At 60.6% G+C, this 230,686-nt stretch carries 200 protein-coding genes, 3 tRNA genes and 2 riboswitches (2 of these 205 only partly in view); of the genes, 80 read left to right on the top strand and 123 right to left on the bottom strand.

Features of this window, described 5'->3' with window-relative positions; genetic code table 11:
- The 9 genes from ABID12_RS02125 to ABID12_RS02085 all read right to left on the bottom strand — a co-directional run.
- Nucleotides 1-1,268 carry the 5' portion of a glycosyltransferase family 4 protein gene (locus tag ABID12_RS02125; RefSeq protein WP_354432907.1) on the bottom strand. 22 nt of this gene lie to the left of the window's left edge, so only the first 1,268 of its 1,290 coding nucleotides appear in the window; the start codon lies at nt 1,266-1,268; its stop codon lies beyond the left edge, outside the window.
- 19 nt (nt 1,269-1,287) lie between these two features.
- A complete protein-coding gene (fcl, locus tag ABID12_RS02120) occupies nt 1,288-2,223 on the bottom strand; it encodes a GDP-L-fucose synthase (RefSeq protein WP_354432906.1) in 936 nt (311 codons plus the stop codon).
- Between the two features lie 73 nt (nt 2,224-2,296).
- Nucleotides 2,297-3,331 (bottom strand): acyltransferase family protein, encoded by a 1,035-nt coding sequence (locus tag ABID12_RS02115; RefSeq protein ID WP_354432905.1) that lies wholly within the window; start codon nt 3,329-3,331, stop codon nt 2,297-2,299.
- A 68-nt stretch (nt 3,332-3,399) separates the two neighbouring features.
- A complete protein-coding gene (gmd, locus tag ABID12_RS02110) occupies nt 3,400-4,518 on the bottom strand; it encodes a GDP-mannose 4,6-dehydratase (RefSeq protein ID WP_354432904.1) in 1,119 nt (372 codons plus the stop codon).
- Nucleotides 4,515-5,789 carry a WcaI family glycosyltransferase gene (locus ABID12_RS02105; RefSeq protein ID WP_354432903.1) on the bottom strand — a complete coding sequence of 425 codons (1,275 nt, stop codon included), beginning with the start codon at nt 5,787-5,789 and terminating at the stop codon, nt 4,515-4,517. The genes gmd and ABID12_RS02105 overlap by 4 nt, the downstream gene beginning before the upstream one ends.
- 99 nt (nt 5,790-5,888) lie before the next feature.
- The gene (gene cysQ / locus ABID12_RS02100; RefSeq protein WP_354432955.1) at nt 5,889-6,674 is read right to left on the bottom strand and encodes a 3'(2'),5'-bisphosphate nucleotidase CysQ; all 786 of its coding nucleotides are present in this window, start codon (nt 6,672-6,674) and stop codon (nt 5,889-5,891) included.
- Nucleotides 6,675-6,688: 14 nt separating this feature from the next.
- Complete coding sequence (nodQ, locus tag ABID12_RS02095) at nt 6,689-8,587, bottom strand: bifunctional sulfate adenylyltransferase/adenylyl-sulfate kinase NodQ (RefSeq protein WP_354432902.1); 1,899 nt, start codon at nt 8,585-8,587, stop codon at nt 6,689-6,691.
- Entirely contained in the window at nt 8,587-9,492 is a 906-nt protein-coding gene (gene cysD, locus ABID12_RS02090; RefSeq protein ID WP_106307762.1) for a sulfate adenylyltransferase subunit CysD, read from the bottom strand. The genes nodQ and cysD overlap by 1 nt, the downstream gene beginning before the upstream one ends.
- 144 nt (nt 9,493-9,636) lie before the next feature.
- Nucleotides 9,637-9,861: a hypothetical protein gene (locus ABID12_RS02085; RefSeq protein WP_354432901.1), complete on the bottom strand. Its 225-nt coding sequence runs from the start codon at nt 9,859-9,861 to the stop codon at nt 9,637-9,639.
- Nucleotides 9,862-9,944: 83 nt separating this feature from the next.
- On the opposite strand from ABID12_RS02085, the gene ABID12_RS02080 reads away from it, so the two are divergent.
- Nucleotides 9,945-11,783 carry an SLC13 family permease gene (locus ABID12_RS02080; RefSeq protein WP_354432900.1) on the top strand — a complete coding sequence of 613 codons (1,839 nt, stop codon included), beginning with the start codon at nt 9,945-9,947 and terminating at the stop codon, nt 11,781-11,783.
- A gap of 179 nt (nt 11,784-11,962) precedes the next feature.
- Here the strand turns inward: ABID12_RS02080 and ABID12_RS02075 are convergent.
- Nucleotides 11,963-12,036: transfer RNA gene (locus ABID12_RS02075), tRNA-Gly, on the bottom strand.
- A gap of 501 nt (nt 12,037-12,537) precedes the next feature.
- Between ABID12_RS02075 and ABID12_RS02070 the strand changes: the two genes are divergently transcribed.
- On the top strand, nt 12,538-13,581 hold the full coding sequence (locus ABID12_RS02070; RefSeq protein ID WP_106307833.1) for a DUF475 domain-containing protein: 1,044 nt from the start codon (nt 12,538-12,540) through the stop codon (nt 13,579-13,581).
- An 18-nt stretch (nt 13,582-13,599) separates the two neighbouring features.
- On the opposite strand, the gene ABID12_RS02065 is transcribed toward ABID12_RS02070, so the two are convergent.
- Nucleotides 13,600-17,103, bottom strand: a complete 3,504-nt coding sequence (locus tag ABID12_RS02065) for a PAS domain-containing hybrid sensor histidine kinase/response regulator (protein WP_354432899.1) — start codon at nt 17,101-17,103, stop codon at nt 13,600-13,602.
- 166 nt (nt 17,104-17,269) lie between these two features.
- Between ABID12_RS02065 and ABID12_RS02060 the strand changes: the two genes are divergently transcribed.
- Nucleotides 17,270-18,436 carry a pyridoxal phosphate-dependent aminotransferase gene (locus ABID12_RS02060; protein WP_354432898.1) on the top strand — a complete coding sequence of 389 codons (1,167 nt, stop codon included), beginning with the start codon at nt 17,270-17,272 and terminating at the stop codon, nt 18,434-18,436.
- 27 nt (nt 18,437-18,463) lie between these two features.
- On the opposite strand, the gene ABID12_RS02055 is transcribed toward ABID12_RS02060, so the two are convergent.
- The gene (locus tag ABID12_RS02055; protein WP_354432897.1) at nt 18,464-19,063 is read right to left on the bottom strand and encodes a TetR/AcrR family transcriptional regulator; all 600 of its coding nucleotides are present in this window, start codon (nt 19,061-19,063) and stop codon (nt 18,464-18,466) included.
- A 138-nt stretch (nt 19,064-19,201) separates the two neighbouring features.
- On the opposite strand from ABID12_RS02055, the gene ABID12_RS02050 reads away from it, so the two are divergent.
- Nucleotides 19,202-20,377, top strand: coding sequence for an HlyD family secretion protein (locus tag ABID12_RS02050; RefSeq protein WP_354432896.1), 1,176 nt, complete (start codon nt 19,202-19,204; stop codon nt 20,375-20,377).
- Nucleotides 20,370-21,908, top strand: coding sequence for a DHA2 family efflux MFS transporter permease subunit (locus tag ABID12_RS02045; protein WP_354432895.1), 1,539 nt, complete (start codon nt 20,370-20,372; stop codon nt 21,906-21,908). Before ABID12_RS02050 ends, ABID12_RS02045 begins: the two co-directional genes overlap by 8 nt.
- 24 nt (nt 21,909-21,932) lie before the next feature.
- Here ABID12_RS02045 and galE read toward each other — a convergent pair whose 3' ends face one another.
- The 10 genes from galE to ABID12_RS01995 all read right to left on the bottom strand — a co-directional run bounded on the left by galE (nt 21,933) and on the right by ABID12_RS01995 (nt 34,644).
- The gene (galE, locus tag ABID12_RS02040; RefSeq protein ID WP_354432894.1) at nt 21,933-22,925 is read right to left on the bottom strand and encodes a UDP-glucose 4-epimerase GalE; all 993 of its coding nucleotides are present in this window, start codon (nt 22,923-22,925) and stop codon (nt 21,933-21,935) included.
- A 39-nt stretch (nt 22,926-22,964) separates the two neighbouring features.
- The gene (gene lacZ / locus ABID12_RS02035) at nt 22,965-26,000 is read right to left on the bottom strand and encodes a beta-galactosidase, LacZ type (protein ID WP_354432893.1); all 3,036 of its coding nucleotides are present in this window, start codon (nt 25,998-26,000) and stop codon (nt 22,965-22,967) included.
- 81 nt (nt 26,001-26,081) lie between these two features.
- Nucleotides 26,082-27,119 (bottom strand): UDP-glucose--hexose-1-phosphate uridylyltransferase, encoded by a 1,038-nt coding sequence (locus ABID12_RS02030; RefSeq protein ID WP_354432892.1) that lies wholly within the window; start codon nt 27,117-27,119, stop codon nt 26,082-26,084.
- 41 nt (nt 27,120-27,160) lie between these two features.
- Complete coding sequence (locus ABID12_RS02025) at nt 27,161-28,318, bottom strand: galactokinase (RefSeq protein WP_354432891.1); 1,158 nt, start codon at nt 28,316-28,318, stop codon at nt 27,161-27,163.
- Nucleotides 28,319-28,487: 169 nt separating this feature from the next.
- Nucleotides 28,488-29,747, bottom strand: coding sequence for an ABC transporter substrate-binding protein (locus tag ABID12_RS02020; RefSeq protein WP_319518130.1), 1,260 nt, complete (start codon nt 29,745-29,747; stop codon nt 28,488-28,490).
- Nucleotides 29,748-29,761: 14 nt separating this feature from the next.
- On the bottom strand, nt 29,762-30,496 hold the full coding sequence (locus ABID12_RS02015) for a DUF624 domain-containing protein (RefSeq protein ID WP_354432890.1): 735 nt from the start codon (nt 30,494-30,496) through the stop codon (nt 29,762-29,764).
- Nucleotides 30,497-30,532: 36 nt separating this feature from the next.
- Nucleotides 30,533-31,642, bottom strand: coding sequence for an ABC transporter ATP-binding protein (locus ABID12_RS02010; RefSeq protein WP_354432889.1), 1,110 nt, complete (start codon nt 31,640-31,642; stop codon nt 30,533-30,535).
- Nucleotides 31,643-31,672: 30 nt separating this feature from the next.
- A complete protein-coding gene (locus ABID12_RS02005) occupies nt 31,673-32,848 on the bottom strand; it encodes a glycoside hydrolase family 88 protein (protein ID WP_354432888.1) in 1,176 nt (391 codons plus the stop codon).
- 5 nt (nt 32,849-32,853) lie between these two features.
- Complete coding sequence (locus tag ABID12_RS02000; RefSeq protein ID WP_354432887.1) at nt 32,854-33,690, bottom strand: carbohydrate ABC transporter permease; 837 nt, start codon at nt 33,688-33,690, stop codon at nt 32,854-32,856.
- A 12-nt stretch (nt 33,691-33,702) separates the two neighbouring features.
- Nucleotides 33,703-34,644: a carbohydrate ABC transporter permease gene (locus ABID12_RS01995; protein WP_227023688.1), complete on the bottom strand. Its 942-nt coding sequence runs from the start codon at nt 34,642-34,644 to the stop codon at nt 33,703-33,705.
- Nucleotides 34,645-34,948: 304 nt separating this feature from the next.
- Between ABID12_RS01995 and ABID12_RS01990 the strand changes: the two genes are divergently transcribed.
- The 3 genes from ABID12_RS01990 to ABID12_RS01980 all read left to right on the top strand — a co-directional run bounded on the left by ABID12_RS01990 (nt 34,949) and on the right by ABID12_RS01980 (nt 38,460).
- Nucleotides 34,949-36,739, top strand: coding sequence for a heparinase II/III domain-containing protein (locus ABID12_RS01990; RefSeq protein WP_354432886.1), 1,791 nt, complete (start codon nt 34,949-34,951; stop codon nt 36,737-36,739).
- A gap of 11 nt (nt 36,740-36,750) precedes the next feature.
- Entirely contained in the window at nt 36,751-37,539 is a 789-nt protein-coding gene (locus ABID12_RS01985) for a DUF7402 domain-containing protein (protein ID WP_354432885.1), read from the top strand.
- 162 nt (nt 37,540-37,701) lie between these two features.
- A complete protein-coding gene (locus ABID12_RS01980; RefSeq protein ID WP_354432884.1) occupies nt 37,702-38,460 on the top strand; it encodes a FadR/GntR family transcriptional regulator in 759 nt (252 codons plus the stop codon).
- Between the two features lie 69 nt (nt 38,461-38,529).
- Here ABID12_RS01980 and ABID12_RS01975 read toward each other — a convergent pair whose 3' ends face one another.
- Nucleotides 38,530-40,416, bottom strand: a complete 1,887-nt coding sequence (locus tag ABID12_RS01975; RefSeq protein ID WP_354432883.1) for a DUF2264 domain-containing protein — start codon at nt 40,414-40,416, stop codon at nt 38,530-38,532.
- Between the two features lie 332 nt (nt 40,417-40,748).
- Here ABID12_RS01975 and ABID12_RS01970 point away from each other — a divergent pair, with 332 nt between their 5' ends.
- Genes ABID12_RS01970 through ABID12_RS01955 form a run of 4 tightly spaced genes read left to right on the top strand, consistent with a single transcriptional unit; the run spans nt 40,749 to nt 44,232 of the window.
- Nucleotides 40,749-41,645, top strand: a complete 897-nt coding sequence (locus ABID12_RS01970) for a metal ABC transporter substrate-binding protein (RefSeq protein WP_354432882.1) — start codon at nt 40,749-40,751, stop codon at nt 41,643-41,645.
- Nucleotides 41,629-42,528, top strand: coding sequence for a manganese/iron ABC transporter ATP-binding protein (locus ABID12_RS01965; RefSeq protein ID WP_354432881.1), 900 nt, complete (start codon nt 41,629-41,631; stop codon nt 42,526-42,528). The genes ABID12_RS01970 and ABID12_RS01965 overlap by 17 nt, the downstream gene beginning before the upstream one ends.
- Nucleotides 42,521-43,384: a metal ABC transporter permease gene (locus ABID12_RS01960; RefSeq protein ID WP_354432880.1), complete on the top strand. Its 864-nt coding sequence runs from the start codon at nt 42,521-42,523 to the stop codon at nt 43,382-43,384. Before ABID12_RS01965 ends, ABID12_RS01960 begins: the two co-directional genes overlap by 8 nt.
- Entirely contained in the window at nt 43,381-44,232 is an 852-nt protein-coding gene (locus ABID12_RS01955; RefSeq protein ID WP_354432879.1) for a metal ABC transporter permease, read from the top strand. Before ABID12_RS01960 ends, ABID12_RS01955 begins: the two co-directional genes overlap by 4 nt.
- Here the strand turns inward: ABID12_RS01955 and pyrC are convergent.
- On the bottom strand, nt 44,211-45,251 hold the full coding sequence (gene pyrC, locus ABID12_RS01950) for a dihydroorotase (protein WP_354432878.1): 1,041 nt from the start codon (nt 45,249-45,251) through the stop codon (nt 44,211-44,213). The two genes, ABID12_RS01955 and pyrC, sit on opposite strands and share 22 nt — an antisense overlap.
- A 233-nt stretch (nt 45,252-45,484) precedes the next feature.
- On the opposite strand from pyrC, the gene ABID12_RS01945 reads away from it, so the two are divergent.
- The 9 genes from ABID12_RS01945 to cydX all read left to right on the top strand — a co-directional run bounded on the left by ABID12_RS01945 (nt 45,485) and on the right by cydX (nt 55,285).
- On the top strand, nt 45,485-46,252 hold the full coding sequence (locus ABID12_RS01945; protein WP_106307899.1) for a LamB/YcsF family protein: 768 nt from the start codon (nt 45,485-45,487) through the stop codon (nt 46,250-46,252).
- 81 nt (nt 46,253-46,333) lie between these two features.
- Entirely contained in the window at nt 46,334-46,654 is a 321-nt protein-coding gene (locus ABID12_RS01940) for an ArsR/SmtB family transcription factor (RefSeq protein WP_354432877.1), read from the top strand.
- Nucleotides 46,655-46,707: 53 nt separating this feature from the next.
- Entirely contained in the window at nt 46,708-47,907 is a 1,200-nt protein-coding gene (locus ABID12_RS01935) for an MFS transporter (RefSeq protein ID WP_354432876.1), read from the top strand.
- 274 nt (nt 47,908-48,181) lie between these two features.
- Nucleotides 48,182-48,766, top strand: coding sequence for a GbsR/MarR family transcriptional regulator (locus ABID12_RS01930; protein WP_354432875.1), 585 nt, complete (start codon nt 48,182-48,184; stop codon nt 48,764-48,766).
- A gap of 3 nt (nt 48,767-48,769) precedes the next feature.
- Nucleotides 48,770-50,560 carry a thiol reductant ABC exporter subunit CydD gene (gene cydD, locus ABID12_RS01925; RefSeq protein WP_354432874.1) on the top strand — a complete coding sequence of 597 codons (1,791 nt, stop codon included), beginning with the start codon at nt 48,770-48,772 and terminating at the stop codon, nt 50,558-50,560.
- Nucleotides 50,557-52,257: a thiol reductant ABC exporter subunit CydC gene (cydC, locus tag ABID12_RS01920; protein WP_354432873.1), complete on the top strand. Its 1,701-nt coding sequence runs from the start codon at nt 50,557-50,559 to the stop codon at nt 52,255-52,257. The genes cydD and cydC overlap by 4 nt, the downstream gene beginning before the upstream one ends.
- A 92-nt stretch (nt 52,258-52,349) precedes the next feature.
- A complete protein-coding gene (locus ABID12_RS01915; RefSeq protein ID WP_106307917.1) occupies nt 52,350-53,945 on the top strand; it encodes a cytochrome ubiquinol oxidase subunit I in 1,596 nt (531 codons plus the stop codon).
- Nucleotides 53,946-53,951: 6 nt separating this feature from the next.
- Entirely contained in the window at nt 53,952-55,106 is a 1,155-nt protein-coding gene (gene cydB / locus ABID12_RS01910; RefSeq protein ID WP_354432872.1) for a cytochrome d ubiquinol oxidase subunit II, read from the top strand.
- A 56-nt stretch (nt 55,107-55,162) separates the two neighbouring features.
- Nucleotides 55,163-55,285: a cytochrome bd-I oxidase subunit CydX gene (gene cydX / locus ABID12_RS01905; protein ID WP_061449716.1), complete on the top strand. Its 123-nt coding sequence runs from the start codon at nt 55,163-55,165 to the stop codon at nt 55,283-55,285.
- 82 nt (nt 55,286-55,367) lie between these two features.
- Here the strand turns inward: cydX and ABID12_RS01900 are convergent, their stop codons facing one another.
- The 4 genes from ABID12_RS01900 to purE form a co-directional block, all read right to left on the bottom strand.
- Complete coding sequence (locus ABID12_RS01900) at nt 55,368-55,949, bottom strand: tetratricopeptide repeat protein (protein WP_354432871.1); 582 nt, start codon at nt 55,947-55,949, stop codon at nt 55,368-55,370.
- Between the two features lie 88 nt (nt 55,950-56,037).
- Nucleotides 56,038-56,163, bottom strand: a complete 126-nt coding sequence (gene ykgO / locus ABID12_RS01895) for a type B 50S ribosomal protein L36 (protein WP_018064355.1) — start codon at nt 56,161-56,163, stop codon at nt 56,038-56,040.
- Nucleotides 56,164-56,290: 127 nt separating this feature from the next.
- A complete protein-coding gene (locus ABID12_RS01890; protein ID WP_354432870.1) occupies nt 56,291-57,364 on the bottom strand; it encodes a 5-(carboxyamino)imidazole ribonucleotide synthase in 1,074 nt (357 codons plus the stop codon).
- A gap of 4 nt (nt 57,365-57,368) precedes the next feature.
- Nucleotides 57,369-57,872: a 5-(carboxyamino)imidazole ribonucleotide mutase gene (gene purE / locus ABID12_RS01885; RefSeq protein ID WP_227023671.1), complete on the bottom strand. Its 504-nt coding sequence runs from the start codon at nt 57,870-57,872 to the stop codon at nt 57,369-57,371.
- A 273-nt stretch (nt 57,873-58,145) separates the two neighbouring features.
- Here purE and ABID12_RS01880 point away from each other — a divergent pair, with 273 nt between their 5' ends.
- The gene (locus ABID12_RS01880; protein ID WP_106307316.1) at nt 58,146-58,319 is read left to right on the top strand and encodes a YdcH family protein; all 174 of its coding nucleotides are present in this window, start codon (nt 58,146-58,148) and stop codon (nt 58,317-58,319) included.
- A gap of 75 nt (nt 58,320-58,394) precedes the next feature.
- Here the strand turns inward: ABID12_RS01880 and ABID12_RS01875 are convergent, their stop codons facing one another.
- From ABID12_RS01875 to ABID12_RS01780, 20 genes are all read right to left on the bottom strand, one after another.
- Entirely contained in the window at nt 58,395-58,748 is a 354-nt protein-coding gene (locus ABID12_RS01875; protein ID WP_354432869.1) for a DUF6665 family protein, read from the bottom strand.
- Nucleotides 58,749-58,876: 128 nt separating this feature from the next.
- Nucleotides 58,877-60,583, bottom strand: coding sequence for a 30S ribosomal protein S1 (gene rpsA, locus ABID12_RS01870; RefSeq protein WP_106307313.1), 1,707 nt, complete (start codon nt 60,581-60,583; stop codon nt 58,877-58,879).
- A gap of 171 nt (nt 60,584-60,754) precedes the next feature.
- Complete coding sequence (gene cmk, locus ABID12_RS01865) at nt 60,755-61,387, bottom strand: (d)CMP kinase (protein ID WP_354432868.1); 633 nt, start codon at nt 61,385-61,387, stop codon at nt 60,755-60,757.
- A 147-nt stretch (nt 61,388-61,534) separates the two neighbouring features.
- Nucleotides 61,535-62,296: a DUF4167 domain-containing protein gene (locus ABID12_RS01860; RefSeq protein ID WP_354432867.1), complete on the bottom strand. Its 762-nt coding sequence runs from the start codon at nt 62,294-62,296 to the stop codon at nt 61,535-61,537.
- 318 nt (nt 62,297-62,614) lie between these two features.
- Nucleotides 62,615-63,481 (bottom strand): peptide chain release factor N(5)-glutamine methyltransferase, encoded by an 867-nt coding sequence (gene prmC, locus ABID12_RS01855; RefSeq protein WP_354432866.1) that lies wholly within the window; start codon nt 63,479-63,481, stop codon nt 62,615-62,617.
- Nucleotides 63,482-63,491: 10 nt separating this feature from the next.
- A complete protein-coding gene (prfA, locus tag ABID12_RS01850) occupies nt 63,492-64,574 on the bottom strand; it encodes a peptide chain release factor 1 (protein ID WP_106307304.1) in 1,083 nt (360 codons plus the stop codon).
- A 57-nt stretch (nt 64,575-64,631) separates the two neighbouring features.
- On the bottom strand, nt 64,632-66,899 hold the full coding sequence (gene ptsP / locus ABID12_RS01845) for a phosphoenolpyruvate--protein phosphotransferase (protein ID WP_106307395.1): 2,268 nt from the start codon (nt 66,897-66,899) through the stop codon (nt 64,632-64,634).
- An 82-nt stretch (nt 66,900-66,981) separates the two neighbouring features.
- Entirely contained in the window at nt 66,982-68,232 is a 1,251-nt protein-coding gene (locus ABID12_RS01840; protein ID WP_106307392.1) for an aspartate kinase, read from the bottom strand.
- A gap of 198 nt (nt 68,233-68,430) precedes the next feature.
- Nucleotides 68,431-69,192, bottom strand: coding sequence for an ABC transporter ATP-binding protein (locus tag ABID12_RS01835; protein ID WP_354432865.1), 762 nt, complete (start codon nt 69,190-69,192; stop codon nt 68,431-68,433).
- On the bottom strand, nt 69,192-70,193 hold the full coding sequence (locus tag ABID12_RS01830; RefSeq protein WP_354432864.1) for a FecCD family ABC transporter permease: 1,002 nt from the start codon (nt 70,191-70,193) through the stop codon (nt 69,192-69,194). The genes ABID12_RS01835 and ABID12_RS01830 overlap by 1 nt, the downstream gene beginning before the upstream one ends.
- The gene (locus tag ABID12_RS01825; protein ID WP_354432863.1) at nt 70,186-71,040 is read right to left on the bottom strand and encodes an ABC transporter substrate-binding protein; all 855 of its coding nucleotides are present in this window, start codon (nt 71,038-71,040) and stop codon (nt 70,186-70,188) included. Before ABID12_RS01825 ends, ABID12_RS01830 begins: the two co-directional genes overlap by 8 nt.
- A gap of 30 nt (nt 71,041-71,070) precedes the next feature.
- Nucleotides 71,071-73,005 carry a TonB-dependent receptor domain-containing protein gene (locus tag ABID12_RS01820; RefSeq protein ID WP_354432862.1) on the bottom strand — a complete coding sequence of 645 codons (1,935 nt, stop codon included), beginning with the start codon at nt 73,003-73,005 and terminating at the stop codon, nt 71,071-71,073.
- Between the two features lie 168 nt (nt 73,006-73,173).
- Nucleotides 73,174-73,373: riboswitch (cobalamin riboswitch) on the bottom strand.
- 89 nt (nt 73,374-73,462) lie between these two features.
- Nucleotides 73,463-74,767 (bottom strand): nicotinate phosphoribosyltransferase, encoded by a 1,305-nt coding sequence (pncB, locus tag ABID12_RS01815; RefSeq protein ID WP_106307292.1) that lies wholly within the window; start codon nt 74,765-74,767, stop codon nt 73,463-73,465.
- A 145-nt stretch (nt 74,768-74,912) separates the two neighbouring features.
- On the bottom strand, nt 74,913-75,143 hold the full coding sequence (locus ABID12_RS01810; RefSeq protein WP_354432861.1) for a hypothetical protein: 231 nt from the start codon (nt 75,141-75,143) through the stop codon (nt 74,913-74,915).
- Nucleotides 75,144-75,162: 19 nt separating this feature from the next.
- Nucleotides 75,163-75,384 (bottom strand): hypothetical protein, encoded by a 222-nt coding sequence (locus ABID12_RS01805; protein WP_319518160.1) that lies wholly within the window; start codon nt 75,382-75,384, stop codon nt 75,163-75,165.
- An 83-nt stretch (nt 75,385-75,467) separates the two neighbouring features.
- Nucleotides 75,468-76,427: a 2-hydroxyacid dehydrogenase gene (locus tag ABID12_RS01800; protein ID WP_354432860.1), complete on the bottom strand. Its 960-nt coding sequence runs from the start codon at nt 76,425-76,427 to the stop codon at nt 75,468-75,470.
- A 50-nt stretch (nt 76,428-76,477) separates the two neighbouring features.
- A complete protein-coding gene (locus tag ABID12_RS01795; protein ID WP_354432859.1) occupies nt 76,478-78,097 on the bottom strand; it encodes an ABC transporter ATP-binding protein in 1,620 nt (539 codons plus the stop codon).
- A complete protein-coding gene (locus ABID12_RS01790; protein WP_354432858.1) occupies nt 78,094-79,233 on the bottom strand; it encodes an ABC transporter permease in 1,140 nt (379 codons plus the stop codon). Before ABID12_RS01790 ends, ABID12_RS01795 begins: the two co-directional genes overlap by 4 nt.
- A 1-nt stretch (nt 79,234) precedes the next feature.
- Complete coding sequence (locus ABID12_RS01785) at nt 79,235-80,332, bottom strand: microcin C ABC transporter permease YejB (protein ID WP_106307275.1); 1,098 nt, start codon at nt 80,330-80,332, stop codon at nt 79,235-79,237.
- Between the two features lie 430 nt (nt 80,333-80,762).
- Entirely contained in the window at nt 80,763-82,589 is a 1,827-nt protein-coding gene (locus tag ABID12_RS01780) for an extracellular solute-binding protein (protein ID WP_354432857.1), read from the bottom strand.
- 158 nt (nt 82,590-82,747) lie between these two features.
- Between ABID12_RS01780 and mepA the strand changes: the two genes are divergently transcribed.
- From mepA to phnN, 10 genes are all read left to right on the top strand, one after another.
- Nucleotides 82,748-83,764 carry a penicillin-insensitive murein endopeptidase gene (gene mepA, locus ABID12_RS01775; RefSeq protein ID WP_354432856.1) on the top strand — a complete coding sequence of 339 codons (1,017 nt, stop codon included), beginning with the start codon at nt 82,748-82,750 and terminating at the stop codon, nt 83,762-83,764.
- A gap of 257 nt (nt 83,765-84,021) precedes the next feature.
- Nucleotides 84,022-85,044: a glucokinase gene (locus ABID12_RS01770; protein ID WP_354432855.1), complete on the top strand. Its 1,023-nt coding sequence runs from the start codon at nt 84,022-84,024 to the stop codon at nt 85,042-85,044.
- Between the two features lie 268 nt (nt 85,045-85,312).
- Nucleotides 85,313-85,897, top strand: coding sequence for a TetR/AcrR family transcriptional regulator (locus ABID12_RS01765; RefSeq protein ID WP_106307263.1), 585 nt, complete (start codon nt 85,313-85,315; stop codon nt 85,895-85,897).
- A gap of 180 nt (nt 85,898-86,077) precedes the next feature.
- The gene (locus ABID12_RS01760; RefSeq protein ID WP_354432854.1) at nt 86,078-86,938 is read left to right on the top strand and encodes an SDR family NAD(P)-dependent oxidoreductase; all 861 of its coding nucleotides are present in this window, start codon (nt 86,078-86,080) and stop codon (nt 86,936-86,938) included.
- Between the two features lie 132 nt (nt 86,939-87,070).
- Complete coding sequence (dapB, locus tag ABID12_RS01755; RefSeq protein WP_354432853.1) at nt 87,071-87,898, top strand: 4-hydroxy-tetrahydrodipicolinate reductase; 828 nt, start codon at nt 87,071-87,073, stop codon at nt 87,896-87,898.
- Nucleotides 87,899-87,924: 26 nt separating this feature from the next.
- Nucleotides 87,925-88,560, top strand: a complete 636-nt coding sequence (locus tag ABID12_RS01750) for a 2,3-bisphosphoglycerate-dependent phosphoglycerate mutase (RefSeq protein WP_106307254.1) — start codon at nt 87,925-87,927, stop codon at nt 88,558-88,560.
- A gap of 74 nt (nt 88,561-88,634) precedes the next feature.
- Nucleotides 88,635-89,651 carry a hypothetical protein gene (locus ABID12_RS01745; RefSeq protein WP_354432852.1) on the top strand — a complete coding sequence of 339 codons (1,017 nt, stop codon included), beginning with the start codon at nt 88,635-88,637 and terminating at the stop codon, nt 89,649-89,651.
- Nucleotides 89,652-89,819: 168 nt separating this feature from the next.
- Entirely contained in the window at nt 89,820-90,524 is a 705-nt protein-coding gene (locus ABID12_RS01740) for a DUF1045 domain-containing protein (RefSeq protein WP_354432851.1), read from the top strand.
- Nucleotides 90,521-91,663, top strand: coding sequence for an alpha-D-ribose 1-methylphosphonate 5-triphosphate diphosphatase (locus ABID12_RS01735; protein ID WP_354432850.1), 1,143 nt, complete (start codon nt 90,521-90,523; stop codon nt 91,661-91,663). Before ABID12_RS01740 ends, ABID12_RS01735 begins: the two co-directional genes overlap by 4 nt.
- Nucleotides 91,664-91,666: 3 nt before the next feature.
- A complete protein-coding gene (gene phnN, locus ABID12_RS01730; RefSeq protein ID WP_354432849.1) occupies nt 91,667-92,263 on the top strand; it encodes a phosphonate metabolism protein/1,5-bisphosphokinase (PRPP-forming) PhnN in 597 nt (198 codons plus the stop codon).
- On the opposite strand, the gene ABID12_RS01725 is transcribed toward phnN, so the two are convergent.
- On the bottom strand, nt 92,243-92,587 hold the full coding sequence (locus tag ABID12_RS01725; protein WP_106307242.1) for a DMT family transporter: 345 nt from the start codon (nt 92,585-92,587) through the stop codon (nt 92,243-92,245). The genes phnN and ABID12_RS01725 overlap by 21 nt on opposite strands.
- Before the next feature lie 36 nt (nt 92,588-92,623).
- Nucleotides 92,624-95,572, bottom strand: coding sequence for a DNA polymerase I (polA, locus tag ABID12_RS01720; protein WP_354432848.1), 2,949 nt, complete (start codon nt 95,570-95,572; stop codon nt 92,624-92,626).
- A 443-nt stretch (nt 95,573-96,015) separates the two neighbouring features.
- Between polA and ABID12_RS01715 the strand changes: the two genes are divergently transcribed.
- Together ABID12_RS01715 and ABID12_RS01710 are read left to right on the top strand one after the other, a co-directional pair.
- Nucleotides 96,016-97,404 carry a M20/M25/M40 family metallo-hydrolase gene (locus tag ABID12_RS01715; protein WP_354432847.1) on the top strand — a complete coding sequence of 463 codons (1,389 nt, stop codon included), beginning with the start codon at nt 96,016-96,018 and terminating at the stop codon, nt 97,402-97,404.
- 215 nt (nt 97,405-97,619) lie between these two features.
- Complete coding sequence (locus ABID12_RS01710) at nt 97,620-99,740, top strand: transglycosylase domain-containing protein (RefSeq protein WP_354432954.1); 2,121 nt, start codon at nt 97,620-97,622, stop codon at nt 99,738-99,740.
- A gap of 230 nt (nt 99,741-99,970) precedes the next feature.
- Here the strand turns inward: ABID12_RS01710 and ABID12_RS01705 are convergent, their stop codons facing one another.
- The 7 genes from ABID12_RS01705 to ABID12_RS01675 all read right to left on the bottom strand — a co-directional run bounded on the left by ABID12_RS01705 (nt 99,971) and on the right by ABID12_RS01675 (nt 108,975).
- On the bottom strand, nt 99,971-102,229 hold the full coding sequence (locus tag ABID12_RS01705; RefSeq protein ID WP_354432846.1) for a glycoside hydrolase family 2 protein: 2,259 nt from the start codon (nt 102,227-102,229) through the stop codon (nt 99,971-99,973).
- A gap of 67 nt (nt 102,230-102,296) precedes the next feature.
- Nucleotides 102,297-102,626: a cupin domain-containing protein gene (locus ABID12_RS01700; protein ID WP_354432845.1), complete on the bottom strand. Its 330-nt coding sequence runs from the start codon at nt 102,624-102,626 to the stop codon at nt 102,297-102,299.
- A gap of 32 nt (nt 102,627-102,658) precedes the next feature.
- On the bottom strand, nt 102,659-104,599 hold the full coding sequence (locus tag ABID12_RS01695) for a heparinase II/III domain-containing protein (RefSeq protein ID WP_354432844.1): 1,941 nt from the start codon (nt 104,597-104,599) through the stop codon (nt 102,659-102,661).
- Nucleotides 104,600-104,673: 74 nt separating this feature from the next.
- Nucleotides 104,674-105,768: an ABC transporter ATP-binding protein gene (locus ABID12_RS01690; RefSeq protein ID WP_354432843.1), complete on the bottom strand. Its 1,095-nt coding sequence runs from the start codon at nt 105,766-105,768 to the stop codon at nt 104,674-104,676.
- 22 nt (nt 105,769-105,790) lie between these two features.
- Nucleotides 105,791-106,630, bottom strand: coding sequence for a carbohydrate ABC transporter permease (locus tag ABID12_RS01685; RefSeq protein ID WP_319518179.1), 840 nt, complete (start codon nt 106,628-106,630; stop codon nt 105,791-105,793).
- Nucleotides 106,631-106,640: 10 nt separating this feature from the next.
- Nucleotides 106,641-107,522 carry a carbohydrate ABC transporter permease gene (locus ABID12_RS01680; RefSeq protein ID WP_106307218.1) on the bottom strand — a complete coding sequence of 294 codons (882 nt, stop codon included), beginning with the start codon at nt 107,520-107,522 and terminating at the stop codon, nt 106,641-106,643.
- A 163-nt stretch (nt 107,523-107,685) separates the two neighbouring features.
- Nucleotides 107,686-108,975 (bottom strand): ABC transporter substrate-binding protein, encoded by a 1,290-nt coding sequence (locus tag ABID12_RS01675; protein WP_319518180.1) that lies wholly within the window; start codon nt 108,973-108,975, stop codon nt 107,686-107,688.
- 302 nt (nt 108,976-109,277) lie between these two features.
- On the opposite strand from ABID12_RS01675, the gene ABID12_RS01670 reads away from it, so the two are divergent.
- Nucleotides 109,278-110,294, top strand: coding sequence for a LacI family DNA-binding transcriptional regulator (locus ABID12_RS01670; RefSeq protein ID WP_354432842.1), 1,017 nt, complete (start codon nt 109,278-109,280; stop codon nt 110,292-110,294).
- A 43-nt stretch (nt 110,295-110,337) separates the two neighbouring features.
- Here the strand turns inward: ABID12_RS01670 and fhuB are convergent, their stop codons facing one another.
- The 3 genes from fhuB to ABID12_RS01655 are packed head-to-tail and all read right to left on the bottom strand — an operon-like array spanning nt 110,338 to nt 114,018.
- Complete coding sequence (gene fhuB, locus ABID12_RS01665; protein WP_354432841.1) at nt 110,338-112,314, bottom strand: Fe(3+)-hydroxamate ABC transporter permease FhuB; 1,977 nt, start codon at nt 112,312-112,314, stop codon at nt 110,338-110,340.
- Nucleotides 112,311-113,216 carry an iron-siderophore ABC transporter substrate-binding protein gene (locus ABID12_RS01660; RefSeq protein WP_354432840.1) on the bottom strand — a complete coding sequence of 302 codons (906 nt, stop codon included), beginning with the start codon at nt 113,214-113,216 and terminating at the stop codon, nt 112,311-112,313. Before ABID12_RS01660 ends, fhuB begins: the two co-directional genes overlap by 4 nt.
- Nucleotides 113,206-114,018, bottom strand: coding sequence for an ATP-binding cassette domain-containing protein (locus tag ABID12_RS01655; protein WP_435528141.1), 813 nt, complete (start codon nt 114,016-114,018; stop codon nt 113,206-113,208). The genes ABID12_RS01660 and ABID12_RS01655 overlap by 11 nt, the downstream gene beginning before the upstream one ends.
- A gap of 126 nt (nt 114,019-114,144) precedes the next feature.
- Here ABID12_RS01655 and ABID12_RS01650 point away from each other — a divergent pair, with 126 nt between their 5' ends.
- The 3 genes from ABID12_RS01650 to ABID12_RS01640 all read left to right on the top strand — a co-directional run bounded on the left by ABID12_RS01650 (nt 114,145) and on the right by ABID12_RS01640 (nt 118,411).
- Nucleotides 114,145-115,029 (top strand): helix-turn-helix transcriptional regulator, encoded by an 885-nt coding sequence (locus ABID12_RS01650; RefSeq protein ID WP_354432839.1) that lies wholly within the window; start codon nt 114,145-114,147, stop codon nt 115,027-115,029.
- Between the two features lie 117 nt (nt 115,030-115,146).
- Nucleotides 115,147-117,327: a TonB-dependent siderophore receptor gene (locus ABID12_RS01645; protein WP_354432838.1), complete on the top strand. Its 2,181-nt coding sequence runs from the start codon at nt 115,147-115,149 to the stop codon at nt 117,325-117,327.
- A gap of 166 nt (nt 117,328-117,493) precedes the next feature.
- Nucleotides 117,494-118,411, top strand: coding sequence for a LysR family transcriptional regulator (locus tag ABID12_RS01640; protein ID WP_354432837.1), 918 nt, complete (start codon nt 117,494-117,496; stop codon nt 118,409-118,411).
- A gap of 10 nt (nt 118,412-118,421) precedes the next feature.
- Here ABID12_RS01640 and ABID12_RS01635 read toward each other — a convergent pair whose 3' ends face one another.
- The 6 genes from ABID12_RS01635 to rhmD all read right to left on the bottom strand — a co-directional run bounded on the left by ABID12_RS01635 (nt 118,422) and on the right by rhmD (nt 124,103).
- Nucleotides 118,422-119,261 carry a fumarylacetoacetate hydrolase family protein gene (locus ABID12_RS01635; RefSeq protein WP_354432836.1) on the bottom strand — a complete coding sequence of 280 codons (840 nt, stop codon included), beginning with the start codon at nt 119,259-119,261 and terminating at the stop codon, nt 118,422-118,424.
- 22 nt (nt 119,262-119,283) lie between these two features.
- Nucleotides 119,284-120,024: an SDR family NAD(P)-dependent oxidoreductase gene (locus ABID12_RS01630; RefSeq protein WP_354432835.1), complete on the bottom strand. Its 741-nt coding sequence runs from the start codon at nt 120,022-120,024 to the stop codon at nt 119,284-119,286.
- Nucleotides 120,025-120,053: 29 nt separating this feature from the next.
- Nucleotides 120,054-121,331, bottom strand: coding sequence for a TRAP transporter large permease (locus ABID12_RS01625; protein ID WP_354432834.1), 1,278 nt, complete (start codon nt 121,329-121,331; stop codon nt 120,054-120,056).
- Nucleotides 121,328-121,843: a TRAP transporter small permease gene (locus tag ABID12_RS01620; RefSeq protein ID WP_354432833.1), complete on the bottom strand. Its 516-nt coding sequence runs from the start codon at nt 121,841-121,843 to the stop codon at nt 121,328-121,330. The genes ABID12_RS01625 and ABID12_RS01620 overlap by 4 nt, the downstream gene beginning before the upstream one ends.
- Nucleotides 121,844-121,845: 2 nt before the next feature.
- Complete coding sequence (locus ABID12_RS01615; RefSeq protein WP_354432832.1) at nt 121,846-122,844, bottom strand: TRAP transporter substrate-binding protein; 999 nt, start codon at nt 122,842-122,844, stop codon at nt 121,846-121,848.
- 74 nt (nt 122,845-122,918) lie between these two features.
- On the bottom strand, nt 122,919-124,103 hold the full coding sequence (rhmD, locus tag ABID12_RS01610; protein WP_354432831.1) for an L-rhamnonate dehydratase: 1,185 nt from the start codon (nt 124,101-124,103) through the stop codon (nt 122,919-122,921).
- Nucleotides 124,104-124,452: 349 nt separating this feature from the next.
- Here rhmD and ABID12_RS01605 point away from each other — a divergent pair, with 349 nt between their 5' ends.
- The 4 genes from ABID12_RS01605 to ABID12_RS01590 all read left to right on the top strand — a co-directional run bounded on the left by ABID12_RS01605 (nt 124,453) and on the right by ABID12_RS01590 (nt 128,444).
- Nucleotides 124,453-125,433 carry a tripartite tricarboxylate transporter substrate binding protein gene (locus tag ABID12_RS01605; protein ID WP_354432830.1) on the top strand — a complete coding sequence of 327 codons (981 nt, stop codon included), beginning with the start codon at nt 124,453-124,455 and terminating at the stop codon, nt 125,431-125,433.
- A gap of 64 nt (nt 125,434-125,497) precedes the next feature.
- Nucleotides 125,498-125,965, top strand: coding sequence for a tripartite tricarboxylate transporter TctB family protein (locus ABID12_RS01600; protein ID WP_354432829.1), 468 nt, complete (start codon nt 125,498-125,500; stop codon nt 125,963-125,965).
- Between the two features lie 38 nt (nt 125,966-126,003).
- Nucleotides 126,004-127,494: a tripartite tricarboxylate transporter permease gene (locus tag ABID12_RS01595; RefSeq protein ID WP_354432828.1), complete on the top strand. Its 1,491-nt coding sequence runs from the start codon at nt 126,004-126,006 to the stop codon at nt 127,492-127,494.
- A 5-nt stretch (nt 127,495-127,499) separates the two neighbouring features.
- Nucleotides 127,500-128,444, top strand: coding sequence for a 2-hydroxyacid dehydrogenase (locus tag ABID12_RS01590; RefSeq protein ID WP_354432827.1), 945 nt, complete (start codon nt 127,500-127,502; stop codon nt 128,442-128,444).
- A 105-nt stretch (nt 128,445-128,549) separates the two neighbouring features.
- On the opposite strand, the gene ABID12_RS01585 is transcribed toward ABID12_RS01590, so the two are convergent.
- From ABID12_RS01585 to ABID12_RS01565, 5 genes are all read right to left on the bottom strand, one after another.
- Nucleotides 128,550-128,774, bottom strand: a complete 225-nt coding sequence (locus ABID12_RS01585) for a formate dehydrogenase subunit delta (protein ID WP_354432826.1) — start codon at nt 128,772-128,774, stop codon at nt 128,550-128,552.
- A gap of 53 nt (nt 128,775-128,827) precedes the next feature.
- Nucleotides 128,828-131,701, bottom strand: a complete 2,874-nt coding sequence (gene fdhF, locus ABID12_RS01580) for a formate dehydrogenase subunit alpha (protein WP_354432825.1) — start codon at nt 131,699-131,701, stop codon at nt 128,828-128,830.
- 4 nt (nt 131,702-131,705) lie between these two features.
- On the bottom strand, nt 131,706-133,277 hold the full coding sequence (locus ABID12_RS01575; protein ID WP_354432824.1) for a formate dehydrogenase beta subunit: 1,572 nt from the start codon (nt 133,275-133,277) through the stop codon (nt 131,706-131,708).
- Nucleotides 133,274-133,753 (bottom strand): formate dehydrogenase subunit gamma, encoded by a 480-nt coding sequence (locus ABID12_RS01570; RefSeq protein WP_354432823.1) that lies wholly within the window; start codon nt 133,751-133,753, stop codon nt 133,274-133,276. The genes ABID12_RS01575 and ABID12_RS01570 overlap by 4 nt, the downstream gene beginning before the upstream one ends.
- 117 nt (nt 133,754-133,870) lie before the next feature.
- On the bottom strand, nt 133,871-134,752 hold the full coding sequence (locus tag ABID12_RS01565) for a LysR family transcriptional regulator (protein ID WP_106307156.1): 882 nt from the start codon (nt 134,750-134,752) through the stop codon (nt 133,871-133,873).
- Nucleotides 134,753-134,948: 196 nt separating this feature from the next.
- Here ABID12_RS01565 and ABID12_RS01560 point away from each other — a divergent pair, with 196 nt between their 5' ends.
- Complete coding sequence (locus ABID12_RS01560) at nt 134,949-135,293, top strand: hypothetical protein (protein WP_354432822.1); 345 nt, start codon at nt 134,949-134,951, stop codon at nt 135,291-135,293.
- Nucleotides 135,294-135,367: 74 nt separating this feature from the next.
- On the opposite strand, the gene ABID12_RS01555 is transcribed toward ABID12_RS01560, so the two are convergent.
- The 3 genes from ABID12_RS01555 to ABID12_RS01545 form a co-directional block, all read right to left on the bottom strand.
- Nucleotides 135,368-137,050 carry an OFA family MFS transporter gene (locus ABID12_RS01555; protein WP_354432821.1) on the bottom strand — a complete coding sequence of 561 codons (1,683 nt, stop codon included), beginning with the start codon at nt 137,048-137,050 and terminating at the stop codon, nt 135,368-135,370.
- 514 nt (nt 137,051-137,564) lie between these two features.
- Nucleotides 137,565-137,640: transfer RNA gene (locus ABID12_RS01550), tRNA-Phe, on the bottom strand.
- A gap of 170 nt (nt 137,641-137,810) precedes the next feature.
- Complete coding sequence (locus ABID12_RS01545) at nt 137,811-138,158, bottom strand: hypothetical protein (RefSeq protein WP_354432820.1); 348 nt, start codon at nt 138,156-138,158, stop codon at nt 137,811-137,813.
- Nucleotides 138,159-138,574: 416 nt separating this feature from the next.
- On the opposite strand from ABID12_RS01545, the gene ABID12_RS01540 reads away from it, so the two are divergent.
- The 3 genes from ABID12_RS01540 to ABID12_RS01530 all read left to right on the top strand — a co-directional run bounded on the left by ABID12_RS01540 (nt 138,575) and on the right by ABID12_RS01530 (nt 141,794).
- Entirely contained in the window at nt 138,575-140,344 is a 1,770-nt protein-coding gene (locus tag ABID12_RS01540) for a sugar phosphorylase (RefSeq protein ID WP_354432819.1), read from the top strand.
- Between the two features lie 179 nt (nt 140,345-140,523).
- The gene (locus tag ABID12_RS01535) at nt 140,524-141,411 is read left to right on the top strand and encodes an MBL fold metallo-hydrolase (RefSeq protein ID WP_354432818.1); all 888 of its coding nucleotides are present in this window, start codon (nt 140,524-140,526) and stop codon (nt 141,409-141,411) included.
- Nucleotides 141,412-141,458: 47 nt separating this feature from the next.
- Nucleotides 141,459-141,794, top strand: a complete 336-nt coding sequence (locus ABID12_RS01530) for a protein tyrosine phosphatase family protein (protein WP_354432817.1) — start codon at nt 141,459-141,461, stop codon at nt 141,792-141,794.
- A 17-nt stretch (nt 141,795-141,811) separates the two neighbouring features.
- On the opposite strand, the gene moeB is transcribed toward ABID12_RS01530, so the two are convergent.
- Complete coding sequence (gene moeB, locus ABID12_RS01525) at nt 141,812-142,573, bottom strand: molybdopterin-synthase adenylyltransferase MoeB (protein ID WP_354432816.1); 762 nt, start codon at nt 142,571-142,573, stop codon at nt 141,812-141,814.
- A 123-nt stretch (nt 142,574-142,696) separates the two neighbouring features.
- On the opposite strand from moeB, the gene ABID12_RS01520 reads away from it, so the two are divergent.
- Nucleotides 142,697-142,900, top strand: coding sequence for a SlyX family protein (locus ABID12_RS01520; RefSeq protein ID WP_106307367.1), 204 nt, complete (start codon nt 142,697-142,699; stop codon nt 142,898-142,900).
- 8 nt (nt 142,901-142,908) lie between these two features.
- Here the strand turns inward: ABID12_RS01520 and recF are convergent, their stop codons facing one another.
- The 9 genes from recF to ABID12_RS01475 form a co-directional block, all read right to left on the bottom strand.
- Nucleotides 142,909-144,033 (bottom strand): DNA replication/repair protein RecF, encoded by a 1,125-nt coding sequence (gene recF, locus ABID12_RS01515; RefSeq protein ID WP_354432815.1) that lies wholly within the window; start codon nt 144,031-144,033, stop codon nt 142,909-142,911.
- 41 nt (nt 144,034-144,074) lie between these two features.
- On the bottom strand, nt 144,075-145,613 hold the full coding sequence (locus ABID12_RS01510; RefSeq protein ID WP_354432814.1) for a T6SS phospholipase effector Tle1-like catalytic domain-containing protein: 1,539 nt from the start codon (nt 145,611-145,613) through the stop codon (nt 144,075-144,077).
- A gap of 136 nt (nt 145,614-145,749) precedes the next feature.
- Entirely contained in the window at nt 145,750-146,895 is a 1,146-nt protein-coding gene (dnaJ, locus tag ABID12_RS01505; RefSeq protein ID WP_106307130.1) for a molecular chaperone DnaJ, read from the bottom strand.
- 91 nt (nt 146,896-146,986) lie between these two features.
- Nucleotides 146,987-148,912, bottom strand: coding sequence for a molecular chaperone DnaK (gene dnaK / locus ABID12_RS01500; RefSeq protein WP_354432813.1), 1,926 nt, complete (start codon nt 148,910-148,912; stop codon nt 146,987-146,989).
- A gap of 354 nt (nt 148,913-149,266) precedes the next feature.
- Complete coding sequence (locus ABID12_RS01495) at nt 149,267-150,469, bottom strand: serine hydrolase domain-containing protein (RefSeq protein ID WP_354432812.1); 1,203 nt, start codon at nt 150,467-150,469, stop codon at nt 149,267-149,269.
- A gap of 211 nt (nt 150,470-150,680) precedes the next feature.
- A complete protein-coding gene (locus tag ABID12_RS01490; RefSeq protein WP_354432811.1) occupies nt 150,681-151,793 on the bottom strand; it encodes an adenosylhomocysteinase in 1,113 nt (370 codons plus the stop codon).
- A 34-nt stretch (nt 151,794-151,827) separates the two neighbouring features.
- Nucleotides 151,828-152,043: a DUF1129 domain-containing protein gene (locus tag ABID12_RS01485; RefSeq protein WP_354432810.1), complete on the bottom strand. Its 216-nt coding sequence runs from the start codon at nt 152,041-152,043 to the stop codon at nt 151,828-151,830.
- On the bottom strand, nt 152,040-152,729 hold the full coding sequence (locus tag ABID12_RS01480) for a GNAT family N-acetyltransferase (protein WP_354432809.1): 690 nt from the start codon (nt 152,727-152,729) through the stop codon (nt 152,040-152,042). The genes ABID12_RS01485 and ABID12_RS01480 overlap by 4 nt, the downstream gene beginning before the upstream one ends.
- Before the next feature lie 85 nt (nt 152,730-152,814).
- Nucleotides 152,815-153,459 carry a 2-dehydro-3-deoxy-phosphogluconate aldolase gene (locus ABID12_RS01475; RefSeq protein WP_106307115.1) on the bottom strand — a complete coding sequence of 215 codons (645 nt, stop codon included), beginning with the start codon at nt 153,457-153,459 and terminating at the stop codon, nt 152,815-152,817.
- A gap of 201 nt (nt 153,460-153,660) precedes the next feature.
- Between ABID12_RS01475 and ABID12_RS01470 the strand changes: the two genes are divergently transcribed.
- From ABID12_RS01470 to trhO, 3 genes are all read left to right on the top strand, one after another.
- Entirely contained in the window at nt 153,661-154,137 is a 477-nt protein-coding gene (locus tag ABID12_RS01470; protein ID WP_354432808.1) for a CYTH domain-containing protein, read from the top strand.
- A gap of 1 nt (nt 154,138) precedes the next feature.
- Nucleotides 154,139-155,062 carry a CHAD domain-containing protein gene (locus tag ABID12_RS01465; protein ID WP_354432807.1) on the top strand — a complete coding sequence of 308 codons (924 nt, stop codon included), beginning with the start codon at nt 154,139-154,141 and terminating at the stop codon, nt 155,060-155,062.
- 79 nt (nt 155,063-155,141) lie between these two features.
- Entirely contained in the window at nt 155,142-156,053 is a 912-nt protein-coding gene (trhO, locus tag ABID12_RS01460) for an oxygen-dependent tRNA uridine(34) hydroxylase TrhO (protein ID WP_354432806.1), read from the top strand.
- Between the two features lie 46 nt (nt 156,054-156,099).
- On the opposite strand, the gene ABID12_RS01455 is transcribed toward trhO, so the two are convergent.
- Both ABID12_RS01455 and ABID12_RS01450 read right to left on the bottom strand, forming a co-directional pair.
- Nucleotides 156,100-156,546, bottom strand: a complete 447-nt coding sequence (locus tag ABID12_RS01455; protein ID WP_354432805.1) for a Crp/Fnr family transcriptional regulator — start codon at nt 156,544-156,546, stop codon at nt 156,100-156,102.
- Nucleotides 156,547-156,591: 45 nt separating this feature from the next.
- Entirely contained in the window at nt 156,592-157,275 is a 684-nt protein-coding gene (locus ABID12_RS01450) for a response regulator transcription factor (RefSeq protein ID WP_106307100.1), read from the bottom strand.
- A gap of 139 nt (nt 157,276-157,414) precedes the next feature.
- Here ABID12_RS01450 and ABID12_RS01445 point away from each other — a divergent pair, with 139 nt between their 5' ends.
- Complete coding sequence (locus ABID12_RS01445; protein ID WP_435528139.1) at nt 157,415-157,969, top strand: L,D-transpeptidase family protein; 555 nt, start codon at nt 157,415-157,417, stop codon at nt 157,967-157,969.
- 3 nt (nt 157,970-157,972) lie between these two features.
- Here ABID12_RS01445 and ABID12_RS01440 read toward each other — a convergent pair whose 3' ends face one another.
- The 5 genes from ABID12_RS01440 to ABID12_RS01420 all read right to left on the bottom strand — a co-directional run bounded on the left by ABID12_RS01440 (nt 157,973) and on the right by ABID12_RS01420 (nt 162,963).
- Nucleotides 157,973-159,202, bottom strand: a complete 1,230-nt coding sequence (locus ABID12_RS01440; protein WP_435528138.1) for an AI-2E family transporter — start codon at nt 159,200-159,202, stop codon at nt 157,973-157,975.
- A 112-nt stretch (nt 159,203-159,314) separates the two neighbouring features.
- Nucleotides 159,315-159,863 carry a gamma-glutamylcyclotransferase family protein gene (locus ABID12_RS01435; protein WP_354432802.1) on the bottom strand — a complete coding sequence of 183 codons (549 nt, stop codon included), beginning with the start codon at nt 159,861-159,863 and terminating at the stop codon, nt 159,315-159,317.
- The gene (locus tag ABID12_RS01430) at nt 159,863-161,689 is read right to left on the bottom strand and encodes an ABC-F family ATP-binding cassette domain-containing protein (protein WP_354432801.1); all 1,827 of its coding nucleotides are present in this window, start codon (nt 161,687-161,689) and stop codon (nt 159,863-159,865) included. The genes ABID12_RS01435 and ABID12_RS01430 overlap by 1 nt, the downstream gene beginning before the upstream one ends.
- A gap of 3 nt (nt 161,690-161,692) precedes the next feature.
- A complete protein-coding gene (locus ABID12_RS01425; protein WP_354432800.1) occupies nt 161,693-162,355 on the bottom strand; it encodes a thiamine diphosphokinase in 663 nt (220 codons plus the stop codon).
- A 62-nt stretch (nt 162,356-162,417) separates the two neighbouring features.
- Nucleotides 162,418-162,963, bottom strand: a complete 546-nt coding sequence (locus ABID12_RS01420; protein ID WP_106307361.1) for a MarR family winged helix-turn-helix transcriptional regulator — start codon at nt 162,961-162,963, stop codon at nt 162,418-162,420.
- A gap of 98 nt (nt 162,964-163,061) precedes the next feature.
- On the opposite strand from ABID12_RS01420, the gene ABID12_RS01415 reads away from it, so the two are divergent.
- A complete protein-coding gene (locus tag ABID12_RS01415; protein ID WP_354432799.1) occupies nt 163,062-164,594 on the top strand; it encodes an MDR family MFS transporter in 1,533 nt (510 codons plus the stop codon).
- 7 nt (nt 164,595-164,601) lie between these two features.
- Here ABID12_RS01415 and ABID12_RS01410 read toward each other — a convergent pair whose 3' ends face one another.
- From ABID12_RS01410 to ABID12_RS01390, 5 genes are all read right to left on the bottom strand, one after another.
- Nucleotides 164,602-165,816: an OpgC family protein gene (locus ABID12_RS01410; RefSeq protein WP_354432798.1), complete on the bottom strand. Its 1,215-nt coding sequence runs from the start codon at nt 165,814-165,816 to the stop codon at nt 164,602-164,604.
- A 5-nt stretch (nt 165,817-165,821) separates the two neighbouring features.
- Entirely contained in the window at nt 165,822-167,657 is a 1,836-nt protein-coding gene (gene mdoH / locus ABID12_RS01405) for a glucans biosynthesis glucosyltransferase MdoH (RefSeq protein ID WP_354432797.1), read from the bottom strand.
- A 60-nt stretch (nt 167,658-167,717) separates the two neighbouring features.
- The gene (locus ABID12_RS01400; RefSeq protein WP_106307076.1) at nt 167,718-167,897 is read right to left on the bottom strand and encodes a hypothetical protein; all 180 of its coding nucleotides are present in this window, start codon (nt 167,895-167,897) and stop codon (nt 167,718-167,720) included.
- Nucleotides 167,881-169,500: an OpgD/OpgG family glucan biosynthesis protein gene (locus ABID12_RS01395; protein WP_354432796.1), complete on the bottom strand. Its 1,620-nt coding sequence runs from the start codon at nt 169,498-169,500 to the stop codon at nt 167,881-167,883. The genes ABID12_RS01400 and ABID12_RS01395 overlap by 17 nt, the downstream gene beginning before the upstream one ends.
- A 402-nt stretch (nt 169,501-169,902) precedes the next feature.
- A complete protein-coding gene (locus tag ABID12_RS01390) occupies nt 169,903-170,340 on the bottom strand; it encodes an FKBP-type peptidyl-prolyl cis-trans isomerase (RefSeq protein ID WP_106307070.1) in 438 nt (145 codons plus the stop codon).
- A gap of 261 nt (nt 170,341-170,601) precedes the next feature.
- Nucleotides 170,602-170,716, top strand: a riboswitch (TPP riboswitch).
- 47 nt (nt 170,717-170,763) lie between these two features.
- On the opposite strand from ABID12_RS01390, the gene thiB reads away from it, so the two are divergent.
- From thiB to ABID12_RS01365, 5 genes are all read left to right on the top strand, one after another.
- Nucleotides 170,764-171,777, top strand: coding sequence for a thiamine ABC transporter substrate binding subunit (gene thiB / locus ABID12_RS01385; protein ID WP_354432795.1), 1,014 nt, complete (start codon nt 170,764-170,766; stop codon nt 171,775-171,777).
- Nucleotides 171,778-171,796: 19 nt separating this feature from the next.
- A complete protein-coding gene (gene thiP, locus ABID12_RS01380; protein WP_354432794.1) occupies nt 171,797-173,419 on the top strand; it encodes a thiamine/thiamine pyrophosphate ABC transporter permease in 1,623 nt (540 codons plus the stop codon).
- A 13-nt stretch (nt 173,420-173,432) separates the two neighbouring features.
- The gene (locus ABID12_RS01375) at nt 173,433-174,086 is read left to right on the top strand and encodes a thiamine ABC transporter ATP-binding protein (RefSeq protein ID WP_106307060.1); all 654 of its coding nucleotides are present in this window, start codon (nt 173,433-173,435) and stop codon (nt 174,084-174,086) included.
- Between the two features lie 100 nt (nt 174,087-174,186).
- The gene (locus ABID12_RS01370) at nt 174,187-175,680 is read left to right on the top strand and encodes a M48 family metalloprotease (RefSeq protein ID WP_354432793.1); all 1,494 of its coding nucleotides are present in this window, start codon (nt 174,187-174,189) and stop codon (nt 175,678-175,680) included.
- Between the two features lie 36 nt (nt 175,681-175,716).
- Nucleotides 175,717-176,148: a GNAT family N-acetyltransferase gene (locus ABID12_RS01365; protein WP_354432792.1), complete on the top strand. Its 432-nt coding sequence runs from the start codon at nt 175,717-175,719 to the stop codon at nt 176,146-176,148.
- Nucleotides 176,149-176,158: 10 nt separating this feature from the next.
- On the opposite strand, the gene ABID12_RS01360 is transcribed toward ABID12_RS01365, so the two are convergent.
- The 5 genes from ABID12_RS01360 to ABID12_RS01340 form a co-directional block, all read right to left on the bottom strand.
- On the bottom strand, nt 176,159-177,022 hold the full coding sequence (locus ABID12_RS01360; RefSeq protein ID WP_354432791.1) for an RNA polymerase factor sigma-32: 864 nt from the start codon (nt 177,020-177,022) through the stop codon (nt 176,159-176,161).
- 480 nt (nt 177,023-177,502) lie between these two features.
- Complete coding sequence (locus ABID12_RS01355; protein ID WP_106307054.1) at nt 177,503-178,075, bottom strand: CarD family transcriptional regulator; 573 nt, start codon at nt 178,073-178,075, stop codon at nt 177,503-177,505.
- 426 nt (nt 178,076-178,501) lie between these two features.
- The gene (fdxA, locus tag ABID12_RS01350; protein WP_106307051.1) at nt 178,502-178,840 is read right to left on the bottom strand and encodes a ferredoxin FdxA; all 339 of its coding nucleotides are present in this window, start codon (nt 178,838-178,840) and stop codon (nt 178,502-178,504) included.
- 166 nt (nt 178,841-179,006) lie between these two features.
- Nucleotides 179,007-179,402 (bottom strand): RNA-binding S4 domain-containing protein, encoded by a 396-nt coding sequence (locus ABID12_RS01345; protein ID WP_354432790.1) that lies wholly within the window; start codon nt 179,400-179,402, stop codon nt 179,007-179,009.
- Between the two features lie 4 nt (nt 179,403-179,406).
- Nucleotides 179,407-182,469 carry a helicase-related protein gene (locus tag ABID12_RS01340; RefSeq protein WP_354432952.1) on the bottom strand — a complete coding sequence of 1,021 codons (3,063 nt, stop codon included), beginning with the start codon at nt 182,467-182,469 and terminating at the stop codon, nt 179,407-179,409.
- A 734-nt stretch (nt 182,470-183,203) separates the two neighbouring features.
- Here ABID12_RS01340 and ABID12_RS01335 point away from each other — a divergent pair.
- Nucleotides 183,204-183,359, top strand: a complete 156-nt coding sequence (locus ABID12_RS01335; RefSeq protein ID WP_106307037.1) for a DUF3309 family protein — start codon at nt 183,204-183,206, stop codon at nt 183,357-183,359.
- Nucleotides 183,360-183,393: 34 nt separating this feature from the next.
- On the top strand, nt 183,394-183,579 hold the full coding sequence (locus tag ABID12_RS01330) for a YMGG-like glycine zipper-containing protein (RefSeq protein WP_354432789.1): 186 nt from the start codon (nt 183,394-183,396) through the stop codon (nt 183,577-183,579).
- 156 nt (nt 183,580-183,735) lie between these two features.
- Here ABID12_RS01330 and ABID12_RS01325 read toward each other — a convergent pair whose 3' ends face one another.
- Nucleotides 183,736-184,773 (bottom strand): zinc-dependent alcohol dehydrogenase family protein, encoded by a 1,038-nt coding sequence (locus tag ABID12_RS01325; protein ID WP_354432788.1) that lies wholly within the window; start codon nt 184,771-184,773, stop codon nt 183,736-183,738.
- A 284-nt stretch (nt 184,774-185,057) separates the two neighbouring features.
- Here ABID12_RS01325 and ABID12_RS01320 point away from each other — a divergent pair, with 284 nt between their 5' ends.
- The 3 genes from ABID12_RS01320 to ABID12_RS01310 are packed head-to-tail and all read left to right on the top strand — an operon-like array spanning nt 185,058 to nt 187,872.
- Entirely contained in the window at nt 185,058-186,074 is a 1,017-nt protein-coding gene (locus ABID12_RS01320) for a TRAP transporter substrate-binding protein (protein WP_354432787.1), read from the top strand.
- On the top strand, nt 186,071-186,586 hold the full coding sequence (locus tag ABID12_RS01315; protein ID WP_354432786.1) for a TRAP transporter small permease: 516 nt from the start codon (nt 186,071-186,073) through the stop codon (nt 186,584-186,586). The genes ABID12_RS01320 and ABID12_RS01315 overlap by 4 nt, the downstream gene beginning before the upstream one ends.
- Nucleotides 186,583-187,872, top strand: coding sequence for a TRAP transporter large permease (locus tag ABID12_RS01310; protein WP_354432785.1), 1,290 nt, complete (start codon nt 186,583-186,585; stop codon nt 187,870-187,872). Before ABID12_RS01315 ends, ABID12_RS01310 begins: the two co-directional genes overlap by 4 nt.
- On the opposite strand, the gene zigA is transcribed toward ABID12_RS01310, so the two are convergent.
- Nucleotides 187,873-189,084: a zinc metallochaperone GTPase ZigA gene (gene zigA, locus ABID12_RS01305; RefSeq protein ID WP_354432784.1), complete on the bottom strand. Its 1,212-nt coding sequence runs from the start codon at nt 189,082-189,084 to the stop codon at nt 187,873-187,875.
- A 704-nt stretch (nt 189,085-189,788) separates the two neighbouring features.
- Between zigA and ABID12_RS01300 the strand changes: the two genes are divergently transcribed.
- The 5 genes from ABID12_RS01300 to ABID12_RS01280 all read left to right on the top strand — a co-directional run bounded on the left by ABID12_RS01300 (nt 189,789) and on the right by ABID12_RS01280 (nt 196,395).
- Nucleotides 189,789-190,766, top strand: a complete 978-nt coding sequence (locus ABID12_RS01300; protein ID WP_106307012.1) for a TRAP transporter substrate-binding protein — start codon at nt 189,789-189,791, stop codon at nt 190,764-190,766.
- Nucleotides 190,767-190,985: 219 nt separating this feature from the next.
- Nucleotides 190,986-191,747: a 2-dehydro-3-deoxy-D-gluconate 5-dehydrogenase KduD gene (kduD, locus tag ABID12_RS01295; RefSeq protein WP_435528137.1), complete on the top strand. Its 762-nt coding sequence runs from the start codon at nt 190,986-190,988 to the stop codon at nt 191,745-191,747.
- A 222-nt stretch (nt 191,748-191,969) separates the two neighbouring features.
- Nucleotides 191,970-193,061, top strand: a complete 1,092-nt coding sequence (gene bglB / locus ABID12_RS01290) for a beta-galactosidase BglB (RefSeq protein ID WP_354432783.1) — start codon at nt 191,970-191,972, stop codon at nt 193,059-193,061.
- The gene (kduI, locus tag ABID12_RS01285) at nt 193,061-193,897 is read left to right on the top strand and encodes a 5-dehydro-4-deoxy-D-glucuronate isomerase (protein ID WP_354432782.1); all 837 of its coding nucleotides are present in this window, start codon (nt 193,061-193,063) and stop codon (nt 193,895-193,897) included. Before bglB ends, kduI begins: the two co-directional genes overlap by 1 nt.
- The gene (locus tag ABID12_RS01280) at nt 193,897-196,395 is read left to right on the top strand and encodes a hypothetical protein (protein WP_354432781.1); all 2,499 of its coding nucleotides are present in this window, start codon (nt 193,897-193,899) and stop codon (nt 196,393-196,395) included. Before kduI ends, ABID12_RS01280 begins: the two co-directional genes overlap by 1 nt.
- 73 nt (nt 196,396-196,468) lie before the next feature.
- Here the strand turns inward: ABID12_RS01280 and ABID12_RS01275 are convergent, their stop codons facing one another.
- A complete protein-coding gene (locus tag ABID12_RS01275) occupies nt 196,469-197,506 on the bottom strand; it encodes a LacI family DNA-binding transcriptional regulator (protein ID WP_435528136.1) in 1,038 nt (345 codons plus the stop codon).
- Nucleotides 197,507-197,687: 181 nt separating this feature from the next.
- Between ABID12_RS01275 and ABID12_RS01270 the strand changes: the two genes are divergently transcribed.
- Entirely contained in the window at nt 197,688-198,191 is a 504-nt protein-coding gene (locus ABID12_RS01270; RefSeq protein ID WP_354432779.1) for a TRAP transporter small permease, read from the top strand.
- Nucleotide 198,192: 1 nt separating this feature from the next.
- Nucleotides 198,193-199,515, top strand: coding sequence for a TRAP transporter large permease (locus ABID12_RS01265; RefSeq protein ID WP_106306991.1), 1,323 nt, complete (start codon nt 198,193-198,195; stop codon nt 199,513-199,515).
- Between the two features lie 362 nt (nt 199,516-199,877).
- Here the strand turns inward: ABID12_RS01265 and ABID12_RS01260 are convergent.
- From ABID12_RS01260 to ABID12_RS01250, 3 genes are all read right to left on the bottom strand, one after another.
- Nucleotides 199,878-199,953: transfer RNA gene (locus ABID12_RS01260), tRNA-Thr, on the bottom strand.
- 116 nt (nt 199,954-200,069) lie between these two features.
- Nucleotides 200,070-200,672 carry a GTP cyclohydrolase I FolE gene (gene folE / locus ABID12_RS01255; protein WP_319518259.1) on the bottom strand — a complete coding sequence of 201 codons (603 nt, stop codon included), beginning with the start codon at nt 200,670-200,672 and terminating at the stop codon, nt 200,070-200,072.
- An 88-nt stretch (nt 200,673-200,760) separates the two neighbouring features.
- Nucleotides 200,761-201,648 carry a DMT family transporter gene (locus ABID12_RS01250; protein ID WP_354432778.1) on the bottom strand — a complete coding sequence of 296 codons (888 nt, stop codon included), beginning with the start codon at nt 201,646-201,648 and terminating at the stop codon, nt 200,761-200,763.
- Between the two features lie 184 nt (nt 201,649-201,832).
- Here ABID12_RS01250 and ABID12_RS01245 point away from each other — a divergent pair, with 184 nt between their 5' ends.
- Nucleotides 201,833-202,228 (top strand): VOC family protein, encoded by a 396-nt coding sequence (locus tag ABID12_RS01245; protein WP_354432777.1) that lies wholly within the window; start codon nt 201,833-201,835, stop codon nt 202,226-202,228.
- On the opposite strand, the gene ABID12_RS01240 is transcribed toward ABID12_RS01245, so the two are convergent.
- Nucleotides 202,222-202,755: an AAA family ATPase gene (locus tag ABID12_RS01240; RefSeq protein ID WP_354432776.1), complete on the bottom strand. Its 534-nt coding sequence runs from the start codon at nt 202,753-202,755 to the stop codon at nt 202,222-202,224. The genes ABID12_RS01245 and ABID12_RS01240 overlap by 7 nt on opposite strands.
- Nucleotides 202,752-203,099: an MliC family protein gene (locus tag ABID12_RS01235; protein ID WP_354432775.1), complete on the bottom strand. Its 348-nt coding sequence runs from the start codon at nt 203,097-203,099 to the stop codon at nt 202,752-202,754. Before ABID12_RS01235 ends, ABID12_RS01240 begins: the two co-directional genes overlap by 4 nt.
- Before the next feature lie 432 nt (nt 203,100-203,531).
- Here ABID12_RS01235 and ABID12_RS01230 point away from each other — a divergent pair, with 432 nt between their 5' ends.
- Together ABID12_RS01230 and ABID12_RS01225 are read left to right on the top strand one after the other, a co-directional pair.
- Nucleotides 203,532-204,485 carry a bifunctional enoyl-CoA hydratase/phosphate acetyltransferase gene (locus ABID12_RS01230; protein ID WP_106306973.1) on the top strand — a complete coding sequence of 318 codons (954 nt, stop codon included), beginning with the start codon at nt 203,532-203,534 and terminating at the stop codon, nt 204,483-204,485.
- Between the two features lie 138 nt (nt 204,486-204,623).
- The gene (locus ABID12_RS01225; protein ID WP_354432774.1) at nt 204,624-205,916 is read left to right on the top strand and encodes an Hsp70 family protein; all 1,293 of its coding nucleotides are present in this window, start codon (nt 204,624-204,626) and stop codon (nt 205,914-205,916) included.
- 102 nt (nt 205,917-206,018) lie between these two features.
- Here the strand turns inward: ABID12_RS01225 and ABID12_RS01220 are convergent, their stop codons facing one another.
- The 3 genes from ABID12_RS01220 to ocd all read right to left on the bottom strand — a co-directional run bounded on the left by ABID12_RS01220 (nt 206,019) and on the right by ocd (nt 208,743).
- Nucleotides 206,019-206,342, bottom strand: coding sequence for a hypothetical protein (locus ABID12_RS01220; protein WP_354432773.1), 324 nt, complete (start codon nt 206,340-206,342; stop codon nt 206,019-206,021).
- 150 nt (nt 206,343-206,492) lie between these two features.
- Nucleotides 206,493-207,671, bottom strand: a complete 1,179-nt coding sequence (locus tag ABID12_RS01215; protein WP_354432772.1) for an amidohydrolase — start codon at nt 207,669-207,671, stop codon at nt 206,493-206,495.
- A gap of 4 nt (nt 207,672-207,675) precedes the next feature.
- The gene (ocd, locus tag ABID12_RS01210; protein ID WP_354432771.1) at nt 207,676-208,743 is read right to left on the bottom strand and encodes an ornithine cyclodeaminase; all 1,068 of its coding nucleotides are present in this window, start codon (nt 208,741-208,743) and stop codon (nt 207,676-207,678) included.
- Nucleotides 208,744-208,961: 218 nt separating this feature from the next.
- Here ocd and ABID12_RS01205 point away from each other — a divergent pair, with 218 nt between their 5' ends.
- The 3 genes from ABID12_RS01205 to ABID12_RS01195 are packed head-to-tail and all read left to right on the top strand — an operon-like array spanning nt 208,962 to nt 211,512.
- Entirely contained in the window at nt 208,962-210,155 is a 1,194-nt protein-coding gene (locus ABID12_RS01205; protein WP_354432770.1) for a M20 aminoacylase family protein, read from the top strand.
- A gap of 45 nt (nt 210,156-210,200) precedes the next feature.
- Nucleotides 210,201-210,545, top strand: a complete 345-nt coding sequence (locus ABID12_RS01200; protein ID WP_354432769.1) for a RidA family protein — start codon at nt 210,201-210,203, stop codon at nt 210,543-210,545.
- A gap of 31 nt (nt 210,546-210,576) precedes the next feature.
- Nucleotides 210,577-211,512, top strand: a complete 936-nt coding sequence (locus ABID12_RS01195) for an ornithine cyclodeaminase family protein (protein ID WP_354432768.1) — start codon at nt 210,577-210,579, stop codon at nt 211,510-211,512.
- Nucleotides 211,513-211,604: 92 nt separating this feature from the next.
- On the opposite strand, the gene ABID12_RS01190 is transcribed toward ABID12_RS01195, so the two are convergent.
- The 5 genes from ABID12_RS01190 to ABID12_RS01170 all read right to left on the bottom strand — a co-directional run bounded on the left by ABID12_RS01190 (nt 211,605) and on the right by ABID12_RS01170 (nt 218,157).
- Nucleotides 211,605-213,026, bottom strand: a complete 1,422-nt coding sequence (locus ABID12_RS01190) for an amidase (RefSeq protein ID WP_354432767.1) — start codon at nt 213,024-213,026, stop codon at nt 211,605-211,607.
- A gap of 86 nt (nt 213,027-213,112) precedes the next feature.
- Nucleotides 213,113-214,744, bottom strand: a complete 1,632-nt coding sequence (locus ABID12_RS01185) for an ABC transporter ATP-binding protein (RefSeq protein WP_354432766.1) — start codon at nt 214,742-214,744, stop codon at nt 213,113-213,115.
- Nucleotides 214,741-215,571, bottom strand: coding sequence for an ABC transporter permease (locus ABID12_RS01180; protein ID WP_319518269.1), 831 nt, complete (start codon nt 215,569-215,571; stop codon nt 214,741-214,743). Before ABID12_RS01180 ends, ABID12_RS01185 begins: the two co-directional genes overlap by 4 nt.
- A 10-nt stretch (nt 215,572-215,581) precedes the next feature.
- Entirely contained in the window at nt 215,582-216,538 is a 957-nt protein-coding gene (locus tag ABID12_RS01175; protein WP_354432765.1) for an ABC transporter permease, read from the bottom strand.
- A 20-nt stretch (nt 216,539-216,558) separates the two neighbouring features.
- Nucleotides 216,559-218,157, bottom strand: coding sequence for an ABC transporter substrate-binding protein (locus ABID12_RS01170; RefSeq protein ID WP_354432764.1), 1,599 nt, complete (start codon nt 218,155-218,157; stop codon nt 216,559-216,561).
- Between the two features lie 460 nt (nt 218,158-218,617).
- Here ABID12_RS01170 and ABID12_RS01165 point away from each other — a divergent pair, with 460 nt between their 5' ends.
- A complete protein-coding gene (locus ABID12_RS01165; RefSeq protein WP_354432763.1) occupies nt 218,618-219,295 on the top strand; it encodes a GntR family transcriptional regulator in 678 nt (225 codons plus the stop codon).
- A 41-nt stretch (nt 219,296-219,336) separates the two neighbouring features.
- On the opposite strand, the gene ABID12_RS01160 is transcribed toward ABID12_RS01165, so the two are convergent.
- From ABID12_RS01160 to ABID12_RS01135, 6 genes are all read right to left on the bottom strand, one after another.
- Nucleotides 219,337-220,440, bottom strand: coding sequence for an ABC transporter ATP-binding protein (locus ABID12_RS01160; protein ID WP_354432762.1), 1,104 nt, complete (start codon nt 220,438-220,440; stop codon nt 219,337-219,339).
- Between the two features lie 15 nt (nt 220,441-220,455).
- The gene (locus tag ABID12_RS01155; protein WP_354432761.1) at nt 220,456-221,991 is read right to left on the bottom strand and encodes a DUF5060 domain-containing protein; all 1,536 of its coding nucleotides are present in this window, start codon (nt 221,989-221,991) and stop codon (nt 220,456-220,458) included.
- A gap of 40 nt (nt 221,992-222,031) precedes the next feature.
- Nucleotides 222,032-222,907, bottom strand: a complete 876-nt coding sequence (locus ABID12_RS01150; RefSeq protein ID WP_354432950.1) for a carbohydrate ABC transporter permease — start codon at nt 222,905-222,907, stop codon at nt 222,032-222,034.
- Between the two features lie 11 nt (nt 222,908-222,918).
- Complete coding sequence (locus ABID12_RS01145) at nt 222,919-223,818, bottom strand: carbohydrate ABC transporter permease (protein ID WP_354432760.1); 900 nt, start codon at nt 223,816-223,818, stop codon at nt 222,919-222,921.
- A gap of 96 nt (nt 223,819-223,914) precedes the next feature.
- Nucleotides 223,915-225,168, bottom strand: coding sequence for an ABC transporter substrate-binding protein (locus tag ABID12_RS01140; RefSeq protein WP_435528135.1), 1,254 nt, complete (start codon nt 225,166-225,168; stop codon nt 223,915-223,917).
- Nucleotides 225,169-225,389: 221 nt separating this feature from the next.
- Complete coding sequence (locus ABID12_RS01135) at nt 225,390-226,214, bottom strand: DeoR/GlpR family DNA-binding transcription regulator (protein ID WP_319518275.1); 825 nt, start codon at nt 226,212-226,214, stop codon at nt 225,390-225,392.
- 238 nt (nt 226,215-226,452) lie between these two features.
- Between ABID12_RS01135 and ABID12_RS01130 the strand changes: the two genes are divergently transcribed.
- The 4 genes in view from ABID12_RS01130 to ABID12_RS01115 are tightly spaced (at most 10 nt apart) and all read left to right on the top strand, a layout consistent with a single transcriptional unit that may run on beyond the window.
- Nucleotides 226,453-227,919 (top strand): L-fucose/L-arabinose isomerase family protein, encoded by a 1,467-nt coding sequence (locus tag ABID12_RS01130; RefSeq protein ID WP_354432759.1) that lies wholly within the window; start codon nt 226,453-226,455, stop codon nt 227,917-227,919.
- Between the two features lie 10 nt (nt 227,920-227,929).
- Nucleotides 227,930-228,808: a transketolase gene (locus ABID12_RS01125; RefSeq protein ID WP_354432758.1), complete on the top strand. Its 879-nt coding sequence runs from the start codon at nt 227,930-227,932 to the stop codon at nt 228,806-228,808.
- Complete coding sequence (locus ABID12_RS01120) at nt 228,792-229,757, top strand: transketolase family protein (RefSeq protein WP_354432757.1); 966 nt, start codon at nt 228,792-228,794, stop codon at nt 229,755-229,757. The genes ABID12_RS01125 and ABID12_RS01120 overlap by 17 nt, the downstream gene beginning before the upstream one ends.
- A protein-coding gene (locus tag ABID12_RS01115; RefSeq protein ID WP_354432756.1) for an FGGY family carbohydrate kinase crosses the window boundary here: on the top strand, nt 229,754-230,686 show its 5' portion. The gene runs 546 nt beyond the window's last position; the window shows 933 of its 1,479 coding nt (coding positions 1-933); it begins with the start codon at nt 229,754-229,756; its stop codon lies off the right edge, out of view. Before ABID12_RS01120 ends, ABID12_RS01115 begins: the two co-directional genes overlap by 4 nt.

Below are 230,686 nucleotides of genomic sequence, written 5' to 3'. Positions count from 1 at the left end.
TTAGCGCCATAATTCTTCTGTGTGTAACGTTCCAGAATCAGTGACCGATTGAACCTGCCCATCCGGGAAAAGGAGGCCGTTTCGTTCAACATTTTTTCAATCGCTCCCGATAATCCTGCCGGATCACTGACAGCCACTAGCAGCCCGCCTTCTCCGTCCTCAACTACGGAACCGGCATTTTTGGTCGTAATCACGGCACATCCGGCAGCCATCGCTTCAAAAACCACTCGTGCAGAGCCTTCTGCACGAGATGGAAATATAAAAGCATCCGTGCAGGACATCAGCTTAACGAGCTCTCCCTGCGGCAGCATCCCATGATAGGTAACCCTCGGATCCGAAAGCAAGGCATCATATTTTTGACGTGCACTTGCCGTTAACGATCCAGCTATGTGCAATTCAACCCTCGCATGGGGAATAGCGGCAAATGCATCTGCGATTTCGTCTACACCTTTACGGGGACCAACCCCGCCCGCAAACAGAAACCGGACCGGACGGGTACTTCCCTGCCCGTAATACTCGCGCTGTGCGGGAAGGCGCGTAAGGAACTTGTCTTCCACGCCCTGATAGATAACGGCAATCCGGGATTGGTCAAAGCCCATGAACGCAAACGTCTCGGCCACGAAATCAGAATTCACGAGCACAAGATCCGCCCTCTCCAGATCGTCCTGGATAACACCCCAGATACCGTCCGGACGAGGCGGACGAACTTCGGGAAAGCGTCCACCGTTGGCCACCAGCACATCCAGCAGCGCCGGGTGCACAATCGAATGATCGCAGATCGTCTTCATGCCGGCATCGGCAGCGACCTTCACCGATGATTGCCCGAAGCCGGCGCGATAATGATAGATGCGTGCCCCTTTTTTCGCCGCTTGGGGCAGATGCCGGGCCGCATGACGTCCATAGATCTCAAACGCCTTTTTCTGAAGCGCAATGTCGGCGAATTTGGCTCTGGGCACACCCCGAAGCGAAATGCCTGCTACGCTTATCGCTTCGCTGAGCCGATTCTGCCTTATCAGATCATCTGGAATTTCTTCTTTTCTTCCGAGCAGTCTCGAAAGCTTTGCCGCGCCGGGAATTTTGGGACTTTTCAGAAGCTTCTGTTCAAGCGGCGTCGGATATCCCCCACAGATCAGAAGCGCGAGCCGATTGCGCCGTGCCATTTCCGCCGCGGAAAACAGCAGATGGAAGTTCCTGTTTCCGGATGAGATAACCACATCCCGGCCTACGCCACCGCCGCGATCGAGTTCTGATCTGGTATCCGTTGCCATGGCCGAACGCTCCACGAATTTAGACCCTTTCCCTCAGAAAGAGATCGTAGGTTTGCCTGAGACCGTCTTTCAGTGAACGGACATTATTCCACCCCATGGCGTTTAGCCTTCCGCTGTCCATCAATTTACGCGGTGTGCCATCAGGCTTGGTGCTATCGAATGTCAGGGTCGCCTCGTAGCCCACGACGTCTGCAATCGTCTCCGCCAGTTCCCGGATCGTCACCTCAACGCCGGAACCGACATTGATGTGCTCGTAACCGGAATATTCCTTCAGCAGAAAGACCAGTGCATCGGCCAGATCATCGCAGTGCAAAAATTCACGCAAAGGCGTCCCCGAGCCCCAGACCACGACCTCCTTTTGCCCCGACAGCTTTGCTTCATGAAACTTGCGCAGAAGCGCCGGAAGCACGTGTGACGACTTGAGATCGTAGTTGTCACCAGGCCCGTAAAGATTGGTAGGCATCGCCGAGATCCAGTCACGACCATACTGCTTCCGATGTGCCTGACACAACTTGATCCCCGCGATCTTGGCAATGGCGTACCATTCGTTTGTCGGCTCAAGCGGGCCTGTCAGCAAGGAGTCCTCGGGGATCGGTTGGGGGGCCATCTTCGGGTAAATACACGAGGACCCCAGAAACAGGACACGCTCCACATCGGCCTGGTGCGCGGCGTGAATGAGATTCATCTCGATCATGAGATTATCGTAGAGGAAGTCCACAGGATGCGTGTCATTGGCCAGAATGCCTCCGACCTTCGCTGCAGCGATAATGACGGCATCCGGTCTAGTCTTGTCCATATAGTCTTTGACCGCTCTCTGGTCGAGAAGATCGACAACCTCGCGACCTGCGGTGATGACCTCGCACTCCTCCTCGGCCAGTCTCCTGACGACTGCGCCACCGACCATTCCGCGATGTCCTGCGACCCAGATTCGCTTGCCGGCTAAATCATAACTCATTGAAAAATCCTTTTCTATCGAACGACTCGCGGGGCACATCCGTCAGAAATTGTTTAAGACACATAAGCATAACTCACTCACCCACACTGTTTTTCGACGAAACAGTATTCGCCTTCCTTGGTCTGGCTTCACGAAAAAAGGCGGGGAGCGTCTTGCGGAAAAGCCTGTCGAGGGGCTTTTCCAGCAGAAGGTGGGTCGCGCACCCGAAGACCAGCGTGAATGCAATGGAAGCAAATGCGAGTACATAGCCAGCTGACGATGGCAATCCGACAATGACGCCAGCTTTAAAGAGCACCGGCAGCGTCAGGACCTGAACGAGATAGATGGCATAGGAAGCATTACCCAGAAGCAGCGCCAGGGGTGAACTCCATTGCGGCAGCAGAAGCGCTCCAGCCACGATCAAAACGGCAGGAATCCCCCAGTAAATCAGCCGCATCTGCTCTCCCTGCATGAAAACAGAACTGAAAAAAAGCAGAAGAAGACCACCGCAAAGGAGAATGGAAGCGTATACCGGCCTGGTATTCCAGGTTTCCTTCCTGAAAAGAAATGCCAGCCCCATGCCGAACAGAAATTCGAACGCCAGCGGCTTCAATATTCCAGCCAAGACAAGAAGAACCAGGGCAGCTCCGACGATGAGCGCACCATAACGAAGCTTCGGAGCAAAAATAGCCAAGGAAAAGATGATGTAGAACAGAATCTCATATTCGAGACTCCAGCCGACATATATGATCGGCGAGCCTGTCGTATATATCGAGATGAACCCGAGTGACGCTACAATTGTCTCCATCGTGACAAAGTTCGACCTGAAAACGAACGGTGCCAAAATCTGCAAGGCGATAATCAGGAGCGTTAGCGACCAGTAAAGCGGCAGAATGCGAACGGCGCGATTCCACATGAATGCCATCGGACTTTTCGGCCGCCGCTGCTGGATATAGACCATCAGAAAACCGGAGATCACGAAGAAGATATCAACTCCGCCAGCGCCCCAGGGCACAAACAGCCTGCCGAGTTCTGTCGGGAATCCGTAATTTTCGGCAATCCCGACAACATGAAAGCAAACGACAGCTGTCGCAGCAAAAGCTCGCAATGTCTGAATGTTTGCTATCATGAGTATGCCTTCCCAGACATCCGAGTCAGACACACCCTACACGCGCCTGACTGCAACTTGATTGAAAACTAACCTTCTACACTCACCGGCAATTCCAGACCGTGCTCCTTCAGCAGAGCATGACGACGGGCGGCCTTGTGGTCGGCTGCCACCATTTCGCGGCACATTTCCCGAGCCGTAATCTCCGGCACCCATCCGAGCTTTTCCTTTGCTTTCGAGGGATCCCCCAGAAGCGTGTCCACTTCGGCGGGACGGAAATAACGCGGGTCGATCCTGACGATGACCTGTCCGGGTTCGACGGCCGGGGCCAGATCGCCTTCGACCTTGGTCACCGTACCGGTTTCCTCGACACCGTCGCCGGAAAATTCAACGGTAATACCGAGATCGGCAGCGGCCCAGGTAATGAACTCGCGGACCGAATATTGAACTCCGGTCGCGATGACGAAATCCTCCGGCGCATCCTGCTGCAGCATCATCCACTGCATACGGACATAATCCTTGGCGTGCCCCCAGTCGCGAAGACTGTCGATATTGCCCATGTAAAGGCAGGGCTCCAGGCCCATAGCGATATTCGAAAGACCGCGTGTGATCTTGCGCGTCACGAACGTCTCACCGCGGCGCGGGCTTTCATGATTGAACAGGATCCCGTTACAGGCAAACATATCGTAGGATTCGCGATAGTTCACCGCGATCCAATAAGCGTACATTTTGGCGACGGCATAGGGCGAACGCGGATAAAACGGTGTCGTCTCGCGCTGCGGAATTTCCTGTACGAGCCCGAACAATTCCGATGTGGAGGCCTGATAGAACCGGGTCTTCTTTTCAAGCCCCAGAAAACGGATGGCTTCGAGAATACGCAGCGTTCCTACCGCATCGACGTCGGCCGTATATTCAGGGGCTTCAAACGAGACCGCAACATGCGACTGGGCGCCGAGGTTGTAGACTTCATCCGGCTCGATGTCGCGGATGATCCTGGTCAGGTTCGACGTATCGGAGAGATCGCCGTAATGCAATTTCAGCCGCGTATCATTCATATGCGGGTCTTGATACAGATGATCGACGCGCTGGGTATTGAAAAGCGACGCACGGCGCTTGATACCGTGCACCTCGTAGCCCTTTTCCAGAAGAAGCTCGGTAAGGTAGGAACCGTCCTGTCCAGTAATCCCGGTAATCAACGCTTTTTTCATTGAAATTTCCTCACGTTTTCAGGTCCTGTACCTGCTCTTCTTGGCGTTCCGATTAACATTTCAAATTGGCTTTTCAGGCGATCCAGGATCGCTGTCATGTCCCATCGCGCCAGCGCTCGCTCGCGGGCCATCTGGCCAAGTGCCGCTCTCCTGTCCGGCTGCTCCAGCAGTTCCTCAAGCGCAGCTGCCATGGCCTCGCTGTCACCGGGCGAAACAACAATTCCGGCACCTTCAACCTCATGGGCAAGAGCGGTATCGGGCATAGCAGTCGCAATCACGGGACGCCCTGACGCCAGCATATTCGTCAGTTTCGACGGCAGCACCAGATCAGCGGCGCCGGCGATCTGCGGCAGCAAGTGTACATCGGCCATTCCCAGAAGGTCACTCAGCTTTTCGACCGGCTGCAGAGGGAAAAAGCGTATCATCGGAAGATCTTCGCTTGCACGAACCAGTTCGGACCGCATGGGACCGTCTCCGCACACAACGATGGTCAGATCGCTGCGGTGCTGGAGCCGCCGGGCAACCTCGACCAGAATTTCCAACCCCTGCTTATTTGCAAGGTTTCCCGAATAAAGCGCCACATAGGGTGTCGTGACCCCCAGTTCCGCCTTGAGCGGCGAGGTGCCATCAACGGGACGAATTTTTTCAAGGTTCGCCCAGTTTCGTAACTCGTAAATCCGTTCTTCGGACACATTCTTCCTTCGAAGCTTGTCGACCATTGGCTTGGAGATGGAACTGATGCGATCAAAACGCGTCAGGACAAAACGTTCGAAAGCTCTCGCCACGCGCCCGATACGGCTGTCTTCCTTGATCAGCCCGGTCGCAAATGCCGCTTCGACTTCATAATCCTGGATGTGAAGCCAGGCCTTCGCGCCGCACAGCCGGGCGCCGAGCCAACCGACAGGCGCAGACACCATCGAAGGCGCGACAACGAACACAACATCAGGCCGACCGGTCAGAGCCTTCCAGAAAACAACGGGCAGCGCCGTCACCGCGAAGCTGGCATGATGCAGAATACGTCTTATGCCTGTGGGGTTCTTCGGGACGTAAAGCGGACAATGGACGGCCCGGACACCACTTTCGCTCTGCTCACGACGCCACCGTATACCCCTCCATCCCTCAAAGACCTTCCAGCAAGGATAGTAGGGCAATGCGGTGACAACATCCGTCCTGATGCCTTCGCTCGCGAAATGCTCGGCCAAACCGGATGTGTAAACTGCGGTCGAAATAATTTCCGGAGAATAATTAATGCCTACAATAAGAAGACGCATATGAGCATCGTTATCCGTTGTGGTTATCGTGAATATTAAAAATAAAAATCAATTATAACACAATCAGGCGGAAATCATGATGATTTCATTCCGCGATATTCAGTTCAAATCGGTCTTCGAACCCCATCCGACAAAAAAGGGATTGGCAAAATCACTGTCGCTATCCTGGTTGATCTTGCCATAAACAAATATTGCGTTGTCCGTGCGGTAGGTCATGCCACCGGCGGCGCGCAAAACCGCATCGCCGGCAGCCGTGTCCCATTCCATGGTCCGGCCGAAGCGCGGATAGACGTCGGCAAGCCCCTCGGCAACAATACAGAACTTCAGGGAGGAACCGACCGAGGTGAAATCGGTCACACCAATTTCCTGCATGAATGCTTCGGTTTCAGGACTGTTGTGCGAACGGCTGGCCACCGCCACCAGTTCCTTGCCTTTTGTCCTGCAGGCGATCGCAGCCGATCCGGCAACCTTGCCATCGCTGACATCCAACTTTTCCGCACCACCCTGCGTGGTCCGATAAGCGACCCCTTTGGCAGGTGCGTAGACAATACCGGCAACCGGAGCGCCATCTTCGATCAGCGCGATATTGACAGTAAAGTCCTCGCGCTTGTTGATGAACTCCTTGGTGCCATCGAGAGGGTCAACCAGAAAGAAAGATGAGCCGGAGATATCCGGCACGCGTCCGGCGGCGACAGATTCTTCCGCAACCACCGGAATATCGGGAAATGCCTTGTTGAGGTGGCAGAGGATAATCTCCTCGGCCTTTTCGTCGGCGACCGTAACGGGGGATGCATCATCCTTGTAGGATACCTCGATGCCGTTCTCGTAAACGGTCATGATTGCGTCGCCGGCTTCAAGCGCGGCATCCAGAAAGACCTGGTTCATATCTGCCATCACTCTCAATCCTTCTGCTCAAGCTTCGACAGGTATTCCTCGATCCGTCCGGCCAGTTCGAAGGGATCATGACCGACAGTGTGGAGATGAACCTCCGGATTTTCCGGTGTTTCATAGGGAGAGGAAATGCCCGTGAAGTTGTCGATCTCACCCGCCTGCGCCTTCTTGTAGAGGCCCTTGGGGTCTCGTTCGGCGCAGACTTCCAAAGGCGTATCGACGAAGATTTCGACAAATTCACCATCATCCATCATTTCACGCGCAAGCCGGCGCTCGGAGCGGAATGGCGAGATGAACGAGACCAGCACGATCAGGCCGGCATCGGCCATCAGGCGCGCGACTTCCGCGACACGGCGGATATTTTCGACGCGGTCTTCAGCGGTAAAGCCGAGGTCCCGGTTGAGGCCGTGGCGGATGTTGTCGCCGTCGAGCATATAGGTGTGCTTGCCCTTGGCATGGAGGATTTTTTCCAGCGCATTGGCAACCGTGGACTTGCCCGAACCGGACAGCCCGGTGAACCAGAGCACGGCCGGCTTCTGTGCCTTCAGGTCTGCATGCGCCTGCTTGTTGACCTCGACGGCCTGCCAGTGAACGTTCTGCGAACGCCGAAGCGGGAAATCGATCATGCCCGCGCCAACGGTCTTGTTGGAAAGGCGGTCGATGATGACGAAATTGCCCGTCGTGCGATTGTCCTTATAGGCGTCGAAGACGATCGGCGCCTGGGTCGATATATTGCAGACACCGACCTCGTTCATGTTCAACGCCTTGGCCGCTTCATGGGCGAAGGTGTTGACGTTGACATGGTATTTCAGCGCCGTGACGGTCGCAGGCGTGGAGTCGGCTTCGGTGCGCAGGATGTAGGAGCGTCCAGGGATCATCGCGTCAGCGTCGAACCAGATGATCTTTGCCTGGAACTGGTCGGCCACGTTCGGGCGCGCTTCCGGCGCAACAAGGATATTGCCGCGGGAGACTTCAATCTCGTCTTCGAGCGCCAGGGTTACGGCCTGGCCGGCCTCTGCGCTCTCAAGATCACCATCCATGGTGGAAATCTGTTTGATCTTGGAGGACTGTCCCGATTTGGCAACCGTCACCGTATCACCGACAGAAACCTTGCCCGAGGCGAGCTCACCGGAAAAGCCGCGGAAATTCAGGTTCGGCCGGGTGACAAGTTGTACCGGCATCCGGAACGGTTTTTCAATGAGATCGGATTCGACCGGAACCGTTTCAAGATGATCAAGCAGGACCGGACCCGTATACCACGGCATGTTTTCAGACGGCATCGTGACATTGTCGCCATAGCGCGCCGACATCGGGATCGGCACGATCGTTTCAAAGCCGAGATCCTTGGCGAAATCCAGATAGTCGGCGACGATCTTGTCGTAGACTTCCTGCGAGTAGTCCATCAGGTCGATTTTGTTGATCGCAACCACGATGTGGCGGATGCCGAGCAGCGAGGCGATATAGGAATGGCGGCGTGTCTGGCGCAAAATGCCCTGACGGCTGTCGACCAGCACAACGGCGAGATCGGCCGTAGAGGCACCGGTCGCCATATTGCGTGTATATTCCTCGTGGCCAGGCGTATCGGCAACAATGAACTTGCGCTTTGCGGTGGCGAAGAAGCGGTAGGCAACGTCAATCGTGATGCCTTGCTCGCGCTCGGATTCAAGCCCGTCGACCAGCAGCGCAAAGTCGATGTCCGTCCCCGTCGTGCCATGCTTGGCGCTGTCACTTTCGAGCGAGGCAAGCTGGTCTTCGAAAATCAGCTTGGTATCGTAAAGAAGTCGTCCGATGAGCGTCGATTTACCGTCATCAACGGAGCCGCAGGTCAGAAAACGCAACAGCGACTTCTTTTCCTGCTCGGCGAGATATTCGATCATGTCGCCGGAAAAATCGGTCAACTCATTCATCAGAAATACCCCTCGCGCTTCTTCTTCTCCATCGACCCGGCTTCATCCTTGTCGATCATGCGGCCCTGACGCTCGGAGGTGCGCGCCGTCAGCATTTCGCGAACGATGCCCTGCAGATCATCGGCTTCGGATTCCACCGCACCTGTCAGCGGGTAGCAACCGAGTGTACGGAAGCGCACCATCTTTTCCTCGACCTTTTCGTCGGGTCCGATGGGCATGCGATCGTCATCCACCATGATCAGCGCGCCATCCCTTTCAACGACGGGACGTTTGGCCGCATAATAAAGCGGCACAATCGGGATATTCTCCTTCATGATGTACTGCCAGATGTCGAGCTCGGTCCAGTTCGACAGCGGAAAGACGCGGATCGATTCCCCCTTGCCAACGCGGGTGTTGTAGGTCTTCCACATCTCCGGACGCTGGCTTTTCGGATCCCAGGCATGCTGGGCATTACGGAAGGAAAAGATACGTTCCTTGGCGCGGGATTTCTCCTCATCGCGCCGCGCGCCACCAAAAGCCGCGTCGAAACCATATTTATCGAGCGCCTGCCTGAGACCGACGGTTTTCCAGATATGCGTATGGGTGTTCGAGCCGTGATCGAACGGGTTGACATTCCCTTCGACGCCTTCCGGATTGATATGCACCAGAAGATCAATGCCGAGATCCTTCGCCATCTTGGCGCGGAAATCGTACATCGCCTTGAATTTCCAGGTAGTATCGACATGAAGGAAAGGAAAAGGCGGCTTGGCCGGATAAAAGGCCTTCATCGCCAGATGCATCATCACCGACGAATCCTTGCCGATCGAATACAACATAACCGGCCGTGAAAACGTCGCGGCGACCTCACGGAAAATATGGATGGATTCTGCTTCCAACCGTTGCAGGTGCGTAAGGGACATTACTATTCCTGAAATTGAATTTCAAAAGCGATTTAGGGATAGACCTTTAGAATTATGCGTTTTCTGCGAAAACTCTCAAATCAACTATACTGTCTGCAGTTTATAAAAAAAAATTCTATGGCAAAAAAATATTCAGATCGAAATTCGCCTTCAAAACAGATCGGCACCACGCAGACACCAACACTCATCCTGCTTCGGGCCACTTACAGATTTCAATATGGCTTTAAAAAGAATTTGCGCTTCTATAAGGATATTTTCATATAAGTTGGCTGAACGCAAGCGGGCACGTAGGGGCGAATTAGCCGTGCGAGGCAGATATCTCTGATATGTTTCAAAAAGACTGTTTGCTGAAACCACGCCGATCAGCGCGGCCATGGCGCTCGGATAAAGATTTTGATAATCCTGTATGAAATTATAAGAAATACATTTTTTAGTTTAAAATTTCGGGTTACCACACCGTGGATCAATTCTATCTGATTTCGACATTCCTGGTCGTGTTCGGGGCGATCATTATGTTCGCGCTCGACAGGTTTTCGATTGAATCCATCTCGTTGGGCGTGCTCGCGGCTCTTTTTCTGATCTACGGCATCGTTCCTTACGAGGGGACTGCCGGCCAAACGCTGAGCCTGACGGAACTGCTATCCGGCTTCTCCTCGCCCGCACTTGTCACGGTTCTGGCGCTTCTGATTGTCGGGAAAGGTCTTTTTGCCACCGATGCGATGGAGGGCATCACCCGCCATGTCGGGAGGCTGTGCGGCAGTCGTCCGCGTATGGGGGTGGCAATCATCCTTGTGGTGGCGGGATCAATTTCCGCGTTCCTGAACAATACGCCTGTGGTCGTCATCTTCATTCCGGTACTCACGTCGCTTGCCGCGACCTTTCGGTTGCCGGCCTACCAGATATTCATGCCGCTCTCGTTCATCACGATCCTCGGCGGCATGACAACCGTCATCGGTTCGTCGACGAATATGATCGCCGTCGGCATGGCTGCCGACAGCGGCCTTGAAATCGGATTTTTCGATATCACCGGCATGGGCATCATCCTGGCGCTGATCGGATATGCTTATGTGCTTTTGTTCCTGCCGCGGCTTCTCGGCGCGCGACAGACCGAACTGCGCACAAACATGGACGGTGACGGCGGTCAGTTCATCGGAGAAATCGCCATCGCCGCAGAAAGCCGCTTTGCCGGGCTGCTGCCGATAACAGGTTTCTTTCCTCAACTCAGACCATTCTCCCTGCACTCGATCGTTCGCGGTGCAGGCGGCGAAAACAAGGTGCTTTTCCCACCCTTCAGCGAAGATCTGAAGCTGCAGCCCGGTGACCTTCTGCAGATTTCGGGGAGCCGCAAGGCCTTTATGGATCTCATTGCCAGTGGAGAAGCCGTCACCTTTGGCGAACCGGAAGAAGAGACGCACATCAATGCCGGTCGCCGGCAAGGTCCGCATTACCACCTCGCCGAAGCCGTCATCGCACCGGGATCACGGTTCGAGGGCCGAACGGTTCGCTTCTGTGGCATTCAGCCCCGTTTTCATGTCACGATCGTCGGCATCCGCCGCAAGAACAGGATGGGGCGCGGCGCTTTCGGGTTCCTGCGGCTTGAGGCCGGCGACACGCTTCTTCTCGGCGGCACCGAAGAAGACATCATGTCGATGCGCGGCAATCATGATATTCTGCTGCTTGAGCATTCGGCTCAATCCGTTCCGCCTCGCAGCCGCGCCCTTGTTTCCTTCATCATCTTTGCTGCAGTCATCGGGCTCTCGGCCCTTGGAATTTCGCCGATTGCCGTCAACGCCGTGCTTGGCGCACTGGCGATGATTGCGACTGGATGTCTGACTTTGCAGCAGGCAGCACGCGCCTTCGACCGACAGATATTTCTCCTGATTGGCGCCTCGATCGCGCTGGCAACGGCTCTGGAGGTTTCCGGTGGCGCGTCACTGATTGCACAGGGGGCCATTGCGCTCGCCGGCGGCTCATCCGCGGTCATGGCGATAACGATATTGTTCGTTGCCGTCGCGATCATGACCAATATTCTTTCCAACAACGCGGCAGCGGCGCTTTTCATGCCGATTGCCCTCAATATGGCCCATCAGATCAACGCACCGCCGCTCGCCTTCGCAGCCGCCGTGATCTACGCCGCCAATTGCTCGTTCGCGACGCCGATCAGCTATCAGACCAACCTGATGGTCATGGGGCCCGGGCACTACAGCTTCGCAGATTTCCTGAGAGGCGGCCTTCCGCTCGTGATCATCATTGCAACCGCTTTCGCCATTCTGGCGCCGGTCTATTACAACCTCTGACCGGACGCGGACAAAACCGCCGACTGTCCCAAAACGCCTCGGACCAATCAGGTCGCCGGGCGCCAAACATCCGCAGGATAAGGAGCTTCCAGCGCCGAAGCGCGGGCAAACAATCGGCGACCGCAAAGCGGCTGAATGAAAAGCAGTATCGCGGGTGAAACTGAGTGCGTTGAAATCACTGGAGCGGGTAACGGGAATCGAACCCGTGCGTTCAGCTTGGGAAGCTGACAGGCTACCATTACATCATACCCGCAGAACCGAAACGGCCCGCCGCCGTTCATTACCACCACCGCCGGCTTTCCGGCAAGCTGAAAAACCGGCGAAGACGGGACGTTGTGCAAAGGACAGTCGCGGGAACCGGGCGATCATCCGTTTTGTGGCGCGCCAGCACTGAAATCGGCGACAGGTTTTGCCTGCGCCTTGACCGCAGGGGTTGACGCCTTGTGCCGGTTCGCTATCTCTGTATCTGTCGATCGCATTCTTGAGCCGGCCCGCCAAAAACGGCCGGCCGGAGACGCCTCCCACGGGGATTAAGACCTGTTCTTTTCAGGGGACGCTGACGGAATGCAGACGGCAAACCCGGTGCCGGGCCCCTCTGGCGAGAGTTTGACGGCGCTCTCGTGATGTCGGTACCGCCCGCAAATTAGCCGGCGGACATGTTTATCATGCTTCAAATCCCGTTACCCGTGACGCATGCGTTCAACGTATGCGCTTTTACCCGTTGCCACGCCTCTAAGAGACCGGAGGCGCGGCCATGACGTCCACCCTTTCCTATTTCAAATGGGCCTTCATCATCACCGTCGCCGGCCTGCTGGCCAGCAGCATCTATGGTTATTTCAGCTTCGGGTTCAGCGGCGCCCTCACCTTCCTGTTCATCACGGCCGTGCTGGCTGTTCTTGAAATCTCGCTGTCCTTCGACAATGCCGTCGTCAACGCCAACAAGCTCAAGGCCATGAGCCATGCATGGCAGCGGCGCTTCCTGACCTGGGGCATTCTGATTGCCGTCTTCGGCATGCGGCTGCTGTTTCCACTGGTCATCGTCGCGCTCGCGGCAAAGATCGGCCCTTTCGCCGCAGTGCACCTCGCCTTTGCCGAGCCACGCGCCTACGCCGCGATCATGCACAACGCCCATCTTTCGATTGCCGCCTTTGGCGGAACATTCCTGCTGATGGTCGGGCTGACCTATTTCTTCGACTGCGACAAGGACGTTCACTGGCTGCCATGGCTAGAAGAGCCGATGGCACGCTCCGCCTCGATCAAGGGTATTGAAATCGGGATTGCGCTTATCGTCATTCTGATCTTCTCCGGACTTGTAGCGGAAGAACGGTCCGAGGATTTCCTCTACCCGGCTCTTTACGGCCTGATCACCTTTCTGGCCGTCGAAATCCTGAGCGGGTTTCTCGACGCCAGTCAGGCAAAGGCGGCAAAGACGGCCGCCCAGGGCGGGCTCGGCGCCTTCATCTATCTGGAGGTCCTCGATGCCAGCTTCTCCTTCGACGGCGTGGTCGGCGCTTTCGCGCTCACCAAGAACCTGCTGGTGATTGCCATCGGGCTCGGGATCGGCGCCATGTATGTGCGCTCGCTCACAATCCTGCTCGTTGATCGCCAGACGCTCTCCCATTTCCGCTTTCTCGAACATGGCGCCTTCTATGCGATCCTGGTGCTGGCGGTGATCATGTTCACCCAGACGCTTGTTCATATTCCCGAAGCGGTAACCGGCCTTGTCGGCGCAGGCCTGATCGGACTGTCGCTCTGGTCATCGCTGCGCTGGCGCAAGCAGCTGAAGGAAGCACTGTAGATCACCGGGGTGGTGGTCCTATTCGGCCGCCGCCCTGTGAAAAATCGCGATCTGGTTGAGGAAGGCGCGCAGAAGCGCCGGTTTCAGCGGCTTGTGCTGCACGACGATATCCTCTTCCACCGCCAGATCGCGGACATCCTGCGTCCGGTCGGCGGTCAAGAGCAACGCCGGGATATGGCGTGCGAAATGTTCCCGCAGGCTGATGACGGCCTGCACCCCGCTGTCGCCGCCATCAAGATGATAATCGGCGATGATGACATCGGGGCGCGTTTCAAGAGCGCAGGCGGCATCGGCATTCGCGGCGGTGTAGACCTCTGCCCCCCAGCCTCCGAGCAGCACGCGCATGCCTTCCAGTATGGCCACTTCATTGTCGATGCAGAGCACCTTGAGGCCGGAAATTGCCTGATCCGGCAATCGACCTGCCGCCCTGCCCGCCTGTGCCACTGTTTCCGTGCCGGCTTCGGCCAGCGGCACGGTAATCCTGAAGACCGTTCCCTCGCCCGGCCGCGAAGCCAGCGAGACCGGATGGGCAAGCATGCGGGAAAGCCGGTCGACAATCGAAAGACCGAGACCAAGCCCCTGCGCGGCACGCGCCCCTTCGTCCAGACGGGTGAATTCGCCGAACACGGTTTCCGCCTTCGAGGCCGGAATACCGATCCCGGTATCATGCACCTCGATCACCGCATGATCGCCGCGCCGGCGCACGCCGACCAGAACCTTGCCGGTCATCGTATACTTGATCGCGTTCGACACCAGGTTCTGCACCAGCCGCCTGAGACCCTGGGTGTCCGAACGCACCTTGAGCGAAGATTTCACCACCGTGAATGTCAGTCCGCGCTCATCGGCCAGCGGGCGGAAATCGGTTTCGACCCGCTTCAGCATGTCGCCGAGGTTCACGGCCGTGAAATGCGGTTTCATCGCGCCCGCATCGAGCCGGGAAATATCGAGAACGGCGCCGAGAATATCCTCGACCGACTGCAATGCGGAATCGATCTTGTCAGTGAATCCGCGTTCTTCCCCCTCCGCCGGCATGCGCTCGCCAAGCGCGGTGGCATAAAGCCGCGCGGCATTGAGCGGCTGCAGGATATCGTGACCGGCGGCGGCAAAAAACCGGGTCTTGCCGATATTGGCTTCGTCGGCCGCCGCCCGCGCAACCCTGAGCGCCTTGTTGACCTCGGTAAGTTCGGCCGTGCGGGCCACAACACGCTGCTCCAGCGTTTCATTGGCCTGTTTGAGCGCCAGATCGGCTTCCACCCGTTGCGTGACGTCGGTGAAGGTGACGACCATGCCGGCTTCCGGCATGGCGCGCGACTGCACCTCGATAATCCGCCGTCCACTGTCGAGCACCATCGGAAAGGCGCTTTCATGGGCGCGCAGACGCCTGAGCGCCTCGCGCGCCTCGTCGCCGGTCAGATCCCCGCGCGAAGACAGCCGGCCCATGATGTTGATCAGCGGATAGCCCACCTGGCCGACTTCCTCCGGCAGATCGAGCAGCGCGCGAAAACGCTTGTTCCAGACGGTAAGCCTGTTCGATGCATCGAAAACGGCGATCCCCTGATCGATCTGGGCCAAAGCGGTCTGCAACAGGCCCTGATTATATTGCAGCGCCTCGCTTGCCTGATCGAGCAGGAAGGCGGCATCGCCCGAGGCAGCCTCCGCACGCTGCAATACCAGCGACAGCACAAGCCGCGCCGAGGACGAGCCGATGGCGCTGCCGAGCAATTGTTCGGAGAAGTGAATGAGCGCCATATCGGCCTGTTCGTCATCGCTCATCCGGCGACCGGCATTGCGTTCGAAGGTCGCAAAGGAACGGGCGGTGCGTTCCGTGCCGAGATAGCCGTTCAGCGTTTCGCGCAGCATGCCGACGGAAACGCCCGTGCCGATTCCACGCGCCGACGACTGCCAGCGTGGCTGGCGTTTGACGAAAATGCCCGACTGGATGCGCTCCAGCGGACGGGACTGGCGGCTGAGCGAACCGAAGACGAGGCCCGCCATGTTGATGAGCAGCGAAAGGCAGGTGACGTTCAGGAGGACATCGGCATCCGCTCCGGTGAACAGGCCCGTTCCCGGCAGGATAAAATTCATCACCTCGCCTGCAATCGCCGAGTGATCTGGACCGCCGAGACTTGGCACAAACAGGAGATAAACCCAGGTGAGAAAGCCGAGCGAAAGCCCGAGAATGGCGCCGCGTGCATTGGCCGTGCGCCAGACGAGACCGACAAACAATGCCGGCGCCACCTGTGCAATCGCGGCGAATGCCAGAAGCCCGATTGAAAACAGGCCCCGGTCGCCGTCGATATGCCGGTAATAGGCATAGCCGAGCAGCATGACGCCGAGGATGGAGGCCCGGCGAATATTGAGCAGCAGCGAATGGAAATCCTGGCGGTGCGCCTCACCGGCAATCATCCGCCGTCTGAGCAGGATCGGGGTGATGATATCGTTGGACAGCATGATGGCAAGCGCCACGGAGGCGACGATGACCATTGCCGTTGCCGCCGAAAACCCGCCGAGAAAGGTGACCAGCGAGATCAGCGGTTGGCCCTGGGTGAGCGGCAATTGCAGCACGTAAAGATCGGGATCGACACCCGGACCGAGTGTCATCGCACCGCCGATGGCAACCGGCATGACCAGAAGGTTGATCGCAATCAGATAGGCGGGAAACAGAAAACGGGCGAGGTTCAGTTCCCCCTCGCTGCGGTTTTCAACGACCGTGACATGAAACTGGCGCGGCAACAGCAGGATGGCAAAGCCGGAGAGCACCGTGAGCAGCACCCAGCGGCTGATCGGTGTTTCATAGGTGAGCGCGGCCGACGCCGCCACGTTGTCCCGGGCGGCGGCCAGAAGATCCGCCGGCCCCTCAAACAGCACGAACAGCACGAACAGGCCCACCGAACCGAAGGCCACCAGCTTGACGACCGATTCCATCGCGATCGCCAGGATCAGCCCGTCCTGATGCTCGGTCGCGTCCGTATGGCGAGTGCCGAAGACGATGGCAAAACTTGCCAGCGCCAGCGTGACGACCAGCGGCAGGCCGACGCCGAAGGCCGCACCGAGGGAGGAAAGATCGACCGTGCCGCCGACCATGACCGAAACCGAATCCGAGACCGCTTTCAGTTGCAGCGCGATATAGGGAATGGCGGCCGCCAGCGAGATCAGCGCCACAAGTCCCGCCACGATCGGGTTCTTGCCATAGCGGGCGGCGAGGAAATCGGCCGCGGAGGTGAGCTTTTCGGATTTTGCCAGTGATACGATGCGCCGGACCACCGGCATGCCGACGGTGAACACCAGAATGGGGCCGATATAGATACCGAGAAATTCCAGCCCGCGCGTTGAGGCAAGGCCGACCCCGCCGAAATAGGTCCATGAGGTGCAATAGACGGCCAGCGACAGCGCATAGACGAAGTTGCGGCCCGACCGCGGCGCAAGCTCGCGCTTTGCCCGCCGGTCGCCATAGCTCGCCACGGCAAACAGCAGCATGATGTAAAGCAGCGCCGCCAACAATATCAGCCAGCCCGGCAGCATGAAACGCCTCCCTTCGGGACCGGTTTCACCATAGGCTATCGACGCCCGGTTTGAAATGCGACTGTTGCAGCAGGAACCATCACAAAAAACAATGATTCCGGGCTCGAATTTGATGGAACGCAGACGGTTCTCCGCATTACAACAGGATGACCACGGAGAACCCTGCATGACATTGACAGACAGCCTCAGCCGAAGGGCCACGCAAGCGCCGGAAAGCGGCATCGTCGAAATCATCAATTATGGCCGCGAGCGCGACAATCTTCTGCCGCTGTGGGCCGGCGAGGGCGATCTGCCGACGCCGCAGTTCATCTCCGATGCGGCCAGGGTTGCACTCGACAATGGCGAAACCTTCTATACCCATCAGCGCGGCATTCCGCCGCTGCGCGCGGCAATCGCCGATTATTATGCCCGCCATTTCGGCGCAAAACTGTCGCCGGAGCATATCTATGTCACCGGCTCGGGCATGCATGCGATCAAGATCATGGTCGAGGCGATGACGGATGTCGGCGAGGAGGCGATCTATTTCACCCCCGCCTGGCCGAACATCGCGGCCGCTCTCGGTGTGTCGGGCGCAAGACAAGTCGGCGTGCCGCTCGAATTTACCAACGGTCGCTGGAACCTCGATCCGGCCCGGGTGGAAGCGGCGATCACCGACAAAACCCGGATGATCTTCGTCAACACGCCGGCCAACCCGACCGGGTGGACGGCAAGCCTTTCAGACCTTTCCGCCCTGCTTGAGATTGCGCGGCGGCATGGCATCTGGATCCTGGCGGACGAGATTTACGCCCTTTATCATTTCGCCGGCGGCCGTGCGCCGTCCTTCCTCGACATCATGGAAGAGGGCGACCGGATCGTGTTCGTCAATTCGTTTTCGAAGAACTGGTCGATGACCGGCTGGCGTGTGGGCTGGCTGGTGGCGCCGCCGGAAATCGGCGACACCATCGAAAACCTCGTGCAATACACCACGTCCGGCGTGGCCCAGTTCATGCAGCAGGGCGCGCTTGCCGCCATACGCGACGGCGACCACGTCATTGCCGAGAATTTCGAGCGCGCCCGCGCCGGCCGCGACATTCTCTGCGACCGGCTTCTGGCCACCAACAGGGTCGAAACGCTGAAGCCCGACGGCGCGCTTTATGCCTTCCTGAAAATCGACGGCATCACCGACAGCCGCCGGGCAGCACTGGATATCGTCGACAAGACCGGCGTCGGCCTTGCACCCGGCTCCGCCTTCGGGCCGGGCGGAGAACCGTTCCTCAGGGCCTGCTTCCTGCGCAATGCCGGCCAGCTGGAAGACGCGGCCGAGCGGCTGGCCGACTATATCGGCAGGCTCTAACACCGCCTGCCTTCATCTTCTCAGGCTCTATTCACGGCCGCCGCGATAACCAACAAGCGGCAGGAATATTTCGTCTGTGATCTCCGCGATCGATTGATCGCTCGCCGGTTCCAGCGTCATCATCATCTCGTTGCGCAGAAGATCGACCGGCAGCGAGATGACGCGCGGTCGAATAACCCGGTCCTCGATCTCGCCGCGCGCGATTGCCCGGCTCAGCAATATTTCCATGACATGCTGTTCGCGCGAGACGATCTGGGTCTTCAGCTTGGCCGGACTGGAATTGGTCTCGCGGAAAAAACCGCTGAGCTCGACCGAAATCAACGAGCCCATACGTGTGCGCCGTTCGACGATGTGACGCATGAGGCCGATCACATCGTCTCTCAGATTGCCCGTATCGGGAATCTCGAGCGGATTGGCGGCCAGATGGTGGCGCATGGCCGCAACCGTCAGTTCCGCGACATTCGGCCAGCGGCGGTAAAGCACCGGCCGACTGGTGCCTGCTCGCCTTGCGACCGCCTCCATGGTCAACGCGGCATAGCCCGCTTCCATCAGCGCGTCCCACGCGGCCTCAAGGATCGCGGCTTCCAGTGCTTCGCCACGTCTGCGTTCGGGCTTCGGATTCGACATCTACACCTCAATAAGAAACACCAATGAATCCTATTGACAGGACACATCGGTAATATTAGATACATTAATGTATCCTATTTGCCAATGTCCCAATTGACAATTCCGCCGCGACAACGGCCATTCTTCCAGGAAAAGGTCATGAGCAGTTCCTCCGACCAGAATGTTTCGGTCGAGCCGACAATGGCTGCCGACGAAAATAATGCAAACACGGTTTCCGCAAAACGCCGCAGGCCGGGCCGTCTTATCCTGATGGCCTCGGTGCCGGTGCTGTTGGCCGTCATCGGCGGTTATGTCTATGTCACCGGCGGACGCATCGTCTCGACCGAAAATGCCTATGTCAGCCAGGATCAGGTGCGGATCGTGCCGCAGGTCAGCGGCGAGATTGTTGCGATCGGCCCCGGCGAAAACGACCGGATCGACAAAGGCAGCCTGCTGTTCCGGATCGACGATGCAACCTATGTAAACGCCGTTGACCAGGCGAAAGCCGCGGTCGCTTCGGCAAGACTGGATGTCGAGAAACTGAAAACCGACTATCTGAAAGCCGTTGCCCAGCTCGACACCGCCGAAAAGGCACTGGATATCGCCCGCACGCGCCAGAGCCGCCAGAAGACGCTTCTTGGCCAGGGCGCAGTCAGCCAGACCGCGCTCGACGAGGCCGACCTGACGCTGAAGACAGCCGAAGGCTCGGTCACCGGCGCCAGACAGGACGTCGCCAGCGCCAGAGCTGCCCTTGGCGGCGACCCGGAGATCGAAACCGACAGACATCCGGATGTCATGGCTGCCCTTGCAAGGCTTTCGGCGGCAGAACTCAACCTGGAACGCACAAGGGTCACGGCGCCCGCCGATGGCATCGTCACCCAGACCACGTCGCTCAGACCCGGCCAGTATGTCTCCACCGCGTCCAGTGTGCTCACCCTTGTCGAAACCGCTTCGACCGTGATCGAGGCGAATTTCAAGGAAACGGAACTGACCCACATGCGGGCGGGCCAGCCGGTCGAAGTCACGATCGATGCCTATCCCGACACGACCATCAGCGGTTCGGTTGAAAGCATCGGCGCCGGCACCGGCTCGGCCTTTTCACTGATCCCCGCCCAGAACGCCAGCGGCAACTGGGTCAAGGTGGTCCAGCGCGTTCCGGTCCGCATCGCGCTCAACCTCGATGACCGTGCGCCGCCGCTGCGCATCGGCATGAGCGCCACGGTCGACGTCGATACCGGACATGCGCGCGGCCTGCCGCACTTCGTTGAAAACGGGCTGGCAGCTCTTGGTCTCGGCGAGACGGCAATTGCCGCAACCGGTGCGCGGAATGAGTGACGCCACGGCCGAGCCGATGGATATGCTCAACGTTCCCTTCAAGGGCCTGTTGTCCATATCCATCATGCTGGCAACCATCATGCAGGTGCTGGACACCACCATTGCCAATGTGGCGTTGCCATCCATGCGCGGCTCGCTTGGCGCCAGCCAGGATCAGATCACCTGGGTTCTGACCTCCTATATCGTTGCCTCGGCAATCATCACGCCGGTCACCGGCTGGCTGTCCGACCGCTTCGGCCTTCGGCAGGTTTTTATTGTTTCCGCAGCCGGGTTCGTTGTCGCCTCGATGGCCTGCGGCATGGCCTCAAGCCTCAACGAAATGGTCGTGTTCCGCGTACTCCAGGGCCTGTTCGGCGCCTGCCTCGTGCCGCTGTCGCAAACCGTTCTGCTCGACATCAACCCCCGCGAACGCCATGGTCAGGCCATGGCCATATGGGGCATGGGCGTCATGCTCGGCCCGATCATCGGCCCGACGCTGGGCGGCTGGCTGACGGAGAACTGGGGCTGGCGCTATGTCTTCTACGTCAATCTGCCGGTCGGTATTCTGGCCATTGTCGGCATGATGCTGTTCCTGCCAAAGACGCCGCCAAAGGTGCGCCGCTTTGACTTTTTCGGTTTCGCCATGCTGGCCATTGCCATCGGCGCGCTGCAGCTGGTGCTCGACCGCGGGCAGGCCGAAGACTGGTTCCAGTCGACGGAAATCTGGATCGAGACCGGCCTGTTCGTCTCCGGCCTCTGGGTTTTCGGCATCCATATCCGCAACGCCCGCGACCCGTTCATTTCACTGCATGTGCTCAAGGACAAGAACCTGCTGACAGCCCTTGCCCTGAGCGCGCTGGTCGGCGCCATGGTCCTCGGCGGCTCGGCGCTGCTGCCGGCCATGTTACAGGACGTGCTCGGCTATACCGCCAGCCGTTCGGGCCTGATCATGGCCCCGCGCGGATTGGGCACGATGATCGCGATGATGATCTATGGCCGGCTCTCCAACCGGATCGATAGCCGCATCGCCATCCTGCTCGGCCTGTCGCTCACAGCCTGGTCCATGCATATGATGACGGGCTTTTCCGTCAGCATGGGCGAACAGCCGATCATCGTGACGGGCATCATTCAGGGTTTTGGTCTTGGCCTCGTCTTCGTGCCGCTCTCCGCGCTTGCCTATGCAACGCTCGAGGCGCGCTACCGGGCGGAAGCGGCCGGCGTGTTCAACCTGGTGCGCAATATCGGTTCCAGCGTGGGCATCTCGCTGCTTTCGACAGTGCTTGCCTGGAACATCGCCATCAACCGCACGGAAATGACCGCAAAGATCGTCGAAAGCGGCCCGCGCCTCGCCGATGTCGCGGAAAAAACCGGCTTCGGTCATCAAATTCTGGTGTTCCTGGTCAATTCGGAAATCAACCTGCAGGCGGCAATGATCGCCTATCTCGATGATTTCAAGCTGATGATGCTCGTGACCATCGCACTGATGCCGCTGGTGCTGATCATGCGCAAACCCGGCGCGATCAAGGTTTCGCCCACCGACGCCGGACACTGACTGCCCGGCGTCGGCGGGTCTCTGTTACAGCTTGACGCGGCCCTTCACCAGCTGGTCTTCCCAAGCCAGCGCGTGGCGGACGATGGTTTCGAGATCGTCATATTGCGGCGCCCAGCCGAGGATTTCGCGCACCCGGGCGGAATCGGCCACCAGCGCCGGCGGATCGCCGGGGCGGCGCTCGGCCATGTCGACGCGGAAATCGACGCCGGAAACGCGCTTGATGGCACCGACCACCTCAAGCACCGAAAAGCCGTGACCATAGCCGCAATTGGCGACAAAGTTGTCGCCGCCGTTCAAAAGGTGCATCAGCGCCTTCACATGGGCATCGATCAGGTCGGTGACGTGGATATAGTCGCGCAAGCAGGTGCCGTCCGGCGTGGGATAATCCGTGCCGAAGATCTGCATGCGGTTGCGCCGTCCGGTGGCGGCCTGCGCGGCGATCTCGATCAGGTGGGTGGCATGCTCACGGGTCTCGCCGGTACGGCCCTGAGGATCGGCACCGGCGACGTTGAAATAACGCAAGGCCGCATATTTCAGGCCGTAGGCTGCCGCACTGTCACGCAGCATCACCTCGGTCATCAGCTTGGACCAGCCATAGGGCGAAACCGGCTGCAGGTTCTGCTCCTCGTCCAGCAGATCGACGCCCGGCTCGCCGTAGACGGCAGCGGTGGAGGAAAACAGGAAGGCCTCGACCTTCGCGGCAACCGCCGTCTCGATCAGCGCGCGCGATTTGACCGTGTTGTTTTCGTAATAGGTCAGCGGATCAGAGACGGAATCGGACACCACGATGGAGCCGGCGAAATGGGCGATGGCATTGATGTTTTCATCGGCGATCAGCTTGGAAACCAGCTTCTTGTCGGCAATGTCGCCTTCAACCAGCTTCGCCTTTTCCGGGATCAGTTCGCGGTGCCCGGTCGAAAGATCGTCGATCACCACGACATCTTCGCCGCGGTCGGTGAGTGCATGCGCCATATGACTGCCGACATAGCCGGCGCCGCCTGTTACGAGTATTGCCATTTCATCAATCTCCTTGTCAGCACGAAACGTGCCCTGAAATCACGAATTGCCTTTTAAACCGATCGGCACGACAGAGAATGCGAGAGAAAGCGGTTCATTGGAAGGTATGTTGTAGGGGTCGTGCACCGGCGCGCCCCAGCTGTCATCACCGCCGACACCCATCTGCCGCGCGGCGATCGTCACCACCGTTTTGGTAACCGGCGGCAGTTCCTCCGGCCGTTCCGCCGTCTCAAGCTCCATCGTGCCATAGGGCAGCGCGTTGAATTCGAACGGCTTTCCTTCGGCAGCAAAGCGCAGGCCCCGGCCGTTTTCATCCATCACTTCGGCAAAACGCGTGCCGGTGCGGTTTCCGCATTCCTGCGGCACCGAATAGGGCGTGAGATTGCCGGCAACGGACCGCTCGTCGATACCCAGACGCGCGCCGCGGCACCGGTCGGCATAGTTTTCCTCCGGCCCGAGCCCGTAATAGCGGAAGCGGTCGAATGCCGGCGCCATGGTGAACTGCAGGCCGAATATCGGCAGATTGGACAGCCCCTCAGCCCCCGGAAAACCAGCCGTGACATGGATACGCCCGTCGCGCCCGACCCGATAGGTGACCTCCGGCTCAACAGCAAGACCGGGCAGCGTGAAACGGTAACGCACGGATGGCTCGTCGCCCTCGGCGTCAACCACCACCGGCCCGCGCTTGTAATAAAGGTTTGCCGCCTGCCAGACAGCACAATCGAAGCCGTGATTACGGCCGCGGTCATTGTCGGTCATCGCCCGCCAGAAGGTGAGGCGCGGCGGGCGGCGCATGAACTCGATGCCGTCCGCCCTCAGCGAGGTCATGCCGCCGAAGATTTCCGAAAACAGTGCAGAATAGTCCGGCGTTTCAACACCGAGGTGAAGATCACCGCGGATGGGCTTCAACGCCACCGGCGCGGAAGCTGCAACATCGCCCTCCACCTGGAAGACATGTTCGCCGAAGGCGACCTCATGGCCGGCTTCCGCCCACAGCGTTTTCGCCTTCAGGCACAGCGATGCCTGTACGGCATATTCACCGGGTGCAAGGTCGCCGGGCAGATCGAACGGCACGGTCGCGGTTTCACCCGCCGCAATCTCCGGTTCCATCGTGGTTGAAAACACCGCGACGCCATCCTTCAAAAGCCGGATGCCAAGAGACAATGCAGCGGAAGAGACGAACAGGTTGCGGTTGCGGATCGTCACCGCCTCACGCGCAGGACTGATGGCGAAAGGCTGATAGAGCGCCCTGACTTCCTGAACTTTCGGCGTTTCCTCCCGCCACGCGGTCACGATGCCATCGGTGCAGAAGGTATAATCGGACGGCCGGTCATCGAAATCACCACCGAGGCCGAGCCGGCGGTCGCCCTTGCCATCGCCCAAAGCCAGCGCCTGATCGATATAGTCCCAGATGAAGCCGCCCTGATAGTGCGGATATTTGTCGGCAAGATCGGTATAAAGATGCATACCGCCGCAGGAATTGCCCATGGCATGGGTATATTCGCACAGGATGAACGGCTTTTGCGGATCGTCTTTCAGCCACGCCTCAACATCCCCGGGCCGCGCATACATCCGGCTTTCCATGTCGGATGTGCCGTCATACCGCCGGTCGTGAAAGACGCCCTCGTAATGGACCAGCCGCGAGGGATCGCGCGCGCGCAGCCAGTTCGACATATCGTAAATGACGCGGCCGCCGAAGCTTTCATTGCCGCAGGACCAGATCAGGATGGAAGCGTGGTTCTTGTCGCGCTCCAGCATCGAACGGCCCCGGTCCAGCACGCAGTCGCGCCAGTCCGGCCGGTCGCCGGGCACCACCCAGCTCGGCTCGATCTTGTTATCCTTCTGCCACGACCCATGGCTTTCCAGATTTGCCTCGTCGATCACATAAAGCCCGTATTCATCGCACAGCCGGTAGAAGGCCGACTGGTTGGGATAATGGCTGGTGCGCACCGCGTTGATGTTGTTGCGCTTGAAGAAGCGCACATCAAACAGCATGTCCTCATATGTCACCGCCCGGCCCCGGACCGGATTGAACTCGTGCCGGTTGACACCGTTGAAGACGATGCGCCTGCCGTTCAGATGCATGACCCTGTCGACGATCTCGAACCGGCGGAAGCCGACACGTTCGGCGATGAATTCGGCGGTCGTCCCGTCGGCATTTCTCAGGGTAATGGCCAGATCGTAGAGATTGGGCGCTTCGGCGCTCCAAAGGTCCGGCGACGCGACATCGAAGACCGGTTCCATGTCCTCTGCCGCTGCGAAATTCTGCGGCGCAACCACCCAATTGCCGTCCCGGTCTGAAAGCGCCACTTCAACACGCACACCGGGGTCCGCGAACGCGATTTTCATCGCGAGCTTCAGCTTTGCCGCAGTAAAATCGTCGGAAAGATCGGTGGTGACGAACAGGTCTTCAAGATGAAGCGCCGGCTGCTTTTCCAGCCAGACATCGCGGAAAATACCGGTCAGCCGCCAGAAATCCTGATCCTCGATCCAGCTTGCCGACGAGCGCTGGAACACCTGAACCGCCAGCCGGTTTTCGCCATCGGCGATCAGGCCGGTGACATCGAAGCGCGAGGGCGTGAAACTGTCCTCGCCATAGCCCACGAACACGCCGTTGAGCCAGACGAAGAACGCCGTCTCGACACCGTCGAATGTCAGCACCACCCGGCCGGTTCCGGGTATGCTGGTGAAGGTGAAATCACGTATGTACGAACCAACGAGATTGTCCCTTGCCACCTCCGGCGGCCGCAGGGCCTCGCGGCCCTCCCAGGGATATTGCGTGTTGACGTACTGGTTTTTCCCGAACCCCTGAAGCTGCATATAGCCGGGCACTTCGATCGCATCCCAGCCGGAAACATCAAAATCGCGCGCATGAAAACCTTCGGGACGCGCATCGACATTGTCCGCCAGGCTGAAGGCCCAGCGGCCGGAAAGGCTCTGACGCAACGGATTGTCCGTCCCGCGTGATGCGGCTTCGGCAGACGGCCAGGCAATATGATCGGAGACGGGATCGAGACGGTTGACCGCAAACACCTGCGGGTCGGCAAGCCATGCGATGTTCGGCTGTGAAGACATTGCTCCTCTTTCTGCGTCTTCGCGCGTCGTCACCGGCAGCAGTCTGCCGCCGGCCTTCATAATCCTGGTTCTGCCGGTTGATCAGCCAGCGAGATAATGGGTTTCGGGGAGATCACGCAGCCGGTCGGCGGCCTGTTCGGCGGTCAGATCGCGCTGCGGCGAGCCGAGCAGTTCGAAACCGACCATGAATTTCTTCACTGTTGCCGAGCGCAACAGCGGCGGCAGGAAATGGGCATGCATCACCCATTCATCATGATCATGACCATCGGTCGGGCGCTGGTGGAACCCCATGGAATAGGGGAAAGAGGTCTTGAACAGATTGTCGTAGCGTATGGTGATCTTCGACAACGCCTCGGCAAGATCCTCGCGTTCCTTCTCCGTCATCTCTTCCATCGAGCGGATATGACGTTTGGGCAGCACCATGGTTTCGAACGGCCAGACCGCCCAATAGGGCACCAGCACCACGAAGCCGTCATTTTCGAACAGGATACGTTCGCCAAGCGCCAGTTCCTGTTGCAGGTAGGCCATCAGCAACGGCGTGCCGTGCTTTTCGTAATAGGCACGCTGATTTTCGGTTTCCTTCGCCGCTTCATTGGGCAGGCTGCGGCTTGCCCAGATCTGGCCGTGCGGATGAGGGTTGGAGCAACCCATCATCGCGCCACGATTTTCGAAGATCTGGACATGGCTGATATGGGGGTGGATGCCGAGTTCTTCATATTGGGCAACCCAGGTATCGACCACCTTGGCGATATCGGCGACCGGCATGCGGGCGAGTGTGAGATCATGGCGCGGCGAAAAACAGATGACGCGGCAGATGCCGCTTTCGCCTTCGGCCAGCAGCAGCCCGTCCTCGAAGCGCTGTTTCGGCGCGTCCTCGGTCAGCGCGGCAAAATCATTGTCGAAGACGAAGGTGCTTTCATAGTCCGGGTTTTTCTCGCCGTTGATGCGGGTATTGCCGGCGCAAAGATAGCATTCCGGATCATGGGCGAGCATATCCGGCACCACCGCATCCTCAACCTGGCCCTGCCAGGGGCGTTTGGCGCGATGGGGGGAAACCAGAACCCATTCGCCGGAAAGCGGGTTATAACGGCGATGCGGGTGATCGGAAAACATGTTCATCGGCTCAAGTCCTTGTCGTCTCGTTCATCCGGCCATCCCTTTTATTGGTCAAGGGGACCGGCGCCATCCTGCGGCGCGCAGGCAAAAATATCGGAGGTGTGGCCCGTGGCCTCACGATAGGCCACCCGCACATTTTCGATAAAGCCATCGACGGCCTCGGCGGCAACCAGGGCGACCACACAGCCGCCGAAACCGCCGCCGGTCATCCGCGCGCCGAACACGCCCGGCTGGTTCTGGGCGATATCCACCAGCGTGTCGACCTCCGCGCAGGAAATCTCGTAATCATCGCGCATCGAGGCGTGCGACGCGTTCATCAACTGCCCGAAGGCTTCGAGATCGCCGCGCTCCAGCACTTCGGCGGCCGTCAGCACACGCTCGTTTTCGGTGACGATATGGCGGCAGCGGCGATAGGTGAGTTCGGGCAGGAAATCACGGTTTTCCTCAAGCGCGGCGAAGCTGACATCGCGCAGCGCCGCAATATCGCCGAGCGCAGGCGTCAGCAGGCGCACGCCCTCCTCGCAGGAATTCCGGCGCTTGTTGTATTCGCCATCGGCAAGTGCATGGTGCACCATGGAATTGGCCACCACGATGCGCGCCTTCGGATCGATCGGCACCGGCTTTCGCTCAAGCGAGCGGCAATCGATCATCAGCGCATGGTCATGCACGCCGTTGCAGGAGATGAACTGATCCATGATGCCACAGCGCATGCCGACATAGTCGTTTTCCGCCTTCTGGCAGATCTGGGCCAGTTCGACGGTATCGACCGCATGGCCGGAGAGCGAAAGCAGGGTGTAGCCGACCACCACCTCGAGTGCGGCCGAAGACGAAAGGCCGGAACCGACGGGAACACTCGAAGACACCAGAATATCCGCACCGGAAATCTGTTTTCCGGCCGCCTCGAGCATGACGGCAACGCCGAAGGCATAATCCGTCCAGTCACCGCGCGGCGTATTTCCCGCCGCCGAAAGGTCGATTTCGGCGCTTTGGCCATTGTTGAGCGAGTGAATGCGGATGATGCGGTCATCGCGCACGGATGCCGCGGCCTGCGCCTCGAATTCGAGCGCTGCCGGCATGACAAAGCCATCATTGTAATCGGTATGTTCGCCGATCAGGTTCACCCGTCCGGGCGCGCGGAAAAGCTGCGGGGTGCCGCCGAAACGCTCCGCAAAAGCCTCACGCAGTGAAACGGTGTCAACCATGATCCCCTCCCTGAATTACGACGCGCATGTGATGCTGAAAGAACGGTATCGTCAACCTGACATATCAAGAAGACGGACTTTTTTTGGCAGGGCTGCCGAAAGAATGAAGTGCAGAAGACACGACACGCCCCGGCCGCAAGGCCGGAGCGTGCAATTTTACAAAGCGGGTTTACTTGTTCAGGACCTGCTGAACGCCCTCATCCATGTCCGCCAGGCCATCTTCAATCGAGATGTTGTCGGTCATGATGTTGTCATGCGCCCGGTTGAGCACAACCTCGATATCGGCCGCTTTCAGGTTGACCGGCATTTCGAGATAGCTGCGAACCGTCTTCAGAGCGCCCTTGCTGGTCTCGTCTTCCGGAAAGCCCTCCTTGGCGGCGATCGTCGCCAGGGCGTCATCGGTCATCAGCGCCGGGAAGGTGCCGGTTTCCGCGATCACCTTGGCGCCTTCGGGACCGGCAATGAAATTGGCGAACTTCATCGCCGCATCCTTGTGCTCGGAATTGGCCGCAACACCGATGGAGGTAACCGTGGCCGCCGTTGTGCCGGCCTCGACGCCCTCGATATGCGGATAGCGGGCAATGCCCCAGTTGGTCGCCAGCGATTCACCGGATTCGACCTTCTGGATCTGGGTGCCGATAAACCAGCTGCCCATCGGCATCATCGCGACAGCGCCGTTGTAGAACGGACCGGAATAATGCGTGCCGGAGGTTTTCAGCTGGGCGTAGGACTGTACCGCGCCGTCTTCCTGAAGGCTCAGAACACGCTCATAGCAGGGCGCAAGAAACTCGTAGGAGCCGCCATCGAGCGTGTGTTCGCCATCCATGATGCAGGGCAGTTGCACGGTCGAACGCCATGTATGGAACAGGCCGCCATAGGTCTTGTTGGCGCCGAAACCGGTTGTCAGCGCACGGGCCTTTTCGGCAAATTCGTCCCAGGTCATGTCGTTGGTCGGGTACTCGACACCCGCTTCGTCGAACAGATCCTTGTTGTAATACAGAATCCAGACATCCGAACGGAACGGCAGGGCGTAGATGTTGCCATCAACCGTCAGCGCCTCGATCAGCCCGCCATAGGCTTCGGTATCTATGCCGTTTTCCTTGATATCTTCGGTAAGCGGGGTCAGGAGATTGGTCCGCACAAGGTTTGCATAGCTTGGCGTGTCCTTCACCAGAACGACGTCGAGGTCCGAGCCGCCGCCGGAAAGCTGGGTCATCAGCATTGCCGGAAAGTCGGCCGAACCAAGATCGGTGTGTTCAACCTCGATATCGGGATACTTGGCCTCGAAGGCATCGATGATCGGCTGGTAATAGGCCGTTGCATCCCAGTCCCAGAGCGCCCAGTTGATGGTCGTCTTGTCCTGTGCCTGGGCAGCAAGCGGCATCAGGCCGACCGTTGCCAGAAGGGTCAGTTTGAGCAGATTTTTCATGATTACTCCTCCGTTTAGGCGCGCTTTTGCGCCGTTGCCATGGTTTGCGCGTCCGGACTATCCACCCCCCTGATACGGGAGAACGCGAAACCGGTTGCCTTGTGCGCCGAAAATGCCAGTGCGAGCGCGCCAAGGGAAAAGTTGAAGACCACCGGGGTGAACACGGTGACCGGATAAAAGGCGATATGGATGAGCCAGAGCGCCGCCACGAAAACGAGGCCCGCCAGCACCGGCAACGGCCGGGCAAGGGCTGCCAGAAGCGCCACCTGCAGCAATCTCTTGCCGGAAAGCGGAAACCGCGTCAGCGCTGAAAACAGGCAGACCGTGACCGCGGCCACAAAAGCGATGACACAGACACCAATGGCGACCGGGACGACATAAACCAGCGCATGGCGGGCAAGCTGGCCATAGATATAAACCGCGTAGCCTGACAGGCCGAGGATCAGCGCGGCCAGAAGCCCCCAGCCCGTGGCCTTTAGAAAATAACGGCCAAACGCGCGGCGGAAATCCCGCCAGAGCCAGACGTTTTCGTCCTCGATCATCACATTGGTGATGCTCATGCCGGCGGCCAGCGCGGCAGGCGCGGTGACCACGGGAATGGAACACACCAGCATCAGCAGGTTAAGCCTGAACAGGTCCCAGGCCTCGCGGAAAATGATGAAGGCGAACAGGGCAAGACCCTTCTTCTTCGGCGCATTCTTGGGAATGCCCGGTCCTTCACGCATCATCCAGTTGGTCAGCCAGTTCATATGAAGACGCCTCCCGCGCCCCTCAAACCCGTTGTGCTAGTAAAGAATGGATTGCTCCGTTTCCTTGTCGAAAAGATGCGGATTGACGAGATCGGCGATCAGCTCGATGGTTTCGCCATCCTTCGCCGTGCAGCGCGGAGACACCCGCGCGATCATGTCATGGCCGTGTGCGGTCATATTGAGGTGGATTTCAGCCCCCATCGGCTCGGCCAGATCGACCAGCGCCGAGAACGGGCAGGTAAGCTCCGGCGCGATATCGTAGGGCTGGGATTCATGGAAATTCTCCGGCCTGAGACCGAGCATGATTTCCTTGCCCTCATAGGGCGCCAGCCTGTCTGCCTTGTCGCCAACATGCAGCGGAAACGCCGTCTCATGGAACCGGCCGATCCAGTTGTCGCCGTCACGCTCGACGGTGACCGGCAGCATGTTCATCTGCGGCGCGCCGATGAAGCCGGCCACGAACATGTTGACCGGGTGGTCGTAGAGCATCTGCGGCGTATCGACCTGCTGGATATAACCGTCCTTCATCACCACGATCCGGTCGGCCATGGTCATGGCTTCCACTTGGTCGTGGGTCACATAGATGAAGGTGCTGTCGAGCTGGCGGTGCAGCTTGGTGATTGCCGTGCGCATCGAACCGCGCAGCTTGGCATCAAGGTTCGACAGCGGTTCGTCGAGCAGGAATACCTCCGGATTGCGCACCATGGCGCGGCCCAGCGCCACGCGCTGGCGCTGACCGCCGGAAAGCGCCTTCGGCTTGCGGTTGAGGAGATGTTCGATATCGAGAATTTTCGCCGTTTCGCGGACCTTCTGATCGATCTCGGCTTCCGGCGCCTTTCTCAGCTGAAGTCCAAATGCCATGTTCTTGTAGACCGTCATATGCGGATAGAGCGCATAATTCTGGAAGACCATGGCGATATCGCGTTCCTTTGACGGCACATCGTTGACAAGTTCGTCACCGATATAGAGTTCGCCCGAGGAAACCTCTTCCAGCCCTGCAATCATCCTGAGCGTGGTCGATTTGCCGCAGCCGGAGGGGCCCACCAGAATGATGAATTCCTTGTCGGCGATTTCCAGATCGATGTCGTGAACGACTGTCAGCGCGCCGTATGTTTTTCTCAGTTTTCTCAGCGAGATACCGGACATAATCGTATCCTTTTCAAACCGCCTCGGGCGTTACCAGTATGAGGACCAGTTGCGCGAAAGCCGCGTCAACGCCTCGAGATAATAGTAGTCGCCCCAGGAGACGCACTCGTCGACGCCTTCCGGCGTGCAGGTGTTGTAGGGGGTCTTTTTCGAATAGGTGCCGTGGAGCACGAGACCGTTGGAGACCGCCGGGTCCTTCACGGCATAACCATCGGCGAGGCTCTTCACGAAACGCTTGGCGATATCGCGATACTGTGCGGCCTCCTCGCCGCCGACAATGTCGGCCATTTCGAGGAGGCCGCAGGCGACGATCGCGGCGGAGGAGGAATCGCGCGGTTCGTTATCGCCGTCTGAAAAGATCATGTCCCAATAAGGCACCATGTCGGCCGGCAGGCGCGTCATGAAGAAATCGAGCGCCTTCTTGAACATGGTCGCATATTCCGGTTTCGGGTCGTAGCGGTAGGAGAGCGCCAGCCCATAGACCGACCATGCCTGCCCGCGCGCCCAGTCGCTGTCGTCACGATAGCCCTGAACGGTGACGCCCTTCACCGGACCGCCGGTTTCAGGGTCCATGAAAAAGGTGTGATAGGTCGATCCATCCTCGCGGAAGGAATGAGCAAGCGTGGTTGCCGCATGAATGCGGGCGATATCGCGATATTTTTCATCACCCGTCTCGCGGCTTGCCCAGTAGAGCAGCGGCAGGTTCAGCAGGCAGTCGATGATGTAGCGGTAGTTTTCCGCAGCGCCCATCTCGCCCCAGGCCTGAATGAAGCCGCCGACGTCATGGAAACGCGCAATCAGCTGATCGGCAGCCAGGATCGCGGCCTTTCGCCCGTCCTCGTCGCCCACCAGTTTCCAGGCGGCAACGCAGGTCGGCGAATAGAGAAAGCCCATATCGTGGTGATCGACTTCAATCTTGTTCTCGATCCGGTGCAGGAAGCTCTGCACCTGGATCTGGGCGGCGTGCTGAAACACCTTGTCGCCGGTCAGCTCAAAGGACAGCCAGATCTCGCCCGGCCAGAAACCGCAGGTCCACTGGTCGTTGTCGATCGCCGGATAGAAATTATCGACGCTCGAATGGTTCTGCTGGCGATAGGTGAAGTCCGGCAGGTTGCGACGCACCTGTGCGACGGCGACCTTGATGGCATCGGCGACTTCGGCATCGGTGATCGGGGCGACGGCGGTGATTTTCTCGTAAGCGGTCATCAGGATCAGCCTTTCAGTCCGGCATTGGCGACGCCTTCGACGAAGAAGCGCTGGAGCGCCAGGAAGACGGCGAGAACGGGGATGATTGCAACGACGGAGGCGGCCATGATCAGCCCGTATTCGGCCGAATACTGCGAGATGAACATGCGAAGACCGATCTGGATGGTCTTCAGGTCCGTCTGCGTCAGGTAGATCATCGGGCCGAGGAAGTCGTTCCAGGCGAAGACGAAGGTAAAGATCGTCAGCGTCGACAGGGCAGGCTTCGACAGCGGCAGCATGATCTTCCACCAGATCTGATACTCGTTCATGCCGTCGACGCGCGCCGCCTCGCACAGTTCATCCGGGATCGACATGTAGAACTGCTTCATCAGGAACACCCCGAAGGCGGTAAACGCCTGCAGCGCAATCAGCGCCCAGTGGGTGTTATAAAGCCCGAATTCCCGCATCAGGATGAACTGCGGCACCATGTAGACCTGCCAGGGCATGGCGATGGTGGCGATGTAGCCGAGGAACAGCACATCGCGGTAGGGAAATTTCAGCTTGGCAAAGGCATAGGCCGCGAACGACGAGGTGAACAGCTGCAACAGCGTCACCATGATCGTGATCTTGGCGGTGTTGAACACGAACAGGCCGAGCGGGATCTTGGTCCAGATCTGCACATAGTTGGACCAGCGCGGATTTTCCGGGATCCAGTGGATCGGAAACTCGAAAACCTCGCGATTGAACTTCAGCGACGCCGACAGCATCCACGCAAACGGCAGCAGCATGATGATCGTGATGACGATGATCAGCGCATAAAGAGCGATGGTGGACAGTTTGATCTTGCGACCGAAAATTTTCATCTCACCCTCTCCCTAATCAAGGCTGCGCGAAAAGCGGAACTGGATCAACGTCACGGCCAGAACCAGCACGAACAGAACAAGCGCGACCATGCTCGAATAGCCGAGATCCCAGGAGATGAAGGCCTCGTTGTAGATGTGGTAGACCAGCACCAGCGTCGAAGTCCCCGGCCCGCCTTGCGTGATCATGTAGACCTGGTCGAACACCTTGAAGGAGTTGATGGTCAGCATCACCGAGACGAAGAAGGTGGTCGGCGCCAGCTGCGGCAGCGTCACGTTCCAGAACTTCTGCCAGGAATTGGCGCCATCGAGATCGGCTGCTTCATAAAGTTCACGGTTCACGCCCTGAAGGCCGGCCAGATAGATCACCATGAAATAACCGGCCTGTTTCCAGATGCCGAACAGGATGATGGTGACCATCGCCCAGTCCTTGTCGGCAGCCCAGCCCGGCAGGTTCTGCGGATCGATGCCGAACGTGTAGAGGATCATGTTGACCGGGCCCATTTCCGGGTTGAACAGCATGTTCCAGACCACGGCGGCAGCCACCAGCGAGGCGACATAGGGGAAGAACATCGCCGCGCGGAAGAAATCGCGCCCGAAAATCTTCTTGTTCAGCAGCATGGCGAGACCGAGCGAGCAGGCCATGGTCAGCGGCACGGAAAACACCGTGTAGATGATCGTGTTCCAGAAGGCGGCCTGGAAGGCCCGGTCGTGAAACAGCTCGAAGAAATTGGCAAGACCGGCGAATTCGATCGGGTTGGAGCCGTCCCAGTGCATGAAGGCAAGGGCGAAGGCGAAGATGATCGGCCCGAGCGTGAAGACGGCAAAACCGATAAAGTTCGGAGCAATGAAGGAATAGGCGACGAGGCTGGCGCGCCGCTTCTGCTGACGCTTGGTCAGCACGCGACGTTTTTTCCTCGTTTGCCCGCTCGCGGTATCCAAGCCGGTGGCAGCCACATGACCCTCCCATCCTTGGGATTGCCACATCGGAACAACCCCGGAATGCTTTTAGCGACCGCCCTGACGGACGTTCGCGATTTTGACTTATCCTATCTTCGTAAAAGATATAATACAAGTATCCCAAAATGTATTTTTTTGACTAAAATTTATCACATATATGTGCTAGGGGATAGCCAAGTCCGGATTCCGGAAGCCGCCTTTGACAGCGTCAGGCGCGCAGCCGAAGACGGAAAAAGAACAAGTTGGAACCATGCAGAAACCCCTTTGCCGCAAGAGGGTCACCCGGTTCCGGGAGGACGGAATGTTTCGTGAGCGCCTTGAGGCCTTGCCCGATATTTTTGCGCAGTTCGCGCCGGCCTGGCCCTATGCCGACCGCGACAAATGGTCATCCCTGCCTCAAGACTACGCGGCCCGACTGACGAAATCCGCCGAAACCTGCGCTGCGGAATGGCCGGCTCTCACGGCAAGCGGATACCGCGCATTTTCCCTGAGCGGCGACCGCATCGGCTACGAGACCCCCTACATGCGGCGCCGGCGCATGCTGAATGCGCTGGCGCTTGGCGAATGCGTTACCGGTGACGGGCGCTATCTCGACCGCATCATCGACGGCGCAATGCTGATTGCCGAGGAAAGCGGCTGGCAGCTGCCCGCCCACAATGTCTATATCCGCGACGCGAAGGCGCTGCCGCTGCCGGACCCGCGCCGCCCTGTGGTCGACCTGTTCGCCGCCGAAACCGGGGCCCAGCTGGCCGTGCTTGCCGCCCTGTTCGAAACGGAACTGGATGCGGTCACGCCGATGATCGTCGCCCGGCTCGATCACGAGATCAGCCACCGCATCATCAGGCCCTATCTGGAAGAACATTTCTGGTGGATGGGCCGCGGCGACGAGCCGATGAACAACTGGACGGCCTGGTGCACCCAGAATGTTATGCTCGCCGCTTTCGCCCGCCCTTTCGACCAAAAGACACGCCGAAGCGTCGTCGAAAAGGCCGCGGCCAGCCTCGATTTCTTCCTGAAGGATTACGGCGAGGATGGCGCCTGCGAGGAAGGCGTGCTCTACTACCGGCATGCCGGGCTCTGCCTGTTCAACGCCCTGAATATCCTCGCGACGGTCGCGCCCGATGCCTTTGCGCCGCTGTGGCAGGCGCAAAAGATCCGCAACATCGCTGAGTTCATTCCGCATATGCATGTTGCCGGCGATCGCTATTTCAACTTCGCCGACTCATCCGCCCGGGCCGGCTTTTGTGGCGCACGCGAATATCTCTTCGGAAAGGCCGTCGGCTCGACGCTTCTGACCGATTTCGCCGCCGCCGACTGGAAAGAATCGCCCGCCCCCGACGAGCCGGAAGAAATCAACCTGTTCTACCGCCTGCAAGGCGCAATGACAGCCGGCGACCTTGCCGCCCACACGGCCCCGCGCCCGACCGCCAGCGACCGTTTTTTCCCGAGCATCGGCCTGATGACGGCGCGCGACAATCGCTTCGCGCTCGCCGTCAAGGCCGGCGACAATGGCGACAGCCATAACCACAACGACACCGGCAGTTTCACGCTTTACAGGGACGGCAAGCCGTTCCTCATCGATGTCGGCGTGGAAAACTATACAGCCAAAACCTTCTCTCCCCGCCGCTACGAAATCTGGACCATGCAGTCCGCTTTTCACAATCTGCCGAGCTTCGACGGCATCATGCAACAGGATGGCGAAGCCTTCGCGGCAAGCGATGTGGCCGTTTCGCTTGAAGACGACCGCGCCTGCATTTCGATGGACATTGCCGGCGCCTATCCGGGCGAAGCGGGCGTCAGGCGCTACCACCGGGCAGTGGCCCTTACCAAGGGAAAAGGCATCGAAATAACAGATACATATCGTGGCGACCGGAAAGCCACGCTGTCGCTGATGGTCGTTGAGCGCCCGGAGGCGACGGCGGAACGGATCACCCTTCCCGGCCTTGGCGAGATCGCCGTTGAAGGCGGCGGAAGGCCGCTGGTCGAGGCAATCGCGATCACCGATCAGCGCCTCAGGGCCGCCTGGCCCGACACACTCTATCGCATCCTTATTCCCCTGAACGGCGAAACGCTCAGGCTGACAATCAATTGACGGAGACCCCCATGGAGATCACACTTTCCGTTCTCGACAAGACCGGACAGGTGCGCGCCCGCAAGACCGGCACGACGGCCGTTTCGCTGTTTTATCGACAGGCCTATGAAGCCGGCGACCGGATCACCGTCGAGACCGACAGTCCGGACGTGTTCGTGACGCTGAATATCGACAATGCGCTGGCGCCGGCCATTGTTCTGCTGAAAGAGCGCAGTTTCAGCTTTCCCGTTCCCTTCGGCGATGCAAAGACCGTTTATGCGCCGACAGCCTTTTCAGGCGACAGCCACCGAATTTCAGCCCATGTCACCGGCGAAGACGCGCTTTCCGGCACCCGCAATATTGCCCTCAACCCGACAGATCATCACGGCAACGACACCGCCTACCCGCATGCTTTTGCCAGCGTCGAGACTCGAGGCGAGGCGGCCTTTGCCGCCCGCAACGCCATCGACGGCGAAATCGCCAGCGACGACCACGGCTTCTGGCCCTATACAAGCTGGGGCATCAACCGCGACCCGGACGCGACCATGACTGTCGACTTCGGCCGCAGGGTCATCGCCCATTCCGTCGTGCTTCATACCCGCGCCGACTTCCCGCATGACGCTTGGTGGACCGCAGCCCGCCTGACCTTCAGCGACGGTCACAGCATCGACATTCCGCTTGAAAAAACCGGGGTCGGCCAGCGCTTCACCTTTCCCGAACGCGAGATCGAATGGGTGCGGCTGGAAAAACTCATCAAGGCAGACGACCCCTCGCCGTTTCCAGCATTGACCCAGATCGAGGTCTGGGGTCGCGAAACCTGACTTCAGCGCTCCACTCATCTCCTTTATAAACAATGTTATATTGCATTTCGGGCCAACTTATCATACAATTTTCAGCACTGAATCGAACATGGTTGTCCGTCGACCCTGCTTTCGCAGTGAAAAGCCCGCTGTGCTGAGGACGGATCTCGAAGGGGATGAATTTTGACCACGCAAACCGCCGCCCGCAACGGAACCCTGGTCTACAAGGTCAGCGAGGCACTGCGGAAATCCATTCTGGACGGTGAGTTTCTGCCCGGAGAGAAACTGCCGAGCGAGGCCCGCCTGACCCAGGAGCACGGCGTTTCCCGCACGGTGGTGCGCGAGGCGGTGGCCGCGCTCAGGTCCGACGGGCTTGTCGAACCGCGTCAGGGCGCCGGCGTCTTCGTGCTCGATCCGATCGCCTTTGCATTCAGGAAAACCAAGCCGACGGTCGATTCCGACCGGATCTATACCTCGCTCGAGATTCTCGAAGCCCGCACGCCGCTCGAAATCGAGGCGGCCGGCCTTGCGGCCCTCAGGCGCTCCCCTGCCCAGGAGGAAGAGATTTTCGAGCGCCATGCCGCCGGCATTGCCGGGCGCAATGACGGCAAGGCCTGGAGCGATGCCGATATCGGCCTGCATCTGGCCATCGCCAAGGCCACCAACAACCCGCTGTTCGCGACATTCCTGGAAATGCAGGGCACGTCGATCATCCCCCAGACCGGCCAGATCGATACCGACGAGGGCGGCGAAATCGCCTATCGCAGCCTGCTGATCAAGGAACATGAACGCATCGTCTTCGCCATTTCCAACGGCGATGAACAGGGCGCGCGCGATGCCATGCGCGAACACCTGAAAGGCAGCCTCGAACGTTATCGCAGTCTTTTGCGTGAGGAGCGGGTGCGCCACATGGCCCGCCTGCAGCAGGACAGCGAAAACTGAACAGCCCGCCCGACAACATCCCCAAGGCAAGCGCGGGAACCGGAACACCGGCTCCCGGGCAAAATGCGCTCAGTCCTGCAGTTTCACGCCGTTTTCCGCGCAAAACGCCCTGACCGTATCCGGCACTGAAACCGGCGGCAGCGTGTCCACCCGCTTCGTCACGCCGTAAACCGCCGTGGCGATGAAGTGCTCGCCTGCCGGCAGTTCGCCGAAGAGGCGCGGAAACAGCGTTCTCGGAAACCGGATATTGGTGTTGGGGGCCGCACGGATGATCTCGCCGGCCCGCTCGCCGGAAAGGTCGACAATCGCCGTCGTGTGTGTCGGCGTGGCGACACAGGCGCGCCCGGTGACAGCGGAAAGCCCGTTGGCAAAGCCCGGCTTGCTTTCGCCGGTGCGGTCGACGGAAAACCCGCTTTCACTGACAAACAGCCGGTCCTTCGTATCGATACGATGGAGGCGCACATGCCAGCCCTCACCGGCAAAATCCAGCCAGGTTTCAATCCTGAGCCGGTCATCCGGCTGCCAGACGCCCCAGACCATGCCCCGGTCAGCTCCCTCTTCGGTAATCACCGCACGGGAGAGATAGGTCCGGCCGTCACGCGAGATGGCAATGCCGCTGTCGACCGCGCTGCAGTCGGGACGGTCCGGCGAGGTCACATCGCACTGCACCGAAAAGCCGAAAGCCGACGAATAGGCGAAACGGGCATATTTGGCATCATGAAGGCGATGTTCGCGTCCATCCTGACCGCCGGTCAGCATCACCGCGTCGCCGGGCGCGCGGCGCAGCGCAAAACCGGCCGATGGCGCGAACACGCGACCGATCGGCAGCGCTTCCGGCGCCTCTTCCTCCGCCGCCCAGAACGGATGGCTGTCATCAAGCGCGAGCACGAGGAAAATCTTCAAGCCCCAGTAGGGCGAGCCGGGGGCATTATAGGACTCCGACATCAGCAGGTTCGGATAGGCATAGCCGATGGTCAGCACGCCGTCCCGATCGGCAATCGGCATTTGCGACCACCACCGCAGATGCCGCAGAAGCAGACCCTTCACCCGCCCCCAGGGCAGCACCTCTTCATCCGCAAAGGCGCAGGCCGCCCAGAAAGCGCCCTCGGCAAAGCGATAGGTCAGCGAGCGTCCATAGGGCACGGCCGCACCGTCATCGGCAAACCAGTGCTGGAAATCCTGCGCGAAAAGCCGGGCGCGCTCCCGGTAACGTTCGGCATATTCTGGGAAGACATCGCCGGCGCATTTGGCGATCACCAGACCGTAGAAATGCAACGCCATCGGCAGGTAATAGTCGCGATGGCCCCATTTGCCGTCACGGTAATAGCCGTCGCCGAGATAATAGGTCTCGATGCGCTCAAGCGCGGCGCGCACGGCCTCTTCGGACCATTGCCGCCCGACATTCCGGAGGCCGAGATTGACCAGAACGCGGAAGAACAGCCAGTTATTGTCCGGCACGTCGCGTTCGTTGATCTTCAGCAGCCAGCGCTCGGCCTTGTCCTTTGCAGGTTCCGACATCGGCCGCCAGAAGCTTTCCGGCGCCAGCAGAAGCGCCAGCGCAATGCCTGCGGTCTCGACCAGCCGCTGGTCGAAATCGCCGGGCTCGCCCCAGAACTCCTCGTGATTGGCATCCATGCCGTGCGAAAAACCTTCGACGAAACGCCGGCAATCTTCAAAACTGTAGCCGCCGGCCACCAGCGGGACGATGCCCCAGAGCGGCCGGACGAAGGCTTCCATCTCGGCGGCGTCATCATCGTAATGGGCCGATCCCGCCGAAAGCCGCAGGCGGGCATTGCCGGGCGAATACCAGGGGGCGAGCGGCGCATAAAACCCCGCCATCACGGCCTGCATATCGGCCCTGGTCTTCAGCGGATTGTTGGCCATGGGATTACAGTCGGCCATTCGCCGCACCAGCGCCTGATAATCCCACGAAGAAAATGACCGTCCGGAAATCATGCCGCAGGAACTCCTCATCTCTATACTGGCTGATCCAGGCCGCACAACTATCGCGATGCGGCACAGATTGAAAGATCAGCACATAATGTAAACCAGACCGAACTGTTCAAGAAGAGCAAAACACACCGAAAATATTGTGGTTTGGCACTTTCCTGAACCATGATTGGAATTATGCATCCTCCACGATAACCAACTTGCCTATCGTAAGAAAACACTAACTTAGAAAGTTTTTGCAACTGATTTGCAATAGCGTTGACATTCATCTCTGGCGCCGCCATACTTGCAACTCATTCGCAACTGCAGCGCTCCGATCTGTCAACCGATGAGGCCCCATGCATCTCAAAGTCATCCTTGCAGGCACCGTGCTCGCCGCCTTGCCGCTTATCGCTTCCGCGGCAGACAAACCCAAAATCGTGACGACATTTACGGTGATCGCCGACATGGCGCAGAATATTGCCGGTGACCATGCAGATGTCGTCTCCATCACCAAGCCGGGCGCGGAAATCCACGGTTACGCCCCCACGCCGCGCGACATTCTGCGGGCACGCGATGGCGACATCATCCTGTCCAACGGACTGAACCTTGAACGCTGGTTTGAAAAGTTCCTCCGCAATATCGGTGATGTTCCCAATATCGTGGTTTCCGACGGCATTGATCCCATTGATATTTCAAGCGGCGAATATGAGGGCAGGCCCAACCCGCACGCATGGATGTCGCCCGACAGCGCCACAATCTATGTTGAAAATATTCGCGACGCGCTGATCTCGATCGACCCGGACAATGCCGGCGACTACACCGCCAATGCCGCTGCCTATGGCGAACAGATTGCCGCCGAACTGGCGCCGATGCGCGAAATGCTCGCGGATATTCCCGAAGAACGCCGCTGGCTGGTGACAAGCGAGGGGGCTTTCTCCTACCTTGCCCGCGATCTCGATCTGAAGGAACTCTATCTCTGGCCGGTCAATGCGGACCAGCAGGGCACGCCGCAGCAAATACGCCACGTGATCGACACCATGCGCGCAAACGATATCGATGTTATCTTTTCCGAAAGCACGGTCTCCGACAAGCCGGCCCGGCAGATCGCACGGGAGACCGGCGCGACCTATGGCGGCGTTCTTTACGTCGACAGCCTGAGCGAACCGGACGGGCCGGTTCCGACCTATCTCGATCTTCTTGCTGTCACCACCGGCACCGTTGCCGAAGGACTGAGCAATGCCACACCGCAATGAGGCCGGTTCCGGCCTTGTCGTTCGCGACGTAACCGTAACCTATCGCAACGGCCATACGGCGCTTGTCGATGCGGGGTTCGAAATTCCGCGCGGCACTATCACCGCCCTTGTCGGCGTCAACGGCGCCGGTAAGTCGACGCTGTTCAAGGCGATCATGGGCTTTGCGCCGCTGGCAAAGGGCACGGTCGAGATACTGGGCCTGCCCGCCCGCACCGCGCTGAAGAAAAACCTTGTGGCCTATGTTCCCCAGGCGGAAGAGGTTGACTGGAACTTTCCGGTTCTGGTCCGCGATGTGGTGATGATGGGCCGTTACGGCCATATGAACTGGCTGCGCCATCCCACGCGCCGCGACCATGCCATGGTCGATGCCGCGCTGGAGCGCGTCAACATGACCGCCTTTGCCGGACGCCAGATCGGCGAGCTTTCCGGCGGCCAGCGCAAGCGCGTGTTTCTGGCGCGGGCACTGGCGCAGGAGGGACAGATCATCCTGCTGGACGAGCCCTTCACCGGCGTCGACGTCAAAACCGAAGAGCAGATCATCGCCCTTCTCGGCGATCTGCGCGACGAGGGTCGGGTGATGCTGGTCTCGACCCATAACCTCGGCTCGGTGCCCGCATTCTGCGACCGCACGGTTCTGGTCAAGGGCACGGTGGTCGCCTACGGACCGACGGAAACGACCTTTACCGAAAAAAATCTGGAGAAGGTCTTTGGCGGCGTGCTGCGGCATTTCATTCTGGAAGGCACGGAACTGCATGCGGATGCCGACGCAGACACGAGGCGGCTGAAGGTGATCACCGACGACGAGCGCCCCTTCGTGATGTATGGCGAACACGGTACCTCGACGGCCCCGCCGGCCAACAAGCCGGAGGGTGGCGATGCTTGAACGCCTGATCGAACCGCTGACCTATGGTTACATGCTGAACGCAATCTGGGTCAGTGCACTGGTCGGTGGCGTCTGTGGTTTTCTCTCCGCCTATCTGATGCTGAAGGGCTGGTCGCTGATCGGCGATGCACTGTCCCATTCCATCGTCCCCGGCGTTGCCGGCGCCTATATGCTCGGCCTGCCGTTTTCGCTCGGCGCGTTCGTGGCAGGCGGACTTGCGGCCGGCGCCATGCTGTTCTTCAACCGCAAGACCAAGCTGAAGGAAGATGCCATCATTGGCCTGATCTTCACCGGCTTCTTCGGTCTTGGCCTGTTCATGGCCTCGGTCTCGCCGATCCCGATCGACATCCAGACAATCATCATGGGCAATGTTCTGGCCATCACCCGCTCCGACACGATCCAGCTCGTCATCATCGGCGGGCTCAGCCTGCTGATCCTCTCCGTCAAATGGAAAGATCTGATGGTGGTGTTCTTCGATGAAAACCATGCCCGTTCCATCGGCATCAATGCCGACCGGATGAAACTGCTGTTCTTCACCCTGCTGGCCGCCTCCACCGTGGCAGCCCTGCAGACGGTCGGCGCCTTTCTGGTGATCGCGCTTGTGGTCACGCCGGGAGCCACCGCCTACCTTCTGACCGACCGGTTTCCGCGCCTCGTTGCGCTTGCCGCCGCAATCGGCGCGGTGACCTCGCTTGTCGGCGCCTATGTATCCTACTTCATGGATGGCGCAACCGGCGGCATCATCATCGTGCTGCAGACACTGCTGTTTCTTGCCGCCTTCCTGTTTGCTCCCAAGCATGGCATGCTTGCCGCCAGACGACGCGCCCGGCAGGCGCTGCGGGAGGCGGCACAATGAGCGGCTTTGTGGAACTCGCACTGTTTCCCTTTCAGCTCGATTTCATGCTGCGGGCCTTTGCGATCACGCTTCTGGTCGCAATCCCGATGGCGCTCTTGTCCTGCCTTCTGGTGCTCAAGGGCTGGTCGCTGATGGGCGACGCGGTTTCCCATGCCGTCCTTCCAGGCGTGGTGCTGGCCTACATGATCGGCCTGCCACTCGGGATCGGCGCTTTCGTGGCCGGCATGGTCTGTGCGCTTTCCACCGGTTTTCTCACCGAAAACAGCCGGGTGAAGGAAGACACGATCCTCGGCATCGTGTTTTCCGGCATGTTCGGGCTTGGCATGGTGCTTTATGTGAAGGTCCACTCGGCCGTGCATCTCGACCATATCCTTTTCGGCGACATGCTCGGCATCACACCGGCCGATCTGCTGGAAGCGGGCCTGATCGCAATTGCGGCAACGGGTTTCCTCGTCATCTGGCGCAAGGACCTGCTGTTGCAGGCCTTCGATCCCCAGCACGCACGCGCCATCGGCCTGCCGACCCGGTTCCTGCACTATGGGCTTTTGACTGTGCTGTCCCTGACGGTTGTGGCCGCCCTCAAGGCCGTCGGCATCATTCTGTCGGTCGGGCTGCTGGTCGCGCCGGGAGCGATCGCCTTCCTGTGGTCGCGCCGGTTTTCCGTCATGCTGCTGGTCGCCCTTGCCGTCGCGCTCGGCTCATCGTTTCTGGGGATCTATGCGAGCTTCTACATCGACAGCGCCCCGGCCCCGACCATCGTTCTGGTGATGACCCTGGTGTTTGTCGCAAGTTTTGTCCGAACGGTCTGGGTGACGCGCCGCGCCGTTCAGCCCTCGACATCCCAGTAAAGCGGGAATTTGGGATCGAAAATCGTGACCGGGCCCGCGCCGGTCTCGCGCTTGTTCGGATAGGTGACCGGTTCGTCGCGCCTGACCAGCGTGATCGTTTCCGCATTCGGCGAAAGCCCGTACCAGGCCGGACCGTTCAGCGAAGTAAACGCCTCGAGGTTTTCAAGCGCGTTTTCGTTTTCGAACACATGGGCAAGGCAGCTCATCGTATTGGGCGCTGTGTAGATGCCGGCGCAGCCGCAGCCGCATTCCTTGGCCGGGTCGACATGCGGCGCGGAATCCGTTCCGAGGAAGAAGCGGGAATTACCGGAGGTCGCGGCCGCGACAAGCGCCTTGCGGTGTTCCTCCCGTTTGGCGACCGGCAGGCAGAAATAATGCGGACGGATACCGCCCACCAGAATATCGTTGCGGTTGATGATCAGGTGATGGGTGGTAATCGAGCCTGCAAGATTGCGCTCAGCCCGGGCAATATAATCGATCCCGTCCTTCGTCGTCACATGTTCCATGGTGACCTTCAGTTCCGGCAGGCGTTTGCGCAGCGGATCGAGCACGGTTTCGATGAACACGGCCTCGCGGTCGAAAATATCGACATCTGCAGCCGTGACCTCGCCATGGACGCAAAGATTGAGCCCGATCTCGGCCATCTTCTCCAGCACTGGCATGGCATTGTCGAAATTGCGCACGCCGCTTGCCGAATTGGTGGTGGCGCCTGCCGGATAGAGTTTTACCGCCGTGACCAAGCCGCTTTCATACGCGCGCGCCACATCGTCCGGGTCCGTGGTTTCGGTGAGATAGAGCGTCATCAGCGGGGTGAAGGGTGCCCCGGCGGGCAATGCCGCCATGATCCTGTCCCGGTAGGCGGTCGCATCGGCGGAGGTCACCACCGGCGGCACCAGATTGGGCATGATGATCGCCCGCGCGAAATGCCGCGCCGTATCGCCGATCACGCCTTCCATCATAGCGCCATCGCGCAAATGCAGATGCCAGTCGTCAGGGCGGCGGATGGTCAGGCTTTTCATCATTTCACTCCATGAAATCGGCTCTTTCCGGCAATAGAGCGTTTGCACGCAGAAGAAAAGGTTTGGCAGGCGCTGAGCGCGCCGCGGCACCAAAATGACGGCTCAAGACATGCATTAACGCATGGCACGCATGACGAAAACGCAAGACTTACTGCAAAAAACCCATTGTTCGAACTTTCTTCCACCCCCTACATTGGGACAACCAACCGCAAAGAACACAGGGAGGCGACACAGTGACGCGACAGAGGATCGACATCAACTGCGATATGGGCGAAAGCTTCGGCGCCTGGGAAAAGGGCGAGGACGCGGCAATGCTGAAGATCGTCTCGTCGGCCAACGTGGCCTGCGGCTTTCACGCGGGCGATCCGGACATCATGGCCAAGACCTTCGCCCTTGCCCGCGATCGCAATGTCGCCGTCGGCGCCCATCCCGGCTTTCCCGACCTGATGGGGTTCGGCCGCCGCCATATTCCCTTTTCGGTGGGCGAGATCGAGCGACTTGTCGCCTACCAGATCGGCGCTGCCCAGGCGGTGTCGCAATATGTCGGCCACCCGATCACCCATGTGAAGGCGCACGGCGCGCTGGGCAACCTCGCCCAGCAGGACGAGGCCGTGGCCCGGGCCATCTGCAACGCCATCAAGGCCGTCGATTCGTCCCTGATCTGTCTGGCAATCGCGCTCGGCCAGCAGCACCGCATTGCCGAGGAAATGGACCTCACCGTGGTTTCGGAAATCTTCGCCGACCGCGCCTATACCGATGAAGGCATTCTGGTGCCGCGCGGCATGAAGGGCGCGGTGGTCCGCGATCCCGATGTTGCCGCCTGGCGGGTGGTCGAGATGGTCAGCGAAGGTGCAATCATCACGGTTTCCGGCAAGCGGCTTGAAACCCCCATGGGCTCGATCTGCGTGCATGGCGACACACCGGAAGCGCTGCAAATCGCCCAGGCTGTGCGCAATGGGCTAGAAAAACAGGGCTTTGCCATTGCAAACTTCATTCACTAGGCTTTATCAACAGCCGGAGCACTTCTTCCGGCTGAACGTTTCTGCCTTGACCTTTCGAGAAAAAATCGTATATACGAAACCATGAAGATTATTTCCGAAAACATGGTCGAATCCGCTGACGAGGCCTGCGAGCTTTTGAAGGCGCTGGGCAATCGTCACCGGCTGCTCATCCTGTGCCAGCTGATCGACGGCGAGCGCTCGGTCGGCGAGCTTGCCGAATTTCTCGGCATCCGGGATTCCACCGTTTCCCAGCATCTGGCCCTGCTGCGCCGTGAAAAGCTGATCGCCGGGCGCCGCGACGGGCAGACGATCTGGTATCGGATCGAAAGCGAACCGGCGCGGCAGATTCTGACCACGCTCTACAATTCCTACTGTGTGGACAAGTCCGAACAGCCCGCCTGAAGCTCGCCTTCCCGATCCTGACGGGCACGTGCCCGAAAACCCGTGACCCGCCAATGACCGCCGACAGCCCGGACACCGCCCGCCGCAATATCCGTATCCTGACCCTGTCGCAGGCCGTTGGCGGCGCCGCGCCACCCATCATCATTTCGCTTGGCGGCATTGTCGGCAAGCTGCTTTCCCCCGATCCCGCATTCGCGACCATGCCCGTCAGTCTCTACAATTTGGGCCTGGCTGTGGGCACGCTGCCTGCCGCCTGGGTCATGCGCCGTGTCGGGCGCCGGCAGGGATATATTTTCGGCGCGCTGATCGGCATTGGCGGCGGGCTGGTTGCCGCAACCGGCATTGCGGCCGCCACCTTCCTGATCTTCTGCCTGGGCACGGTGCTCGTCGGGTTTTACGGCTCCTATCTGCAGAGCTTCCGTTTCGCCGCCACCGACTCGGTTTCCGGCGACATGCGAGCGGTGGCGATTTCACGGGTGATGATCGGCGGACTGTTTGCGGCCATTATCGGCCCGCAGGTGGTTATCTGGACAAGTAATGCCATCCCCGGCCTGCCCTATGTCGCCAGTTTCATCGGTCTTTCCTGCCTTGCCCTGCTGACGCTTCTTCTGGTTTCGCGCCTTGAAATTCCGCGCCCGGACAGGGCCGCCTCGGTCGACCTTTCCGGCGGACGGCCGCTTGGTGAAATCGCGCGCTCCCCGCGTTTCATCCTTGCCGCCGGCACAGGCGTGGTTTCCTACGCGCTGATGGCCTTCATCATGACCGCAACCCCGTTGGCCATGGTCGCCTGCGGCCACACGGTCGGCGAGGCCACACTCGGCATCCAGTGGCATGTGCTGGCCATGTTCGGGCCGAGCTTTTTCACCGGAAAGCTGATTGCCCGCTTTGGCAAGGAGACGGTCGCCGCCACCGGTCTGATCCTGATTGCCGGCTGCGCGGTGATCGCCCTTTCCGGGCTCGGCCTCACCCATTTCTGGATTGCCCTCATCCTGCTCGGCGTGGGCTGGAATTTCGGTTTCATCGGCGCCACGGCAATGATCACCGACTGCCATACGCCTGAAGAACGCGGCAAGGTGCAGGGCCTGAACGACTTTCTGGTGTTCGGATCGGTGGCCTCCGCATCCTTTCTTGCCGGCGCTCTGGTCAACACGGAAAACGGCTGGAGCCTGATGAACTGGTTGGTATTTCCTGCCATTCTGGTCGTCCTTGTGCCGCTCGTTTTCGGCCGCGTCTTCGGTTCCTCCCACGCCTGACCGGCCCACAGGGCGTTTTGTTCACTGGACTCAATTCCGGTTAATTCCACAGTACGTGAATTTTCAAAGTACAACCGACAGGCGTATTCTGCTTTTTTCGGCCTGCATGACATAAATCAAATTGCCTGACGCCCCTCTCGGCTAAACCCGTTGAAACAGAAGGGGGTTCAGTTGCGCATTTCGATGGCCGGCAAGGACAGGCTTGCACGATATCAGATATCGCGATACACAGTTTTCAGAAAAAACTGAAAATACAGCCGAAACAGGAATGCCGATGACAATGTCGCCCATCGTTCAGGATTTTGTCCTTCATTTCGGAGAGATGGGAAGCCGTTGGGGCATTAACCGTTCGGTGGGTCAGATCTACGCGCTGCTCTACGCATCACGTGATCCGCTCTGCGCAGATGACATGGTGGAGGACCTGAAGATTTCGCGGTCCAATGTCGCCGCCGGCCTGAAGGAATTGCAGTCCTGGGGACTGGTGCTGCTGAAGCACAAGCCGGGCGACCGGCGCGATTATTACACGACGCCGGAGGATGTCTGGTCGATCCTGCGCACGCTGGCGGAAGAGCGCAAGAAACGGGAAGTCGACCCGACGCTGGCGCTGCTTGCAGAGGTCACCACACGCACACCGCGTGACGAGGATGAACAATATGCCCAGAGGCGGATGGGCGAAATGCACGACCTGATCGAAAGGCTCTCGTCCTGGTACGACGATGTGAAGGGCCTGGAGACAGACAGGCTTTTGATGCTGCTCGGCATGGGAGCGCGGGTGACGCGGTTTCTCGAGACGGCAGACAAGGTGACATCGCTCGGCCGCAAGACCGGCCGCGATCAGGGTGAAAAGGTTGGTGGGTAAGGCATGAGCGAGCTTGTTTTTGAAAAAGCCGCCGGCGGCAGGGCGGACGCGCCGGGCAGAGATGCCCGCGTGGCCGGCACGGCCAAACAGCCCGCCGCCGAAGGTACGAAAAACAGCAGGCCGGTTTCGCGCGCACCGAAGCCGCGCGGGCTGAAGATTGCCGCCTGGCTGCAGACCCTTGCCGAACTGATGTGGTTGCCGCAGGCGGCCTGTCTGGCCCACGGTATCGGCCTGATTGCCCGCGGAGAGGGCGTTGCCGCCGTGCTGCCGCTGGCCGCCGCCGTTCTCGCGCTCGGCATCGTCAAGGCGGTGTGCGAACGTAGCGGCAACCGGCTGGCCTACCGGACGGCGCGCGCGATCCTCAGCGACAAGCGCGAAGCCGCCCTTGCCGCCCTCAGCCGCCGCTCGCCGCTTGATACAAGCCGGGTCGCCTCCGGCGAAGCCGCAAGTGTGATCGCCGAGCAGGCCGAACACATCGTGCCTTACCTCGCCCGCTTCCAGACGGCGCGTCTCAAGGCTTCCGTCGTGCCGCTGGCAATTCTCGCCGTCATCTTCCCGTTTTCGTGGATCGCAGGCCTCGTTCTGCTGATCGCCGCGCCGCTGATCCCCGTTTTCATGGCGCTGATCGGCTGGAGCGCGCAATCGGCCAGCGAAAAGCACCTTGCCGATATGGGCACGCTGAACGCATTTCTGCTCGACCGGCTGCGCGGGCTTTCGACCATCCGTTCCTTCGATGCCGTCGATCAGGTTTCCCGGCGTCTCAGCCTGCGCGCTGAAAACCTGCGCCGGCGCACCATGTCGGTGCTGCGCATCGCCTTCATGACATCGGCGGTGCTGGAGCTTTTCTCCGCACTCGGCGTTGCCATGGCCGCCGCCTATATCGGCTTTCACCTGCTCGGCCAGATCGGTTTCGGTGCATGGGGCGGCACGCTGACGCTTTCCGAAGGGCTGTTCATCCTTCTGCTGGCCCCCGCCTTCTTCGATCCGCTGCGCATGCTGTCTTCGGTCTGGCACGACCGGGCCGCAGGCGAGGCCGCGCTTTCGGCCCTCGACAGGCTGGCCGAAGACGGGCTTTCCATGGTGGGCGCGGAACAGGACGGCCACCTGACAGCCGCAACGGCCGCAAGGCCACGCCCGCTCAGCGTCGAGTTCCGCGATCTCGGCTTTGTGCATCATGGTTCGCGCGATCCGGTTTTTGCAGACTTCAACCTTTCGGTCGCCCCCGGCGAGCACATCGCGCTGCTTGGCCCGTCGGGCAGCGGCAAGACGACGCTTCTGGCGCTTCTGGCCGGCCTTGCCGAACCCCGCCACGGCCGCATCCTGATCGACGATACCACGCTGGACGACGCCAATGCGGCGGAACTACGCACCCGTATGGCCTGGATCGGCCAGAACCCGCATCTCTTTGCAGGCTCGATTGCCGGCAATATCCGCCTTTACCGCAACGACATCGCGCGTGATTCGGTGGCCGATGCGCTTGCTCTTGCATCGCTCGATCACGTGGCAGAAGCCCATGGCAATGCCATGATCGGCGAAAATGGCGCCGGGCTTTCCGGCGGCGAGGCGCTGCGGCTGACGCTGGCCCGCGCGGCCGCCAACCGCGCCGCCGGCCTGATCATCGCCGACGAGCCGACCGCCCATCTCGATCACCGCACCGCAGGCGACATCACCGAGGCCCTGCTGACGCTCGCCAGCGGCCGCACGCTGATCGTCGCCACCCATGACCCGCTGCTTGCCGAGCGCATGGATCGCGTCATCCGCCTCAACGAGGATTTTCGGGAGGTTGCACGATGAAAGCCGGCAAATTCTCAAGCCTCGGTCCGATCATCCGGCTGTTCTGGCGTCAGCGGCGCGGCGGACTTATGGCAGGCGCTGCCCTTTCGGCCGCCACCGTTCTGGCCGGCATTGCCCTTCTCGGCGTCTCCGGCTGGTTCGTCACGGCGGCTGCCATTGCCGGGCTGACAACGGCCACCGCGCTGGCCTTCGATGTGTTTGCACCATCCGCCGCCATCCGCTTTCTGGCATTGTCACGCACGGCCGCGCGCTATTTCGAGCGGTTGCAGACCCATGACGCCACGCTGCGCGTTCTGGCGGATCTGCGTGTCAGCCTGTTCAGGGGCTTTGCCGCACCGGGAGCGGCACGCGCACTCGGCCTTCGCCCCGCCCGCCTGCTGTTCCGGCTGACGGCGGATGTCGATGCGCTCGATTCGCTTTACCTGCGCGTACTGGTGCCCGGTTTCGTTGCCATTATCGCCGGCCTTGTCACCATTGCCGCGCTCGGCGCGCTGTCGTGGACGCTCGCCTTTGCCGTCGGTGCGGCCATCGTCATTCCCGGCCTCGCCATTCCCGCGCTTTCGGCACGCTTTGCCGAAAAGCCCGCGCGCCGCCGCGCCCATGCGCAGGAAGCGCTGCGGGCGCGTGCCGTCGATCTCGTTGCCGGGCAGAGCGAACTGGCCTTTGCCGGCGGCCTTCAAAGCCAGCGCGCCCGTGTTGCAGCGGCAGACACGCGCGAACATGTTTCGGATCTGGCGCTCAACCGGATCGAGACCAATGCCGGTTTCGGCTTCGATATCGTCACCGCCCTCATTCTGTCGGGCGTGCTTCTGGCCGGAGCGGCACTTGCTTCGGCAGGCACGGTGACGGCGCCGCTTGCCGCCCTTGCCCTGCTGATCGCCTTTGCAGCACTGGAGCCCTTTGCCGGCCTGCGCCGCGGCGCAATGGAGCTTGGCCGCACGTTGCTGGCGGCCAGACGGCTTTCACCGCGCCTTGATGCGGCAGCCGCGACCCGCTTTCAGCCGGCAGTGCCGAAGACCGGCAATGCGCTTGAGCTGAACGATGTCACCATGCGCTACGAAGGCCGCGCCCGGGCTGCGGTCGACTGTCTTTCGCTTGCCGTCAAAACCGGTGAGAAGGTGGCGCTGATCGGGTCCAGCGGCGCGGGAAAATCCTCGATCATGTCGCTGTTTGCAGGCGAGACCGACCCGCAGTCCGGCACCGTTGCCGCCTGCGAGGCAACGCTTCTGACCCAGCGCACCGAGCTTTTCAAGGATTCGCTGCGCGCCAACCTGAAGATTGCCGCGCCGAAAGCCGATGACGACGCGATGATGGCAGCCCTCGATGCCGCCGGTCTCGGCGAAACTGTCAGGGCATTGCCGCAAGGCCTCGATACAGATCTCGGCGAACAGGGCATCGGCCTTTCCGGCGGCCAGTCGCGGCGGCTGGCGCTTGCCCGGCTGCTTCTGCGCGACACGCCGGTTTTCCTGCTCGACGAGCCGACCGAAGGCCTCGACGGCAAGACCGCGCGCGATGTCATGTCACGGATCAATGCGCGCGCCGGCGAGGACCGTACGCTTCTCGTCGCGACCCATATCCGCAGAGAGGCGGAAATCGCCGACCGACTGCTTGTTATCCATTCGGGGCGGATCATTGCCGCCCCCAAACGAGGCGAACCCGGCTTTGATGCCGCGCTTGCCACCTTGAGGCCGGATTAAAACCCCGGCCTCCAATAAAGAAATGCGGTCTTGCCGTTGGTCCGGCAAAACCGATGAAACTTGAGACCCGGTTTGAACGCGGGAGAGACGCAATGGAACTGGACATCGTGGCGCTATCGCGCCTTCAATTTGCTATGACGGCACTATACCACTTTTTGTTTGTGCCGTTGACGCTGGGCCTTTCCATGATCGTGGCGATCATGGAAACGACCTACGTCATGACGGGCCGCCGCATATGGCGGCAAATGACAAAATTCTGGGGGACGCTGTTCGGCATCAACTTCGTACTCGGCGTTTCCACCGGTATCGTTATGGAATTCCAGTTCGGCATGAACTGGAGCTATTACAGCCACTATGTCGGCGACATCTTCGGTGCACCGCTGGCGATTGAAGGGCTGATGGCCTTCTTCCTGGAAGCCACCTTTGTCGGCCTGTTCTTCTTCGGCTGGGACCGCATGTCGCGGGTTGCCCATCTGATCACCACCTGGTGCGTGGCCATCGGCTCGAACCTGTCGGCTCTGTGGATCCTGATTGCCAATGGCTGGATGCAGAACCCGGTCGGCTCGACATTCAACCCGGTTACGATGCGCATGGAAGTCTCCAACTTCTTCCAGGTGCTGACCAATCCGGTTGCCCAGGCCAAGTTCGTGCATACGGTATCTGCAGGCTATGTCACCGCTTCGGTGTTCGTGCTCGGCGTCGGCGCCTGGTATGTGCTGAAGGGACGTCATGTCGAACTCGCCAAGCGTTCGATGACGATTGCCTGTTCGTTCGGCCTGGCTGCGGCGCTTTCGGTCGTCGTGCTGGGTGACGAAAGCGGATATCTGACCACCGAACACCAGAAGATGAAGCTGGCTTCGCTCGAGGCCATGTGGGACACCGAGCCCGCACCTGCATCCTTCACCCTGTTCGGCATTCCCGATACCCAGGACCGCGAGACGCATTACGCCGTCAGAATACCGTGGGTCATGGGCCTGATCGGCACGCGTTCGCTGGATACCCCGATCGAGGGCATCAACGAACTGGTCGAAAGCGGCAAGACCCGGATCGAAAACGGTATCCTCGCCTATAACGCGCTGACCAACATGCGTCAGGCCATGGGAACCGGCACGCCGGATACGGCGGATCAGGCCACGCTTGAACAGTATGGCAACGACCTCGGCTATGCCTATCTGCTGAAGCGCTATGTCGACGATCCGAGCCAGGCCACACCGGCACAGATCGAAGAGGCGGCCAACAGCCTCGTTCCGCCGGTCGGCACACTGTTCTGGTCGTTCCGCATCATGGTTGCATGCGGTTTCCTGTTCATCGCGGTAATGGCTGTGTTCTTCTATCTGTCGGCACGCCGCCGCCTCGACAGCCATCGCTGGCTGCTGCACCTCGCAGTCTGGATCATTCCGCTGCCGTGGATTGCCGCAGAAGCGGGATGGATCGTCGCCGAGCTCGGCCGTCAGCCGTGGATCATCGAGGGCATCCTGCCGACGGCGCTTGCTGTCTCCAGCCTCGGTGCGGGCACGCTGCTCCTCACGATTGCCGGCTTTGTTGGCATCTACACGGTGCTGTTCATCGTCGAAATGGGCCTGATGCTCGCCGCGATCCGCAAGGGACCGCAGCCTGACAACGGACCGGAAATGCCCGTTCTCGGCTTCCGCCGGGTCAAGGGCGTCGAAGTGGCACCAGCGGAGTAAAACATCATGGTACTACACGATCTCATATCCTACGAAGTCCTCCGCGTTATCTGGTGGCTGTTGCTCGGCGTTCTGCTGATCGGCTTTGCCATCATGGACGGCTTCGACCTCGGCACGGCAACGCTGCTGCCTTTCGTCGCCAAGGGCGATACCGAACGACGCGTTGTCGTCAACACGATCGGCCCGGTCTGGGAAGGCAATCAGGTCTGGCTCATCCTCGGCGGCGGCGCGATCTTCGCGGCGTGGCCGGCCATCTACGCCGTATCCTTCTCGGGCTTTTATCTGGCGATGTTCGCGATCCTGTTCGCGCTCATCCTGCGCCCGGTCGGCTTCAAGTACCGCTCCAAGCGTGAAAGCGCCACCTGGCGCAACACCTGGGACTGGCTGCTGTTCATCGGCGGCTTCGTGCCAACGCTGATCTTCGGCGTGGCGCTCGGCAATGTGCTGCAGGGCGTTCCCTTCCGGTTCGATGACGACCTCCGTATCTTCTACGACGGTTCGTTCTTCGGCCTTTTGAACCCCTTCGCACTGCTGGCCGGTCTGGTCTGCGTCGCCATGCTGGTCATGCATGGTGCAGCCTACCTGTCGACCAAGACGGAAGGTCCGGTCAACGACCGCTCGCGCTCTTTCGGTTCGATTGCGGCTCTTGTCCTGATCGTGCTGTTCGCGCTGGCCGGCGTCTGGCTTTACTACGGTATTGACGGCTATGCCTTTACCAGCACTGTCGATGCCGGTGGCCCCTCCAACCCGCTGATGAGCGACGTGGCGCGTGAACAGGGTGCATGGTTTGCCAATTACGGGCGCTATCCCTGGATGATGCTCGCACCGGCACTGGGCTTTCTCGGCGCACTCGGCGCGTTCATCGGGCTGAAGGGCAGCAAACCGACACTGGCCATGCTGTCGTCCAGCATCTCGGTCTTCGGTGTGGTTGCAACGCCCGGCGTGGCGATGTTCCCCTTCATCCTGCCGTCTTCGCAGCAGCCCGCTGCAAGCCTGACAGCCTGGGATTCATCGTCCAGCCAGCTGACGCTGTTCATCATGCTGGTCTGCGCGCTGATCTTCGTGCCGATCATCCTGCTCTACACCTCCTATGTCTATCACATCATGTGGGGCAAGGTGACGAACGAGGATGTGACCAACCCGGACAGCCACGCATACTGAGTGACAGGGCCGGACCTTCGGGTCCGGCTCACCGAAACCCGTAAAAGGAGATATCAATGTGGTATTTCGCCTGGATCCTCGGTCTGCCGCTGGCAGCACTCTTCGCGGTGCTGAACGCCATGTGGTACGAGCTGATGGATGACCGCGCCAAGGAGCGCCAGAGCCAGAAACAGGGCTGACGCGCACCTGCTGGAATAAAAAGCCCGGGTCTGCCAATCGCAGGCCCGGGCCTTTTCATGTCCGTTCTCCGACGGAAGCTGTTTACAACCGCTCACCCGCCAGTTCGTTTTCGGTCGTATCGACATAAGAGCCGACATCGCGATCGGCGGGATAAAAATCGAGATAACGCCGCCAGACCTCAAGTGCTGCTTCGGGCCGGCCGGTGCGGTCGAGGATGGTCGCCATCAGCCCGAGTCCGCCGAAATCGCGCGGTTCCAGCGCAAGCGCCGTGCCGATGTCATCCATCGCCCGGTTCAGATCGCCATGGGTATAATGAAGCACGGCGCGCTTGCGATAGGCCGCCGGTTCATCGGGCCTGAGCGCAATCGCCTCCGACAGGAAATCGAGCGCGGCGGCGGTGCGGCCATCGGCCTCCGCGTCATCCGAAGACTTGATCAGCAACGACACTGTCGCGCTGGGCGAGCGGTCGAGATAATCGTCGATGTCCCTGGCATAAGCGGCAGCCTCGGCGGGATCGCGCGTGCGCACAAGCTGGCGATACAACGCATCGAGCGGGTCGGCAGGCGTCGTCACAGCCGCAACATCGGCGCCATCGGCCGTTTGCGCGAGCGCAGGCATACCGGCCAGCGGCGCCAGCGAAACGAATGTCAGAAAAGCAGGCATAAAAAAGCGCATGACGGGATGGTATCCCGTCATGGCAAAAGGTCAAACAGATATTGCACCGGCCCGGTCACGGTCCGGTTACACGCACTCAGCCCTGACGAGCCTTGAAGCGCGGGTTCTGCTTGTTGATGATGTATACACGGCCCTTGCGGCGCACCAGACGGTTTTCCCGGTGACGGGACTTGAGCGCCTTGAGCGAATTCTTGATCTTCATGTTTTCGATCCGCTGTTTGTGCCGCTCTCGACTGATCAGTAAAGGCGGTCTGTTTCAACATTCAAAAGCGCGCCGGAAGGAGGCGCGCTTGGCTGTGGCCGGTTCCTAGCGAATGGCTGCGCGAAAGTCAACCGTTCCGGTGGTTTTCATGCGGATGAAGCACGGTGACATGGCCCATCTTGCGGCCCGGCCGGCTTTCGTCCTTGCCATAGAGATGCACCAGTGCGCCGGGCGTCGCCATCCAGCGCGGAATATCGTCCATATCGTCGCCGATGATATTGTGCATCACGCAATCGCTGTGGCGGACAGGATCGATCAGCGGCAGGCCGCAGACGGCGCGAATATGCTGCTCGAACTGCGAGATCACACAGGCCGCCTCGCTCCAGTGGCCGGAATTGTGCACCCGCGGGGCAAACTCATTGGCAAGCAGACGTCCGTCACGCGCAACAAACAGTTCAAGGCCCGCAACGCCAACATAGCCAAGAGCCGAAAGCAGTTTTTCGGCGGCGATTTTCGCGTTTTCGACAAGTTCATCGGACACGCGGGCCGGCACCCGCGAAATCCGCAGTATGCCATCACGATGCTCGTTTTCCGCCGGATCGAATGAGACAAAGGCGCCATCGATACCACGCGCTGCGATCACCGAAATTTCGCGCTCGAAATCGATCCATTCCTCGAAGATCGCCGGCGCTCCGGCAAGCGCGGCAAAGGCGGCATCGGCATCGTCGCCGCTACCGGTAAAAACCCACTGCCCCTTGCCGTCATAACCGAAACGGCGCGTCTTCAGCACACCGCGCCCGCCAAACAGGTCAAGCGCGGCATCGAGATCGGCGCGGGTGTCGACCGCGTGAAAGCCAGCTGTCGGAATGCCGCATTCATTGAGAAAGGATTTTTCGGTGAGCCTATCCTGCGAAATCGAAAGGGCGCGCGCGGGCGGATAGACGGGGCGTTTGCCCGCAAGCTGGGCCGCGCTTTTTTCCGGCACGTTTTCGAATTCATAGGTGATGACATTGCAGTGGGCGGCAAGCTCTTCAAGCGCGCTTTCATCGTCATAGGCCGCCACGATATGCGCATTTGCCACCTGTGCTGCAGGACAGTCCGCCTGCGGCTCCAGAATGACCGTGCGGATGGAGAGCCGGGCGGCAGCCATGGCCAGCATGCGGCCGAGCTGGCCGCCGCCGACGATACCGATGGTTTTCATGGACTCACTCATCCTTGTCGATGGGATATTCTGCGACATGGGCCGCCTGACGGGCCCGATAGTCATCGAGCCTGCCGGCAAGCTCCTCGTCCGAGAGCGCCAGAACGGCGGCGGCAAGCAGCGCGGCATTGACGGCACCCGCCTTGCCGATCGCCAGCGTTCCAACAGGCACGCCCGCCGGCATCTGCACGATTGAAAGCAGGCTGTCCTGGCCGGAAAGCGCACGCGACTGAACCGGAACGCCGAACACCGGCAGCGGCGTCATGGCCGCCAGCATGCCCGGCAGATGGGCAGCACCGCCGGCGCCGGCGATGATGACCTGAAACCCTTCGCCGCGCGCACCGCGGGCAAAGTCGTAAAGCCGGTCCGGCGTGCGGTGGGCCGAGATGATGCGCGCATCATAATCGATTTCGAGAACATCGAGCGTATCGGCAGCATTCTTCATCGTTTCCCAGTCTGACTGGGAGCCCATGGCAATGGCGACGGGCGGATTCATGATCGGGCTCATCGGCCTTCCGTTTCAGTCGTAATTCCAGTTCTGGCGAAACCGCGACGAGGCCACGGTCAAATGTGGCCGAAAAAGGCCTGAAAACGGCTTTAGCATCATTCGTTTTCGGTGAAAAGCGAGCTTGCGAAGGGTGATAGCGCAGACATTGAAAATGCCGCCGGAAAATCACATTTCCGCCTTCGACAAGTGTGCTGAAACATGGCATTGTTTTATTGCAAATCGATGACGAGGCGCCGCATCCTGCGGCGATAAACAAAGGAAGGACGTGTTGAAATGACAGTTCAGACCCACCTTGCCGCCCTTGAGGAAAAACATTCCGCGCTCGAAAAAGAGCTGCAGAACGTGATCTCCTCGCCATCCAGTCAAGATGAGGAAATTGCAGAACTCAAACGCAAGAAACTTGTGCTCAAGGACGAAATCGAGCGCCTTCAGCAATCTGTGAACTGATCATAGTCCCTTTCCAGGAATGCAACGCCCCGGCTTTTGACCGGGGCGTTTTTTTGCGGCTATTTCAGAGCGCTTTCAGGTCTTGTCGGCCTTTTCGGCCTTCTTCATCACGCCGACGCGTAGCATCACCTCGCGGGGAATATCATAGGTCGATTTCAGGTGATGATCGGTCTTGAGCCCCAGATAATCACGCTGGATGAACAGCGCAAAGGCCCTGTCGGCCGCCGCCTGCACCAGTTCGTCGCGGTCCTGATTGGAACCCGGCGTCTCGTCATGGCGCTTCAGGGCTGCCAACGCCTCCTCCAGCCGCCGTCCGATCCGCCCCAGCGCCTGCGCCGTCTCCTGCATGATCTCGTATTGCAGGGCATCCATCTCCGGATCGAGCGGCCTGCTGTTCGTTCCGGGCAGTATCGGCGTCTTCTTGGCCATGGTCTTTTCCTTCGCTCTTCCTTCCTCAAACATCGGAAACCGGCCGACGGAGGTCAAGACAGCAGGCACAACAAAAAACCGCCGGGCGTTGCCACCCGGCGGTTTAGTATTCACGGCGTAAGCAGTGCTTACTGGTCGTCGCGGCCCTTCAGGGCGGCGCCGAGAATGTCACCGAGCGAAGCGCCGCTGTCGGACGAACCGAACTGTGCAACAGCTTCCTTCTCCTCGGCGATTTCAAGCGCCTTGATGGAGAGCATGACCTTGCGGTCGCGCTTGGAGAAGTTGGTGACGCGGGCGTCGAACACCTGGCCGACCGAGAAACGCTCGGGGCGCTGTTCGTCGCGGTCGCGGGCCAGATCCGAACGGCGGATGAAGGCCGAAACATCGTCGTGGTTGACGAGCTTGACTTCGACGCCGCCATCGTTGGTGTCGGTCACTTCGCAGGAAACAACAGCACCCTTGCGCAGTTCGCCGGAAGCGGCTGCTTCCGTCAGCGAATCCTTGCCGAGCTGCTTGATGCCGAGCGAGATGCGTTCCTTTTCGATGTCCACATCGAGAACAACAGCCTTGACGATATCGCCCTTGTTGTATTCCTCGATGACCTGCTCGCCCGGACGGTTCCAGTCGAGATCGGAAAGGTGAACCATGCCGTCGACGTCGCCTTCGAGACCGATGAACAGGCCGAATTCGGTCTTGTTCTTGATCTCGCCTTCGACTTCCGTACCGGACGGATGCGAGAAGGAGAAGGCTTCCCACGGATTTTCAAGCGTCTGCTTGAGACCGAGCGAAATGCGGCGCTTGGCCGGATCGACTTCGAGAACGACAACTTCGACATCCTGCGTGGTCGACAGGATCTTGCCGGGGTGGACGTTCTTCTTGGTCCAGGACATTTCCGAGATGTGGATCAGGCCTTCAATGCCCGGCTCCAGCTCGACGAACGCACCGTAATCGGTGATGTTCGTAACGGTACCGGAAATCTTCTTGCCTTCCGGATACTTGGCCTGGATGCCATCCCACGGGTCAGCTTCAAGCTGCTTCATGCCCAGGGAAATGCGGTGCGTTTCCTGGTTGATGCGGATGATCTGAACCTTGACGTTCTGGCCGATGGACAGAAGCTCGGTCGGGTGGTTGACGCGACGCCATGCCATGTCGGTGACATGCAGCAGACCGTCGATGCCGCCGAGATCGACGAAGGCGCCGTAATCGGTGATGTTCTTGACAACACCTTCAACGACCTGGCCCTCTTCGAGGTTCTGGACGATTTCCGAACGCTGTTCCGCACGGCTTTCTTCAAGAACGGTCCGGCGCGAAACGACGATGTTGCCGCGGCGCTTGTCCATCTTGAGGATTTCGAACGGCTGCGGCGTGTGCATCAGCGGGGATACGTCGCGGATCGGACGGATGTCCACCTGGGAACGCGGCAGGAAGGCGATCGCACCGTCGAGGTCGACCGTGAAGCCACCCTTGACCTGGTTGAATATCTGACCTTCGACGCGCTCGCCGGCCTCGAACTTGGCTTCGAGCTTGACCCAAGCCTCTTCGCGACGGGCCTTCTCACGCGACAGAACAGCCTCGCCCAGCGCGTTTTCGATGCGCTCGACATAGACTTCAACTTCGTCGCCGGCCTTCAGTTCGCCATCCTTGCCGCGCACGCCGAATTCCTTCAGCGGCACACGACCTTCGACCTTCAGGCCGACGTCGATGATGGCCATATCCTTTTCAATGGCGGTGACCAGGCCCTTGGCAACATAGCCTTCGGCAAGATCATTGTTCGCGCCGAAGGATTCCTCGAGCATTGCGGCGAAATCGTCGCGCGTGGGGGTTTGTGCAGTCATAAAAACTCCTGGATCGTGTCGGTCATTTCAGGCCGAACACGCGTTGCGCCGGTGGCTGGTGTTGATCTTTGGCTGTCACCGCATCCCTCTTCACCCTGTTTCAGGGCGAAAGAGCATTCCGGCGCATGGATGCAGTGAAAACCTCAATTTGCGGAGCCTCCTCCGCATGCATTACGGGTCGAGCCGCTTGTCCACATACGCGCAGGCGGCCCGAAACGCGGCTTCTATACCCATTTTGGACGTATCAAGCAAGTGCGCATCGTCCGCGGGGCGCAAGGGACTGTCCTTTCGCCCCATATCGCGTTCATCGCGACGGCGCACATCGTCCAGAATCTGCGTGAAATCCGCCGTCTCGCCTCTGGCCACGATCTCGTCATAACGCCGTCTGGCGCGAATTTCCGCGTCTGCCGTGACATAAAGCTTCACCGGCGCATCGGGGCAAACCACCGTGCCGATATCACGGCCGTCGAGCACTGCGCCCCTGCCGGCCTCGGCAAAACGCCGCTGGGCTTCAACCAGCGCCACGCGCACCGACGGCATAGCTGCGACTTTCGATGCCGCTTCACCGATTTCGTGCGCCGACAGCACGGCGCGATCGAGATTGCCGAGATCAATCGCGGCGGCGGTTTCGGCGGCAATCGTCTCGTCATCGAGGGGTTTTCCCGCATCGACAAGCGCCTTGGCGGTGGCCCGATAGGTCAGGCCGGTATCGAGATGCGGCAAACCGTAATGTTCTGCCAGCTTGCGTGCGAGCGTACCCTTGCCGGCCGCCGCCGGTCCGTCGATTGCGATGACAAAGCCCATGAAGATCGTCCCGTTCCGTTTGACGGTGACATAGCGCATCACCGCAAAGATCAAAACCGGTTATCGAACGCATCCGCCGGAAAACAAACGAAACAGGCCCGGACATCATGACCGGGCCTGTTTGCGAGAATTCTGAATGCCTGGCGCTTATTCCGAAGGACCGTCCGCCATGGCCGGCGTCTTGTCCTTGTCGGCAGGCGTGTCCTTGGCGGACGCATCATCTGCACCGGCTTCGGCCTTTGGCGTGCGGCGGCGACGTGCCGGCTTTTTCGGAGCTTCCGCCTCTGCGGCATTTGCCTCTGCAGCGTTCACCTCGGCGGGAGCGGCATTGCCTTCCTCGCCGCTATTGTCGGCGGCAGCGGCGCGCTTGGTGCGGCGCGGACGGCTGGCGGCCGGTGTGCGGCGGCGTGACTTCGGCGCCGGCTGGCCATCAGCCTCTTCGGCTGCAACCTCGGCGGGTGTTCCGTCAATAACCGGCTGCGGCCCGTCGGCATCGACCTGTTTTTCCTGCCTGCGCGGCTGTTCCTTGCGTTCGCTGCGCTCATCGGCCGACGGCTGGTTGCCGTTATTATTGTTCTTCCTGGCCGCATTATCGTCATTGTCGTCATTGCTGTCGGAGCGGTCGTCACGCTGGTGACGCTCCTGAAGCTGGGACTGGGCGGCGGCGATGATGCGGTTATAGTGCTCGGCGTGCTGGAGGTAGTTCTCCGCCATGACACGGTCGCCCGAACTTTGCGCATCGCGCGCAAGCGACATGTACTTTTCGGCGACATGCTGCGCGGTGCCCCGCACCTTCACATCAGGACCGGTACTGTCATAGGTCCGGGTCAGCGGGTTGGCGCCCTTGCGGTTAAAGTTATTATTGCCGCCGCGCCCCCGGCTGCGCTTATTCTGCTGTCCTGGCCTCATGGAGTATTCACCTGAATTTTCTGTCAATGGTCGAGCTTGTCCGTCTACCGCTTTCGCATCAGCGAAACATGACGGCATAGCCCCGTCGGCAGGGCAAAACGCGCGCTGCCATTCGTGGAATCCAAATACCTGAATCACGCAAAAAACGGCATGTCACAATGAACCAACATTGGACGGAAAACCTTGAGACTGCGGCCAAGCGACGAATCGCTGTTTCTTTCAGTCACCGTTTTGCGTGCGTGCAACCTATCGTGCTTGTCCCGAAATTCCAAGCCCTTTCTTCACCTGTTTTCAAAAAGGCCGGACCCGGGGCGATTTTCAGCTTTTCCGAGCGCTTGCAAAAATGACAACGCGGTCATTTCCGCCCAGATCCCGATGGCTTTCCACCGGCGTGAAGCCCGCTTCACGGAAGATTGCTGTTACCATGTCCTTCTGGTCAAAGCCGATTTCAAGCGCGATAACGCCATTTTCGGCGAGATGAGCATCGGCTTGCGCCGCGATTGCCCGATAGGCGTCAAGACCGTCTGCACCGCCGTCCAGCGCAAGAGCGGGATCATGCTCCCGCACCTCCGGCGCCAGCGTCGCGATCACATCAGACACGATATAGGGCGGATTTGACACAATCATGTCGAAACGACCCTGCACCGCGGAAAACCACGGCCCGCGCCTGGTGACGAAACGGTCTGCAACACCATTTATCAAGGCATTGGCGCGCGCCGTTTCAAGAGCCCCTTCGGCAATATCTGTCGCCAGTGCTGTGGTTTCGGCACAATTTTTCAAAAGTGCGACCGCAATGGCCCCGGTTCCGGTACCCAGATCGACAATGCGGGCAGCCCCGTTGCGCTGCACCGCCCGTTCAAGCCAGGGCAGACAGTGCTCGACCAGAATTTCGGTATCCGGCCGCGGTTCCAGCGTATCGTCAGACAGCATGAAATCGAGCCCGTAGAATTCGCGGGCGCCGAGGATCCGGTAGACCGGTTCGCAGGCAAGCCGCCTCTTGACGGCCGCCGCAACGGCAGCCTCCTCGTCAGCCTCCAGTTCGCGCGCGCCCTCGCTCATCATCCCGGAAAGCGAAAGGCCGAGTATGCCGCTCACCAGATGCCGGGCGTCGTCTGCCGGTGCATCGAGCCCGGCTGCGGCAAAGGCGTCAGCGGCCTGACGATAGATCGCCTGAAGTGTCGCCACGCCCGTTTCCTCAACCGTCCTGAACGCCGAGAAGGGCAAGCTGGCCGGCCTGGTAATCGGCAACCAGCGCATCGACGATCTCGTCGAGATCGCCGGCAATCACCTGATCGAGCTTGTAAAGCGTGAGATTGATGCGGTGGTCGGTGACGCGTCCCTGCGGGAAATTATAGGTGCGGATACGCTCGGAGCGGTCGCCGGAGCCAACCTGGCTCTTGCGGTCGGCGGAGCGCTCGCTGTCGGCGCGCTGGCGTTCCATGTCGAACAGCTTGGCGCGCAGAACCTGCATCGCCTTTGCCCGGTTCTGGTGCTGCGATTTTTCCGAGCTGGTGACGACGATGCCGGTGGGAATATGGGTGATGCGCACCGCCGAATCGGTGGTGTTCACATGCTGGCCGCCCGCACCCGACGAGCGCATCGTATCGATGCGGATATCGTCCGGACGGACTTCGATATCGATATCCTCGGCTTCCGGCAAAACGGCAACGGTGGCGGCGGAGGTGTGGATACGGCCACCGGCTTCGGTTTCCGGCACACGCTGAACCCGGTGCACGCCGGATTCGAATTTCAGCCGTGAAAACACGCCCTTGCCGGAAACAGAGGCGATGATTTCCTTGTAACCGCCGGCATCGCCCTCGCTGGCCGACAACACCTCGACCTTCCAGCCCTTGTCCGATGCGTAGCGCTCATACATGCGAAACAGGTCGCCGGCAAAAAGCGCGGCCTCGGAGCCGCCGGTTCCCGCGCGGATTTCCAGCACCGCGCTTTTCTCGTCCGCCGCATCGCGCGGCAAAAGCAGAAGCTGGATTTCGCCGGACAGCGCCTCGATACGCTCTTCCAGTTCCGGCACTTCCATTTCCGCCAGCGCGCGCATTTCCTTTTCGGTCTCGCGGTCGGCAAGCAGGCTGTTGAGATCGGCAAGCTCGCTTTCGGCGGCCTGATAAGCACGGATTTTTGCGACAACCGGGTCCAGCTCGGCATATTCAGAGGCGAGTTTCACATAGGTTTCCGCGTCGGGACCCGATGACATGCGCGCCTCGACCTCGGAAAACCGCCGTTCCAGTTCCCGCATCTTTTCCTGTGGTAGCCTCGCCACGCCTCGTCATCTCCGCTTGTTGTTGGTGTTGTTGCCGCTTTGTCTTCTCGGGCGTCGCTAAAGCGGAATATTGTGCTCGCTGGCGAAACGCTCGAGCAGCGCGCGCATCGGCGTCAGATTGGACGGGTCATCGAGGGCCGCATTCACAACGTCGCTGACGGCGGCAATGTCGAGACCGAGCAGCATCGCCTTTACCGGCCCGATGGCCGTTGCAGACATCGAAACCGAGCGGTAGCCGATCGCAAACAGCGCAAGGGCGGAAATCGGCTTGCTGGCATATTCCCCGCACAGCGTCACCGGCACATTGTTGCGCTCGCCCGCCCGCACGATATCGCGCAGCATCCGGAGGAAGGGCTTGCTGACCGTGTCATACCGGTCGGCGACACGGGCGTTGCCGCGATCGATCGCCATGAAGAACTGATAGAGATCGTTGGACCCGACGGAGACGAAATCGACCTCGGCCATCAGCTCGTCAATCTCGTAAAGAAGGGCCGGCACTTCCAGCATGGCGCCAAGCTCGATCCGGCGCGGCACCTGATGGCCGAACCGGGTGAGGTGCTGCACTTCCTTGGCCATCAGGGCCCGGGCCGCGCGAATTTCGCCGACCTCGGAAACCATCGGCACCATCACCCTCAGCGTTTCGCCGGCCGTGGCCTTCATCAGGGCGCGAAGCTGCATGCGCAACAGATAGGGCCGGTCGAGCGCCAGACGGATGGCGCGCCAGCCCATGGCCGGGTTTTCCTCTTCCTGCGCGCGGAAATAGGACACCACCTTGTCGGAGCCGATATCGAGCGTGCGGAAGGTGACGGGACGATTGCCCGCATGATCGAGCACCTGCCGGTAGAAGCTTTCCTGCTCGGCCGCCTTGGGCATGCGCGAGGCGATCATGAACTGCAGCTCGGTGCGGAACAGGCCGATGCCTTCCGCGCCGCTGTCATCCAGCTGCGGCAGGTCGACCAGCAGCCCGGCATTCATCATCATCCGAACCCTGACGCCGTCAGCCGAAACCGGATCGACGGAGCGAAGCGCGCGGAACTGTTCCTGGCGGCGTGCGCGCAGCCTCAGCTTTTCCTCATAGGCCGTCACGACGGCATCAAGCGGGCGCACATGCACCTCGCCATCATCGCCATCGACGATCACGGCATCGCCGTTTTCCACCTGGGCTGCCACGCCGGTGGCCTGTCCGATGACCGGAATGCCCATGGCGCGCGCCACGATGATGACATGGCTGGTCGCCGATCCGTCCTCAAGCACGAGACCGCGCAGCTTTTCGCGCGGATAGTCGAGCAGTTCGGCAGCGCCCATGGCGCGCGCGACGATAATCGCGTCGTCGGGGAACCCCTCGCCGTCGGCATCGACCGAATGGCCGGTCAACTGGCGCAGCAACCGGTTTGCAAGATCGTCGAGATCATGCATGCGGTCGCGCATGAAGGGATCGGTCAGGCGGATCATCCGCGCCTTGGTATCACTCTGGACCTTTTCCACCGCGCCCTCGGCCGTCAGGCCAAGCGTTATCGCCTCTTCCAGCCGCCGGACCCAGCCGCGATCATGGGCAAACATCCGGTAGGTTTCCAGCACCTCGCGGTGCTCGCCCTCGGCGGAAACATCGTTACGCTGCAAAAGCTCGTCGATCGAAAACCGCAACTTTTCCATCGCCGCGCGCAGCCGCGCGATTTCGGCATCGCTGTCCTCGTTGACGAGGTTATTGACCATGATGCGCGGCTCGTGCAGCACGGCATGGCCAAGCGCAATGCCTTCGCCATAGGCATCGCCGGAGAGCGAAACCGTGCGGGTCAGGTCAAGCTCCATCCCCGGCCGGGTGATTTTCTTCAGGTCTCCGGAGGCGATCAGTTCGGCCAGCAGCATGGCCCCCGTCTGCAGCGCCTCGACCTCTTCCTCGCTATAGGCATGCTCATCGGTGTTCTGGACCACGAGAACGCCAAGGGTACGGCCGGCGCGCAGGATCGGCACGCCCATGAAGGAGTGATAAATCTCTTCGCCGGTTTCGGGCAGATAGCGGAAGGCCGGGTGCGACTGGGCATCCGACAGGTTCAGCGGCCGTGCGGAAGCCGCAATCGTGCCGACCAGACCCTGGCCCATCCTGAGGCTTGCCAGGTGAACCGCGTCGCGCTTCAATCCCTGCGTAGCGTAAAGCTCAAGCACGCTGTCAGCCCGCAGGACATAAACCGAGCACACGGCCGCCACCATATTATCGGCGATCTGGCCGACGATACGGTCGAGACGATCCTGCGGCTCCAGCGGCTCCGCCATCAGTTCCCGGAGCCGTTTGAGCAGAATACGCGGACTCGGTGCTTGGTGATTCATCACAGTCTGTCCCCGGTGGAGAAGCCTCAAAAGCTTCATTCGGAATGTCCTGAAAACAATTTTCAGGACATTCCGCTACGGCTTATTTATCGAGACCGTAGCAGGAATGCAAAGTTCTGACAGCAAGTTCGGCGTAGGCGCCGTCGATCAGAATCGAGATCTTGATCTCCGACGTGGTGATCGCCTTGATGTTGATGCCCTTCTCGGAAAGCGCCTTGAAGGCCGATGCGGCAACGCCCGAATGCGAGCGCATGCCGATGCCGATCACCGAAATCTTCGCCAGTTCGGTTTCGCTCTGGACCGCGTCATAGCCGATATCGTCATGGCGGGCGGCAAGCGCTGCCTTGGCCTTGTCCACGTCGGAGGCCGGCACGGTGAAGGTCATGTCGGTATGGGTGCCGTCCTCGGAAATGTTCTGGACGATCATGTCGACATTGACATGAGCCTCGGCCAGCGGGCCGAAAATGGCCGCGGCAACGCCGGGGCGGTCTTCCACACGGCGCAGCGAGATCTGTGCCTCATCCTTGGCATACGCGATGCCGGTCACGACTTCCTGTTCCAAAATCTCATCCTCGTCGCAAATCAGGGTCCCGGGCGGATTGTCGAAATCGCCCATGCCCGGCGCATCCGGCGCCTCGAAACTCGACCGCACGAATGTGCGCACTTTATGAACCATCGCCAGTTCGACCGAACGCACCTGCAGCACCTTGGCGCCGAGCGAGGCCATCTCCAGCATTTCCTCGAATGCCACTTTCTTCATGCGCTTGGCTTTCGGCTCGACGCGCGGATCGGTGGTGTAGACGCCATCGACATCGGTGTAGATATCGCAGCGATCGGCCTTCACGGCAGCAGCAACCGCGACAGCGGAAGTATCGGAGCCGCCGCGACCGAGTGTCGCAATCCGGTTATCCGGGCCGATACCCTGAAAGCCGGCGCAGACGGCGACCTGGCCTTCACCCATGCGTTTGACGATATCCGAACCGTCAATATCATCGATGCGGGCGGCGCCATGGGTGCTGTCGGTTCTGATCGGCAGCTGCCAGCCCTGCCAGGAGCGCGCATTGACGCCCATCGACTGCAACACGATCGCCAGCAGCCCCGAGGTGACCTGTTCGCCGGAGGAGACGACCACGTCATATTCACGCGCGTCATGCATCGGCGAGGCTTCGCGGGTCCATTCGACCAGTTCATTGGTCTTGCCGGCCATGGCGGACACGACGACGGCAACCTCGTGGCCGGCATCGACCTCGCGTTTGACATGACGGGCCACATTGCGGATTCGCTCGATATTGGCGACGGACGTGCCGCCGAACTTCATGACAATGCGGGCCATATTCCAACACTCGACTTCAAGAACGTCCAAAAGCGATGGCGGACGCAACACCATGACATTTCCGTCGGGTTCCGATCGACGGCCGGCTCAGGTCGCGACCGGAGCTGAAGCCGGAAAGCTGCGGTTTCTTAGCGAAATCGGACACCGCGCGCAATGGCGCTTGGCAAGAGTTTGTGCACGGCAGGTAACGCAAAAGTTCTATTTGCCCGAAAGGCCGGTCGGCATGACCACCGGTCCGCCATCCGCATGGCCGAAAAAGGCCTCCACACCATAGACCCGACGCAGATTTTCCGCCGTCAGCACGGTTTCGGGGGTTCCCTCCGCCACCACGCGGCCTTCCGACAGCATCACCAGACGGGTACACCAGCGCGCGGCAAGCCCCAGATCGTGCAGCGAGCAGACCACCGACCGGCCCTCCCGCAGCAGCGAGACGAAGACCTCCATCAGCGCAATCTGGTGGGCGGGATCGAGGCCCGCGACGGGTTCGTCGGCCACAAGCAGCGGCGTGGTCTGGGCCAGAGCGCGGGCAATCAGCACTCGCGCGCGCTCGCCACCCGACAGCGTATCGGCGCGGCGCTCGGCAAGCGTGTCGACCCCCATGCGCTCCATGGCGCGGGCGACGATCTGACCACCGGCCTCGCCGCTTTCCCGCCAGGGCTGACGCCCAAGCCCCACGACGCGCCGCACCGCAACGGCCCAGGCAATCTCGTGATCCTGCGGCAGATAGGCCACCACCCGCGCGCGCTGCAGCGGCGTCATCTGCGCCAGCGGCATTTGCAACAGACTGACATCGCCCGATGCCTCGATCAGCCCGAGACAGGCCCTCAGCAGCGTCGACTTTCCCGCACCGTTCGGCCCGATCAGGCCGACCAGTTCGCCATGGCCGACCGAAAAGGCGACATTGTCGACAATCGCGCGCCCGCCGATGCGGACAGTGAGCTTGTCAGCCTCCAGCAACATCAGATCAGCTCCCGGCGTGTCTTGTAGATCAGCCACAGGAAAAAGGGCGCGCCGATCAGGGCGGTCACGACCCCGATCTTCAAATCCCGCTCCGGCGCGATCAGCCGGACGGCGACATCGGCGGCGAGCAGGACAGCAGCCCCCCCGAGCGCGCTGGCGGGCAGAAGGCGCGAGGGCAAGGACCCGACAAGCGGACGCAGCAGGTGCGGCACCACAAGCCCGACAAAGCCGATTGCGCCGGAAACGGCCGTTGCCGCACCGACACTTGCGGCCACGCCCCAGATCACCTGCCGTTCGGTGGTTTTCGGCGCATGGCCGAGACTGACGGCCGCATCATGCCCGAGGATCATGGCATCGAGCGCGCGGGCTGCGGAAAACAGCAGCACCCAGCCGAACGCCATGAACGGGATGGAGAGCCAGAACTGCAACATCGAGCGATCGGCCAGCGAACCCAGCATCCAGAACATGATTTCCGTGGCGGCGAAGGGATTGGGCGAAAGATTAAGCGCAAGCGAGGTCATGGCGGCGGCAAAACTGGTGACCGCGACACCGGCGAGGATAATGGAAAGACTGCGCGCGCCGCCGCCGGCAAGAAACCGCACCAGCACCACGGAGGCAAAGGCGAAGGCAAGCGCCAGAATCGGCAAGGCCAGCACAAACAACGCCGAAAGCCCGGTATAGATCGCGATCACCGCGCCGAACGAGGCCGACGCCGAAACGCCGAGCAGGCCGGGCTCGGCCAGCGGATTGCGCAGATAGCCCTGCAGCACCGCGCCCGAAAGGCCGAGCGTTGCCCCGATGGTGAACCCCAGCAGCGCGCGCGGCAGCCTGATCTCCTGCATGATCAGCGCAATCGCGCCCGCATCCCGGCTGAAAAGCCCGGCCAATGCCGCCCGGAACCCGAAACCGGCTGGACCAACCGTCAGAGACGCCAGAAAAAGCAGACTCACGAGCACGCCAAGACCGGCAAGAAGCAGGCAATAACGACGCTGTTCACTCATGTCCGTTGCCTTCCGCGAGGCCACTCCTGAGGCGGACGATTGCGTCAAGATTGAACGGCCCGCCGCAGATCGTCAGACGACTAGGAAGATCAATGAGTTCTACCTTTTCGGCCGCTGCGCGAAACGCGGGATGGGCAAACGGCGCCTCGGCCAGTGCGGGTGCATCATAGCCGCTGTCGCCGCCGATGATAACCTCGGGCGCCGCCATGATCAGGCGTTCGAGCGGCAGGCGGCCGAGACCATCGATACCGGCGGAAATGCCGATATTGTCGAGCCCCGCATCGGCAACGATATCGCCGGCAAGCGTGCCCTCGCCCGAGGTGTAGCCATTGGCATAGTAAAGCGCTGCGGTCTTGCCGCTTGCCGGCTGTTCCAGCAGGGCCGCGCGCATTTCATCCATGTCCGCGACAATCCGTTCGGCCGCCGCCTCACGCCCCAGAAGATGACCCATGCGCAGAAGATTGTCGCGCACATCCTCAAGCGAGGCCTCCGGCGCGAATTCGGCAACGGGGACACCGAGCCGTTTCAGAAGGTTGACCGTCTCGCGGGTGGTATAGCTGCCGGCGAGCACCAGATCCGGTTTCAGAAGGAACACTTCCTCCGCCTGCCCGTGATTGAGCGGATAGGCCGCGGCCTCTTCCGCCATGGCGGAGACGGCCGGATCGACGGCAAGAGCCGATATGGAAATGAGCTGCCCCTCGCCCGCAAGCGCCATCGCCATCTGATCGGTGCACAGATTGATCGAGACCACACGGGCCGGTGCGTCTCCTTCATCGAGTGCAAGAGCCGAAGGAACAGCAGAAAACAGGCAAAGAAGGCCGGCGCAGACGGCTTTGACAGACAGCATTGTTCGAGCCGACCGCGCCGACCGCATCATCTAGAACGTCCTTTGGTAGGAAAGCGTCACCGTGGTGCCGGGCGCATTATAGCCGTAGGCGGTCTCATAGTCTTCATCGAACAGGTTCTCCACCGCGAACTTGACGCGGGCGGCCTGATCGATGTCGTAGAGCGCCGAGACATTGACCAGCGTATAATCGCCAAGCTGGGGATTAAAGCTTGCCGTATTGGTCCAGCGGCTGCCGACATATTCGATATCGGCATTGAGATTGAGCGCCTCGGTTGCCTGCCAGCTTGCGGCTGCCGTCAACTTCAGACGGTTCTGATTGGCGATATACTGGTCACTGGTTTCATTTTCGGGCAAACGATATTCGAAGCCGAAATCAAGACCGAGACGATCATCCATGAGCGCTTGCGACCAGACCGCCCGCACACCGGAAATCTTCGCCTTGTCGATATTTTCCATCGTGCCGATATACGACGGCGGCGCGGACACATAGGCGATCATGTCGTCGATATGGTTCTCATAATAGACGAGGTCGATGACCGTGCCGTTGCCCGAATCCCAATTGATGCCTGCTTCCCAGTTCTTCGAGGTTTCCGCGTCGAGATCCGGATTGCCCATATAGGAACCGTCATAGGCCCAGTAGAGATCGTTGAAGGTGGGGGCATTGAAGCCCGTGGAAAACGAGGCGCGCGCCGTCAGGCCGGGGACGAGTTCATAGCCAACCCCGGCATTATAAGTAAGCGCGCCGCCGAACTGCTCGTCGGCATCGTAGCGCAGGCCGGCATTCAGCGTCAGCGCCTCGTATTCAAGACCGTACTGGCCATAAAACGCGCCGACATTGCGGCTGGTCTCGGTGTAATCGACGGAACTGTCCACCGTCTCGCGATAGGCCTCGCCACCGAGGGTGAAGGTATTGAGCGCTCCGCCGGTGAACACTTCCTTCGTGGTGGAGGCGGAAAGACCAAACCGGTTGGTGTCGTAATGCGTGTCGGCTTCCGGATGGCCATCGCGGAAATTCTTCTGGTAGTCGAAGGCCGAGTAGATTTCGAAGACCGACGACCAGTCGTCGGAATGATCCACTTCGGCACCGAGCTTGAAGGCCGAATTGGTCTGGATCGACTGATTGGCGCCGTAGACCGTGTCTCCGGTCACCCAGTCGGCATAGGGCGCGCTGTCGAAATGCGGGTTGGAGCGGGCATAAAAGCCTTCCGAATAGAGCCGGCCCCAGGTGAAGTCCTTGCCGATCGAATAGTTGAGCGAGCCCTGCAGGAAACCATCGCGCCCGGCTTCATGAACCGAATTGGCCGGCGTGGTGAAATCATAACCCTCGGTCCCGATCAGGGAGAGGCCGAGATTGAAATCGACGCCGTTGTCGGTGATCCCGCGCGTGGCGATCGTGCCGAAGCCGCCCCAGGGCCAGGTCACACCGGTTTCGACCGTGGTGCAGATCGCCGCACCGTTCGCACAGGCCGATCCGTCCCTGGTAATGATGTTGATGACACCGCCGATCGCATCCGCGCCCCACTGGGCGGAGTGCGCGCCTTCGGCGATTTCAACCCGTTCGATGGCCGACAGCGGTATATTGGAAAGATAGGCCGAGCCCGCCGTGGCGGAGGCCACCCGCATGCCGTCGACAAGCACCAGCGTCTGCGATGCGCTTGCCCCCCTCAACGTCACCGAGGCCTGCGCGCCCTGCCCGCCATTGGTGGTGATGTTGACGCCCGGATATTTCCGCAGAAGCGACGGCAGGTCGGGCGCTGCGGATTTTGCGATATCTTCCTCATCGATCACCGTCACGGTGGAGGTTGATTGCGTGATCGTTGAAGGACGGCGCAAAGGCGTGGTCACATAGACCGGTTCAAGCTCGGTCACGACATCGTCGAAAGGCGCGGCGTCCTGCGCCAGCACCTGCTGTGCCGGTATCAGGGCCAAAAGCGCGGCAGAGGCCGCAAGCAGAGATTTGTTCATTCCATGTCCCCAAGGCGGTCGGCGTGACGCCGGCCGAAAAAGCCCGTCGGGGACAACTGCTTTTGACGCGGAAACACCCGGTCGCGATCCTGTCCCGTCGGCGGCAACATCGTTTCGAAATGTCACCGCGACGGCAGACCGCGCCAAAACAAGAACCCCGTGTTCCGGCAAGGGTGACGGGATCGGGCAGGTCTCCTGGCTTCCGCGTCATCGCCATTGTTTCCGTCTTCCCGGATCAATCCAGTGACGTCATGGAAACGGCTCTGCGGCTACAGTTGCGGGGGCAGCCACGGCCTGAGGCAAGCGCCCTGTCCCGTGTTCCCTTTTCATCCGTTCTTGCGAACGGAACCTGATCCGCGCGCAATCTATGCGGCGCGCATCCGCAGTGTCAACGCAGCCAACCCCGTGATTTGTACGAACAAATCCGGGTATTGCTTTTCGGCCACAGGTTGGGCTTTCACACCAGCACAGGCTGGTCGAACATGTCTTCGGAGCCGAAGAATTTCAGGTAGCGTTCGACTTCCTTCGGGTCGCCGGTCGCCTTTTGCGGATTGTCGGAAAGCTTGACGGCCGGGCGGCCATTGGCATCCGTCACCTTGCAGACGACGGAAATCGGCTTCAGCCCGCCGACGCGGTGCGGCGCGCAGCCGATGAAGTCGTTGGTGAGGTTGGTGCCCCAGCCGAAGCTCATGCGCACACGGCCCTGAAAATGCTTGTAGGCCTCGATGATCGCGTCCACGTCCAGACCGTCGGAAAAGATCAGGATTTTCTCGCGCGGATCGCGGCCCATCTTCTTCCACCAGTCGATGATCTTCTCGCCGCCTTCGATTGGCGGGGCGCTGTCGGGGCGGAAGCCGGTCCAGTCGGCAACCCATTCGGGCGCATTGCGCAAAAACGCCGTGGTGCCATAGGCATCGGGCAGTGCGATCAGCAGGTTGCCGCCGTAAAGCTTGTTCCAGTCCTGCATCACCTTGTAGGGCGCTGCGGCCAGTTGCTCGTCGGTTTCGGCAAGAGCGGCTGCGACCATCGGCAGTTCATGGGCATTGGTGCCGACGGCTTCCAGATCGGTATCCATGGCCAGAAGCACGTTGGAGGTGCCGGTAAAGGCCGGGCCAATGCCTTCCTTCAGCGCTTCCACGCACCAGCGCTGCCACAGGAAGGAATGGCGCCGCCGTGTGCCGAAATCGGAGATTTTCAGGCCGTCGAGAGCCGCCAGCCGCTCGACCTTGGCCCACATCTTGGCCTTGGCACGGGCATAGGTGACATCGACGGTGAACAGCCCGAGATCCTTCAGGGCCGAGCGGGAGCGCAGCTCGTTGATGATGCAAAGTGCTGGAATCTCCCACATCGTGGTTTCCATCCAGCGGCCGTGAAAATCGAGCTGATACTGGCCGTCGCGTTTGGTGAGTTCATATTCCGGCAGGCGGAAATTGGCGAGCCAGGTCAGGAATTCCGGCTCGAAGATCTGCGAACGGCCGTAAAACGAGTTACCGGCCAGCCAGATCATTTCCTTCTTGGTCAACCTGATCTCGCGCGCGTGGTCGAGCTGGTCGCGCAACTCGCCCTCGTCGATCTCGTCGGCTAGGCGCACCGAGGTCGTGCGGTTGATCACCGAGAATGTCGCATTGACGTCCGGATAGAGTTTCCAGATCATCTGCAGCATCAGAAGTTTGTAGAAATCCGTATCCAGCAGGCTGCGGATGATCGGGTCGAGCTTCCAGCTATGGTCGTAGACCCGTGTTGCTATATCGGTCTTCGGCATCGCCGTTCGCTCCTCGGCTTTTCAGGCGCCGTTGCGGCGGAAAAATAGCGCGAAGGGCCGCCATGCCGCCCTTCCGGGCCCATGACTTAGCTGCAAAGACGGCACAAAGTCCAGAGCGGACGCGTCGTTTTGCTCGATGTGAGCTTTACTGAGCCGGCGCGGCCTCGCTCGCGTCCTCGTTGACGGTCTCGCCCGCGGGTTCGCCGCCCTGCGGGGCAAACAGTTCCACCGCGCCCCAAGCCACAAAGGCCAGAACAAGGCCCACTGCCAGAATGATCAGCACCGGTCGGCCACGCTCGGAATGCCGCGCCTCCGTCGGGGTCACGTCAACCTCGGCATCCTCGGGGCGGTGGCCTGTCGTCTTCTTTTCTACCATGTCGTCCTCCCGGATCGCCCTAGCTCGCGCCGGGCGCGCCGAACAGCCAAGAAGCGCCACCCCAGATCAGCACCACGGCAACCATGATGGCGATGATGATCATGATCACGGTCTGCCCGCGATTGAGATGCCGTTTTTCGGTCGGCGGGATGCGGGTGTCGTCCTCATTCTTCTGCGGATAGTCATCCTCACCCGGATATCTGACGGGCCGGCCTTCCTTCGGATCGAAATGCGTCGTCATATCGTCCTCCTTCGCCTCCGCGCGGGGCGGATGCGTTTCCAAAGGGATAAAACGGCAAGGCGCGGGTCTTTGTTCCCGGCAGATCAGTATCCCGCGGTCCGGTCGACCACATGCTGAAGCGGCTCGCCGGCCTCGAAACGGGCGATCTGCCGGGCGACATGGGCAAAAAGCGCCCGGACATCGGTATCGGAGGCAATATGCGGGGTCACCAGCGCACGCTCATGCGACCAGAGCGGGCTTGCCGGCGGCAGCGGCTCGCTGGCGAACACGTCCAGCGACACACCGCCGAGAACACCGCTCTCCAGTGCGGCAACGATATCGGCCTCGACCTGTGAACCGCCACGCCCGGCATTGACGAACACAGGCGCGCCAAGCGGGCCGGACCGGCTGAGTTTTTCAAACAGCGCGCGATTGAAAATGCCGGTGGTTCCCGCTGTCAGCGGCAACAGGCCGACGAGAATATCCGTCCTGTCCAGAAACGCGTCGAGGCCTTCGGCATCGAAACAGTCCACGCCTTCGATCTGCTTTTTGCTGCGCGACCAGCCGATGACATCAAAGCCCATGACCTTCAGCTTGCGGGCAGCGTCCTGCCCCAGTTCGCCAAGCCCCATGATCCCGACCGTGAAGTCTCCTGCTTCGGCGGGCGGCAATTGCTGCCAGTGTGTTTCGGTCTGCTGGCGGGCATAATCGGGCATGCGGCGGGCATGATACAGGCATTGCAGCACCACATATTCGCTCATGCGACGGGTCAGCGACGGATCGACGAAACGCACCAGCGGCGCATCCGGCAGGCCTTCCAGTTCGAGCACGCGGTCGACCCCTGCCCCGCCGGAAAAGAGAATGTCGAGATTGCGGGCGCGTTCGAACAGATCGTCATCCGGGTTCCACAGCACCGCATAGCGGCAGTCGGAAAGATCACGACCCGCATTGTTTCCGTCAGCCAGATCAACCACCGGCCGATCATGGAAATGCTGCCCAAGGGCCTGCACGATGGCAGCGCGGCCGGAGAATTTGAGGTCGATCAGGATGGGAGCTTTGGGCATGCGCGATGTCTTCTTTGTCTTTCAACGGACCGGGGAGAACGGCCAGATACTCACCCCGCTTCCACCGGTTCGATATCGAAGGCGGCGGCGAGCAGCGCCTTTGTATAGTCGGCCTGCGGGTTTTCGAAAACATCTGCCGCCGGGCCGCGCTCGACCACCTCGCCGAAGCGCATGACGATGATCTCGTTGGCGAGCGCGCGGACCACCCTCAGGTCATGCGAAATGAACAGATAGGCGAGATTGTGCTTCTTCTGAAGATCGGCGAGCAGGTCGACCACCTGCGCCTGCACGCTCATGTCGAGTGCCGAGGTCGGCTCGTCGAGCATGACGAAACGGGGTTTCAGCACCATGGCGCGGGCGATTGCGATCCTCTGGCGCTGACCGCCGGAGAATTCGTGCGGGTAGCGCCAGCGGGTGGCGGCATCGAGGCCGACCTCCTCCAGCGTCGCGGCGACGCGGGCATCACGCTCCTTCGGCGACAGACCGCGCTCATGAATTTTCAGGCCCTCGGCAACGATCTCGCCCACCGACATGCGCGGGCTCAGCGAGCCATAGGGGTCCTGAAACACGATCTGCATCGCCTCGCGCAGCGGCTTCATCGCCTGATAGGAATAGGCGTTGATATCCTTGCCGACAAAGGCGATCCGGCCTTCGGACCCGATCATCCGCGTCAGCGCCAGCCCGAGCGTGGTCTTGCCGGAGCCCGATTCGCCGACGACGCCGAGGGTCTCACCGGCGCGCAATTTGAGCGAAATGCCGTTGACCGCCTTCACGTGATCGACCGTCTTGCGCAGCAGGCCGGCCTTGACCGGAAACCAGACCTTGAGGTTATCGGCCTCGACGATGACTTCGCGCGAGGGATCATGCGCCGGCGGCTCGCCCTTCGGTTCAGCGGCCAGCAGGTGCCTGGTATAGGCATGCTGCGGATTGTCGAAAATCTCCGCCACGGGGCCATGTTCGACGATCTTTCCGTCCGTCATCACGCAGACCCGGTCGGCGAATTTGCGCACAATGCCGAGATCATGGGTGATGAACAGCATCGACATGCCATGGTCGCGCTGAAGGCTTTTCAGAAGTTTCAGGATCTGCGCCTGCACGGTCACGTCGAGCGCGGTTGTCGGCTCGTCGGCAATCAGCAGTTTCGGCCGGTTGGCTAGCGCCATGGCGATCATCACGCGCTGGCGCTGGCCGCCGGATAATTCATGCGGGAAGGCGCCGAGCCGCTTTTCCGCCTCGCGAATGCCGACCTCCCGCAACAGTTCAAGCACGCGTTTGCGGGCGTCCGCCCCCGTCATGCCGGCATGGAGCGCCAGCGTTTCACCCACCTGCTTTTCCACCGAATGCAGCGGGTTCAGCGACGTCATCGGCTCCTGGAAAATCTGGGTGATGTCGCCGCCGCGCACCTGCCTCAGCGTCCGGTCGTCGGCTTTGAGAAGATCACGGCCCTCAAACAGGACCGCGCCGCTCGGGTGGCTTGCGGCGGGATACGGCAGAAGCCGCAGGACGGAAGCCGCCGTGGCGGATTTGCCGGAGCCCGATTCCCCCACCAGCGCCACCACCTCGCCGGGCATGATATCGAAGGAAATCCGGTCGACGGCGAGATTGTCGCTCCCGCCCTGACGAAAGGCGACGGAGAGATCGCGGACGGAAAGCAGCGGCGTATCAATCATTGGAACGTCTTCCTCGGGTCGAACGCATCGCGCACCGCCTCGCCGACGAACACCAGCAGCGAAAGCATGATCGAAAGGGTGAAGAAGGCGGTGATGCCGAGCCAGGGCGCCTGCAGATTGCTCTTGCCCTGATTGACCAGTTCGCCAAGCGAGGGCGAACCGGGTGGCATGCCGAAGCCCAGGAAATCGAGCGAGGTCAGTGTCACGATCGCGCCTGACAGAATGAAGGGAATGAAGGTGAGCGTCGCCACCATCGCATTCGGCAGCAGATGGCGGAACATGATGGTGAAATTGCCGACGCCGAGCGCCCGCGCCGCCCGGACATATTCGAAATTGCGCGCGCGCAGGAATTCGGCCCTGACGACAGCAACGAAGCTGACCCATGAGAACACAAGCATGACCCCCAGCAGCACGAAGAAACCGGGCGGCAGGATGGCGGCAATGATCAGCAGAATGTAAAGCGTCGGCAGAGACGACCATATCTCGATGAAACGCTGCATCAGTAGATCGACCCAGCCGCCGAAATAGCCCTGCACCGCACCGGCGGCAACGCCGATGACGGCCGAAAACCCGGTGAGCAACAGGCCGAACAGCACCGATATGCGGAAACCGTAAATCACCCGGGCAAGCACATCGCGGGCAAGGTCGTCCGTTCCGAGCCAATCCATATTGCCGAGATTGCAGCCCGGATCATCCACGCCTTCAGGGTAGCCGGCGCAGCGCTCCTCCTTGCTCATCAGCCAGAAGGGTGGCGTTGGCGCGGAATAAGGCACGTTGGCATTGATGGTGCGGTAGGAATAGCGGATCGGCGGCCAGATCATCCAGCCATTGGCCTCGATCTCTTCCTGAATGAAATCGGAGCGGTAATCCGTGACCGCGAGAAAGCCGCCGAACTTTTCCTCCGGGTAATCGACCGCCACCGGAAACAGGATTTCGCCCTTGTAGGAGGCAATGATCGGTTTGTCGTTGGCGACGAACTCGGCAAACAGGCTGATGATGAATAAAAACAGGAAAAGCCACAGCGACCAGTAGCCGCGCCGGTTGGCCTTGAAGTTCTGCCAGCGTCGCGCATTCATCGGCGAAAGCCAGCCGGTCTTCGGACGCCCTGTCACCTCGGTGGATGTGAGATCGCTCATGTCACACATCCCTCTTTTCAAAATCGATGCGCGGATCGATCCAGGTGTAGATCAAATCGGAGACAAGGCCGATGAAAAGCCCGAGCAGCGAGAAGATATAGAGCGTGGCAAACACCACCGGATAATCCCGATTGACCAGCGACAGATAACCGAGACGGCCGAGACCGTCGAGCGAGAACACGTTTTCGATCAAAAGCGACCCGGTGAAGAAGGCGAGAATGAAGGAACCGGGGAAACCGGCAATCACGATCAGCATGGCATTGCGGAACACATGGCCGTAAAGCACCTTGCGCTCCGCCAGCCCCTTGGCGCGCGCGGTGATCACATATTGCTTGCCGATCTCGTCTATGAAGGAATTCTTGGTCAGAAGCGTCGTGGTGGCGAAGGAGGAGACCGAAAGCGCGATCAGCGGCAGGGTCAGATGCCAGAAATAATCAAGCGGCTTCTGCCACCAGGGAAGCTGTGAAAAGTTGTCGGAGACGAGGCCGCGCAGCGGAAACCAGTCGAAAAACGAGCCGCCGGCAAACAGGATGATCATCAGGATGCCGAGCAGGAAGCCCGGCACGGCAAAGCCGATAACGATGATGCCCGAGGTCCACACATCAAAACGCGACCCGTCCCGCACCGCCTTGCGGATGCCAAGCGGAATGGAAACGCCGTAGGATAACAGCAGCACCCAGATGCCGAGCGAGATCGACACCGGCAGCTTGTCGATGATGAGGTCGATGACGGAGGAATTGCGGAAGAAACTGTCGCCGAAATCAAAGGTCAGATAGTCGCGCATCATCAGCAGGAAGCGCGTCAGCGGCGGTTTGTCGAAACCGAACTGGGCTTCCAGATTGGCAATCAGTTCCGGGTCGAGCCCCTGCGCGCCGCGATAGTCGGACGACGCCCCGCTGTCGAAACTGTCCATTGACATGCCGGCATCCGAACCGCCGGAGATGCGGCTTTCCGCACCGCCGCCCTGGCCGTTCAGCTCGGCAATCACCTGCTCCACCGGGCCGCCCGGCGCAAACTGCACGATGATGAAGGAAATCGTCATGATGCCGATCAGCGTCGGGATCATCAGCAGAAGACGGCGAATGATGTAGGAGCCCATTATGCGACGCTCTCGGTGTTGGCGAACGAAAGCACAGCCTGCCTTGAACAGTCATTTCGGCGTTGCGCCGGTTTTCGGGGCAGCAGGGAAGACGCGTCCAACCTCTCCCCTCGCTCTGGCGTCATCCTCGGGCTTGACCCGAGGATCCAAGCACTTCGCCTTGCGACAAGCGCGAGCGATCGCTCCGGGCCTGTTCGGCCTTCTGGCGCAAAGGTCCGCCGGCACCTCTCGCGGCAAACAGGATTGGATCCTCGGGTCAAGCCCGAGGATGACGCGTTTCGGAGGGAGCGCGCATTTCCGAAAGACCTGATTGCGGGCACAGTGTTCAATCCGGACCCACTTAAACCAGGACTGAACATAACGCACCGGAGCAGGCCCGGCGACGGGCCGCAAGCCTCGGTCCTGGCGCGAACATCGTCAGCAAGCACCCTCATTCAGCCTCCGTCGACCACCAGCCGGCGGGAAAATCCAGTCCGTATTCGGGAAAGCCGGGATGCGTGATCCTGTTCCAGTAGGCGATGCGGTAGTCTCTGGAATAATAGAGCGGAATGATGAAGTCATGGGCCAGCAGCACACGGTCGAGCGCCTTGGTGGCGGCCTCCAGCGTGGCGCGGTCATCGGCGAAAACGATTTTCTGGATCAGCGCATCGACGCCCGGATCGGCAATGCCGGCATAGTTTTCCGAGCCCGGCTGATCGACGGATCGCGAGCCCCAGTAGTTGAACTGTTCGTTGCCCGGGCTGAGCGTCTGCGCCCACAATTCCCAGATCATGTCATAGTCGAAATCATTGACCCGGTTCTGATATTGCGAGGTGTCGACAACGCGGATCGTGGCATCGATGCCGAGCTTGCGCAGGTTTTCGACATAGGGCAGCACCACGACCTGAAGCGATGGATTGTCGAGCAGGATTTCGAATGAGAACGGCTCGCCGGTCTCGGCGTTCACCATCTGGTTGCCGCGGCGCTCGAAACCGGCCTCCTTCAGCAATTGAAACGCCTTTTGCAGATTTGCGCGTGATTCCTCCTCGGTTCCGCCGACCGGTAGTTTGTTGGCGGAGTTGAAGACCTCGGGCGGCACCAGATCGCGCACGGATTCGAGGATTTGCAATTCCTCGCCCTGCGGCAGGCCGGACGAAGCGAGTTCGGTCCCGAACCAGAAACTGTTGTCGCGTGAATAGGCGTCGCTCAACTGGTTCTTGTTGATAGTCTCGAAATCGAAGGCATAGACCAACGCCTCGCGCACGCGCTGATCATCGAAGGGCGCGCGACGGTTGTTGGGCACCAGCGCCTGCATGATCCCGGTCTTGCGCAAGGGGTTGGGCACCGCCTCGCGCTTGACCTTGCCATCCTTGATCGCCGGGAAATTATAGCCCGTCGCCCAGCGCTTGGCCCGTGTTTCCACCCAGAAATCGAAGGTTCCGGCGCGAAACGCCTCGAAGGCAACGTCGAGATCGGAAAAATAGAGATAATTCACGGTTCCGAAATTGTTGCGGCCGACATTGACCGGCAGATCCTTGCCCCAGTAGTCGTCATTGAGGCGATAGGTGATCGACGAGCCGGGATTGACCGTATCGATCACGTAAGGGCCGGAACCGACGATCTTTTCCAGCGTGCTGGCCGAAACATCGCGCGGCGGATCACCCTCAAACCAGTGTTTGGGAAACACCATCAGTTGACCGACGATCTGCGGCAATTCGCGGTTACCGGTCTCGTCGAAATGGAACGTCACTTCCCGCTCGCCGGTCACTTCCGCACTGGTCACGTGGCGGTAGTAATTGGCATAGCGCGCATTGAGTTCCTTCAGGCTGTCGAAGGAAAATACCACGTCTTCCGGCGTCACCGGCTCACCGTCCGAAAATTTCGCTTTCAGGTTAAGGCGGTAGGTCACCGAAGAAATGTCCTCGGGCACCTTGAAGCCATCGGCGAGCAGCCCGTACTGCGCGTCGATCTCGTCTTCTGCGGGCGTCATCAGCGTTTCGAAGACAAGGCCGAGGCCGGAGGCTTTCGCGCCGCCATAGGGGATCGGGTTCAGCGAATCAAACGTGCCGGTGGCGTAAAGCTTCAGTTCGCCGCCCTTGGGCGCATCCGGATTGACATAGCTGAAATGGGAAAAGTCTCGCGGGTATTCCGGCGTTCCGGTCAGCGCGGAGGCATACTGCCATTCACTGGCTTCGCTGTCCTGCGCGTATGCCGCCGGTGCCAGGCCCAAGGCCCCTGCGGCGACAACCCAAGCAGCGGCCGAGATTGTTTTCCACATGGTTTTTGCCATCTCCGTTGTTGCTTTTCTCGTGTTCGCAACAAGAATAAGCAAATATCGACCCGGGTGTACAAGTGCCGTTTTTGTGAGGCGGGAGTGCGGCATGCCTGCCGATCGGCACGAATAAGTGATAACGCGCTGCCTTGAAGGAGAGTGCGATGCAATGGTTCAGGGCCTTTTCGGCCATCGCGACGCTTCTGGCAATGACGCTTGTGGCAGCAGCGCAGGATTTTCCACAATCGGCAAAAATCCTGTTTGCATCCGAAACGGCGCCAAGCGCGGGATCGCCAAAATCCTTCGGCTTCTACAATAATGGCTGCATTGCCGGCGCCGAAGCGCTGCCGATCGACGGGCCGAACTGGCAGGCGATGCGGCTTTCGCGCAACCGTCGTTTCGGCCATCCCGATACCATCGCGCTGATCAAGCGGCTGGCAAGCGATGCCGCGCAATATGACGGCTGGCCGGGCCTTCTGGTCGGCGACATCTCGCAGCCGCGCGGCGGACCGATGCTCTCGGGCCACGCTTCCCACCAGGTCGGCCTCGATGCCGATATCTGGCTGAACCCGATGCCCGACCGGCGGCTGAGCTTGCGCGAACGCGAGGATATTTCCGCCGTTTCGATGCTGAAGAACGACGGCACGCTGTTTGTCGATCCCGAAAAATTCACCCCCGCCCATGAACGCCTGATCATGCGCGCGGCAAGCTATCCGGAAGTCCAGCGCATCTTCGTTCATCCGGGCATCAAGAAGGCGATCTGCGAAGACTGGAAGGGCGACCGTTCCAACCTCGCCAAGGTCCGCCCCTATTACGGCCATCACTATCATTTTCATATCCGCCTGTTCTGCCGCCCCGGCTCACCGGGCTGCAAGGCGCAAAATGCCGTCGACATGAAGGATGATGGCTGCGGCGACCATCTGGCATGGTGGCTTTCCGACGAGCCCTGGGCGCCGGTAGAGCCTGCCCCGCCGCCCAAAAAGCCGGAAAAACCGGCGCCAAAGCCGACGCGCCCGTCCTACAAGACGCTGGCCGACCTGCCAGCTGCCTGCACGGGGGTGCTCGGCGCACCGGCCCCGTCACCTCTGCCGACGGCGGCACTGACACCGACGATCCCGCTGCCGCCGCTGGCCCCCTGGCCGGAAGTCGGACCGGTTCCCCAGCCGCGCCCGCAGGGGTGAACGGCCGGAGCCTGCGGCAAAAGGCCGGACATGTTTGACCCGGTTATCGCTTTCAAAGCGCTTTGGGTTGATGTATCAGGAAGACGCCGTTCGGCCGGCTTGCGACCGTCCTCAAGACGGGCGCGCACGGGCGCGGCAAACGGCGCGTTTTCTAGAATTGACCGATGACCTTGCAAAATCGCCGGAGCGGATGCAGAGATTGCGTCACCGACCAGACCATTCAAAACGCCCGGGACAGGGCAGACTTCGGAAACACCATGGCCAGAACCACCACTGCGGATCCTCTTTCCTTTCCCATCCTGATCGGCGATATCGGCGGCACCAATGCGCGTTTCTCGCTGCTTGTTGACCCCTATGCCGAGCCGCGTGAATTTCCGATCGTGCACACGGCCGATTTTCCGACCGTCGATGCCGCCATTCAGGCGGGCGTCATGGACAAGACCTCGCTGCAGCCGCGCAGCGCCATTCTGGCCGTCGCCGGTCCCATTCGCGGCGATGAAATTCCGCTGACCAATTGCGACTGGGTGATCAAGCCGAAGGATATGATCAGTTCGCTCGGGCTAGAGGATGTGGTGATCATCAACGATTTCGAAGCGCAGGCGCTGGCAATCGCCAATATGCCCGACGAATTTCGCGAGCCGATCGCCCCGCGTCCCGACACCATGATCGCCTCGCGCGTCGTGCTCGGCCCGGGAACGGGGCTCGGCGTTGCCGGTCTGGTGCATGCCGAAGAGCGCTGGATCCCGGTGCCCGGCGAAGGCGGCCATGTCGATGTCGGCCCGCGCACCGACCGCGATTATCAGGTTTTCCCGCACATCAAGACCATTGAAGGCCGGGTCGCGGCCGAGCAAATCCTCTGCGGACGCGGCATGGTCAACCTCTATAATGCCATCTGTGCCGCCGACGGGATCGAGGCAAAACCCTACGAGCCCAAGGATGTCAGTCATTCCGGCCTCGACGGTTCCGATCCGCAGGCAGTCGAGACGCTCTCGCTGTTTTCGACCTATCTCGGCCGCATTGCCGGCGACATGGCGATGGTGTTCATGGCCCGCGGCGGCGTTTATCTGGCCGGCGGCATTTCGCAGAAAATCCTGCCTGCGCTGAAAAAACCCGAATTCCGCGCAGCCTTCGAGGACAAGGCCCCGCACAACGCGCTGCTGCAGTCGATCCCGACCTATGTCGTCACCCACCCGCTGGCAGCCCTTGCCGGCCTTGCCACCTATGCCCGCACACCGCTGCGTTTCGGTCTGGCGCTGGATGGTCGCCGCTGGCAGGGGTGAACGCCCGGCACGTTTGCCTCCGCATCCAAGAGGGTGAAACGCGGCAGATTGCGCATGTTTGGTGTGCCTGGCATGGGTTCCGGCGGTGGGGTTTTTCCGGCCGCCGCTCACCAGCCTTGAGCCGGGCGCGACGGCTCACAGACAGCATTTCCCGCCCATTGGCGGCACTGCGCCGCGCTTTTTTTCGTTTTTCCGCACGAAGCTCTTGCGCATGCGGGGATTGCATCCATATATTTGAGTGACTACTCAATCATTAATCGGATACACCATGGCCCGCCCCGCCAGTGAAGAAAAACGGATCGCCATCCTGGATGCAGCAACGGAGCTCATCGCAACTGCGGGCACCGGCACATCGACCGCCAAGATTGCCAGAAAGGCCGGCGTGGCCGAAGGTACGATCTTCACCTATTTTGCAACCAAGGAAGCGCTGTTCGGCGCCGTGCTTCTTGCGATCGAGAACGAACTTGCCGCAGCTGTGCTTGCCGGCCCTCTGCCCGGTGACGGCGGCCGCGAGGACATGCAGTATTTCTGGAACAGGCTGATCGACTGGGGTGCGGTCAATCCCGAAAAATGGCGGACCCTCAGGCGGCTCAAATTATCCAGTCTGGTGTCGGACAGCGCCCGCGAGGAAGGCGAGCGGCTGTTTGAACAGGCCGCCGGCGTGCTCAAGCGCGCGCTTGCGCAACAGGCCGGAGAAGGCGCCAGCCTGCGTTATGCCGGCCTGATCATGACGGCGATTGCCGAGGCGACCTTCGATTCGATTGCATACGATCCCGACCAGAGCACGCGCCTGAAACAACGCGGGTTCGCCGTTTTCTGGGCCGGCATGGCCGGGCTCGCCACCACCGGATAGATGCAAAGGCCAGCGACAATGCCCCGCCACATGCCACGACGAATTTCCGCAATAAACGTCCTGTAGCGACCCACCCCAACGCAAACCCTTCAGGATGACCACCCCGCAAACAAACCGGACCATCCGAAAATATCAGAGATAATTTGAGTGCCTGCTCACTCATTAACAAGGAGAATGACAATGTCCAAAGTCTGGCTCATTACCGGAAGCGCCCGCGGTCTCGGCCTGCACATCGCCCGCGCCGTTCTCGAGGCAGGCGACCGTCTGATCGCAACAGCCCGCAGGCCGGAACATCTCGAGCCGCTTGTGCAAGAATTCGGCAACCGGATTGCCTCCTTCGCGCTGGATGTCGCCGATCCGAAAGCGGCCCAGGCCGCCGTCGATTTCGCCGTCGACACTTTCGGCCGGCTCGATGTGCTGGTCAACAATGCCGGTTTCGGTCATTTCGCGCCTTTCGAACAAAGCGATCCCGATCATTTCCGCGCACAGGTCGACACCAACTTCTTCGGCGTGGTCAACATGACCCGTGCAGTGCTTCCGGTGATGCGGCGCCAGCATTCCGGCCACATCATCAACATCTCCTCGGTCGGCGGGCGCATGACGGGCCCCGGCATGGCGGCCTACCAGTCCTCGAAATGGGCCGTCAGCGGCTTTTCCGAAATCATTGCAAAGGAAACCCGCCATCTCGGCATCAAGACGGTTTCGATCGAGCCCGGCGGCATGCGCACCGAGTGGGGACAGATCGCCCGCGGCGATGCGCCTGCTCTGACGGAGGATTACCAGGCTTCGCTGGGGGCCATGCAGGCCGCGCTCGAGCAGGTGGTCGGCAACGAGATCGGCAATCCCGACAGGGTCGCCGCGGTCATCCTCGACCTCGTCTATGGCGGCGACGTGCCCGAACACCTTGTTCTGGGCAGTGACGCCGTGGAACTTCTGAAGAAGGCGGAAGAAAACCGCCGCAGGGAAGCCGATGCGTGGGAAAGCGTCAGCCGCTCCACCGACTATGAGGACGCCGACCTTTCTTTTCTCCGGAATCTCTAGCGTGGATCTGCGCCGGACCCGCTACGCCAAGATCGACCTTTTCTTCCGCAGGCGCTTCCAATAAGGTCTCACTGCTTTCGCCACGCGTTCAGCGCGGCGAAAACCAGATCTGAAGCAATACCAGGAAGAAGCATGACCAGTCCGGCAATGAAACTCGTCGTCGTGGGTGCCAGCGGACGGATGGGACAGACCCTTATCCGCGTGATCAGCGAAACCGAAGGCGCGGTCCTTCACGCCGCCATCGACCGCCCGGAAAGCGCAGCACTCGGCAAGGATGCCGGCGAACTTGCCGGCGTCGGCACGCTCGGCGTGGCAATCACCGACGATCCCCTGAAGGCGTTCGTCGATGCCGACGGCGTGCTCGATTTCACCGCGCCGGCCGCATCCGTAGACTATGCCGGTCTTGCCGCGCAGGCACGCATCGTCCACGTGATCGGCACGACCGGTTTTTCCGAAGACGACGAGACCCAGATCAAGGCGGCCGCCCGCCACGCCCGTATTATCAAGTCCGGAAATATGTCACTGGGCGTCAATCTGCTTGGCGAACTGGTCAAGCAGGCCGCCGCCGCACTTTCGGCGAAGGGCTGGGATATCGAGGTTCTCGAGATGCACCACCGCCACAAGGTCGATGCACCTTCCGGCACGGCCCTTCTTCTGGGCGAGGCAGCGGCTGAAGGCCGCGGCATCGCGCTGAAGGACAATGCCGTGAAGGTTCGCGACGGGCATACCGGCCCGCGCGAGGAAGGCACGATCGGCTTTGCCACGCTGCGCGGCGGATCGGTGGTCGGGGAACATTCCGTTCTCCTGGCCGGCGAGGGCGAGACCGTCAGCCTCTCCCACAAGGCGACCGATCGTTCGATCTTTGCCCGCGGTGCGGTTCAGGCCGCCCTTTGGGGCAGGGGCGAAAAACCCGGACTTTATTCCATGCTCGACGTGCTCGGGCTTGCCAAAACACACTAACAGAGACTTTTTGAAGGAAGACAGACATGAGCGGAACACTGGTTCTCGTGCGCCACGGCCAAAGCGAATGGAACCTGAAGAACCTCTTCACCGGCTGGAAGGACCCTGACCTGACCGAACTCGGCGTCAAGGAAGCCACCGCCGGCGGCAAGGCGCTTGCCGAGGCGGGCATGAAGTTCGATATCGCTTTCACCTCGGCGCTGACGCGCGCCCAGCATACCTGCCAGATCATTCTCGATGAAATCGGCCAGAGCGATCTCGAAACCATTCGCGATCAGGCGATCAACGAGCGCGATTACGGCGATCTCGCCGGCCTGAACAAGGATGATGCACGCGAAAAATGGGGCGAGGAACAGGTTCACATCTGGCGTCGTTCCTATGACGTGCCCCCGCCCGGCGGCGAAAGCCTGAAGGATACCGGCGCGCGCGTGTGGCCCTATTACATGCAGGAAATCCTGCCGCGTGTTCTCAGGGGCGAGAAGGTGCTGGTCGCCGCCCACGGCAATTCGCTGCGCGCGCTGGTGATGGTGCTCGACCGCATGAGCCAGGAGGAGATCCTGAAGCTCAACCTCGCCACCGGCGTACCGATCGTCTACACGCTGAAAGCCGACTCCACCGTCGCCACCAAGGAAATCCTCGGCGACATGTCCGGCGCGCATTAAGCCGGCAACGATCGATTTTGACAGGAAATCGGGGCGGTCTTCGGATCGCCCTTTTTCTTTCTGAGAGAGCTTCCATGGTCCGTCATACCGGCCTTGAGCCGGTATCCAGGGCCGTTTGGAGAAGCATTGCTGCGAAGTACGCCTGCAGGGCATGCGCCGTGGCGCCCTGGACCCCGGATCAGGTCCGGGGTGACGAGAGAGGGAACGCAACGCCATGGTCACTTACGGGTTTTGTCAACAAACTGCGGGCGGTCTTCGGATCGCCCTTTTTGTTTTTCATTTCCTATTTTACGGTTACGCATGGATGTCTACCGAAGAAGGCAACCACAACCTTGCAAAAAAACGCAATCATTCTCCTCCCTGCAACCGCTGCACTGATTTTGGTGGGCTTCATCCAGCCACTTGACCAAAAGGGGTTCGTTGACCTGATGTTTATTGGCAGGGTCGTGTATCTTCTCGACTGGTCTGCGCCCATCTTGCCGGCAGCAATGGTTCTGCTGAGGTTTGCACGGCCACGCCCCGCTTCACCGGCGCTGGTGTGGCCTATAGCAATTATCGTTTTTCTGATCGGCCTGTCTCTGACGTTTTTTAGCAGCGCTTTCGCGTCGAACCTTTCCTTGCCGCTAATGGTTACACAAGGAAGTGTTCTGTCACTCGCAGTCGCATCAGGCATACTGAGTCTGGCAATCGGGCATAGCAATTCCAACACAGCACGATTGGCCATGTCGGGGATGGTTCTGTCAGCTGTTGCGGCCATCTGGTCTTTGCTGTCCGTTCCGGCTGCCGTCTTTCAGGCCAACCAGACTGCTGCGAGTCATCCCTTTTGCATTGCGCATCACGGGTCATCTGCGGACGTCGACTCGCTATGGGACTTACGCGGATTTTCTTTCTATACGACAGCTACAGGATACAAATCGACATCCACCTGGTACTTCCACGGCATTCTGATTGTGGAAGGCAATGACGGGCTTCAGTATTTTAATTGGTCACCTCGCCACTTTCGTTTTGACCGCATCGATCACCCTGAACGGTATATAGCATCATTGAACAATCTCTGTGTGCCAACGTCCGCATTCTGGAAAGGGCTCTGAGACCGCGTAAAAAGGAGAAGGAGACCTTTTCAAGGATAATCATGCCTTTGAAGGAACCTGCTGCCCACCCACGGCATTCATTGCTTTGAAGGTTCGATCCGCTTGCAAAGCCTCGCGAATCCCGTCACGTTCGACTTCACACACAAGGTTTTGTGCAAGGAAACCGGTTTGCGATACGCCATTTACTTCACGCCCCCCGCAGACGATCCATTGACGATCGCCGCCAGCCGCTGGCTTGGCTATGACGCCTTTTCGGGCGAGGAACGGTCTTTTCCCGAAAATATCGCTCTGCCCGCCGGCCGCATGAGCGCGGTCACGGCCGCTGCCGCGCGCTACGGCTTTCACGCCACCATGAAGGCCCCGTTCCGGCTGGCCGAAAATATCTCGCCCTCCGCGCTCGAAGCGACCTTCGATGTGTTCTGCCGCAACCGGAAACCGTTTTCCATCCCCGAAATCACACTCGGCAAGCTCGGCAAGTTCTACGCTCTCATTCCCGCCGCCGAATACGACGTGCTGCAGGCCTTCGCCGCCGATGTGGTGGAGCATTTCGAACCGATGCGCGCGCCGCTGCTCAATGACGAGATCGCGCGCCGCAAGCCCGAAACGCTGACCGAGACCCAGCGCGAAAACATGATCCGCTGGGGCTATCCTTACGTCTTCGACGAATTCCGCTTTCACATGACGCTGACAGGCCCCGTGACCGGTACCGATGCCCATGTCATCGAAACGGAAGTAACCGATTATTTTGCGCCGTTTATCGGCAAACCGCTGGAGATCGGCGGCCTTGGCCTGTTTGTCGAGGAGCGGCGCGGCGCGCCCTTCACGATCCGGCGCTGGCAGCCGCTTTCCGGCCAGGACGACCCCGAGACATGAGCGCAGAGACCGTTTTCACCAATGCCCGGATCGTGCTCGAGGATGCGATCATCGAAGGCACGCTGGTTATCCGCGATGGCAGGATTGCGGAAATATCCGAGGGAAATGCCGGCACCGGCGAGGATTTCGGCGGCGACCTGCTGATCCCCGGCCTCGTCGAGCTTCATACCGACCATCTGGAAGGCCATTATGCACCACGCCCCGGCGTGCGCTGGAACAAGACGGCGGCAATCCAGGCCCATGACGCGCAGGTCGCCGCCTCCGGCATCACCACCGTGTTCGACTGTCTGCGCATGGGCGCCGACGACACCGACGGCTTCGAGGCCGGCGAGATGCGGGCCATGGCAGACGCGATCATCAACGCCGAAAAGGAAGAGCGGCTGAGGGCGCAACATTTCCTGCACCTGCGTTGCGAGGTTTCCGCAGCCAATGTCATGGACCATTTTGCCGCCTTCGAGGATGACCCGCATGTGCGGCTCGCCTCGCTGATGGACCACGCGCCGGGCCAGCGCCAGTTTGCCGACCTTCAGCAATACCGGCGCTATTACAAGCCGAAACACGCGCTGGACGACGATGCTTTCGAGCGCTTTATCGCACGCCGGCAGGCCGCCTCTGCCACCTATGCCGAAAAGCACCGGCAGATGATTTCAGACCATTGCGCCGCCCGCGGCATTGCCGTTGCCAGCCATGACGACGCGGTTCTGGCGCATGTGGAGGAGGCGCTTGGCCACGGCGTGCGGATCGCGGAATTTCCCACCAGTTTCGAGGCGGCGAAGGCCTCCCATGCGGCGGGCCTATCGGTGCTGATGGGCGCGCCCAATGTGGTGCGCGGCAAATCGCATTCTGGCAATATCGCCGCCCGCGATCTGGCCGCCGCCGGTGTGCTCGACGTGCTGTCGTCGGATTATGTGCCGTTCAGCCTGCTTCATGCGCCCTTTATTCTGGCCGATGACGAAACGATCGGCATTTCGCTGCCGCAGGCGCTGTCCATGGTGACGGCAACGCCCGCGCGCGCCGCCGGTCTTGATGATCGCGGGCGGATCGCCCCGGGGCTGCGCGCCGATCTCGTGCGTGTCAGGCGCACCGATGACGTGCCGGTCGTGGGCGCCGTCTTCCGGGCGGGAAAGCGGGTGGCCTGAGCAATGGGAAACGCCGGCAGGATCATCGTCGTCGTCGGCCCGAGCGGGGCAGGCAAGGACAGCCTGATCGGCTATGCGGCAAAGACCTTTGACAACCATCCCGATGTCCGGTTTGTCCAGCGCGTCATCACCCGGCCATGCGACGGGGCGACGGAAGACCACCGGACGATGACGCCACAGGCATTTGCCGCAGCACGGAAAGCCGGCGGTTTTGCCGTCCACTGGAGCGCTCACGGGCTGGAATACGGCATTCCCGACGAACACCGCGCCTTCGTGGCATCAGGCGGCATCGCGGTTGCCAATGGCTCACGCCCGGCCCTGCCGCTTTTCCGCGATGCGTTTGCGGCAATGACCGTCGTCAACGTCACAGCGCGCCCGGAAATCCGCGCCGTACGGCTTGAAGCGCGCGGACGGGAAACGCGCGAGGACATCCGCGAACGCCTCGCCCGTTCGACCATGAAGGTTCACGGCGATTTCGATGTGATCGACATCGACAATTCGGGCGCGCTGGAAGACGCCGGCATGCGGTTTGTCCGCGTCATCACGGAAAGCCTTGCCGGAAGAACGGGCGCCGGAAACTCAGTGCCCGGCAGCGCCTGAAAACAGGTTCATCACCAGCACCCCGCCGACAATCATGGCGATGCCGACCCAGGCGGCGATATCGAGGTTCTGGCGCAGCACCACCATGCTGACGGCGGCCGTGAGCACGATGCCGAGCCCGGCCCAGATGGCATAGGCCACGCCCAGCGGAATGGTCTTCAGCGCCTGCGACAGGCAGTAGAAGGCGACGAGATAGAACACCACCACGCCGATTGTAGGCAAAAGCCGCGTGAAACCGTTCGACTTCTGCAACAGGGTCGAGCCGATCACTTCGCAGACAATCGCAATCCCAAGAGTGCCGTAGGCGGCCAGCGCCGGGTTCATCGCACGTCCTTTTCTTCAAAAACGAAACCAGAGATTTCAGTGCGCCTCGTCCCAGTTATGGGCGGCGCGGGCATCGACCTTAAGCGGAACGGCCATGGAGACGGCCGGCATGGAAGCGTTTTCCATGACATCGACAATCAGCGTCTGCGCCTTGTCGACATCGCCGTCCTCGACCTCGAAAATCAGTTCGTCATGCACCTGCAGCAGCATTTTCGTGGTCTCGGCAAGGCCTGCGGCCTGTAGCTCCGGCTCGATCCGCACCATCGCGCGACGGATAATATCCGCGGCCGAACCCTGAATGGGCGCATTGATGGCGGCGCGCTCGTTGAAGCTTCTGACCTGATGGTTCGACGACTTGATTTCCGGATAATGGATCCGCCGTCCGAAAATCGTCTCGACATAGCCATTGTCGCGCGCGGCCGCCTTGGTGGCTTCCATATAGTCGCGGATACCGGGGAAACGCTCGAAATAGCGCTTGATATAGTCGCCCGCTTCCGAACGCTCGATGCCGAGCTGGTTGGCCAGCCCGAAGGCGGAAATGCCGTAGATAATGCCAAAATTGATCGCCTTGGCGCGGCGGCGCACCTCGCCCGGCATACCTTCCACCGGCACGCCGAACATCTCCGATGCCGTCATCGCGTGAATATCGATGCCATCGGCAAAGGCCTGTTTCAGCTGTGCAATATCGGCGACATGGGCCAGTACGCGGAGTTCGATCTGGCTGTAGTCGGCCGACAGCAGCTTGTGGCCGGGATTGGCGATGAAGGCCGTGCGGATTTTGCGGCCTTCCGCCGTGCGCACCGGAATGTTCTGCAGGTTCGGCTCCGAGGAGGCAAGCCGCCCCGTCGATGTCGCGGCCAGAGAATAGGAGGTGTGGACCCGCTTGGTATCGGGGTGGATATAGCCCGGCAGCGCATCGGTATAGGTCGATTTCAGCTTGGTCATCTGCCGCCATTCGACGATTTTCGACGGCAGCGGATGGCCTTCGGCGGCAAGATCGTCCAGCACCTGAACCGAGGTCGACCATTGGCCGCTCTTGGTCTTCTTGCCGCCGGGCAGCCCCATCTTGCCGAACAGGATTTCGCCAAGCTGTTTCGGCGAGCCGATATTGAATTTTTCATCGGCCAGTTGGTAGATTTCCTCTTCCAGCCCGGCAGCCTTCTGCGCCAGTTCGCCGGAAAGCCGCGACAGGATCTGCCGGTCAACGGAAATGCCGCGTTCCTCCATGCGCGACAGAACCGGAACCAGCGGCCGTTCCAGCCGCTCGTAGACTGTCGTGACATGTTCGGCGGGAAGGCGCGGCTTCAACACCAGCCATAGCCGCATCGTCACATCGGCATCTTCCGCCGCATAGGCCGTCGCTTTTGTGATATCGACATGGTCGAAGGTCACCATGTTGCGGCCCGAACCGGCGACCTCCTTGAAGGGGATGGGCTGGTGGCCGAGCCATTTTTCCGAAAGCGCATCCATGCCGTGCCCGCCCATGCCGGAATCGAGCGCATAGGACAGCAGCATCGTATCGTCGAAATTCTTCACCGTGATGCCGTGACGCAGCATGACGAGGTAGTCGTATTTGAGGTTCTGCGCGATTTTCAGAACCGATTCGTCTTCCAGCAGGCCCTTCAGCGCGGCAAGCGCGGTATCGAAATCGATCTGCCCCTCGGCAAGCCCTCCGCCCAGAAGGTCGTCCTGACCGGCCTTGTGGGTGAGCGGAATATAGGCGGCACGAATGGCCTGCCCGTCGTCCTTCTCATCTTCGTCGTAAAGCGCCAGCGAAAAGCCGACGAGTTCGGCCTGCATGGCATCGAGCGAGGTGGTTTCGGTATCGAAGGCGCAAAGCCCTCTGTCCCGCGCCTCTGCAATCCAGGCATTCAGTGCATCGATATCGCGAATGGTCTCGTAAGCCTCGCGGTTGATCGGAAGCGCGGCAAAACGGGCGGCGCGGGCCTTTGCCAGATCGGCGGGCGTATTGCCGCCGCCGGTATCCGCCGATGCCTCTTTCGCGGTGTCCTCGCCGCCGGTTTCCATATCCGGCCCGTGGGTGTCGGAACCCCATTCGGCATCGACCTTCGCCGGTTCGATTTCGGCAGCTTCCGCACCGGTCGCCTCGGCAACGCGCCGTGTCAGCGAATTGAATTCCATCGCCTTCAGGAAGGCGACGAGCTTCGGCCCGTCCTGATCCTCAAGCTTCAGCGCATCGAGCGGCGTTTCGACCGGGCAATCCTGCTTCAGCGTCACCAGTTGACGCGAAATCTTCACCAGGTCGCGGTTGGCGATGATGTTTTCGCGGCGCTTGTTCTGCTTGATGGTCTCGGCCTGTTCGAGAAGCGTATCGAGATCGCCGAACTGTTCGAGAAGCGTGGCCGCCGTTTTCGGGCCGATGCCGGGAACGCCGGGAACGTTGTCGATCGAATCACCGGTGAGCGCCTGCAGGTCGATCATCTTTTCCGGCGGAACGCCCCATTTGGCGACGACCTCATCGACGCCGATCTGCCGGTCCTTCATGCCGTCATACATATGCACATTCGGCCCGACGAGCTGCATCAGGTCCTTGTCGGACGAGATAATGGTGGCATCGCCCCCGGCCGCGACCGCCATTTTCGCGTAGGTCGCGATGATGTCATCGGCCTCGAACCCTTCCATCTCGATGCAGGGCAGGTTGAAGGCGCGCGTCGCCTCGCGGATGAGCGCGAATTGCGGCACCAGCTCTTCCGGCGGCGGCGGGCGCTGGGCCTTGTATTCCGGATAGATTTCCTTGCGGAAGGTCTTCGACGAATAGTCGAAAATCACCGCCAGATGCGTCGGCGTCACCCCGACGGAGGTATCGCGCGCCTGGGTCAGAAGCTTCCACAGCATGTTGCAGAAACCCGATACCGCGCCCACCGGCAGGCCATCGGATTTGCGCGTCAGCGGCGGCAACGCATGAAAGGCGCGGAAGATGAACCCCGAACCGTCGATCAGGAAGAGATGGTCGTCTTTTTTCATGGCGAATCCATAGCCCGCGCGCGGAAAAAGGTCCATCGCAAAGCAGGATTTCAACCATTGCACGAATCGTGCCTATAGAAGTTTCAACGAAAAGGATTTTGAATTTAATCAAATTACCGATTTGTAACAAATCGCTCTATCGTTTCCCTTGAATCGACACATTTCGAAGTACAAATACATCTCAACGGCGCACGTTGGCGCCGGTGCCTGATGGAGGCTCGTCCCCCGCCTCGTCAGACATATAGGACAAAGGCTCCATCCCCCCTCTCCGGCCTTTGTCTTAAAAAGTAGCCGCCATGGCCAGCCCCCCTCCAGGCCATGGCGGCTTTTTATTGCCCGCGATCCATCCGTCCGGCCCGATATCCTGCAATCATGTATTTCCAAAACACCGGGACTCACTCTATGGTCCGACCACATATTTCGTGCCAGACCGAGGTTTTCCCATGACTGAACTTGAAACGCTGCTAAAGCGCGCTGACGACAACCTGCCCTCCAGCCTCGACAAGCTGTTCGCACTCCTGCGCATTCCGTCGATTTCGACCGATCCGGCCTACAAGGAAAAATGCGCCGAGGCCGCCGACTGGCTCGTGGGCGAACTGAAAACCCTTGGCTTCAGCGCAAAGGCATATCCGACCAAGGGCCACCCGATGGTGGTCGCAAACAGCGAGAACGCCCCAGAAGGCGCGCCGCATGTGCTGTTTTACGGTCACTACGACGTACAGCCGGTGGACCCGCTCGAACTGTGGGAAGACGATCCCTTTGCCCCGAAGGTGAAGGAGGTCGAGCCCGGCCACAAGATCATCACCGGCCGCGGCACCAGCGATGACAAGGGCCAGCTGATGACCTTCCTGCAGGCCTGCCGCGCCTATCGCGAGGAAAATGCCGAACTGCCGGTCAAGATCACCATCATGTTCGAGGGCGAGGAAGAATCAGGTTCGCCCTCGCTGCCGGCCTTCCTCGAAGAACACGGCGACCTGATCAAGGCCGATTTCGCACTCGTCTGCGACACCGGCATGTGGGACCGCGAAACACCGGCAATCGCCGCAACGCTGCGCGGCCTCGTCGGCGATGAAGTGGTGATCACTGCGGCCGACCGCGATCTTCACTCCGGTTTCTTCGGTGGCGCTGCCGCCAACCCGATCCATATCCTCACCGATATCCTTGCCGGCCTTCACGATGAAACCGGCCGGGTGACGCTGCCGGGCTTTTACGACGGTGTCGAAGAAACACCCGAAGACGTGAAAAAAGGCTGGGAACAGCTCGGCGAGACCGACCAGCGTTTCCTTGGCGCCATTGGCCTTTCAGAACCGGCCGGCGAAAAGGACCGCTCGGTGCTGGAACTCACCTGGACGCGCCCGACGGCCGAAGTCAACGGCATTACCGGCGGTTATACCGGCGAGGGTTTCAAGACGGTGATTGCCGCGCAGGCCTCCGCAAAAGTCTCCTTCCGTCTCGTCGGCACGCAGGACCCGGCGAAAATCCGCGATAGCTTCCACAGCTATGTCCGCTCGAAAATCCCGTCCGATTGCAAGGTCGAATTCCATCCGCATGGCGGTTCGCCGGCCATTCATCTGGATTACAATGCCCTGTTCCTGAAAAAGGCGCAGGCCGCCCTTTCCGACGAATGGCCGAAGCCGGCCGTTGTCATCGGCATGGGTGGTTCCATTCCGATCGTCGGCGATTTCCAGAAAAAGCTCGGCATGGATTCGCTGCTCGTCGGCTTCGGGCTCAATGACGACCGCATCCATTCGCCGAACGAGAAATACGAGCTGACCTCCTATCACAAGGGCATCCGCTCCTGGATCCGCATCCTCGACGCACTGGCGAAATAGGTCCGGTCTCACGTGATCGAGACACTGTCACCGGTAATCTGCCGGTGCAGGTCCGGTCACCGGCCGAATGCTGCACCCGCCCTGTTCATCCCCCGTTAACCCTGAAGCCGGTTATCTCCGGCTTCGGGGCGGCGGACACGTTCGCGTCTTAATACCACCTTAAAGACGCCCCGCTAGATTTGATGACGATAACGGAAGGTGCCGGCCGCATCGCCATGGCGAAGAAAAAGAACAACCGCAAAAGAACAGAACCCACCCTCTTCGGCATGGGCGGCGGGGGAAGCCCCGCGCCTGCCCGAAAGAAAAAGGGCAAGAAGAAAAAAAGGGCACAGGCCCGTTCGTCCAATCCGCTGTTCAGGCTTCTGCGCTTCATCTTCTACTGGGGCATGGTGGCCGCCGTCTGGGGCACGATCGCCGTTGTCGGCATCATCATCTACTATGGCGCCAAACTGCCGCCGGTCGATGAATGGGCGGTTCCCGATCGTGCGCCGAACGTCAAGATCGTCGCCACCGACGGCTCGCTGATCGCCAATCGCGGTGCCACCGGCGGCGAAGCGCTGTCGATCGACGAAATGTCGCCCTATATCCCGATGGCTGTGGTCGCCATCGAGGACCGGCGTTTCTATTCCCATTTCGGCGTCGATCCCATCGGCATCACCCGCGCGATGATCACCAATGTTGCCCATGGCGGCATGGTGCAGGGCGGCTCGACGCTGACCCAGCAACTGGCCAAGAATGTGCTGCTCTCCCACGCCCGCACGCTGGAACGCAAGGTGCAGGAAGCGCTGATGGCGCTGTGGCTGGAGCACAAATATACCAAGGACCAGATCCTGGCGATGTATCTGAACCGGGTCTATTTCGGCTCCGGCGCTTACGGCGTGGAAGCAGCCTCCCAACGTTATTTCAACAAGTCCGCGCGCGACGTGACGCTGGGCGAAGCCGCCCTTCTGGCCGGCCTTCTGAAAGCCCCTTCACGGCTCTCGCCTGCCCGCGACCCTGAAGCGGCCGAAGCCCGCGCGCAGGTGGTGCTCGGCGCGATGCATGACCAGAACATGATCGATGACAGCGACATGGCGACCGCCATGGCGCGTGAACCGACGCGCGCACCAAGCTACTGGTCGGGCGCGGAAAATTATGTGGCCGACATGGTGATGCAGCGCCTCAAACCGATTGTCGGCGAGGTTGACACCGATATCGTCGTCCACACCACCATCGACCCCGGTCTTGAGCGCAACGCCGAGCAAAGCCTGCAGGCCGCGCTTGATGCCAACGGCCGGAAGGACCGCGTGGAACAGGGCGCGCTGGTTGCCGTTGACGCGACCGGCGCCGTCAGGGCGCTTGTCGGCGGGCGCGACTATTCCAAGAGCCAGTTCAACCGCGCCGTGACCGCCAAACGTCAGCCCGGTTCGGCCTTCAAGCCGTTCGTCTACGCCACGGCGCTTGAAATCGGCGACCGGCCGGGCTCGGTCCGCAATGACGCGCCGATCACCATCGACAACTGGACCCCGGAAAACTACGAAAAGACCTATTCCGGCCCGATGACGCTGACGACGGCGCTGGCCCATTCGGTCAACACCATCGCCGCCCAGCTTGTGATGGAGGCAAGCCCCGGACAGGTGGTCAGCCTTGCCCACCGGCTCGGCATCACCTCCGACATCACCGCCAATGCCTCGCTTGCGCTTGGAACATCCGAAGTCTCGCTCATCGAACTGACGGGCGCCTATACCGCCTTCATGAATGGCGGCTTCAAGGCAACGCCCTATGTGATCGAGCGGGTTGAAACCACCGGCGGACAACGGCTTTATCAGGTCGACCACGCCAACCCGCCGCGCGTGCTTTCCCCGCAGATTGCCGCCAACATGAACGGCATGCTGATGCGGGTGGTGACCGAGGGCACCGGCGGCGCTGCGCAAATCCCGGGCTGGCAGGTCGCCGGCAAGACCGGCACCACGCAATCGTCCCGCGACGCGCTGTTCGTTGGTTTCACCGCCAATCTGACCACCGGTGTGTGGGTCGGCAATGACGACAATTCACCGATGAAGAATGTGACCGGCGGCAAGCTTCCGGCCAATATCTGGCACGATTTCATGGCAAAAGCCCATCACGGCCTCAAACCGCAACCGCTTTACGGCGGTGGCCGGCTGATCGACCCGCGGCCGAAATCCGCACCGGCCGCGCCGGATAACGGCGAGCCGAAAACGCTCGTCGAGCTGCTCGGGCGTCTCGGCAAGGGCGACAACAACACCGCCACGCCGCCCGCCAATGTCGGCGATGCCCAGCCCCAGCCCGCTGAACGCAAACGCGGCGGCATCCTGCAGTTTCTGGGTGGCGGCTGAAGCGGAACCACCCGGAAATCAGGATGCCCGAAGGTGCTTTTCGAAGCGCCGATCGGACGCCCTCAACCAACGCCGCACCCGCTGGCCGTGACAAACTCTCACGCCCTGGCGAACGCAAAATATCCGTGCAAACAGACGCGACCGGCGATAGTCGTAACCGTGTATGACGCGAATTCCCCGATATGGGTCTCGGTGGCATTACCGCCGCACACACTGAAGCCCGGCCAGACTTAAACGAATGGCGCGGCGGCAGCGACAGCTTCCAGAGAAATGCTGGTTTCACCCAGTGCTTCCGCCTCAACCGTGGCCGTGATCTTTCCCGTACCGGTGACATTCAGCCAGAATCCGGCGGCGCCGCCATTGAGAGAGAAAAGCGAAGGTCCCGCTAGTCTTGCCGGCCCCTCGACGCGAACGGTGACCGGTTCGAACAGAAACGGAAGCTTGTTGCCGACCTGATCGAGCACCCGGATCATCACCCGCACACAGTCTCCGTTTGCAACGCTGGTGCTATCGGGCGTGACGGAAAGCGCTTGAGGAAGCGGGTCCGACACGTAGCGCACCGTCTTCAGGGCCTTGCCATCGACATAACCGGTGAAGGAAACGTTCTGCCAGCCCATGCCCCAGTGCCCGAACTCCGCGCCGGGGTAATCTTCCCGCCGTATGATCACGGGGGCGTGCGGAAGATGGGGATAGGTATTGCGATCCGGCCGGAAACGGCGTGGCGCAAAGCCTTCAAAATCCAGCTCGACTTCATCGCAATTGGTCAGGATGATCAGCGGCAGAACACCGCCGTGATTGCGTTCGCCGCGGGTCCAGTAGGTCACCGGTTTCAGGACAACGTCATCTTCCGGATCGCACTGGCTGGCATAGACATAGGCCGCAAATTTCGGCTCCCGATACATATCCATCACGCCGTGATGACAAATCCGGTCACCGGAACCGAAATCCTTGTGCGTATTATAGTCAAACGCGCACCACCCGATCGCGCCGGCTATTTCGGGATCGCCATAGGCGGCATCCAGAACATCCAGATGCCGGGTCACATGCTCTGCCTGTCTCTGTTCCTGATCATAGACCTTTGTCGGAAACATATGACCGTTATATTCTGTCACGAGATAGGGCACCGGATGCGCAAGACCGATCACCTCCCGGCGCGGACGCAATGCCGTGCGGGGCCGCTGGCCGTCGATTTCCTCCATATTGAGGATGAAATCGTTCATGGCATAAACATCTTCCAGTAATTCGCTGTCCGTGATGCAGCGTACCCCGGTCGTCGGCCGCGTCTGATCCAGTGCGTGGGCAACCCGGTTGGTCTCGGCATAGAAATCATGCACATCACGGGATTCATTGATCCTGACACCCCAGATCACGATAGACGGATGGTTCCAGTCACGCCGGATCATGCTGCGCACATTGGCAATCGATGCAGCCTGCCATGCTTCGTCGCCCACATGCTGCCAGCCCGGAATTTCCTCGAAGACAAGCAGGCCGATTTCATCGCAGCGGTCCAGAAACCATTTCGACTGCGGATAGTGAGAGGTTCGCACGATATTGAGTTTCAATTCGTGCCTGAGGATGTCCGCATCCCGGATCTGGGCCGCACGGCCGAGTGCATAGCCGATATGGGGGAATGACTGATGCCGGTTGAGACCGCGCAACTTGAGATGACGGCCATTCAGGAAAAACCCTTCCGGCGTGAATTCAACGGACCTGAAACCGAAACGCACGCGCATTTCATCTTCACCGCTGTCGGTGACCAGCTTCAGCGCAATTGTATAGAGGACGGGATTTTCGACATCCCAGAGGGCGATGCCGGAAAGTCCATCGAGAGAAAGTTCCACCCTGTCGCCCACAACAGGCTGAGACGTCGTTGCGACAACATCACCGGATGCGGTCAGCAGTTGCGCTTTGATGTGCCCACCGGCAAGGGAGAGATTGTCGGGATTGGCTATCTCGAAGGCAAGGCAGGCGCGCTTGCGGTCTTCCAGAACATCGGGCGTTTCCACCTTGCAGCCGGCAATCGCAATCCGGGGTTTCACCTGCAGCCAGACGTCCCGGTAGATGCCGGCATAGGTCAGATAGTCGACGCGCGCGCCAAATGGCGGAATAGCCGGATTTTCCGTCCCATCGACCTTCACCGTAAGAAGATTTTCACCCTCGCGCAGCAAGCCGGACAGCAAAACCTCAAACGGCGTGTAGCCATCGGCATGGGCTGCAACCTCCACACCGTTCAGATAGACAACACTGTCGGCCATCGCGCCGTCGAAGATCAGGGAAACCGTCTGCCCTTCCCAGTCCGGCTCCGCGATGAAGCGCTTCTGATAGGTAAAGGCTTTCCAGTAGGATTTTTCGTCAAGATAGGAGAACGGCAGATCGACGGCATTGTGGGGCAGGGTCACGGCCTGCCCATCCTGAGACCGTCCCGCAGAAGCCGGATCGAAACCGGGATGGAATATCCAGTTCTGGTTGAAAGAAACGGTTTTACGCATCAAAATGCCTCACGGGGAATACAAAGCATGACGTCGCAAGGACGCCGGGTGGCCGGGCCGGGACTGTTCAGGACGGTTTGATGAAATCCTCACGCATCGGCACGAACGTGTCGAGCAACCTGCCGGCCTTCAGGCACCGGCAGCCATGCGGTACATCGGGGGCCTTGTAGAGCAGGTCGCCCGCTTTCACGACCCGGGTCTCATCGCCAATCGTGAATTCGAACGCACCCGACAGCACATAGGTGAACTGCTCATGATAGTGGTGGTGAAGCGGGCCGATGGCGCCTTCTTCAAACGAAACCTCAACCGACATGCCGTTCTCGCTGTAGGCGAGGATCTTGCGGCTCACGCCGTCGCCCAGATCCTCGACGTCAACCGCATCGCTGTAAACAAACATCTCTTTCTCCGGACAGCCTTTTGAGCCGTTGATCATTGAACCTTGATTTTCAGACCAAAACTGGCTCTGGCGAGATCATCGGCTTCGAAAAGAATTCGGAAGACACGTGAACCCCAGACTTCCAGATGGCGCGGGTCGGTAATTTCAACCGGTTCCACACCCTTGATGCGCAGATTGTCCGGCGTGACGACGAGCGTCCGCTTTTCGCCTGCAATGAGACATGAACCATCCTCCTGAACGGCAATTTCCCGGTCGGAGACATGCAGAGGCAGTTCAAACGCTCTCAGGTCCTCACGCAGCGATATGTCGTCGTTGATCTGGATTTCAGCAGTCTCGTGGCTGAATATGATCTCGCGCTGGATACGCACGGCACCGGGCGTCTTGAAATAGGCCGGGCTGGCATCAAGGCTGAGAATACTCGACGTGCCGTCGCGCTCATAGATGACATCGCGCGCCGCGGCCCCCTCGCCTGCATATTGCAGCTGTCCGTTGATTGAGGGAACATTGTGCCCTTTCGAGCTGATGTGCCACATATCATAGCGCGTTTCGGTGAAGGTGGAGCGCGAATAGGCGCCCTGTCCGAGATCGATGATCATCGGCTCGCCGTCAAGATAGACGCTGAAATGCCCGACATCATTATGCGAATGATGGTTGACCTCCGGATCATTGCTCCCGGCAATCGCACCGAGCATCAGGCCTGTGCCGGGCCTTTCATCGGAGCGGGCAATCATCATCTGCATATCGGCCAGCCAGACGCTTTTTTCGCAGGTCCGCGGCGCCGCATTGCGGTTTTCCGGGGTCCAGAACAAAAGCCGCGTCAGGTGGACGAGAAACTGGCGGGCGTAATCGTTCCGGCCGCGGGCCCTGCCCGGATTGGCGCGTTTGCGCGCAGCCAACCGGTCGATATCGTCGCTGACAAGGCTTGCAAGCTGCTCGGAGCCGATCAGCCCGGCATAGCGGCTCAGAAGTCCCTGATCGAGGTCCAGTTTCAGGCTGCCGTCGGCAAAGTTGACGAACAGATCTCCGCCGATATTGAGCGGCAGGATATGCTCGCCGAAATGACGGAATTTCTCGTTTTCCCGCACCTTCAGGTCAATGCCGAAACGGTCTTCGACAAGGCTTACAAAACCGGCAAGACGCCCCGCGCTGACAACCCAGTAGCCCGGCCCTTCGATACAGGCGCCCGATGGTTCGATCGTGTCAAAGAAGCGCTGCATCGGCACCATGAGCTTCAGCGCGAGGCTGACAAGGCGCCGCTCGTCCTCAACCGTGTAGCAGGCGGCGAGCAACAGGTTATGCGCGCACCACGCCGTCCAGTTGTTGCGCCCGAGATACCAGCCATAAAGCTTTGGTCCTTCCAGTAGCTGCAGCGTGCGACGGTCGATTTCACCGTGGATGCGATGATAGAGAGAAGGCACGGTTTCCAGCAATGAATGCTTCAACAGGTAGCAGGTTTCGGCCAGCGTCGCGGCTGTCTCGCAGGCAAACAGATCAAGGTAATCATCGCCCGGCACCGGCAACGGATCGTCTTCTTTCCAGGGATTGGCCTGCTTGAACATCACCATATCGTGCTGGCCGGCGAAATTATGCGCCGGCACACACCAGCTGATCTCGCCGAGGATTTCCCAGAGATAGTCGATAATCTTCGGAAGATAGGTTCCCTTTGCCGTCAGGCACTCCGCGATAACCAGGTGAGAGAGTTCATACCGGCGGCGAAAGTAGTTTTCCTCATAGAAAACCCGGTCGCCATTGGTCATGAAATTCATATACATGGTGCCGGTCAGGGGATCGACCTGCTCGTCCAGCAGCGTATCGGCAACCGCGATGATCGCCTCGACCGGGATTTCGAGGTCCGGATCCTCGGCCACGGCTTTCCAGCGGTCACGCTCCTCGATACCGGGGAAGGGTTTCCAGTCTTTGTTTTTTTGCAGCCCTTCGAGGAGCCGTTCGATTTTCATCGCGTCTTTGAACATTTCAATTTTCCCGTTCGGGCATGCGCATGCGACCGTGAAGCCACCGGCGCGTCATTTCAGAATTTGCTGAAGCTTCAGCTGTCTTCTCTGCGCCGGATTCGCTTTCCGCTTTCGGCATCGAAGACACGCACCTTGGAAAGATCAGGAATAATCGTTACAGCCTGGCCTGTTTCCAGCGGGCGCTGTTCCTTGAAGGCCGTGGTGATGCGATAGCCTTCCGCATCCGACATGATGACCATGTCTGAACCGGTGTTTTCGATGGAGTGGATCGTGGCGGAGATGCCATTGTCCTGATGCCCCTCGACGATACTGACGTGCTCGGGGCGGATGCCGTAGCGGATCGCCTGCCCCTCGCGGCAGTCATGGCCGACCCCCAGCGAAAGCAGGGTTCCGTCCGCCAGCCGTGCGGCAGCCTCGCCGTGCCTGCCTTCCACATGCGCATCGATCAGATTGATCGACGGGGTGCCCAGGAAGCTGGCCACGAAGGTGTTCACCGGATCATCATAAAGCGTCAGCGGCGGTCCGGCCTGCTCGACCCGGCCCTCCCGAAGGACGACGATCTTCTGTCCAAGCGTCATGGCCTCGACCTGATCGTGGGTGACGTAGACCGATGTCGTACCGAGACGGCGATGCAGGTCGGCGATTTCACCGCGCACCTGCACACGCAGTTTTGCATCGAGGTTTGACAGCGGCTCATCGAACAGGAAGACCGACGGATCGCGGACGATGGCGCGGCCCATGGACACGCGCTGACGCTGGCCGCCGGAAAGCGCTTTCGGCAGGCGCTGAAGCAGCGGTTCAAGCTCAAGCATCTGGGCGGTCTGGCGAACCTTTTCGGCGATCTGCGCTTTCGGCATGCCCGCAAGTTTCAGAGCAAAACCCATATTCTCGGCAACGGTCATCTGCGGATAAAGCGCATAGGTCTGGAACACCATGGCGATATCCCGCTGCTTGGGCGGCAGATCGGTCACGTCCTTGTCGTCGATCCGGACCGTGCCGCTTGTGACGTCCTCAAGCCCGGCAATAATCCGCAGCAAGGTCGATTTCCCCGATCCTGACGGACCGATCAGAACACAGAACTCACCCTCTTCGATATCAAGTGACACATCATGGATCACGTCGACTGCGCCGAAGGACTTGTTGACATTATGAAGGCTTACTGAACCCATTTTTCTCACCTGAACCTTTCACCTAGCCCTTGACCGCGCCGGACATGAGCCCGCGGTTGAACTGTTTCTGAAGCAGGAGGTAAACAACGATGCAGGGCACCGTGGCGATAACCGTGACGGCGATAAAGATGTTCTGCTGCATGATCTCGTCAACGCGCAGCGAACGCAGAACGACGGGCATGGTATAAAGATTGCGGTCGTCAACGGCGATCAGCGGCAGCAGATACTGATCCCAGATCATCAGGAACCCGAAGATGGTTGCCGTTCCCAGCGCCGGCTTGACCAGCGGCAGCACAACGCGCCAGAAAATCTGAAGCTCATTGGCCCCGTCGACACGTGCGGCATCCTCGAGATCGCGCGGGATCGCCTTCATGAACTCCGTCAGAAGGAAGACCGAGAATGCCCAGCCGACAACCGGCAGGATCATCGCCGCATAGGTATTGTAGATGGACGTATGCAGGATCGGCAGTTTGGCGTGCAGGATCAGGTAGAGCGGGATCGCAATCACCTCATCCGGCAGCATCATCGTCGAAAGGATCGCCAGGCTGACAATGGCTGCACCACGAAACTTCTTGCGTGCCAGGGCATAGGCGGCCAGCGCACTGACGATGGTCTGCAGCGCAGTCGCGATCACGACCACGAACAGGGAGTTGAACAGGTAGATCCAGACCCTCACCTCCGTCCAGGCATAGATGAAGTGATCAAGCGTCGGCTGGCTAGGCCACAGGACCAGCTGCCCCGGCTGAACGGTGTTCTTCGTAAACGCCGTGGCCACGATCCCCCAGAAAGGTCCGCAGAACACGATGAGCAGCAAGGCATAGACCAGACCACGGGCGATACGTTGCGGGATTGTCATTTTCATTGGTGAACCCTCACGTCCGGTCGATACGGTTCTTCACGGTGACATGCACGATCGTCAGGCACACGGTGAAGGCGAACAGCAGGAAGGAAACGGCGGATGCGTAGCCATAGTCGAAGCGTTCAAAACCGGTTTTGAAGATATTGGTCATGATCACTTCGGTCGCGCCTGCGGGGCCGCCACCGGTTGTCGTGTAAATCTCGGTGAAGACACGGAAACCACGGATGAGAGACAGCATGATCACAACGGAAAAGGCGGGCACGAGGCCGGGGATCGTGACGTGCCAGAGCTTGCGCAAGGGGCTTGCGCCATCAACATCGGCAGCATCATAAAGCTCGCGGTTGATGCCTGCGAGACCGGCGATGAAGATCACCATATTGTAAGGCACGTTCTTCCATATCTGCAGCAATATGACGACGAACAGCGCCTGATCCGGATTTGACATGAACCCCTGCGGCGCCACACCGAAAACGCCGAGCATCTGGTTCACAACACCCGTTGTGCCCGGATAGAACAGGATACGCCAGATTTCGGCGAGAACAGCAATCGATGTCACCGCCGGGAAGAAGATCGCGGTACGGATCAGCCGGATATGCCGGGCTTGACCTTCCAGCGCCATCGCAACGGCAAAGGCGAGCACACCGCCGGCAATGGTCGTGACAACGACATAGACAAGCGTGTTCAGCGTTGCCGCATGCAGCGCACTATCGGAAAAAGCGCGTTCGAAATTGGCCAGTCCGACCCACTGATCGGCGCCGATAAACTTCACCTTGTAAAAGCTCATGATCAGCCCCCTGACAATGGGGACGAACTTGAACCAGGTAAAGACGATCAGGGCCGGGGCCAGAAACAGCCAGGGCACGATCCATCTGAGGTTTTTGGAATGAAGCCGCATATGCTCCTCCGCTTGACGCCGGAAAAACCGGCCAGCGCCAGACGATGCGCCGGCACCTGAAATTGCGAAACTGTGACGGTAGTGAATTCAGCCGGCCACCGACCGGTCATCCGGCGCCGCGCCGCAGGGGAGGCAACGGCACGGCGCCAGACCAGATCAGACCTTACTTGGCGAGGACGCCCTGAAGGTCGAGTTCCGCGTTGATGACCTCATCGGTGTTTTCAAGACCGGCCATGATGTCGGAATCACAGCTCGAAAGCACCTGGTTGAGACCATCGGCAGCGGCCTGGCGGATCGGCTTCCAGTTCGGCACGCTCGGGAAATAGCGTGCGGAAGAAGCGTAGAGATCAGCATAGGTCGCCCATGCCGGATCGGGCTGAACCTCTTTGGTATCCACGTTCTTGTTGACCGAAAGGCGGACAATGGCATTGTCGCCGGTGCCGGCAGCCATACCGGTTTCCTGCCCCTTTTCGGAGATCAGATATTCGATGAACTGCTTGGCTTCGTCCTCGTGGTCCGTGGTGACCATCACGAATGCCGCTTCGCCCTCTGCAAGCTCTGCCTGACCGGCAGGCCCGGCCGGCGGCGCCACGACCTCGAACTTGTCGCGGCCCGGCTCACGGACGAATGCCGCGATGTGATAGGGACCCGAGCGATAAATGCCCGCCTGACCGGAAGAAAACACAGGCGTCGCATCACCGGTGGTGGATGTGATCGCTGCCGGCTGGGCATAACCTTCGCAGATCATCTTGCGGGCAAAGCCGACGGCCTCCTCGACCTCGGGCGTTGCCATGGATGAGACATAGCCATCGCCCTCAGGCTGAAGAAACTGACCACCCGCCTGCCAGATCAGATCGGACATGAACCAGGAGGCATAACCGCGCGTGCTCGAAAGCGGCATGACATAGCCGTAGGTGTCATCGGCGCCGTTGCCATCCGGGTCTTCTTCGGTAAAGGCCTTGGCGAGGTTATAAAGTTCATCCCAGTTTTGCGGCACGTCATAACCAAGTTTTTCGCGCCAGTCCTTGCGGATAAAAACCGCGAACGCCTGCGCCGAGGTCGGAACGCCGTAGTAATTGCCGTCGGGCGCATGAACGCTGTTCCAGGCAACATCGTAAAGCTGATCGCCGCCGGTGATCGATTCCCGGTCGATCTGCTTGACGATGCCCATGTCCTGCAGCTGCCCCATGGAGGTTGCATCGTTGATGATCAGATCCGGGAGGCTTCCGCCTGCCGCTGCCCGCGCGAGGCGCGTTTCAAAATCGATATTGGCCAGAAACAGATCGACATCGACGCCCGTTTCAGCCGTAAAGCCATCGATGATGCGCTCGATCGTGGGGCGTTCGGCATCGCCGTAGCGCATCCAGACTTCCAGTGAATCGGCGGCATGGGCTGCCGAAGCGAGTGTTGTGCTTGCCAGCGCGAGAACTGCAAGCGCTCCTGTTTTCTTCATGGGAAACCTCCTCAAAGTTTTCATATCCCTGCACGCCTCCCGGACATTGCCTGAAGCGTATCCACGGCAGGTCTGCTCTGCTGAGCATGGCGGGACTATACGCACAGTTTTTCAGGTGAATCAAGAAAACGTTTAACTAAAATTTTCGCGTGATATAAATTGCCCGTAATGCTATAATGAACGCAAAATCGACCTGAGATAGCGTATTTTTCGCCAATTTGAGCGCGCCCTGCCTCTGAAGGTGAATGCAAAGCCGCTTCATTCTCAAAGAAATGTGAAAACTAGGAAAGCGTTTATCTCGCATGGGCCGCCAGAAAAGACCGACAATACGCGATGTTGCCGAAAAGGCCGGCGTATCCATTGCAACCGTTTCCAAATATGTGAACAGGCAGCAGTCTTTCTCTCAGGCCGTGGAAGACAAGTTGCGCAGCGCAATACAGGATCTGGGCTACAGCCAGAATCCGCTTGCCCGCTCGATGGTGACCGGCCGGACAACGGCAATCGGGCTTGCCGTCATGGATATCGCCAATCCGCACTACGCCAATGTTGTCAAAGGCGCCAATCGTGTCGCACTGGAAAACGGCTACAACCTTCTTGTCGTGGATATGGAGGAAAGCATTTCGGCAGCCCGGCCGCTGCTGGCCGCCCTCTCCCCGCGCACCGACGGGCTGATTGTCAGCGCGCGCGTTCCCCAGGATGTCGCCGACTGGCTCGCCGAACTCGACAAGCCGGTTGCCTTCCTCGGCCAGCCCGAACGCGATGACGTCACGACGGTCGGGACAGACAGCGTTCAGGTTGCATCCCTGCTGGCGCAGTTCCTCGTTCGGCAGGGGTTCAGCAAATTCGGCTATGTCGGCTATTCGCGCGCGGCCTGGAACGTTGAACGCCTGCGCGGCCTCAGGGAGGTTTTAGAGCCGGCCGGCCTGGAATTGCAGGTCTTTGATGTTGAAGAACCCACAAGCGAGGCCGGCGAAAGAGCGGCGGCGCGGGTTCTGCTGTGCCAGGACCGACCGGACGTCATCATCGGCTGCAACGACCTTGTCGCGATCGGCCTGATGAGCGAGGCGCGCGCGCTCGGCTTCAATGTGCCCGAAGACATCGCCTTCGCCGGCATCGATAACATTCCGACAAGCCGATATGTCACACCGCCACTGACAACAGTGGATGTCTGCAGCCAGATGACAGGCGAGGTCGTGATGAAACAGATGATGGCGATGATTGAAGACAAGCCCTGCCCCGAAGGCCTGGCCCCGGAACCGGCCCTGATCATCCGCGATTCGACCCGGCGCACGGTCAAATCAAAGCAATTGGCCAGATAGGCCTTCCCTGCATGCCGAGCGCTGTTGCGGTATGGCGCGCCGTCTACACCCCTCTTGTCCGCCCGCGCATCAGCATCACAAGAAACGGTGCGCCGATGAGCGAGGCGGCAAGGCCGGCCGGGATTTCGTAGGGAAAGATCACGATGCGGCCGGCCCAGTCGGCAAGCGTCATCAGTCCGCCGCCCAGAAGCGCCGCGCCGATGATCGTGTCGGCGGGCCGCCTGAGACCGAGAAGGCGCGCGGCGTGCGGCGCCATCAGCCCGACGAAACTGAGCGGTCCGACGCAAAGCGTCGCGGCGGCACTCATCAGCCCGGCAAGAAGCAGCAGCACGCTGCGCGCCCGCGTCACGTCGACGCCGCGCGCTGCGGCCACGGCATCGCCGAGCGGCAGAAAGACAAGCCAGCGCCGAAAGAGCAGCGCAAGCGGCAGGATGAGAGCAAGGACAAGTGCGGCAAGGCCAACCAGCGGAAAGTTTGCGCTATAGGTCGATCCGCTCAGCCAGCGCATCAGAAAGAGCGCGCGCGGATCGCCGCTTGCGCCGAGAAAGCCGATCACGGCGTCGGCCAGCGCCGTCAGGGCAATGCCGCCAAGCAGGACGCGCTCCGGCGCCAGTCCGGAACGCACCGCAAGCAGGAAAATGACGGCGATGACGGCAAGCGCGCCGGCGGCGGCCGTTGCAAACTGCGCGGCAAGCGGCAGCGTCGCGAAAATCAGCACGCCGGCCGTCACGCCAAGCGTTGCACCGGCGCCGATGCCGAGAATTTCGGGACTGGCCATCTCGTTGCCTGTCAGCCGTTGCAGGATGACGCCGGCAACCGCCAGCATCGCGCCTGCAAGAAAGGCCACCAGTATCCGCGGCACGCGTAACGGCGCGATGGCTGCAAAGAGATCGGGCGTCAGGATGGTGAAGGCGCCCGTTCCGTTGCGGCCAATGAACAGGGCGAGGACGAGAACGACAAGGCTGATGATGGCGGAAAGGCCAAGCCTGGTGCGCGCGCCGGGCTCGGTGCGCGAAGCGGCGGCCTCGGGCCGGCGATGGCGGATCTTGAGGCGCGACAACAGCGCAATCAGAAGCGGCGCGCCAAAGACGGCGGTGACCGCGCCGGTCGGCACAAGCCCGCCACCGCCTTGCGAAAACCACGCAACCGCATTGTCTGTGAGGAAAAGCAGTGCCGCGCCGATGACGGCGGACCAGATCAGGATTTCGACGGGGCGCCGCGCACCGGTCAGGCGGGCGAGCGTGGGGGCGACGAGACCGACAAAGCCGACAACGCCGACCGCGCTGGTGACGATCGCGGCAAACGCCACGGCAACTGCCATCGCCGCAAGACGCAGGAGATTGATGCTGACGCCGAGCGATTTCGCCCCCGCATCCCCAAGGTCGATCAGCGTCAGCGGGCGGACCAGAAGGGCGGTAAAGCCCGAAAGCACCGCGAATTTGACGGCAAGACCGAGCGGAACCTGCCAGCTCTGCTGGGCGAGCGAGCCCGCACCCCAGATGAAGAGACCGGCCAGATAGCGCTCGTTCAGAAGCAAAAGCACAGCCGAAAGCGCGCCGCACCACAGACCGACGATGAGGCCGGCAATCACCAGCGCAATCGGGGAGAAATTCTGTCGCGCGCCGATCACCAGCACGAGACCGGCAGCCGCCGCGGAGCCTGCGAGCGCAACGAGGTCACGGCCGAAACCGAGAAGCGCCGGGGCAAACAGCATGGCAAGCGCCAGTGCCAGCCCGCCGCCTGCGGACACGCCAAGCGTTGTCGGCGAGGCAAGCGGATTGCGCAGAACCTGCTGGAAGATGGCGCCGGAAAGCGCAAGGGCCGCACCGCAGACAAGTGCGGTGGCCATGCGGGGCAGGATGGCGTTCCAGAGCACCATCCTGCCGATATCGTAGCTGCCCCCGACAATGCTTTCTGCCGGGCTTTCTGCCGGCGCCGCGATCAGCCAGATGGCGATCGCCATGCCGAGACCACCGAGAAGAAGGCTGATGCCCACCGGTCCGAACTGTGCCCTGCTCATGCCCGCACCTCCATGGCCTCGGTCAGGAGCGTTGCAAAGCGGATGGCCTCGTTGACCATGCCGAACAGCAGCACGGGCGGAAGCATGACGCGACGCTCAGGCGCGACAAAAGGCAGCGCGCGCCAGAGCGGGCTATGCTCGAGGCGGGGAAGGATATCGTCGGCAAGCGGCTCGACGATGACGAGCCGGGTCGAAGGATCGCCTATGCGTGCAAGATCGGCAACGGAGACGGTCTCATAGCCCCAGTAATTGGCTTCTCCCTGCCAGGCATTCGCAAGGCCGAGCCGGCTCAGGACGGCGTCATAAAGCCCCGGACTGGAATAGACCCGGACATGGCGTTCATCGAGAAAGGAGATGACGGCGACGGGCGGCAAGGCGCGTTTTCCGAGCCGTTCGGCGCAATCGTCGAAGATTGCCTCAGCCTTTTCAAGGAAACTCTCCGCTTCGCCCGCACGATCAACGGTCTTGCCAAGAAGGCGCGTCGCGGCTGCGGCATTTTCCAGAACCGGCCCGCCCGAGGGTCCGTAGACATCAAGGCTGAGAACCGGGGCATAGGGCTCAAGCCGCGGCGTCAGGTGGGAGAGGAACGGCGTCGTCAGGATCAGGTCGGGCTTCAGCCCGGCGAGCACTTCGAAGCTGATTTCCCATGAGGAGCCGAGATCGGCGACGCCTTCCGGCATGGCCGGCGCGCCGACCCATTGCGCCCAACCGTCAAGCGAGGCAACGGCGGCAGGCGTCACGCCGAGGGCAAGCAATGTCGAGGCGCCGGCATAGTCGAGGCAGGCAATCGTTCGCGGCGTTGCCGCCCGCGACGAAAACGCCGGCGCCAGCAAGGCGGCCGGCAGCAGGGACAGGAGCGCGCGGCGCCTGATGATTGCGCGGCGCTTCGGTTCAGCGGACATAGGCAAGCGGCACAGACTGGCTCGGATGGGGCAGGACATCCATCTCGACGCCATAGATCTGGCGCAGCGTATCGCGATTGAGGAAGACGGATGGCGCGCCGTGGGCCACAAGCCGCCCCGCTTTCAGCGCACAGAGATGATCGGAAAACCTTGCCGCCATGTTGATGTCGTGCAGGACGATGATCACCGACAGGCCGTTTTCGTGCGAGAGCTTCCTGATGAGGCTCAGCACCTCGATCTGATGGGCGATGTCGAGCGCGGATGTCGGCTCGTCGAGCAGGAGACAGCGACTGTCCTGGGCAATCAGCATGGCGATCCAGGCGCGCTGGCGTTCTCCGCCGGAAAGCGTGTCGACCATCCGCTCCGCCATTGCGGCAAGCCCGGCCATGGCAAGTGCTGCCTCCACCTTGTTGCGGTCCGTCTCGCTGAAACGGCCGATGGCGCCATGCCAGGGGTAGCGGCCGCAGGCCACCAGCTCGCGCACCGTCATACCGGTGGCGCCGCCTGTATCCTGGGCAAGATAGGCGACGTTGCGGGCGAAATCGCGCGCTGCAATCGCCTCCACCGGCCCGCCATCAAAGAGAACGCGCCCGGCCGACGGGATTTGCTGACGCGCGAGAAGCTTCAGCAATGTCGACTTTCCAGACCCGTTGTGGCCGACCAGAGCGGAAACCGAACCCTTTGGAAAACGGATGGAGATGTCCGAAAGCAGCGGCCTGTCTTCGACCGAAAACGACAGGTTTTCGGTTTGAAAACCGGCATCTTGCGTCATCTGGGGCGTTAAACTGGCGGCAAAGTCCATCGGATCATCCTGAAACCAGGGCGGGCGGCTTGAAGCTTCCATAATAAAGATGATATTTACTTTCAAGTTTTTTACGTGACGCATCTGGCAACGTTGGACAGTTCTTCGGTGAAACACTTTCCGCGGATGGAAATCGATATTGAGGGATTTTCCGTTGTCGGCAGCCGGCATCATCGTTTTGGCGGCGATCTGGTCGCCGACCTCTGGGATGTCGATTGCAGCGCGATGGCGGGTGGCTATTACGTCAGCCGTGACCCACGCATCTTTGTTCTGCTTGAAACGCGGTCCGGCCCGCAAGGGGCCTTCACCATGTCGGAAGTCGGTGGACGCAAACTGCCGGATTGCGGCGTGCGCGCCCTGCATTTCATCCCCGCCGGCATGGAGATGCAGACCGAGCTGACCGCAGTACAAGGACTGCGCCATCTCGACCTTCATTTTGATGCCGGGACGCTGAGCCGCAGGCTGGGCAGTCGTTTTGACACGACCGCGCTGAGCGAGCCGCGCTTCATGCTGAACGATGAACGGCTGATCCAGATTGCCGGCCTTCTGGCTGCCGAACTTGCCGCGGAAAACCCGCTGCACGATCTCTATGGCGACGGGCTGATCAACGCGCTCCTGGTCGGGCTTCTCGGCGTGCCGCCGGACGAGCCGCGACCGCGCAGCAAGCTTGCCGACTGGCAGGTTCGACAGGTGACAGGACACATCGCCGCCCATTCCGCCCGGCGCATTCCGCTGGAGGAGCTTGCAGGCCTGATCGGACTTTCGGCTTCCTATTTCAGCCACGCGTTCAAGGCAAGCACCGGCCTTTCGCCCCAGCAGTGGCAGATGAACCACCGGATCGAGCGCATCAAGGATGAACTCAGAAATCCGACCATCCCGATCACGACGATTGCCGCTCAGGCCGGCTTCGCCGACACCGCACACTTCTCGCGCAGTTTCCGTCGCGTGACCGGCATGACACCTTCCCGCTGGCGGGCGGCCAACGGCATCGCCCCTGCGGCGGCGACCTGACCGCGCCACATTTTGAACCAAATCCGTTCTACTGCGAGCCGATTTGTGCAAGCGCCGGCTTTATACCTGAGTTAATGACTCACATTAATTCTCTCTAACACCGTACCGGCAGCGATCATGTCCCGAGTTTACCTTTCCGCCCGTCCCGTCTTCCTGCTCAAAACCAGCGCCGCCCTGGCTCTGCTGGCAACGGCCGTTCCGGCCCTCGCGCAGGATGCGCTCACAGTGCTGGAGCCTGTCGACGTCACGGTTGACGGCGGTGATGGAACCGGCCCGATCGACGGCTATGTCGCGCGCCAAACGCGGACCGGTTCCAAGAACGATACGCCGATTGCCGCGATACCGCAGTTCGTTTCGGTCATCGGTCGCGATGAACTGGACGACCGGGGCGCAAATGCCAAGGTCGATGAAGCGCTGCGTTATACCGCCGGCGTGTTCGCCCAGCCCTTCGGCGCCGATCAGGATACGGACTGGATCTATGTGCGCGGCTTCGATGCGAGCCAGACCGGCGTGTATCTCGACGGCCTGAACCTGTGGTCCTACGGCTTCGGCGGTTTCCAGATCGATTCGACGTTCCTGGAGCGCGTGGAAGTGCTGCAGGGCCCGGCCTCGGTGCTTTACGGCGGCTCCAATCCGGGCGGCATCGTCAATCTGGTATCGAAGCGACCGCAGCCGGAGAACTTCACCTACAGCGAAATCGGCATCAACAATTTCGGCAATGCCTATCTCGACCTCGATACCAACGGCACCAATGAAGACAACGGCATTTCCTGGCGCTTTACCGGCAAGGTTTCCGGCGGCGACCAATATGCCGACCAGTCGGAGGATTTTCGCGGCGTTCTGATGCCGCAGATCACATGGTCTGCGGATGATCAGACCGCGCTCAGCCTCTACGCCTATTATTCCTCGCTCGACCAGAATACCGGTTCGAACGGCTTCCTGCCCTATTACGGCACCGTCGAGCCGCAATATTTCGGCCGTATCCCGCGCGATGCCAATTACGGCGAGCCATCCACGGATGAAGGCCTGATCCAGCAGACGCTGGTCGGCTACGAATTCGAGCATACCTTTGACAGTGACTGGACCTTCACGTCGAACGCGCGCTACGGCCATGTCATGCGCAAGGAAAACCAGCCTTATCCCTACGGCTACTACGATCCGGCGACAGGCACCGGCTTTCTGACAAAGCCCGCCGCCGACGGCGCCTATCTGACCCGTCTTGGCTTCAACCACAAGACCACGGTCGACAGCTTTGCCGCCGACAACCGCCTGAACGGCAATGTCACCACCGGCATGTTCGATCACGACATCCTCGTCGGCCTGGATTACAAATATTACCAGCTCGACAGTGTGCAGGCATCATCGACCGCTACGCCGATCAGCGTCATCGATCCGGTTCATGGCGTGCCGCAGCCGGCCAACAGCGTCTATCTCGATCAGACGCTGACCCAGCAGCAGCTCGGCATCTACGCGCAGGACCAGATCCGTTTCGGCGGCGGTTTCATCGCCACCCTGAACGGCCGTTACGACTATGTGCATACCGATCTCGACGATCATCTCGGCAGTGTTTCCTACCGCTCGAACGACAACGCCGTCTCCGGCCGCGCAGGCCTGGCCTATGAATTCGAAAACGGCATCACGCCCTATGTCAGCGCCTCGACCTTCTTCAATCCGCTGATCGGCAACAGCATCGACGGACCGCTCGAGCCGGAAGATGGTTATCAGGTGGAAGGCGGGCTGAAGTATCAGCCGTTTGCCTTTGACGGCCTGTTCACCGCCTCGGTCTTCCACATCACCAAGAACAACTGGACGGTGACCGATCCGCTGACCTTCCTCGACAGCCAGGTCGGACAGGTCGATGCCGATGGCGTCGAATTCGAGGGCAAGGTCAATCTCAATGACGACTGGAAGCTGCTCGGTTCGTTCACCTGGCAGAGCCAGGAGATCAAGGACCATGCCGACCCGTCGCTGATTGGCAACGAGCCTTACCTGGTCCCCAATGTGACGGCTGCAGCATGGCTGACTTACACCGTGCCGGAGGGCGTGCTTGAAGGCCTCAGCCTTGGCGGCGGCATTCGTTTCGAGGGCGAAAGCTGGGCCGACATGGCCAACACCGAAAAGGTGCCAGCTTCAACGGTTTTCGATCTCAATGTTTCTTATGAGAGGAATGACTGGACCGCAGCGATCAACGTCGTCAACCTGTTCGACAAGGAATATGTCGCCGGTTGCCAGGGACTGAACGTCTGCGGCTACGGCCAGAGCCGCACCATCACCGCAAGCCTCGGCAAGAAGTGGTAGACCATCCTTGGTGCCGACAGCTGCACGCTCCGTGAGCAGGTTTCTGCAAAATACCTCCCTCGCCGGCAGAGCGGCCTCGCTGGACACGCCGTCATTTTGAGGTCATCAAACAAGCAGAGGAAATTTTTCCTGTCTTTGAGTCAGGCACCGGGGAGGATCGTATCTTATGGATCGCAATTTCGCTGGGAAGCTGCGGCTGAAGCAGTTGATGGTCGTCACGGCGCTCGCCGAAACGGGCAATATGCATCGTGCGGCAGAAACGCTGGGCATGACCCAGTCAACGGCGTCGAAGCTCCTGAAAGATCTCGAGGGACTGCTTGGCGCGACGCTTTTTGTGCGTGAACCGCGGGGCATGACGCCGACGGATATGGGCTATGACGTGGCCGATTTTTCGCGATCTGTCCTCGTCAGGATCGACCGCTTCTCAGAAGATTTTGAAGCGAAAATTTCCGGCGGCCACGGCCTTCTTGTGGTCGGCGCCATCATGGGCGCGGCGCCGGATCTGATTGCAAGTGCCGTGGCCGCCATGAAAGCGGAACGCCCGCGCCTGGTCATCAGGCTGCTTGGGGAGACCAGCGACCAGATCCTCGATATGCTCGAAGACGGCACAGTCGATGTTGCGGTCGGGCGCTTCAGCACACCGCGCCACTGGCAGCTTTTCGACTTCGAACCGCTCGGCGAAGAACCCTTGCGCCTTGTTGCCCGCGCCGGTCACCCGCTGGCCGATCGCGATGACGTTACTTTGCAGGAATTGCATGCGTGGCCATGGATCATGCAGCCCGGCAACAATCCGACCCGGCAGCTCCTCGACGGCGCCTTTGCCGAACATGGCCTCTGCGCACCGGTAAACTATGTCGAATCCGCCTCCATCTTTGCCATTCTGCAGCTTCTGCAAAGCAGCGACGCGGTTGCGGTTTTGCCGATTTCGGTGGTGCGCGACCACCTCAATGCACAGCTTCTCTCGGCCCTTCATGACCCGATCGGCAAGCAAATTCGCGGATTCGGCATTGCCCGCAGGCGCAACGAGGCGCTCTCGCCCAATGCCGAATCCTTTGTCGAGAAACTCCGCTCATTCGCCGCGTAAGCGGTTTCCCTCAGGCGCGGCCGACGCTCTGCCGCTGCGCGCCAAGCCCTTCGATACCAAGCTTCATCGTCTCGCCGCCGGACAGATAGACCGGTGGCTTCAGCCCCATGCCGACGCCCGGCGGGGTGCCGGTGGAGATGATATCGCCCGGCTGAAGTGACATGAACTGGCTGATATAGGAAACCAGATGGCGGACCCCGAAAACCATGGTGCGGGTGGAACCGTCCTGATAGCGTTTGCCGTCCACCTCCAGCCACATCTTCAGGTTCTGCGGATCGTCGATTTCGTCAGTGGTGACAAGCCAGGGGCCGATGGGACCGAACGTATCGGCGCTCTTTCCCTTCACCCACTGGCCCGAACGCTCGATCTGAAAGCCACGTTCCGAGATGTCATTGATGACGCAGTAACCGGCGACATGATCCATCGCCTCGTCTTCGGAGATGTAGACACCGCCCTTGCCGATCACGACGCCCAGCTCCACCTCCCAATCGCATTTGTCGGAGCCGCGCGGCACGAGAACCTCATCGAACGGACCGCAAATGGCGCTTGTCGCCTTCATGAACATCACTGGTTCAGCCGGAACCGCCATGCCGCTTTCAGCCGCGTGGTCGGCATAGTTGAGGCCGATGCAGATGAATTTGCCGACCTGCGCGACACAGGGTCCGATCCGCTCGTCTTCGAGAAGCGGCAAGGTCTGCGGATCGATTGCAGCAATCCGCGCCAGACCTTCGGGCGTGATTGCATCGCCGGCAATGTCGGCAATATGGGCTGAAAGATCGCGCGCCCTGCCCTCGGCATCAAGGATCGCCGGTTTCTCATGGCCGGACGGGCCTATTCTTAAAAGCTTCATGTCTTTTCTTCCGTTTGAGGGATCAATAGGTCGCGCGGCCACCGGAGAGATCGAACACGCCACCGGTTGTGAAGCTATTGTCTTCGGAGGCGAGCCAGACAATCATCGCAGCCGCTTCATCGACCTCCAGAAAACGCCCGCGCGGGATTTTCGACAGCATGTAGTCGATATGTTCCTGCGTCATCTGATCGAAAATACGGGTTCGCGCCGCTGCGGGCGTGACGCAGTTGACGGAAATATTGCTGCCTGCCGTTTCCTTGCCCAGCGATTTGGTCAGCGCGATAACCCCGGCCTTGGAGGTGGAGTAGGCGCAGGCATTGGGATTGCCCTCCTTGCCGGCGATCGATGCCACATTGACGATGCGCCCGTAACCCCGTTCGATCATGCCGGAAACAATGGTGCGGTTCAGGTAGAAAACGCCGTTCAGATTGATGTCCATCACCCGCAGCCATTCCTGCGGATCATAGTCACGGACCGGCGCATTGGCACCGGCAATGCCGGCACAGGCGATCAGCACGTCAATGCCGCCGAGTGCTTCCTCTGTATCCCGCGTCACCTTTTCCACGGCGGAAAGATCGCGTTGATCGACCAGCCGGAAATCACAGCCGAGTTCGCCGGCCGCTTTCTTGCCAACGGCTTCGTCCATATCCCAGATCGAGACTTTCGCGCCGCCGGCGATCATCCTCTTTGCGACGGCCAGTCCGATACCCTGCGCACCGCCGGTGATGACCGCAACGCGGTCTTTCAGATCGATATTGTTCATGAACTCCTCCTTGAAGATAATTTCCACAGTCAGCGCGTCAGAAAATTCGGGATGAAAAGCGTGATCTGCGGCAGATAGGTGATGGCGATGAGCCCGGCCAGAATGATGCCGAAATACGGCAGGAAGGGCCTCAGGACTCTGGCGTAACTGACATTGGCAATCCGGCAGGCCAGAAGCAGGATGATGGCCACCGGCGGGGTTATGGAACCAAGCAGAACGCTGATGATCGTGACGATGGCAAAATGGATCGGATCGATCCCGTAGGCCGCGCCGATGGGCGCCAGCATCGGCGTCACCAGAATAAGCGCCGAAATGGTTTCAACGAACATGCCGAGGGCGAGCAGCGCGACTACGATCAGACCGAGCGCGATAAATCTGTTGTCGGTCAGCGACGTCAGGGCGGCAGCAAGCTGTGCGGGAAATCCCTCGCGGGCGATGATCCATGAGAAAAGTGCAGCACCGCCGAGAATGATCAGGATCGATGACGTCGCAATCGCGGATTCACGGAAGAAGTGCCACGTATTTGTGAAACGGAGCTGGCCCGTAAAAACACCGTAGATCAGGGCATAGATCACCGCCAGAATACCGGCCTCGGTGGCCGTGAAAATACCTGACTGAATGCCGCCGATGATCAGCAGCGGAAGGACAAGTGCGGGCGCAGCCTGTTTCAGGCTCACGAGAATTTCCGAGAACCCGGCTCGTTCGTGCCGCTTGCCGCCCAGCTCATCGGCCTTCCACCATGTGAAGGCCATCAGCAGGCCGGCGATCACCAGGCCGGGCAGGATACCGGCCAGAAACAGCGTGCCGATCGAAAGCCCGGTCATGGCACCATAAAGCACCATCAGCAGGCTTGGCGGAATAATCGGACCAAGAATGGCCGATGCGGCCGTGATGACCACCGCCGATTCAGGCTTGTAGCCCTCACGTTTCATCGCCGGCAGAAGCATGGAGCCTATTGCGGCGACATCAGCCGCGGCCGAACCGGAAATGCCGGAAAACATCAGGCTGGTCAGAATATTGACCTGTCCCAGCCCGCCCCGGATATGGCCGACCAGCGCCGTGGCGAAACGGACGATTGCATGGGTAATACCGGAGACATTCATCAGATTGCCGGCCAGAATGAACAGCGGAATAGCGAGAAGCGGAAAACTGTCGAGCGACGAGAAAAAGCGCTGCGGCAGGATCAGCAAGGGAACGCCCGGCCAGCCGACAATGATGGCAACCGCGGACAATCCCATCGCAAAGGAGATCGGAACGCCGATAATCAGAAGCACGATGAAGACGGCGAACAGCAAAAGCACAGTCACGTTTCGTCTCCTTCATCACCGCTGACGCGGACGGGCAGAAACGAATGGCCGGGTCTGATCAGCAGGGCGATGACGCCCAGCGCAGCCCCGATCGGGATGGGTGCATACATCCACGCTCTGGAAAGCCCCAGCGTGGGAGACGAAAACGCTGCCGAACGCGCTGTGAAAAGGTAACCCTGCCAGGCCAGAACCAGCAGAAAAACGATGCCCAAGGCGGAGGCGAGCCGACCGCGCCAGAATTCCATATCCGCGGACAGCGAAATCACATCCACAATGATCTCTTCGCGGTAATAAAGCACCACCGGAAGCCCCAGCATCACCGACCAGACGAGAAGAATCCGCACGACTTCCTCCGTCCAGAAGAAGCTCGGCCCGGGTGCAAACCGGTCGACCACCTGCAGGAAGACGAGAAACATCATCACAGCGAAGACGATGACCATCAACACAGCGATTGCGTTGATGGCCAGATCGGCAACGCGACGCGGGGCAGAACCCCGCTTGCGCATCGTCATTGTCACTCTCCGCCGGCTGCCCGTATGGCCGCGACAACATCGGTGGCATTGGCCTTTTCGGCGAAGCTGTCCTGAACCGGGACAAGTGCGGCGCGGAAAGGCGCGAGATCGAACTCGTTGATGGCAAGACCGGTCTCGGCAAGTTTGTCGAACCATGCGGCTTCGCGCTCGGGCGATTCCTGGCGCTGAAGAACGGCAACCTCCTCGGCGGCAGTCAGCACAACGTCGCGCTGGTCGTCGGGAAGGCTATCGAGAAATGCGCGATTGCAGCAGAACGAGCCGTCGAACAGAATATGGCGCGTCATGTTGAGGTTGTCGGTCACCTCATACATTTTCTGGATATAGCCGACCTCGGGCGTGCCCTCCATTGCGGAAACGACGCCGGTCTGAAGCGCTGTATAGATTTCCGGCGAAGGGATCGGTGTCGGCTGCGCATTCAGCGCCCGGAACGTTTCGATAAAGACGGGGCTTTCCGGAACGCGGATCTTGATACCGTCAAAGGCGGCGGGCGTGTCGAGCACCTTGCCCTTGGAATAGGTGTCGCGATAGCCGGCAAGGATCCAGTTCATGACGACAAGGCCGGTCGCCTGTTCAAGTTCCTCGGAAAGTCCCGTTCCGATATCGCCGGTCACGACATTGGTCCAGTGTTCGCGTCCGTCATAAAGATAGGGCAGCGTCAGCACACCGAAGGCCGGGACATAGTTGGCGTAAAGCCCGCTTTCGCCATAGCCCATTTCCAGCGTGCCCAGCTGGACAGATTCGATGATCTCCCTTTGCCCGCCCATCTGGCCGGAGGGAACGACAACGACCTTGAGCGCCCCATTGGTTCGTTCATCGACAAGCTCGGCAAATCGTGTCGCAGCGATGTGCTGTTCGGATGTCTCGGGCAGATGATGCGCCAGACGAATGGTCGTCTGGGCAGACGCCCGGCTTCCCATGGCCGCGGCTGCGGCAAGACCTGCGGTCAGTTTGCCGAACGTACGGCGGTTCATCATCGACATGGGTAATCTCCTCCTCTGTTACCCCGTGCATAAAATTCCGCATGCCCGATCTATGGCAGGGCAACGGTCCTCACTCAGTGCGTATATGGCCTTTCGAGGGTGATATCCTGCGAAAGCTTCACGCCGAAGCCCGGTTTGTCCAGTGCCGAGATTTTCAGCCTGCCGTCGACCGGAACCGGTTCACCTTCGAGCATCGGCGTGAACATCGGAACGACCTTGTCCGCTGCCGGCGCCATCATCAGAAATTCGGCAAAGGGGCTGTTCTGGCGGGTGCAGACGAAGTGATAGCTGTAGACACTCGATCCATGCGGGACAACCAGCTTTCCGTGGGCATCGGCGAGCGACGAGATTTTCAAAAGCTCGGTCAGGCCCCCGCACCAGCCGACATCGGGCTGGATCAGGTCGCAGCAGTCCATCTCCATCAAAAGCCGGAAGCCCCATCGGGTGGCTTCATGTTCGCCCGTGGTCACCATCATGCCGCGCGGAACGTCCCTCTTCAGCTCCGCATACCCCCAGTAATCGTCCGGCGGCAGGGCCTCCTCAATCCATTTGAGCCCGAATTCGTGGGCGGCATTGGCCAGCTTGGTCGCATAATTGACATCCAGACTCATCCAGCAATCGAACATCAGCCAGAAATCATCGCCCACGGCATTGCGCATCTCACCGAGCCGCTGCAGTTCCGCGTGGACGCCTTCGGCGCCCTGCGCCGGGCCATGGCGCACGGCCATCTTGCCGCCGATGAAGCCCATTTGCTTTGCCAGATCAGGCCGGGCGCCCGTGGCATAAAAGCGGATCTCGTCGCGCACGGCACCGCCGATCATGGCGTGCACCGGCTCCTGCCGGACCTGCCCCAACAGGTCCCACAATGCCAGATCGACGCCCGAGATCGCGTTCAGGACGATGCCGCGCCGCCCGTAATAGAGCGTCGCATTGTACATCTGGTCCCACATCAGCTCGATGTCGGTAACCTTGCGGCCTTCGAGAAACCGCGCGAGATGGCGCTCGATGATGAAGGCAGCCGGCTCTCCGCCGGTTGTCACCGCAAACCCGTAATGTCCGCCATCCGTCTCGATCTCGACGACGACGGTCCCCAGTACATTGATGCCGAAAGACTGACGGCTTTTGCGATAGGCGGGATATTTCGACATCGGCGTCGAAATATTGTCGTCGATCCAGTGCCCTTCGCTTTGATCGTGATAATCAGCGCCGCCGCCGCGCACCACAGATGCCCGAACCTGCCTGATAACAGCAGTTCCCATAGGTTCCTCCGATTTCCTCCGCAGCTTTGAGGCGTGTGTGACACGCTGCTGCCTCGAAAGCATCGTTAGCGCGCGAAAAACATTCCGAAAAATGAATTAATTGCCATGAATGATCGCAAAACACGATCGGTCGCCGTTCATCGCTTTTACCCCCGGAAGTCGATGCGCGCGATAATTCAACCGGTAATAGATCGAGAAACGCGATCAGTTGACATAATCTTTTCATCAGATCAGCATCATTCGGCAAATGACATTCATCAGGCTTTGTGCTTGTCTTTCCGCGCAGCTGACATGGCACGGAGGAGGAATTCCGGTGCCTGACAGTGCAGATTAATTCGGGAGGAATAGTATGAAGAGGCGCACTTTCATCGCCGCTGTGGCTACGGCTGCGGCAGCGCTGACCAGCATGAGCAGCGTTCAGGCCGCAGATTATCCATCAAGACCGATCCAGATGATCGTGCCCTGGGGCGCCGGCGGCGGCACCGATGCCGTCGGACGGATTATTGCATCGGTCATGCAGGAAGATCTGGGCGTGCCGGTCAATGTCGTGAACCGCACCGGCGGGTCCGGCGTGGTCGGTCACTCGGCGATCGCCACAGCCAAGCCGGATGGTTACACGATCGGGATTGCCACCGTTGAAATCGGCATGCTCCACTGGCAGGGGCTGACGGACATGTCCTACAAGGATTTCGACATTCTCGGCATCGTCAATCAGGATCCCGCCGGCATCAGCGTTTCGTCCAGTTCGGACTTCGACACCGCAGCCGGCCTTATGGAGGCCATCAAGAGCCAGCCTGCGGGAACCTTCAAGGCCTCGGGTACGGCGCAGGGCGGCATCTGGCATATTGCGCTTGCCGGCCTGATGCTTGACCAAGGCCTGCCGGCCGATCAGGTCACATGGGTTCCCAGCAAAGGCTCCGCTCCGGCCCTTACCGACATGGTGGCAGGCGGCGTCGATATGGTGACGTCCTCGCTCGGCGAGGGTGAGGCCATGATCCGGGCTGATCGGGTCAAGGCACTGGCGACGATGTCAAAGGACCGCCTGCCGACATTCCCGGATGTGCCGACGCTGAAAGAGGCAATCGGATCGGACTGGACGATGGCCGCATGGCGTGGCGTCTTCGCGCCGGCAGGCCTGCCGGACGATGTCAATGCCCGCCTCTCCGAAGCAGTCGAGAAGGCCTATAACAGCGCCGAATACAAGTCGTTCATGGAAGGGCGCGGCCAGGGCATGGTCTGGATGTCCGGACAGGAAGCGATCGACTTTGTTGCCAATTCCGATGCTTCGCTCGGAAAGGTCATGAAAGCCGCCGGTCTCACGGCAGAATGATCTGTTCTCAACCGGCAATGTTCGGGCGCGGAGCATATCCGCGCCCCTCATCGGAGACCCGCTTATGAAAGCCAATACATTCCTGCTCGGGCTGGTCATGCTCTTTGCCGGACTGGCTGTGTTCGCCTCTTCCTGGCTGTTTTCTCCATTGCCGAACCAGTCCTATGGTTCCGACACGATGCCCCGCCTTGTTGGATGTCTCGGCATTGTCATAGCCTGTGCTCTGATCATCGAAGCACGATATCAAGGGCAGCGGGCCCCACGCCTCGAAATTCTGGAATGGCTCCGGGATCCGCGCCGTGTTGCCGGCATGTTGGCCACCATTGCCGGGGTGCTGGCCTATGTTCTGCTTTCCGATCAGCTCGGCTTTCCGGGTGTGGCATTTCCACTGGTCTTTGCGCTGATGGTGCTCGCCGGGACACGCGTGGTCGTTGCCCTGCCGGCGGCAGCCATGGCGGTTGTCGTGGTCTACCTGATTTTCGGGCGATTGCTGATGGTGCCCCTTCCGGGCCCGGATTTTCTTTACTTCTAGTATGATAGCGGCAGGTTTGGCCGCCAGGAAGGTGTGTGATGTCGGTCTATCTTGATGCGATCGCACTGGTATTTCAGCCCAATGTGCTGATGGTGATACTGGCTTCGGCCGTCTTCGGAATGTTTGTGGGATGCATTCCCGGGCTGACGGCAACCATGGCGACCGCCCTTCTGGTCCCCCTCACCTTTTTCATGGACCCCATCCCGGCGCTGGCATCGATTGTCACGGCAACGGCCATGGCGATCTTTTCAGGTGACATTTCCGGCACGCTTTTACGGATGCCAGGCACGCCGGCTTCAGCGGCCTATGTGGAAGATGCCTACAAGATGACCCAGCAGGGGCGCAGCAATGAAGCGCTCGGCGCCTGTCTGGTGTTTTCGGTCATCGGCGGCATTTTCGGAACGATCGTCCTGGCAATCGCAGCGCCGCAACTGGCCGAAGTCGCCCTGAAATTCTCGTCTTTCGAATATTTCTGGCTGGTCTTGCTCGGCCTGTCCTGCGCCGTCTTCGTTGCTCCTGGTTCGGCCACGCTTGGTCTTGTCTCGCTGTTTGTAGGCCTTGTCGCCGCCCTGATCGGACAGAACAATCCGACGGCGGAAGCGCGCTACACCTTCGGCTCCATCGAACTTCTGGCGGGCATTCAGTTCATCCCGGCGATGATCGGGCTTTTCGCTATGGCGGAAGTTATCCGCTTTTATGTGCATCCGGGAAAAGCGCGGCAACCGCCACGGGTTCGCGGGCATATCATACGGCCGCAACTGAAAAACCTGAGACGTTACAAGTTTCAGGTCTTGAGAGGCGCTTCGCTTGGCACCGCAATCGGCGCTCTGCCGGGTGCGGGCGCGGATATCGCGGCCTGGATCTCGTATGCGGTCTCCAAAAAGATGTCACGCCAGCCCGACAAGTATGGCAAGGGCCATGTCGAAGGGATCGTTGAAGCCGGTTCCTCCAACAACGGCGCTGTTTCGGGAGCATGGATACCGGCCCTCGTCTTCGGCATACCCGGCGATTCCATCACAGCCATCGTGATCGGCGTTTTGTATGTGAAGGGCATCAATCCCGGCCCGACAATCTTCCTGTTCCAGCCGGAAATGATCTACGCGGTCTTTCTGGTGTTCTTTCTCGCCAATCTGGTGATGCTGCCCCTTGGATGGATCGCCATCCGTGCGGCCAGTCAGGTTCTGTCGGTTCCGCAGAAGATACTGATGCCCATCATTCTGCTGTTCTGCATTACCGGTGCCTTCGCGATCAATAACTCCGTTGCCGGCATTCTCATCATGCTGGTGTTCGGTCTGATCGGCTTCGTCATGGAAGAAAACGATATTCCCATCGCCCCAGCCATTCTCGGCATTGTGCTGGGACCGATGCTGGAAGATAATTTCGTTACCTCAATGATCAAGAGCGATGGCAATCTCTTCAGTTTCTTCGAGCGCCCCATCGCCGCCGGTCTCGGCGTCGCAGTAATAGCAATCTGGTTTCTCCCATTGCTGATGCGCCGCCTCAAACGCAATTCCACATCGGAGACATAGGACATATGGCTAAACCGGATATTCTTCTGATGGGGCCGCCGGCCAGCACAAACATGATCCCGCTTCTCGAGGACGATTTTACCGTGCACCGGTACTGGGAAGCAGAAGATAAACCAGAGCTCCTTCGCACACTCGCTCCGAACCTTCGCTATGTTGCCACAACCGGCCATCAGGGCCCGGATGCCAATGTCATTCAGGCACTGCCCAATCTGGAGCTCATTGCCTCATTCGGCGTCGGTTATGACGGGATTGACGTTGATGCGGCACGTGCCGCCGGCATCCGTGTCACGAACACGCCGGACGTTTTGAACGATTGCATGGCCGAAATCACGCTTGGCCTGATGCTGTCGCTCGTGCGCGATCTGCCTCAGGCCGACCGATATGTGCGGGAGGGCCGATGGGCTCACGCCAACTATCCCATGCAGGATGAGCTTTCCGGACGGACTGCCGGCATTCTGGGCCTCGGGCGGATCGGCAAGGAAATCGCAAGACGGCTGCAGGCTTTCAGAATGCAGGTGGTCTATCACGGCAGGAACCGACAGCCTTATGAGCCCTACCCCTTCTATTCCAGCCTGAAGGAAATGGCGGAAGCCTGTGACTGGCTGATCGTGATCGCACCGGGTTCCGACAGCACAAGGCATCTCGTCAACGCCGAGATACTCCGGTCACTTGGTCGCGACGGCTGGCTGGTCAATGTCGGTCGGGGGTCTCTGGTCGATGAAGACGCACTGGTAGCAGCACTTCAAAACAAGCAGATCCGTGGCGCGGCTCTCGATGTCTTCGAGAATGAACCCAATCCGCATCCGGGCCTGCTGTCTCTGGAAAATGTCGTACTGTCCCCCCACGCCGGAAGCGCCACAAACCGTACGCGCGACCGCATGGCCGAAACCGTCGCAAAAAACCTGAAGGCCCATCTGCGCGGAGATCCGTTGCCAAATGCCGTTGTGTAATGAAGTTGCCTGTGCCGATGGCTGAGATTTGCCGCAACACCCGGGGGCGGCTGAGGCCTTTCAGCTTGAAGGGTACGGAAAAATGCCTTGAATGCGGCAGCGCGCTCAGCCGTGCTTGACCACCGGACGGATGCGGTCGCCGGCTTCTATCACCAGCGGATCGAAACCAGTGTCGGGTTTTTCCAGCATCTCGAAAAGCTGGGTGCGCATGCGCGGCTCCCAGAATTTGCTGATGTGATCGGCCACCCCGGCGACCGCTTCTTCATGCGGGCGGGTGCGGAAAAAGGCCGCGATCTGGTTTGCCATATAGGTGAGCTTTTCAGGTGCCATTTGCCATGTCCTCCACAAGACATCTCCGCCATGTTTGCCGGCAGCAGACCATTTTATTCCGCCGCCTCGACCCGCCGGGCCTGTCTTGAAAAGCTCTCATATTCCTCCTGCCAGTCCGTCGGCCCGTTGGATGGTGAGACCTGAACCGCCGTCACCTTGTATTCCGGGCAGTTCGTCGCCCAGTCGGAGAAATCCGTGGTGATGACATTGGCCTGCGTGGCCGGGTGGTGGAAGGTGGTATAGACAACGCCCGGCGACACCCGATCGGTGATCTTCGCCCTGAGGCTGGTTTCGCCGGACCTGCTCTGCAGCTTCACCCAGTCGCCATTCTTCACGCCGCGGAGCTCCGCATCATGCGGATGGATTTCCAGAACGTCCTCCTCGTGCCAGACGACATTTTCCGTCCGCCGCGTCTGCGCGCCGACATTATACTGGCTGAGAATACGCCCGGTGGTCAAAAGCAGCGGGAAGCGCGGGCCGGTCTTCTCATCCGTCGCCACATAATCGGTGCGGATGAAGCGCCCCTTGCCGCGCACGAAGCCATCGACATGCATGATCGGCGTGCCTTCCGGCGTCTTGTCATTGCAGGGCCACTGCACCGAGCCTTCTTCGTCCAGCAGTTCATAGGTGACATTGGCAAAGCTCGGCGTGGTCGCGGCAATCTCCGCCATGATCTCGGATGGATGCGTGTAGTTCCAGTTGCCGCCCATCGCATTGGCAAGCAGCTGCGTCACCTCCCAGTCGGCATAACCGGCCTTCGGCGACATTACCCTGCGCACGCGGTTGATGCGCCGTTCGGCATTGGTGAAGGTGCCGTCCTTTTCCAGGAAGGTCGATCCCGGCAGGAAGACATGCGCGTAATTTGCCGTTTCGTTTAAAAAGATATCATGGACGATGACGCATTCCATCGCCGCCAGACCGGCGGACACATGCTTTGTGTCGGGGTCGGACTGCAGAATGTCCTCGCCCTGACAATAAAGACCCTTGAACGTGCCATCGACGGCGGCGTCCAGCATGTTGGGAATGCGCAGGCCCGGCTCATCCTGAATCGGAACGCCCCAGGCCTTTTCAAAGATATCGCGGACATCCGCATTGTTGACGTGGCGATAGCCCGGCAGTTCGTGCGGGAAGGACCCCATATCGCAGGAGCCCTGAACATTGTTCTGGCCGCGCAGCGGGTTCACGCCAACGCCCCGACGACCGATATTGCCGGTCATCATCGCAAGATTGGCAAGGCCGATGACGGTGGTCGACCCTTGAGAATGTTCGGTAACGCCAAGGCCGTAATAAATCGCCGCATTGCCGCCTTGCGCATAAAGCCGTGCGGCTTTGCGAACAGCGTCAGCCGGAACGCCGGTCAGCGCCTCGACGGTTTCCGGGCTGTTGGTCGGATCGGCTGCAAAGGCCGCATAATCCTGAAACTCGTCCCAGTCACAGCGCTCGCGGATAAAGGCCTCGTCATAAAGCTTTTCGGTGACGATCACATGCGCAAGGGCGGTGACCACGGCCACATTGGTGCCCGGGCGCAGCGCCAGATGGTGGCTTGCCGCCACATGCGGCGACTTGACCAGATCGATGCGGCGCGGATCGATGACGATCAGCTTCGCCCTCTGCCGCAGCCGCTTTTTCAGCCGCGAGCCGAACACCGGATGCCCGTCGGTCGGATTGGCGCCGATGACCAGCGCGACGTCGACGTCCTCGACGCTGTCGAAATCCTGCGTTCCCGCCGAGGTGCCGAATGTCTGGCCGAGGCCGTAGCCGGTCGGCGAATGGCAGACGCGGGCGCAGGTATCGGTATTGTTGTTGCCGAAGACGGCGCGGGCAAGCTTCTGCACCAGAAAGGTCTCTTCATTGGTGCAGCGCGATGAGGTGATGACGCCGATCGAATCCTGGCCGTAATCGGCCTGAAGACCGCGCAGCTTCGACGCGGCAAAGCCGAGCGCCTCCTCCCAGGAGACTTCACGCCAGGCATCGGTGATCTTCTCGCGGATCATCGGGTTCAGGACGCGGTCCTTGTGGCTGGCATAGCCATAGGCGAAACGCCCCTTGACGCAGGAGTGCCCGTGATTGGCCTTGCCATCCTTGTAGGGCACCATGCGCACCAGTTCCTCGCCGCGCATTTCCGCCTTGAACGAACAGCCAACGCCGCAATAGGCGCAGGTGGTGACGACGGAATGTTCCGGCTGGCCGATATCGTAAATCGATTTTTCCTGCAGCGTCGCCGTCGGGCAGGCCTGAACGCAGGCCCCGCAGGACACGCATTCGGAGCCGAGGAAATCATCGCCGAAACTGCCGGGCGACACGCGGGATTCGAAACCGCGCCCTTCAATCGTCAGCGCGAAGGTGCCCTGCACTTCCTCGCAGGCGCGCACGCAGCGCGAACAGACGATGCATTTCGACGGATCATAGGTGAAATAGGGATTGCTCTCATCCTTCGGCATGTAGCGGGCGTTCACCTCGCCAAGGCCGTCGCGCGTCTTCATGTGGTTATCGCCGTCATAGCCGTAGCGCACATCGCGCAGGCCCACGGCGCCGGCCATATCCTGCAGCTCGCAATCGCCGTTGGCAGCGCAGGTCAGGCAGTCGAGCGGGTGGTCCGAGATATAAAGCTCCATCACCCCGCGACGCAGCGTCTTCAGCTTGTCGGTCTGTGTTGAAACCACCATGCCTTCGGTAACGGGGGTGGTGCAGGAGGCAGGCGTGCCGCGCCGCCCCTCGATTTCCACCAGACACAGCCGGCAGGAACCGAAAGCGTCCACCATATCGGTCGAGCACAGCTTGGGGATGGCGATCCCGGTTTCCATGGCGGCGCGCATCACCGATGTACCCGCGGGAACCGTGACGTCGAAGCCGTCGATTTTCAGGCTAACCGTCTCTTCCGATTTCGAAGCCGGTGTGCCGTAATCTATTTCCTTGATCAGGGACATATCACTACTCCGCTGCTTCTGCCGGTTGGGTCTGAGACTGAGGTCGCGGTCCGAAATCCTCAGGGAAATGGCTGAGCGCGCTTGAAACCGGATAAGGCGTGAAACCGCCCAGCGCGCAGAGCGAACCGAGCCGCATCGTGTTGCACAGGTCATCCAGCAGCGTGGTCTGCTCGCTCACGCTGGCGCCACTGGCAATCCTGTCGATCACCTCCGCGCCGCGCACCGCGCCGATGCGACAGGGCGTGCACTTGCCGCAGCTTTCCAGCGCGCAGAATTCAAAGGCGAAGCGCGCCTGTTTCATCATGTCGGCCGTATCGTCAAAGACGACGATACCCGCATGGCCGATCAGCCCGTTATTGGCGGTGAAGGCCTCGTAGTCGAAGGGGATATCGAAATGGCTCGTCGGGAAATAGGCGCCGAGCGGGCCGCCCACCTGCACGGCCTTGACCGGCCGGCCGCTCGCCGTGCCGCCGCCGATATCGTAAATCAGCTCATTGAGCGTGATCCCGAAGGAAGTCTCGAAAAGCCCGCCATGCTTGATGTTCCCGGCAAGCTGGATCGGCATGGTGCCGCGCGATTTGCCGATGCCGAAATCACGGTAATAATCCGCGCCGCGATCCAGGATCAGTGGGATGGAGGCCAGCGACAGCACATTGTTGACCACGGTCGGACAGCCGAACAGGCCTTCAAGTGCCGGCACCGGCGGCTTGGCCCGCACAACGCCGCGCTTGCCCTCCAGACTATTGAGCATGGAGGTTTCCTCGCCACACACATAGGCCCCGGCGCCGACGCGCATTTCCATATCGAAAGCCTGCCCGGAGCCCAGCACCGATGGCCCCAGAATGCCCTCGCCGCGCGCGACTTCAATCGCCTTGCGCATGGTTGCAATCGCATGCGGATATTCCGAACGGGTGTAGATATAGCCTCTGGTGGCGCCCGTCGCGAGGCCCGCAATCGCCATGCCCTCGATCAGAACGAAGGGATCGCCTTCCATGATCATCCGGTCGGCAAAGGTGCCGCTGTCGCCTTCATCGGCATTGCAGACGACATATTTCTGTGCGCCCGCCGCCTTGCGCACCGTTTCCCATTTGATGCCGGTCGGAAAACCCGCGCCGCCGCGGCCGCGAAGGCCGCTGTCGGTAACCACCTGAACGATCTCCGCACCCTGCATGGCAATCGCGTTTTCCAGACCGCGCAGCCCCTTGTAGCGGCGGTAATCGGAGACAGACAGCGGGTCGGTCACGCCGCAACGGGCAAAGGTCAGGCGGGTCTGCTTCTTCAGGAACGGCAGGTCACGCGTCTTGCCAAGGAACAGCGGATGCTCAGCGCCTTCCAGAAAGCCCGCATCGAACAGGCTTTTGACATCGGATGGCTTCACCGGGCCATAGGCAACGCGGCCATGGTCGGTGCGCACTTCGACCATCGGCTCCAGCCAGTGCAGGCCGCGCGAGCCATTGCGCACGATCTCGGCATCCAGCCTGCGCGCGGCAAGCGTTTCGGCAATCGACGATGCCACCCTGTCGGCGCCAACGGCAAGGGCTGCGGCATCGCAAGGGATGAAAATGACAGGTTTCATTGTCCGGCCTCCGCTACGACATCCTTCAGCGTCGCTTCATCAAGCCGGCCATAGATCGCATCGTCCAGCATTGCCGCCGGCGCGCAGGAACACAAGCCAAGACAGTAGACGGGTTCGAGCGTCAGCCTGCCGTCTGCCGTGGTCTCGTGCCAGTCGAGACCAAGGGCGGCGCGCAGACCATCGGCCAGCGCCTCCCCGCCCATGGACTGACAGGCCTCGGCGCGACAGATCTTCAGGACATGGTGACCGGCGGGTTCGCGGCGAAAATCGTGGTAAAAGCTCATCACGCCATGCACTTCGGCGCGGCTGAGGTTCAGCTTTTCAGCGACAAGCCGCAATGCGATTTCCGGCACATAGCCGAATTCCACCTGCACATCATGCAGGATCGGCAGCAGCGGCGCTTCGCGCTGCAGGTGATCTTCGATAATTGCGGCTGTGCGTGCGGAAACCGCCTCCCTTTGCACATTCACGTTCATCAAGTCGCTCCTCCACAGAACCAGACTTGAAAAATGTCATATCGACCGGTGGTTGATCAATGCCGCAGTTCCGTCAGTCAATGGCTTTTACTTATAGATGACTTCTATAGTCATGTTTTATACTTGCGCCAGATGACGCACCTGCCGCAGAAAGGCCGAGATCAACGGCGCGTAAGGCTCGCGGTGCGTGGCGACGAGACCGATCTGCGAACCGGCCACGGGATCGATGATCGGTATGGTTTTCAGGGTCTCGTTTGCAAGCGTCGTTGCCAGGCTCTCCGGCATGACAGTCGACCACAGCCCGGTCTGCACATGGGCAAACAGGGTGACGATGGAATCGGATTCAAGCGTCGGCGCGACATCGGCGGAGACCTGCGCGAGGATACCGTCGAGAATGCGCCGGTTCTGCATGTCCTTCGTCAAGAGACAGAGCGGCAGACGGCTGACGTCGTTCCATGTGATCCGCCTGGCGTCGCCGAGATGCGTATCAACATGCGTCACCAGACAATAGGTCTCCCGATAGAGCGGGATCTGCGTAACCTTTCCCACCGGTTCGTTTTCGAGATAGGTGATGCCGACGTCAATCTCGAGATTTTCCAGAAGCGAGAGAATTTCGGCGGATGACCGCGACAGCACGGACACGGTGACGCCGGGATTGCTCGCCACAAACGGCGCGGTGAGTGCGGGAACATAGGAAAGTGCGGTGGGTATGCTCGCCACCTTCAGATGACCACTCAAGCCATCGCGAATGGTCTTCAGCTCCTGCTGCATGGTGCGGGCGTCGGCAACCAGCCGCCGCGCCCATTCCAGCACCCGCTGGCCTTCGGGCGTCAGCCCCTGATAGCGGGAGCCGCGCAATACCAGAAGAACGCCCAGCTGCTCCTCGAGCTGCTTGATCGATGCCGAAAGCGCCGGCTGTGAAACCCCGCAGGCTTCCGCCGCGTGCCCGAAATGCTGCTCACGCGCCAGGGTAATAAACATTTCCAGTTTTTCGATCATGCATCTTCCATCCGGGACGGGCGTTTCTCGCGCTCATTCTAGAGCAATTCCAGGTGAAGTGGAGATCGGTTTTGCCATCGGCCGCCGCGTCAGGACAGCGCCGACGATCTCCCCTCCGGGGTTTCTTCAAGAGTTGATTGCAATCAATGGCGGAATACAGCCCGCGATTACACTATCCCGAACAAGGGAGGTTGAAATGTCTGTCAAATTGTTCAAATGGCTGGCTCCGGCTGTTGCCGGTCTGGCCATCATCGCCCTGCCGGCGCATGTCGATGCCTATTCCGGCGAGGTTTACGCCGTCTGCCATCTCGACCCGCAGGGCGACAATTATCTGTCGTTGCGCAGTTGCGGTTCCTCCAAGTGCAACGAGATTGCCCGCCTCGGCCCCGGCACTTTCGTTCTGACCCTGGAACCTTACGACACGCGCGGCTGGCGCGAGGTCATGGTCATGCGTTCGCTCTCGGAGGCCGACAACCCGAGCGGCCCGGTGGGCTGGGTCTACGGCAAGTATATCTGTCATGTGGACCTGACCGGCGGCTGAACCGCTCCGGCGGAACCCGCTGAAAACCCCGGCGGCAACGCTCTGCCGCCGCCGGGGCCGGACCGGGAACCGGTTCACATATGGTGCTTCTCATGCACCGGCTTGACCAGCACATTGGCGACCAGCGCGATGACCAGCAACGCGGCCATGGCATACATGGTCGTGTTGTAGAGGCTCGGCGTCGGGTCGACGGTGCCCGCCGGCGCGATTTCCATCAGTTGCGCGATGGTCACCGTCTTGGCGGCGATCAGCTGGTCGAGTTGATCGATACCGGCGCCGAATTTCTCGGCAAACGCCGCCGGATCGACCTTCGACGCCAGATCATGGAGCGCGCTGTTCAGCGACATGTTGCGCAGGCCGGTGATTGCCAGCGGGCCGAGAACGCCCGCCGTGCTCCACGCCGTCAGCAGCCGCCCGTGGATGCCGCCGACGAATTTGGTGCCGAAGATATCCGCCAGATAGGCCGGGATGGTGGCGAAGCCGCCGCCATACATGGTGAAGATGATCATCGTCGCGGCATAGAACATCACCAGCCACAACACTGCCGGGTTGATGCTGACCTGATGCGCGGCGAACGGGATCGACAGGTAGAGGATCGTGCCGAGGACGAAGAAGCAGTAATAGGTATTTTTGCGTCCGATATAGTCCGACATCGAGGCCCAGAAGAACCGGCCGAGCATGTTGAACACCGAAATCATGAACACATAGGTTGCCGCGAAGGCGGAATTGACGATCAGCGGCAGCGTCGTGCCGAAAATCTCCGTCATCATCGTCTTGGCCACGCCGATCACGCCGATGCCGGCGGTCACGTTGAAGCAGAGAATAATCCACAACAGATAGAATTGCGGCGTCTTGAGCGCCTGATCGATGTGAACATGGTTCTGGGTGATCATCTTGCGCGAGGCGGCATCCGCCGTCGGCGGCGTCCAGCCTTCCGGCTTCCAGCCTTCCTGCGGCACCCGGTAGGAGAAGGCCGCAATCATGATGACGACGAAATAGACGATGCCGAGCGTGAAGAACGTCCCTTCCGCGCCGGTATTGCCGGTGCCCACGACGTAGACGCCGGGATCAATGGCTATGGGCGCTTCGGCCGCCTGGCGGGCGGTGGCCACCACCACTTCGACAAGCTGGCCATTGACCTCGGCCATGCGCTTGCCGCCCTCGATGACGATGTTGACGGCATCCTGCGGCCCGAGAAACTGCGGCGCCTTGTAGTAAAGCCCGAGAAGGAATTCCTGGATCGGCGTGGCGATCATCGCGCCGCCGCCAAAACCCATGATCGCAAGGCCGGTCGCCATGCCGCGCCGGTCGGGAAACCACCGGATCAGGGTCGAGACCGGCGAGACATAGCCGAGCCCGAGGCCACAGCCGCCGATGGCGCCATAGCCGAGATAAAGCAGCCAGAGCTGATGGGTCATGATGCCAAGACCGCCGATGATCAGCCCGCCGCCCCAGCAGAACGCGGCGACAACGCCGACCATGCGCGGGCCGACTTCCTCCAGCCATTTGCCCGCAAACGCGGCCGACAGCCCGAGAAACACGATCGCCACGGAGAAAATCCAGACGACGGAGGACAGGCTCCAGTCGCCCGGCGCCGGCGCAACCACGCCAAATTGCTTGACCAACGGCGGGTTGAAGATACTCCAGGCATAGACGGAGCCTATGCACAGGTGGATGGCGATGGATGCCGGCGGAACCTTCCAGCGGTTGAAACCGTCTCTTGCGACGATATGTTCCTTCTTCAGCTTGTCAAACATGCGTCGTTCCCTCCCAAGAACGCTTGTCGCCCACACCCGCCTGATCGGCCGGTCGCCGGGGCGCAGTTCGGTTTCTCCGAGACCGATAAAGCGTCAACACGCCTCAGGCTGGCAGCAACGGTCCGCACAGCCCCCAGTTGAACACACCTCGGAGGGCCGGCATTCTACGCCTGTTCGACCTCAAGTAAATAAAACGTTTGACTGATGATTTGCACGCGTCCCGAGCGGATAAGGAGGCACAGGAGAAGACGGCCATTCCGGCGCGCATCATATCGGTTCCAGAGCACTTTCCCGACGGTCAGGATCGTTCCACGACTCCCAAATCGAGTTGCTTCTGATCCAGCATCTAGGCTGCGACAGGAGGCCAACTTATGTGGTCAAAGCACTTTCCAAAGACCTTCGCGATCGACCACTCAAGCCATTGAAAATGGCATGACGTGCCATAAAGCGGCAAACCGGGAAAGCGAAGACACGACGGAAATGGAAAAGATGAACAAGCCCCGGAGGGGTCAAGTGGTGCCCAGACGCGGATTCGAACCACGGACACGCGGATTTTCAATCCGCTGCTCTACCAACTGAGCTATCTGGGCAGGCGCCTTGAGACACAAGAGCACCTTCGCGGCTGCCGGGGCAGGCCCGCGAATGAGCGCGTTTATAGCATTTTGTTTTTTCAAGTCCAGCGCCAATTTTCCGTTTTTCAAGAAAATTTACAGGTCCTTGCCGACCGGCCGGTCACAGCGGCGCGACGCGGCAAACTGCCTTACGAAACCACCTGCAGTGGCTGCGGGTCGGCGAGCTCCTCGGCAAGGTGAATAACGTCACCGAGGCGCGGGTGGACGAGCTCATAGACGGTCTCGGCATCGCGCCGCCAGGCGGAAACCAGTCCGTGGTTGACCAGAGATGCGGTTGCGGAAGCGACCTGAAATACCGAAAGTCCGGTAATGCGGCAAAGATCCAGACGCGTATGTCTTCCCGCCTGCAGGGCCTTGGCGACCTGCACCCCCTCCTGCCGGGCAAGTGAGGAGAGCGCGCCAGCCATGGCCACCAGCCGCGCGTCAGGTTCATCGCGCCGCACAAATGTCAGCACGCACTCATCAGAAGAATTCATTGGGAAGCCTTTACTATTTTATGTCTAAAATTAAGATAATTCTAAATTAGACTAAATAAATACTTACAATATCCCGTTTCGGATTTGCTAGCACACCACGGTTTTTCTGGAAAGAAGCTGAACATAAAAAAGCATTCATGAAGCAGCCGATATGCGTCTGCGGGCAGACGAGACAGCAAGGGGTTCAGGCATGCACAAACAAAGTGGCGCCATCGCCGTTGGTTGCCGCCGAAAACAGATGGATTTCAGGCGTGCGTCCCATCCCGCGGGCGGAGAACAACCGGGTACGACGTCAAGGGCCCCGCGATGCGGCGGTGCAGCAAAATCTCTCTGCAAAGCTGGCGATTGGCCCGGATAGGCAATTGCCAATCGAAACCGACATGCTAACCTTGGCGTGTGGGGAAAGAAGGACAAGAATGACGACAGTTTCTGAGACGCCGCAAAAAAGCATGGTGATTTCCAGGCGGCTGCGGGAAAGCATCAGGCTCCATCTCGAGAGCATCTATCCGGACAAAGACTCGCGCGCGCTGACGCGCCAGGTCCTCGAAGCCTTCTGGGGCGACGGCGCGGTTCCGCGCAAGCGCGGGCGCGTTGCCGGCAACAATATGTGGAGCGCCGACAACACCTATGTGATCACCTACGGCAACTCGATCATCGATGGCGAGCACAAACCGCTGTCGCTGCTCCAGGATTTCGTCACCGAAAACCTGAAGGGCGTGATCAAGGGCGTGCATATCCTGCCCTATTTCCCCTATACCTCCGATGATGGCTTCGCGATCACCGATTATCGCGCGATCGACAGCGGCCTTGGCGGCTGGGAGGATATCGAGCGCATCGGCCGGGAATTCCGGCTGATGTCGGATCTGGTGCTCAACCACTGTTCCAGCCAGAGCAGCTGGTTCAACGAATTCCGCATGGGCCATGAGCCCTACAAGGATTTTTTCTTTACCGCATCGCCCGAGGATGATCTTTCCTCTGTGGTTCGCCCGCGCGCCCATCCGCTGCTGCGCAAGGTCGAAACCGCCGATGGCGAAAAATATGTCTGGTGCACCTTCAGCCACGACCAGGTGGATTTCGACTTCTCCAATCCGGACGTGCTGCTCGAATTCCTGCGGATCATGCGCTTTCATATCAATCGCGGCGTGCGCACCATCCGGCTGGATGCCTGTGCCTTTATCTGGAAGGAGATCGGCACCTCCTGCATCCACCTGCCTGAAACCCACGAGATTATCCGGCTGATGCGGCTTCTGGCCGATTTCAGCGAGGAAAGCATCGTTCTCATCACCGAGACGAATGTGCCGAATGTCGAAAACCTGAGCTATTTCGGCAATCGCAACGAAGCGCACATGATCTATAATTTCTCGCTGCCGCCGCTGATCGTGCATGCGCTGCTGACGGGAACATCGCAATTCCTCAATGCCTGGCAGATGGCCATGCCGCCGGCGCAGATGGGCTGCGCCTATTTCAACTTCACCGCCTCGCATGACGGCATCGGCCTCAGGCCTGCCGAAAGCCTGCTTTCGGAGGATGCGATCAGCCAGATGGTCGAAACCGTCAAAGGGTTTGGCGGCCGGGTTTCCATGCGCCAGCTTTCCGATGGCTCGATGCGGCCTTACGAGATGAACGTGTCGCTGTTCGACGCCCTGAAAGGCACTGTCCGCGGCGAGGACGATCACAACATCGCCCGCTTCCTCTGCAGCCAGACGATCGCCATGGCGCTCGAGGGGATTCCGGCGATTTACATCCACTCGCTGCTGGCCACCAGCAACGATTATGAGGGGGTCGAAAAGTCCGGGCACAACCGCGCCATCAACCGCCACCGCTGGAACTACGACGCGCTGCAGGAAGCGCTGGCCGACGAAACCACGCAGCATGCGCAGGTTTTCAATGCCATGCGCGCGCTGATCTCGGTGCGCACCCGGCAGCCTGCCTTCCACCCCAATGCCACGCAGTTTACCCTGCATCTCGGGGAAAAGCTGTTCGGCTTCTGGCGCCAGAGCGTTGACCGCACCCAGAGTATTTTCGCGATCAACAACGTCACCGACGAGACACTCGAAATTCCCGCCATGGCCCTGAACCTGATCGGCGGCGAAAACTGGGTCGATCTGATCTCCGGTGAGCCGGTCAGCGATGCCAAGATCACCTTCGCGCCGTATCAGTGCCGGTGGATCACCAACAAGACGTAAGAGACGACCTGCGGCGGCAAGCCCCTTTGCCGCCGCTCCTCCCTCCCGCGCGAAAAATCGAGCAAAGCAACAGCGGCCGGCTTGCCGACGTATGGTTTTTGCCATATTTATTTCATGTTTTCGTATATACGCACTATAACAATAAAATATCCATATAACATGTCCGAGGGAGACCGCGCATGCCCCTGCCATTTTCGCCCGATCCCGCTCTGAAACCGGAGGTCCACGGCTTTTTCGATCCCGCAACCAACACAATCTCCTATATTGTCCGCGATCCCGCTTCAAACGCCTGCGCGATCATCGACAGCGTGATGGATATCGATTACGCCGCCGGCCGCCTTTCGCATGAAAGCGCCGACCGGATGATCGCGATGATCATGGACAATGGCTGGCGGCTTGAATGGCTGATCGAAACCCATGTTCATGCCGACCACCTTTCCGCAGCGCCCTATATCCAGGAAACGCTGGGCGGCCGGCTCGGTATCGGCGAAAATATCGTGATCGTGCAGGAAACCTTCGGCAAAGTGTTCAACGAAGGCACGGAATTCCAGCGTGACGGTTCGCAGTTCGACCGGCTGTTTACCGATGGCGACAGCTATCAGATCGGCGGCATGACAGCCCATGTGATGCATACCCCCGGCCATACGCCGGCCTGCATGACCCATGTGATCGGCGATGCCGCCTTCGTCGGCGACACGCTGTTCATGCCGGATGGCGGGTCTGCGCGCGCCGATTTTCCCGGCGGCGACGCCCGCACGCTTTACCGCTCGACCAAGCGCGTGCTGTCACTGCCGGAAGAAACCCGCCTGTTCATGTGCCATGACTACGGCCCCAATGGCCGCGACATAAAGTGGGAAACCAGCGTCGGCGAGGAACGCCGCCACAACATCCACCTCCATGACGGCATCAGTGAGGATGAGTTTGTCGCGATGCGCGAAAAGCGCGACGCCACACTGTCCATGCCGCGCCTGATCCTGCCCTCCCTGCAGGTCAACATGCGCGCAGGCGACATACCGAAGGACAAGGATGGACGGCCGATGCTGAAAGTCCCGATCAACGCGCTCTGACACCCAGAGACCATCCAGACATCAGGCCAGACATCAGGAAAGACAATATGCGAACGCGCGCCATCAACAGCCAGTATCACGTCACCGGCCAGCTCAAGGCCAAGGACATGACGGAGGTGGCAGAGGCCGGCTTTGCCGCCGTCATCTGCATGCGCCCGGACGGCGAGGTTTTTTTTCAGCCCAAATTCACCGAGATCGAAGCGGCGGCAAAGGCCGCCCGGCTTGCCTGTTACTATGTGCCGGTCGGCGGTGCGCACCAGCCGATCACGCAGGCGCCGAAGCTGAAAAAGATCCTGAACGAAACAGAAGGTCCGGTGCTCGCCTTCTGTGCATCCGGCGGGCGCTGCGTCGGCCTCTACAATCTCGCCCTGCAGGCAGGATAGACTATCTCGACCAAGGATCAGGCTTTGCGCGCATAGGCGATGGTCTCGAAACGGGCGGAAAGCCCGTCATAAAGCAGCAACCGGCCCACCAGCGGATCGCCCGCGCCGGTTATCAGCTTGATCACCTCCATCGCCATCAACGTGCCGATGACACCGGTGACCGGGCCGACAATGCCGGCCTCGGCGCAGGACGGCACCAGGCCGGGTGGCGGCGGCGCCGGGTAGAGATCGCGGTAGCGTGGATTTTGCCGCCCGTCACCGTCAAACGCAAAGGGCTTCAGCACCGTCACCGATCCGTCGAACCGGCCGACAGCGCCGGTCACCAGCGGCACCTCGGCGCGCTCGGCGGCATCGGCAGCCATATAGCGCGTGTCGAAATTGTCGGAGCCGTCGACGAGAAGGTCGAAACCGCTCAGGATTTCGCCGGTGGTGGTGGCATCGAGGCGTTCCTGGTAGCGGCGGCAGATCACATGCGGGTTGATGCGCGCAATCGCTCTGGCCGCACTTTCGGTCTTTTCCGCGCCGACCGTGCCGCTGTCGTGGATGACCTGGCGTTGCAGGTTGGAGAGGCTGACCCCGTCATCATCGGCGATGCCGAGCGTGCCGACACCGGCAGCCGCCAGATAGGCGAGGACCGGACTGCCGAGCCCGCCCGCACCGATCACCAGCACCCGTGCCCGCTTCAAGGCCTGCTGCCCCGCGCCGCCGATTTCCGGCAACACGATGTGGCGGGCATAACGTTCGATTTCTTCGGCGGAAAAGGCTTCACTGTCAGTCATGGCGGCACTATAGCAGGAGACACGATCCGGGGCTCTTGAAATTGATGCGAGCGTACCGAAATTTTCTCCTGTACGCAGAGGCCTGCACGCGTCCCTCGACACCACAGATATATGGAGGCTGATATGACTGAAGAGCGTATTGTCCGTCTTGAAGAAACCGTCGCCTACCAGAGCAAGACCATTGACGAGCTTTCCGAGCAGGTTGCCGAGCAATGGCGGGAGATCGACCGGCTCAAAAAGCAGATGGTGCTGCTCTCGGACCGTTTTCTGGAGTTGGAAGAACAGGCCGGCGAGCGCCCCGCCGTCACCAAGCCACCGCACTACTGAAAGCGCGCTCAGTCGGAGCGGATTTTTCCGTCCGACACGTTGAAGAACTGGCCGTCTTCGCCGAGCGCCTCGAACAGCGAACGGTCGGTTCCGGTCATGAACGACTGGCCGCCGATTTCGCCAATGCGCGCAAACAGCGCCGCGCGCCGCCCTTCATCGAGATGGGCGGCAACCTCGTCGAACAGCATCACCGGCGGATGACCGCTGATCCGTCGTGTCAGGCCCGCATGGGCCAGCACGAGGCCGAGCAGCAGCGCCTTCTGCTCCCCGGTGGAACACAATGCGGCGTCCATGTCCTTCTGCTGGTGCCGCACGGCCATCTCGCTGCGGTGCGGCCCGTCAAGCGTGCGCCCGGCCGCGGCATCACGGTAACGTTCTTCTTCCAGAAGCGCCCGGTACCGGTCTTCAAGGTCAATCGCCGGCGCTTCCGTCTCGTCGGCAAAAAAACCGGTCAGCGCGATCTCAGGCGTGGGAAACGGCGAGCCCGCCGCACTTTCGCCGATCAGTCCGGTCAGGAGCGACAGCAATTCGCGCCGCGCCAGCGCCATCGCCACGCCGAGACCCGCCATCTGCTCCTCGAGGCCGGAAAGCCAGGCGGGTTCCATCCGCCGCTCGGACAGAAGCCGGTTGCGCGACCGCATCGCCCGTTCGAAATCGGCAACTCGGCGGCCATGGGCAGGGTCGATCGACAGCACCATCCGGTCTAAAAACCGCCTTCGGTCGCCGGCCGGTCCGGTAAAAAGCCCGTCCATGGATGGCGTCAACCAGATCACCCGCACATGATCGAGCAGTTCATCCCCGGATGCCGCCTGCGTGCCGTTGATCCGCACCTTGCGGCCCACGCCGTCCACCCCATCCGTTCCCGTTCCGATACCGACATTGCCTTCCATGCCTTCGAGTTCGGCAAACACGGTAAAGCCGGCAGGCGCGCCCTTGCGCACCACCTGCCCGTAAGCCGCGCGGCGCATGCCACGGCCGGGCGAGAGAAAGGAAACCGCCTCCAGAAGATTGGTCTTGCCGGAACCATTATCGCCCGTCAGCACCACATGCCGCCCGTCAAGCGCAAGCCCCGCCTGAGGATAATTGCGGAAATCGGTAAGCTTCAGCGCGGTGAGGAAAATCGAAGGCAACATGAAAGCTGGCTACGATGAAACCGCTGCGCTGGCAAGAACCATCACGAAACGCATTCCGCCTCAAGCGCTACGCTGCCCTTATTATTGCCATAGGCTGCCCATGCATCATTGGTGAAACAATAAAGATAGCCGTCGCTTTCCGGCTTGATTTCCCTGGGTCCCTCCCCAATGAGAAATTCCTGATGAAGGTTCGGCGCACCATCCTTGTCTGCTCCGATCCCATTTGCGATAACGCCGATCAACGCAAACCAGCTCTCCCCCTCAAGCCGTTTTGTCATCAGAAAATCGGTGCGCTTCCTGCCGGTGGCCCATTTGAATACGCCCTCCAGCTTCCCGAGTGCGCTCGCCCCGAGCTGAAGAACCTCGCCAGGATAGAAATTACCGTCTTTGGTACCGCCGGGGCCACATTTGATGTCGGCATCCTTCCATTCTCCCTGCGCGGAAAACCGATACCGTTTTCCTTTTTCCAGAAAGAGGCCGGTTGCATTCCATTTCTGCGCGGCAAAGATATCTCGCATGGCGCGTTCACCGGGTTGCAGAGAACGGGTCGGCCAGTAATCCGGCTGCGACAGCGGCGGATTTTCCTGGCGGTTTGTCGCACTTTCATGGAAAGCGCCCGTGTCGGAGAGAAAGGAGGAAACAGAGCGGGGACGGGTTTTCAAGTGCTCATATATGCCTTTGACCGTGTTGTGGGCCACGTCCAGATAGTCGGGAGCAACCTGATCGCGCGCAGGCGTCCTGAACGACAGGTGAAGTCCGGACGCCTCATCCATCATCCAGGCAAGCGCGCCATCCGACAATCCGTTTTCAATATAGCCGCCACCAACGTCTCCATGGGCGCCCGGAAACCAGAGCTGTCTTGCAGTCTCACGATCCTCAACATTGGTCCACATTGTAGGCGTAAAGGTCTGGCGATGTTCGTCAATGGCTAGGGCATGGCGAGCATTGATCACCTTGTCGCTGAGCGATGTATCATGAAATCTATGGTTTTCCGGCTTGTCCAGAAGATCCAGAATGCCAAGGTCGTCAGGAATACCAAGCGCGCCTACCGTGTCCCAGACACCCAGAAACCAGATCGGCGTCTTGCCAGCAGAATTGGCGCCCGCCTTGGTGTTGTAAAACTTCATCGTCTTGTATGGCTTGCCGCTTCTGCCACGATAGACCTCGTAGACATCATCGACGCGTCTCCAGATTTCTTTCGATGACAATCCGGCATCCGACAGATCGAGAAGGCCGCATTTCACGATCAGGCCCGCAAGGCTGCGTGCCGTGAAGGCGCCCCGGCTGAAACCGAACGCGTAAATGCGATCGCCACGGCTGTAATTGACGGCAAGCCACTTATAGGCGCTCTTGATATTCTCATCGAGGCCGACCCCCATGCCACCGCCCGAGAGCCGTTCCCACCAGTTCCCCTCGGAGCCGACGCCAGGGTGATAGTATTTCTTCTGCGGATTGCCATCGGCATCGTTTTCCGACAGCGCGCTGTAGAGCTTCACAACATTTGACGGTGCCGGCAGATCACGATCCGTCTGGTCCGGCGTATTCCAAGTCCCGTCGCAGCAAACCACCAGATTGGTCATCCGCACCCCCTCCAAATTACTTCTGAAATATCTCAGCTGGAAGGTTACAGTGGAAAATGGAAAGCGTAAATATAATATTATTCTAAAGTATACAAAAAAGAAACAACTGGACAGAAGTTATCTGTCCAGTTTTAGCTCACTCGGTCCCGAAAAATTCCTTCATCCGGGCGAAGAAGCCGTTGGATTCGGGGTTGTTTTCGTTGGAGGACAATTCATCGAACTCCTGCAGCAGTTCGCGCTGGCGCTTGGTCAGCTTCTGCGGGGTTTCGATGCGGACCTGAATGTAGAGATCGCCCTTGTGGGAGGAGCGGAGCACCGGCATGCCCTTGCCCTTCAGGCGGAACTGCTTGCCGGTCTGGGTGCCCTCGGGCACGGCAACCCGCGATTTGGTGCCATCCAGCGTGGTGACCTCGAACTTGCCGCCAAGGGCCGCCTGGGTCATCGAGATCGGCACGGTGCAGTGCAGATCCGCGCCGTCGCGCTGGAAGAACGGATGCGGCTTGACCGACAGGAAGATGTAAAGATCGCCGGACGGTCCGCCGCGAAGCCCGGCTTCACCCTCGCCCTGAAGGCGGATGCGGGTGCCATCCTCGATACCGGCGGGAATATTGACCGAGAGCGAACGCTCCTCGACCGTGCGGCCCTCGCCACGGCATTTCGGACAGGGATCGGAAATCGTCTCGCCACGACCGTGACAGGTCGGGCAGGTGCGTTCCACGGAGAAGAACCCCTGGGCCGCGCGCACCCGGCCGGAGCCATGGCAGGTGGCGCAGGTATTGGGCGTCGAGCCCGGCTTTGCGCCCGAGCCCGTGCATTCGTCGCACACGACCGAGGTCGGAACCCGGATCTGCGCCGTCTTGCCCTCGAAGCTTTCCTCGAGCGTGATTTCCATATTGTAGCGCAGGTCCGCGCCACGTTCGCGTCCGCCGGAGGAACGGCGTCCACGGGCGCCGCCCATCATTTCGCCAAAAATGTCCTCGAAAATATCGGAGAAGCCGCCGGCGCCGCCGAAGCCTGCGGCCCCGAAGCCGCCGGCACCCGGCCCGCCACCGCCGTTTTCAAACGCGGCATGGCCGAAACGGTCATAGGCTGCCCGCTTCTGCGGGTCCTTGAGCGTCTCATAGGCTTCGTTGATTTCCTTGAACTTCTTTTCGGCATCGGCGTTATCCGGATTCTTGTCCGGATGGTACTTCATCGCAAGCTTGCGGAAGGCGCTTTTCAGCTCCTTTTCGTCAGCCGAACGGCCAACGCCGAGTGTCTCGTAATAGTCCGCTTTTGCCATGGAGTCTGCCAACCTCTTGAACAGGTTTTTCCGGCCGCCTTGGCGACGGCCGGATGTTTGATGTCAGGATTGAGTAAGAGCGACGCTCAAATCAAGCCGATTTCTTGTTGTCGTCGTCATCGCTGACATCTTCGAAGTCAGCATCGACAACATCGGATTCGGCATCCTTGGCGGCATCCGCGGAGGCGGCTTCGCTTTCCTCGGCCTGCTGGGCCTCGTAGACGGCCTGACCAAGCTTCATGGAGACTTCCATCAGCGTCTGCGTCTTGGCCTGGATGTCATTGCCATCCGGCTCTTCGGCAGCAACGGCCGTCTTCAGCTCCTCGATCGCGGTCTTGATGGCGGTGCGGTCTTCTTCGGAAACCTTGTCGCCATGCTCCTCAAGCGAGCTTTCGGTCGAATGGATCAGGCTTTCAGCCTGGTTCTTCGCTTCAACCCCGGCACGACGCTTCTTGTCTTCCTCGGCGTGGCTTTCGGCGTCCTTGACCATCTGTTCGATGTCGCTGTCGGAGAGACCACCGGAAGCCTGAATGCGGATCTGGTGTTCCTTGCCCGTGCCCTTGTCCTTGGCCGAGACGTTGACGATGCCGTTGGCGTCGATGTCGAAGGTGACTTCGATCTGCGGCACGCCGCGCGGGGCCGGCGGAATGCCGACGAGGTCGAACTGGCCGAGCATCTTGTTGTCGGCCGCCATTTCACGCTCGCCCTGGGCAACGCGGATGGTCACGGCGGACTGGTTGTCTTCAGCCGTGGAGAAGGTCTGGCTCTTCTTCGTCGGGATCGTGGTGTTGCGGTCGATCAGACGGGTGAACACACCGCCGAGCGTTTCGATGCCGAGCGAAAGGGGCGTCACGTCGAGCAGCAGAACGTCCTTGACGTCGCCCTGCAGAACGCCGCCCTGGATGGCAGCGCCAAGGGCCACGACTTCGTCCGGGTTCACGCCCTTGTGCGGGTCCTTGCCGAACAGCTGCTTGACGGTTTCCTGAACCTTGGGCATGCGGCTCATGCCGCCGACGAGAACGACTTCGTCAATCTCGCTGGCCGAAACGCCGGCATCCTTGAGCGCGGCCTGGCAGGGACCGACCGTGCGCTTGACGAGATCGGCAACCAGGGTTTCGAACTTGGCGCGGGTCAGCTTCAGCGTCAGGTGCTTCGGACCGGTCGCATCGGCCGTGATGAACGGCAGGTTGACTTCGGTCTGCTGCGCGGACGACAGCTCGATCTTGGCCTTTTCGGCGGCTTCCTTCAGACGCTGCAGGGCCAGCTTGTCGGCCTTCAGGTCAATGCCGTTTTCCTTCTTGAACTCGTCGGCGAGATATTCGACGAGACGCATGTCGAAGTCTTCACCACCGAGGAAGGTGTCGCCATTGGTCGACTTCACTTCGAAGACGCCGTCGCCGATTTCGAGGATCGACACGTCGAAGGTACCGCCGCCAAGGTCGTAAACGGCAATGGTCTTGCCTTCATTCTTGTCGAGGCCGTAGGCAAGGGCTGCCGCCGTCGGCTCGTTGATGATGCGCAGCACTTCCAGACCGGCGATCTTGCCGGCGTCCTTGGTGGCCTGGCGCTGGGCGTCGTTAAAGTAGGCCGGAACCGTGATGACGGCCTGCTCGACTTTCTCACCGAGATAACCCTCGGCGGTTTCCTTCATTTTCTGGAGAACCATCGCGGAGATCTGCGAGGGCGAATAGGAATTGCCGGCGGCCTCTACCCATGCGTCACCATTGTCACCCTTGACGATGCCGTAGGGAACCAGGCCCTTGTCCTTGGTCACGGTCGGGTCTTCGAAGCGGCGGCCGATCAGGCGCTTCACCGCGAAGAGGGTGTTGGTGGGGTTGGTCACGGCCTGGCGCTTGGCCGGCTGGCCGACGAGGCGCTCGCCGTCATCTGTAAACGCAACCATCGACGGCGTTGTGCGCGCGCCTTCGGCGTTTTCGATCACCTTGGCATCCTTGCCATCCATGATGGCGATGCAGGAGTTCGTCGTACCGAGGTCAATACCGATTACTTTAGCCATTTTCGCTTGTCTCCTTTTAAGCAGGCCATCAGAACCCTTCAGGCATTCCGTGACGGCCCCTTGAGCTATGGTCTTGATTTGATTTTCGCGGCGATAACGCCGTTGTGAGCGCTATATAATGAGCACCAAATGCCTCTGCAAGGCGCTCAACCATGCTTATGGTAGCAATTGCACGCCAATTTGGCTGTCCTGAGCTTCATTTGAGGCTTACAAGGTACCTTATTTACGCTGGCGGCATTACGCGTCTCCCGGACGATCCTCAAGGGAATGACGCCCGACCGCACGGATTTGCGGTCGGGCGGAGCGAAAATCAACCCCCGGCTGATTAACCATGGTTCAAATTCGGGCAACGGATCACTCGTCTGTCGAGAATTCCGCATAAAGCCCGGCAAGCACCGCACCGGCTGCCTGATCGGCTGTCCGGCCCGGGAAATTTGTCAGCACGACGATGCCGAGGTCTTCTTCCGGGTCGAGAACGATGCGGGCAAGGTTCATGCCGTTGGAGCCGTTATGGGTCAGAAGCGGCCGGTCGGACCAGTCGAACTGCACCAGACCCCAGCCCAGCGCATATTCACCCGTTGTCGGTGTGCCGGGCGGCGGGTTTTCCCGCACAGGGGTCTCGACCTTTGCGGCATGGAGATATCTGAGCGTTTCAGGCTGAACCAGCGCCGGGCCGTGCTTGCCCTCGCCGGCATTCCACGCCGCCCACCTGGCGTAGTCGCCGACAGACATGTGGGCATTTCCGGCCGGCCCCATGACCGGCGGAACGTCGGAAGCCGGCCCCCAGTACATCGGCGTCACATTGCCGTCTTCATCGACCCGGTGGCTGACCGGCGCATCGACGAGGCCGAATGTGGTCTGCGGTCCGAGCCCCGCCGTCTGCAGGTCAAGCGGCGCAAAGATCCGCTCGTTCATCAGCGTTTCCCAGTGTTCGCCGGCAACGGTCTCGATCATCATGCCGGCAATCACGTAGCCAAGATTGGAATACTGGAAGGGCGAACCTTCCGGGATCGTGATCTCGTTGGCCTTCCAGGCATCGAGCAGACGATGGCGACGGTCCCAGGGATTGTAGTCGAAGGCATCGACGCTGAAATAAAGGTCGATGAGTTCTTCCGTATCGGCAGGAACGCCGCTGGAATGGGAAAGCAACTGCTCAAGCGTTGCCGCCGAAAGGGTGTCGCTCATGCCCGGGAAATCTGCGCCCAGCACGTCGCCGACGGTGGTTTCCCATGTGAGCTTGCCCTCATCGACCATCATGCCGGCAAGCGTTGCCGTCATTGCCTTGGTATTGGAGCCCAGGTGAAACCGGTCTTCGACGGTGACCGGGATATCTTCGCCCATGACCCTGGTCCCGACAGCGGCCGCGGCAATCGTTTCGCCGTCCTGGACCACCGCGGCGGCAAGAGCGGGAAGGCCGTATTCCGTGCGCACCTCTTCCAGATAGGTCGGAAGATCAAAGGCGCCGGCAGGCGCGGCCAGAGCCAGAACCGGCAGAAAAAGAGCAGATGCCCCAAAACGAGCGAGGCGGCTTCGCACCCCCGCAAAAGCACACATCATCAAAATGACCCCCTGTTTTACTTCTGTTTTGCCGGGATGACGCACGCATCACCGATACCCGACGCATATTTGCCCGGCCTGCGCTTCACCCTTTCCACGCAGGGGCCGCACACCATTGCCAATTCGCCGGCAAAAGGCAACGTGGTTTGTCGGAACGGTCAATATCGGGGCAGATGGAAAAACAGGAAGACCGCAAGCGTCTGCCGGCACTCTACAGCGGGTCCGGGCAGGCCCGCTCCCACACAGCGCGCGGCAGCAGATGAACACCCGGCGCAGCGTTTGCACCCTCACCGACGATATGGCCGATCCCCTCGGCCATCACCGCCAGCGTCATGTCGAAGGCATTGAGGCTGTCCCCCTCGCCGCCAGTCAGGTTGGCCATGGCACCGCCGACGAAGAGATGCACCCGGTTGCCGGATGGCAGGCTGTGCGTGGTGACCGCCGGAAGCGCCTGTTCCGCCGGCAACGCCAGAAGCTGCTCAAGCTCGATCTCGTCAATGCGGTGGCCGGAATTGAGGAGGAAGCACCCGTCCTTCAGGCCCTCGATGACCGAAAACGGCACGACATGATGGCCGCCTGTGCCCGTGACGATGACATCGGCTTCCGGCGCAAGTTCGGCGACACTGCCGGTGCGCCAGCCGTCGTAACACGCCTGCAGGCGGCGGGCGGGATCGATTTCCGCCACCATCACCGTGCCGCCGAAGGCCCGGGCGCTGGCTGCAAGCCCCTGCCCGACCGAGCCATAACCGACCACCAGCACGGTCTTTTCATGCAGGCTCAAAAGCGTGCGGGTGAAGAAGGCATTCCAGGTGGTCAGCCCCACCATATGGCGGTTGTGCAGGCCTTCCTTGACCGGCAGATCGTCCCAGTTGAAGATAGGCCAGGGCGGCAGCGCCCCCTGCAGCCGGTTGATGCCGGACCCCGTCGCCTCCAGCCCGGCCTTCACATCGGGCAATTCCAGACCGCGCGAGAGCAGAAAATGGGTATAGTCCGATCCCATTTCGCAAAGATGCGTCGGCCCCCAGTCAATTCCGTTTTCGATCGCCCTTTGCCAGTCATCCTCCGGCATGTCCTTGAAGGCATCGACCCGCGCTCCGGCCGCCCGCATGGCATCAACGACCTCATTGCGAACGGTCGCCGGATTGCAGGTGGTGATGAAAAGGGCAGCGCCGCGCCCGGCAAGCCCTTCCACCAGCGGCAGCATCTTCATGTCGAGATGCATGCTCATGGCAAGCCGGATGCCGGTCATATCCGGCAGATTTTCAACGGCGCGGGCCACACGCGGCATATGCGCTTTTGCCCATGCGGGCGTGATCTCGGTCATTTTCCGTATCTCCCTGCGGGCAGGCCCAGCGGCGCTATCGCCCGTGGCGGCGCTGATAACGTCCCCTCAGCCAGAAAACCAGAAACACGGCGAGCACGAACAAAACGCCGACTCCGATCGCTAGCCATGGTGAAAACAGCGCCACATAATTGATCACGTCGGGCAGGAAGTAACCGCCGATCAGCAGGCCGGCAAAGATGATTGCCGCTGCGATGAGGGTCGAACGATTGCCCGGACTTTCATCGCTCATTTTGCACCCCCGGATCTGATTTCGCCCAGTCCCCTGACCTGCCGGCCATCGGCGTCGAAATTCTCCGGCGCAAGCCAGGCTTCGAACGCGGCCCGGATCGACGGCCATTCGCTGTCGATCATCGAGAACCAGGCGGTATCGCGGTTTTTGCCCTTGGCCACCATGTGATTGCGGAAAACGCCTTCAAAGGTGAAGCCCAGCCGCGCGGCCGCCGCCCGGCTGACCACATGCTCGCTGTTGCATTTCCATTCGTAGCGCCGGTAGCCGAGATCGTCGAACACATGGCGCGCCATCAGATACTGCACCTCGGTCGCCATCGGCGTGCGCTGCATCGCCGGGCCGTGGGCAACCGTACCGATCTCGATCGAACCATTGTTTTCGTCGATGCGCATATAGCTCGCCATGCCGACAACCGTGCCGGTTCCGGCCTGCCGAAAGACACGCGTCACCAAGTTTCCCGAAGCATTCTGCGCCTCGAGCCAGGCGTAAAAGTCGTCGGGACCGGAAAAATCGGGCTGAGGGAAGAAGCGCAGCAGCGTGTTGACCGCCTCGGCCGTGCCGCCAAGCGCATCCCAGAGCGCTGCGCCATGTTCACCGCGGTCATAAGGCTCGACCGTGACATGCACGCCGCGCTGATGCACGGGCTGCGGCCGGAGCCGTGGCGAAAAACCGGAAAGATCGGACAAGACGGCCTCCCAGGAAAACGGGCAAAATGCCGGGTTATCAAACGGTGACACCCGTCATTGCCGACGGGTGTCACTGTCGCAGTGTTTAGTATTTGCCGAGCGTTGCGCAGGCATCCTCGGCCAGCTTCTTGATGCCGTCCCAGTCGCCCTTGGCAACCAGATCCTTCGGCGCAACCCAGGAACCGCCGACGCAGACAACGTTCGGCAGCTTCAGGTAATCGGGCGCGTTGGCGAGCGAAACACCGCCGGTCGGGCAGAACTTGATGTCGGAAAGCGGAGAGGACAGCGCCTTTAGATAGGGCGCGCCGCCGGCCTGTTCTGCGGGGAAGAACTTCATCACGCGATAGCCTTCCTCACGCAGCGACAGCACTTCGCTGGCCGTTGCCGTGCCCGGCAGAAGCGGCACTTCACTGTCATCGGCGGCGTCGAGAATATCGCCGTTGATGCCGGGCGAAACGATGAACTTGGCACCGGCCTTTTCAGCCGCGGCATAATCGCGGGCAGACAGGATCGTGCCGGCGCCGATGACCGCGCCTTCGATTTCCTCGGACATGGCCTTGATCACATCAAGCGCGGCGTCGGTGCGCAGCGTGATTTCCAGCGCTTTCAATCCGCCCTCGACAAGCGCCCGCGCCAGCGGTACGGCATGTTCTACGGACTCAACGATCAGCACCGGAACGACGGGCTGGGCGGTGAGGGCATCTAGAAGATTTTGGGTTTTTGCATCCATGGTCGCACTGGCCTTTTGAATTTTTGCTCAAGCTGAGTTTGAAATACCCCGGCACAGGCATCAAGTCGAGACCGTCAGGGATTATATTCGATCTTGAGTCATTGCCTGCGACAGTGGCCGTCTTATGAACGTATTTCGGTCGTTCGGGTTTGATCTCGATTAACAGTTTCCGTTCCGGCGAAGAACGGAGAGAGGGCTGACATGGCCAGAGAAATCGAACGGAAATTCCTTGTTGACGGCGATGACTGGAAAGACGGCGCGGAAAAGGGCGTGCGGCTGAAGCAGGCCTATCTTCTGGGCGCAGCGGATCGCTCCGCCCGCGTGCGCGTGTTTGACGACAGCCGCGCCCGCATCACGCTGAAATTCGGCGGCAGCGCGATGAGCCGCGACGAATTCGAATACGACATCCCGCTGGAGGACGCGCTGGACATGATGACCCACGCGCTCGGCTCGGTGATCGACAAGACGCGCTACCGGGTTCCCGACGGGAATTTCGTCTGGGAAGTGGATGTCTACCATGGCGATCACGCGGGGCTTGTGGTAGCCGAAGTGGAACTGCCGAACGAGACGGCAACCCCGCGGCTTCCCGACTGGCTCGGGCGCGAGGTGACCGGCGACCGGCGCTACATCAACCAGGCACTCGCCGAAACCGGCGCCATCCCCGAGGAGAACGGCTGACATGGCTTTCGCGCTCGACCCCGACAGACCGTTCGACGCGGCCGTCAAAAAGGCAGCGATTTCCCAGCTTGAGGATGCGATCAAGGCGCTGAAGAAACAGCCGCGCGGTCTGCACGAGGCCGTTCACGATGCCCGCAAGAAATTCAAGCGCGTGCGCGGTCTCTTAAAACTGATCCGCCCTGCAGCACCGGATTTCGCAAGACAGGAGAATGAGCGCATCCGCGCGATCGCCGCCGGGCTTTCCGGCGAACGCGACGCGACCGCGCTGATCGAATGCGCGACCTATCTGCGCGGCCTTGCCGGGGACGGCGCGCGCGACATGGCGCTGGCGCGGCTGGAAACGGCGCTTCGCGAACGCCGCGAGACCATTGCCGCTACCGAAACGGATTTGAAGAAAAAGGCGAAGGCCGCAATCCACGACTGCCACGACGCCATTGCCGCAATTGAAAAGATCGACCTTGACGCAGACCGCAAGACGGCAGCCAAATACCTTGCCAAAGGCTGGAAAAAACAGCTCGCCAACGCCCAGGTCGCGCTGATGACCGCCCAGGCCGAGGGCGACGATGATGATTTTCACGAGCTACGCAAGAAAAGCCAGACCTACTGGATGTTCTGCGCGCTGCTGTCGCCGGTCTGGCCGTCGGCGCTGAAAGGCAAGCGCAGCGATGCCAAGGCGCTGGCCGATGCGCTCGGCCACGAACATGATCTGAGCATGCTGCTTGCCCTTCTGGACGGGCCGGAGGCGCCGCCGCTCGACCCGGTGACGCTTGCCGCCTGCCGCAGTGCCGCCCTCAAAGCCCGCACGCAATTGCGCCGGCGCGTGATCAAGATGGCACGCAAGGCCTTTGGCGACGAGGCCGATGTGGAAGCGAAAATCATCAGGACATTGTGGCGCAAACGGGTGCGAGCCGAAGATGGCCGGTAATTGCCAAAATCGGCCGATCCGTGTATTGCCCAGCGCAACAACTGCAAAAGCCCAAGTTTGAAGAAAGCGGAGAGAGACCATGGAACGGTCCTATCTGGTCGCAGCCCTGTACCACTTCACGCGGTTTGCCGATTTTCAGGCGTTTCGCGCGCCGCTTTTCGCCTGCTGTGAGGAAAACGGCGTGCGCGGCACGCTGCTGCTGGCCCATGAAGGCATTAACGGCACCATTGCCGGCAGCCACGAGGGTATTGCCAACGTGCTGGCCTTTATCCGCGCGCGGCCGGAATTTGCCGGTCTCGAGCACAAGGAAAGCCACGCCTCGAAAATGCCCTTCAACCGCCTCAAGGTGCGGCTGAAGAAGGAAATCGTGACCATGGGCGTCGAGGATATCGACCCGTTGAAGACGGTCGGCACCTATGTCGAGCCGAAGGACTGGAACGATCTGATTTCAGACCCCGAAACGATCGTGATCGACACCCGCAATGATTACGAGACGGCCATCGGCCTGTTCCGCGGGGCGGTCGACCCGCACACCAAGACCTTCCGCGAATTTCCGCGCTGGGTGGAGGAAAACAGGGGCCTGCACAACAAGCCGAAGATCGCGATGTACTGCACCGGCGGCATCCGCTGCGAGAAGGCTTCCGCCTATATGAAGGAGCAGGGCTTTGACGAGGTCTATCACCTGAAGGGCGGCATCCTGAAATATCTCGAGGAAGTGCCGGAGAACGAAAGCCTCTGGGACGGCGCCTGCTTCGTCTTCGACGAGCGTGTTTCCGTCACCCACGGCCTGAAGGAAGGCGAGCACGAACTCTGCCACGCCTGCCGCCATCCGGTAACGCCGGAAGACAAGCTTTCCGCCGATTATGAAGAAGGCGTTTCCTGCCCGCATTGCGCCGACAGCTATTCCGACGCCGACCGCGCCCGCTTCCGCGAACGCCAGCACCAGATCGCACTGGCCAGGAAACGCGGCGAGCGGCATCTGGGTGCGTAAAAGCGATCGCCCGCTCGCTGGCTTTCAGACAGAAGAACGCGCTCGCCTAAAAATCCGATAACCGGGTTTTCACGGCGGAAAGCGCGCTGACCATTTCGGAAAAATTGCGGCGCAGGCGCCGGTCCATTTCCTGTGCGATATCGGGATACTCCTCGATCAGACGCAAGAACTGGTCGCGGCGGATCAGGAGAAGGACGGCGGGTTCTGAAGCAACCGCCGAGACACGGTGCGGCACAGGGCTGATCAGGGCCGCTTCGGCCAGCAGGCTTCCCGCACCGGCAATCCCGGCGGAACGCCCTGAAGCCTCAAGCGTCAGCGTTCCGCTTTCAACGAGATAGGCGCCGAGGCTGTCCGCATCCTCGCCAAAGAGCATTTCGCCTTCCTGCAGCGACAGCCGCGTGACGGTGAAGGCGATCAGACGCAGCTGTTCGTCGGAAAAGCCGGAAAAAAGATCGGTCCGGCGAAGTGTCTCGATGTCACCCGACAATGCCATGTTTCTGCCCCCTGCCGTGCCTTGCCCCAAGGCCCTTGCCGCCGGTTACGGCACCAGCTTGTAACCGCCGTTTTCGGTCACGAGAATGCGCGCATTCGACGGGTCTTCCTCGATCTTCTGGCGCAGCCTGTAGACATGGGTTTCCAGCGTATGGGTGGTGACGCCGGAATTATAACCCCAGACTTCTTCCAGAAGCATGTCGCGGGTTACCACTTTCTGGCCCGCCCGGTAAAGATAGCGGATGATCGCCGCTTCCTTTTCGGTCAGCCGGATCTTCTTGTTGCCCTCTCCGGTAAACAGTTTCTGTCCCGGTTTGAACACGTAAGGCCCGACATTGAAGGTCGCATCCTCGCTCTGTTCGTGCTGGCGCAACTGCGCGCGGATGCGGGCAAGCAACACGGCGAAGCGGAAAGGCTTGGTGACATAATCATTGGCGCCCGCCTCAAGCCCGAGGATCGTATCGCTGTCGGTGTCATGGCCGGTCAGCATGATGATCGGCGCCTTGTAGCCGTTCTTTCGCGCCATCTTCACGGCCTCGCGCCCGTCCATGTCGGGAAGTCCGACATCCATGATCAGGAGGTCGACCTGCTCTTCCTTGAGCATTTTCAGCGAACTTGCGGCGCTGTCGGCCGGCAGGATGACAAATTCGTCGTAAAGCTCAAGCTGCTCGACAAGCGTCTCGCGCAGATCCTGATCGTCATCGACCAGAAGTATCGTCCTCTCCGTCATACACTCGGCCCTCTTGCATTATTATCGTTCGCCATAAAGTCTCCCGCTTGGTGCTTGGCGCGAATATCGCCATTGCGACAGGCTATCTCCGGGCGTAATGCTATGAAACTATATGATTTCACGCACAAAGCAAAAAAATGTGAAGAAAACGCGCAAGACCATTCGAAGAAGAAAGCCTGCGGCCATTACCGTGCATCGCGCACCGGGCGCACGGCACCGCGCCATCCTCGGTTTCGGGCCGTTGCGCTTTCAGGCTGCAATCGGTCGCAGCGGCATCTCGGCGCGAAAGCGGGAAGGCGACGGCGCCACGCCGCCGGGCGTCATGGCGCTGACCGGCGGGTTTGTGCCGCGCCGCCTGCCGATCCTGCCGGCAAGCCCGCTTCGTCTTCGCCGGATCACAGCGGCGGACGGCTGGTGCGACGCGCCTTCGGACCCGAACTATAACCGGCCGGTCCGTCTGCCGTTTACCGCCAGCCACGAAAAGCTGCTGCGTGATGACGGGATTTACAACATCGTTATCGTTCTGGACTGGAACCTCAGTTCGCGGGTCCGGGGCCGGGGCTCGGCGGTATTCTTCCACCTTGCCCGGCCGGACTTTGCGCCGACAGCGGGCTGTGTCGCCATCGCGCCATCGGCCATGCGGGTCTTGCTGCCGCATCTCAGGCGCGGCACACGGCTTGTGGTTCTTGGCTGAAGCTCAGCCGTTCGGTGCGCTTTCCGGCAGGCTGGTCGTTTCTGCCGCGCCGGCATAGGCACCTGACTTCGGCACGTGTTCGGCCTCCTTCAGCGGCGGTCCACCGGCAGGCGGGGCAACATTGGCATTCGGATTGGCCGCTTCCGCGGTTCCGGCGGCCTCCAGAACCCATTCGCGCCAGATCGCCACGATCAGCGCCATCAGCACCGGGCCGACGAACAGGCCGATCAGCCCCATCGTCTTCACACCGCCGACAAGGCCGAAAAAGGTCGGCAGGAAGGGCAGCTTGATCGGGCCGCCAACAAGGCGCGGGCGCAATGTCTTGTCGACGATAAACAGTTCGATCGTGCCCCAGATCAGCAGTCCGATCCCGTGGACGGGCGTGCCGCGCGCAATCAGATAGCCGGAAATCAGGGTGAAGGTCAGCGGTGCGCCGCCCGGCACCATGGCCATGACCGCGGTGACCAGACCGAAGGACACGAAATTGGGAACACCGGCAAAATAATAGGCGGTCCCCAGAACGATGCCCTCGCCCATGGCGATCAGCGTCATGCCGGTGACGGTGGACGAGATCGTGGCCGGCACCACGCGCGAAATCCGATACCAGCGATCGGGAAACAGCCGCTCGCCAAGAATATCGAGCTGCGCGGCGAACTTGTCGCCGTCCTTGTAGAGAAAGAACAGCGCGATCAGCATGAACAAGGCCGACAGGACCAGACCGAACACCCGCCCGCCGACAAACAGCGCCGTGCGGTAGATGCTGCCGATATTCTCGCCGCTGACGGCCTGAATAAGCTGACCGATATCGCCGGGCTGGCCAAGATAATCCCGCCATTTTTCGGCGATCCATGCGCCGATCACCGGCAGGTTGAAAATCCAGTCCGGAACCGGCGCGCCGACCCGGTTGGCCTCCGCCGCCCAGGAAATCCAGGCCTCCAGCTCGCGCGACATGTAGATCACCGCGAACACGATCGGCAGGATCAGAAACAGCAGGATCAGGAAGATGGCAATGGTGGCGGCCAGCGTGCGCCGATTGCCGAGCCTGCGGTTTAGATCCCGAAACACCGGCTGCGAGGCAAAGGCGATGATGAGGGCGGCCAGCACCGGCACCAGAAAGCCGTGAAAGAAATAAACGGCGGCCAGCGCCACGCCCAGAAGCAGCCAGCGCGCGGCGGTGACTGACGGGATCAGCGGCGCGCGCCCTGCGGCGGCCTGGCCGATCCAGCGTTGCATTTTGTGGTCCTTGTGCGGTGCTTCCGGCATTAATGCTTTCGCTTTCACGATGGATGACGGCCGGCTGTCATATGACGCGGCGTCTTAAACTATGGTACTCCCGGCCCCGCATTCAAGTGCTCGCGGACCGGCTGGTCAAACTGCGGCCGGCGAGGATATCGAGCGCTTCCCTGCGGGTGGCGCGGTCGGCCTCGGGGTCTTCGACAAAGGGAATTTCCAGAAGCCCGGCAATATAGTCTTCCGGCAGTCCGTGCTCATGCGCACCGGCAATGACAAGGCCATGATACCAGTCATAGGGTGGAAACGCTGGGTCACGGAAGGCCGGCGGCGCCATATAGGTGAATGCGGACACGGCGCGGCCGTCGGGCATTCGGCACACGGTAACGTCGTCCAGCCTGTCATAGCCCTTGCCGCGCCCCTCGAAACCGTCGAGCAGGCCGCAATCGCCAGGTTCGAGCGTGAACAGGACACCGAAAACCCGTGCATCGGCCGCCGGCACGATCGTCGCCTTGCCGGAACCGTCGCGGCCCGGCTTGGCGAAATCGAGCGTATGATCTTCAAGAAAAGCGCCACCGAGCGCGCGTGCGGAAGGGCAGCGGCGGAAAAGCCGCTCCGTCAGCATGTTGGAGCCATAGGCGAAATAATTCAGCCTTTGCGGCATCAGCCTTCCAGTTCCTCCCTGAGCACTTCCAGCTCCAGCCATTCCTCTTCCTTGTCGGCAAGGCTTGCACGCAGGCTTTCCAGTTTGCCAGCCAGCGTATTGAACCCTTCCGGATCGCGCTGAAAGAAGGAAGGATCGGCCATTTTCTGCTCCAGCACAGCGACTTCGGCTTCGATCTTTTCCATTTCCTTCGGCAGGTTTTCGAGCGCGAATTTCTGCTTGTAGGAAAGCTTTCCCTTGTTCCTTGCCGGCCGGTCGCCGGATGGCTTGTCCTCCTGCGCGGCCTGTTTCTCCCGCTTTTCCGCCGCTTTGGCCGCAGCCGCCGTTTCCTTGCGCTGGGCCAGCATGTCGGAATAGCCGCCGGCATATTCAAGCCAGGCGCCGTCGGGTGCCAGCGGATTGGCCGGCGCAATCGTCGAGGTCACGGTCCGGTCGAGAAAATCACGGTCATGCGAAACCAGAATGACACTGCCCTTGAAACCGGCCACGATCTCCTGCAGCAGATCGAGTGTCTCGATATCGAGATCGTTGGTTGGTTCGTCGAGGATCAGCAGGTTCGACGGCCTTGCCAGAATACGCGCCAGCATCAGCCGCGCGCGTTCGCCGCCGGACAGATTGCGGATCGGCGTGCGCGCCTGTTCGGGCTGGAACAGGAAGTCCTTCATATAGCCGGTGACATGGCGCTGTTCACCATTGACCAGCAGCGTATCGCCGCGTCCGTCGGTGAGGTAATGCGCCAGCGTATCGTCGGGGTCGAGGTCCTCGCGCTTCTGGTCGATGACGGCGATTTCGAGGTTGACGCCAAGCCGGACGAAGCCGCTGTCGGGTTCGAGTTGGCCGGTCAGAAGCTTCAAAAGCGTGGTCTTGCCCGCTCCGTTCGGGCCGACAAGGCCGATCCTGTCGCCCCGCGCCACGCGCAGTGAAAACGGCTTGACGATTTCGCGTTCGCCAAAGGATTTGGTGATGTCTTCCGCCTCGATGACGAGCTTGCCGCTGTCTTTCGCCTCCGTGACCGTGGCATTGACCGTGCCCTGCGGCCCGCGATGATCGCGATGGCGGGCGCGCATGTCGTGAAGTTCGCCGAGGCGGCGCATGTTGCGCTTGCGCCGTGCGGTCACACCGTAGCGCAGCCAGTGCTCCTCGCGCACGATGGCGCGCGCAAGCTTGTGCTGCTCGACTTCCTCTTCTTCCAGCACCTTGTCGCGCCATGCCTCGAAGCCGGCAAAGCCTGCATCCATGCGCCGCGCCGTGCCGCGGTCGAGCCACACGGTCGCCGTCGAGATGTTTTCCAGAAACCGGCGGTCATGCGAGATCAGCACCAGCGCCGAACGGGTGCCGGCAAGCTCGCCTTCCAGCCATTCGATGGTGTTGAGGTCGAGATGGTTGGTCGGCTCGTCCAGAAGCAGGATGTCGGGCTCGGGCGCCAGAACCCTGGCAAGGGCCGCACGCCGCGCCTCGCCACCGGACAGGGTGTGCGGATCGGTTTTCGGATCGACGCCCAGATGCTCCATCATGTAATCGGCGCGGTAATGTTCATCGCCGGGCGCCAGACCGTCGGCCACATAGGCTTCCACCGTCGCATAGCCCTTGAAATCCGGGGCCTGTTCGAGATAGCGCACCGTGACGGAAGGGTGGCGGAAGATTTCACCGGACTGCTGTTCCACAAGGCCTGCGGCAATCTTCAGCAATGTCGACTTGCCCGACCCATTGCGGCCGACAAGGCAGATGCGATCGCCGGGCTCGACCTGCAGGCCGGCGCCGGCGAGCAGCGGCGTGCCGCCAAAACTCAAATGAATGTCGTCAAGCTTCAATATCGGAGGCGCCATGCCTCAAACTCCCGAAAAATCGTGCGGGCGGAAGATGACAATGCCGCGGCCGCTTTTCAACCCGAAGCGCACCGGTTCGTCACCATCGCCCGCCTTGTTGGAAACCGTGCGCGGCAGCCCGAACGGGGCTTCGAAACCGTCGAGCGGATAGACGGCATTTTCAATCGACAAGCCGGAAAGATCGGAAAAGCCGAGCACCGAAAACAGCGCGCCTGCCGGCATCCCGATCTCCGTCGCGCCGGGCAGAAGCGGCCGGGCCTCTTCCGCGCCCGAGGTCAACACCATATCATATCCGGCTTCGGCCAGGCGGACGGCAAGCAGCATGTTCATCATGCCGTGGTCGGTGCGTTCGCCCTGCAGCGCCCCGGCCATGACGATCCGTTTCGCCCCGCGGTCAATCGCCTCTTCGGCCGCAATTGCCCCGTCCGTCGCATTCTTGGCCGGTGGAAAATCCTTGCGCGCAATATCCGGAAACCGTTTGAGAAGCGCGGCATCGGTGGAATCGAAATCGCCGACCCACACTTCCGGCACCACACCGAGCGCCTCGGCATGCACCATGCCGCCATCGGCGGCAATCACACGGCTGCCGTCGACCAGCCGCCTGACGCGATCGTCCACGACGAGCGCACCGCCCAGAAGAAGAGTGAAGGTTTCAGATTGTCTCATGCGCTAAGGCCATAACGAATGTCACGGCCAAACAAAAGCGGTTTCCCGCGAAAGGTGGCGTTTCAGCCGGCCGAGCGGACCGGCTGCTCCCCCTCTGCAGGCGGCTCCATGCCCGCATGTGCACGGGTATAGTCTTCGATACCGCAAACGAAGCGCTCATAAAGGCGTGAAAACATTTCACGTTCCTCCGGCGTCCAGTCTTCCGTCACGCTTTCCAGCATCGCCCATTTGAAGGCACGGATTTCTTCCCGAAGTTTGCCGCCCTTTTTGGTGATCACCAGGATCGAGCGGCGCGCGTCGCTCTGGCAAACGCGCCGCTCCAGAACATCCTGGGCCACCAGTTCGGCAACGATACGGCTTGCCCGCGAGGGATCGATCCGCATGCCCTCGGCAACCGCGCCGATGGTGGCCTTGTCCGGCGCTTCCACGCGGGCGACGACGTCGAGCACATCGAGATGGGTGATTTCCAGTGCCGGTGCGACCCGGGCAATGGCAAGCCGTCCGAGAATGCGGCGCCGGGTCATCAGCCGATTGCGCGTCATTGCGCCCGAAATGCGTTCGATGGCCGCGTTTTCCGGGTTTTCGCGTGCTGGGGTTTTCTTGGTCATCATGTCTTTTTCTATATCAGATTCCGCGCAGACTCAAAACCTGCCAAGATCACATTAATGCTATTGACATATATTTGCTTTTATCACAGATTTGCACGATGACAACAAATTCGTCTTCCGCGCACCAGCCTTTCATCTCGCTGGTCGAACACCCGCGTCTGCGCATTCTCGCCTTCCTGTTTCTTCTGATGGCGATGTTCCTGGCAACGCTCGACAACCAGATCGTATCGACCGCACTGCCGACAATCGTCGGTGAGTTTGGCGCGGTGGAACGTTTCGGCTGGGTCGCATCGGCCTATCTGCTCGCTTCATGCGCCGTGATGCCGCTCTATGGCAAGCTTGGCGACCTTATCGGGCGAAAATATGTGCTGATGACGGCAATCGCCATTTTTCTGATCGGTTCGCTGACCTGCGGACTTGCCATCTCGATGAACACGCTGATCGCCGCGCGGGTTCTTCAGGGACTGGGCGGCGGCGGCCTGATGGTTTCGATTTTCGCGCTCAATGCCGACCTGTTCCCGCCGCGCGAACTGCCGAAATACCAGAGCTACGCCAGTCTCGTGATCATGACTTCCGGCGCGCTCGGTCCGCTTCTCGGCGGCACCATGACGGCCGCCTTCGGCTGGCGCTCGATCTTCCTGATCAATCTGCCGCTCGCCCTCATCGTGTTGTGCGGGGTGTTCTTCCTGCTGCCCAACCGCAAGCCGAACCGCCAGCCGAAGATCGACTTTGCCGGCGCGATCCTGCTTGCCGTCTCGGTGACGGGCATCGTGCTGTGGAGTGATTCAAGCGAGATTTTCGGCTCTCTGTTTGCCGCGCCGAGCCTTGGCGTGATCGCAATCGCGCTTGTCTGCGGGCTGACCTGGGTGCTTGCGGAACGGCGTGCTCCCGAGCCGATCATTCCGTTGACACTGCTTGCCAACAAGACGGTGGCGCTGCTCATCGTGGTGTCGGTCACCAGCGGCGCGGTGGCAATCGGCATGGTCAATTATCTCGCCCTTTACCTGCAGACGGTCTACGGCCTGTCGCCGACTTCGGCCGGCCTGTTCTTCATCCCGATCACCACCGGCATCGTCGTCGGCTCGCTCAGCAGCGGGCGGCTGATGTCGATCACCGGACGCTACAAGCCCTATGCCATCATCGGGCTTGCATTTTCCACGACCTGTTTCACCCTGCTTGCGCTTTTGGGCAACGGCGCGCCGCTTGCGGTTGTCGCCGTCCTCCTGGCAATACAGGGTATCGGCGTTGGTCTCGGCCAGCAGGTGCCGGTGCTCGGTGTGCAGAATGCAGCACGCGCCGGCGATGTCGGTGCGGCCACCGGCGCGGTCACGCTTTCGCGCATGATCGGCGCGGCCACCGCGATTTCGATCTATGGCGCCCTTCTCGCCCACGGCCTCGACACCGCGCCCACCGTTCCCGGCGCCGGGCCGCTTGCCGATCTGACACCGACTGCAATCGACGACCTGACGGGACAGGCCCATCAGGTCGCAATCGCCGGCTATTCCGAAACCTTCACGATGATCTTCGCCTTTGCCGCGTTCGTCGCCTTTACCGGCCTTGCGGCTGCACTCAGCCTGAAGCCGGTCGCGCTCGGCAGCCGTTCCTCCGGCGCCGCCAAAGTGCCGGCCTGAAAGGGCATTACCGGCCGAGCTTTTCCGGTGGCGGGGCAACCAGCCTGTCGATGGGACTGCCGCATTCCTCCCGCAACGGTTCGGCCGGCGCGGTGGTGGTCAGACGACCGGCACGCTCGAGCGCATAGCGGGCGGCCAGATATTGCGCGACAAGGCCGATGGCCAGCAGGATCGTATCTTCCGGCAACCCCGTCGGATAAACCGTCCGCACGATCTGCAGAGTAAAGGCGATCAGCGATCCGGTGACGAAGGTGACGAGGCTTGCCCGGCCCATGATGTTGACCGGATGAAACACCGGATGCTCGAGGAACCGGCGAAATCCGGGCAGATAGGCGACGATATAGGCCAGTGCCAGAATGTGGGCGATGCGCGGCAGGCCGAGCCTTTCCTTGCTAATATCGGCAATTACGGCCGGCGTCAGCGTTTCCGGCCAGGGAAAGGCAAAATGCCCGCTCAGCCGCCACCATGCGGCATAGATCACGAACGCCACGGCCGCCGCATAAAGCAGCGGCGAAAACGGCACCAGCCTGCCGCCACGACGCGCGGCCATGCCGGCGGCCAACCCGATCGCAAACAGCAACAGCCAACAGAGAGGATTGAAATACCAGGCCCAGTCGCCCGGATAGGCCGGCATTTTCAACTCGCTCCAGCGCCCGACAAGCCAGATCACCGCCGACACCGAGAGCATCAGGGCAATGCTTTTGCGCCCCAGCCACAACAGCCCCGGCACCGCTGCAAAGAGAACAACATAGAGCGGCAGAATATTGAAATAGCTGACCTGATAGGTCAGCGTGAAGATGCCGGTGATGGAAGCCAGAGGCCGGCGCCAGACCCAGTCGACCCCGTTGATTTCGGCAAATTCCATCAGACCGAAGGCAAAGACCGCCGGTACGGTTATCATCAGGGCCATGATGGTGGAAAACACGTGGGCGCCGTAAATCGTCAGCGCGCGCTTCCAGATCGCCTGCGCGGTCGCCATCATGGCGCCGGAAAAACGCTGGCTGTAGGCAAGCCCGGCCGAGATGCCGGAAATCAGCACAAAGGCTTCGGCGGCGTCGGAAAAACCGAACATCCGGATCGTATAGAACGAATAGAGGTTTTCCGGCACATGATCGATGAAGATCATGATCAACGCCAGGCCTCTCAAAACGTCGAGACGCGGATCGCGACGGCTCTTATCCGCCGGTGTCCGCGCTGCGACGCGCGCGCCTCCCTGCTCCAACTGCGTTATCCCTGCACGGCCGAATAAGCGGGCTCGGCCTCGCCCGTTTGCGGATCCTCCGCGATATCTTCTGCGGTCTCCGGTGTGTTTCCGTCATCGGCGGACGGCTGCGACCAGCGCGCCAGAACCGCATCGCGCACCCGCATGATCGCCGGGCGTTCAAGCTCCTCCGGCGTCAAAAGCAGGCCACAACGGGCGGCAATGCGTCCGCTTGCCGGCGACGAGCTTGCCGCGACCAGGAGCGGCGACAGCATCTGCGGGACGGCAATCGGCGTCAGCCACCAGAACAGCGCCGGTGCCAGAACCCATGCACCCGTCAGCATGACGATACCGGTCAGCACGATCCACCAACTGGCCCTGAAGGCCTCGCCCAGCCCGATCGTCTGGCCCTCGCGGTCGGAAGACGGCCAGCCGCCATCCATGCCGAAAATGATCTGCAGCACCGAGCGGCTCTGATACATCAGCGTGATCGGGGCCAGGATCGACGACCAGATGATTTCGACCAGCGTCGAGGCAAATGCCGCGATAAACCCGCCGAAACGGCGCGCTTCACCGGTGATGCCGGAGCGCAGCGCGATCAGCAGTTTCGGCCCGATCAGCAATCCGCCGACGCCGACAAGCAGCGTGACGGCGAGCGCGGTCTCGGCGCGCGGAAAGATCGCCGGCAGATAAGGGCTGGGAAAATATTCAGGCGGCGGCGCGAAAAGCGGCGCGACAATCGAAGCGGCGATAAAGGCCATCCACAGCGGCGAGCTGACATAGGCCATCACGCCCTGCACGAAGGTAAACCGGTTCCAGCCCTTCAGCCCCGGCCCGTGGATGAGACGGATATGCTGAAGATTGCCCTGACACCAGCGCCGGTCGCGCTTGGCGTAGTCGATCACGTTCTGCGGGCCTTCCTCGAAGGAGCCTTCCAGATCGGCGTCGACGCGCACGATCCAGCCATTGCGCGCCAGAAGCGCGGCCTCGACATAGTCATGACTGAGGATATGCCCGCCAAACGGCGGCGCGCCGGTCAGCGCGGGCAAGCCACAGCTTTCGGCAAAGGCGGTGGTGCGCACCATGGCGTTATGGCCCCAGAACGGACCTTCCTGCCCCTGCATGCGGGCAAGCCCGCGGGTGAAAATCGGGGAAAACAGACCGGCGGAAAACTGAAGCGCGCGCGCAAACCACGACCGCGCGGCAACGATCTTCGGCAGCGTCTGCAACAGGCCAAGTCTCGGTTCGGCTTCCATGCGCCGCAGCATCTCGACGATGGTTTCGCCGTCCATCAAGCTGTCGGCATCGAGGATCAGCATGTAAGGGTAGCGCCCGCCGTGGCGGCGGACGAAATCGCCGATATTGCCGGCTTTCTTGCCGGAATTGTCCGTGCGGCGGCGGTAGAACACCTCAATCGGCGCAGGCACCTCGGCATGCAGCCGCAGGAACCATTCTTCCTCCTGCGCCGCAACGTCTGGATCGCGGGTATCCGACAGGATCGCAATATCGAACAGTTCGGCATGACCGGTCTTTTGCAGACTTTCGGCCATCGCGGCGGCGGAGGAAAAGGTCGCGCGCGGATCCTCGTTGTAAACCGGGATCAGGATCGCGGTGCGCGCCGCGCGGCCGCTGTCGGAAAGCTGCGAGCGCGGCGGGGTCTTGATCCGTGCGCCAATCAGCCCGCCAAGCGCCAGCGACGCGCCCCAGGCGATCCAGGCGGCCGTGGCTGCGCAAAGCGCAATCCGCACAAAATCGACCCAGTCCACGCCATCTGCGAAAAACACGTCCATAGCCAGCCGCGAGGCGAGCACCGCCACGAAGATCGCAAACAGAATGGAAATGGTTCGCCTGAGAGCCAGCATCATACTTCCCTGAAATTGACGCCGGCACCAAAAGACCGTGCTGGCTTTTATCGACCGGAATTACCCTCTGGACCAGAAACGAACGGCGCGCGGACGCTGCAGGACAGACACCGGTGACAGTATCGTTGCAATCAGACCCTGATGGCGGGGGCGTTCGATCAACTGGTCCGGCATTGGCAGCGGGGCTGTCGCCGGGAGAAACCGGGTAAAATCCTTGTTTCCGTCAGTCTGGTTGGTCATCGCCTTTTCTCCATTGATAAAGCCATACTTCACTCAAATCGCGGTTGCCGTCGGTCAGAGCAGCGAGCAGTTCGACCGGCGCGTCGCCTGCCGGACGTACATCAATTGCAAGCCGCCAGACGTCTTCGCCCATGATTGCTGAAACCGTCGAATGAACAATCTCGCCATTTGTAACGTGGAGCCGCTCTTTAAGTTCCGACCCCGCGCCAAAATCTGCCAGCGGGCCGCCGGCAAAGTCGACCACGATCTTGCGGACATCATCGTCAGCCTGTGCGCCCGAGACGCCGCCTTCACCGCTTCTGATGTCGACCACGCGCGCAAGCCGCGCCTGATCTTCCTCGATCGCACCCCATGTCAGGCGGTACGAATATTCAGCCGATTCTCCGGCTTTGGCCGGGGCTTCCGGCTGCCAGAAGCACACGACATTGTCGTTGACTTCCTTGTCGGTCGGAATTTCGACCAGCGAGATCGAACCCTTGCCCCAGGTGCCGAGCGGCTCGACGAGGAGCGAGGGCCGACGTTCGTAATGGGCTTCGGCGTCCTGATAATCCTCGAATTCCCGATGGCGCTGGTAAAGCCCGAAGGCGCGCGGATCGGTTTCGGTGAAGAAGGAATTCGCAAGCTTCTTCGCGTTCTGCAGGTTGCGCCACAACTCTGTACCATCGGCACGCACGATCTTCAGCCCTTCGCTGTCGTGAACACGTTCCCGATAGTCGTCAAACGCATGATGGTTGGCCGGCCCGAACAGGAACATCGAAGTCATAGGTGCAACGCCGAGACGGGCGATATCGTTCCGGAAAAACAATCGCGCCGTCACATCCATGCGCGTATTCTTGCCGGGCGTGATCACGAACCGGTAGGCGCCGGTGACGCTCGGACCGTCGAGCGCGGCAAAAACGGTGATCTTTTCGCCTTCCGCAACGGGGCGAACGATGTAGAACGCCGAAAACCGCGGAAACTCCTCGCCCTGGTCCGTGGCGGTGTTGACCGCCAGACCGCGGGCCGACAATCCGTAAAGATTGCCCTGGCCGAGCGCACGGAAATAGGAAGAGCCCAGGAAGGAAATCAGCTCGTCGGAAACATCGGGCCGGTTCAGCGGATAGTTGATGCGGAAACCGGCAACGCCGGGAAATTCAGCATCCCTGAACTGCGCGATATCGAGCGGCGAGCGATAGATGAAGTCGTCGACGGAAAACACCAGCTTTTCGGCATCACCATTGGCGACTTCGTAAATCTCCACCGGCGTCTTGAACAGCCAGCCGAGCGAAAAGGCCTGAAGCTGGAAATTCGACTGGTCCCGCCAGATCGCCTTGTTGGGATCGTAGCGGATTGCCCGGTAATCATCATAGTGGAGCGAATTGAAGGGTTCGCCAACATCCTGCGGCGGGGCCTCATAGGGCTGCGCCGCCTTTTCCTTCATCCGGGCTGTCAGCGTATCGAAGGTAAACGCATCGGGGGCCGGCGCCTGCGCTTCCACTTCCGCATTCTGATCCGGTACCTTGCCGGGTTCCACCGCGGCGCCTTGAGCAAATGCCTTGCTTCCCAAACCGGAGAAAGCCAGCGCTCCCGCGGCCGTTTGCGCCAGAAAAACTCGTCTCTTCATTCAAATTCCCGTCGGTTGAAAAGGGGAGGCCGAAAATGTTGCATTGCACCAAAACCGGCGCCGGAATTGCGTTTTTTGAATGTATTCGCTCTCGGGCAAGATCGCGCGAAAACCGTCTCGACGGTAAGCGCAGACACTTCGGAAACGGCGTAATCCCGTTTCGGTTCCACACTGACGCAAAAAACAGACATCGATATCCATCCGGTCGCAAACAGGGTCAACCCGGAGAGCCGGGCATCAAAAGGGGCTGGGACGCCATACAGCATTCCAGCCCCTTTTTTAGGGCAGCCATTCAACCAAAGAATGGCAAGATCATGGCAATACGCCTTTTTCGCGCCGCAATATCTACAAACTCACTGTCGAGCTGTCGGAATGGCTGCGCCAACAAAATATGCTTTCTTTTCAAGCCGCGTTGACGATTTCAACGAGCTCGACGGCGAAATTCAGATCCTGCCCGGCAAGCGGATGGTTGGCATCCACGGTTACCTGCTCTTCCTCGACCTTGGTCACGACCAGCGGTACGGTTTCACCGGTGGGCGTGCGCGCCTGAAGCTGCATGCCCGGTTCCACTTCAACCTCAGCCGGCATGGCCGACTTCGGCACGACCTGAACCTTCTGCGGATCATGCGGCCCATAGGCCTCTTCCGACGGCACCTGCACCTGGCGGCTGTCACCGACATTCATACCGGCGATCTCGCGATCGAGCCCCGGAATGATCTGGCCGGCACCGACGGTAAACTCAAGCGGCTGACGGCCTTCGGAAGAATCGAAGGTCGAACCGTCATTGAGGGTTCCTGTATAGTGAATACGAACGGTGTCCCCGCTCTTGGCTTCTGTCATTGGTGTGCTCCTTCCTTTGAACACTGAGCGCATCGGCACAGCATCGGCACAAACCGACCTCGGGCCCAGGCGCCGTTTCTTTTTCCTGAGGCTCCGGCCTTCGACCGGAAAGCGCCCCAGAGGATGAGCCGACACACTTTCCTGCATGACGACTGGCGGGTACATCCGGAATACCGGATGCGCCTCTTACCTAGTCACTTTCACGTGTATTTTCAAATCCGTCCGGCCTTGAATTCCACGGAAGCCCGCGATAGGTGTTGAAAAGCTCTAACGGGGTGCGGAACGCGGCTTCGACGTCGTCCGCTGAGAGGTGAAGAACCAACCCGAGGAACCTGATCCGGTTAACACCGGCGGAGGGATTAGACGCGTGAACGGTCCGACGCCCTTTTCCCATGTTGATTGAGACACCACGAAGGAGGCGTCATGCCCGGCCATCATCTTTCGATTTCGATTGCAGCGCTGGCGCTGCTGGCTGCAGGCGGCGCGCTGGCTGAAGACGGCAAGGTGCTGACCGTCTACACCTATGAAAGCTTCAACACCGAATGGGGCCCGGGCCCGCTGGTCAAGCAGGCCTTCGAGGCCGAATGCGGCTGCACCGTCAAATTCGTCGGCGCGGAAGACGGCGTTGCCCTGCTCAACCGGCTGAAGCTCGAGGGCCGTTCAAGCCCCGCCGACATCGTGCTCGGCCTCGACAACAATCTGATCCACGAGGCAAAGGAGACAGGGCTTTTTGCCGCTTCCGGCGTCTCCACCGACAATCTCGACATCCCCGGCGGGTTTGAAGACGACATTTTCGTCCCCTTCGACTACGGCTATTTCGACATCGTCTACGACAGCGAGAGCATCGCATCTCCGCCGACCACGCTTGACGCACTGGTCAACGGACCGGCTGACGAAAAGATCGTGATCGAGGACCCGCGCACATCAACGCCGGGCCTTGGCATGCTGCTGTGGATGAAATCCGTCTATGGCGACGACGCGGCGGCAAAGTGGGAAGCGCTTTCGGACCGCATTCTGACGGTTGCGCCTGGATGGTCGGAAGCCTACGGCCTGTTCACCAGTGGCGAGGCGCCGATGGTGCTTTCCTACACCACCTCGCCGGCCTATCACCAGATTGCCGAGGAAACCGACCGCTACAAGGCCGCAGACTTTGAAGACGGGCTCTATATCCAGATCGAGGTGGCCGGCATGACGGCGATGGCGGACGATCCGGCGCTGGCCAGATCCTTCCTCGCATTCATGCTTACGCCCGGCTTTCAGGATGCAATCCCGACCCACAACTGGATGATGCCGGCCGCTGCAACCTCCGAGCCGTTACCGGATGCCTTCCAGAATGCCGTCACACCGGACAGGACGCTGCAATTCGCTCCGGATGTCGTGGCCGAAAACCGGCAGGCCTGGATCGACGAATGGCTGAACGCGATGAGCGCGCGGTGAGCGTTCCGGGACGACGACCTTGTATCTGACCACGGCAGAGTTTCGCCGGAGCCTTTCCGCCGGCATCATGTCCCTTGCGGGCGTTATCGGCTTCATTGCCGTGGCGGTGGCCGCCCTTTCCGGTTTCGGGCGGATTGGCGATGCGGCCTCGGTCATGAACGAGCCCTATGTCTGGCGCATTCTGCGTTTCACGCTCTATCAGGCCTTCCTGTCCACCGTGCTGTCCGTGGCGCTTGCCATTCCCGTTGCCCGTGCCATGGCGCGGCGGCCGCATTTTTTCGGCCGGATATGGATTGTCCGGCTGATGGCCGTGCCGCTCGGGCTGCCGGTGCTGATCGGTGCGCTCGGCATTATCGGCATATGGGGACGGCAGGGCCTGTTCAACGATGCGCTGGCTTTTGCAGACTTTGGCCGCCCGCTGCAGATTTACGGCCTGCAGGGCATTCTGATTGCCCATGTCTATTTCAACCTGCCGCTGGCCGCCCGCCTGTTTCTGGCAGGCATCGAGCGCGTGCCGCAGGAATATTTCAAGACCGCCGCAATGCTGTCGATGCCGCAACGCAGCATCTTCCGCTTCATCGAATGGCCGGTGATCGCGCCGCTGATCCCGGGCGTTGCCGGGCTGGTCTTCATGCTGTGTGCCACCTCTTTCACGCTGGTGCTGATATTGGGCGGCGGGCCGGCGGCGACCACGATCGAGGTCGCGATCTATCAGGCGCTTCGCTTCGATTTCAATCCCGCACGCGCCGTCGCCCTTTCCGGCATGCAGATCGCGGTTACGGCACTGGTGCTTGCCGCCCTTGCCCTTTTTCCGAAGGCGAAAGACCCGGGCGCCAGTGCCAGCAGCGATGTCAGCCGGCGCCCCGACGGCGACCACCGCCTTTCGCGCGGCATCGATGCCGGGCTGATTGCAGTGTTTCTGGTCTGGCTCGCCCTGCCGTTGGCGATGATCGTGGTGAAGGGCGCGGGCGCAGACCTGCCCGGGCTGTTGCGCGAACCCGCCTTTCTCAGGGCCACGGCCACCAGTCTCGCCATTGCGTTTTCGGCGGCTCTGGTTTCGCTCGCCCTGGCGCTTTCCTTCATCGCCGCCACCGGCGCAATCGAAACGCTGCGCGCGCCCGGCACGCTTGAACGCGGCCTTGCCGGATTGATGTCGGCCATGGGGTCGCTGGTGCTGCTGGTGCCGCCGATCGTGCTTGGCACCGGCTGGTTCCTGCTGCTGCGCCCGTTCGGGTTGACCGATGCCGCCGCACCCGCAATCGTCGCCGGCATCAATGCGCTGATGGCCCTGCCCTTCGTGCTGCGCGTGCTCCGGCCGGCTGTTGCCGTCCACCGTGCCCGCACCGCCCGGCTTTCGGCCAGCCTCGGCCTTGTCGGCCTCGCCCGATTGCGGATCGTCGACTGGCCGGGCCTGAGAAAACCGACGCTGACGGCGCTGTCCTTCGCCATGGCATTGTCGCTCGGCGATCTGGGCGCGGTTGCCCTTTTCGGCGGCGATCAGCTCACCACCCTGCCCTGGTTGCTCTACAGCCGCCTTGGCAGCTATCGCACGGAGGATGCCAACGGGCTGGCGCTGATCCTTGGCGCGCTCTGCCTTGTCCTGATGATTGCCGGCACCCGCGCGCCGGCGGCGAAAAACTGAGAAAGGCGCCGATGTGTCAAAAGCCCCCGGCATCACCCTGGAAGACGCAGCGCTGAAGCTCGGCGGCAAGGATTTCCTGTTCAACGGCACGATTGCCGGCGGCAGCGTGACGGCGGTAACCGGCCGTTCCGGCTCCGGCAAAACCACGCTTTTGAACCTGATTGCCGGCTTCGAAAAACCCGACAGCGGCCGCGTGCTGATCGGCGGGCAGGTGATGAACGATCTTCATGTGGCAAACCGTCCGGTCACGGTCGTGTTTCAGGAAAACAATCTTTTCGCCCATCTCGATATCTTCACCAATACCGGGCTCGGTGTGGATCCGGGCCTCAGGCTCGACGAAAACGGCCGGCGGCGAATCAGCGAAGCCCTCGCGCGCGTCGGCCTTGCGGGTTTTGAAAAACGCATGCCCGCCTCGCTTTCCGGCGGTGAGCGCCAGCGGGCGGCCTTTGCCCGGGCACTGGTGCGCAATCGCCCGATCTTGCTGCTGGATGAGCCCTTTGCCGCACTCGATCCCGAAATGCGCGGGGAAATGGGTACACTTCTGCTTGAACTGCATGCAGAAACCGGCAATACCGTGATGATCGTCTCGCATGAGCCGGACGAGGTGGAGGCGATTGCAGATCATCGCCTTGTCATCGAAAATGAAGCGATTTCGGCGCGCTATTGACCGTTGCGGCCGCGAACGCCAAATATGGCTCTCAAGTAACGGCTTGACAGCCGTCATGGACATACCGGACAAGGGTCGCGTTTTGACAGGCGCAACAAGCATGAACACCATCCTCGGCCGCCTGAAGTCAGGAACGCGCGCATGGGGCAGGCACGGGGCAATTCTTGCCCTTGCCAGTATGCTTGCGCTTTCAGCCTGCCAGTCGACGGACACCTATTTCATCGTGCCGGAAACGGCGGGCGGCGAGCAGACCGTCGATGCGCTCACCCGCAACGATCCCAACGCCGCCATGGGCGCGCGCGAACATCCGCGCATTCTGGAGACCTATGGCGGGCAATACCGCGATCCGCAGGTCGAAAGGCTTGTAGCCCGCATTGCCGGGGCGCTGACGGCGGTTTCGGAAAATCCGCAGCAGACCTACCGCATCACCATCCTGAATTCGCCGAGCATCAATGCCTTTGCGCTGCCCGGCGGCTACCTCTACGTTACCCGCGGTCTTCTGGCGCTGGCCAATGACGCCTCCGAGATCGCGGCCGTGCTTTCCCATGAAATGGCGCATGTGACGGCCAATCACGGCATCGAACGCCAGCGCCGGGAAGAAGCGGAGGCCATTTCCAGCGAGGTGATCGCCGAGGTTCTGCCCGATAGCCAGGAGGTCAAGCAGATTGCCGCACGCGGCAAGATGCGGCTGGCCGCCTTCTCGCGCCAGCAGGAACTGGAAGCCGACGCGATCGGCATCCGCATGCTGGCCGAAGCCGGCTACGACCCTTCGGCCGCGGCGCGTTTCCTGCGCTCCATGGCCGCCTTTGCCAAATATGAATCGGCCAGCTCGAAGGACGAGAGCCTCGACTTTCTCTCCAGCCATCCCAATACGCCACGCCGTGTCCAGCTTGCCGACGAACAGGCTGCCCTTTACGCCAATGTCGGCTCGAAAGAGGTCGGGCGCGAGTATTTCCTGAACGGCATCAACGGGCTGCTGTACGGCAGCAATGCCGATGAAGGCTATATCCGCGACCGGAACTTCTATCACCCCAAGCTCCAGATTGCCTTTACGGTGCCGGCCGGTTTCTCGATGACCGACAAGGCAAACGCGGTCGTGGCAACCGGTCCCAGCGATGTCGCCATCCGTTTCGACGGGGTGAAGGCGAAGGGTCGGCGCAATCTTGAAGACTATATCCAGAGCGGCTGGGTGACCGGTCTCGTTCCCGGTTCCGTCGAAACCACCAGTGTCAACGGCATGCCCGCGGCAACGGCAAGAGCAATTGCTGGCGACTGGTCGTTCGACGTGACGGTGATCCGCGATGGCGGCGAGATATACCGACTGCTGACAGCCGCCCCGCGCGGCAGCGGCCAGCTTCAGGACATCGCCTTTTCCGTCCGCTCATCCTTCCACAAGATGACCGCGCAGGAACTTTCCAGCCTGAAGCCGCTGAGGATCAGGGTCGTCACGGTTCAGCCCGGCGACACGGTGGCGAGCCTCTCGGAGAAGATGATGGGAACCAGCCGCAAGCTGGCGCTGTTCCGGGTGCTGAATGCGCTTGGGCCCGGAGCGACGCTGTCGGCCGGACAAGAGGTCAAGATCGTCTCGCAATAGCGGCCGGCCGCCGGTTACGCCGCGAAAGGAGCGGCCATGCAGCACCGGACGAAAATCCTGATTGCGGCAGACAGGCATTTCGACTGGCTGAGCAATCACGATACGCATCTGTCGCGAGACCGGATCAGGCAGCTCATCGCGCTTCAGGCCTATCTTGTGGCCGAGACGGAAGACGGACAGACCGTCGGCTTCCTGCGGTTCAACCGCATCTGGGGCACCCTGCCGTTCATGGAGCTGATCATGGTTGTGCCGTCGTTTCGGCGCCAGAACATCGGCAGCCGCCTGCTTCAGGGCTGGGAAACGATGATGCGGCAGGCGGATGAAAAGGTGATTGTCAGCTCCAGCTTCGCAAACGAGAAGGTCCCGCAGGCCTGGCACAGGGCGCAGGGCTTCACGGAGGCGGGAACTCTTGCTCTGGGTTCGTTCCAGCGGGAGCGGGAAGTGTTCTTTCTCAAGGAATTGCGCTGACGCGCAAGCTTCAGCTGTGAAGCGCGATCATGCCGCCATCGGCCGTCATGGTCGATTTCAGCTTTTCCAGAGCCCGGGTTTCGATCTGCCGCACCCGCTCCTTCGAAATGCCGAGTTCCATGCCGAGTTCGGCAAGCGTGGCGCCATCTTCGGCCAGTTTGCGGGCGCGGATCACCCGGTTTTCACGCGGGGAAAGCCTGGAGAGCGCCCGCTTGAGCCTGAGGCTGAGACGTTCACCGTCGATCATGCCGGAGACCTGCTCTTCGGGAAGCGGCTGATCGCAAACCAGCAGGTCGATGCGCTCGGTCCCGTCTTCCCCATCTCCGCCGACAGGCGCCTGCAGCGATGTATCGCTGCCGGAAAGACGTGCGTCCATGACCTGCACATCCGAAACGGCAACGCCGAGGTTCTTGGCGATTTCCTCATAGATAGACTGGGCGCTCATCTCGCGGTCGCGCGCGGCGATCTTGGCGCGCAGGCGACGGAGCTTGAAGAACAGCGCCTTCTGGCTGGAACTGGTACCCCCGCGCACGATCGACCAGTTGCGCAGGACATAATCCTGCATCGCGGCGCGGACCCACCAACTGGCATAGGTCGAAAACCGGACACCACGTTCATGATCAAAACGGGCCGCCGCCTCCAGAAGACCGACATAGCCTTCCTGAACCAGATCGGACTTCGGCAGACCGAAACCACGGAATTTGCCGGCCATGGCGACCACAAGCCTGAGATGGGCCATTGCAATATCGTTGCGCGCATCGCTGTCGTCTCCGACGCGCCAGCGCGTCGCGAGTTCGGTTTCCTGTTCCCGCGTCAGATAGGGCGCCGCCATTGCAGCGCTTGCAATACGATGATCCTGTGCGTCGACATCCATGGCTCACTCCCTAAAAGGCAAGACAATCAAGGCCATTATCGAGCGCTGAAAAAGATGTGGTTACGGCTTTCGCCGCAACGCCCACAGCGCTCCCTGCCTATCTCAACGCGCGGGATAGCGATTTGGTTCATGCCGGCAGCGGGTTTTCGGGCACAAAAATGTGAACAGGTGCCAAAACGAAAAAATCCGGCCGCTTGGGGCCGGATACGAAGTTCTGCCAAACCCGCAGATGTGCAGGTCGTTGTCTCTGTCAGCCGCCCCCACAGGTTTCATGCTCGGGTTCGACCCGAGCATCCATTCCGCTCAAGCCTTTGAGAAGAAAGCCTCTTCAAGCAAGCGTACATCGTGTGGCCCTGGAGCCTCGGGTCGAGCCCGAGGATGACGCAGAGTGTGGGGAAGCTCTGTAAAAAAAAGAATCCGGCCGCTTGGGGCCGGATTCTTTCCAATCAATGACCGCCGGGAGCGGTCTGTCGCAAGGCCTCAGGCGGCCTCTTCGCGGGCGTCGTCTTCCTCGTCCGCACCCTTGCCGCGCTTGGGACCCTTGGCAAGGTGGGTTTCGATCAGACGGACGGCCTCGGTATCCGACATCTTGTTGACTGCGGCAATTTCACGCGCCATGCGGTCAAGCGCTGCTTCGTAAAGCTGGCGTTCGGAGTAGGACTGTTCGGGCTGGGTGTCGGCACGGAAAAGATCGCGAACAACCTCGGCAATCGAAATCAGATCGCCGGAATTGATCTTCGCATCATATTCCTGGGCGCGGCGCGACCACATGGTGCGCTTGACGCGGGCCTTGCCCTGCACAACTTTCAAAGCGCGCTCGACGAAATCGGTTTCCGACAGTTTACGCATGCCGATGCTCATGGCTTTGGCAACCGGCACCTTCAGGCGCATCTTGTCCTTGTCGAAATCGATGACAAAAAGCTCGAGCTTCATGCCGGCCACTTCCTGCTCTTCGATCGCGTTGATCGTGCCAACGCCGTGAGCGGGGTAGACGATGGACTCACCGGTCTTGAAACCATGGCGGCCGGCAGACTTTTTCTGTTGTACTGTCATAAGTTTTAAAAACTCCCTGTTACGCATCCGGCGGGCGCCGGTCCCGGACATGCATGATCCGGAGGGTGAGACGAATGGAGGGCCACACCCACTGTAACCATCAAACGGACAACGAAAGACGCGACGCATTCCTTGGTTCGAAAGGCATCCGCACTTCGAATGATATTTTGTCGACGCTAGGGTTGATTGCTTTCTTGGGCTTTGAGGCAAATCTGCCGTTTTCTGGGTCAGTGCACTCTATATAGCACAACAAGTAGCAGAAATCAATGAGCCATGCACCCGCGACAAGTCGTCGCCGGCGTGCGGGAGTATTGGCCGACACCTAACCGAATTGTCGGGCTACGCCAAGCCCCAAATTGCAACAGCACTCAAAAATCCGGACAAGCCACGGCAGGGCCGGCGGCGGGACCTGCGCCCCGCCTGCGCTCAGTCGCCGCTTCCCGGCTTCTCGGAGAAGAACTGCTCGAACTTGTTTTCGACACCGTCCATGTCATCGGCATCGGGCAGCGGGTCTTTCTTGATGGTGATGTTCGGCCAGGTTTCGGCGTAGTCGGCGTTGATCTTCAGCCAGTTGTCGAGCCCAGGCTCGGTGTCAGGCTTGATCGCCTCGGCCGGACATTCCGGCTCACAGACGCCGCAGTCGATGCATTCGTCAGGATGAATGACCAGAAAGTTCTCGCCCTCGTAGAAACAGTCCACCGGGCAGACTTCAACACAGTCGGTATATTTGCACTTGATGCAGTTATCGGTCACGACATAGGTCATGAAAGACTCCAGAGATCATTTTCGGGCCGGACGGCCCGATACCGACGGGCGTCACCCAGCGGCAGTCAAAGCGTGAGGTAACGGCTTTCCGTCCCTGTCGCAAGATTATTTCGTTCCACAAACCGGCCGTCTGCGGGTAGAAGTTTCCAAAGACCGTCGCAAAGCCTCATTCATCGCCGCGCAGACGCATCAGCGAACGGCGTTCTTTCTTCGTCGGCCGTCCGGCGCCGGGTACACGCTGGGCCTGCTCGAAAGCCGAAAGTTTGGCGCGGGCCTCCGGTGGCGGACTGACATCCTCGTAAAGCTCCTGCGCCTCTGCAAACGGTCCGCGCCGATGGCCGGGCGCACGCACCACGAGATGGACATCACGCCGCTGAAGCGCAACCACCAGCCGGTCTCCGGCTGTCACATCGACACTCGGGCGGATGATCCGCGAGCCGTTGAGCTTCACATGACCATCGCGCACCAGCTTCTGGGCCAGAGAACGGGATTTGACGATCCGCGCAAAAAACAGCCACTTGTCGACGCGCTGACGACCTGCAGGTGCTTCGCTTTCAGCCATCCGCCTACCGCTTCATCTGGGCCTTCAGCGCGGCCAGCTTGGCAAAGGGCGAATCCGGATCGACGGGCTTGTCGCGCTCGCGGCGCTGATCGCGTGGCTTGCCCTCGCCGTCCTTCTTTGCCCGATGCGGCCCCTTGGGACCCTTGCCGCCGGGCTTGCCGGCGGCACGGTCCCGCTCGCCGTCGCCACCCTTGCGGTTCGGTTGTCCGCGGCCGCGGCCCTCATTGCGCTGTCCGCGCCCCTGATGCTGGCGGCCCCGCTCGTTCTGGCTGCGCCCGCCCGGACGCCACAGCAGAACCGGCTTGGGCTCTTCCTCTTCCTTCGCCGCCTCGTCTTTCACCGCAGCCTCATCGGCCTTTTCAGGCTGGGCCGGCGCGGCCTCGGCGGTGTCCGCAGTCGTATCGTCAGCCGTTTCGGTCGCTGCGGCCTGTTCTTCGGCAGGTTTTTCTGAAGTTTCGGCCTCTGCGGCTTCACCGGCAACGGGGTTCTCCGGCGTTTCGCCCGCCCCAGCTTCGCCGTCAGCCGGCTTGTCCGCGCGCCGGGCAACGGTTTCGACGGCCACGCCGGCATGCTGTTTTGCAGCCTTTTCGGCGTCCCGTTCGGCCTGTGCAGCTTCGATACGGGCGACATCCTCCGGCGAGGCGACGTCGGCGCGATAGCCGAGGCCCTTCAGGATCTCTTCCATATCGTCCGGCGTTGCGCCGAGGATCGACATCATTGCCGGCGTTGTGACGAAACGGCGGCCATCAAAGGCGCCTTCGGGACGCGCGCCGCCCGATTCCGGCTTCCACTGGGTCAGCGGCCGGATGATATCGGCAAGCCGTTCGAGGATATCGATCCTGACGGCCCGCTTTCCAAGATAGCGGAAGCCGGCCAGCTTGTAGAAGGCGCGTTCATAGCCGGGATCGGTAACCACCGATGTGCGGCCTGCCGCAAGCACCGGAATAAGTTCGCCATAGCCGGGCTTGTCGAGACCGTCATTGGCAAGGGCCCAGAGCATGGTGATCATCTCGGCGGGTGCCGGCTTCAGCAGCGCTGGCATGAACACATGATAGGCGCCGAACCGCACGCCATAGCGACGCAGCGATGCACGCGCATCCTGATCGAGCGCCTTGACCTCGGCTGCAACATCGCGGCGGAACAGCACGCCGTAATTTTCGACGAGCTGGAAAGCCAGCCCGCGCGCCAGTCCTTCGATATCGTCGGCATTGGCGAGATCATCAAGCGGCTTCAGAACCGTCTGGATCGTATGGGCGACGAAACGCTCGATGCGGGCGACAACATGGTCGCGCGCCGTACCGGTCAGCTGTTCGTCGGCCAACAGCACAGCGCGCGGCCTCAGAATGTTGTCGGTGGCGACCAGACGCGCCACAGGATCGCCGAGCCAACGCACCGTGCCGGACGAATCCAGCACCAGATCGGAATTGCCGGAGGCATGAAGACGCGCGGCGCGCGCCTCGAATTCGAGCGCCAGCGCCTTCAGCGCGGCCGCCTCGATTGCCTTGGCATCCGGCCCTTCGGCTCCGGACACGGCTTTGAAACGAAAGCCAGCCAGTTCCCCCACATGATGTCCTTCGACAAAGACATCCCCATTCACGCTCACTTCAGCTTCAAGCATCGCATTCTCTCTCAGGCGCTTCATTAGCACGGAAGTCCTGCGGTCAACGAAGCGTTTCGTCAACCTCTCATGCAGGGCATCCGACAGCCGATCCTCTATTTTCCGTGTCTTTTCCTGCCAGTGTGTCGGATCGGCAAGCCATCCGGGCCGGTTCGACACATAGGTCCATGTTCTGATCTGGGCAATACGCGCGGAAAGCGTATCGATTTCACCATCGGTCCGGTCGGCATGACGGACCTGTTTTGCGAGGAAATCCTCGTCCACCGTGCCGTGCTCGACCAGATCGAGATAAAGCGAGGCGATCAGGTCGGCATGCTGGGCCGGCGTGATCCGCCGATAATCGGGCAGCGCACAGGCTTCCCACAGCAATTCGATCCTGTCGCGCCGATCAGCCTTTCCGGCGACGGCGTGGCTTCGGGCGAGAAATTCCAGCGCGCGCTGATCGACAGCCGGCAATGCGCGTGTCAGCCCCTGAACGCGCGGCACCTCATCGAGACTGGCCTTCAGCGCGTGCAGCGAGGTGAAATCAAGCGCCTTGGAACGCCATTGCAACACCTTGACCGGGTCGAACTGATGGGTTTCCAACCGCTCGACAAGTTCGTCGTCAAAGGGCGGCACACGGCTGGTGACGCCGAACGTGCCGTCACGCATATGGCGGCCGGCGCGACCGGCGATCTGGCCAAGCTCTCCGGCGTTGAGATTGCGGTACTGATGACCGTCGAACTTGCGGTCCTGGGCAAAGGCGACATGATCGACATCGAGGTTCAGCCCCATGCCGATCGCGTCCGTCGCCACCAGATATTCGACATCGCCGTTCTGATAGAGTTCGACCTGGGCGTTGCGGGTGCGCGGCGACAGCGCGCCGAGCACGACGGCCGCGCCGCCGCGCTGACGGCGGATCAGTTCGGCAATCGCATAGACCTCGTCTGAAGAAAAGGCGACAATGGCCGAACGGCGCGGCAGGCGGGTAATTCTCTTCTGGCCGGCATAAAACAGGCTTGAAAGCCGCGGCCGCTCCACGATCGAAACACCCGGCAGCAATTGCCTGAGGATCGGCTTCATCGTCGCCGAGCCCAAAAGCAGCGTTTCCTCACGCCCGCGCAGATGCAGGATCCGGTCGGTGAAGATGTGGCCGCGCTCCAGGTCGCCGGCAAGCTGGACCTCGTCGATGGCAACAAAGGCGACATCGGTTTCCCGCGGCATCGCCTCCACGGTGCAGACGCTGTAGCGGGCGGTTTTCGGGGCGATCTTTTCCTCACCGGTGATCAGCGCAACGCGGTTGACGCCGACGCGCTCGACAAGGCGGTTATAGACTTCACGGGCAAGAAGGCGCAGCGGCAGGCCGATAACCCCGGATGAATGCGCCACCATCCGTTCAATGGCAAAATGGGTTTTGCCGGTATTGGTCGGGCCGAGCATGGCGGTCACCCCGCGTCCGCTCAAGATCATTGCTTCTGAATTCAATGTCCCGGTCCCAAATTCCCTGGCCGGGGCCAAAATCTCCGCCCCCGTCCATTGCTTCAATCGCCGGATCGCAAACCTCCGGCGCGCGTTTCTCTATAGATGGACCGCCTGCGCCCTGCAAGCAAGAGGGGCGTGCATTTTGCCCCGAAACCCGTCCTTTCTTAATATTTGGAACAGATGCGAACGAATCACAGACGAATCGCTGACTCTGCTGTTTTCCCGGTTTGTTCACGGCTATATGTTGGGTTTTCACCGATTTAACGCCCTAGATATGGAACGTGCGATTCTTCACCAGTGCAAATCAGGACAATCGCGTTAACCTTCGTAAACAAAAGATGAACAGACGGGACATCGATGAATCCCTCAGACTGTCCGCTATTCTCTCATCCACCGGCCCCGGAAAGAATGCAGGCCCCAGGCATGCCGCCTCACAACAGGCGACCGAAAAGCGCTCGAAAAACCTGATTTACAGGCCAAAGACCAAAGCCGGAACGAATCAGCGACGAATCACAGACAGGGCGATCTTCCGGTTTTGTTCACCGCTATATTTGGTGGATTAATGACTTTTTAACCATATTTTTCAGTGCGTTGGCAAACCGAAGACCGAAGCGTCACGCGCTGCTTTTCCGTTTACTTTTCCGTCAACAGACGCGATTGCGGGAACAAAATACAACGCCGGGACGTTGAAGCTCCAACTGATTACCCAGGAGAGAGAAAAAATGCTCGGTACTATCCTGCTTATCATCATTATTCTTCTTCTGCTCGGCGCATTGCCGCGCTGGGGATATTCGCGGACATGGGGTTACGGGCCGTCAGGCGGGCTTGGCCTTGTCCTGCTCATCGTCATAATCCTGCTGCTCGCAGGTTATATCTAATCGAACATCGAACTGATCACTGGAGACAGACACAATGAAGAAAGCCGTTCTCGCCATCGCATTCATTCTTCCGCTCGCCGCCTGCACCACGCAGGAGCGCAACGCCACGGTCGGTGCCGGCCTCGGTGTTGCCACAGGGGCCGCCATCACCGGTGATGCCACAGGTGCTGTCGCAGGTGGTCTGGTCGGCGGCGGCATTGGCGCGGCGACCGCCAGATAACCGACAACGAAAGCGGCGCGCGCCAAAGGCTGTCGCGTCAAGATCGGCGCGACACATCGCCAGCCGGTCCAGGCGCTGCCGACAGGCAGCGCCTCAACATGTTCTCGGGACTGTTTCCCGGTAGCCCGGTGCCTAAAAACACCCGCAGGGCAACACTCAGGCGCTGATGATCACCTTCAGCGCCTTTTCGCGTGCGGCATTGCCGAAAACCTCATAGGCGCTCAGGATGTCGTTCAGTTCGAACCGGTGGGTGATCAGTTTCGACGGATCAATCTTGCCGGACTGAACGGTCTTCATCAGCATCGGCGTGGTGTTGGTATTCACCAGCCCCATGGAGATGTTGATGTTCTGTATCCAGAGGTTTTCGAGGTGCAGTTCCACCGGCGCGCCGTGAACGCCGACATTGGCGACATGGCCACCGGCGGCGACCACCTGCTGGCAGACATCGAACGTCGCCGGCACGCCAACCGCCTCGATGGCGACATCGACGCCGACACCGCCGGTCATTTCGCGGATTTTCGCCACCGCATCCTCCTCGCCGACGCGGATCGTATCGGTCGCGCCGAACTGGCGGGACACACCCAGCCGGTTTTCATCCATATCGACCATGATGATCCGGCCCGGCGAATAGAACTGCGCCGTCAAAAGCGCGGCAATGCCGATTGGCCCGGCACCGACGATGGCAATCGCATCGCCCGGTTTGACGGCGCCGGCCAGAACGCCGATTTCGAAACCGGTCGGCAGGATATCCGACAGCATCACCAGCGCTTCCTCATCCGCGTCTTCGGGGATCGGGTAGAGCGAATTGTCACCGTGGGGAATGCGGACATATTCGGCCTGGGTGCCGTCGATCAGGTGGCCGAGAATCCAGCCGCCGTCCTCGCAATGCGAATAGAGCTGGCGCTTGCAATTGGCGCAGCTGCCGCATGAGGTGATGCAGGAAATGAGGACCCGGTCCCCCTTCCTGTAATTGCGCACCGCAGCGCCAACCTCTTCGACAATGCCGACCCCTTCATGCCCGAGAATGCGGCCGGAGGTGACTTCCGGCACATCGCCTTTCAGGATGTGCAGATCGGTGCCGCAAATGGTTGTTTTGGTGATTTTGACGATAACGTCGGTGGGCTTTTCGATCTCCGGCATCGGCTTTTCAGCCCATTCCTTGTTGCCGGGGCCCTGATAGACAAGCGCTTTCATTTTATTCTCCTCCTATGAGAAACGATGACGTCCCTGCGCTGACAAGTATGCGCATATTTCAACCGAAAACCAGAAGTGAATCCGGACGGCAAATGCACACAGCGTCATCGGGAAGGCGTTTTGCGCCCTGGATATGCCCCGGCGGCTTTTTCTGTTGCAAAACGCCGGCTTCCGGCACAAAAGCAGCGACGGTGCGGGAAGCGGGACCGCTTTGCCAATTGACAATGCAACGCGCTCTGGTCCAGCTTCTTTGCAAACCAAACACCATCAGGGAACTTGAAAACATGAAGACCACGTTGAAGGCGGCCACCATGCTTGCAGGCATTCTGTTCGCAAGCCATGCATTTGCGAACGAAACGCTGACGATTGCAAACTGGCTGCCGCCTTCACACCCGCTGGTCAAGGATGTGATCGAGCCCTTTGCGGCTTCAATCGAGAAAGCCACCGACGGACGGGTCACGACCAATATCCTGCCGGCACCGCTCGGGCCGCCGCCGGCGCAGTACGATCTCGCCGTCAACGGCGTTGCCGACATCACCTTCGGGGTTCAGGGGTATAATCCGGGCCGGTTCCGCACGACGAATATCGCCGAAATCCCGTTCTGGGGCGATACCGCCGAGGCCACCTCGGTCGCCTACTGGCGCACATGGGATTCGCTTTTGAAGGACGCCGGCGAATATGACGATGTGCATGTGCTGGCCGTGTTTACCCACGGGCCGGGCCAGGTTTTCATGAATGGCGGCGACCTTTCCGAGCTTTCGGCCATCGACGGCGCCAAGATCCGCGTTGGCGGCGGCATTGTTCATGAACTGGTGAGCGCGCTTGGCGGCGTGCCGGTCGAAGGCCCCTCCTCGCAGACCTATGAACTGCTGTCGCAGGGCGTCGCCGACGGCATCACCTTCCCCTATGAATCAGTCAATTTCTTCGGACTGACGGACATGGTGAACCAGGCGCTGGTCATTCCGGGCGGGCTCTACAACACCTCCTTCTTCGTGGTGATGAACAAGGACAGCTGGGCCGGGCTTTCGCCGGAAGACCAGGCGGCAATCGACAGCGTTTCCGGCGAGGCGCTGGCACGGCTTGCAGGCCGGGCCTGGGATGCAGCCGATGCGGCGGGCCTTCAAGCCATGCAGGGCAAGGTCACCTTCCACGACGCGACACCCGAACAGGTCGCCGAAATCAGTGAAAAGGTCGCACCGGTGGTGGAAGCCAAGCTTGCCGAGATCGATGCGGCAGGTGTGTCGTCCGCCAAGGCGATGGCCCTCATGAAGGACAATATCGACGAACTGCAGGGCGAATGAGCGACGCCGACATTATCGATGATGCGCATCACGCCGCGAGTCCCATGGCTCGCGGCATTCGTATTGTGCTCAGTGTCACCGCCGGCGCATTGCTGCTGGCGCTGATGGCGCTGACCGTCACCGACGTCGTCGGACGCTATCTGCTGAATGCACCGGTCAAGGGCGCTGCCGAGGTCTCGGAGCTTCTTCTGGTTTCGATCGTCTATCTCGGCCTTCCGGCCGTCTGCCTCGACGGCGGTCATGTCACCGTGGACCTCGTCACCAAGTCACTGCCGCGCTGGAGCGAACGGCCGCGCCTGTTTCTGACCGGGCTGGTCTCATCCGGCGTTCTCGGCGTCATTGCCTGGCAGCTTTATGTTTATGGCCTGCAGGTCGGCGGCTATAATCTCGTCACCAATTCGCTGCGCCTGCCGGTCGCGCCCGTCGTCTGGTTCTGTGCCGTGTGTGCGGGGATTTCCGCGCTGGTCACGCTCGCTCTGGCGTTCACAGCCCTATTCAAGAGACCATCATGATCGAATGGCCCATCGGGATTGCAGTGCTGATCGCGCTGCTGCTGGTCGGCATGCCGATCGCCTTTTCGCTGACGCTGATCGGCATTGCCGGCACGGCTTCGATCATCGGGTTCAAGCCGTCCTTCGCGCTGCTCGGCGCCACGTTTTTCGACAATGGCCGCTCCTATGCGCTGACCGTCATGCCGCTGTTCCTGCTGATGGGCAATTTCGTCGTCCAGTCCGGCATTGCGCGTGAGCTTTATGACAGCGCCCATGCCTGGCTCAGGCACCGCAAGGGCGGCCTTGCGCTGGCAACGGTTGCCGCCTGCGGCGGGTTTTCCTCCGTCTGCGGCTCGTCGCTGGCAACGGCGGCCACCATGTCGAAAATCGCGCTGCCCTCGATGCGCCGCTTCGGCTATCCCGACAGTCTGGCCACCGCCTCGATTGCCGCCGGCGGCACGCTCGGCATCCTGATCCCGCCCTCCGTCATCCTGGTGTTTTACGGCATCATGACGCAGCAGAATATCGGCAAACTGTTCATGGCCGGCATCGTGCCCGGCCTTCTCGGCATTTTCGGCTATGCCATCGCGGTGATGATTTCCGTGCGGTTTCTGAAACAGGACCTGCCCGCCGAGCCCAGGCTCTCGCTCGGGGAGCGGTTTCTGGCGCTGAAGGGCACGGCCGGCGCGCTTGCGCTCTTCATCTTCGTCATGGGCGGCATCTATCTCGGCATCTTCACGCCGACGGAAAGCGCCGGCATGGGCGCATTCGGCGCCTTCGTGCTCGCGCTTTTCTCCGGCCGGCTGAAACTGGCCGATCTCGGGAGCATTCTCTATTCCACCGTCAAGACCACGGCGATGATGTTCTTCATCCTGTTTGGCGCGCTGACCTTCACCAACTACGTCAACCTCTCGGGCATGACGCGCGATATCCAGTCCGCGCTCTCGATGTTCGGCGACGGGCCCTACGCCACCATCATTGCCATCCTGATCGTCTATCTGCTGCTCGGCTGCGTGCTGGAGGGGCTTTCGATGATCACGCTCACCGTGCCGATCTTCTATCCGATCGTTGCCGCGCAGGGCTTCGACCTAATCTGGTTCGGCATTTTCGTGGTCGTGATCACCGAGGTGAGCTACATCACCCCGCCGGTCGGCATGAACGCCTTCGTGCTCAACACGGTGGTGCGCGATGTCAGCCTTCGCACGATCTTCTCCGGCCTGCTGCCCTTCGTGGCCATGGATATCGTCCGCATCGCCCTTCTCATCGCCTTTCCGGCCCTGGCGCTTTTCATTCCGTCCATGATGTGATCAGCCCCAGCGCGGGAACGGGTCCGTCAGGTCGAGGTGGCGATCGGCATTGTAGGGTTTTACGGTATCGGCATCGACGAGGCAGGCATCGAGCGCTGCGCGGATCGCAGCCTCGTCCATCGATTGACCGATGAACACGATCTCCTGCCGTCGGTCGCCGAAGGCCTTGTCCCAGCTTGCCGCGATCACCGCCTTCAGCTCCGGCCTGTCGGGCCAGCGACTTTCCGGCACAGCGGCCCACCAGCGCCCGAGCGGCCCGCAGCGGACAATCGCGCCGGCAAGCGAGAATTCGCCGGCAAAATCCGGCCGCGTGGCAAGCCAGAAATGCCCCTTGGCGCGGATCAGGCCGGGAAAGGTCGTCTTCGTGAACCGGTCGAATTTTTCCGGCGCGAACGGTTTGCGCGCGCGATAGACGAAACTGCCGATGCCGTATTCCTCCGTTTCCGGCACATGATCGGCAAAACCATAAAGCTCCTTGGCCCAGAGCGGATGCTGGCTGGCCCGGTCTTCCGAAAACAGCCCGGTATCGAGCACCTGATCCAGCGCCACGGCCCCGAAATCGGCCTCGATGATGCGCGCATCCGCATTCAGCGCCCGGATCACGCTGATCACATCGGCCCGCCCGGCGGCCGAGACATCGGACACCTTGTTGACCACCACGACATCGGCAAACTCGATCTGCTCCACATGCAGGTCGACCAGCGTGCGGTCATCGCCCTCTCCCGCCGTTTCACCACGGTCGCTCAGGAGGTCGTGGCTGGCATAATCGCGCAGCAGATTGACGGCATCGACCACGGTCACCATGGTATCGAGCCGGGCGTGGTCCGACAGGCTGAAGCCCTGTTCATCGCGCCAGGAAAACGTGGCTGCGACGGGAAGCGGCTCGGCAATGCCCGTTCCCTCAATCAGCAGATAGTCGAAGCGGCCATCGGCGGCGAGCCGGCGTACTTCGGTCAGAAGATCGTCCCTGAGCGTGCAACAGATGCAGCCATTGGTCATTTCCACCAGCTTCTCGTCGGTGCGCGAAAGATCCGCCCCGCCCTCGCGCACCAGATCGGCATCGATATTCACCTCGCTCATGTCATTGACGATGACGGCAACCCGGCGTCCTTCGCGATTGTTGAGCACATGGTTGAGCAGGGTCGTCTTGCCGGCCCCGAGAAAGCCGGAAAGGACGGTCACGGGCAGGCGGCGGTCGTTTCGGGAAAGCATGCTGTATCCGTCATTTTTGGTAATGTTATATCATAACTATTCCGACAAGAATGAAGCTGTCAAGCAGACGGTAGTGATCACATATCCAACGCTTTGAGATTGCCGCATTTTTTTCGTCAAAAGATGAGGGTGCCCTGCCCTCCGGTCCCGAACCTGCCGATGGCACCAAGAACGCCGAACCGGAATATCGGCACGATGAATCTGCGCCGCCGACAGGAATCATCAGCATCGCTCCATCACTGTGCCGAGACGGCCTGCTTTCCATCTCTCAGCATCATGTCCGGGCTTGCTGCGAGGGACCTCCAGAGTTCGGGGTCGCCGATGAAACGGGATAGATATCCAGATAAAACAAGCTCTTACGATGATCCGGAAACGACCATCCAAAAATCCGGAGGGATCCGCAGGCAGTTCGAACAATCCCCCGGCAAAAAGGCACGGTTGGTCGTCCGCCGGAATTGATCATCGTTCTGCTTCAAAATTCTGGATTCGTGCGGCAGACGCGGCATCTCCGGAGCACATGCCCTTCGGGCACGCTCGAACGACCAAAGGCACACCTGAAACAAACGACCGCTCACATCAGCATGAAAATTTCTTTCATATTGAGAATATAATTTCATCCTGCATAATGAATTCCATCATGTCCGCTGAACTTGCGTCCAGGACGCCATTGCAGCGGACAACAAATTGCCACAGGGAGTGAGACAATGAAGAAATTGACATCTGCGCTGGCGGTCTTTGCCGCGGGCATCGCACTGACAGCCGGTTCGGCCAATGCCACGGTTCGCCTGAAACTGGCCGACGCGCTGGCGGCAGACCATCCGACAAGCGTGATCCTGAAACAGTTCGCCGAAGAGGTCGAGGAAAAGACCGACGGCGAGGTAAAGATCCGCCTTTACATGAACGGCGTTCTGGGTTCCGAGCGTGAAGTTCTCGAACAGGTCCAGAACGGCGCGGTCGACATTACCCGCGTCAGCGCCGCCAACCTGGAAAACTTCAACCCGATCTATCAGGCCTTCACGCTGCCCTATCTGTTTAACAGCCAGGAGCATTTCTACGACGTCATGGACGGGCCGATTGTCGATCCGGTCTATCAGGCCTCGCTCGACAGCGGCTTCATGGGGCTGACCTATTTCGACAGCGGCGCCCGCTCGTTCTACACCAAGTCGAAATGCGTCGAGACGCCGGACGACCTGAAGGGCCAGAAGCTGCGCGTGATCAACTCGCACACCTCCATCCGGATGGTCGAGCTGATGGGCGGCATTCCGACCCCGCTGCCCTATGGCGAGATCTACACGGCACTGCAGCAGGGCGTCATCGACGGCGCTGAAAACAACCCGACGGCGCTGACGCTCGGCCGTCACGGCGAAGTGGTCGAATGCTACTCGCTGGACGAACATCTGCGCATTCCCGACTTCCTGGTGATTTCCAAGACGGCGATGGACGAGCTGACCGATGAGCAGCTCACCATCATCAAGGAAGCCGCTGTTCACGCCACGCAGGAGCAGAAGAAGGTCTGGAACGAGGCCGTCGACGAGGCCATGCAGCAGATCGAAGAAATGGGCGTCACCATCGTCCGTCCCGACAAGGCGCCTTTCCAGGAAAAGGTTGCGCCTCTGATCGAGGAATACAAGCAGGATCCGGCAATCGGCCAGTTGGTCGATGCCATCCAGAACGCTCAGTAAAGTCCTCCCGGACCTGACGGAAAAGGCGCTTCTTGTCTCATCAAAACAGGAAGTGCCTTTTCTTTTTCAAAGCATGTCGCAGCCAGGTGGTTCCACCTGGCTACAGAGAAATTCTGTCCAAACAATCAGAGTGAGTGGCGGCGCGTTTTCGTGAAACGTTCGCCCGCTCTGGCGGGCTGTTGCCCGCACCGTTTCACCAATCAAAAGACTGGAAGCACCATGATCACCGATGATTTTCACCTTTCCGGAAAAACGGCAATCGTCACCGGCTGCGATACCGGGCTTGGCCAGGGCATGGCCGTTGCGCTGGCGGAAGCCGGTGCGAATATTGTCGGCGTCAATATCGTCGAACCGGCGGAGACGATCGCCAAGATCGAGGCGCTCGGACGCCGTTTCGTCTCCATCGAAGCCGATCTGATGAAACAGGACGAGATACCGCAGATCGTTGAAACGGCGGTCCGCGAATTCGGCGGGATCGATATTCTGGTCAATAATGCCGGCATTATCCGCCGCGAAGACGCCGTCGACTTTTCCGAACAGGACTGGGACGACGTGATGAATATCAACATCAAGAGCGTCTTCTTCCTGTCCCAGGCCGTTGCCCGCCGGTTCATCGAACAGGGGCGTGGCGGCAAGATCGTCAATGTCGCCTCCATGCTGTCGTTTCAGGGCGGCATCCGTGTTCCCTCCTATACCGCGTCCAAGAGCGGCGTCATGGGCATTACCAAGCTGATGGCGAATGAATGGGCGCAGCACGGCATCAACGTCAACGCGATTGCCCCCGGCTATATGGCCACCAACAACACCGCCGCATTGCGGGCCGATGAGGACCGCAGCAGCGAAATCCTCGGCCGGATCCCCGCCGCGCGCTGGGGCCTCCCGCGCGATCTGGCCGGACCGGTCGTCTTCCTCGCCAGCGAAGCATCCTCCTATGTCAACGGTTACACCATTGCGGTCGATGGCGGCTGGCTCGCCCGCTGAGGCATCTACCGCCGGCCGATCGTCCGGTGGGGCGCTGCTTCTCACGCATCCGGGCAAGGCCAAAACTGCGGTTGCGCGTCTGCGCAGCCGCTTCGCTGCGTTGCCGTTCGTAACCGGCTGTTTTCATCCAAAAAACGCGAAATGAAATTTTCTTTCATATTTCGCAATTAATTTTCATGGTGCATATTATTGCCATCATGACCATGCACCGGAGGAAAACCCGTGCTCTCCAGAACCCAACTGAAACAAAAGATCGAGCTGCTGGTCGCCGGCCTGAAGTCGCTGCGGGATGAAGGCAAGTTCGACGAACCCAATCTCGACGGCACAGCCGGCGACTATGTCAGCTTCAACGCCTGGGAATGGCCGCAGGGCGTCGGCCTTTACGGACTGGCGCAGATGTGGCTGAAGACGGGCGACACTGCGGTGAAGACCCTGCTCGAGGACTGGTATTCAGCCCATATCGAGAAAGGGCTGCCGCCGCAAAACGTCAACACCACGGCGCCAATGCTGGCGCTCTCGCTTCTGTGGCGAGAAACCCGCGATCCCCGCTGGGAAACGCCGATGAAGGACTGGGCCGACAGAATTCTGACGGACATGCCGCGCACGCGCTGCGGCGGTTTCCAGCACAATGTTTCCGACAAGATCAATGATGATGAATTGTGGGACGACACGCTGTTCATGGTGGCGCTGTTCCTGGCCAGCTACGGCGAGGGCGCAGGCCGCCGCGATCTGGTCAGCGAAGCGGCCTTTCAGTTCATGATCCACACGCATTACCTGTCTGAGCCGGAAACCGGCCTCTGGTTCCACGGCTGGACCTTTGACGGCAACCACAATTTCGCCCGTGCCCGCTGGGCGCGCGGCAATTCCTGGATTTCAGCCGGCGTTCTCGACCTGATCGAGCTTGCCGAGCTGGACGCGGGCACGAAGCGTTACCTGACGGAAGTGGTCAAGGCCCAGCTTGAAACGCTGATCGGCTATCAGGCGGCAAGCGGCGCATGGCATACGCTGGTGGACGACCCGACCTCCTATGAGGAAATTTCCGCCACTGCCGCCATCGGTTACGCGCTCCTGAAAGGCGCACGGCTGGGAATCGGCCCTCAAAGCTGGCACGAGGCCGGACTGAAGGCGCTTTCCGTCACGCTCGACAATATCGGCGCTGACGGCATTGTCGACAATGTCTCCTACGGCACCCGTATGGGGCACGATCTCCAGTTCTACAAGGACATCCCGATCCAGCCGACCGGCTATGGCCAGTCCATGGCCCTGCTGCTGCTGGTCGAAGCCCTCAATATTGCTCAAGCGGAGGAAGAATGATGTTTGAAGACACACGCTATTCCGTATCCCCGAAAGACGTCCGCACCTATTCCAACGAACGCCTGCGGGAGGAATTCCTGCTCGATAACCTGTTTGTCGCCGACAAGCTGCAGATGGTCTACACCCATGTCGACCGGATGATCATCGGCGGTTTTCTGGCAGTCGATGCGGAAACCGAAATCGCCGATGGCGCGGCAGTGGGAACGCCGGGCTTCTTCGACGCCCGCGAAATGGGCATCGCCAATCTCGGCGGAACCGGAACCGTGACGGTTGACGGCGCGGTCTTCACGGTCGAGCACCGCGATATCGTTTATGTCGGGCGCGACACGAAATCTGTCCGCCTTGCCTCGAAAGACCCGTCCGAACCCGCCGCCTTTTACATGAATTCGGTTCCCGCCGGTTATGCCGTGCCTTCGGCGCTCATCCGGCAGGCCGATTCCAAGCCCGTCACCATGGGTGACGAGGCACATGCCAACAAGCGCACGCTGCGCATGTATATTCACCCGGAAGTCTCGCCGAGCTGCCTGCTCTTGATGGGAATTACCGAGCCTGCGCCCGGCAGCATCTGGAACACCGAGCCGCCGCATGTGCATGAGCGCCGCATGGAGGCCTATGTCTATTTCAACATGGCGCCGGAAGACCGGGTCATGCATTTCATGGGCGAGCCGAAACAGGTGCGCAATATCGTGGTCGCCGACCGGCAGGGCATACTTTCGCCCGCATGGTCGATCCATATGGGCGCAGGCACCGGTCCCTATTGCTTCGTCTGGGGCATGACCGGTGAAAACAAGGCCTATAATGATGTTACGCCCGTTGCCGTGAAAGACCTTCTGTGATGGCACATCAAGCACAAGACGGCGCCATGCGCCGGCCGCTGCCGGACGGTTCTCCGGTCTGCTACTGGCACGTATCGGCCATAGCCGAGGACGAATACAACGTGCCCGACACCACCATGTCGGGCCACATGGATGCCCAGTTCTTCCTCACCAAGGAAAAGAACTTCATTCCGCACGAATATCCCTGCCGCACGCAGTTCGTCAGCGAACGGCGCGGCAAACGGCCCGTGATCGTTGAAAAACAAGGCCCCGGCCGCATCTGGACGCCGTTCGGTTCGCCGCGCGTCGATCTGTCCGGCTTCTGGTTCCGCGCCACGGCGGTTTCCGCATGGGCGGAAACCCGCATCGAGGCTGAAACCGCCGGAACGGCGCGGCTGAAACTCAGTTGCTGCGGCGGCGCGATCCTGTTCGTCAACGGAGCCGAAGCGGGCTCGATGAGCGTCTATCAGCGCAATTTCGAGACCGACCGGGAATTCGACGTCGAGCTGAAGGCCGGGCTGAACGACATCGCCGTATTCTTCGACGACCTTGCCGAACGCGATGCCCGCTACTTCTTCGAACTCGATTACTGCGAAGGCCCCGCCGCCGCCGTCTCGTTCGACGTCCCTTGCGAAAGCGGGCTTGCCGACGAAATCGAGACGATGCTGGAAACCATGCATTTCGAGCACCCGGCCTATTCTGCCGGAACGGTCGCCTTTCATTGCCCCGAAACCGTCAGCCGCGATCTCGATGTCGAGATCGTCGTCGCCGGGGATTTCCTGGCGGAAGAACACGACACGTTTACCGCAAGCCTGCCGGCCGGCGCCTCGCGGCTTGTCGTTGGCGATGTTTCGGCGTTTCACAGCGATTTCCGTCATTTCGACGTGCGCCTGAGCGCCGGCGGCCTGACGCTGTCGCGACCGTTCACGGTGGAAATCGCGCGTTGCGAAGATCAGGGCGAACCGCCCGAAAGCCTTGAAGACCGCATCGCGGAAGCCCTCCGCCATGTCGCCGACAAGGGCTATGCCGATGCCATCTCGGCACTGGCGCGGCTGGGGCTCGGCCTTGGCGGCGCACAGACCGAGGCAATGATTGCCGCCTCGCTGCCGAAGATCGAAAACTGCCACGATTGCGCCGACTTCCATCTGGTTCCGCTGCTGTTCGGACGTATCCGCTACGGCGATCTTCTGTCGGATGACATCCGCGCGCGGATCGATGCCGCAACCCTCAACTTCCGCTACTGGATGGATGAGCCCGGCAATGACGTGCAGTGGTATTATTCGGAAAACCATGCGCTGCTGTTTCACACCGCCGCCTATCTGGCCGGACATTTTCATGCCGACAAGACATTCGTGCGCGCCGGTGTGACCGGTTCCGAGCAATCAGAACGCGGTGCAGCCCGGCTTCGGGACTGGTTCGATCACTTCGAAAAATGGGAAATGGCCGAGTTCAATTCGGTTCCCTATTTCCCGATCGATCTGAAGGGTCTGACGACGCTCTATGCGCTGGCCCATGACGCGGATATCCGCGCGCGCGCCGGACAGGCGATCCTGCGGCTGATTACGGTCGTCGCCGCGTCCGCCCATCACGGCACGCTGACGGCGGCACAGGGCCGCTCCTACGAGCATACGCTGATGGCTGCCCGCACCAGCGAGCTTTCCGCCATCGCCCGGGTGCTCTGGTCGCGCGGCAATTACGGCCGCACCTTCCAGACGCTGCCGCAGTTCCTGCTGTGCCTGCGCGATTTCGGCCTTGTCATTCCGGCAAGCGATCGCCAGAAGGCCTGCCTTACCGGCGCTGAGGAACAGGAATGGACCTTCTCGCAGGGCGAAAACCGGTTCGCGCATCTCTACCACTACAAGACCGCCGAAACGGCCATGGGCTCGCTTGCCCGCTACCGCTGGGGCGAATGGGGCTATCAGGAAACCGTTCTGCAACTGCGGATCGGGGACAATCCCGATGCCCAGATCTGGGTGAACCATCCCGGCGAGGTCATCCACTGTGGCTTCGGCCGGCCCTCCTACTGGGGCGGTTGCGGCGCGCTGCCGCGCGTGCACCAGTATAAAAACCTGGCCGTGGTTATCTTCAGCACCCATGAAGACCAGCCGGATTTCAGCCATATCTGGTTCCCGGCCCAGGTCTTCGACGAGACCATTGCCGACACCCACGCCGCCTGCGCGCGCTCCGGCAAGGGCATGGTTCAGGTGACCGGCGCGACACCGCTTGTGCCCGTCGAGACCGGTCCCACGGCCGGTATGGAGATCCGCCAGAACGGGCGGGAGACCGCATGGCTGTTCCGGCTTGGTCGATGCGAGGGAGAGAACGGCGGGCTCGCCGGTTTCAACGCGCGCTTCAAGGCCATCGGCTTCACGCAGTTGGAGGACGGGACCATCACTGTTGACGATCCGGAATATGGCCAGATCGTTTTCGGGGATGACGGGTCAGTCGCGGCCGAGGGGCGCCGGCTCGATCCGGCGGAATGGACAATCGAAGGAACGATTGCCGGCACGACTGTGTAACCCTTGCAAGTTCCGACGGGCCCTGTGGCCCGTCGGCCGGCATTCTCACTGCGGGGTTGCCGCAAGCGGCAGATCAGTCTCCGCCACCCTTTACGGCCGCGGTGGAACCGCGCTCGGTCAGGCGGCAGGACAGTTCCGTCCGGCGTGGCAGGAATGGCTCGTTATCGAGAAGGTCGCGCATCATGTCCAGCGCCGCTGCACCCATTTCACGCATCGGGATCTGGACGGTGGTCAGCGGCGGATCGAGAAAATCGCTTTGCGGCAGACCGTCGATCCCCATCACCGAAATGTCGTCCGGAACCGACAGGCCGAGCGCGCGCAGCCCGAAAATGGCGCCCGCCGCAAGGCTGTCGCCGGCCGCCAGAACGGCCGTGAACGACGTGCCCTTTTCCTCGACATGCCGGCGCATCGCCTCGATCGCGGCTTCGGGCGTCCAGTCGCTGGCATCGACGACGAGATCGCGCCACGCGACGCCCGGAATGGTCTTGATCTCGTCACGCCAGCCCTCCAGACGTCTGAGAATGGTGCGGCGGCCGGGCCGTGAAAGAAACAGGATCCTCGAATGACCCAGCGATCGCAGATAGCGGGTGGCCAGTGCGGCCGCCGCGCGATTATGGGGCGCAATGCTCGAAAGCTGCATCAGCGGATCGTCGCCATTGACCAGCAGCACCGGTCTGGCAAAGGCCCGGGCCGGGACCAGCATTTCGTCCTCATCGATGGTCAGCATCAAGACACCGGCGATTTCGGGATCCTTGGCCGCGTCCTCCAGCATTTTCCGCTCGTCGTCGGCGCTGGAAATCGCTTTGGTCGTCAGCGACAGCCCGAGAACCTCCGCCCGTTCGCGCATGCCCTCCAGCACAAATGCCGTGAACTGATTGCGCTGGTAGTCAAGCATGGCGCTGGCGCTGGCCGCGACGATGACCTTCATGCCCGCAATCGACGTGGGAACGTGGTAATTCTGCGACTTGGCGGCCTGCAGGATCTTTTCCCTGAGCTCCGGGCGAACGCCCGGCGTTCCCGAAAGCGCCCGCGAGGCGGTGGACGGCGAAACGCCGCAATAGCGCGCCAGATCGCTCAGACGAAGACGCCTGCTTTCCTTTTTCATGTGCATCACTCCGTTTGCCACAATATGAAATATTCTTTCATATGGCGCAATCTTTTTTCATAATGCATGATATCTTCAAAAGCGGTCGCCCAGGGAGGACACCTCTGCGGCCGCACCAGAGAACCGTCCCGAACGACAACGCGAAGCAGCCGCTCCCCCTTTGTCGTTCGCGACATGGAGGACATCCATGATAGACAAAACAAAACATGCTCTGGAAAGCCTGCTGCTCTACCTGACCTCCGCGATGCTCGCGATCATGGTCGGGCTGATGCTGTGGCAGGTTTTCACCCGCTACGTGCTTGCCGCACCGGCGCTCTACACCGAAGAACTTCTCCGTTTCATGATGATCTGGATGGCCTTCCTGGGATCGGCCTATGCCTTCGGCACGCGCCAGCACCTGTCACTGGTTTTCGCCATCGAAGCTCTGAGCGGACGAAAGAAACTGATCCTGATGCTGATCAACGACGCCGTCGTTCTGGTGTTTTCCGTGTTCATCCTGTTTCTCGGCGGCATCAAGGCCGTCTCGTCATCGATGGCACAGTTTTCGCCGATCATGCGCATTCCCATCGGCGACGTCTACCTGATCATGCCGATTGCCGCCGTGCTGATCTTCATCCTTCAGTCGCTCAACATGATCATCCTGGTCCGCGACAGCAACCGGGCATCGCTCAAGCCGGTCGGGAGCCTGTAAAATGGACTTTATCTTTGACTATGTGGACGAAACGGTGTTTGCGTCCATCCTGCTCTTTGGCCTGTTTTTCCTGATGCTGGCCCAGGGCATTGCCATCTCCGTGGCGATTGCCGTGTCCTCGATCGTGACCGGCCTGTTCTTCATGCCGCCGAGCGTCACCTTCTTCGTCGCCACACAGAAGATGTTTGCCGGCGTCGATTCGTTCACCCTGCTGGCGATCCCGTTCTTCATCCTTGCCGGCAACATCATGAACAAGGGCGGCATTGCCATCCGGCTTGTCAATCTTGCCAAGCTGATCGGCGGCCGCCTGCCCGGCGCGCTTGCACATACCAATGTGATCGCCAACATGTTGTTCGGCTCGATTTCCGGCTCGGCCATCGCCGCAGCCGCCGCCGTCGGCGGAACCATGGCGCCGCTGCAGAAGAAGGAAGGCTATGACCCGACCTTCTCCGCGGCCGTCAACATCGCCTCGGCGCCGTCGGGCATCCTGATCCCGCCAAGCGGCCCGCTGATCCTGTTTTCGCTGGTTTCCGGCGGCACATCGATCTCCGCGCTTTTCATCGGCGGTTATGTGCCGGGGCTGCTGATGGGGCTGGCCGTCATGATCGTCGCCGGCATCATTGCCAAGCGCCGCAACTTCCCGATTTCGAAAGCGCCCGGCGCCGGAGAGGCCGTCAGGATCGTCTGGCAGGCCCTACCCTCCCTGCTGATGGTCGTCGTCGTCATCGGCGGCATCGTGATCGGCGCCTTCACGGCAACCGAAGGGGCGGCCGTCGCCGTTCTCTATTCCTTCGTCCTGTCGCTGATCTACCGGCTGGCGACCTGGCGGGAATATATCGAAGTTCTGAAAAGCTCGATGGTCACCAGCGCCGTCATCCTGTTTCTGATCGCCGCTTCCGGGGTGATGTCCTATGTGATGACGATCACCGGCATACCGGATGCAATCGCCGATGCTCTGCTGACCTTCCAGAACCCGATCGTGATCCTGCTGATCATGAACATCTGCCTGCTGATCATCGGCTTCTTCATGGACCTGACCCCGGCCGTGCTGATCTTCACCCCGATCTTCCTGCCGATCGCGCGGGAAGTGGGCATGGACCCCGTCCAGTTCGGCCTGATGATGATCTTCAACCTCGGCATCGGCTCGATGACGCCGCCTGTCGGTTCGGTCCTGTTCGTGGGATGCAGCATCGCCGGGGTCAGCATCGAGAAGGTGGCAAAACCGCTGCTGCCGTTCTTCATCACGCTGGTGATCGCGCTGCTGATGATTACCTACATCCCCGCGCTCACAACCGGCCTGCCCCGGCTTCTGGGCCTGATGTAAAAGCAGCCTTCGGCTGCACCGATGCGGCGCCCTGCGCCGCATCCCAGCTTGTTGACAAACCCTGTAAGCAATCGCGGCTTTACCTCCCTCCGCCGTCATACCGGCCTTAAGCCGGAACCCCGTAAGGGCCAAGTCCTTGCGCGCAAAGACTCTTTCTGGCAGCGCACAACAAGCGGCCCTGGATACCGGCTCAAGGCCGGTATGACGAAAGAACGTGGGGCGAGCTTTGTCAGCGCGCAGAGCGCACAGGTTCGGGAGTCTCCCGGCTTCTTGCGAGACAACCCGCAAGACAATCCCGTCAAAAATCAGGGAATGCGCACTGCAAGCCGGTATCGTGGATGGTCATATCGCGATCAGAAAAATGGTGCCGCCTACGTGACTCGAACACGTGACCCCCGCATTACGAATGCGATGCTCTACCAACTGAGCTAAGGCGGCCCGAACGCGCTTTCGAGCGCGTTGCGATGCATGGGGCTGTTACAGGCTCTTGGCGGTTTTTTCAAGCGCCTTTGCCGTCAGAACGGCAAAAAATGATGCCGGGCCCGGTGTAGCCTTCAGCCGGTGGAGCGCAGAAGGGCGAGCGTTTCGGCGCGCTTTGCGGAATCCGTGTCAAAAACGCCGCGCGAGACCAGCGTGACCGTGTTGGCGCCATGGGCCTTGATGCCGCGCATTTCCATGCACATGTGGCGCGCTTCCGCCAGCACCATCACGCCCTTCGGCTTCAGCACCGCCTCCATCGCATCGGCGATCTGGCCGGTCAGCCGTTCCTGCAGTTGCGGGCGGCGGGCAAGCGTGTCAACCACGCGGGCCAGTTTGGACAGGCCGGTCAGCCGGCCGCCATCGGGCAGATAGGCAATATGCGCCTTGCCGAAAAACGGCAGCAGGTGGTGCTCGCACATGGTGTGAAAGGCGATATCCTTGACGATCACGATCTCGTCATGGCCGTCTTCGGTGAACACGGTCTTCAGATGTTCCGACGGATCCTCGGCAAGACCGGAGAACACCTCCATATACATCTTCGCAACACGTGACGGTGTGTCCAGCAAACCCTCGCGGGTCGGATCCTCGCCGAGCGCGACCAGAATGTCGGTCACGGCCTTCCTGATTTTTTCGCGACGCGCCTCGGCATCGTCAACCTGTCTGGGAATATCGTTCACGCTTCACCTGTTTTCGCCGCATGCCGTTTCATTGCGTCACATATGCGGTCCCATTCTGGCCGCATCTAGACCCTGCCAGATGTCAAATTCAAGGCCTGTCTTCAATCATTGCGCGCGAACGGCCCGCCGACAGCACACAGGCCATCACGATCAACGCCCCGCCAACGAGCGTGGGCCATGCGGGAATTTCGTCGAAAAAGACGAAACCGTAAAACCCGGCCCAGACCAGAGCCGAATAGTCGATCACCGCATAGAGCGAGGCCGGCATGCGGTTGAGCCCGGCAACCAGAAAGACGAAACCGAGCGCGCCGCAAAACCCGATCAGGCCGACTTGCCAGAAAAGGCCGGGGTCCGGCGTTTGCCACAGCAGCAGGGCCAGCGGCGCTGAAAACACGGTTGCGAACACGGTCTGCATCAGGCTGAGCGTGATCGGATGATCGTTGGCCGACGCCTTCTTCATCACGATTGCCGTAACCGCATAGGCCAGCGGCGCAGTCAGTCCGGCGATGATGGCGATAACCGAAACCGGCGGACCGGCAAGGCCGGACCCTCGTGTGGCAACAATGATGCCCGAGCCGCAAACCGCCAGGAAAAGCGCGCCATAGGTCGCCCGGCCGGGCCGCTCGCCGAAAACCAGCGCGCCGAGCAGGGCCATGTAGATCGGCGCCGTCATGGCCAGCGCGAGCGCCATCACCAGCGGCATGCCGGCAATGCCGTAAAAAAACAGGCTTGCCGTGGCAGCCGACAGCACGCCCTTCAGCGCATGCTCCTTCATGAAGCCGGGTTTCGGTCTGCGGCGCACGAAGACCGCAACGAAGAGGGCCAGAAACACGGTCGAGACCGTATAACGCAGGAAAGTGACCTGAAAGCTCGACATCTCCGCGCCGAGGCTCTTGGCCAGCGCATCGACGCCGGAAAGCGTGGCAACGGCGGCCACCGCGAAGCTGACGCCCGATGTCCGGGTCAGTGATATCATGTTCGTCCCTCGTGCCGCCGGCCGGCCCGCCCGGACACAGCATCTCAACGCCCCGCGATAGCCGTGGCCCCACAGCCGGTCAAGCCACGCAAGGCGCCGGAGGGTACGTCTGCCTGCACGGCGAAAACCTTTCAAGGGCCCGCCAAATGGCGTAGGAAGACAAAAACCAAGGGAGCCCGCCGCCATGGCCAAGATGATCCACTCAATGATCCGCGTGCTGGATGAAGCCCGCTCGATCGATTTCTACAACCTGCTGTTCGGCCTCGAGGTGGTGGACCGCTACCCCTTTGAAGGGTTCACGCTGATTTACCTCGCCAATGCGGAAACCGGTTTCGAGCTGGAACTGACTGTCAATGAAGGCCAGAGCGAAGCCTATGACCTCGGCAATGGCTACGGGCATCTCGCCGTCAGTGTCGATGATATCGCAGCCGAACACGAGCGGTTGACGGCACTCGGCATTCCCGTCGGCAAGCTGGTGACCATGGAACGCGAGGGAGCGACCTTCGCCCGCTTCTTCTTCGTCACCGATCCCGATGGCTACAAGATCGAAGTGCTGCAGCGCGGCGGCCGCTTTCAGTAAAAGCCGATCTGCTGCAACACGAAACGCACGCGCGTCTCGACATCGGCTTTCGGCAGTTCGACCGGCCGGTAGCCGAGCTTCGGGTAGAAGGCCATCAGCCGCTCATATTCGGCAATGCCGTCTTCCAGCCCGTGGCGGCGCTCGCCATCCCGGCGGTAGATTTCCGGCCAGGGCGGGGTCATGAAGACGGTCGTGTTGTAACGAACCTGCCGGACCATATCGGGTGGCGCGGTCGCGCCGGTCGCGTGACAAAGTGCGGCGGCGGCATCGACCAGTCCGCGATCGAAAAACACCGGCCGCATGCTTTCAGCCACCGCCGCATGATCGGCGGCAGCCATCGCAACCGCGCGGCGGGCAAAGGCTGCCATATCGACCCAGGGCAAGGCCTTGCCGTCCCCGGCAGTCTCCTCGGCCACGATCCGGCGGCCGGGTTCTTCCACCACGGCAAAGCCGCGGGCAGCAAGGGCGTCGAGAAGGGTCGACTTGCCGCCGCCCGAGCAGCCGGAAATCACAAAAAAACGGTTCATTTTCCCGAAGACGCCGCCTCGCAGGCAATGCCCGGATCGTCCTCGCCGTTCATCACATTGTAAAGCGTCGCGCTGTCGCCCTTGGTCCACCAGACATAAGGACCCGCGGCATAGCGCGCGCCGGAAGCGGCGATAACTTCGGCGGCGATCGTCAGATGATCCTGCCATTGCAGCCGCGCCAGCGCGATCTCACCGCTGGTGACATAGCGCGCCTTCATGGTGAAATCGCCGCAATCATAGACGGCTTCGATGTCACGGGCATCCGGGCCGTCCGGCACCGCGATCGAAAATCCGGTATCGGCACGGGCCGCCCCGGTGGCAAGGCTCATGAAAATGACAGACATCAAAACTGTGGTTTTCCCAGGCATAAACCTTCCCCTTAACCGTTTTTGAGTGAAATGAGCCTTCCGGCAGGGCTGTTGTTGCGTGCAAGATGTGACAGACTGATATGCCAGATTGATCTTGCTCAAGGCCCGGACCAGGACTTAGTCTTAAGTCGTAGGCGTCTTGCGGCGGCCCTCTGGCCGAAGCGGGTTGATGTTAACCGGCAGCTTCGTCGAAGTCTACAACGCCGACCCGGCGCATGACGGCAAATGGATAAGACCGATATGGCAGAAAAACCGGAAATGCGCCTGAACCTCCCAGAGACATCTGTCTTTTCAAGGGCGCGCCGTGTCGCCGGTCCGCATTTTCCAACGTCAGACAACAGGCCGCCGACGGCTCTGTCCTGTCCAGCCTCCCAAGAATAACCGATTATACCCAAGGAGTATCAGACGATGGCCGACAAATTCGATGTCGCAGGCTTCAACAAGAATTTCATCGAGCGCGCCGCGCAGAAGCCCGCAATCGCCACCGCCGTTGTGCATCCCTGCAGCCGCGATGCGCTTCTGGGCGCCGTTGAAGCAGCACATGAAAACCTGATCGAACCGATCCTGGTCGGTCCGGAAAACAAGATCAAGGCGATCGCCGACGAAAACGAAATCGACATTTCCGCCTACAGGATCATCGACACGCCCCACAGCCATGCCTCCGCCGCACAGGCCGTGGCCCTTGCCAGCAAGGGTGAGGCCGAAGCGCTGATGAAGGGCAGCCTGCACACCGATGAATATATGGGCGCGGTGATCAAGAAGGATGCCGGGCTGAGAACCGGACGCCGCATCTCCCACGTCTTCGCCATGGTCGATCCCGAATATCCGAAACCCTTCTTCATCACCGATGCGGCGATGAACATCAAACCGGATCTGGCGGCAAAGGTCGACATTGCCCAGAACGCCATCGACCTGATGATCGCGACCTCCGATGTCGAAATCACACCCAAGGTCGCCGTGCTCTCGGCCGTGGAAACGGTCAACCCCTCGATCCAGTCCACCATCGACGCCGCATGCCTTTCCAAGATGGCGGACCGTGGCCAGATCACCAATGCCATTGTCGACGGACCGCTGGCCTTCGACAATGCGATCAGCCTTGAGGCCGCCAAGATCAAGGGCATCACCTCCGCCGTTTCCGGCGATGCCGACATCCTGCTGACGCCGGATCTGGAATCCGGCAACATGCTGGCCAAACAGCTGGTCCTGCTCGGCGGCGCCACCTCCTCGGGTATCATCCTCGGCGCGCGTATTCCGATCATCCTGACCAGCCGTGCCGATGGCGCACAGGCCCGTATCGGTTCCTGCGCGATTGCAGCCCTGATGGCCGATGCCCGCCGCAACGGCCGCTATCCGGCGCTCTGAGAATCAGCGCATCCCGCATCAAAAGCCGTCGCGACATCTGTTGCGGCGGCTTTTTCATGCCCGCCATCTTGCCAATGCACCGTGAGGGTATATAACCGCCGGCCTTCACACCACACTCCCGGCAAAAAGGACGGCGTCATGACCGCACTCGGACTCGATTTCGGCACGACCAACACCGTGATCGCGCTGCCCGCGCGCGGCAAGGGCGAAACCCGTTCGCTGACATTTGAAAGCCAGGCGGGGGTGACGGATACGATGCGCACCTGCCTTTCGTTCATGAAAGACCGGCAGGCCGGCGTCGGTGCGCCGCTTGCAACGGAGGCCGGGGCCGCCGCCATCCGCACGCTGATCGACCATCCCGGCGAATGCCGCTTCCTGCAGTCGATCAAGACCTATGCCGCCAGTCCACTTTTCAGGGAAACCGCCGTGCTCGGTCGCCGCCATTCGTTTCCGGATCTGATGGCGGTGTTTCTGGAAAAGCTGATGACCTATGCCGGTGACGGCTGGCCCGGCGATATCAGCCGCGTGGCCGCCGGCAGGCCGGTGCGCTTTGCCGGCACCGGCGCCGACGAGGCGCTGGCGCTCGAGCGTTACAATGAGGCCTTGTCCCGCTTCGGTTTCCCGGAAATCCGCTTCGTGCTGGAGCCGGTGGCAGCCGCCTGGTATTTCGCAAGCCGGCTTGAGAGCGATGCCAATGTGCTGGTCGCCGATTTCGGCGGCGGCACCACCGACTATTCGATCATCCGGTTTTCCAAAAGCGCGGGAAAGCTCTCCGCCGAGCCGTTGTCGCATTCCGGTGTCGGCGTGGCCGGCGACATGTTTGACTACCGCATCATCGACAATGTGGTGAGCCCGATGCTGGGCAAGGGCAGCAGCTATAAAAGCTTCGGCAAGGTGCTCGACGTGCCGTCGAACTATTACGCAAGCTTCGGTCGCTGGAGCCAGCTTTCGATCTTCAAGACCACCCGCGATTTCATCGACCTGAAAAGCCTGGTGCGCGACGCCACCGACCCCGATGCGCTCGAACTGTTCATCGACCTGGTCGAAAATGATGAGGGCTATCCGCTCTATGAGGCGATATCGGCCACCAAACGGGCGCTGTCGGCACAAGAGGAAGCCGAATTCTTCTTCGCCCCGCTTGGCAAGGACAGTCGCCGCACCGTGCGCCGCGCCGATTTCGAACGCTGGATTGCAGGCGAAATCGACCAGATGGAGTCCGCACTCGACGAGGCGATTGCGGGCGCCGGCATTGCCGCATCGCAAATCGACAAGGTGTTCCTCACCGGTGGCTCATCCTTCGTGCCGGCGGTGCGCAAGATCTTCGAAGACCGTTTCGACACTGCCCGCATCGAAACCGGCGGCGAACTGCTGTCCATTGCCCACGGGCTGGCGCTGATCGGGGCGGAAGACGATTTTCCAGACGGGATGTGAGCGCCGGCTTCCGTGCCGTTCGCCGGGTGAACGGCCCTTGCAAACGTCACCCTTGCCCGATGACCGCCGGGCAGCACAATCAAGGCCGGTTTTGCAACGCCCTCAATCCGTCAAACGCTCGTAAATGATATGGCGATGCTCGCCATCATAGAGCGCCCGCACAGACGCCAGCGCCGCAACGGCTGCTTCGCGCCGGGGCGAAGACAACGCCTCTTCAATGTGGGCCAGCGAGGGATAGTCGATTTCCTGAACCAGAAAGACATCCTCCTCCCCGGCCTCGCACTGCCGCGGCCGATAAACCCGCACGGCACGTGCATGCAGCATCTGCGACCACGCCGGAACCAGCCTCTCCCGAACGGCGGCATAGAACTCGTCTTCCCGCCCCGGCTTGATCCGGCCACGGAAAATGGCACTTCTGGTAAACATTCACTGCTCTTTCTGCAAACGGGCAAATACAATATGATATCGATATCATCGACATGACTAGTTCGATGCCCGAGCTTGCGCAAGCCTCTTCTCCGGAACAACACCGTCATCTATGCACGAAACACGATCCGACGGCCGAACCGTTGCCCCTTAATCCAGCAGGCTGGTTACGATCTGCGCAAACAGGCGTGCGCCAACCGGGATCAGTTCATCGGGAAAATCGAAATCAGGATTGTGCAGATCGGGCGTATCAAGGCCGGCCCCCAGCAGCAACAGCGCCGATCTGGCATGATCGCCGAACCGCCCGAAATCCTCCGAACCACGCACCGGGCCATTTGCCGGATGGAGCGGAATATCTTCGGCTGCAAGTGCCTTGCGGAAAACCTGCACAGCCTCCGGCGCGTTTTCGCAATGACGGAAAATATCGTGATAGCTGATATCCGACTGCAGGTTCCAACGCGCAGCGGCAGCCGTTACCTTGTCTTCGGCCTGCTGCACCAGCAGCGCCATGCCATCATCCTTCTGCGTGCGCAGCGTCACATGCAATTCGGCATCGCCGGGCGTGGTGCCGAAGCCCGCCTCGCCCAGCCGGGCATGGGTCACATTCGCGCGGGCAAAATCGGGCGAAGCCGCATCCTCGCCAGCACAAAGCGTTTCCAGATCCTCAATCAGCAGTGCCAGCGCACTGGCGGGAGAGAGGCCGGTTTCAGGTTGTGAGGCGTGGGCGGTGCGCCCGGTCAGAACAATCTTCATGCCGCGGGAGGCGCAATGTGCTGGTCCTTCCGACAGGATTGCGTGGCCGAGCGGCAAACCCGGCCAATTATGCAGCGCAAAGGCAAAGTCCGGCAGAATTTCAGCGAAACACGGGTCTTCGATAACCCTTTTCGCGCCGGAGCCGTCTTCTTCGGCTGGCTGGAAAAGCAGGATCACGCGACCGCGCGACGGCCGGTTCCGGCCAAGCCAGCGCGCCGTGGCAACCAGCATGGCCATATGCCCGTCATGCCCGCACAGATGCGCCGTTCCCGGCACCTGGGACCGGTGCGGCAGGCTGTCGTTCAGCTCTGCGATCGGAAGCGCATCCAGCTCACAGCGCAGCAGAACCGAGGGCCCGGGTTTCGATCCGGCATAGATCGCAGCCACTCCATGTCCGCCCATGCCGGTCAGTATCCGGTCCGGTTCGCTCGGCTCCAGCATTCCGACAACCTTTTCAGCGGTCCGGGCCTCCTCGCCCGACAGTTCGGGCGTGCGGTGCAGATCCCGGCGCCATGCGGTCAATTCTGCGATATCGCCGGCCGACAGGCCGGAATTGTGCAAATCCCTGCTGTCCATGTCCCTAGGACATCCCTGACTGTGCCTGCTTGCGCATCAGCATGCCAAACAGGTCACGGGGATCGTCCGGGTCCGCGAGCAGATCGAGGTTCTGGTAATAAGGATACGTTTTCAGTTGGGCATGGACATAGCGCAGGGCGCTGAAATCTTCGGTGGCGAAACCGACGCTGTCGAACAGGGTAACCTGACGTGACGAGGTCCGGCCGGGAGCCTGCCCGGTGATCACCTTCCACATCTCGGTAACCGGATGATCGGCGTCCAGCTGCTGGATCTCACCCTCGACCCGGGTCTGCGGCGGGTATTCGACAAAAATCTCGGACCGGGTCAGGATATCGCGGTGCAATTCCGTCTTTCCCGGGCAATCACCGCCAATGGCGTTGATGTGTACCCCGTTGCCGACCATGTTATCGGTCAGGATCGTGGCATATTGCTTGTCGGCGGTGCAGGTTGTGATGATCTGAGCCCCCTCAACGGCCTCCTGCGACGACGCGCAGCCGACTACATCGAGCCCTTGCGCCTCAAGATTGCGCACCGCCTTTGCCGTCGCCGCCGGGTCGATGTCGAAAAGCTGCACGCGCTTGATGCCGCACACAGCCCTGAAGGCAAGACACTGGAATTCCGACTGTGCGCCATTGCCGATCATCGCCATGGTGCTGGCGCCCTCGGGCATCAGATGACGCGCGACCATTGCCGATGTCGCTGCTGTGCGCAAAGCCGTCAGCAGGGTCATCTCGGTCAGAAGAACAGGATAGCCGTTCTCGACATCAGACAAGACCCCGAAGGCGGTGACCGTCTGGCGCCCGCTGCGGGTGTTCTTGGGGTGGCCGTTGACATATTTGAAGCCGTAGGCCTCGCCGTCCGAAATGGGCATGAGCTCGATCACCCCTTCGTCGGAATGGGCGGCCACGCGGGGCGTTTTCTCGAACTGTTCCCAGCGCCGGAAGTCCTGTTCGATCCATTGCGCCAGATCGTACAGCATCTGCTCGACCCCGATGTCGAGTGTCAGCTTCATCATGTCGTCAACGCTGACGAACGGAACGATGCTGAAGGGTCCTGGCTGGCCCTGCGTCATGACGGAACTCCCTGCGATAATTGTATAGAAACGGGCATAGAACGCAATTCAAAAACTGTCAACAGTTGACACATGTCGCTTCACGGTGCCATGATCCAGCCGGTTACGGGCGACAACCGGACCGTTCAATCGACCAGCCCTCCCGACCGCATCCGGCAATGTCGCGTTTATCCGGCTGTCCGTTGCGCCCCGAACCTCGACTGAGACCAGAGGACACCATGCCCACAGAGACTGCGTCTTCCATCGCATCGATCCTTCCCGATTTCGTGGCTCTGCGTCGTGCACTGCATCGTCAGCCCGAACTAATGTTCGATCTGCCGCACACTGCGGAGATCGTCGCCCGTCAGCTTCAGAAATTCGGCTTCGACGAAGTGATCGAAGGCATTGCCAAAACCGGTGTGATTGGCGTTCTGCACGGTCAGGACGGACCGGCGGAAAAAGCCGATGCGCGGGTTCTCCTGCGCGCCGATATGGATGCGCTGCCGATCACAGAGGCAACAGGCGCGCCCTATGCCTCACAGACCGAAGGGGTCATGCATGCCTGCGGACATGACGGACACACCGCGATGCTGCTCGGCGCCGCCTGCCATCTGGCGCAGACCCGTAATTTCAGCGGTACGCTGATCTTCTGCTTCCAGCCTGCCGAAGAGGGAGAAGGCGGCGCGAACGTCATGATCCGGGAAGGCGTGCTGAAACGCTGGCCCGTCAAGGGCGCCTATGCACTGCACAATTGGCCGGACCTGCCCGTTGGACATTTCGCCGCCATCCATGGCCCGGTCATGGCCTCGGCCGACGGCGCGCTGATTACGGTGAAAGGTGAAGGCGGTCATGCTGCCAAGCCCGAGCTTGCACGCGATCCGGTGGTGTGTGCCGCCGCCATCGTCACGGCAGCGCAGACGATCGTATCCCGCAGCATCAGCCCGTTCGATCAGGCCGTTGTCTCGATCACCTCCATTCACGGCGGCGAAGCCTGGAACGTCATTCCCGACACCGTCACCATGCGCTGCAATTTTCGCTGTTTTTCCGAAACCGTGTCGGCCCGGATCTTCAGCGAACTCCAGCGTATCTGCACCGCGACTGCCGAGGCGCAGGGCTGCACCGTGACGGTCGAACGCCCACCGAGCGAACCCTATCCGCCAACCGTAAACCACCCGGCCGAAACCAATCTGGCGATAGACGCCATGAGGGCGGTCGCCGGGCCCGAAAACGTGCATCTGGATCTCAAACCGGCAATGGCTTCGGAGGATTTCGGCTTTTTCCTGCGTGCGGTGCCCGGGGCCTATATCTTTATCGGCAATGGCGACAGCGCGCCGCTGCACAATCCCGCCTATGACTTCGATGACAGAGCATTGGGTCACGGCATTGCCTTCTGGGTCGAACTGGTCAACCGCGGTCTTCCCCCGGCAAGCTGATACGGTTCATTGCAATCAAGACCAAAGACAAATGAAAGGACCTTCATGACCATCACCCGTATCGCACCCGGCCCGCGCATGAGCCAGGCTGTTGTCCACAACGGAACCATACACCTCGCCGGCCAGGTCGGAGCCGGTGCGGATGTATCAGAACAAAGCCGGAATGCCCTGGCCGAAGTCGAACGGCTGCTGGCCCAGGCCGGCTCGGACAAGTCCCGGATCCTGTCGGCAACCATCTGGTTGGCCGACATGGACGATTTCGACGCGCTGAATGCGGTCTGGGACGCATGGATCGACCCGCAGAACCCGCCGGCACGCGCCTGCGGCGAGGCCAGGCTTGCCACGCCGGAATATCGTATCGAGTTCATGATTGTCGCCGCTATCGCCTGACCGGTGCAAGACAGGACGGAAGGCCCGCCTTATGACGCAAACCGTCATTTCCTACGAAGACGCACGCCCTCATGTCTCCTGGCATGAAGCGATTGAAGCCTTGCGTGACGGGCATACGCGGCCGAAGGCAAAGCTGGGCGACCTGTTTCAGGGTCCTTCCGACCGCACCCTTTTGACCCGGGCCGCCTTTATCGAGGGGCTCGGCTACGGCGTGAAAGCCGTCACCGTATTCGACCAGAATCCAGAGGCGGGGTTCGATACGGTACAGGGGGCCATGATGGTGTTCGAACCGGTCCACGGAACCCTCACTGCCATAATCGACGCCCGGATCATCACCGAACTGAAAACCGCCGGAGACTCCGTTCTGGGAGCCCGGATTCTGGCCCGGCCCGACAGCCGGCACCTGCTGATTGTCGGGGGCGGCACACTGGCCCGCAATCTGGTCAAGGCCTACAGCGCTGCATTTCCGGGGCTGGAGACGATTTCGGTCTGGACCCGGCGGCCGGAGCAGGCAAACGACATGTGCGCCGAAATGCGCGCCAGCGGCTACGACGTCTGTGCTGTTGCCGATCTGCCCGCCGCTGTCGGCGCGGCCGAGATCGTTTCGACGGCAACCATGGCCCGCACTCCCATTTTGCGGGGAGAGTGGGTGCGACCCGGCACCCATGTCGATCTGATCGGCGCTTTCAAGGCCGATATGCGTGAGGCCGACGACGATCTGATCGCGCGGGCCCGGCTGTTCGTGGACAGCCGCGACAGCACGATCGGACATATCGGGGAACTCGCGATCCCCATCGCCAGCGGCATCATTTCAGAAGACAGCGTGCGTGGCGATCTCTACGCGCTGGTTTCAGGCAAGGCCGGACGTGAAACCGATAGCGAGATTACCCTGTACAAGAATGGCGGCGGCGCTCATCTCGATACCATGATCGCGATTTATGTGGCGGGCGCAGTCGCTGCCGGCTGAAAGCGCTGCCACTTCCACTTCTCTCACAGCGAAAAGCCCAGTTGAACCTTCGTCGATCCCGCCGCCGCTCAACCGCGACGGGATTTGCCGGTTCAGGCGGGCAAGACCGGGTCAACCGGCAGAATCTGCCCGATGGCGCGTTCCAGAACAATGCCGGCCTGCAGCAGGCGATGATCCTGATGCCGCCCGGCCAGAAGCTGAACCCCCATGGGACGTCCAGGCACGGTGTTCACCGGCGCAGCCAGTCCCGGCAGACCCAGCGTGGGCGTCCCGCTCATCGGCGCGGTCGCACGACGGAACCAGTCGTAATCCAGCCCTTCGGACACGTCGTGTTCGGCCGGCATGGGTCTGGTCCAGGTCACAGCCGTCACCACAAGCGGATATTCCTCGAAGAACAGCTGCCATTGCCGCAACAACGCCGACCGGCGCGCATAGGCCTTGAGAAAGCCATCGCGATCGGAGATTTCGGGAATACCGTCCGTCAACACCCGATAGGCCTGTTTCATCTTCCAGTCGCCATGCTCTTCCATCAGCAGGCCCAGCCCGGCGCGCATCTCGTTGCCCAGCAGCAGCAGCCAGAATTCCATCGCCTCCCACAGCGAAGGCGGCGCGACCTCGACAACATCATAGCCGGCATCCGAGAGAATTTCACCGGCGTGGCGAATGGCAGCGGAAACCTCCGGATCAACAACGCTTTCGTCGGTCTCGGCATGGATGGCGACCCGGCAGGGCGCATGTTCGGGCACGCGATATTCGTCGCCGGCGGGTATTTGCCAGATATCGCGGGGGTCCGGGGCCGATAGCGCCTGCATTGCAACCCGGATATCCTCCATGGAGCGCGCCAGCGGTCCCTGAACCGCTGCCATCTGCGAGACGATGAACCGTTCGGCGGCCTGGCTGGGATTGAAGGCCGGCGCCATGCCCGCTGTGGGCCGCAATCCGTAGAGGCCGTTGCAGTTCGCCGGGTGGCGGACCGATCCGCCGATATCGTTGCCATGGCCCATCGCGCCGATACCGGCGGCCGTGGCGGCCCCTGCCCCGCCCGACGATCCGCCTGCGGTGATCGCCGGATTGTGCGGGTTGAGCGTCTGGCCATGCAGATCGTTGCTGGTAAAGCCGCGCATCGAATAACACGGCGTATTGGTGCGGCCGATGATAACGGCGCCGGACGCTTTCAGATTGCGCACCACCGAGCCATCTTCGGGCGCGATCAGGTCCCGATAGGCAACCACGCCGTTGGTGGTCGCCCGCCCGCCGTAATCTGCATTGATCTTGGCCGTCACCGGAACGCCGTGCAGCGGGCCGAGCGGACCGGTCCGGCGCAGGGTTTCATCCGCCGCTTGCGCTGCGGCCATTGCATCGTCATGCAGCGGGTCCACAACCGCATTGAGAGGCTGGTTGACCGCATCCATGCGCGCCAGCGCGCTCGTGGTGGCCTCAACGCTGGTGAAGTGCCCTGCGGCAATGCCACGGGCAAGATCAGCTGCGCTCCAGCGCCAGAGATCGTCGCTCATTGTCTAACCTTTTGTAGAGGGTTTCAAAGAAGGCTGCCGGCCCGCTCGACAGGAAACAGGCCGCGCAGATATTTCGGTCGTTGCGCTCACCCAACCGGTTCCGTCTCGGTGTCGGCAAAAAAGTCGCGGCCGGGCACGGCTTCGAGCAGACGGCGCGTGTAGTCCGATTTCGGGTTTGCGAATACCTCCGTCGCGCTGGCCTTTTCCACGATCTCGCCGCGCTGCATCACGACGATATGGTCGGCAATTTCGCGGGCGACCCGCAGGTCGTGGGTAATGAACAGCATGGTCAGGCTCATCTCGGCCTTCAGTTCCGACAGCAGGTCCAGCACCTGGGCCTGCACCGAAACGTCCAGCGCGGAGACCGCTTCATCGGCAATCAGGAAGGTCGGATCGAGCGCCAGCGCGCGGGCAATGCAGATACGCTGCCGCTGACCGCCGGAAAATTCATGCGGGAAACGATCCAGCGCCCCCGCACCCAGTCCAACCCGCACCAGCCATTTCTCGGCAATGGCCCGCGCCTCTTCGCGCGGGGTTCCGAAAGACGCCGGCCCGCGCAGGATGCTCTCCCCGACCTTGAGCCGGGGATCGAGTGAGGCATAGGGGTCCTGAAACACGATCTGGACCTTGCGCCGGAACTGGCGCAACGCCTCCCGGCGCATGGCACGCACGTCGACGCCATCGAACAGGATTTCGCCCGCATCGGGTTCGATCAGCCGCAGAACCATCCGCGCCAGTGTCGATTTGCCCGAACCGCTCTCGCCAACGACCGCCAGCGTGTCGCCGCGCGCAAGCTGCAGATCGATAGACTTCGCAGCCATGACCCGGCGCCGGGATGACAGGAAACCGGTCCCGGTGGAAAAGTTTTTTTGCAAGCCGCGAATATCCAGCAGCGGCGGCGCATGCGACGCGGCAGCCATTGCCGAGCCGCGCCCCGGCACGGCGGCAAGCAGCATCCGGGTATAGTCCTCGCGCGGGGCATGGAGAACCTGATCGGCCGCGCCCTGTTCCACGATGCGTCCGTGCCGCAATACGGCCACCCGGTCGGCAATATCCGCGACCACGCCGATATCATGGGTAATGAACAGAACGCCCATGCCCCGTTCGGCCTGCAACGACTTGATCAGATCGAGGATCTGCCGTTGCGTGGTCACATCCAGCGCCGTTGTCGGCTCATCGGCGATCAGCAGTTTCGGATTGTTGGACAGGGCAATGGCAATCATCACGCGTTGGCGCTGACCGCCGGAAAGCTGGAACGGATAGGCCCGTGCCAGCGATTTCGGATCCGGCAATCCGACCTGTTCGAACAGTTCCTGCACCCGCCTGGAAACCGCTTTTGCCGGCAGCGAAGGATCATGGGTGCGGATGGTCTCGGCCACCTGTTTGCCCACCTGCGCCAGCGGATTGAGCGCGGTCATCGGCTCCTGAAAGATCATCGCGATCTCGCCGCCGCGCAGACCGCGCATCCGCTTTTCCGGCAGGCGCAGCAGATCGTCGCCGTGAAACCGGATATGGCCGCTGTTTGCCGTCAGCTTTGGCGGCAGCAGGCCCAGGATGGCATGCGCCGTCATCGATTTGCCCGAGCCGCTTTCCCCGACCAGGCATACGATCTCGTTGGCATTGATCTCCAGGCTGATCCCGTCCACCGCGTTGGCGCGATCGGCGCTTTCCGGCAAGGCCAGGACCAGGTCCTCAATCGTCAGAAGCGGATGTGTCATGCGCGTGAAATCCTCGGGTTCAGGGCGTCATTCAGGGCTTCGCCGACCAGATTGATCGCAATGACCGTGATCAGGATGGCCAGTCCGGGAAACACGCTCATCCACCAGGCCTGCCGGATGACGGTGCGGCCGGCGCCGATCATGTAGCCCCAGCTCATGTAGTTGGGATCACCCAACCCCATGAACGACAGCGCGGCCTCGATCAGGATGGCCGCGGCAACCGTCATCGCGCCCAGCACGATGATCGGAGACACCGCATTGGGCAGCACATGACGGACAACCACCGACAGGGTCGACTGGCCCTGACAGCGCGCGGCCTGAACGAACTCACGCTGCGAGACGGCTTGCACCTGCGCCCGGGTCAACCGCGCCAGCGGCGGCCAGCTGACCAGACCGATAGCCAGGATGATGGTCCCGATCGACGGGGTGAGGATGGCCACCAGCAGGATCGCCAGAACGAAATTCGGAATGGTCTGGAAAACCTCGGTGAAGCGCACGATGGCCGCGTCCACGAAACCGCCGGCATAACCGGCAACGCAGCCGAGCGTCACGCCAATCAGGAGGGCCGTCAGGGTCGAGGCCACGCCGATCACCATCGAGATACGCGCGCCGTGAACCACGCCCGCCGCAATGTTGCGGCCCATGGTATCGCTGCCCATCAGCATGCCGTTTTCGCCGGGGCGGCTGAAGGGGATGCTCGACATGTCCCAGGGCGAGCCCGGATAAAGGACCGATGCGAACACAGCCATCAATATAACCAGGGTCAGGAGCAGAAGTCCGACGGCGCCTGCCGGCCGCCGCAGAAAGGTTTTGAAAACGTCTGACATGGCGTGCCTCCTATCGTGCCCCGATGCGCGGATCGACCAGACGGTGAATCAGGTCGGTCAAAAGGTTGATCACGATCACGAGAACCGACATCACGAGGAACAGCCCCAGAAGGACCGGATAGTCGCGCGCTGTTACGGAATCGAACGTCAGCCGCCCCAGCCCGGGCCAGGAAAAAACCGTTTCCACAACCACGGCCCCGCCAATGAGAGCCCCGGCCTGAAGTCCGGCAAAGGTCACCACCGGCCCGGCGGCATTGCGCAGCATGTGGCCGCGCAGGATACGGCCTTCGCTCAACCCCTTGGCGCGGGCGGTTTTCACATGGTCTTCATGACTGACCTCGATCAGCGAGGCGCGCATGAGACGGGTATAGACCGCCATGTAGATTGCCGAGAGTGTCACCGCGGGCAGGACGAGATGGCGCGCAACATCCAGCGCATAGTGCCAGGGGCCGAAACCCGCCGCACGGATGTCGACATATCCGAAAGCCGGAAGCCATCCGAGATTGATCGAGAACACCAGAACCAGCATCAGCCCCAGCCAGAACACCGGCGTGGCATAGAGGATCAGCGCCACAAGCGAGATTGCCAGATCCCGCCAACTGCCCTGTCGCAACCCGGCGAATGCGCCAAAGACAACGCCACCGATCAGCGACAGCAGGAAAGCCGAAATCGTCAACAGCAGGGTCGGCCCCAACCGCTCCATGATCAGAGTACTGACATCGGCCCTCTGCCGGATCGAGTAGCCCAGATCGAGAGTGACGACCTTTTTGATATAGTTCGCATATTGCACGAACCATGGCTGATCGAGCCCGTAATCCCGACGGATATTGTCAATGAATTCGGCATCCGTTGCGCCGGACTGTCCGGCAATGACCAATGCCGGGTCTCCGGGCGCCGAATGCACCAGAGTGAAATTGATGGTGGCTATGACGAGGATCGCAAACGCGATCCCCGCCAGTTTTGCCATAAGGCGCATCAAAACAGGCATCAGATATAGCGCGCCGCAGCGAAATTGCCGTTAACGCCCGTGCCGGTCACGACCAGATCGGTCAGCCGGTTGTCATAGATGGTCGGATAGCGTTGTTCGGCCATCCAAAGAACGGGAAGCTCGTCGACAAGAATCCGCTGAACGTCTGAATACAGCTCCTGTCGCCTTGCCGGGTCCACCGCAACGGCGGCCTCGGCGAAAAGACGGTCCACCTCGGGGTTGTCATACCCCTCCGTGTTGGTAAACAGCACGCCCTTGCGGATGTTGCTGCTGATATAGCTGCGCGCCACACCCAGCGCCGGATCGGCATTCTGGAAGAGCAGGTTGGCGGTTATGTCGTAATCCCAGTTCGCCACCGACTGGCCCCAGCCGGCCATGTCCGTCGAAACCAGATTGACGTTAATGCCGCCGGCCGACAGCGCCTGACGGAAATATTCGGCCAGCCGGATCCACATCTCGCCTGCGGGCGCCACCAGAAAATCGATCGTGACGCGCACTCCGCTGCCGTCCGGCTCCAGCCCCATCTCGTCGAGAAGCGTATTTGCCTGCGCCACGTCGACAGCGTATTCCGGCAGATCCGGCTCGTAAAACGGCGTGGTCGAACTCAGAGGCCCCCGGGCGGGGCGCGCTTGTCCGAACATGATCCGATCAACGATGAAAGACCGGTCAAGCAGGTGCATCATCGCCTTGCGGAAGCGCACATCGTTGAGCGGCTCCCTGCGCAAATTGGGCTCATACCACACCAGCGGCGAGAAGAATTCATAACCCTTGGTGGTTTTCGTCAGATGCGGAAGGCTGGCCAGACGCTCGACATCGAACATCTCCACATCGTTCCAGGAGGAAAGCTGGGCTTCTCCCGTTTCCATGGCCACCGACCGTGAGGTAGCGTCGGGCACAATCCGGAAATAAATCTCGCTCAGGCCGGGCTGGCCTTCAACGTAGTAATCCGGATTGGCGACCAGGTGAATATGCGATCCGCGAACCCATTCGGAAAACTGGAACGGTCCCGTGCCGATCGGGCGGTCATTATGCGGGTTGTTGGCGTAATCGGTGCCATCGTAGATATGCTTCGGGCAAATCGGGGCGGAGCCGCATTCAAAGGCCTTGAGAAACGGCGAGAACGGCTCTTTCAGAACGAATTCGACCGTATGATCGTCAAGCGCCGTGATGGTTTCGCAACGCTCGAAATTGCCACGGGCGCGCGGGTGAAGCTCCATCAGCATCACCTGGCAGGAAAACACCACATCGGCCGCGGTAAACGGCACGCCGTCATGCCAGGTTACGCCTTTTTGCAGATGGAAAGTATAGATCAGGCCGTCATCCGAGATATCCCAGCTTTCGGCCAGTTGCGGCAGCGGGTTAAGGTCAAAATCGAAACTCAGCAGTCCTTCATAGATCTTTGTGCCGACGACGAGGGTTGATTGTTGCTGGTTGAGCGGCAGGACAATAAGCGGCGGTTCCGGCGTCAGGAGCGCCGTCAGCCCGCCGCTTTCGGTCTGCGCATAAGCCATCCCGTCGCCCCAGGGATTGATCACGGACGCCGCGCCGGCCGCAGCCAGCCCTGACAGAAGCATGGTATTGAAATCACGTCTTTTCATCGTGTGTGTCTCCATGTTGTCACCTGCTGCTTCTGGTCATGTTGCAGGACAGGCTTGAGGCAGGTTGCCGAAGCGCGCGTGCCTTCCTTGCACTTTCGTCATGGGGACGGATGCCGAAATTCCGCGCCATTTCGGAAATGTGCATTACCGATTGTGCATGTTCCCCCGGTCATGACCTGCGCAATCGGGACATGGTTCTGGGCCTTGGGCAGGCATGACCTTTCCCACAAAACCGACCCGCCATTTGCAGTTGCATGGCAGGCTTTTGCGGAGACAGGATGCAACCGGAACAAGGAGAGCACCAATTCCACACACAGCGTCCGAACCAGGCGTTCGAACTCTTTTTTTTGAAAACTATATGAGTGGCTCATAAAACTGTCAACAGTTGACTGAAAGCCAATTTTTGGTCATTGCATTGACGTGAACACGCGTGTCAGCGCAAGCTAGGGACAGCAGGAAAATGACATTGATAAAAAATATACAAATCTCATCCGTCAGACTGTCCGAGCGGATCGGCGAAGAACTGATGCAGTTGATCGCAGCCGGGATCCTGAAACCCGGACAACGGCTGAACGAGGTGCATCTGGCAGAGAGTTTCGGGGTCAGCCGCGGACCGGTGCGCGAGGCCGCCCGCGAACTTGAGGGACTGGGCGTCCTGATCAGCAGGCCCCGGCAGGGATTTTACGTCACCGACTACACGCCCAAGGAAATCAGCGACCTCTATGAGGCCAAGCAATGGCTGGACCAGGCCATGATTGAAGATTTCAGGACACACAGCGATACAGCGCTTTACGCCGAAATCCTGGCCGACATCGACACGATCGACACCAGCGGAAAGCTCGAATTTGCAAACAGCCTGCTTGCGTTCCGAACACGGATGTCCGCCCACCTGAACAACCGTTTCCTTGCAGGCCAGATCCAGTCCCTGCATCGCCACTTTTTTATCGTGTCCGCCCTGCTTCACCCTGAACATACGGTGGAGCGCATGCATCGCATTATCGACACCCAGCGAAAGTTCTGGAGTGCAATGGTGGCGGGCGACTACGAAAAGGCTCGAACGGTTCTCCACGACGATGCCGCCTACTGGAGCCGCGACGTGGCGCCGCGTTTCGAAGAGCCACGCCAGACCACCGGTTAGCGCCTTCACCAGCTAGCGGCACATGCCCCTTGAGGTTTATCTCAGGCGCCGTTCATCTCTGGTGCCTGATGGACACCCTCCGTAATCCGCAGCTCCGTTTCGGGATCGAAGAAATGCACGGAATCCGTCGCAAAGGACAGCCGTATCTGTTCGCCCGGATTGTGGTCGACACGCTCGCGGAACACGCAGACGAGTTCCTTGCCGTCGAGGCCGGCATTCAGATGGGTTTCCGAGCCGGTCGGCTCGATCAGTTCGACTTCGGCGCTGACGTCGTCGGGACCGCCGAGCGCAATGTCTTCCGGCCGGATGCCGAGAACGACGTCGCGGCCCTGCCAGCCTGCGGGCACCCGGCTCAGCGGGATGCGCAGGCCGGACGGCAGGCGAAGCGCCGGGCCGCCATCTTCGGCAATCGTGCCGTGGATGAAGTTCATCGCCGGCGAACCGAGAAAGCCCGCCACGAACATGTTGCGCGGATTGTCGTATAACTCCAGCGGTGCGCCGACCTGCTCGATATAGCCGCCCTGCAGCACCACGATCTTGTCGGCCATCGTCATCGCCTCGATCTGGTCGTGGGTGACATAGACGATGGTGGAGCCGAGACGCTGGTGCAGCGCCTTGATTTCGGAGCGCATCTGCACCCTGAGCTTGGCATCGAGATTGGAAAGCGGCTCATCGAACAGGAACACCTTCGGGTCCCGCACAATGGCGCGGCCCATGGCGACACGCTGGCGCTGGCCGCCGGAAAGCTGGGCTGGTTTGCGTTCCAGCAGAGGTTCCAGCCCGAGAATGGCAGCCGCCTCGCCGACCTTGGTCCTGATCTCGTCTTTCTTCGCGCCCTGCAACTCCAGCGAGAAGCCCATATTCTGGGCGACCGTCATCTGCGGATAGAGCGCATAGTTCTGGAACACCATGGCAATATCGCGGGCCTTGGGCTGGAGGTTGTTGACCACCCTGTCTTCAATGGCGATCTCGCCGCCGGTAATCGTTTCCAGACCGGCGATCATCCGCAAAAGCGTGGACTTGCCGCAGCCGGACGGCCCGACGAGGATGACGAATTCGCCATGCGCGATGTCGACCGAGACACCGTGGATAACATCCACGGCGCCATAGGATTTGCGAACGTCCCTGATTTCAACTGAAGCCATAAGCTGCGCTCCCTGTTAAGCGGTTTTCTTGCCGCGCGGTCTGACGCGGACGGCGAGATAGGGTTTTCCGGGCAGTTCCACGCCGAAGGCGGCATCGGCCACGCCGCCGCGCACCACCGAGCCATGGCGGGTCGGATGCGGGATGGGTGCGGGCACCTTCTTCGCCGGCGTCACCGTCATGTTCCAGGTATCGATAATGTCGATCTCGTAATCGCCGTCTTCCAGCGGAAAGCCCGACGACCAGATCACCGGCTGGTGTTCGCCGAAATAGATGTAGGTGACATTCTCGTCGCCGGCGCCGGAAACACGGTTCCAGGGAAAGCCGAGCGGGGTCGGGCCAAGCGGCGTCAGGCCGGTGGTCACATCTTCGCTGATGATGTCGAGAAGGAAGCCGATGCGCTTGAAGCTCTCGCCATGCAGCACGCCGCCCTTTGCCCACCAGAGACGGTCGTCGGGCTGGACATAGGTTTCCCCATGGCCGGCATAACCGCCGCGCATCACGGTAATCCAGAACCGGTGCACCAGTTCTTCCGCGGTGATGCTGCCCCAGCTCTGGACCAGATTGCCCTCATATTCCGGCTCGTCATTAACCACCGGCTTGCCGAAATCCGCGCGCCAGTCGGCCGTGCGCTTCACGTCCCAGTTCTGGATGCAGACATGATCGACCCACGGCTTGCGGTGATCGTAATTGGCATCGGGATCGCCATTATGGATCGACTTCGGGTGCCGGTAGGGGTCGTTTTCCTCGATGATATGGAAGAACCGGTCCCAGCGCTGCATCGGCTTGACGTCGATGAGAAAGTCATACTCGTTGGCGAGCGACCACCAGACATTGTGATAGGCCGCAAGCCGGGCGACGAGGTATTTCAGGTAACGGAAATCCTGCGCCTCGCTCATCATGCAATAGCCCCAGCGGTCATAGGGGTGGAAGATGATGATATCGGCGACGATGCCCATATCGCCGAGCGCCTTCACCTGATTTTCGAAATGCCGGAAGGCTTCGAAATTCGGCCGGTCGAAATCCTGACCCTCGCCGTCTGCCAGCGGCAGATAGACATCATAGAGCGGCTCGTTGTGGTTATAGGGATAGTCTTTCGGGAAGACGCACATGCGCATCTTGTTGAACTTCGTCTGCGCAAGGGTCTCAAGCGTTTTCGCCTGCTCTTCCAGCGGCTGGTGCGTCCAGGCATAGCAGGTGGTGCCGAGCGGGAAATACGGCGTGCCGTCCTCATGGGCAAAATGGTGGCGATGGGCAACCCGCACGGGACCGTGATTGCCGGCGTCTGCCGGGCCGACCGAGAAGGCCCCCTGCTTGCCGTCAAGCGCTGCATCCGACGATGCCGTCTCGAACTGCCATTCACCCTCGTTGTCCGGCATGAACCGCAGCTTGTAGACACCGCCGCCGTCATAAAAGCCGGGGACCGTCACCACGCGGTTTGCCTGACTGAAACGGCCGGACAATTCGACATCGAGATAGGGATTGCCCGTTTCGGTGCCTTCAAGGCTGACTTCGAACACGGACCACTTCGATACGCTGGATGGAAACTGCATGTTACTCCTCAATTCTTGCATGTTGCGCGCCGGCGAAGCCTCACCCCTTCACCGCACCGGATGTCAGTCCGGAGACGAAATAGCGCTGGAAAATCAGATAGACGATGGTGGCCGGCAGGACGGTCATGACGATGGCCGCATTGAGCTGGCCGTAGTCGCTGGAAAACTGTCCCTGAAAGCTCATCAGTCCGAGCGGCAGCGTCCACATGCCCTGGTCCTGCAACAGCACGAGCGCCATGGCGAACTCGTTCCATGTGTTGACGAAATCGAGAATGAACAGCGCCGACAATGCCGGGATCGAAATCGGCAGGAAGATGCGCCGGAAGATGGTGAAATGCGATGCCCCGTCGATGCGCGCGGCCTCGCTCAGCTCCTTCGGCACGGATTTGAAAAACCCATGCAGGATGAACACCTGATAGGGCACGCCGAAGGCGATATAGGGCAGGATCACGCCGGCATAGGTATCGACAAGGCCAAGCCGGTTCACCAGCGTGAACAGCGGCGCCAGCATGACCTGAAACGGGATCATGGTGCCGAACAGGACAAGCATCAGCAGAAACTTGTTGAACCCGACCTCGATGCGCGAAATCGCATAGGCCGCCATGGCCGAAAAGAAGATGCCGAGCGGCACCTTGATGACCGAGATGATCACACTGTTGAAGAATGTGGTCGCGAAATTTCCCCGCCCCCAGGCATTGTTATAATTTGCGAACTCCAGAGACGAGGGAAAGCTGAATGCCCCCGTCATCATCACATCCTTGGACGTTTTCAGCGATGTGAAAACAATGAAGACGAACGGCGCCACCCAGATCACGGCAACGGCAACCAGACAGATCCACAGCGCGATCAGAACAGGATCGCGGGCCGGCTTCATCGCCACGGCTTTCGAAACATCGTCCTTGCGGTCGGCGACCATCGTTTCTGCCGTCATTGCGCCGCCTCCTCACGCTTGCGCGACCAGTTCATGTAGGGCACGACAATCACCATGGTGATCACCAGAAGGACCACCGAGATCGCACCGCCCCGGCCGAAGTCGAAAATCTGCATGGCCTGGGTAAACGCCCACAATGCCAGCATCTGCGTCGATTGCGCCGGTCCGCCACCGGTCATGCCGTAAATGATGTCGAAGGCCTTGAGCGAATTGATCAGCGACAGAACCAGCACGATCGTCATCGTCGCCTGAAGTGCGGGCAGGGTGACGAAGCGAAACACCTGCCAGCGGCTGGCGCCATCGATCAGCGCCGCCTCGACGAGCGATTTCGAAACGCCCTGAAGGCCGGCGAGAAACAGCACCATGGAAAAACCGACGGACTGCCAGACATAGGCAACGAAAACGGAATAGAGCGCGATATCGCGGTCGCCCAGCCAGTCCTGTATCAGGCCCCGCATGCCCCACGCGGTCAAAAGCTGGTTGAACAGGCCGAAGAAGGGGTCGTACATCCAGCGCCACATGGTGGCGACCGCAATCGGCGCGATGATGACGGGCAGATAATAAAGCGCACGCAGGCTGCCGCGGGCAAAAATCTTCTGGTTGAGCCCGAGCGCCAGCAACAGGCCGATCATCGGCGGAAAGATGACCGAGAGAACGGTCCAGATCACCGTATTGCGGAAGGCCACCCAGAACACCGGATCGCGGGTGAAGATGTGCCGGTAATTGGCGAGCCCCACCCATTCCCGATTCGGGTCCAGCCCGTTCCAGCGCTGGAAGCTCAGGATGATCACGTCGATCATCGGGTAGATTGCAAAAACCGCATAGATGATCAGCGCGGGCCCCAACAGGACGAACGCCTGATAGCGCGGATCGTGCAGCGTATTCTTCAGGTTCATGTTTCCACATCCTCAAAGCGGCATTGTTTCACCGGCACGGGGCAGACCGGCCGAACCTTTTCGGCCCGGCCGGCTGTCAACTGCGACAGGAGGACATCAGCCGCGATTGTTGATGAAGGTCTGCATTTCTCCGGCAGCCTCTGAGGGCTCCATATTGCCCGACGCCACATCGTTGATGACGCGGAAATATTCGGTGGTGACATCCAGCGGAAACGCCTGGTCGCCATTCACGAACGTGCCTTTGGCATTGGCGAAAATGTCGTACCACTGTTGTTCGATCGGCAGCGCATCGGCGTCGAGGTCGACATTCATGTTCACCGATATGGCGCCGAACGTGCCCTTGACCTGTTCCTGATAGTCATCGGAGGTGAAGAAGTCGAAGAACTCCGCCGCCAGATCTGGGTCGTCGGTCTTGGTCGAAATGTAGAAATATTCGGCAAAGCCGTAGAGACGGTCGGTCCCGGTCGGGAACGGGAACACGTCGTAATCGGCAATATCGGTGACTTCATTCAACTGGTTCACCAGCCAGTCGCCTTCGAGCATCATGGCGGCGCGTCCGGCGACGTAGAGGTTGAAGGACTGCGCCTGATCGATGCCCATGAAGGGAGACAGGATGTAATTCTGTGCCCACATCTGCATTTCCGAAAATGCGTCGGTCGCACAGGCCGTTTCCGCCCAGTTGAGCTCCATGGCCATCAGCGCGTCATGCGTTTCGGCGCCACATTCGGTTTCCAGCAGGTTGTCCATGAGGCGCATCAGGTGCCAGTTGACCGTTCCGCCGAAGGTGAAGGCCGGGATGCCGGCATCCGCCAGCTTCTGGGCGGCAGCGACAAGCTCGTCATAGGTCTGCGGCTCGCTTTCGATGCCCGCTTCCTCAAAGAGCGTCTTGTTGTAGTAGATCGCCTCGCCGGAAAAGCGGAAAGGAATGCCGTGCATGCCCTCGCCGAACTGGCTGGCAAAGGCCAGAGACGGCGCAGACAGGCGGTCGGCCCAGCCATACTGTTCGTAATATTTCGAAATATCGGCACTGAGACCGGCCGCAACATATTCACCGCCGAGACCAAGCCCGGCCCAGCTCATATAGATGTCGGGGCCGGTGGAAGCGCCCGCGGCCACCCTGAGCGCGGTCTTGTGCTCATCGATGCCGCGCTGGACAATCTCGACATCCACGCCCGGATGGGTCTCCTCAAAGCCCGTCGCGGCGTTCATAAGCGCCTGCACCTGCGCATCGGACGTGTAGGCGATCGTCCAGATCGTCAGTTTCTCCTCCTGCGCCTGCGCTGCACCTGTCCCCAGACCCGCAACAGCCGCGCCGGCCATCAGCGCCGCACGAATAGACAGTTTCGCCATGTTCTCCTCCCAAGGCTTCAACTATTTTCGATTAATGACGATTATCATGGCGAACTTTCGATAACTGTCAATATTTTTTTGTTTTCCTATTATTTTTTTTGATTTTTGCGGTCATGATACTGCCGAGGCGCTCTGAAAAGCGGACACGGGAATCGACGCGAACACCCGCCGCGACAACGCGCCGCGGGTTTACGCAGGCAAAACAGACGAAAATGAATGGATCAGGCGATGATGATTTCGATGCCGTGGCGCTCCAGCGCCTGCGCATCCTTGTCGCTGATGCCGGCATCGGTCACAAACGAATGGATCATGTCCAGCGCGCCCAGGCGGGTGAAAGAGGCGCGGTTGATCTTGGAGGAATCAGCGACAAGATAGACCCGTGAGGCAGCCCGTATCATCGCTTCCTTGAGCTGAAGATCGGCAAAGCTCGGATAGGTCAGTCCCGTCTCGATACCGACCCCCGCCGTTGCCAGAAACAGCCTGTTGGCAAAGATGTCGCGGAAGTATTCGACCGACTTGTCGCCGCTGAGCGAAAGGGTCGGCGCCTTGAACTGTCCGCCCGGCATATGAACGGTAAAGCCCGGCACGCTGCCGAGCATCAGCGCGATGTTCAGCGCATTGGTGATGACCGTCAGGTCCTTGTGTTTCAACAGGTTTTCGGCCGTGGCCGTGGTTGTCGACCCGGCATCCAGAATAACCGTCTCACCGTCTTTCACCAGCCCGGCGGCAACCCGGCCGATTGCGGCTTTCTCGACCATGTGATCGTGATGCTGAAGCGAAAGGGTCTGCACCTGCTGCGGCATGGTCTTCAGATAGGCACCGCCATGCTCCCGGACGATATGCCCCTCGTTTTCCAGCCGTTCGAGGTCCTGGCGGACGGTGGCCTCGGAGACTTCGAAAGCAACCGAAAGGTCGCGCACGCGCGCACTGCCTTCCTCCTGCAGCCATTCCATGATCTTGAGCCGGCGCGGCTCGGCAAGCAGTGCTTTCCTGTCGCCGTTGCCCGTTGCCGCATCCACATTTTTTCCGGATTTTCTTTGTGCCATCAGCCATTCCTTCCGCATAGACAAGCCCGCGAGGCAGCCACGATCAAGAACAAATCACGCGCGCGCCGGGCGGTTGCAACTATGCTTCACACTCCCGCAATCTAGGCAATCCATACCTTAGAACTGCACCGCCATCAAAGAAAAACAGAAATCTGCGATTGACAAAATGATTAAAAACACAAATATTCGATAGAATTCGAAAATAATTCGCGATGTGGCGTTGCCGGGAGGAGGCTCAGTGCATCATTTCGAGAAGAAAATCACATTCGGACTTATCGTGGGCAGTCGTCAGTTTTTCAATGGCGCGCCCGCCGTTGAAAGCCGCCGTCAGGTTATCGAGCAGCTTTCGAAATACGATATCGACCACCGCATATTACCGTTCGATGCAACGGAAAACGGCGCAGTCCAGTCCCGCGAGGATGCCGCACTGTGCGCGCGTTTTCTGAAGGAACACCGTGACGAGATCGACGGTCTTGTCGTGCTGCTGCCGAATTTCGGCGACGAGATCGCAATCGCCGAAACCGTGGCCGGCGCCGGGCTCGAAGTGCCGGTGCTGCTGCAGGCGTCCAATGACGAAGTCGACAAGGTCGATGTCCATTCCCGCCGCGATGCGTTTTGCGGCAAGATCTCGGTTTCGAACAATTTCTATCAGTACGGCATCGATTTCACCGACACGACCACACATACGTCGGATGTCGATGGCGACGAATTCGGCGCGGATCTGGAGCGGTTTTCCCGCATCTGTCGCACCGTACGCGGGCTTAAAAACGCCCGTATCGGCTCCATCGGCGCGCGCACCGGCTCATTCCAGACGATGCGCTATTCGGAAAAACTGCTGCAGAAAAGCGGTGTCACGGTCGTGACGGTCGATCTTTCCGAACTGATCGACCGCGCCGGAAAGCTGGCCGATGCCGACAGCGAGGTTGCAGCCAAGGTCGAGGCGATTGCCCAATATGGCCATATCCCGGCGCATATCGGCCGCGAAAAGCTTGTCCGCCAGGCCAAATGGGGCGTCACCGTCGACCGCTGGATTGCGGAAAACGAATGCGACGCCAGCGCCATCCAGTGCTGGCGCTCGCTTCAGGACAATTTCGGCTGCGCCACATGTGTGTCGATGTCGATGCTGAGTGAAAAGCTGATGCCGAGCGCCTGCGAGGTGGATGTGATGGGCGCGATTTCCATGTATGCGCTCTCGCTCGCCTCCGGCGCGCCGGCCGCCATTCTCGACTGGAACAACAATTATGCCCGCGAGGCGGACAAATGCGTGTGCACGCATTGCGGCAATTTCCCCCGCAGCTTCATCGGTGCGGAGCCGGAAATCTCAGAACTCGACGTTCTCGGCACGGTGATCGGCAAGGAAAAATGCTTCGGCGCCGTCAAGGGCAAGGTCAAGGCCGGCCCGATGACCTATTTCCGGCTGTCGTCCGACGACACCGCCGGCACGCTGAAAGCCTATACCGGCGAGGGTGATTTTACCGACGATCCCTTCCCGATGGATGGCGGCATCGCCGTCACCTCGGTGCAGAAACTGCGCTCGCTGATGCGCTTTATCGTGCGCAACGGCTTCGAGCACCACGTCGCCATGGTCCGCGGCCATCACGGCGATGTCGTGGAGGAAGCCATCACGCGCTATCTGAAATGGCCGCTCTACCGGCATGGCGGCGAGGCCGAAGCGCTCTGTCCGCAACCCAATATTTTCCAGTGAGGCCAGACGAATGAATACCGTTACCCTGCCTGCCGGCACGACAAGGGCCGGCCTGTCATCCGATCCGGATGAAATCATTGCCTTCCTTCGGGAAAAGGCCACACACATCCGGCGCAGTGCGCTGTCCATGGTCTTCGAGGCCCAGATCGGCCATCCCGGCGGCGATATGTCGGTCACCGATATTCTGGCGACGCTGTTCTTCGGCGTCCTGCGCTACGATCCGGCCGAGCCGAATGCGCCGGAACGCGACCGCTTCGTCATGAGCAAGGGCCACTGCACCGGCGCGTTCTACGCAACGCTTGCCGAAGCCGGTTATTTTCCGCATTCGGAACTTTCCACCTATATGGGCCCGCTCTCGCGCCTCAATGGTCACCCGAACCGCAATTATCTGCCGGGCGTGGAAACCAATACCGGGCCGCTTGGCCACGGCATGCCGGTTGCCGCCGGCATGGCGATCGCCGCCAAGCTCGACGGTTCCGATCGTCGCGTGTTCGTCGTCACCGGCGATGGCGAGCAGCAGGAAGGCAGCAACTGGGAAGCCGGCATGCTGGCCGGTCATCGCAAGCTGGACAATCTGACGCTGATCATCGACCGCAACCGGCTGCAGCAGGGAGCAAGGGTGGAAGACACCAATACGCTCGAGCCGCTGGGCGACAAGTGGCGCGCCTTCGGCTGGGACGTGCGGGAATGTGACGGCCACGATCATGGTGCGCTTTTCGGGCACCTCACCGCCGCTTCGGAAGGCAAGCCCCGCTGCATCATTGCCCACACGATCAAGGGCAAGGGCGTCTCCTTCATGGAAAATGAGGTGCACTGGCACCACGGTGTCCTGAACCGCACACAATATGACCAGGCAATAGGAGAATTGAGCGATGAGCGCGCTGGCTGAAAAGGAAGAAAAGCTGTTTGACTGCCGCGTTGCGTTCGCCTCGACGCTGGAAGCGCTGGCCGAGGACAACACCTCCATCGTCACGGTGGTCAATGACAGTGTCGGCTCGTCCAAGCTCGGCGGCTTTCAGAAGCGCTGGCCCGAGCGGCTGGTCAATGTCGGCATCGCCGAGCAGAACATGGTCGGCGTCGGCGCCGGTCTTGCAAACGGCGGCAGAATTCCCTTCGTCAGCGCCGCCGGCTGCTTTTTGACGGCCCGCGCGCTTGAACAGATCAAGGCGGATGTCTGCTATACCAATACCAATGTGAAGCTGGTCGGCCAGTCTTCCGGCGTCGCTTACGGCGAACTCGGCCCGACCCATCATTCTATCGAGGACATGGCCTGGCTGCGCGCGCTGCCGAACCTCAGGATCATCGTACCCTCCGACCCCTGGGAAACGAGCGAAGCCGTCAGGCTGGCGGCCAGCGTTGATGGCCCCGTCTATCTCAGGATCAGCCGCTTTCCCGTGCCGGCAATTGCGCGGCCGGAAGGCGCGCAGTTCAGGCTCGGCGTCGCCGAAACGCTGAAGCCGGGCAATGATGCGGCCATCATCGCCAATGGCGTGATGGTGCACCGGGCGCTGGAAGCCGCGGCCAAACTGGCCGGACAAGGCATCGATGCCCGCGTCATCAATATGTCGTCGATCGCGCCGCTCGATATCGAGACTATCGTTTCAGCGGCCGGAACAGGCGCCGTCGTCACCGTCGAGGAAGGTTCGGTTCGTGGCGGACTGGGCGGAGCCGTGGCGGAAGTCATGGCCGAGCACTGCCCGGCACGCCTGAAAATCATGGGCTTCCCGGAATTTGCGCCGACGGGCTCGATCTCGTTTCTGTATTCGCATTTCAACCTGACTGCCGATGGCATCGCCGCCTCTGTTCGTGGCGTGCTTGAAGCCGGGAACGACACATGACGGGGCATATCCTCGCCATCGATCAGGGGACGACCAACACAAAGGTTCTCCTGATCGACGGGAAAGGCGCAATTGTCGCGACGGGGTCGGCCGCTCTTGAGGTTGTCTATCCCAGACCGGGTTGGGCGGAAACAACCGGCGAGGCAATCTGGAAGAGCGTCGAGGCGGCCATCACCGCCTGTCTGAGCATGGCAGGCGATGTCAGCATTGCCGCAATCGGCATTTCCAACCAGCGAGAATCGGTCCTCCTGTGGGACCGGCAGACCGGCGACCCCGTCGGCCCCTGCATCATCTGGCAGTGCAGGCGCTCGGAAGAACGCCTCGGCCCGCTGCGCAGCGACGAGACAGAACGGCTGGTGCGGCAAAAAACCGGCCTCAACCTCGACCCGCTGTTTCCGGCGGCAAAAATCGGCTGGCTGCTCGACAATGTTGACGACGCGCGACAGGCCGCCAATGAAGGCAGGCTCTGTGCCGGGACGATCGACACATACCTTCTTTATCGGCTGACCGGCGGTGAAAGCTTCAGGACCGATGCATCGAATGCGTCGAGAACCCAGCTCTTCGATATTGCCGCCAATCGGTGGAGCGAAGATCTCTGCACCTTGTTCGACGTTCCGACCTCCCTGCTTGCCGAGGTCGTCGACAGCGACGGCACTTTCGGTCAAACCGCGACAGGACTGGCGCTGCCGACAGGGATTCCGATCCGGGTGATGATCGGTGACAGTCACGCCGCCCTCTTCGGCCACGGCGCCCGCGGGCCGGGTGTGATCAAGGCCACCTATGGCACGGGCACCTCATTGATGACACTGACCGAGGCGCCGCTGCATTCACAAAACGGTCTATCGACGACAATTGCCTGGAAGCGCGGTGGCGAAACGCTCTACGCGCTTGAGGGCAACATCACGGTTTCCGGGCAGGCAGCGGCCTTT

This window comes from Martelella mangrovi (assembly GCF_040545495.1).
Lineage (GTDB): Bacteria > Pseudomonadota > Alphaproteobacteria > Rhizobiales > Rhizobiaceae > Martelella > Martelella mangrovi.
The sequence above is the reverse complement of the archived record's forward strand: the minus strand, read 5'-3'. Positions and strand labels throughout refer to the sequence as shown.

Coding starts and splice junctions, on each gene's coding strand:
- ABID12_RS01330 (WP_354432789.1), top strand. CDS start 183,394: ATGAAGAAAGCCGTTCTCGCCATCGCATTCATTCTTCCGCTCGCCGCC.
- ABID12_RS01395 (WP_354432796.1), bottom strand. CDS start 169,500: ATGAAGAGACGAGTTTTTCTGGCGCAAACGGCCGCGGGAGCGCTGGCT.
- ABID12_RS01575 (WP_354432824.1), bottom strand. CDS start 133,277: ATGAAACCTGTCATTTTCATCCCTTGCGATGCCGCAGCCCTTGCCGTT.
- ABID12_RS01560 (WP_354432822.1), top strand. CDS start 134,949: ATGTCTGTCAAATTGTTCAAATGGCTGGCTCCGGCTGTTGCCGGTCTG.
- lacZ (WP_354432893.1), bottom strand. CDS start 26,000: ATGTCTTCACAGCCGAACATCGCATGGCTTGCCGACCCGCAGGTGTTT.
- ABID12_RS02045 (WP_354432895.1), top strand. CDS start 20,370: ATGAGTGACGCCACGGCCGAGCCGATGGATATGCTCAACGTTCCCTTC.
- ABID12_RS01425 (WP_354432800.1), bottom strand. CDS start 162,355: ATGAGACAATCTGAAACCTTCACTCTTCTTCTGGGCGGTGCGCTCGTC.
- ptsP (WP_106307395.1), bottom strand. CDS start 66,899: ATGAATCACCAAGCACCGAGTCCGCGTATTCTGCTCAAACGGCTCCGG.
- cydX (WP_061449716.1), top strand. CDS start 55,163: ATGTGGTATTTCGCCTGGATCCTCGGTCTGCCGCTGGCAGCACTCTTC.
- ABID12_RS01915 (WP_106307917.1), top strand. CDS start 52,350: ATGGAACTGGACATCGTGGCGCTATCGCGCCTTCAATTTGCTATGACG.
- ABID12_RS01675 (WP_319518180.1), bottom strand. CDS start 108,975: ATGAAGAAAACAGGAGCGCTTGCAGTTCTCGCGCTGGCAAGCACAACA.
- ABID12_RS01685 (WP_319518179.1), bottom strand. CDS start 106,630: ATGAAAATGACAATCCCGCAACGTATCGCCCGTGGTCTGGTCTATGCC.
- ABID12_RS01600 (WP_354432829.1), top strand. CDS start 125,498: ATGAAAGCCAATACATTCCTGCTCGGGCTGGTCATGCTCTTTGCCGGA.
- ABID12_RS01890 (WP_354432870.1), bottom strand. CDS start 57,364: ATGAAAACCATCGGTATCGTCGGCGGCGGCCAGCTCGGCCGCATGCTG.
- ABID12_RS02015 (WP_354432890.1), bottom strand. CDS start 30,496: ATGAACTGGCTGACCAACTGGATGATGCGTGAAGGACCGGGCATTCCC.
- ABID12_RS01175 (WP_354432765.1), bottom strand. CDS start 216,538: ATGGCAAAACTGGCGGGGATCGCGTTTGCGATCCTCGTCATAGCCACC.
- ABID12_RS01180 (WP_319518269.1), bottom strand. CDS start 215,571: ATGTCAGACGTTTTCAAAACCTTTCTGCGGCGGCCGGCAGGCGCCGTC.
- ABID12_RS01830 (WP_354432864.1), bottom strand. CDS start 70,193: ATGAGTGAACAGCGTCGTTATTGCCTGCTTCTTGCCGGTCTTGGCGTG.
- ABID12_RS01345 (WP_354432790.1), bottom strand. CDS start 179,402: ATGGCTGAAAGCGAAGCACCTGCAGGTCGTCAGCGCGTCGACAAGTGG.
- ABID12_RS01530 (WP_354432817.1), top strand. CDS start 141,459: ATGCGAACGCGCGCCATCAACAGCCAGTATCACGTCACCGGCCAGCTC.
- cydB (WP_354432872.1), top strand. CDS start 53,952: ATGGTACTACACGATCTCATATCCTACGAAGTCCTCCGCGTTATCTGG.
- ABID12_RS01955 (WP_354432879.1), top strand. CDS start 43,381: ATGAGCGGCTTTGTGGAACTCGCACTGTTTCCCTTTCAGCTCGATTTC.
- ABID12_RS01450 (WP_106307100.1), bottom strand. CDS start 157,275: ATGACGGAGAGGACGATACTTCTGGTCGATGACGATCAGGATCTGCGC.
- moeB (WP_354432816.1), bottom strand. CDS start 142,573: ATGACTGACAGTGAAGCCTTTTCCGCCGAAGAAATCGAACGTTATGCC.
- ABID12_RS01595 (WP_354432828.1), top strand. CDS start 126,004: ATGTCGGTCTATCTTGATGCGATCGCACTGGTATTTCAGCCCAATGTG.
- ABID12_RS01965 (WP_354432881.1), top strand. CDS start 41,629: ATGCCACACCGCAATGAGGCCGGTTCCGGCCTTGTCGTTCGCGACGTA.
- ABID12_RS01930 (WP_354432875.1), top strand. CDS start 48,182: ATGACAATGTCGCCCATCGTTCAGGATTTTGTCCTTCATTTCGGAGAG.
- ABID12_RS01820 (WP_354432862.1), bottom strand. CDS start 73,005: ATGAACAAATCTCTGCTTGCGGCCTCTGCCGCGCTTTTGGCCCTGATA.
- ABID12_RS01640 (WP_354432837.1), top strand. CDS start 117,494: ATGGATCGCAATTTCGCTGGGAAGCTGCGGCTGAAGCAGTTGATGGTC.
- ABID12_RS01810 (WP_354432861.1), bottom strand. CDS start 75,143: ATGGTAGAAAAGAAGACGACAGGCCACCGCCCCGAGGATGCCGAGGTT.
- ABID12_RS01390 (WP_106307070.1), bottom strand. CDS start 170,340: ATGACAGAAGCCAAGAGCGGGGACACCGTTCGTATTCACTATACAGGA.
- ABID12_RS01475 (WP_106307115.1), bottom strand. CDS start 153,459: ATGGATGCAAAAACCCAAAATCTTCTAGATGCCCTCACCGCCCAGCCC.
- ABID12_RS01520 (WP_106307367.1), top strand. CDS start 142,697: ATGACTGAAGAGCGTATTGTCCGTCTTGAAGAAACCGTCGCCTACCAG.
- ABID12_RS01985 (WP_354432885.1), top strand. CDS start 36,751: ATGGAGATCACACTTTCCGTTCTCGACAAGACCGGACAGGTGCGCGCC.
- fhuB (WP_354432841.1), bottom strand. CDS start 112,314: ATGAGCAGGGCACAGTTCGGACCGGTGGGCATCAGCCTTCTTCTCGGT.
- zigA (WP_354432784.1), bottom strand. CDS start 189,084: ATGCTTTCCCGAAACGACCGCCGCCTGCCCGTGACCGTCCTTTCCGGC.
- ABID12_RS01540 (WP_354432819.1), top strand. CDS start 138,575: ATGACGACAGTTTCTGAGACGCCGCAAAAAAGCATGGTGATTTCCAGG.
- ABID12_RS01170 (WP_354432764.1), bottom strand. CDS start 218,157: ATGAAAAGACGTGATTTCAATACCATGCTTCTGTCAGGGCTGGCTGCG.
- ABID12_RS01805 (WP_319518160.1), bottom strand. CDS start 75,384: ATGACGACGCATTTCGATCCGAAGGAAGGCCGGCCCGTCAGATATCCG.
- ABID12_RS01230 (WP_106306973.1), top strand. CDS start 203,532: ATGGCCGACAAATTCGATGTCGCAGGCTTCAACAAGAATTTCATCGAG.
- fcl (WP_354432906.1), bottom strand. CDS start 2,223: ATGAGTTATGATTTAGCCGGCAAGCGAATCTGGGTCGCAGGACATCGC.
- ABID12_RS01135 (WP_319518275.1), bottom strand. CDS start 226,214: ATGGCACAAAGAAAATCCGGAAAAAATGTGGATGCGGCAACGGGCAAC.
- thiB (WP_354432795.1), top strand. CDS start 170,764: ATGCCCGGCCATCATCTTTCGATTTCGATTGCAGCGCTGGCGCTGCTG.
- ABID12_RS02005 (WP_354432888.1), bottom strand. CDS start 32,848: ATGACCGCTTACGAGAAAATCACCGCCGTCGCCCCGATCACCGATGCC.
- ABID12_RS01695 (WP_354432844.1), bottom strand. CDS start 104,599: ATGTTCAAAGACGCGATGAAAATCGAACGGCTCCTCGAAGGGCTGCAA.
- ABID12_RS01630 (WP_354432835.1), bottom strand. CDS start 120,024: ATGAACAATATCGATCTGAAAGACCGCGTTGCGGTCATCACCGGCGGT.
- ABID12_RS01435 (WP_354432802.1), bottom strand. CDS start 159,863: ATGCCGCAAAGGCTGAATTATTTCGCCTATGGCTCCAACATGCTGACG.
- ABID12_RS01585 (WP_354432826.1), bottom strand. CDS start 128,774: ATGGCACCTGAAAAGCTCACCTATATGGCAAACCAGATCGCGGCCTTT.
- ABID12_RS01335 (WP_106307037.1), top strand. CDS start 183,204: ATGCTCGGTACTATCCTGCTTATCATCATTATTCTTCTTCTGCTCGGC.
- ABID12_RS01265 (WP_106306991.1), top strand. CDS start 198,193: ATGGACTTTATCTTTGACTATGTGGACGAAACGGTGTTTGCGTCCATC.
- ABID12_RS01160 (WP_354432762.1), bottom strand. CDS start 220,440: ATGGCTTCAGTTGAAATCAGGGACGTTCGCAAATCCTATGGCGCCGTG.
- ABID12_RS01570 (WP_354432823.1), bottom strand. CDS start 133,753: ATGAACGTGAATGTGCAAAGGGAGGCGGTTTCCGCACGCACAGCCGCA.
- phnN (WP_354432849.1), top strand. CDS start 91,667: ATGGGAAACGCCGGCAGGATCATCGTCGTCGTCGGCCCGAGCGGGGCA.
- ABID12_RS01565 (WP_106307156.1), bottom strand. CDS start 134,752: ATGATCGAAAAACTGGAAATGTTTATTACCCTGGCGCGTGAGCAGCAT.
- ABID12_RS01325 (WP_354432788.1), bottom strand. CDS start 184,773: ATGAAAGCGCTTGTCTATCAGGGCCCCGGCAACAAGGAATGGGCTGAA.
- ABID12_RS01710 (WP_354432954.1), top strand. CDS start 97,620: ATGGCGAAGAAAAAGAACAACCGCAAAAGAACAGAACCCACCCTCTTC.
- ABID12_RS01795 (WP_354432859.1), bottom strand. CDS start 78,097: ATGATTGATACGCCGCTGCTTTCCGTCCGCGATCTCTCCGTCGCCTTT.
- ABID12_RS01360 (WP_354432791.1), bottom strand. CDS start 177,022: ATGGATGTCGACGCACAGGATCATCGTATTGCAAGCGCTGCAATGGCG.
- ABID12_RS01555 (WP_354432821.1), bottom strand. CDS start 137,050: ATGTTTGACAAGCTGAAGAAGGAACATATCGTCGCAAGAGACGGTTTC.
- ABID12_RS01825 (WP_354432863.1), bottom strand. CDS start 71,040: ATGCTGTCTGTCAAAGCCGTCTGCGCCGGCCTTCTTTGCCTGTTTTCT.
- purE (WP_227023671.1), bottom strand. CDS start 57,872: ATGAGCCCGATCATGAATCCGCCCGTCGCCATTGCCATGGGCTCCCAG.
- gmd (WP_354432904.1), bottom strand. CDS start 4,518: ATGAAAAAAGCGTTGATTACCGGGATTACTGGACAGGACGGTTCCTAC.
- pyrC (WP_354432878.1), bottom strand. CDS start 45,251: ATGAAAAGCCTGACCATCCGCCGCCCTGACGACTGGCATCTGCATTTG.
- ABID12_RS01800 (WP_354432860.1), bottom strand. CDS start 76,427: ATGCCCAAAGCTCCCATCCTGATCGACCTCAAATTCTCCGGCCGCGCT.
- ABID12_RS02070 (WP_106307833.1), top strand. CDS start 12,538: ATGACGTCCACCCTTTCCTATTTCAAATGGGCCTTCATCATCACCGTC.
- ABID12_RS01300 (WP_106307012.1), top strand. CDS start 189,789: ATGAAGAAATTGACATCTGCGCTGGCGGTCTTTGCCGCGGGCATCGCA.
- ABID12_RS01165 (WP_354432763.1), top strand. CDS start 218,618: ATGACATTGATAAAAAATATACAAATCTCATCCGTCAGACTGTCCGAG.
- ABID12_RS01470 (WP_354432808.1), top strand. CDS start 153,661: ATGGCCAGAGAAATCGAACGGAAATTCCTTGTTGACGGCGATGACTGG.
- ABID12_RS02025 (WP_354432891.1), bottom strand. CDS start 28,318: ATGGTTGACACCGTTTCACTGCGTGAGGCTTTTGCGGAGCGTTTCGGC.
- ABID12_RS01120 (WP_354432757.1), top strand. CDS start 228,792: ATGAGCGCGCTGGCTGAAAAGGAAGAAAAGCTGTTTGACTGCCGCGTT.
- ABID12_RS01655 (WP_435528141.1), bottom strand. CDS start 114,018: ATGGACTTTGCCGCCAGTTTAACGCCCCAGATGACGCAAGATGCCGGT.
- kduI (WP_354432782.1), top strand. CDS start 193,061: ATGTTTGAAGACACACGCTATTCCGTATCCCCGAAAGACGTCCGCACC.
- ABID12_RS01245 (WP_354432777.1), top strand. CDS start 201,833: ATGGCCAAGATGATCCACTCAATGATCCGCGTGCTGGATGAAGCCCGC.
- ABID12_RS01660 (WP_354432840.1), bottom strand. CDS start 113,216: ATGTCCGCTGAACCGAAGCGCCGCGCAATCATCAGGCGCCGCGCGCTC.
- ABID12_RS01760 (WP_354432854.1), top strand. CDS start 86,078: ATGTCCAAAGTCTGGCTCATTACCGGAAGCGCCCGCGGTCTCGGCCTG.
- ABID12_RS02065 (WP_354432899.1), bottom strand. CDS start 17,103: ATGCTGCCGGGCTGGCTGATATTGTTGGCGGCGCTGCTTTACATCATG.
- ABID12_RS01205 (WP_354432770.1), top strand. CDS start 208,962: ATGCCCACAGAGACTGCGTCTTCCATCGCATCGATCCTTCCCGATTTC.
- ABID12_RS01975 (WP_354432883.1), bottom strand. CDS start 40,416: ATGATTTCCGGACGGTCATTTTCTTCGTGGGATTATCAGGCGCTGGTG.
- ocd (WP_354432771.1), bottom strand. CDS start 208,743: ATGACGCAGGGCCAGCCAGGACCCTTCAGCATCGTTCCGTTCGTCAGC.
- ABID12_RS01420 (WP_106307361.1), bottom strand. CDS start 162,963: ATGACCAAGAAAACCCCAGCACGCGAAAACCCGGAAAACGCGGCCATC.
- ABID12_RS01490 (WP_354432811.1), bottom strand. CDS start 151,793: ATGACCGAGATCACGCCCGCATGGGCAAAAGCGCATATGCCGCGTGTG.
- ABID12_RS01315 (WP_354432786.1), top strand. CDS start 186,071: ATGAGCGACGCCGACATTATCGATGATGCGCATCACGCCGCGAGTCCC.
- nodQ (WP_354432902.1), bottom strand. CDS start 8,587: ATGAATGAGTTGACCGATTTTTCCGGCGACATGATCGAATATCTCGCC.
- ABID12_RS01615 (WP_354432832.1), bottom strand. CDS start 122,844: ATGTCGATGATGAACCGCCGTACGTTCGGCAAACTGACCGCAGGTCTT.
- cmk (WP_354432868.1), bottom strand. CDS start 61,387: ATGGGCTTTGTCATCGCAATCGACGGACCGGCGGCGGCCGGCAAGGGT.
- ABID12_RS01970 (WP_354432882.1), top strand. CDS start 40,749: ATGCATCTCAAAGTCATCCTTGCAGGCACCGTGCTCGCCGCCTTGCCG.
- ABID12_RS02055 (WP_354432897.1), bottom strand. CDS start 19,063: ATGTCGAATCCGAAGCCCGAACGCAGACGTGGCGAAGCACTGGAAGCC.
- ABID12_RS01145 (WP_354432760.1), bottom strand. CDS start 223,818: ATGAACCTGAAGAATACGCTGCACGATCCGCGCTATCAGGCGTTCGTC.
- ABID12_RS02105 (WP_354432903.1), bottom strand. CDS start 5,789: ATGCGTCTTCTTATTGTAGGCATTAATTATTCTCCGGAAATTATTTCG.
- ABID12_RS01225 (WP_354432774.1), top strand. CDS start 204,624: ATGACCGCACTCGGACTCGATTTCGGCACGACCAACACCGTGATCGCG.
- ABID12_RS02060 (WP_354432898.1), top strand. CDS start 17,270: ATGACATTGACAGACAGCCTCAGCCGAAGGGCCACGCAAGCGCCGGAA.
- ABID12_RS02030 (WP_354432892.1), bottom strand. CDS start 27,119: ATGAACATGTTTTCCGATCACCCGCATCGCCGTTATAACCCGCTTTCC.
- fdxA (WP_106307051.1), bottom strand. CDS start 178,840: ATGACCTATGTCGTGACCGATAACTGCATCAAGTGCAAATATACCGAC.
- ABID12_RS01235 (WP_354432775.1), bottom strand. CDS start 203,099: ATGTCTGTCATTTTCATGAGCCTTGCCACCGGGGCGGCCCGTGCCGAT.
- ABID12_RS01510 (WP_354432814.1), bottom strand. CDS start 145,613: ATGACCAATCTGGTGGTTTGCTGCGACGGGACTTGGAATACGCCGGAC.
- ABID12_RS01990 (WP_354432886.1), top strand. CDS start 34,949: ATGTTTCGTGAGCGCCTTGAGGCCTTGCCCGATATTTTTGCGCAGTTC.
- ABID12_RS01195 (WP_354432768.1), top strand. CDS start 210,577: ATGACGCAAACCGTCATTTCCTACGAAGACGCACGCCCTCATGTCTCC.
- ABID12_RS01125 (WP_354432758.1), top strand. CDS start 227,930: ATGAATACCGTTACCCTGCCTGCCGGCACGACAAGGGCCGGCCTGTCA.
- ABID12_RS01140 (WP_435528135.1), bottom strand. CDS start 225,168: ATGGCGAAACTGTCTATTCGTGCGGCGCTGATGGCCGGCGCGGCTGTT.
- ABID12_RS01840 (WP_106307392.1), bottom strand. CDS start 68,232: ATGGCCCGCATTGTCATGAAGTTCGGCGGCACGTCCGTCGCCAATATC.
- ABID12_RS01485 (WP_354432810.1), bottom strand. CDS start 152,043: ATGAGCGATGAAAGTCCGGGCAATCGTTCGACCCTCATCGCAGCGGCA.
- ABID12_RS01935 (WP_354432876.1), top strand. CDS start 46,708: ATGACCGCCGACAGCCCGGACACCGCCCGCCGCAATATCCGTATCCTG.
- pncB (WP_106307292.1), bottom strand. CDS start 74,767: ATGCCGAAGACCGATATAGCAACACGGGTCTACGACCATAGCTGGAAG.
- ABID12_RS01190 (WP_354432767.1), bottom strand. CDS start 213,026: ATGAGCGACGATCTCTGGCGCTGGAGCGCAGCTGATCTTGCCCGTGGC.
- ABID12_RS01880 (WP_106307316.1), top strand. CDS start 58,146: ATGACAGTTCAGACCCACCTTGCCGCCCTTGAGGAAAAACATTCCGCG.
- mepA (WP_354432856.1), top strand. CDS start 82,748: ATGCAATGGTTCAGGGCCTTTTCGGCCATCGCGACGCTTCTGGCAATG.
- ABID12_RS01280 (WP_354432781.1), top strand. CDS start 193,897: ATGGCACATCAAGCACAAGACGGCGCCATGCGCCGGCCGCTGCCGGAC.
- ABID12_RS01900 (WP_354432871.1), bottom strand. CDS start 55,949: ATGCCTGCTTTTCTGACATTCGTTTCGCTGGCGCCGCTGGCCGGTATG.
- ABID12_RS01365 (WP_354432792.1), top strand. CDS start 175,717: ATGCAGCACCGGACGAAAATCCTGATTGCGGCAGACAGGCATTTCGAC.
- fdhF (WP_354432825.1), bottom strand. CDS start 131,701: ATGTCCCTGATCAAGGAAATAGATTACGGCACACCGGCTTCGAAATCG.
- ABID12_RS01835 (WP_354432865.1), bottom strand. CDS start 69,192: ATGTTGCTGGAGGCTGACAAGCTCACTGTCCGCATCGGCGGGCGCGCG.
- ABID12_RS01645 (WP_354432838.1), top strand. CDS start 115,147: ATGTCCCGAGTTTACCTTTCCGCCCGTCCCGTCTTCCTGCTCAAAACC.
- galE (WP_354432894.1), bottom strand. CDS start 22,925: ATGGCAATACTCGTAACAGGCGGCGCCGGCTATGTCGGCAGTCATATG.
- ABID12_RS01790 (WP_354432858.1), bottom strand. CDS start 79,233: ATGAGCGATCTCACATCCACCGAGGTGACAGGGCGTCCGAAGACCGGC.
- ABID12_RS01725 (WP_106307242.1), bottom strand. CDS start 92,587: ATGAACCCGGCGCTGGCCGCCTACGGCACTCTTGGGATTGCGATTGTC.
- ABID12_RS02010 (WP_354432889.1), bottom strand. CDS start 31,642: ATGTCCGGTATCTCGCTGAGAAAACTGAGAAAAACATACGGCGCGCTG.
- ABID12_RS01785 (WP_106307275.1), bottom strand. CDS start 80,332: ATGGGCTCCTACATCATTCGCCGTCTTCTGCTGATGATCCCGACGCTG.
- ABID12_RS01430 (WP_354432801.1), bottom strand. CDS start 161,689: ATGGCGCCTCCGATATTGAAGCTTGACGACATTCATTTGAGTTTTGGC.
- ABID12_RS01700 (WP_354432845.1), bottom strand. CDS start 102,626: ATGTTTGTTTACAGCGATGCGGTTGACGTCGAGGATCTGGGCGACGGC.
- ABID12_RS01275 (WP_435528136.1), bottom strand. CDS start 197,506: ATGCACATGAAAAAGGAAAGCAGGCGTCTTCGTCTGAGCGATCTGGCG.
- dnaK (WP_354432813.1), bottom strand. CDS start 148,912: ATGGCTAAAGTAATCGGTATTGACCTCGGTACGACGAACTCCTGCATC.
- ABID12_RS02085 (WP_354432901.1), bottom strand. CDS start 9,861: ATGGCCGCGCTGATCGGCGTGGTTTCAGCAAACAGTCTTTTTGAAACA.
- ABID12_RS01635 (WP_354432836.1), bottom strand. CDS start 119,261: ATGAAGCTTTTAAGAATAGGCCCGTCCGGCCATGAGAAACCGGCGATC.
- kduD (WP_435528137.1), top strand. CDS start 190,986: ATGATCACCGATGATTTTCACCTTTCCGGAAAAACGGCAATCGTCACC.
- cysQ (WP_354432955.1), bottom strand. CDS start 6,674: ATGAACCAGGTCTTTCTGGATGCCGCGCTTGAAGCCGGCGACGCAATC.
- ABID12_RS02000 (WP_354432887.1), bottom strand. CDS start 33,690: ATGAAAATTTTCGGTCGCAAGATCAAACTGTCCACCATCGCTCTTTAT.
- ABID12_RS01355 (WP_106307054.1), bottom strand. CDS start 178,075: ATGACAGTACAACAGAAAAAGTCTGCCGGCCGCCATGGTTTCAAGACC.
- ABID12_RS01250 (WP_354432778.1), bottom strand. CDS start 201,648: ATGATATCACTGACCCGGACATCGGGCGTCAGCTTCGCGGTGGCCGCC.
- rhmD (WP_354432831.1), bottom strand. CDS start 124,103: ATGGGAACTGCTGTTATCAGGCAGGTTCGGGCATCTGTGGTGCGCGGC.
- mdoH (WP_354432797.1), bottom strand. CDS start 167,657: ATGCTGGCTCTCAGGCGAACCATTTCCATTCTGTTTGCGATCTTCGTG.
- ABID12_RS01215 (WP_354432772.1), bottom strand. CDS start 207,671: ATGGACAGCAGGGATTTGCACAATTCCGGCCTGTCGGCCGGCGATATC.
- ABID12_RS01680 (WP_106307218.1), bottom strand. CDS start 107,522: ATGCGGCTTCATTCCAAAAACCTCAGATGGATCGTGCCCTGGCTGTTT.
- ABID12_RS01200 (WP_354432769.1), top strand. CDS start 210,201: ATGACCATCACCCGTATCGCACCCGGCCCGCGCATGAGCCAGGCTGTT.
- ABID12_RS01735 (WP_354432850.1), top strand. CDS start 90,521: ATGAGCGCAGAGACCGTTTTCACCAATGCCCGGATCGTGCTCGAGGAT.
- ABID12_RS01750 (WP_106307254.1), top strand. CDS start 87,925: ATGAGCGGAACACTGGTTCTCGTGCGCCACGGCCAAAGCGAATGGAAC.
- ABID12_RS01605 (WP_354432830.1), top strand. CDS start 124,453: ATGAAGAGGCGCACTTTCATCGCCGCTGTGGCTACGGCTGCGGCAGCG.
- ABID12_RS01310 (WP_354432785.1), top strand. CDS start 186,583: ATGATCGAATGGCCCATCGGGATTGCAGTGCTGATCGCGCTGCTGCTG.
- ABID12_RS01650 (WP_354432839.1), top strand. CDS start 114,145: ATGGAAATCGATATTGAGGGATTTTCCGTTGTCGGCAGCCGGCATCAT.
- ABID12_RS01860 (WP_354432867.1), bottom strand. CDS start 62,296: ATGAGGCCAGGACAGCAGAATAAGCGCAGCCGGGGGCGCGGCGGCAAT.
- ABID12_RS01875 (WP_354432869.1), bottom strand. CDS start 58,748: ATGGCCAAGAAGACGCCGATACTGCCCGGAACGAACAGCAGGCCGCTC.
- ABID12_RS01455 (WP_354432805.1), bottom strand. CDS start 156,546: ATGGCATTGTCGGGTGACATCGAGACACTTCGCCGGACCGATCTTTTT.
- ABID12_RS01465 (WP_354432807.1), top strand. CDS start 154,139: ATGGCTTTCGCGCTCGACCCCGACAGACCGTTCGACGCGGCCGTCAAA.
- trhO (WP_354432806.1), top strand. CDS start 155,142: ATGGAACGGTCCTATCTGGTCGCAGCCCTGTACCACTTCACGCGGTTT.
- ABID12_RS01370 (WP_354432793.1), top strand. CDS start 174,187: ATGAACACCATCCTCGGCCGCCTGAAGTCAGGAACGCGCGCATGGGGC.
- ABID12_RS01495 (WP_354432812.1), bottom strand. CDS start 150,469: ATGATGTGTGCTTTTGCGGGGGTGCGAAGCCGCCTCGCTCGTTTTGGG.
- ABID12_RS01400 (WP_106307076.1), bottom strand. CDS start 167,897: ATGACCAACCAGACTGACGGAAACAAGGATTTTACCCGGTTTCTCCCG.
- ABID12_RS01220 (WP_354432773.1), bottom strand. CDS start 206,342: ATGTTTACCAGAAGTGCCATTTTCCGTGGCCGGATCAAGCCGGGGCGG.
- ABID12_RS01670 (WP_354432842.1), top strand. CDS start 109,278: ATGGGCCGCCAGAAAAGACCGACAATACGCGATGTTGCCGAAAAGGCC.
- ABID12_RS02020 (WP_319518130.1), bottom strand. CDS start 29,747: ATGAAAAATCTGCTCAAACTGACCCTTCTGGCAACGGTCGGCCTGATG.
- dapB (WP_354432853.1), top strand. CDS start 87,071: ATGACCAGTCCGGCAATGAAACTCGTCGTCGTGGGTGCCAGCGGACGG.
- ABID12_RS01440 (WP_435528138.1), bottom strand. CDS start 159,202: ATGCAACGCTGGATCGGCCAGGCCGCCGCAGGGCGCGCGCCGCTGATC.
- cydD (WP_354432874.1), top strand. CDS start 48,770: ATGAGCGAGCTTGTTTTTGAAAAAGCCGCCGGCGGCAGGGCGGACGCG.
- ABID12_RS01535 (WP_354432818.1), top strand. CDS start 140,524: ATGCCCCTGCCATTTTCGCCCGATCCCGCTCTGAAACCGGAGGTCCAC.
- ABID12_RS01545 (WP_354432820.1), bottom strand. CDS start 138,158: ATGAATTCTTCTGATGAGTGCGTGCTGACATTTGTGCGGCGCGATGAA.
- ABID12_RS01340 (WP_354432952.1), bottom strand. CDS start 182,469: ATGATCTTGAGCGGACGCGGGGTGACCGCCATGCTCGGCCCGACCAAT.
- ABID12_RS01185 (WP_354432766.1), bottom strand. CDS start 214,744: ATGACACATCCGCTTCTGACGATTGAGGACCTGGTCCTGGCCTTGCCG.
- ABID12_RS01940 (WP_354432877.1), top strand. CDS start 46,334: ATGAAGATTATTTCCGAAAACATGGTCGAATCCGCTGACGAGGCCTGC.
- recF (WP_354432815.1), bottom strand. CDS start 144,033: ATGTTGCCTTCGATTTTCCTCACCGCGCTGAAGCTTACCGATTTCCGC.
- ABID12_RS01620 (WP_354432833.1), bottom strand. CDS start 121,843: ATGACGATGCGCAAGCGGGGTTCTGCCCCGCGTCGCGTTGCCGATCTG.
- ABID12_RS01690 (WP_354432843.1), bottom strand. CDS start 105,768: ATGGGTTCAGTAAGCCTTCATAATGTCAACAAGTCCTTCGGCGCAGTC.
- dnaJ (WP_106307130.1), bottom strand. CDS start 146,895: ATGGCAAAAGCGGACTATTACGAGACACTCGGCGTTGGCCGTTCGGCT.
- ABID12_RS01960 (WP_354432880.1), top strand. CDS start 42,521: ATGCTTGAACGCCTGATCGAACCGCTGACCTATGGTTACATGCTGAAC.
- ABID12_RS01155 (WP_354432761.1), bottom strand. CDS start 221,991: ATGCAGTTTCCATCCAGCGTATCGAAGTGGTCCGTGTTCGAAGTCAGC.
- ABID12_RS01715 (WP_354432847.1), top strand. CDS start 96,016: ATGACTGAACTTGAAACGCTGCTAAAGCGCGCTGACGACAACCTGCCC.
- ABID12_RS01705 (WP_354432846.1), bottom strand. CDS start 102,229: ATGCGTAAAACCGTTTCTTTCAACCAGAACTGGATATTCCATCCCGGT.
- cydC (WP_354432873.1), top strand. CDS start 50,557: ATGAAAGCCGGCAAATTCTCAAGCCTCGGTCCGATCATCCGGCTGTTC.
- ABID12_RS01270 (WP_354432779.1), top strand. CDS start 197,688: ATGATAGACAAAACAAAACATGCTCTGGAAAGCCTGCTGCTCTACCTG.
- ABID12_RS01780 (WP_354432857.1), bottom strand. CDS start 82,589: ATGTGGAAAACAATCTCGGCCGCTGCTTGGGTTGTCGCCGCAGGGGCC.
- ABID12_RS01240 (WP_354432776.1), bottom strand. CDS start 202,755: ATGAACCGTTTTTTTGTGATTTCCGGCTGCTCGGGCGGCGGCAAGTCG.
- ABID12_RS01415 (WP_354432799.1), top strand. CDS start 163,062: ATGACAACAAATTCGTCTTCCGCGCACCAGCCTTTCATCTCGCTGGTC.
- ABID12_RS01150 (WP_354432950.1), bottom strand. CDS start 222,907: ATGGTCGCCGACCGCAAGGACGATGTTTCGAAAGCCGTGGCGATGAAG.
- ABID12_RS02115 (WP_354432905.1), bottom strand. CDS start 3,331: ATGATAGCAAACATTCAGACATTGCGAGCTTTTGCTGCGACAGCTGTC.
- ABID12_RS01590 (WP_354432827.1), top strand. CDS start 127,500: ATGGCTAAACCGGATATTCTTCTGATGGGGCCGCCGGCCAGCACAAAC.
- rpsA (WP_106307313.1), bottom strand. CDS start 60,583: ATGACTGCACAAACCCCCACGCGCGACGATTTCGCCGCAATGCTCGAG.
- ABID12_RS01770 (WP_354432855.1), top strand. CDS start 84,022: ATGGCCAGAACCACCACTGCGGATCCTCTTTCCTTTCCCATCCTGATC.
- ABID12_RS02050 (WP_354432896.1), top strand. CDS start 19,202: ATGAGCAGTTCCTCCGACCAGAATGTTTCGGTCGAGCCGACAATGGCT.
- ykgO (WP_018064355.1), bottom strand. CDS start 56,163: ATGAAGATCAAGAATTCGCTCAAGGCGCTCAAGTCCCGTCACCGGGAA.
- polA (WP_354432848.1), bottom strand. CDS start 95,572: ATGAAAAAAGACGACCATCTCTTCCTGATCGACGGTTCGGGGTTCATC.
- ABID12_RS01745 (WP_354432852.1), top strand. CDS start 88,635: ATGGTCCGTCATACCGGCCTTGAGCCGGTATCCAGGGCCGTTTGGAGA.
- ABID12_RS01765 (WP_106307263.1), top strand. CDS start 85,313: ATGGCCCGCCCCGCCAGTGAAGAAAAACGGATCGCCATCCTGGATGCA.
- ABID12_RS01320 (WP_354432787.1), top strand. CDS start 185,058: ATGAAGACCACGTTGAAGGCGGCCACCATGCTTGCAGGCATTCTGTTC.